The 226437-nt window shown below is 66.2% G+C and carries 221 protein-coding genes, 2 tRNA genes and 1 other annotated feature (1 of these 224 cut by a window edge); of the genes, 100 read left to right on the top strand and 123 right to left on the bottom strand.

The window, feature by feature from the left end; genetic code table 11:
- Window positions 1-636 carry the 5' portion of an SDR family oxidoreductase gene (locus SPMU_RS08785; RefSeq protein ID WP_088333494.1) on the bottom strand. Its footprint begins 144 nt before the window's first position, so the window shows 636 of its 780 coding nt (coding positions 1-636); the start codon lies at window positions 634-636; its stop codon lies beyond the left edge, outside the window.
- Between the two features lie 51 nt (window positions 637-687).
- On the opposite strand from SPMU_RS08785, the gene SPMU_RS08780 reads away from it, so the two are divergent.
- Window positions 688-1458: an ATP-binding cassette domain-containing protein gene (locus SPMU_RS08780; protein ID WP_088333493.1), complete on the top strand. Its 771-nt coding sequence runs from the start codon at window positions 688-690 to the stop codon at window positions 1456-1458.
- Window positions 1455-2963, top strand: coding sequence for an ABC transporter permease/substrate-binding protein (locus tag SPMU_RS08775; RefSeq protein ID WP_088333492.1), 1509 nt, complete (start codon window positions 1455-1457; stop codon window positions 2961-2963). Before SPMU_RS08780 ends, SPMU_RS08775 begins: the two co-directional genes overlap by 4 nt.
- An 89-nt stretch (window positions 2964-3052) precedes the next feature.
- Here the strand turns inward: SPMU_RS08775 and SPMU_RS08770 are convergent, their stop codons facing one another.
- Entirely contained in the window at window positions 3053-4054 is a 1002-nt protein-coding gene (locus tag SPMU_RS08770; RefSeq protein ID WP_211275754.1) for an NAD(P)H-quinone oxidoreductase, read from the bottom strand.
- 86 nt (window positions 4055-4140) lie between these two features.
- Here SPMU_RS08770 and SPMU_RS08765 point away from each other — a divergent pair, with 86 nt between their 5' ends.
- Both SPMU_RS08765 and clpA read left to right on the top strand, forming a co-directional pair.
- The gene (locus tag SPMU_RS08765) at window positions 4141-4338 is read left to right on the top strand and encodes a DUF1192 domain-containing protein (protein WP_088333491.1); all 198 of its coding nucleotides are present in this window, start codon (window positions 4141-4143) and stop codon (window positions 4336-4338) included.
- Between the two features lie 161 nt (window positions 4339-4499).
- Window positions 4500-6818 carry an ATP-dependent Clp protease ATP-binding subunit ClpA gene (gene clpA / locus SPMU_RS08760; RefSeq protein WP_088333490.1) on the top strand — a complete coding sequence of 773 codons (2319 nt, stop codon included), beginning with the start codon at window positions 4500-4502 and terminating at the stop codon, window positions 6816-6818.
- 384 nt (window positions 6819-7202) lie between these two features.
- Here clpA and SPMU_RS08755 read toward each other — a convergent pair whose 3' ends face one another.
- A complete protein-coding gene (locus SPMU_RS08755) occupies window positions 7203-7433 on the bottom strand; it encodes a hypothetical protein (RefSeq protein ID WP_088333489.1) in 231 nt (76 codons plus the stop codon).
- A 120-nt stretch (window positions 7434-7553) separates the two neighbouring features.
- Here SPMU_RS08755 and SPMU_RS08750 point away from each other — a divergent pair, with 120 nt between their 5' ends.
- Window positions 7554-9371: an ABCB family ABC transporter ATP-binding protein/permease gene (locus tag SPMU_RS08750; RefSeq protein WP_088333488.1), complete on the top strand. Its 1818-nt coding sequence runs from the start codon at window positions 7554-7556 to the stop codon at window positions 9369-9371.
- Window positions 9372-9459: 88 nt separating this feature from the next.
- Here SPMU_RS08750 and SPMU_RS08745 read toward each other — a convergent pair whose 3' ends face one another.
- Window positions 9460-9732 carry a GNAT family N-acetyltransferase gene (locus tag SPMU_RS08745; protein WP_088333487.1) on the bottom strand — a complete coding sequence of 91 codons (273 nt, stop codon included), beginning with the start codon at window positions 9730-9732 and terminating at the stop codon, window positions 9460-9462.
- A gap of 86 nt (window positions 9733-9818) precedes the next feature.
- Between SPMU_RS08745 and recQ the strand changes: the two genes are divergently transcribed.
- From recQ to SPMU_RS08730, 3 genes are all read left to right on the top strand, one after another.
- Window positions 9819-11585: a DNA helicase RecQ gene (gene recQ / locus SPMU_RS08740; RefSeq protein ID WP_088333486.1), complete on the top strand. Its 1767-nt coding sequence runs from the start codon at window positions 9819-9821 to the stop codon at window positions 11583-11585.
- Between the two features lie 96 nt (window positions 11586-11681).
- Window positions 11682-12116: a protein tyrosine phosphatase family protein gene (locus tag SPMU_RS08735; protein WP_088333485.1), complete on the top strand. Its 435-nt coding sequence runs from the start codon at window positions 11682-11684 to the stop codon at window positions 12114-12116.
- Window positions 12113-12508: a hypothetical protein gene (locus SPMU_RS08730; protein WP_088333484.1), complete on the top strand. Its 396-nt coding sequence runs from the start codon at window positions 12113-12115 to the stop codon at window positions 12506-12508. The genes SPMU_RS08735 and SPMU_RS08730 overlap by 4 nt, the downstream gene beginning before the upstream one ends.
- 15 nt (window positions 12509-12523) lie before the next feature.
- Here SPMU_RS08730 and SPMU_RS08725 read toward each other — a convergent pair whose 3' ends face one another.
- Window positions 12524-14116, bottom strand: a complete 1593-nt coding sequence (locus SPMU_RS08725; RefSeq protein ID WP_088333483.1) for a cisplatin damage response ATP-dependent DNA ligase — start codon at window positions 14114-14116, stop codon at window positions 12524-12526.
- Between the two features lie 49 nt (window positions 14117-14165).
- On the opposite strand from SPMU_RS08725, the gene SPMU_RS08720 reads away from it, so the two are divergent.
- Window positions 14166-15032, top strand: a complete 867-nt coding sequence (locus tag SPMU_RS08720; RefSeq protein WP_088333482.1) for a metallophosphoesterase — start codon at window positions 14166-14168, stop codon at window positions 15030-15032.
- Window positions 15033-15047: 15 nt separating this feature from the next.
- On the opposite strand, the gene SPMU_RS08715 is transcribed toward SPMU_RS08720, so the two are convergent.
- Both SPMU_RS08715 and SPMU_RS08710 read right to left on the bottom strand, forming a co-directional pair.
- Window positions 15048-15545 carry a Dps family protein gene (locus SPMU_RS08715; RefSeq protein WP_088333682.1) on the bottom strand — a complete coding sequence of 166 codons (498 nt, stop codon included), beginning with the start codon at window positions 15543-15545 and terminating at the stop codon, window positions 15048-15050.
- Between the two features lie 87 nt (window positions 15546-15632).
- Window positions 15633-16187 carry a TMEM165/GDT1 family protein gene (locus tag SPMU_RS08710; RefSeq protein WP_245832938.1) on the bottom strand — a complete coding sequence of 185 codons (555 nt, stop codon included), beginning with the start codon at window positions 16185-16187 and terminating at the stop codon, window positions 15633-15635.
- A gap of 281 nt (window positions 16188-16468) precedes the next feature.
- Here SPMU_RS08710 and rpmG point away from each other — a divergent pair, with 281 nt between their 5' ends.
- Window positions 16469-16636, top strand: coding sequence for a 50S ribosomal protein L33 (rpmG, locus tag SPMU_RS08705; protein ID WP_017977469.1), 168 nt, complete (start codon window positions 16469-16471; stop codon window positions 16634-16636).
- Window positions 16637-16822: 186 nt separating this feature from the next.
- Here the strand turns inward: rpmG and SPMU_RS08700 are convergent, their stop codons facing one another.
- The 7 genes from SPMU_RS08700 to SPMU_RS08670 form a co-directional block, all read right to left on the bottom strand.
- Entirely contained in the window at window positions 16823-17536 is a 714-nt protein-coding gene (locus SPMU_RS08700; protein ID WP_088333480.1) for a GIN domain-containing protein, read from the bottom strand.
- Window positions 17537-17576: 40 nt separating this feature from the next.
- Window positions 17577-18182 carry a head GIN domain-containing protein gene (locus SPMU_RS08695; protein WP_245832936.1) on the bottom strand — a complete coding sequence of 202 codons (606 nt, stop codon included), beginning with the start codon at window positions 18180-18182 and terminating at the stop codon, window positions 17577-17579.
- A gap of 170 nt (window positions 18183-18352) precedes the next feature.
- On the bottom strand, window positions 18353-19075 hold the full coding sequence (locus SPMU_RS08690) for a head GIN domain-containing protein (RefSeq protein WP_169715662.1): 723 nt from the start codon (window positions 19073-19075) through the stop codon (window positions 18353-18355).
- A gap of 159 nt (window positions 19076-19234) precedes the next feature.
- A complete protein-coding gene (locus SPMU_RS08685; RefSeq protein ID WP_088333477.1) occupies window positions 19235-19768 on the bottom strand; it encodes a CarD family transcriptional regulator in 534 nt (177 codons plus the stop codon).
- Window positions 19769-20039: 271 nt separating this feature from the next.
- Window positions 20040-20381 (bottom strand): ferredoxin FdxA, encoded by a 342-nt coding sequence (gene fdxA / locus SPMU_RS08680; protein ID WP_088333476.1) that lies wholly within the window; start codon window positions 20379-20381, stop codon window positions 20040-20042.
- 63 nt (window positions 20382-20444) lie between these two features.
- Window positions 20445-20738 carry an RNA-binding S4 domain-containing protein gene (locus SPMU_RS08675; RefSeq protein WP_088333475.1) on the bottom strand — a complete coding sequence of 98 codons (294 nt, stop codon included), beginning with the start codon at window positions 20736-20738 and terminating at the stop codon, window positions 20445-20447.
- Window positions 20739-20745: 7 nt separating this feature from the next.
- Window positions 20746-23220 carry a helicase-related protein gene (locus SPMU_RS08670; protein ID WP_088333681.1) on the bottom strand — a complete coding sequence of 825 codons (2475 nt, stop codon included), beginning with the start codon at window positions 23218-23220 and terminating at the stop codon, window positions 20746-20748.
- Between the two features lie 218 nt (window positions 23221-23438).
- Between SPMU_RS08670 and SPMU_RS08665 the strand changes: the two genes are divergently transcribed.
- Both SPMU_RS08665 and SPMU_RS16670 read left to right on the top strand, forming a co-directional pair.
- Complete coding sequence (locus SPMU_RS08665) at window positions 23439-24890, top strand: M23 family metallopeptidase (protein ID WP_342746440.1); 1452 nt, start codon at window positions 23439-23441, stop codon at window positions 24888-24890.
- Between the two features lie 144 nt (window positions 24891-25034).
- Complete coding sequence (locus tag SPMU_RS16670) at window positions 25035-25385, top strand: hypothetical protein (protein ID WP_140418432.1); 351 nt, start codon at window positions 25035-25037, stop codon at window positions 25383-25385.
- Between the two features lie 18 nt (window positions 25386-25403).
- Here SPMU_RS16670 and SPMU_RS08660 read toward each other — a convergent pair whose 3' ends face one another.
- From SPMU_RS08660 to SPMU_RS08610, 12 genes are all read right to left on the bottom strand, one after another.
- A complete protein-coding gene (locus SPMU_RS08660) occupies window positions 25404-26573 on the bottom strand; it encodes a BaiN/RdsA family NAD(P)/FAD-dependent oxidoreductase (RefSeq protein ID WP_088333473.1) in 1170 nt (389 codons plus the stop codon).
- Window positions 26574-26582: 9 nt separating this feature from the next.
- Window positions 26583-26762 carry a hypothetical protein gene (locus SPMU_RS08655; RefSeq protein WP_066778880.1) on the bottom strand — a complete coding sequence of 60 codons (180 nt, stop codon included), beginning with the start codon at window positions 26760-26762 and terminating at the stop codon, window positions 26583-26585.
- 31 nt (window positions 26763-26793) lie between these two features.
- On the bottom strand, window positions 26794-27738 hold the full coding sequence (locus SPMU_RS08650) for an alpha/beta fold hydrolase (RefSeq protein ID WP_245832923.1): 945 nt from the start codon (window positions 27736-27738) through the stop codon (window positions 26794-26796).
- A 132-nt stretch (window positions 27739-27870) separates the two neighbouring features.
- Complete coding sequence (locus SPMU_RS08645; protein WP_088333472.1) at window positions 27871-29397, bottom strand: peptide chain release factor 3; 1527 nt, start codon at window positions 29395-29397, stop codon at window positions 27871-27873.
- A gap of 114 nt (window positions 29398-29511) precedes the next feature.
- Window positions 29512-30909: a threonine synthase gene (thrC, locus tag SPMU_RS08640; protein ID WP_088333471.1), complete on the bottom strand. Its 1398-nt coding sequence runs from the start codon at window positions 30907-30909 to the stop codon at window positions 29512-29514.
- Window positions 30910-31396: 487 nt separating this feature from the next.
- Window positions 31397-31999, bottom strand: coding sequence for an SURF1 family protein (locus SPMU_RS08635; RefSeq protein ID WP_088333470.1), 603 nt, complete (start codon window positions 31997-31999; stop codon window positions 31397-31399).
- A complete protein-coding gene (locus SPMU_RS08630) occupies window positions 31996-32385 on the bottom strand; it encodes a DUF983 domain-containing protein (protein ID WP_088333469.1) in 390 nt (129 codons plus the stop codon). Before SPMU_RS08630 ends, SPMU_RS08635 begins: the two co-directional genes overlap by 4 nt.
- Before the next feature lie 4 nt (window positions 32386-32389).
- Window positions 32390-33313 carry a cytochrome c oxidase subunit 3 gene (locus SPMU_RS08625; RefSeq protein WP_088333468.1) on the bottom strand — a complete coding sequence of 308 codons (924 nt, stop codon included), beginning with the start codon at window positions 33311-33313 and terminating at the stop codon, window positions 32390-32392.
- A 37-nt stretch (window positions 33314-33350) separates the two neighbouring features.
- Window positions 33351-33896: a cytochrome c oxidase assembly protein gene (locus tag SPMU_RS08620; RefSeq protein ID WP_088333467.1), complete on the bottom strand. Its 546-nt coding sequence runs from the start codon at window positions 33894-33896 to the stop codon at window positions 33351-33353.
- The gene (locus SPMU_RS16885; RefSeq protein ID WP_169715661.1) at window positions 33893-34033 is read right to left on the bottom strand and encodes a hypothetical protein; all 141 of its coding nucleotides are present in this window, start codon (window positions 34031-34033) and stop codon (window positions 33893-33895) included. The genes SPMU_RS08620 and SPMU_RS16885 overlap by 4 nt, the downstream gene beginning before the upstream one ends.
- On the bottom strand, window positions 34030-34929 hold the full coding sequence (locus tag SPMU_RS08615; RefSeq protein WP_088333466.1) for a heme o synthase: 900 nt from the start codon (window positions 34927-34929) through the stop codon (window positions 34030-34032). Before SPMU_RS08615 ends, SPMU_RS16885 begins: the two co-directional genes overlap by 4 nt.
- 383 nt (window positions 34930-35312) lie before the next feature.
- Entirely contained in the window at window positions 35313-36026 is a 714-nt protein-coding gene (locus SPMU_RS08610) for a nitroreductase family protein (protein ID WP_211275753.1), read from the bottom strand.
- Between the two features lie 95 nt (window positions 36027-36121).
- Here SPMU_RS08610 and SPMU_RS08605 point away from each other — a divergent pair, with 95 nt between their 5' ends.
- The 6 genes from SPMU_RS08605 (at window position 36122) to SPMU_RS08580 (ending at window position 44031) form a co-directional block, all read left to right on the top strand.
- Window positions 36122-37855 (top strand): N-acyl-D-amino-acid deacylase family protein, encoded by a 1734-nt coding sequence (locus SPMU_RS08605; RefSeq protein ID WP_088333465.1) that lies wholly within the window; start codon window positions 36122-36124, stop codon window positions 37853-37855.
- Between the two features lie 613 nt (window positions 37856-38468).
- Window positions 38469-39353 (top strand): beta-keto acid cleavage family enzyme, encoded by an 885-nt coding sequence (locus tag SPMU_RS08600; RefSeq protein ID WP_088333464.1) that lies wholly within the window; start codon window positions 38469-38471, stop codon window positions 39351-39353.
- A 79-nt stretch (window positions 39354-39432) separates the two neighbouring features.
- Window positions 39433-41178 (top strand): N-acyl-D-amino-acid deacylase family protein, encoded by a 1746-nt coding sequence (locus tag SPMU_RS08595; protein WP_088333463.1) that lies wholly within the window; start codon window positions 39433-39435, stop codon window positions 41176-41178.
- A gap of 61 nt (window positions 41179-41239) precedes the next feature.
- A complete protein-coding gene (xth, locus tag SPMU_RS08590; RefSeq protein ID WP_088333462.1) occupies window positions 41240-42037 on the top strand; it encodes an exodeoxyribonuclease III in 798 nt (265 codons plus the stop codon).
- A 145-nt stretch (window positions 42038-42182) separates the two neighbouring features.
- A complete protein-coding gene (gene queA / locus SPMU_RS08585; protein ID WP_088333461.1) occupies window positions 42183-43208 on the top strand; it encodes a tRNA preQ1(34) S-adenosylmethionine ribosyltransferase-isomerase QueA in 1026 nt (341 codons plus the stop codon).
- Window positions 43209-43395: 187 nt separating this feature from the next.
- Window positions 43396-44031: a hypothetical protein gene (locus SPMU_RS08580; RefSeq protein ID WP_088333460.1), complete on the top strand. Its 636-nt coding sequence runs from the start codon at window positions 43396-43398 to the stop codon at window positions 44029-44031.
- 49 nt (window positions 44032-44080) lie between these two features.
- On the opposite strand, the gene SPMU_RS08575 is transcribed toward SPMU_RS08580, so the two are convergent.
- Window positions 44081-45196 (bottom strand): hypothetical protein, encoded by a 1116-nt coding sequence (locus SPMU_RS08575; protein ID WP_088333459.1) that lies wholly within the window; start codon window positions 45194-45196, stop codon window positions 44081-44083.
- A 351-nt stretch (window positions 45197-45547) separates the two neighbouring features.
- On the opposite strand from SPMU_RS08575, the gene SPMU_RS08570 reads away from it, so the two are divergent.
- The 4 genes from SPMU_RS08570 (at window position 45548) to SPMU_RS08555 (ending at window position 51921) form a co-directional block, all read left to right on the top strand.
- A complete protein-coding gene (locus SPMU_RS08570) occupies window positions 45548-47464 on the top strand; it encodes a copper resistance system multicopper oxidase (protein WP_088333458.1) in 1917 nt (638 codons plus the stop codon).
- A complete protein-coding gene (locus SPMU_RS08565; protein WP_088333457.1) occupies window positions 47461-48522 on the top strand; it encodes a copper resistance protein B in 1062 nt (353 codons plus the stop codon). Before SPMU_RS08570 ends, SPMU_RS08565 begins: the two co-directional genes overlap by 4 nt.
- A gap of 157 nt (window positions 48523-48679) precedes the next feature.
- A complete protein-coding gene (locus tag SPMU_RS08560; protein ID WP_088333456.1) occupies window positions 48680-51196 on the top strand; it encodes a TonB-dependent receptor in 2517 nt (838 codons plus the stop codon).
- A gap of 32 nt (window positions 51197-51228) precedes the next feature.
- A complete protein-coding gene (locus tag SPMU_RS08555) occupies window positions 51229-51921 on the top strand; it encodes a tetratricopeptide repeat protein (RefSeq protein WP_245832921.1) in 693 nt (230 codons plus the stop codon).
- On the opposite strand, the gene SPMU_RS08550 is transcribed toward SPMU_RS08555, so the two are convergent.
- Window positions 51918-52517 (bottom strand): TlpA family protein disulfide reductase, encoded by a 600-nt coding sequence (locus SPMU_RS08550; RefSeq protein WP_088333455.1) that lies wholly within the window; start codon window positions 52515-52517, stop codon window positions 51918-51920. The two genes, SPMU_RS08555 and SPMU_RS08550, sit on opposite strands and share 4 nt — an antisense overlap.
- Window positions 52518-52533: 16 nt before the next feature.
- On the opposite strand from SPMU_RS08550, the gene argH reads away from it, so the two are divergent.
- From argH to SPMU_RS08525, 5 genes are read left to right on the top strand one after another with little or no spacing between them, the layout of a single operon-like run.
- Window positions 52534-53901, top strand: a complete 1368-nt coding sequence (gene argH / locus SPMU_RS08545) for an argininosuccinate lyase (RefSeq protein WP_088333677.1) — start codon at window positions 52534-52536, stop codon at window positions 53899-53901.
- Window positions 53898-54131 carry a hypothetical protein gene (locus tag SPMU_RS08540; RefSeq protein WP_088333454.1) on the top strand — a complete coding sequence of 78 codons (234 nt, stop codon included), beginning with the start codon at window positions 53898-53900 and terminating at the stop codon, window positions 54129-54131. The genes argH and SPMU_RS08540 overlap by 4 nt, the downstream gene beginning before the upstream one ends.
- 3 nt (window positions 54132-54134) lie before the next feature.
- Entirely contained in the window at window positions 54135-55391 is a 1257-nt protein-coding gene (lysA, locus tag SPMU_RS08535) for a diaminopimelate decarboxylase (protein ID WP_088333453.1), read from the top strand.
- Window positions 55392-55393: 2 nt separating this feature from the next.
- The gene (locus SPMU_RS08530) at window positions 55394-56212 is read left to right on the top strand and encodes a precorrin-2 dehydrogenase/sirohydrochlorin ferrochelatase family protein (protein WP_088333676.1); all 819 of its coding nucleotides are present in this window, start codon (window positions 55394-55396) and stop codon (window positions 56210-56212) included.
- Window positions 56209-57159 (top strand): CorA family divalent cation transporter, encoded by a 951-nt coding sequence (locus SPMU_RS08525; RefSeq protein ID WP_088333452.1) that lies wholly within the window; start codon window positions 56209-56211, stop codon window positions 57157-57159. The genes SPMU_RS08530 and SPMU_RS08525 overlap by 4 nt, the downstream gene beginning before the upstream one ends.
- Window positions 57160-57206: 47 nt before the next feature.
- Here the strand turns inward: SPMU_RS08525 and fliS are convergent, their stop codons facing one another.
- The 18 genes from fliS to SPMU_RS08435 all read right to left on the bottom strand — a co-directional run bounded on the left by fliS (window position 57207) and on the right by SPMU_RS08435 (window position 72903).
- Complete coding sequence (gene fliS / locus SPMU_RS08520) at window positions 57207-57605, bottom strand: flagellar export chaperone FliS (RefSeq protein WP_088333451.1); 399 nt, start codon at window positions 57603-57605, stop codon at window positions 57207-57209.
- Window positions 57605-59107, bottom strand: coding sequence for a flagellar filament capping protein FliD (gene fliD, locus SPMU_RS08515; protein ID WP_088333450.1), 1503 nt, complete (start codon window positions 59105-59107; stop codon window positions 57605-57607). The genes fliS and fliD overlap by 1 nt, the downstream gene beginning before the upstream one ends.
- Window positions 59108-59188: 81 nt before the next feature.
- Window positions 59189-60322 (bottom strand): EscU/YscU/HrcU family type III secretion system export apparatus switch protein, encoded by a 1134-nt coding sequence (locus tag SPMU_RS08510; RefSeq protein ID WP_088333449.1) that lies wholly within the window; start codon window positions 60320-60322, stop codon window positions 59189-59191.
- Window positions 60315-61088, bottom strand: coding sequence for a flagellar biosynthetic protein FliR (gene fliR, locus SPMU_RS08505; RefSeq protein ID WP_088333448.1), 774 nt, complete (start codon window positions 61086-61088; stop codon window positions 60315-60317). The genes SPMU_RS08510 and fliR overlap by 8 nt, the downstream gene beginning before the upstream one ends.
- Window positions 61089-61151: 63 nt before the next feature.
- On the bottom strand, window positions 61152-61424 hold the full coding sequence (gene fliQ, locus SPMU_RS08500; RefSeq protein WP_088333447.1) for a flagellar biosynthesis protein FliQ: 273 nt from the start codon (window positions 61422-61424) through the stop codon (window positions 61152-61154).
- A gap of 78 nt (window positions 61425-61502) precedes the next feature.
- Entirely contained in the window at window positions 61503-62342 is an 840-nt protein-coding gene (fliP, locus tag SPMU_RS08495) for a flagellar type III secretion system pore protein FliP (protein ID WP_425442165.1), read from the bottom strand.
- Between the two features lie 29 nt (window positions 62343-62371).
- A complete protein-coding gene (locus SPMU_RS08490) occupies window positions 62372-62611 on the bottom strand; it encodes a flagellar biosynthetic protein FliO (RefSeq protein ID WP_425442151.1) in 240 nt (79 codons plus the stop codon).
- 38 nt (window positions 62612-62649) lie between these two features.
- Window positions 62650-62940, bottom strand: a complete 291-nt coding sequence (gene fliN, locus SPMU_RS08485) for a flagellar motor switch protein FliN (protein WP_088333445.1) — start codon at window positions 62938-62940, stop codon at window positions 62650-62652.
- Entirely contained in the window at window positions 62937-63875 is a 939-nt protein-coding gene (locus tag SPMU_RS08480; RefSeq protein ID WP_088333444.1) for a flagellar motor switch protein FliM, read from the bottom strand. Before SPMU_RS08480 ends, fliN begins: the two co-directional genes overlap by 4 nt.
- A gap of 6 nt (window positions 63876-63881) precedes the next feature.
- The gene (locus tag SPMU_RS08475; protein WP_088333443.1) at window positions 63882-64520 is read right to left on the bottom strand and encodes a flagellar basal body-associated FliL family protein; all 639 of its coding nucleotides are present in this window, start codon (window positions 64518-64520) and stop codon (window positions 63882-63884) included.
- Between the two features lie 20 nt (window positions 64521-64540).
- Entirely contained in the window at window positions 64541-66055 is a 1515-nt protein-coding gene (locus tag SPMU_RS08470; protein WP_140418430.1) for a flagellar hook-length control protein FliK, read from the bottom strand.
- A complete protein-coding gene (locus SPMU_RS08465) occupies window positions 66049-66465 on the bottom strand; it encodes a hypothetical protein (RefSeq protein WP_088333441.1) in 417 nt (138 codons plus the stop codon). The genes SPMU_RS08470 and SPMU_RS08465 overlap by 7 nt, the downstream gene beginning before the upstream one ends.
- Window positions 66458-67786 carry a FliI/YscN family ATPase gene (locus SPMU_RS08460; RefSeq protein ID WP_088333440.1) on the bottom strand — a complete coding sequence of 443 codons (1329 nt, stop codon included), beginning with the start codon at window positions 67784-67786 and terminating at the stop codon, window positions 66458-66460. Before SPMU_RS08460 ends, SPMU_RS08465 begins: the two co-directional genes overlap by 8 nt.
- A gap of 56 nt (window positions 67787-67842) precedes the next feature.
- A complete protein-coding gene (locus SPMU_RS08455) occupies window positions 67843-68577 on the bottom strand; it encodes a FliH/SctL family protein (RefSeq protein ID WP_088333439.1) in 735 nt (244 codons plus the stop codon).
- Window positions 68570-69580, bottom strand: a complete 1011-nt coding sequence (gene fliG, locus SPMU_RS08450) for a flagellar motor switch protein FliG (protein ID WP_088333438.1) — start codon at window positions 69578-69580, stop codon at window positions 68570-68572. The genes SPMU_RS08455 and fliG overlap by 8 nt, the downstream gene beginning before the upstream one ends.
- A complete protein-coding gene (fliF, locus tag SPMU_RS08445) occupies window positions 69577-71262 on the bottom strand; it encodes a flagellar basal-body MS-ring/collar protein FliF (RefSeq protein WP_088333437.1) in 1686 nt (561 codons plus the stop codon). The genes fliG and fliF overlap by 4 nt, the downstream gene beginning before the upstream one ends.
- 1 nt (window position 71263) lies before the next feature.
- A complete protein-coding gene (gene fliE / locus SPMU_RS08440; protein ID WP_088333436.1) occupies window positions 71264-71626 on the bottom strand; it encodes a flagellar hook-basal body complex protein FliE in 363 nt (120 codons plus the stop codon).
- Window positions 71623-72903 carry a sigma-54 interaction domain-containing protein gene (locus tag SPMU_RS08435; RefSeq protein WP_088333435.1) on the bottom strand — a complete coding sequence of 427 codons (1281 nt, stop codon included), beginning with the start codon at window positions 72901-72903 and terminating at the stop codon, window positions 71623-71625. Before SPMU_RS08435 ends, fliE begins: the two co-directional genes overlap by 4 nt.
- A 273-nt stretch (window positions 72904-73176) precedes the next feature.
- Between SPMU_RS08435 and SPMU_RS08430 the strand changes: the two genes are divergently transcribed.
- Both SPMU_RS08430 and SPMU_RS08425 read left to right on the top strand, forming a co-directional pair.
- Window positions 73177-74049 (top strand): flagellin N-terminal helical domain-containing protein, encoded by an 873-nt coding sequence (locus SPMU_RS08430; protein ID WP_088333434.1) that lies wholly within the window; start codon window positions 73177-73179, stop codon window positions 74047-74049.
- A gap of 271 nt (window positions 74050-74320) precedes the next feature.
- Window positions 74321-75166 carry a flagellin N-terminal helical domain-containing protein gene (locus tag SPMU_RS08425; protein WP_088333433.1) on the top strand — a complete coding sequence of 282 codons (846 nt, stop codon included), beginning with the start codon at window positions 74321-74323 and terminating at the stop codon, window positions 75164-75166.
- Between the two features lie 264 nt (window positions 75167-75430).
- Here SPMU_RS08425 and SPMU_RS08420 read toward each other — a convergent pair whose 3' ends face one another.
- The 11 genes from SPMU_RS08420 to SPMU_RS08370 all read right to left on the bottom strand — a co-directional run bounded on the left by SPMU_RS08420 (window position 75431) and on the right by SPMU_RS08370 (window position 83710).
- Complete coding sequence (locus SPMU_RS08420; RefSeq protein WP_245832919.1) at window positions 75431-75943, bottom strand: DUF4142 domain-containing protein; 513 nt, start codon at window positions 75941-75943, stop codon at window positions 75431-75433.
- Window positions 75944-76064: 121 nt separating this feature from the next.
- The gene (locus SPMU_RS08415) at window positions 76065-76676 is read right to left on the bottom strand and encodes a DUF1989 domain-containing protein (protein ID WP_088333431.1); all 612 of its coding nucleotides are present in this window, start codon (window positions 76674-76676) and stop codon (window positions 76065-76067) included.
- The gene (gene gntA, locus SPMU_RS08410) at window positions 76669-77376 is read right to left on the bottom strand and encodes a guanitoxin biosynthesis heme-dependent pre-guanitoxin N-hydroxylase GntA (protein WP_088333430.1); all 708 of its coding nucleotides are present in this window, start codon (window positions 77374-77376) and stop codon (window positions 76669-76671) included. Before gntA ends, SPMU_RS08415 begins: the two co-directional genes overlap by 8 nt.
- Window positions 77377-77516: 140 nt before the next feature.
- A complete protein-coding gene (locus SPMU_RS08405) occupies window positions 77517-78263 on the bottom strand; it encodes a sigma-70 family RNA polymerase sigma factor (RefSeq protein WP_211275752.1) in 747 nt (248 codons plus the stop codon).
- Window positions 78260-80371 (bottom strand): flagellar biosynthesis protein FlhA, encoded by a 2112-nt coding sequence (gene flhA / locus SPMU_RS08400; protein WP_088333429.1) that lies wholly within the window; start codon window positions 80369-80371, stop codon window positions 78260-78262. The genes SPMU_RS08405 and flhA overlap by 4 nt, the downstream gene beginning before the upstream one ends.
- 4 nt (window positions 80372-80375) lie before the next feature.
- Window positions 80376-81245, bottom strand: a complete 870-nt coding sequence (locus SPMU_RS08395) for a lytic transglycosylase domain-containing protein (RefSeq protein ID WP_088333428.1) — start codon at window positions 81243-81245, stop codon at window positions 80376-80378.
- A 123-nt stretch (window positions 81246-81368) separates the two neighbouring features.
- Window positions 81369-81680, bottom strand: coding sequence for a flagellar protein FlgN (locus tag SPMU_RS08390; RefSeq protein WP_088333427.1), 312 nt, complete (start codon window positions 81678-81680; stop codon window positions 81369-81371).
- Entirely contained in the window at window positions 81667-81918 is a 252-nt protein-coding gene (gene flgM, locus SPMU_RS08385) for a flagellar biosynthesis anti-sigma factor FlgM (RefSeq protein ID WP_245832917.1), read from the bottom strand. Before flgM ends, SPMU_RS08390 begins: the two co-directional genes overlap by 14 nt.
- A gap of 96 nt (window positions 81919-82014) precedes the next feature.
- Entirely contained in the window at window positions 82015-82527 is a 513-nt protein-coding gene (locus SPMU_RS08380; protein WP_342746439.1) for a flagella basal body P-ring formation protein FlgA, read from the bottom strand.
- The gene (locus tag SPMU_RS08375; RefSeq protein ID WP_245832915.1) at window positions 82524-83045 is read right to left on the bottom strand and encodes a flagellar motor protein MotB; all 522 of its coding nucleotides are present in this window, start codon (window positions 83043-83045) and stop codon (window positions 82524-82526) included. The genes SPMU_RS08380 and SPMU_RS08375 overlap by 4 nt, the downstream gene beginning before the upstream one ends.
- Complete coding sequence (locus tag SPMU_RS08370; protein WP_088333426.1) at window positions 83042-83710, bottom strand: motility protein A; 669 nt, start codon at window positions 83708-83710, stop codon at window positions 83042-83044. Before SPMU_RS08370 ends, SPMU_RS08375 begins: the two co-directional genes overlap by 4 nt.
- Before the next feature lie 370 nt (window positions 83711-84080).
- Here SPMU_RS08370 and SPMU_RS08365 point away from each other — a divergent pair, with 370 nt between their 5' ends.
- The 16 genes from SPMU_RS08365 to SPMU_RS08290 all read left to right on the top strand — a co-directional run bounded on the left by SPMU_RS08365 (window position 84081) and on the right by SPMU_RS08290 (window position 99469).
- Complete coding sequence (locus SPMU_RS08365; protein WP_088333425.1) at window positions 84081-84419, top strand: flagellar basal body rod protein FlgB; 339 nt, start codon at window positions 84081-84083, stop codon at window positions 84417-84419.
- A gap of 3 nt (window positions 84420-84422) precedes the next feature.
- On the top strand, window positions 84423-84833 hold the full coding sequence (gene flgC, locus SPMU_RS08360) for a flagellar basal body rod protein FlgC (RefSeq protein ID WP_088333424.1): 411 nt from the start codon (window positions 84423-84425) through the stop codon (window positions 84831-84833).
- 3 nt (window positions 84834-84836) lie between these two features.
- Window positions 84837-85511 carry a flagellar hook assembly protein FlgD gene (locus SPMU_RS08355; protein ID WP_088333423.1) on the top strand — a complete coding sequence of 225 codons (675 nt, stop codon included), beginning with the start codon at window positions 84837-84839 and terminating at the stop codon, window positions 85509-85511.
- A gap of 42 nt (window positions 85512-85553) precedes the next feature.
- Complete coding sequence (locus tag SPMU_RS08350; RefSeq protein WP_088333422.1) at window positions 85554-86798, top strand: flagellar hook protein FlgE; 1245 nt, start codon at window positions 85554-85556, stop codon at window positions 86796-86798.
- A gap of 71 nt (window positions 86799-86869) precedes the next feature.
- Complete coding sequence (locus SPMU_RS08345; RefSeq protein ID WP_088333421.1) at window positions 86870-87622, top strand: flagellar basal body rod protein FlgF; 753 nt, start codon at window positions 86870-86872, stop codon at window positions 87620-87622.
- Between the two features lie 31 nt (window positions 87623-87653).
- Window positions 87654-88442: a flagellar basal-body rod protein FlgG gene (gene flgG, locus SPMU_RS08340; RefSeq protein WP_088333420.1), complete on the top strand. Its 789-nt coding sequence runs from the start codon at window positions 87654-87656 to the stop codon at window positions 88440-88442.
- A gap of 14 nt (window positions 88443-88456) precedes the next feature.
- Window positions 88457-89128 (top strand): flagellar basal body L-ring protein FlgH, encoded by a 672-nt coding sequence (locus SPMU_RS08335; protein WP_245832913.1) that lies wholly within the window; start codon window positions 88457-88459, stop codon window positions 89126-89128.
- 57 nt (window positions 89129-89185) lie between these two features.
- Window positions 89186-90292: a flagellar basal body P-ring protein FlgI gene (locus tag SPMU_RS08330; RefSeq protein ID WP_088333670.1), complete on the top strand. Its 1107-nt coding sequence runs from the start codon at window positions 89186-89188 to the stop codon at window positions 90290-90292.
- A complete protein-coding gene (locus tag SPMU_RS08325) occupies window positions 90289-90687 on the top strand; it encodes a rod-binding protein (RefSeq protein ID WP_088333418.1) in 399 nt (132 codons plus the stop codon). The genes SPMU_RS08330 and SPMU_RS08325 overlap by 4 nt, the downstream gene beginning before the upstream one ends.
- Window positions 90684-92018 (top strand): flagellar hook-associated protein FlgK, encoded by a 1335-nt coding sequence (flgK, locus tag SPMU_RS08320; protein WP_088333417.1) that lies wholly within the window; start codon window positions 90684-90686, stop codon window positions 92016-92018. The genes SPMU_RS08325 and flgK overlap by 4 nt, the downstream gene beginning before the upstream one ends.
- Window positions 92018-92911, top strand: coding sequence for a flagellin N-terminal helical domain-containing protein (locus SPMU_RS08315; RefSeq protein ID WP_088333416.1), 894 nt, complete (start codon window positions 92018-92020; stop codon window positions 92909-92911). Before flgK ends, SPMU_RS08315 begins: the two co-directional genes overlap by 1 nt.
- 100 nt (window positions 92912-93011) lie before the next feature.
- On the top strand, window positions 93012-93875 hold the full coding sequence (gene motA, locus SPMU_RS08310) for a flagellar motor stator protein MotA (protein ID WP_088333415.1): 864 nt from the start codon (window positions 93012-93014) through the stop codon (window positions 93873-93875).
- Window positions 93876-94781 (top strand): flagellar motor protein MotB, encoded by a 906-nt coding sequence (locus SPMU_RS08305; protein ID WP_088333414.1) that lies wholly within the window; start codon window positions 93876-93878, stop codon window positions 94779-94781.
- 234 nt (window positions 94782-95015) lie between these two features.
- The gene (locus SPMU_RS08300; RefSeq protein ID WP_169715660.1) at window positions 95016-96365 is read left to right on the top strand and encodes a TolC family protein; all 1350 of its coding nucleotides are present in this window, start codon (window positions 95016-95018) and stop codon (window positions 96363-96365) included.
- Window positions 96362-98089 (top strand): type I secretion system permease/ATPase, encoded by a 1728-nt coding sequence (locus tag SPMU_RS08295; RefSeq protein ID WP_088333412.1) that lies wholly within the window; start codon window positions 96362-96364, stop codon window positions 98087-98089. The genes SPMU_RS08300 and SPMU_RS08295 overlap by 4 nt, the downstream gene beginning before the upstream one ends.
- A 3-nt stretch (window positions 98090-98092) precedes the next feature.
- Entirely contained in the window at window positions 98093-99469 is a 1377-nt protein-coding gene (locus tag SPMU_RS08290; protein ID WP_088333411.1) for an HlyD family type I secretion periplasmic adaptor subunit, read from the top strand.
- Window positions 99470-99562: 93 nt separating this feature from the next.
- Here SPMU_RS08290 and SPMU_RS08285 read toward each other — a convergent pair whose 3' ends face one another.
- The 4 genes from SPMU_RS08285 to SPMU_RS08270 form a co-directional block, all read right to left on the bottom strand.
- Window positions 99563-100069 carry a DoxX family protein gene (locus SPMU_RS08285; RefSeq protein ID WP_088333410.1) on the bottom strand — a complete coding sequence of 169 codons (507 nt, stop codon included), beginning with the start codon at window positions 100067-100069 and terminating at the stop codon, window positions 99563-99565.
- A gap of 162 nt (window positions 100070-100231) precedes the next feature.
- Window positions 100232-101215 (bottom strand): isoaspartyl peptidase/L-asparaginase family protein, encoded by a 984-nt coding sequence (locus SPMU_RS08280; RefSeq protein ID WP_088333409.1) that lies wholly within the window; start codon window positions 101213-101215, stop codon window positions 100232-100234.
- 15 nt (window positions 101216-101230) lie between these two features.
- Window positions 101231-102400: an acyltransferase family protein gene (locus SPMU_RS08275; RefSeq protein ID WP_088333408.1), complete on the bottom strand. Its 1170-nt coding sequence runs from the start codon at window positions 102398-102400 to the stop codon at window positions 101231-101233.
- A gap of 48 nt (window positions 102401-102448) precedes the next feature.
- Window positions 102449-102970 (bottom strand): DUF1993 domain-containing protein, encoded by a 522-nt coding sequence (locus SPMU_RS08270; RefSeq protein ID WP_088333407.1) that lies wholly within the window; start codon window positions 102968-102970, stop codon window positions 102449-102451.
- Window positions 102971-103041: 71 nt separating this feature from the next.
- Here SPMU_RS08270 and ispG point away from each other — a divergent pair, with 71 nt between their 5' ends.
- The gene (ispG, locus tag SPMU_RS08265) at window positions 103042-104166 is read left to right on the top strand and encodes a flavodoxin-dependent (E)-4-hydroxy-3-methylbut-2-enyl-diphosphate synthase (RefSeq protein WP_088333406.1); all 1125 of its coding nucleotides are present in this window, start codon (window positions 103042-103044) and stop codon (window positions 104164-104166) included.
- 146 nt (window positions 104167-104312) lie between these two features.
- Here ispG and SPMU_RS08260 read toward each other — a convergent pair whose 3' ends face one another.
- Complete coding sequence (locus tag SPMU_RS08260) at window positions 104313-105791, bottom strand: SulP family inorganic anion transporter (RefSeq protein ID WP_211275751.1); 1479 nt, start codon at window positions 105789-105791, stop codon at window positions 104313-104315.
- 80 nt (window positions 105792-105871) lie between these two features.
- Window positions 105872-105927: a sequence feature (sul1 is cis-regulatory element that is thought to sense ions involved in sulfur or methionine metabolism; They are found in Alphaproteobacteria), on the bottom strand.
- 373 nt (window positions 105928-106300) lie between these two features.
- On the opposite strand from SPMU_RS08260, the gene SPMU_RS08255 reads away from it, so the two are divergent.
- The 4 genes from SPMU_RS08255 (at window position 106301) to SPMU_RS08240 (ending at window position 113982) form a co-directional block, all read left to right on the top strand.
- The gene (locus tag SPMU_RS08255) at window positions 106301-107512 is read left to right on the top strand and encodes an acetyl-CoA C-acetyltransferase (protein ID WP_088333405.1); all 1212 of its coding nucleotides are present in this window, start codon (window positions 106301-106303) and stop codon (window positions 107510-107512) included.
- The gene (locus tag SPMU_RS08250; RefSeq protein ID WP_088333404.1) at window positions 107512-109092 is read left to right on the top strand and encodes an acyl-CoA dehydrogenase family protein; all 1581 of its coding nucleotides are present in this window, start codon (window positions 107512-107514) and stop codon (window positions 109090-109092) included. Before SPMU_RS08255 ends, SPMU_RS08250 begins: the two co-directional genes overlap by 1 nt.
- 163 nt (window positions 109093-109255) lie before the next feature.
- A complete protein-coding gene (smc, locus tag SPMU_RS08245; RefSeq protein ID WP_088333403.1) occupies window positions 109256-112657 on the top strand; it encodes a chromosome segregation protein SMC in 3402 nt (1133 codons plus the stop codon).
- 77 nt (window positions 112658-112734) lie between these two features.
- On the top strand, window positions 112735-113982 hold the full coding sequence (locus SPMU_RS08240) for a putative DNA modification/repair radical SAM protein (protein WP_088333402.1): 1248 nt from the start codon (window positions 112735-112737) through the stop codon (window positions 113980-113982).
- Window positions 113983-114014: 32 nt separating this feature from the next.
- Here the strand turns inward: SPMU_RS08240 and SPMU_RS08235 are convergent, their stop codons facing one another.
- The 3 genes from SPMU_RS08235 to gpmA form a co-directional block, all read right to left on the bottom strand.
- Window positions 114015-114689: an NAD(P)H-dependent oxidoreductase gene (locus SPMU_RS08235; protein WP_169715659.1), complete on the bottom strand. Its 675-nt coding sequence runs from the start codon at window positions 114687-114689 to the stop codon at window positions 114015-114017.
- Window positions 114690-114759: 70 nt separating this feature from the next.
- A complete protein-coding gene (rarD, locus tag SPMU_RS08230) occupies window positions 114760-115659 on the bottom strand; it encodes an EamA family transporter RarD (RefSeq protein ID WP_088333400.1) in 900 nt (299 codons plus the stop codon).
- A gap of 23 nt (window positions 115660-115682) precedes the next feature.
- Entirely contained in the window at window positions 115683-116369 is a 687-nt protein-coding gene (gpmA, locus tag SPMU_RS08225) for a 2,3-diphosphoglycerate-dependent phosphoglycerate mutase (RefSeq protein ID WP_088333399.1), read from the bottom strand.
- Between the two features lie 124 nt (window positions 116370-116493).
- Between gpmA and SPMU_RS08220 the strand changes: the two genes are divergently transcribed.
- Window positions 116494-117219: a dienelactone hydrolase family protein gene (locus tag SPMU_RS08220; protein ID WP_088333398.1), complete on the top strand. Its 726-nt coding sequence runs from the start codon at window positions 116494-116496 to the stop codon at window positions 117217-117219.
- A gap of 69 nt (window positions 117220-117288) precedes the next feature.
- Here the strand turns inward: SPMU_RS08220 and SPMU_RS08215 are convergent, their stop codons facing one another.
- The gene (locus SPMU_RS08215; protein ID WP_211275750.1) at window positions 117289-117762 is read right to left on the bottom strand and encodes a winged helix-turn-helix transcriptional regulator; all 474 of its coding nucleotides are present in this window, start codon (window positions 117760-117762) and stop codon (window positions 117289-117291) included.
- A gap of 153 nt (window positions 117763-117915) precedes the next feature.
- Here SPMU_RS08215 and SPMU_RS08210 point away from each other — a divergent pair, with 153 nt between their 5' ends.
- The 4 genes from SPMU_RS08210 to SPMU_RS08195 all read left to right on the top strand — a co-directional run bounded on the left by SPMU_RS08210 (window position 117916) and on the right by SPMU_RS08195 (window position 123501).
- Window positions 117916-118275 (top strand): CC_3452 family protein, encoded by a 360-nt coding sequence (locus SPMU_RS08210; RefSeq protein WP_088333396.1) that lies wholly within the window; start codon window positions 117916-117918, stop codon window positions 118273-118275.
- A 112-nt stretch (window positions 118276-118387) separates the two neighbouring features.
- Window positions 118388-120493 (top strand): RelA/SpoT family protein, encoded by a 2106-nt coding sequence (locus tag SPMU_RS08205; RefSeq protein ID WP_088333395.1) that lies wholly within the window; start codon window positions 118388-118390, stop codon window positions 120491-120493.
- Window positions 120494-120616: 123 nt separating this feature from the next.
- Window positions 120617-122431, top strand: a complete 1815-nt coding sequence (locus SPMU_RS08200) for a DUF885 domain-containing protein (protein ID WP_088333394.1) — start codon at window positions 120617-120619, stop codon at window positions 122429-122431.
- Window positions 122432-122484: 53 nt separating this feature from the next.
- Window positions 122485-123501 carry a glycosyltransferase family 2 protein gene (locus SPMU_RS08195; RefSeq protein ID WP_088333393.1) on the top strand — a complete coding sequence of 339 codons (1017 nt, stop codon included), beginning with the start codon at window positions 122485-122487 and terminating at the stop codon, window positions 123499-123501.
- A gap of 23 nt (window positions 123502-123524) precedes the next feature.
- Here SPMU_RS08195 and SPMU_RS08190 read toward each other — a convergent pair whose 3' ends face one another.
- Window positions 123525-124253, bottom strand: a complete 729-nt coding sequence (locus SPMU_RS08190; RefSeq protein ID WP_088333392.1) for a class I SAM-dependent methyltransferase — start codon at window positions 124251-124253, stop codon at window positions 123525-123527.
- A 1-nt stretch (window position 124254) separates the two neighbouring features.
- A complete protein-coding gene (locus SPMU_RS08185; RefSeq protein WP_245832911.1) occupies window positions 124255-124674 on the bottom strand; it encodes a GtrA family protein in 420 nt (139 codons plus the stop codon).
- Window positions 124675-124824: 150 nt separating this feature from the next.
- Between SPMU_RS08185 and SPMU_RS08180 the strand changes: the two genes are divergently transcribed.
- A complete protein-coding gene (locus SPMU_RS08180) occupies window positions 124825-126642 on the top strand; it encodes a hypothetical protein (protein ID WP_088333390.1) in 1818 nt (605 codons plus the stop codon).
- A gap of 99 nt (window positions 126643-126741) precedes the next feature.
- On the opposite strand, the gene SPMU_RS08175 is transcribed toward SPMU_RS08180, so the two are convergent.
- The 4 genes from SPMU_RS08175 to SPMU_RS08160 all read right to left on the bottom strand — a co-directional run bounded on the left by SPMU_RS08175 (window position 126742) and on the right by SPMU_RS08160 (window position 130792).
- A complete protein-coding gene (locus SPMU_RS08175) occupies window positions 126742-128079 on the bottom strand; it encodes a sensor histidine kinase (RefSeq protein WP_088333389.1) in 1338 nt (445 codons plus the stop codon).
- The gene (locus SPMU_RS08170) at window positions 128073-129191 is read right to left on the bottom strand and encodes a DUF2336 domain-containing protein (RefSeq protein ID WP_088333388.1); all 1119 of its coding nucleotides are present in this window, start codon (window positions 129189-129191) and stop codon (window positions 128073-128075) included. Before SPMU_RS08170 ends, SPMU_RS08175 begins: the two co-directional genes overlap by 7 nt.
- Before the next feature lie 36 nt (window positions 129192-129227).
- Window positions 129228-130406: a hypothetical protein gene (locus tag SPMU_RS08165; RefSeq protein WP_088333387.1), complete on the bottom strand. Its 1179-nt coding sequence runs from the start codon at window positions 130404-130406 to the stop codon at window positions 129228-129230.
- Window positions 130407-130498: 92 nt separating this feature from the next.
- Window positions 130499-130792 (bottom strand): Hpt domain-containing protein, encoded by a 294-nt coding sequence (locus SPMU_RS08160; protein ID WP_088333386.1) that lies wholly within the window; start codon window positions 130790-130792, stop codon window positions 130499-130501.
- Between the two features lie 84 nt (window positions 130793-130876).
- Here SPMU_RS08160 and SPMU_RS08155 point away from each other — a divergent pair, with 84 nt between their 5' ends.
- Complete coding sequence (locus SPMU_RS08155) at window positions 130877-133183, top strand: coiled-coil domain-containing protein (RefSeq protein ID WP_088333385.1); 2307 nt, start codon at window positions 130877-130879, stop codon at window positions 133181-133183.
- 141 nt (window positions 133184-133324) lie between these two features.
- Here the strand turns inward: SPMU_RS08155 and SPMU_RS08150 are convergent, their stop codons facing one another.
- From SPMU_RS08150 to ndhC, 18 genes are all read right to left on the bottom strand, one after another.
- Window positions 133325-133588 carry a DUF1467 family protein gene (locus SPMU_RS08150; RefSeq protein WP_088333384.1) on the bottom strand — a complete coding sequence of 88 codons (264 nt, stop codon included), beginning with the start codon at window positions 133586-133588 and terminating at the stop codon, window positions 133325-133327.
- Between the two features lie 6 nt (window positions 133589-133594).
- Window positions 133595-135232: a ribonuclease J gene (locus tag SPMU_RS08145; RefSeq protein WP_169715676.1), complete on the bottom strand. Its 1638-nt coding sequence runs from the start codon at window positions 135230-135232 to the stop codon at window positions 133595-133597.
- Between the two features lie 224 nt (window positions 135233-135456).
- A complete protein-coding gene (locus SPMU_RS08140; RefSeq protein WP_088333382.1) occupies window positions 135457-136242 on the bottom strand; it encodes a type III pantothenate kinase in 786 nt (261 codons plus the stop codon).
- Window positions 136243-136254: 12 nt separating this feature from the next.
- Window positions 136255-136950: a biotin--[acetyl-CoA-carboxylase] ligase gene (locus tag SPMU_RS08135; RefSeq protein WP_088333381.1), complete on the bottom strand. Its 696-nt coding sequence runs from the start codon at window positions 136948-136950 to the stop codon at window positions 136255-136257.
- Between the two features lie 20 nt (window positions 136951-136970).
- Window positions 136971-138431: an NADH-quinone oxidoreductase subunit NuoN gene (gene nuoN, locus SPMU_RS08130; RefSeq protein ID WP_088333380.1), complete on the bottom strand. Its 1461-nt coding sequence runs from the start codon at window positions 138429-138431 to the stop codon at window positions 136971-136973.
- Window positions 138431-139990: an NADH-quinone oxidoreductase subunit M gene (locus SPMU_RS08125; RefSeq protein ID WP_088333379.1), complete on the bottom strand. Its 1560-nt coding sequence runs from the start codon at window positions 139988-139990 to the stop codon at window positions 138431-138433. Before SPMU_RS08125 ends, nuoN begins: the two co-directional genes overlap by 1 nt.
- 103 nt (window positions 139991-140093) lie before the next feature.
- A complete protein-coding gene (nuoL, locus tag SPMU_RS08120) occupies window positions 140094-142193 on the bottom strand; it encodes an NADH-quinone oxidoreductase subunit L (protein WP_088333378.1) in 2100 nt (699 codons plus the stop codon).
- A 7-nt stretch (window positions 142194-142200) separates the two neighbouring features.
- Window positions 142201-142503: an NADH-quinone oxidoreductase subunit NuoK gene (nuoK, locus tag SPMU_RS08115; protein ID WP_088333668.1), complete on the bottom strand. Its 303-nt coding sequence runs from the start codon at window positions 142501-142503 to the stop codon at window positions 142201-142203.
- Window positions 142504-142511: 8 nt separating this feature from the next.
- Complete coding sequence (locus SPMU_RS08110; protein ID WP_088333377.1) at window positions 142512-143123, bottom strand: NADH-quinone oxidoreductase subunit J; 612 nt, start codon at window positions 143121-143123, stop codon at window positions 142512-142514.
- A 39-nt stretch (window positions 143124-143162) separates the two neighbouring features.
- The gene (nuoI, locus tag SPMU_RS08105) at window positions 143163-143648 is read right to left on the bottom strand and encodes an NADH-quinone oxidoreductase subunit NuoI (RefSeq protein WP_088333376.1); all 486 of its coding nucleotides are present in this window, start codon (window positions 143646-143648) and stop codon (window positions 143163-143165) included.
- A gap of 1 nt (window position 143649) precedes the next feature.
- A complete protein-coding gene (gene nuoH, locus SPMU_RS08100; RefSeq protein ID WP_088333375.1) occupies window positions 143650-144699 on the bottom strand; it encodes an NADH-quinone oxidoreductase subunit NuoH in 1050 nt (349 codons plus the stop codon).
- Window positions 144696-146696 (bottom strand): NADH-quinone oxidoreductase subunit NuoG, encoded by a 2001-nt coding sequence (gene nuoG, locus SPMU_RS08095; RefSeq protein ID WP_088333374.1) that lies wholly within the window; start codon window positions 146694-146696, stop codon window positions 144696-144698. The genes nuoH and nuoG overlap by 4 nt, the downstream gene beginning before the upstream one ends.
- The gene (gene nuoF / locus SPMU_RS08090) at window positions 146696-148015 is read right to left on the bottom strand and encodes an NADH-quinone oxidoreductase subunit NuoF (protein WP_088333667.1); all 1320 of its coding nucleotides are present in this window, start codon (window positions 148013-148015) and stop codon (window positions 146696-146698) included. The genes nuoG and nuoF overlap by 1 nt, the downstream gene beginning before the upstream one ends.
- Window positions 148012-148707 carry a complex I 24 kDa subunit family protein gene (locus SPMU_RS08085; RefSeq protein WP_088333373.1) on the bottom strand — a complete coding sequence of 232 codons (696 nt, stop codon included), beginning with the start codon at window positions 148705-148707 and terminating at the stop codon, window positions 148012-148014. Before SPMU_RS08085 ends, nuoF begins: the two co-directional genes overlap by 4 nt.
- Window positions 148707-149909 (bottom strand): NADH-quinone oxidoreductase subunit D, encoded by a 1203-nt coding sequence (locus SPMU_RS08080; protein ID WP_211275761.1) that lies wholly within the window; start codon window positions 149907-149909, stop codon window positions 148707-148709. The genes SPMU_RS08085 and SPMU_RS08080 overlap by 1 nt, the downstream gene beginning before the upstream one ends.
- Before the next feature lie 53 nt (window positions 149910-149962).
- Window positions 149963-150811 (bottom strand): NADH-quinone oxidoreductase subunit C, encoded by an 849-nt coding sequence (locus tag SPMU_RS08075; protein ID WP_088333372.1) that lies wholly within the window; start codon window positions 150809-150811, stop codon window positions 149963-149965.
- Complete coding sequence (locus tag SPMU_RS08070; RefSeq protein WP_088333665.1) at window positions 150808-151374, bottom strand: NuoB/complex I 20 kDa subunit family protein; 567 nt, start codon at window positions 151372-151374, stop codon at window positions 150808-150810. The genes SPMU_RS08075 and SPMU_RS08070 overlap by 4 nt, the downstream gene beginning before the upstream one ends.
- Before the next feature lie 2 nt (window positions 151375-151376).
- Window positions 151377-151751, bottom strand: a complete 375-nt coding sequence (ndhC, locus tag SPMU_RS08065; protein ID WP_088333371.1) for an NADH-quinone oxidoreductase subunit A — start codon at window positions 151749-151751, stop codon at window positions 151377-151379.
- 153 nt (window positions 151752-151904) lie between these two features.
- On the opposite strand from ndhC, the gene SPMU_RS08060 reads away from it, so the two are divergent.
- The 4 genes from SPMU_RS08060 to SPMU_RS08045 all read left to right on the top strand — a co-directional run bounded on the left by SPMU_RS08060 (window position 151905) and on the right by SPMU_RS08045 (window position 155689).
- Window positions 151905-153104 carry a hydrolase gene (locus SPMU_RS08060; RefSeq protein ID WP_088333370.1) on the top strand — a complete coding sequence of 400 codons (1200 nt, stop codon included), beginning with the start codon at window positions 151905-151907 and terminating at the stop codon, window positions 153102-153104.
- The gene (locus SPMU_RS08055; protein ID WP_088333369.1) at window positions 153101-154117 is read left to right on the top strand and encodes an arginine N-succinyltransferase; all 1017 of its coding nucleotides are present in this window, start codon (window positions 153101-153103) and stop codon (window positions 154115-154117) included. The genes SPMU_RS08060 and SPMU_RS08055 overlap by 4 nt, the downstream gene beginning before the upstream one ends.
- A gap of 37 nt (window positions 154118-154154) precedes the next feature.
- A complete protein-coding gene (locus tag SPMU_RS08050; protein ID WP_088333368.1) occupies window positions 154155-155408 on the top strand; it encodes an N-succinylarginine dihydrolase in 1254 nt (417 codons plus the stop codon).
- A 65-nt stretch (window positions 155409-155473) separates the two neighbouring features.
- Complete coding sequence (locus SPMU_RS08045) at window positions 155474-155689, top strand: hypothetical protein (protein ID WP_088333367.1); 216 nt, start codon at window positions 155474-155476, stop codon at window positions 155687-155689.
- 60 nt (window positions 155690-155749) lie between these two features.
- Here SPMU_RS08045 and SPMU_RS08040 read toward each other — a convergent pair whose 3' ends face one another.
- Window positions 155750-156271: a GNAT family N-acetyltransferase gene (locus SPMU_RS08040; RefSeq protein ID WP_088333664.1), complete on the bottom strand. Its 522-nt coding sequence runs from the start codon at window positions 156269-156271 to the stop codon at window positions 155750-155752.
- Between the two features lie 23 nt (window positions 156272-156294).
- The gene (gene hemB, locus SPMU_RS08035; protein WP_088333366.1) at window positions 156295-157287 is read right to left on the bottom strand and encodes a porphobilinogen synthase; all 993 of its coding nucleotides are present in this window, start codon (window positions 157285-157287) and stop codon (window positions 156295-156297) included.
- 78 nt (window positions 157288-157365) lie between these two features.
- Here hemB and SPMU_RS08030 point away from each other — a divergent pair, with 78 nt between their 5' ends.
- Window positions 157366-158271 (top strand): diacylglycerol/lipid kinase family protein, encoded by a 906-nt coding sequence (locus SPMU_RS08030; protein WP_088333365.1) that lies wholly within the window; start codon window positions 157366-157368, stop codon window positions 158269-158271.
- Between the two features lie 3 nt (window positions 158272-158274).
- Here the strand turns inward: SPMU_RS08030 and SPMU_RS08025 are convergent, their stop codons facing one another.
- The 3 genes from SPMU_RS08025 to SPMU_RS08015 all read right to left on the bottom strand — a co-directional run bounded on the left by SPMU_RS08025 (window position 158275) and on the right by SPMU_RS08015 (window position 161480).
- The gene (locus SPMU_RS08025) at window positions 158275-159738 is read right to left on the bottom strand and encodes an MATE family efflux transporter (protein WP_088333364.1); all 1464 of its coding nucleotides are present in this window, start codon (window positions 159736-159738) and stop codon (window positions 158275-158277) included.
- Window positions 159739-160028: 290 nt separating this feature from the next.
- Window positions 160029-160460, bottom strand: a complete 432-nt coding sequence (locus SPMU_RS08020; protein ID WP_088333363.1) for a CoA-binding protein — start codon at window positions 160458-160460, stop codon at window positions 160029-160031.
- Between the two features lie 69 nt (window positions 160461-160529).
- Complete coding sequence (locus SPMU_RS08015; protein WP_088333362.1) at window positions 160530-161480, bottom strand: Mrp/NBP35 family ATP-binding protein; 951 nt, start codon at window positions 161478-161480, stop codon at window positions 160530-160532.
- A gap of 73 nt (window positions 161481-161553) precedes the next feature.
- On the opposite strand from SPMU_RS08015, the gene hflK reads away from it, so the two are divergent.
- The 6 genes from hflK to SPMU_RS07985 all read left to right on the top strand — a co-directional run bounded on the left by hflK (window position 161554) and on the right by SPMU_RS07985 (window position 169415).
- On the top strand, window positions 161554-162654 hold the full coding sequence (hflK, locus tag SPMU_RS08010) for a protease modulator HflK (protein WP_088333361.1): 1101 nt from the start codon (window positions 161554-161556) through the stop codon (window positions 162652-162654).
- The gene (gene hflC, locus SPMU_RS08005) at window positions 162651-163523 is read left to right on the top strand and encodes a protease modulator HflC (protein ID WP_088333360.1); all 873 of its coding nucleotides are present in this window, start codon (window positions 162651-162653) and stop codon (window positions 163521-163523) included. The genes hflK and hflC overlap by 4 nt, the downstream gene beginning before the upstream one ends.
- Window positions 163524-163636: 113 nt before the next feature.
- Window positions 163637-165172 carry a Do family serine endopeptidase gene (locus SPMU_RS08000; RefSeq protein WP_088333663.1) on the top strand — a complete coding sequence of 512 codons (1536 nt, stop codon included), beginning with the start codon at window positions 163637-163639 and terminating at the stop codon, window positions 165170-165172.
- A 145-nt stretch (window positions 165173-165317) separates the two neighbouring features.
- Window positions 165318-166892, top strand: coding sequence for a helicase HerA-like domain-containing protein (locus SPMU_RS07995; protein WP_088333662.1), 1575 nt, complete (start codon window positions 165318-165320; stop codon window positions 166890-166892).
- Between the two features lie 183 nt (window positions 166893-167075).
- Window positions 167076-168635, top strand: coding sequence for a peptide MFS transporter (locus SPMU_RS07990; protein ID WP_245833010.1), 1560 nt, complete (start codon window positions 167076-167078; stop codon window positions 168633-168635).
- Window positions 168636-168734: 99 nt separating this feature from the next.
- Window positions 168735-169415, top strand: coding sequence for an NnrU family protein (locus SPMU_RS07985; protein WP_088333358.1), 681 nt, complete (start codon window positions 168735-168737; stop codon window positions 169413-169415).
- 107 nt (window positions 169416-169522) lie between these two features.
- On the opposite strand, the gene mobA is transcribed toward SPMU_RS07985, so the two are convergent.
- From mobA to SPMU_RS07955, 6 genes are all read right to left on the bottom strand, one after another.
- A complete protein-coding gene (mobA, locus tag SPMU_RS07980) occupies window positions 169523-170059 on the bottom strand; it encodes a molybdenum cofactor guanylyltransferase (protein WP_245832904.1) in 537 nt (178 codons plus the stop codon).
- A gap of 107 nt (window positions 170060-170166) precedes the next feature.
- Window positions 170167-170706 (bottom strand): glycine zipper 2TM domain-containing protein, encoded by a 540-nt coding sequence (locus tag SPMU_RS07975; RefSeq protein ID WP_088333356.1) that lies wholly within the window; start codon window positions 170704-170706, stop codon window positions 170167-170169.
- A 94-nt stretch (window positions 170707-170800) separates the two neighbouring features.
- Window positions 170801-171229, bottom strand: coding sequence for an OsmC family protein (locus SPMU_RS07970; protein WP_088333355.1), 429 nt, complete (start codon window positions 171227-171229; stop codon window positions 170801-170803).
- A gap of 76 nt (window positions 171230-171305) precedes the next feature.
- Window positions 171306-171614 (bottom strand): glycine zipper 2TM domain-containing protein, encoded by a 309-nt coding sequence (locus SPMU_RS07965; protein WP_088333354.1) that lies wholly within the window; start codon window positions 171612-171614, stop codon window positions 171306-171308.
- A 263-nt stretch (window positions 171615-171877) separates the two neighbouring features.
- Entirely contained in the window at window positions 171878-172696 is an 819-nt protein-coding gene (gene dapD, locus SPMU_RS07960) for a 2,3,4,5-tetrahydropyridine-2,6-dicarboxylate N-succinyltransferase (protein WP_088333353.1), read from the bottom strand.
- Complete coding sequence (locus tag SPMU_RS07955) at window positions 172693-173358, bottom strand: pyrimidine 5'-nucleotidase (RefSeq protein ID WP_088333352.1); 666 nt, start codon at window positions 173356-173358, stop codon at window positions 172693-172695. The genes dapD and SPMU_RS07955 overlap by 4 nt, the downstream gene beginning before the upstream one ends.
- Before the next feature lie 151 nt (window positions 173359-173509).
- Between SPMU_RS07955 and SPMU_RS07950 the strand changes: the two genes are divergently transcribed.
- The gene (locus SPMU_RS07950) at window positions 173510-174505 is read left to right on the top strand and encodes an LLM class flavin-dependent oxidoreductase (protein WP_088333351.1); all 996 of its coding nucleotides are present in this window, start codon (window positions 173510-173512) and stop codon (window positions 174503-174505) included.
- A 170-nt stretch (window positions 174506-174675) separates the two neighbouring features.
- Here SPMU_RS07950 and metF read toward each other — a convergent pair whose 3' ends face one another.
- Both metF and SPMU_RS07940 read right to left on the bottom strand, forming a co-directional pair.
- A complete protein-coding gene (metF, locus tag SPMU_RS07945; protein WP_088333350.1) occupies window positions 174676-175617 on the bottom strand; it encodes a methylenetetrahydrofolate reductase [NAD(P)H] in 942 nt (313 codons plus the stop codon).
- Window positions 175614-176597, bottom strand: coding sequence for an ArsR/SmtB family transcription factor (locus SPMU_RS07940; protein WP_088333349.1), 984 nt, complete (start codon window positions 176595-176597; stop codon window positions 175614-175616). Before SPMU_RS07940 ends, metF begins: the two co-directional genes overlap by 4 nt.
- A 155-nt stretch (window positions 176598-176752) precedes the next feature.
- Here SPMU_RS07940 and SPMU_RS07935 point away from each other — a divergent pair, with 155 nt between their 5' ends.
- From SPMU_RS07935 to SPMU_RS07925, 4 genes are all read left to right on the top strand, one after another.
- Entirely contained in the window at window positions 176753-177076 is a 324-nt protein-coding gene (locus SPMU_RS07935) for a hypothetical protein (RefSeq protein WP_088333348.1), read from the top strand.
- On the top strand, window positions 177073-177261 hold the full coding sequence (locus SPMU_RS16660) for a hypothetical protein (RefSeq protein WP_140418429.1): 189 nt from the start codon (window positions 177073-177075) through the stop codon (window positions 177259-177261). The genes SPMU_RS07935 and SPMU_RS16660 overlap by 4 nt, the downstream gene beginning before the upstream one ends.
- Window positions 177258-178202: an aldo/keto reductase gene (locus SPMU_RS07930; RefSeq protein WP_088333347.1), complete on the top strand. Its 945-nt coding sequence runs from the start codon at window positions 177258-177260 to the stop codon at window positions 178200-178202. The genes SPMU_RS16660 and SPMU_RS07930 overlap by 4 nt, the downstream gene beginning before the upstream one ends.
- Window positions 178203-178331: 129 nt before the next feature.
- Window positions 178332-178982: a L,D-transpeptidase family protein gene (locus SPMU_RS07925; RefSeq protein ID WP_088333346.1), complete on the top strand. Its 651-nt coding sequence runs from the start codon at window positions 178332-178334 to the stop codon at window positions 178980-178982.
- 36 nt (window positions 178983-179018) lie between these two features.
- On the opposite strand, the gene SPMU_RS07920 is transcribed toward SPMU_RS07925, so the two are convergent.
- Window positions 179019-180404, bottom strand: a complete 1386-nt coding sequence (locus SPMU_RS07920) for a helix-turn-helix domain-containing protein (protein WP_088333345.1) — start codon at window positions 180402-180404, stop codon at window positions 179019-179021.
- A gap of 173 nt (window positions 180405-180577) precedes the next feature.
- Here SPMU_RS07920 and SPMU_RS16880 point away from each other — a divergent pair, with 173 nt between their 5' ends.
- The 3 genes from SPMU_RS16880 to SPMU_RS07910 all read left to right on the top strand — a co-directional run bounded on the left by SPMU_RS16880 (window position 180578) and on the right by SPMU_RS07910 (window position 183205).
- On the top strand, window positions 180578-180733 hold the full coding sequence (locus SPMU_RS16880) for a hypothetical protein (RefSeq protein ID WP_169715658.1): 156 nt from the start codon (window positions 180578-180580) through the stop codon (window positions 180731-180733).
- Window positions 180734-180788: 55 nt separating this feature from the next.
- Window positions 180789-182384 (top strand): isocitrate lyase, encoded by a 1596-nt coding sequence (locus tag SPMU_RS07915; RefSeq protein ID WP_088333344.1) that lies wholly within the window; start codon window positions 180789-180791, stop codon window positions 182382-182384.
- Between the two features lie 194 nt (window positions 182385-182578).
- Entirely contained in the window at window positions 182579-183205 is a 627-nt protein-coding gene (locus SPMU_RS07910; protein ID WP_088333343.1) for a hypothetical protein, read from the top strand.
- 15 nt (window positions 183206-183220) lie between these two features.
- On the opposite strand, the gene SPMU_RS07905 is transcribed toward SPMU_RS07910, so the two are convergent.
- On the bottom strand, window positions 183221-183871 hold the full coding sequence (locus SPMU_RS07905; RefSeq protein WP_088333342.1) for a DUF4893 domain-containing protein: 651 nt from the start codon (window positions 183869-183871) through the stop codon (window positions 183221-183223).
- Between the two features lie 38 nt (window positions 183872-183909).
- Window positions 183910-184695: a 3-hydroxybutyrate dehydrogenase gene (locus SPMU_RS07900; protein ID WP_088333661.1), complete on the bottom strand. Its 786-nt coding sequence runs from the start codon at window positions 184693-184695 to the stop codon at window positions 183910-183912.
- Between the two features lie 183 nt (window positions 184696-184878).
- On the opposite strand from SPMU_RS07900, the gene ypfJ reads away from it, so the two are divergent.
- Window positions 184879-185793 carry a KPN_02809 family neutral zinc metallopeptidase gene (gene ypfJ / locus SPMU_RS07895; protein WP_088333341.1) on the top strand — a complete coding sequence of 305 codons (915 nt, stop codon included), beginning with the start codon at window positions 184879-184881 and terminating at the stop codon, window positions 185791-185793.
- 105 nt (window positions 185794-185898) lie between these two features.
- Here the strand turns inward: ypfJ and SPMU_RS07890 are convergent, their stop codons facing one another.
- A complete protein-coding gene (locus SPMU_RS07890) occupies window positions 185899-186885 on the bottom strand; it encodes an NADP-dependent oxidoreductase (RefSeq protein ID WP_211275749.1) in 987 nt (328 codons plus the stop codon).
- A gap of 135 nt (window positions 186886-187020) precedes the next feature.
- Window positions 187021-188232, bottom strand: a complete 1212-nt coding sequence (locus SPMU_RS07885; protein WP_088333339.1) for a DUF2171 domain-containing protein — start codon at window positions 188230-188232, stop codon at window positions 187021-187023.
- Between the two features lie 224 nt (window positions 188233-188456).
- On the opposite strand from SPMU_RS07885, the gene SPMU_RS07880 reads away from it, so the two are divergent.
- From SPMU_RS07880 to SPMU_RS07870, 3 genes are all read left to right on the top strand, one after another.
- Window positions 188457-188532 (top strand) — tRNA-Ala (locus SPMU_RS07880).
- Window positions 188533-188624: 92 nt separating this feature from the next.
- Window positions 188625-189383 carry an NUDIX hydrolase gene (locus SPMU_RS07875; RefSeq protein WP_088333338.1) on the top strand — a complete coding sequence of 253 codons (759 nt, stop codon included), beginning with the start codon at window positions 188625-188627 and terminating at the stop codon, window positions 189381-189383.
- Window positions 189383-190135 carry an extensin-like domain-containing protein gene (locus SPMU_RS07870; RefSeq protein WP_088333337.1) on the top strand — a complete coding sequence of 251 codons (753 nt, stop codon included), beginning with the start codon at window positions 189383-189385 and terminating at the stop codon, window positions 190133-190135. Before SPMU_RS07875 ends, SPMU_RS07870 begins: the two co-directional genes overlap by 1 nt.
- A 54-nt stretch (window positions 190136-190189) precedes the next feature.
- Here the strand turns inward: SPMU_RS07870 and SPMU_RS07865 are convergent, their stop codons facing one another.
- The 4 genes from SPMU_RS07865 to SPMU_RS07850 form a co-directional block, all read right to left on the bottom strand.
- Window positions 190190-190729, bottom strand: coding sequence for a hypothetical protein (locus SPMU_RS07865; protein WP_425442147.1), 540 nt, complete (start codon window positions 190727-190729; stop codon window positions 190190-190192).
- A gap of 196 nt (window positions 190730-190925) precedes the next feature.
- Window positions 190926-191150 carry a hypothetical protein gene (locus tag SPMU_RS17210; protein WP_088333335.1) on the bottom strand — a complete coding sequence of 75 codons (225 nt, stop codon included), beginning with the start codon at window positions 191148-191150 and terminating at the stop codon, window positions 190926-190928.
- An 87-nt stretch (window positions 191151-191237) separates the two neighbouring features.
- Entirely contained in the window at window positions 191238-192026 is a 789-nt protein-coding gene (locus SPMU_RS07855) for a transglutaminase-like domain-containing protein (RefSeq protein WP_088333334.1), read from the bottom strand.
- A 183-nt stretch (window positions 192027-192209) separates the two neighbouring features.
- Window positions 192210-192956: a Bax inhibitor-1/YccA family protein gene (locus tag SPMU_RS07850; protein ID WP_088333333.1), complete on the bottom strand. Its 747-nt coding sequence runs from the start codon at window positions 192954-192956 to the stop codon at window positions 192210-192212.
- Window positions 192957-193075: 119 nt separating this feature from the next.
- Between SPMU_RS07850 and thpR the strand changes: the two genes are divergently transcribed.
- The 8 genes from thpR (at window position 193076) to SPMU_RS07810 (ending at window position 202304) form a co-directional block, all read left to right on the top strand.
- Window positions 193076-193618 (top strand): RNA 2',3'-cyclic phosphodiesterase, encoded by a 543-nt coding sequence (thpR, locus tag SPMU_RS07845; RefSeq protein WP_088333332.1) that lies wholly within the window; start codon window positions 193076-193078, stop codon window positions 193616-193618.
- Between the two features lie 37 nt (window positions 193619-193655).
- On the top strand, window positions 193656-195221 hold the full coding sequence (locus SPMU_RS07840) for a spinster family MFS transporter (RefSeq protein ID WP_088333331.1): 1566 nt from the start codon (window positions 193656-193658) through the stop codon (window positions 195219-195221).
- Window positions 195221-195934 carry a lysophospholipid acyltransferase family protein gene (locus SPMU_RS07835; protein ID WP_088333660.1) on the top strand — a complete coding sequence of 238 codons (714 nt, stop codon included), beginning with the start codon at window positions 195221-195223 and terminating at the stop codon, window positions 195932-195934. Before SPMU_RS07840 ends, SPMU_RS07835 begins: the two co-directional genes overlap by 1 nt.
- A 28-nt stretch (window positions 195935-195962) precedes the next feature.
- Window positions 195963-197285: a tRNA (N6-isopentenyl adenosine(37)-C2)-methylthiotransferase MiaB gene (gene miaB, locus SPMU_RS07830; protein WP_088333330.1), complete on the top strand. Its 1323-nt coding sequence runs from the start codon at window positions 195963-195965 to the stop codon at window positions 197283-197285.
- A gap of 199 nt (window positions 197286-197484) precedes the next feature.
- Window positions 197485-199623, top strand: coding sequence for a M10 family metallopeptidase C-terminal domain-containing protein (locus SPMU_RS07825; protein ID WP_088333329.1), 2139 nt, complete (start codon window positions 197485-197487; stop codon window positions 199621-199623).
- Window positions 199624-199760: 137 nt separating this feature from the next.
- Complete coding sequence (locus SPMU_RS07820) at window positions 199761-200762, top strand: PhoH family protein (RefSeq protein WP_088333328.1); 1002 nt, start codon at window positions 199761-199763, stop codon at window positions 200760-200762.
- Window positions 200763-200888: 126 nt separating this feature from the next.
- The gene (ybeY, locus tag SPMU_RS07815; RefSeq protein ID WP_088333327.1) at window positions 200889-201398 is read left to right on the top strand and encodes an rRNA maturation RNase YbeY; all 510 of its coding nucleotides are present in this window, start codon (window positions 200889-200891) and stop codon (window positions 201396-201398) included.
- Window positions 201399-202304, top strand: coding sequence for a hemolysin family protein (locus tag SPMU_RS07810; protein WP_088333326.1), 906 nt, complete (start codon window positions 201399-201401; stop codon window positions 202302-202304). It abuts the gene before it with no gap.
- 442 nt (window positions 202305-202746) lie between these two features.
- Here SPMU_RS07810 and SPMU_RS07805 read toward each other — a convergent pair whose 3' ends face one another.
- From SPMU_RS07805 to SPMU_RS07790, 4 genes are all read right to left on the bottom strand, one after another.
- The gene (locus tag SPMU_RS07805; protein ID WP_088333659.1) at window positions 202747-203028 is read right to left on the bottom strand and encodes an ETC complex I subunit; all 282 of its coding nucleotides are present in this window, start codon (window positions 203026-203028) and stop codon (window positions 202747-202749) included.
- Window positions 203029-203038: 10 nt separating this feature from the next.
- Entirely contained in the window at window positions 203039-205504 is a 2466-nt protein-coding gene (gene hrpB, locus SPMU_RS07800; protein ID WP_088333658.1) for an ATP-dependent helicase HrpB, read from the bottom strand.
- Window positions 205505-205568: 64 nt separating this feature from the next.
- Window positions 205569-206738, bottom strand: coding sequence for an MBL fold metallo-hydrolase (locus SPMU_RS07795; protein WP_425442146.1), 1170 nt, complete (start codon window positions 206736-206738; stop codon window positions 205569-205571).
- Window positions 206739-206796: 58 nt separating this feature from the next.
- The gene (locus SPMU_RS07790) at window positions 206797-207246 is read right to left on the bottom strand and encodes a DUF2721 domain-containing protein (RefSeq protein WP_088333325.1); all 450 of its coding nucleotides are present in this window, start codon (window positions 207244-207246) and stop codon (window positions 206797-206799) included.
- Between the two features lie 78 nt (window positions 207247-207324).
- Here SPMU_RS07790 and SPMU_RS07785 point away from each other — a divergent pair, with 78 nt between their 5' ends.
- Window positions 207325-208404, top strand: coding sequence for a GNAT family N-acetyltransferase (locus tag SPMU_RS07785; protein ID WP_088333324.1), 1080 nt, complete (start codon window positions 207325-207327; stop codon window positions 208402-208404).
- Here SPMU_RS07785 and SPMU_RS07780 read toward each other — a convergent pair.
- Complete coding sequence (locus SPMU_RS07780) at window positions 208379-209041, bottom strand: TetR/AcrR family transcriptional regulator (protein WP_088333323.1); 663 nt, start codon at window positions 209039-209041, stop codon at window positions 208379-208381. The two genes, SPMU_RS07785 and SPMU_RS07780, sit on opposite strands and share 26 nt — an antisense overlap.
- 114 nt (window positions 209042-209155) lie before the next feature.
- Between SPMU_RS07780 and SPMU_RS07775 the strand changes: the two genes are divergently transcribed.
- Complete coding sequence (locus SPMU_RS07775; RefSeq protein ID WP_245832900.1) at window positions 209156-210223, top strand: phosphotransferase family protein; 1068 nt, start codon at window positions 209156-209158, stop codon at window positions 210221-210223.
- 39 nt (window positions 210224-210262) lie between these two features.
- Here SPMU_RS07775 and SPMU_RS07770 read toward each other — a convergent pair whose 3' ends face one another.
- On the bottom strand, window positions 210263-211423 hold the full coding sequence (locus SPMU_RS07770) for a serine hydrolase domain-containing protein (RefSeq protein WP_245832897.1): 1161 nt from the start codon (window positions 211421-211423) through the stop codon (window positions 210263-210265).
- A gap of 147 nt (window positions 211424-211570) precedes the next feature.
- Here SPMU_RS07770 and SPMU_RS07765 point away from each other — a divergent pair, with 147 nt between their 5' ends.
- The 6 genes from SPMU_RS07765 (at window position 211571) to nusG (ending at window position 216523) form a co-directional block, all read left to right on the top strand.
- Window positions 211571-212482, top strand: a complete 912-nt coding sequence (locus SPMU_RS07765) for a glutathione S-transferase family protein (protein WP_088333321.1) — start codon at window positions 211571-211573, stop codon at window positions 212480-212482.
- Window positions 212483-212604: 122 nt separating this feature from the next.
- A complete protein-coding gene (locus SPMU_RS07760) occupies window positions 212605-214926 on the top strand; it encodes a putative bifunctional diguanylate cyclase/phosphodiesterase (RefSeq protein ID WP_088333320.1) in 2322 nt (773 codons plus the stop codon).
- Window positions 214927-214963: 37 nt separating this feature from the next.
- A tRNA-Trp gene (locus SPMU_RS07755) sits at window positions 214964-215040 on the top strand.
- A 78-nt stretch (window positions 215041-215118) separates the two neighbouring features.
- Window positions 215119-215601, top strand: coding sequence for a hypothetical protein (locus tag SPMU_RS07750; RefSeq protein ID WP_088333319.1), 483 nt, complete (start codon window positions 215119-215121; stop codon window positions 215599-215601).
- Window positions 215602-215768: 167 nt separating this feature from the next.
- Complete coding sequence (gene secE, locus SPMU_RS07745) at window positions 215769-215966, top strand: preprotein translocase subunit SecE (protein ID WP_088333318.1); 198 nt, start codon at window positions 215769-215771, stop codon at window positions 215964-215966.
- A 20-nt stretch (window positions 215967-215986) separates the two neighbouring features.
- Window positions 215987-216523 carry a transcription termination/antitermination protein NusG gene (gene nusG, locus SPMU_RS07740; protein WP_088333317.1) on the top strand — a complete coding sequence of 179 codons (537 nt, stop codon included), beginning with the start codon at window positions 215987-215989 and terminating at the stop codon, window positions 216521-216523.
- Window positions 216524-216525: 2 nt separating this feature from the next.
- On the opposite strand, the gene SPMU_RS07735 is transcribed toward nusG, so the two are convergent.
- Entirely contained in the window at window positions 216526-217296 is a 771-nt protein-coding gene (locus SPMU_RS07735) for a CPBP family intramembrane glutamic endopeptidase (RefSeq protein ID WP_088333316.1), read from the bottom strand.
- 17 nt (window positions 217297-217313) lie between these two features.
- Window positions 217314-218285, bottom strand: coding sequence for a class II fructose-bisphosphatase (gene glpX / locus SPMU_RS07730; protein WP_088333315.1), 972 nt, complete (start codon window positions 218283-218285; stop codon window positions 217314-217316).
- Between the two features lie 105 nt (window positions 218286-218390).
- On the opposite strand from glpX, the gene SPMU_RS07725 reads away from it, so the two are divergent.
- The 3 genes from SPMU_RS07725 to SPMU_RS07715 all read left to right on the top strand — a co-directional run bounded on the left by SPMU_RS07725 (window position 218391) and on the right by SPMU_RS07715 (window position 221838).
- On the top strand, window positions 218391-218927 hold the full coding sequence (locus tag SPMU_RS07725; protein WP_088333314.1) for a hypothetical protein: 537 nt from the start codon (window positions 218391-218393) through the stop codon (window positions 218925-218927).
- Between the two features lie 168 nt (window positions 218928-219095).
- A complete protein-coding gene (locus SPMU_RS07720; RefSeq protein WP_140418428.1) occupies window positions 219096-221138 on the top strand; it encodes a TonB-dependent receptor domain-containing protein in 2043 nt (680 codons plus the stop codon).
- Window positions 221139-221211: 73 nt separating this feature from the next.
- Window positions 221212-221838 carry a trimeric intracellular cation channel family protein gene (locus SPMU_RS07715; protein ID WP_088333312.1) on the top strand — a complete coding sequence of 209 codons (627 nt, stop codon included), beginning with the start codon at window positions 221212-221214 and terminating at the stop codon, window positions 221836-221838.
- A gap of 37 nt (window positions 221839-221875) precedes the next feature.
- On the opposite strand, the gene SPMU_RS07710 is transcribed toward SPMU_RS07715, so the two are convergent.
- The 3 genes from SPMU_RS07710 to sppA all read right to left on the bottom strand — a co-directional run bounded on the left by SPMU_RS07710 (window position 221876) and on the right by sppA (window position 224794).
- Complete coding sequence (locus SPMU_RS07710) at window positions 221876-222439, bottom strand: GNAT family N-acetyltransferase (protein ID WP_088333655.1); 564 nt, start codon at window positions 222437-222439, stop codon at window positions 221876-221878.
- Between the two features lie 136 nt (window positions 222440-222575).
- Complete coding sequence (locus SPMU_RS07705) at window positions 222576-222923, bottom strand: hypothetical protein (RefSeq protein WP_088333311.1); 348 nt, start codon at window positions 222921-222923, stop codon at window positions 222576-222578.
- Window positions 222920-224794: a signal peptide peptidase SppA gene (sppA, locus tag SPMU_RS07700; protein ID WP_088333654.1), complete on the bottom strand. Its 1875-nt coding sequence runs from the start codon at window positions 224792-224794 to the stop codon at window positions 222920-222922. The genes SPMU_RS07705 and sppA overlap by 4 nt, the downstream gene beginning before the upstream one ends.
- Window positions 224795-224949: 155 nt before the next feature.
- Here sppA and SPMU_RS07695 point away from each other — a divergent pair, with 155 nt between their 5' ends.
- Window positions 224950-226356, top strand: a complete 1407-nt coding sequence (locus SPMU_RS07695; protein WP_088333310.1) for an MATE family efflux transporter — start codon at window positions 224950-224952, stop codon at window positions 226354-226356.
- The last annotated feature ends 81 nt before the right edge of the window (window positions 226357-226437 follow it).

The raw sequence follows: 226437 nt of genomic DNA, 5'->3' as shown, positions 1-226437 counted from the left end.
GACGGGCGTGAACTCCAGCCCCGCCTCCACCACCGTCTCGCGCACGCTGCGGTTCGATCCCCCCACCGCGGCCGTCAGCAGCGGGGTGTCGATGAAGCCCGGCATCAGGCTGCGCACGCGAATGCCTTCGCCTGCCCATTCGCCGTCGAGCGCCTCGGTCAGCCCGCGCACCGCGAACTTCGTCGCGGAATAGATGGCGGCACCCGCCGTGCCATAGATGCCTGCGGCCGACGCCGTGTTGAGCAGGCATGAGCCCGGCGTCGCCGCCAGATACGGATGGCCCAGCCGCGCGCCGTACACGACGCCCTTGATGTTCACGTCCAGCGCGCGATCGATGTCTTCCAGCGAGGCGGCGCCGAACGGGCCGCCCACCGCGACGCCGGCATTGTTGAACAGCACGTCGAGCCGCCCGCCGCTCGCCTGGGTGAATTCGGCCAGCACCTCTTCCCAATCCTCGGGCGAGCGCACGTCCATGAAATGGCTGGTGGTCCGGTCCGCGGGCAACATCGCGGCCGTTGCCTTCAATCCTGCCTCGTCACGATCGGCGAGACCCACCCGCCAGCCGCGATCGGAGAACAGCTGTGCCACCGCCCGGCCGATGCCCGAGGCGCCGCCGGTAATAAGGATCGCTTTCATCCCCGCTCCTCCATTTGACCTGGCGCGCCGCATCTCGCATCCTCCGGCGCGATGCCAGTGGAATCGCCTGGTCCCGCCGTCGGATTTCACGACGTGACCAAACGGTTCGGCGCCGGCGCTCCCGCTGTCGACCGCGTGTCCCTCGCCATCGAACCGGGCAGTTTCGTGGCACTGGTGGGCACGTCGGGCTCGGGCAAGTCGACACTGCTGAAGACGATCAACCGGCTGGTCGAGCCGACTTCCGGTTATGTGACTGTCGACGGCGAGGACGTGAGCCGCCTGCCGCCGCCCCAGCTCCGTCGCTCCATCGGCTATGTCTTCCAGAATGTCGGTCTTTTCCCGCACCTCAATGTCGCGGAGAATGTCGCGCTTCCGTTGCGCCTTGCGGGGCGACCCGACGCCGAACGGGTGAACGAGCTGCTCGATCTGGTCGCGTTGCCGCGCAGCCTCGCCATGCGCTTGCCGGCCGCGCTTTCGGGCGGGCAGCGCCAGCGCGTGGGCGTGGCGCGCGCGCTGGCGGCCGGGCCGCGGCTGATGCTGATGGACGAGCCGTTCGGCGCACTGGACCCGGTCACGCGCGATTCGCTGGGCGAGGCGGTGCGCATGCTTCACCAGCGGCTGGAGCTGACCACCGTGATGGTCACCCACGACATGGCGGAAGCGTTGCTGCTCGCCACCCGCGTCCTGGTGATGCAGGACGGGCGGATCGTCACGGACGAGACACCGGCTGGCCTTTTGGCGGGGCGCGGCGGGGACGCGGCGCAGGCCTTGGTGGCCGTGCCGCGCAGCCAAGCGCAGCGACTCGCGGAGCTGTCGCGATGAGCGGCGCGTGGGAGCGCGTTCCGGCGCTTGCCGCGCAGCACCTGACGCTGGCGATGGCCGCCCTTGCGCTGGGCATCGCGATTGCCGTGCCGCTCGGCTTCTGGTCCGCGCGCCGCCCGCTTGCGTCGCGGCTGGCGCTGGGCGCGGCAAGCATCGTGCAGACCATCCCGAGCCTCGCGCTGCTCGCGTTATTCTACCCCGTGCTGCTGTGGATCGGCGGGCTTCCCCCGCTCGGCTTCCTTCCCTCGCTGCTGGCCCTCACGCTCTATGCGGTGCTGCCGATCCTGCGGAACACGGTCACGGGGCTGCAGGGGCTCGATCCGGCGGTGATCGAGGCCGCCGACGGCATCGGCATGACGCGCCGGCAGAAGCTGCGGATCGTCGAGGCGCCCTTGGTGCTGCCGGTGCTGACCGCCGGCATCCGCACGGCCGCCGTGTGGACAATCGGCGCCGCGACGCTTTCCACCACCGTCGGGCAGCCGAGCCTCGGCGACCTCATCTTTGCCGGGTTGCAGACACAGGCCTGGCCGCTGGTGCTGGCTGGCTGCATCGCCGCCGCCGGACTCGCACTCGCGGTGGACGCGCTGCTTGGGGTTGCCGAACATGGCCTCGCGCGCCGCAAGCGCTGGCTGGCGTTTGCCGCACTCGCGATCCTCGCCGGCGGCACCCTTGCCGCGACCGCCCCGCTGTGGCGGAGCAGCAGCGACCGGGTGGTGGTGGGGGCGAAGAACTTTTCCGAGCAGTTCATCCTCGCGCGGCTGATCGGCGAGCAGTTGCGCGCGGCGGGCTATGAGGTCGAATATCGCGACGGGCTGGGATCGGCGGTAGCGTTCGGCGCCGTCGCGAGCGGTGCGATCGACGTGTATGTCGATTATGCCGGCACGATCTGGACCGGGCAGATGAAGCGCGCCGACGTACCGCCCCGCCAAGCGCAGGTGCGCGCGATCGGCGAATGGGCGGAGCGGACGCACGGCGTTTCGCTGCTCGGCGCGCTGGGCTTCGAGAACGCTTATGCCTTTGCCATGCACGAGGAGGAGGCCCAGCGGCTGGGCATTGCCACCCTCGCCGATCTCGCGCGCCGGGCGCCCGAGCTGCGGCTAGGCTCGGACCTGGAATTCCTGGAGCGGCCGGAATGGCGCGCGGTGGAGGCCGCTTACGGCCTGCGCTTTGCCGGTGCGACGCCCTACAGCCCGACCTTCATGTACCGCGCGCTGACGAGCGGGCGCGCAGATGTGATCAGCGCCTTTTCCTCGGACGGCCGGATCGCGGCGGACCGGCTGACGGTGCTTGCCGATCCGAAGCGGGCGATCCCCGGCTATGACGCGATCATGCTCGTCGCCCCGCGATGGGCGAGGGACAAACGCTTCACCGATGCGCTCCAGCCGCTGGTCAATGCTGTGCCGGTCGAGGCGATGCGCGAGGCCAATTACATGGTCGACCGTGACGCCGATAAGGCCACGCCCGAAGCGGCCGCCACGTGGCTCGCCGACAAGATCGGACAATAAGGCGCTACTACCTTCGTTCGCGCTGAGCTTGTCGGACACCCGTGCTCGTGAAACCCGGCTTCAGACAGACTCCGGCGAACGGTGGCGCATCACCCCAGCGTCAGCACGATCTTTCCGACATGATCGCCCGCTTCCATCCGCCGATGCGCTTCCGCGGCTTCGGCGATCGGAAACACCTTGTCGATCACCGGCTTCAGCCGGCCTGCCTCTGCATGTGGCCACACGGTGCGCGCCAGTTCATCCGCCACCATCGCCTTGAAGCCGATGTCGCGCGCGCGCAGCGTAGAGCCGGTCAGCGTCAGCCGGCGCATCATCACCTCGAAGATCGGGATGGTGGCCTTGGCCCCGCCCTGCACCGCGATCGACACGTGCCGGCCATCTTCCGCCAGGCACTTCAGGTTGCGCGGGATATAGTCGCCGCCGACCATGTCGAGCACCGCAGCGACGCCCTTGCCGCCGGTGATCTCCTTCACCCGCTCGACGAAATCCTCGGTCTTGTAGTTGATCGCGTGATCGGCGCCGAGCGCCTTGGCCGCCGCGACCTTCTCATCCGACCCCGCGGTGACGATGATGGTCACGCCAAAGATGTTGCACAGCGCGATCGCCATGGTGCCGATCCCGCTGGTGCCGCCGTGCACCAGCACCGTATCGCCCTCCGTTGCGTACGCGCGCTCGAACAGGTTCGTCCAAACGGTGAACAGCGTTTCCGGCATCGCCGCCGCTTCCACCATGGACATCAGCTCGGGCACTGGCAGGCACTGCCCCGCAGGCGCGGCGACATATTCGGCATAGCCGCCGCCCGCCACCAGCGCGCAGACCGGCTGGCCGATCATCAGCGATGCGACGTCGGGCGCCATCGCCACCACCTCGCCCGACACTTCCAGGCCATAGATGGTCGGCGCACCCGGCGGCGGCGGATAGGCGCCCTTGCGCTGCATCACGTCCGGCCGGTTCACCCCAGCTGCGGCGACTCGGATCAGCACTTCGCCGGGCTGAAGCGTCGGCACCGGCCGCTCCACTAGCGTCAAAACCTCGGGGCCGCCATGCACCTCGGGATCGATCGCCTGCATCATCGCCGGAATATCGTTCATCGCCGCTCCCCCCGTTAACCATTCATCGCTGAATGCATGGCCGCGCCTTATTGACTTCGCACCCGCAGCGGTCAACGATACGCGTCATGGATCTGGATGATATCCTTGGGTCCCGGCCCGACGATCCCCTAAGCGCCCTGTTGCGCCAGGATCTCGATCGCCTTTCGGTGGCTGAGCTGGAGGCGCGGATCACGGCGCTTGAGGGCGAGATTGCCCGCAGCCGCAAGAAAATCGACCATGTGGTGAACCATCGCGCGAGCGCGGACGCCTTGTTCAAGCGATGACCCACGCAGCATCGGCTGGCCATGATGCCATATGCCGGTGCGGGGCCACGAAGCCATTCGGCCTGCCGCTTGATGCGGGCCATCGCAATCACGACATTGTAGCAAAGGGCCGGACGCCTGCCCCCCAGACGTCGCTCCACGGCCCGGTTGGAGTATCCTGAATGCCATCCTTTGCCAGCGCTCTCGAGACCACGCTGCACAAGGCGCTCGAGGCTGCGTCCGCGCGGCGCCACGAATATGCAACGCTTGAACACCTGCTGTTCGCGCTCATCGATGATGAGCATGCGAGCCAGGTGATGACGGCGTGTGGCGTCGATCTCGGCGAACTCAAAACCACCGTTGCGCATTATCTCGACACCGAGCTTGGCGCGCTGAAGGTCGATCAGCAGACCGACCCTTCCCCCACCAGCGGGTTCCAGCGCGTTGTCCAGCGCGCGATCCTGCACGTCCAGTCGTCCGGCCGCGATGAAGTGACCGGCGCGAACGTGCTGGTCGCGCTCTTTTCCGAACGCGAAAGCTATGCCGTCTATTTCCTGCAGCAGCAGGACATGAGCCGCCTCGATGCCGTCAGCTTCATCAGCCACGGCGTCGGCAAGGGCGCGTCGGCACCCGAGGCCTCCGCCCCCAAGGGCGCCGAGGATAAGGAAGAGAAGAAGCCGGCCGAGAAGGGCGCCAAGGGCGAAAGCGCGCTTAAGCAGTTCACCGTCGATCTCAACGAGAAGGCGAAGAACGGCAAGGTCGATCCGCTGATCGGCCGTGGGCCGGAGGTGGACCGCACGGTGCAGATCCTGTGCCGCCGGTCGAAGAACAACCCGCTGTATGTGGGTGATCCTGGCGTCGGCAAGACCGCCATCGCCGAAGGTCTCGCGCGCAAGATCGTCGAGGGCGACGTGCCCGACGTGCTGAAGCCCGCCGTCATCTATTCGCTCGACATGGGCGCGCTGCTGGCCGGCACGCGCTATCGCGGCGATTTCGAGGAGCGGCTGAAGCAGGTCGTCAACGAGCTGGAGAAGCTGCCGCACGCGGTGCTCTTCATTGACGAGATCCACACCGTGATCGGCGCCGGCGCGACCAGCGGCGGTGCGATGGATGCGTCGAACCTGCTGAAGCCGGCGCTGTCGGGCGGCACGATCCGTTGCATCGGCTCGACCACCTACAAGGAGTTCCGCAACCACTTCGAGAAGGATCGCGCGCTGCTGCGCCGGTTCCAGAAGATCGACGTGAACGAGCCGACGATCGAGGATACGATCAAGATCCTCGCCGGCCTGCGCTCGGCGTTCGAGACGCACCATGACGTCAAATACACGCCCGATGCGATCAAGTCGGCCGTGGAGCTTTCGGCGCGCTACATCAACGACCGCAAGCTGCCGGACAAGGCGATCGACGTGATCGACGAGGTTGGCGCGATGCAGATGCTGGTGGCGCCTTCGAAGCGGAAGAAGACGATCACGCCCAAGGAGATCGAGCAGGTCATCGCGACCATGGCGCGCATCCCGCCGAAGAGCGTGTCGACCGACGACAAGAAGGTGCTCGAGACGCTCGAGACGGACCTGAAGCGCGTCGTCTTCGGCCAGAACAAGGCGATCGAGAATCTGGCGAGCGCGATCAAGCTCAGCCGCGCGGGCCTGCGCGATCCGGAGAAGCCGATCGGCAATTACCTCTTCACCGGCCCCACCGGCGTCGGCAAGACGGAAGTCGCCAAGCAGCTTGCGACGATCATGGGCATCCCGCTCCAGCGGTTCGACATGTCCGAGTACATGGAGCGCCACTCGGTCTCGCGGCTGATCGGTGCCCCTCCGGGCTATGTCGGCTTCGACCAGGGTGGCTTGTTGACCGACGCGGTCGACCAGAACCCGCATTGCGTGCTGCTGCTCGACGAGATCGAGAAGGCGCATCCGGACCTGTTCAACATCCTGCTCCAGGTCATGGACAACGGCCGGCTGACCGACCAGCACGGCAAGACGGTCGATTTCCGCAACGTCATCCTGATCATGACGACCAATGCGGGCGCCAGCGACATGGCGCGCGAGACGCTGGGCTTCGGCAATCTTTCCCGCGAGGGTGAAGACGAGCAGGCCGTGCAGCGGCTGTTCACGCCGGAATTCCGCAACCGTCTCGATGCGATCGTTCCGTTCGGCTATTTGCCGACGGAGGTCGTCTCGCGGGTGGTGGACAAGTTCATCCTGCAGCTGGAGCTTCAGCTGGCGGACCGCGACGTTCACATCAAGCTCGACGACGAAAGCCGCGAATGGCTCACCGCCAAGGGCTATGACAAGCTCTATGGCGCGCGCCCGATGGGCCGCCTGATCCAGGAGAAGATCAAGCAGCCGCTCGCCGAGGAATTGCTGTTCGGCAAGCTCGTGCATGGCGGCGAGGTCGTGGTGAAGCTCAAGGACAATGCGCTGACGTTCGAGATCGTCGGCGCGGCGCCCAAGAAGCCGAAGCGCAAGGGCGGCAAGACGAGGGTCGAGGCGGAGTAATCAAGAGGGCGCCGGTCGAAGGATCGGCGTCCTTTTTATTTGGCGAGTACGTGCCGACCACGACCAGCCGTCCATCGCGAAATTGGCGCCATTGCTGTTTGGCGAGTGTGCGCCCACAAACAACCGTCATCCCGGGCTTGATCCGGGATCCATCGGTCCGCCAATGCTGCGTGATGTCGTTGAGTCGGCGGTAGAGGCACCATCGCCCCGCCTCAAGTCCCGCGCGACGAAGACCGGGTAGCTCAGTCAACCCAATACGTCATGCCGGGCTTGTCCCGGCATCCAGACCTCCGCTCGCCCCACGACTGTGGAAAATGCGGAACGCTGGATGCCGGGACAGGCCCGGCATGACGAGTTTATTGACTTAACGAACCCGCTTGGAACTCACCCGCGCGGCTGCGACTTGCCCTTGTCCACCCACTGCGGGCCGTTCGACCGACACGCCGCACTGATCACCGGGAACGACAAGTCCGTATTGCGCGCCAGTGCGGAAGGCAGATCGGCTTGGCATTGTTGGACGGTGGCGTAGCGAACCGGCTCGACGCGCGCCTCGGCGCAGCCCGACTGGTCGTCGCCGCAGCCCATGATCGCCAGTACGAAGAAAATCGGTTGCATTCCCGCCTCCACTCTGACTATTCAACGCATTGCCGTCGACGAGTGTTCCGGCGTTAACGATCATTCCTTCGCTTATCGGCCCATTGCGCCAGCGCCGCTGCGCTCCGACATAAGCGAACAATGCCTCCATCCGACCCGACGACCCGCAGCGTCGACCGCCCGCTCGGGCCAACGCTCCGCCGCTTCCTTCCGTATCTCTGGCCCGCCGATGCCCCCGGCATGAAGGCGCGCGTCGTCGGCGCCATGGCGCTGGTGCTCGTGTCGAAGCTGGTCCAGGTCTATGGTGCGCCGTTCGCGCTGCAAGGCGCGGTGGACGGCATGGCGACGATCCCGCGCTCGCCCGCGTCGCTCGTGATCCTGTTGGTGGTGGGCTATGCCGCCGCGCGTTTCAGCTCGACGCTGTTCGACAATCTGCGCAACACCGTGTTCGAGAAGGTCGGGCAGGAGGCGACGCGCCGGCTCGCCAGCCAAGTGTTCCGCCACCTTCACGATCTGTCGCTGCGCTTCCACCTGGAGCGGCGCACCGGCGCCGTCACCAAGGTGGTCGAGCGCGGCACCAAAAGCATCGACACGATGCTCTACTTTCTCCTGTTCAACATCGCGCCGACGATCCTTGAGCTGAGCCTGGTGCTCGGCATCTTTTGGGTGAAGTTCGGCTGGCCGCTGGTCGCCGCCACGATCCTGATGGTGGTCGTCTACATCTGGTTCACCCGCAAGGTGACGGACTGGCGCGCGGCGCTGCGGCAGCGGATGAACGATCTCGATACCGGCGCGGTCGCCCATGCCGTGGATTCGCTGCTGAACTTCGAAACGGTGAAGTATTTCGGCGCCGAAGAGCGCGAGGCGCGGCGGTACGATGCGGCCATGAGCGCCTATGCCCGCGCGGCGACGAAGTCCGAAAACAGCCTCGCGTGGCTTAACGTCGGGCAGGCGGCGATCACCAATTTGATGCTGGGCGCGGGCATGGCGTTTGTCGTGTGGGGCTGGGCACAAGGCCGCTTCTCCGCCGGCGAGGTGGTGCTCGTCTCGACCCTGCTCTCACAGCTGTTCCGACCGCTTGATCTCCTCGGCATGGTCTATCGCACGATCCGCCAGGGCGTGATCGACATGGGCGCGATGTTCGATCTGGTCGATACGCCTTCCGAAGTGGTCGACGCCCCCGGCGCAAAGGCGCTGGCGGTCGGCGCCGGGCACCTCCGCTTCGAGAACGTGCGCTTCGGCTATGATCCCGATCGCGACATCCTGAAGGGCATTACGCTCGACATCCCCGCCGGGAGCACGGTTGCGGTGGTCGGCCCATCGGGCGCCGGCAAGTCCACCCTCGCGCGCCTGCTCTACCGCTTCTACGAGCTGACGAGCGGCCGGATCACGATCGATGGGCAGGACGTGTCGCAAGTGACGCAAGCATCGCTGCGCAGCGCGATCGGCATCGTCCCGCAGGATACGGTGCTGTTCAACGACACCATCGGCTACAATATCGCCTACGGCCGCGAAGGTGCCGATGAGGCCGAGATCAGGGCCGCGGCACGCGGCGCGGCGATCGCCGGCTTCATCGAGGCGCAATCCGACGGATATGACACGCGCGTCGGCGAGCGTGGCCTGAAGCTGTCAGGCGGCGAGAAGCAGCGGGTCGCGATCGCGCGTACCCTGCTGAAGAACCCGCCGATCCTGATCCTGGACGAAGCCACGTCAGCGCTCGACAGCCGGACGGAAGCGGACATCATGGCGACGCTCCACGCGATCGAGCGCGGCCGCACCACCATCGTCATCGCGCACCGCCTCTCGACCATCGTCCATGCCGACAAGATCGTCGTGCTGGAAGCTGGCCGCGTCGTGGAGCAAGGCACCCACGCCGAGCTGCTCCGCGCCGGCGGCACCTATGCCGAGCTTTGGGCGCGCCAAGCGAACGAACGCCGCGAGGCGGCAGAGGTCTCCTGATCAACGCTCTGGCGCTGGCAAAGACCTGCGCGTCTGGATCCCCGCGTTTGCGGTGATGACGTTTGTTTTCAGGCGCGGCCGGTCTGGCTCACCCCAGCAGGTCGCGATATTCCGGATGCTTGCGGATGAACGCTGCAACGAACTGGCATTGCGCGACTACCCTCAACCCTTGGTCGCGCGCGCTGTCGAGCGCGGCGCGGATCAGCTTGGAGCCTACCCCCCTGCCCTCGATCTCACGCGGCACCACCGTATGGGTAAAGACGATCCGCTCACCCTCGCGCTGATAAGCGGCGATTGCGCGATGGCCGTCCACGTCGAGCTCGAATTCCTGCTCGGCCCGATTTTCGCGTACCTTGTTCATGCCGAGAACGTAGTGGCTCGCATGGCCGGATGAAAGCACCCCTCGCGCGGGTGACAGGCCGGCACCGGGCGCCTAGAGCCACCGCAATGCCTGCCGATCCCGTTCCCGTTCTTCAGAAGCTGTTTGGTTTCCCCGATTTTCGCGGTGTGCAGCGCCAGGTGGTGGACCGGGTGCTGGCGGGGCAATCGACGCTGGCCGTTATGCCGACTGGCGCCGGAAAGTCGCTGACGTACCAGCTGCCCGCCACCATGCTGGACGGCACCTGTATCGTCGTGTCGCCGCTTATCGCGCTGATGCACGATCAGCTCCGCGCGGCCGAAGCGGTCGGCATCCGCGCCGCCACGCTGACCAGCGTTGACGAAAACAAGGCCGAGACGCGCGGCCGCTTTCTCGATGGCGCGCTGGACCTCCTGTACGTCGCGCCCGAACGTGCCTCGACCGCCGACTTCCGCGACCTGCTCGATCGCGGGCGCGTCGCGCTGTTCGCGATCGACGAGGCGCATTGCGTCAGCGAGTGGGGGCATGATTTCCGCCCAGATTACCGCCTGCTGCGCCCGCTGCTCGATCGTTACGAGGACGTGCCGCGCCTCGCGCTGACCGCCACCGCCGACGAACACACCCGCGCCGACATCCTTGAGCAGCTCGGCATCGGCACGGACGGGATGATCGTTGCCGGGTTCGATCGGCCCAACATCCGCTATTCCATCTCGACGCGCGACAACACCACGCGGCAGATTGCCGACCTGATCCGTGAGACGCCTGGTCCCGGCATCGTCTATGCGCAGACCCGCGCCGGGACCGAGAAGCTCGCCGAAGCGCTGCGCACCGCCACCGGGCGCCCGGTCCGCGCTTATCACGCCGGGCTTGATCCCGAGGTTCGCCGCCGCAACCAGGCGAAGTTCGTCGAAAGCGAAGACATGGTGATCGTCGCCACCGTCGCCTTCGGCATGGGCATCGACAAGCCCGACGTGCGCTTCGTCGCGCATGCCGGCCTGCCCAAATCGATCGAGGCGTATTATCAGGAAACTGGCCGCGCTGGCCGCGACGGCGACCCCTCGGTCGCGCACCTCTTCTGGGGCGCAGAGGATTTCGCGCGCGCACGCCAACGGATTGCGGAGGTCGATCCGCAGCGCCAGCCGGGCGAGCGCGCGCGGCTCAACGCGCTGGGCGCCTTGGTCGAAACGGCGGGGTGCCGCCGCCGCATCCTGCTCGCGCATTTCGGGGAAGACCCGCCGGCGCAGTGCGGGAATTGCGACAATTGCCTTTCGCCCCCCGCCGCCATCGACGCGACCGAGACGGCGCGCAAATATCTCTCCGCCGTGTTCCGCACCGGCCAAAGCTTCGGCTCGACCTATATCGAGGAGGTGCTGACCGGAAAGTCGTCCGAGCGCAGCCTGATGAACGGGCATGAGGCGCTGTCCGTGTGGAACATCGTCGACGGCGATGAGCGCGCGCTGCTGAAGCCGGTCGGCCGCGCGCTCCTGTTGCGCGATGCGCTGCGCACCAATCCGCATGGCGGGCTGGAGTTCGGCCCCGGCGCGCGCGCGCTGATCAAGGGAGAGGACACGCTGTCGCTCGTCGTCCCGCCCAAGCGCGAGCGGCGGCGCCGCGGCGGCGATGCGACACCCAACCCCTTGGGCGACGCCTTGTTCGAGGCGCTGCGCACCCGCCGCCGCGAGCTGGCCCAGGAGGGCGGCGTGCCACCTTACGTCATTTTCCACGATTCGGTGCTGCGCGAGATGGCCGCCCGCCGGCCGACCTCGCTATCGGCGATGGCGCACCTCACCGGGGTCGGGCAGCGCAAGCTGGATGCCTATGGCGAGGCGTTCCTGCGGGTAATCCGCGAGAACTAGCCGCGGGGCACCGCCGCTTACCCCGCCGGCGGAACCGCGCAGAAAAGCTTTCCACGCCCCGTTCTCGGCGGCACGAACCTGCGCTAGGGATCATCCATGCTCGACATTCGCCGTATCGATGATCGCATCGCCGTCGCCCCGCAGATCGACCCGGAGGACATCCCCGCGATCAAGGCGGCGGGCTTCACCGCCATCGTCAACAACCGCCCGGACGGCGAGGAAGACGGCCAGCCGAGTGGTGACGCGGTTCGCGCCGCCGCCGAGGATCACGGCCTCGCGTACACCGCGATCCCGATCACCCACGCTGGCTTCTCCATGCCGCAGGTCACCGCCATGATCGACGCCTTGGGTGCGGCGAGCGGCCCAGTGCTGGCTTATTGCCGCTCGGGCACGCGCTCGTGCAATCTGTGGGCGCTGTCGCAGGCGGGGCTCGGCGCCGATCCCGACGCGCTGACCAGCCTGGCGGGCGGCGCGGGCTATGACATCGCGGGTCTTCGCCCGCTGATGGACGCGGTGGCGCCTCCGCAATGATCTGGATCCTGGCGGGCGCCGCGCTCGCCACGGTGATCGCCCTTGGCGGTGCGGCCTTCTGGCTGTTCCGGCACAGCGGAGGCGTCCGCCTCCATGCGCCGGAAGACGCGATGCAGGCCGCCGATCAGGCGATCCCCGGCTTTGTCTCCCTTTCCGCCGCCGTCGGGCGCGACGGGCAGGCAGCGCTTGTCTTTGGCGAAGGATTGCGCGTCGCAGTGGTCAGGGTTCGCCGCGCGGGCCCAGCCGCTCGGGAAATCGTCTGGGGCAATGTGCGCGCGACGCGCGAGGGCATGCTGGTCGCGACGGGGGATTGGCGGCTCGGCACCGTGCTGATCGCCGACGTCGACAATCTCGACGTCCGCCGCCTCGCGCCCCAGCTTACCCGCGGCTGACGCTGCGCGGGCGTCTCACGTCACCAGCCGCTGCAACGCCGCTAGCGTATCCGCCTCTGCCGCGGGCTTGTCGGTGCGGATGCGCGCGATCCGCGGAAAGCGCATGGCGACGCACGACTTGTGCCGTTTCGATTCGTGGATCGAATCAAACGCCACTTCCAGCACCAAGGTCTTCTCCACCTCGCGGACCGGGCCGAAGCGGTTGACCGTGTTGTTGCGCACGAACTTGTCGAGCTGCTTCAGCTCCTCGTCGGTGATCCCGGAATACGCCTTGCCCACCGGCAGCAGCTCGCCGTCTTCCGTCCAGCAGCCAAAGGTATAGTCGCTGTAGAAAGATGACCGCCGGCCGTTGCCGCGCTGCGCATACATCATCACGCAATCGGCGGTCAGCGGATCGCGCTTCCATTTATACCACAGCCCGGCGCGGCGACCCGGCACATACGGCGCATCGCGCCGCTTCAGCATGACGCCCTCGATCGCGGCGTCGCGCGCGCCGGCGCGAATACCCTCCAGCTCGGTGAAGTCCGCCGCCTCGATCAGCGCGCTGACATCGAAGCGATCGGGGTCGAGCCGCGGCACGAAGCTTTCCAGCCGCGCGCGCCGCGCATGCCAGGGCAGCGCGCGCAGATCCTCCGCGCCGTCGAACAATATGTCGTAGAGCCGAACAAAGGCGGGCGCCTCCTCCAGCATCTTGGCCGACACCACCTTGCGCCCGAGCCGCTGCTGAAGCGCGTTGAAGCTCGCCGCGCCGCCGCCCTCGTCTAACGTGCCGCCCTGCGCTTCGCCGCGCACCAGCAGCTCGCCGTCGACCACGCCATGCTCGGCAAACGCCGACGCCACGTCGGGGAAAGCACGCGTCACGTCGTCGCCGGTGCGGCTGTACAGGCGCGTTTCGCCAGCGAGATGCACGATCTGCACGCGGATGCCGTCCCACTTCCACTCCGCGGCATAATCGGCAAGGTCGACGCGCAGATCCTCGAGCGGATGCGCCAGCATGAAGGGGCGGAACACCGGCACGTTATCCGCCGTCGGCTGCTCGCCACGTCCTTCGGCCCAGGCGAACAGGCTGGCGTAGGGCGCCTCGATGCCGTGCCACACCTCCTCTACCGCATCCACGTCGATCCCGAAGGCGTCAGCGAGCGCCTGCTTCGCCAGCCGCGCCGAGACGCCGACGCGCAGCGCGCCAGTCGCCATCTTGAGCAGCGCGAACCGCTCCTCGGCGTCCAGCACGTCGAGCATCTGGGCCAGCGCGGCAGGCGCTTCGCTGCGCGACAGGTGCATCAGTCGGTCGATCACCTTGCCGACCGAGAGCGGCTCGGGCTTCTCCGGCAGTACGGGCGCCGGCCAAAGCAGCGCAATGGTCTCCGCCGAATCGCCAACGAAATCGCGACTCATGCGGTACAGCACCGGATCGACCCGCTCCTCTATGAGCCCGCGGATCACCGCCGGCTTCACGCCGGGAATGTCGAGATCACCGGTCAGCGCCGCCATTGCCCAGCCCCGGTCGGGATCGGGCGTGCTGCGGAGATAGTCTCCAATGAGCTTCAGCTTCGCGTTGCGCGAACGGGTGTAGATCAGCGAATCGAGTAGCTGCGCAAAGGCGTGCATAACAGCACAACGCTTGGCGCAGCGGATGCGCTCCGGCTAGCGAGCACTGATGACACGCGCGCTCCGCTCCACCCTCCTGTTCCCTGCCCTGGCCGTCATCGCAATCGTTGGTGTGATCCTATCCGCCGACCGCCAGGCGCATGCCGATGCGGTGGTGCGCCGTGCGTCCCTCGCGCTGCCAAACTGGCCCGCCGATACGCCGCCAATCACCGTGGCGCTGGCCAGCGATATTCATGTCGGGGGCGGCGCGATGTCTCCGGCGCGGGTCGACCGGCTCATGGATCAGATCGCGGCCGAACGCCCGAGTCTTGCGCTATTCGCGGGCGACTTTATCGATGGCCACGACGCTGACACCGCGCGCGACGCAGCGCCGGTGCTCACCGCCGCCTTCCGGCGTCTGCGCCCGCCACTCGGCACGATTGCCGTGCTCGGCAACCATGACATCGACAGCGATGCCCAAAGCGTCACGGCAGCATTGCGCGCGGCCGGCGCCATCGTGCTGGAGAATGAGGCCGTGCGGGCCGGGCCTTTGGCGATCGGCGGCGTGGGCGACGCATATCGAGGACACGCCCGCCTGCGCGAAACGATGCGGCGGCTCCGCCCGCTCCCCGGCGCGCCATTGCTGCTCACGCATTCGCCGGACCTCGCCCCAACGCTGTCGGGAGAGACGCCCGTACTGCTGGCGGGGCATACGCATTGTGGGCAGATCGTCCTGCCGCTGATCGGCGCGCTGTGGATTCCGTCACGCTATGGCAGCCGCTATCGGTGCGGCATTATCCGCGAGGGCGGCCGAACGGTGGTGGTCGGCGCCGGGCTGGGCACCAGCCGCTTGCCGCTGCGGCTGGGCGCTCCGCCGGATTTCTGGCTGCTGACGCTGCACGGCGCGCAGCAAAAGGTGCCACGCGCCGTCCGCTGATCGCGCCCGTTCGGGTCAGCCCTTGCGGCTGGCCTCGAACAGGAACCAGGCACGCTCTTCCGCCTGATCGGTCCACTCATCGACGATGCCGCTGGTGGCATTATCCTTCGCCGCCTCGGCCGCATCCTTCACCGCGCGAAAGCTTTCCACCAGCTTCAGATTGTCGTCGCGCAGCTCGCTCAGCATGTCGCCGGCCGGCACGAAGTCGCGGTCATTATCGGTGATCGTCTGACGGCGCGAGATGTCGCCGATCGAGCGCAGCGTTACGTTGCCGGTCTTGCGCACGCGCTCGGCGATCGCATCGGTCACGCCCAGGATCTGCGCCGCCTGATCGTCCAGCAGCAGGTGATAATCGCGGAAATGCGGCCCCGAGACATGCCAGTGGAAATTCTTGGTCTTGAGATACAGCGCGTAGCAATCCGCCAGCGCCGAATTAAGCGCCTCGGCGACGGTACGGGTGTCGTTGCGCGGCAGATCGGACGGGGTCTTCAGGTCGGGGGCAATGTCAGCCACGGTGATTCGCTCCAGATGGAATGTTCGTTGCGTGAACGGATCGATCGGCAAATCGCTCCCGTCAATTCACCCCGCGCGAACATTGCATCAGATCAGGCGAAGCGCCGACAGGCCGAGAACAACGCCAACGAGCGCCAGCAGCAATGCCGAGCCGATGCGGATCGCGCCCTGTGGCAGCGCGAGCCATTGCCGCTCCCCCATCAACGTCGCCGGGATCGTCACCGCCAGCGCCCCAATCGTGCCGCCAACCGCCGCAAGCCACGGCAGTTCGCTACGCACGGCAAGCGCCAGCACCACGAATTGCATCCGATCGCCGAAGATCATGATCGCGAGCCCCAGCGTGCTCGTACCCGGCGCGCCGAGCCGCCACCCCTCCAGCCGATCCGGCGACCGGGACCGCAGCGTCGTGCTGAGTGCCGCAAGCACCAGCGCCAGTGCGAGCAGCAAGAGTCGCGCTTCCGCCGACAGCATGGGGGCAAGGATGATCCCGCCCACAACGCCCAGCGCATAATTGCCGGCGAGCGCGATCGCCGTGGCGATGATCACCACGATCGGCGCGCGAAATCGATCGGCAAGGATCGCCGCCAGCCAAGGCGTCTTGTCGCCCGCCTGGCAGATCGCGCCGAGCACCAATGCGGCCATCAATGCATCCATAAAGGCCGATCAGCTCCGTTTCCTGCCGTCCGCCGGCCGATCGGGATATGCCCGAGGCCGCGCATCCACTGTTGAACACCCATGCTCTTTGCGCCTACGCACCGCTGGCGCCGTCCGATCCACGGTCGTGACGGCGCGGCATGAAGGCGCCGTTAAAGCGGCGCTCGCTTGACTTTGCGGGCACGATCCTTCATGCGCCCGCCATTGAAAGCGGCGCGCCCAGCTCGCCGCTATTTTTTGTTTCGCTTCAAGAACAGGATTCGCGGGTCATGGCAAAGCCGACCACCGTCAAGATCAAGCTCGTCAGCACGGCTGACACCGGCTTCTTCTACGTCACCAAGAAGAACCCCCGTACCAAGACGGAAAAGCTGAGCTTCAGCAAGTATGATCCCGTCGTGCGCAAGCACGTCGAGTTCAAGGAAGCGAAGATCAAGTAATTCGCGCGGGATCGGCGAACGCGCTTGTTGCTTGCGTTCGCCCCCGCTGTCGGATCGCACGGGCACACACGCCTGCCAGGCACGTCGACCAGCCAACTGGTCGAACGCCGGCCGCTTGGATGCCACGCGATTTGCTGATGCTGGATACGACCATAACCGCCTGATCGCGTGATCGGGCGGTTCGTCCTATTTGCGCGAGCCGCAAATCACCGGGCCGCCGGCGATCGCCCGAACAGTGCAGGTGGCCGGCCCTGTCACCGTCACTTTCCCCAGGCCTGTGGTGGTGACCTGTGCGGTTTGGCGCGCCATGGCGATTGTTTCGCCCAGCCCATTCAGCTGCACCACCAGATCCTTCACCGCCAGTTTGGCGGCGTCGATGGTCGCCGCGCCGTCGCTGGTCAGCCGCGCGCGATTCGCCTGCCCGCCAACGATCAGCGTTCCCGCGCCCAGCAGCGCCGCGGTGAACTGATCCGCGTCCACCCGCTCCACCACCAGGCTGCCTGAGCCATGGACGGACACCGCAACCTGCTGACCCGTCATCTGGTTGACGCTGGTGCGGGCGCCCGCGGACACCGCCAGATTGGTGAGCCGCGGCGTGGAAAGCGTGATAATCGGCGGCGTCGCGTTGCGGGTGGCGAACCGCTCGCCCCAGCCGCCGGTGCCGAGCCGAACGGTCAAGGTCCCGCCATTCACCTGCACGGCGATCCGCTCGATCAGGTCGCGGTCACCCGCCAGCTTCGCGCCGGGCGATCCGCCGGCAATGATCCGAACCTCGAACGGCCCATCCACGCGCACCCGCTCGAAGCTTCCCACGGAAACGGTTCGGTCCGCCGCCATGACCGGCATGGCAACCGGCATGGCGGCCGACAGCGCCAGAAGGGGAATGAAGCGCGCGATCATGGCGTCGCCCGTCGCACCCCCCTAAGCCGCGTGCAAGGGCTCAGCGGCGGCAGCGTACCTCCCCGGCCCCCAGCTTGCTGACCTCGCAATCCGCCTCGGGGCCGAGATCCACGTCGCCTGCCCCCATGATGGCCACCTTTGCCGGTCCGCTCACCACCGCGCGGACGCTCCCGGAGCCGGCGATATTCACGTCGGCGCTGGTGGCGCGCAGCCCGCTAGCCTCGATGTCGCCGGAACCCGCGATATTCACCGACAGCGCCTGCGCCTCGCCGGCTGCCTCCGCATCCCCCGAGCCGGCAATCGACAGTTCCAGCCGACTGACCCCCACTCGGCCGAGCTTCAACGTGCCGGACCCGGCGATGCTGCCGTTGAAGGTGCCGCCCTCCACGCGATCAACCGTCACGTCGCCTGCTCCCGCCAGGCTGGCCGCTTCAATGCGAGGCATGGTGACGTAGATCTTGGCACTACCCGACTGCCAGCTGATCCCGCCGCGCTCGCGCGTGATGAGCAGCCGCTTGCCGTCCTTGGCGATTTTCACCCGCAAGACGGTGTCGGGATCGCCTTCTGCGCGAACGGAGAAGCCGGTGCCGACGCGAACGTCGACATCGTCTGGGCCGCGCTGATCGATGCTGGCGAAGTCGGCCACGGCGTATCTTCGCTCATTTCCGCTCCCGGTCGCTGCGACCCCGGGCACATTGTCGTCACTCGACCAGACACCGCACCCGGCCAGAGGGATCAAGAGAGCGAAGGCTAAACGGCGCATGATTTCCTCCTGTGTGTTGCCTTGCTAATACACAACAGTAAAGCGGGCAAGTGTCAGCTGCCGCAGATCACTCGCCCACTGCCCGCGCGCCGAACAGTGCATTTCGCGCCCCGTCCCAGGTCGACCATACCGCTGCCGGCGAGCGAGACCGTCGCGGGGCCGTCGACCACCGCGCGAACTTGTCCCGAACCGGCGGCTGAAACAGTCGCGCCCGACGCCCGAAGATCGGGCGCCGCGAACCGCCCCGATCCGCTGTTCTTCACCGTCAATTGCGCCGCCCGGCCGGCGGCTGTCACTTCGCCGGAGCCGCCGATCGACACTGCTAGATTGTCCACCGCCACCGTTCCGAGCGCCAGGCTGCCCGAGCCGCCGACGCTTGCCCGCAGGCTCTCTCCGGTGACACGGTCCACCGCCATGCGGCCCGAGCCGCCGATGCTGGCGCTCGCCAGTTGCGGCATGGTAATGATCACCCGCACCTGCCGGGCCAGCGATGCATTGGTATTTCGCCAGCCGTTCCGGGGCCGAAGCTGGAGTGAGCGCCCGTCTCGCTCGACGCGCAGTTCCGCCAGCGCGTTCGCCGGCCCGCTCGCGCGCACCGACCAGTCCGGCCCAACGCGGATATCAACCGAAGCGGGGATGCCGAGGCCGACGCTGTCGAAGCCGCCGACACGGTACACCAGCGCCTCACCGTCCCGCTCTCCCGTGATCTCGTCCGCTTGAGCCGCCGTGGCGCACAATGCGCCGGCGAACGTCAGCAAATATCCGGTCAGCCGCATGATCATCTCCCTGGTGTTTTTGTTGCATAATACACCGGGAAGATTACGGATGTAAACACAAGAAGGAGATCAAATGAAAAAGGGCGACCTCACTGGGAGGCCGCCCCTTTTTGACGACACGCACTGGTAATCGGCGGGGCCTCGCAGCCCCGCTCGAGCTCAGGCCGGCACCTTGTCCTTGTTGTAGATCGCTGCTGCTGCGCGGAGGATCTCGAGGATCTTTTCCTGCGCCGCGGGCTCGTCGATCTGCTCCATCGCAGCCAACTCGCGGGCGAGGCGGCTGCAGGCGCCCTCGAAAATCTGGCGCTCGGAATAGCTCTGCTCGGGCTGGTCCTCGGCGCGGAACAGGTCGCGGACCACTTCGGCGATCGACACCAGGTCGCCCGAGTTGATCTTCGCTTCATATTCTTGTGCGCGGCGCGACCACATGGTGCGCTTCACCTTGGGCTTGCCCTTCAGCGTTTCCATCGCTTCGCGCATCGTCTTGTCGGACGACAGCTTGCGCATGCCCACGCTCTCGGCCTTGTTGGTCGGCACGCGGAGCGTCATCTTTTCCTTTTCGAAGCGCAGCACGTAAAGTTCGAGCTGCATGCCGGCGATTTCCTGTTTCTGCAGCTCGATCACGCGGCCAACGCCGTGCTTCGGGTAAACAACATAATCACCGACGTCGAAATGCAGCGCCTTGGCAGCCATAGGAACCCGATCCTCTGGGTTGAATCACGCCACTGGCCCGACCATTCGAGCGTTGCCGCCCGCCTGTGCTCGTCCATCGTGACGTGAAAGGTTAGCGTCTCCAGCGGACGCGCTAGATCAATGCGTCCGTCACGGGCTTATATAGCAGCATTGCAACATTATTACTAGCGAAGATGAGTCAGCATCGCTGGCGCAACAGCTCCGGCCGCATGATCACCGGCGGATCATGCGGCTGGCATGTGCCAAACAGGGACTGTGTGACGCGTTAGGTTCAGTCGCCGGCACCGGGCTCGGCGGAGAAATACTTGTCGTATTTCCCTTCCTCGCCCTTGTGCTCATCGGCGTCAGGCGGCGTCTGATCCACCTTGCGAGTCACGTTGGGCCATTGGCCCGAGAAGGTGGCGTTCAGCTCCAGCCACCGCTCCAGGCCATTTTCCGTGTCCGGCAGGATCGCTTCGGCGGGGCATTCGGGCTCACACACGCCGCAGTCGATGCACTCGCTCGGATTGATGACGAGCATGTTCTCGCCCTCGTAGAAGCAGTCGACCGGGCACACCTCGACGCAATCCATGTATTTGCAACGGATGCACGCGTCGGTGACGACATAGGTCATGGCCGGCAAAACTCCTTCGATCGGCAGACTGGGCGCCGCTGCTATTCGGGCCGACTGCCAGCGTCAATCGCCGTCGCTCGCGTGTGTTCCATTTGTGCTGTCGTCGCCTGCCTCCAGATCGCGATAACACAGCCGCGCTTCGGGCGCCGGGCCGCGGCGCGGCGGCAGCGCCTCGACGCGCACGACGCGCACGGAGCCTGCCTTGAAGAAGGTGAGGACATTGCCGATTCGCACCGGCGCGTGGGCCCGGTCGATCGGCCGTCCATCGATGCGCAAACGCCCGTCGGCGGCCATCGCTTGCGCCACGTCACGCGTCTTGGCGAGCCGCGCGAACCACAAAAAGCGGTCGAGACGCATGCTCGCCTCAGTCAAAGGCCAGCTCCGCCAGCGCGGCAAAGACATTGTCGGGCCGGGGCCGCGCCGCCTTGGCCGCGGGACGCCCGCGCCAGGCCCAGCGCCCTTCGGCTGCCGGGCGGAAGCCCAGCTCCACCATCAGCCGCTCCACCGTGCCCGGCTCCAGGCCGATGGAGGTGGCGAGCGCCGGATCAGGCAGGAACGGCGCACGTCCCCCGCCGCTTTTGGCACGCGCCTCATGCGCCGCCCGCGCGATCCGCTCCACCAGATCCACGCGCACCGCCTGCGCCCCCAGCGGGCGGAAGCCGGCGGCGAGCGTCGCGCCGGGCGTGCCACGCGGCAGCACCGTCGCGCCCTCGCGCGGCGCCACGGGAACCGGGCCTCCCGCGGCGGCCAGCACCGCGTCGCGCCACGGCCGCGCCCGCTGCTTCAGCAGTCGCGGGTCGAACAGGTCGAGCGCGCCGATCGTCACGCCCGCCTTGCGCAGCCGGTGGCGATCAGGCGGAGTCAGCGCCTCCACCGCAGCCCGCACCGGCAAGCGCTGCGTCAGGCCGCCACCCGCCTCCACCGCCGCCGCCACGCTGCGCAGCGCCGGCGTGGCAGCCGGATCACGCGCCATCTCGGCCATCCTGGCGAGCACCGGCAGCTGCGCGCGCACCGCATCATCCACCCAGGCCTGGATCCGCTCGGTAACGGCGCGGCGCAGCACGGGATCGAGGCACTCGAGCGCCTCGTCCAGCTGCACCGATGGGCGCCCAGGCGACCGTCCGCGCACCAGCCGCGCCACCGCATGGTCCTGCCACACGACCACACCGCCCTCAGCCAGCGAGAATGCCTCGTTCGCCGCCGTGCTGAGCGCACCACCCCGCGCCGCGCGTTCGCGCGTCAGCTGCTTTTCCGCCGTTGCCAGCAGCAAGCGTTTGTCAGCCGCCCGCGCATCGGGCGCAACGACGAAGCGGAAGCCCTGGAGGCGCCCGATCGCATGCGTATCGATCGTCACTTCGCCTTCGGCGTCGATCTCCACCGGCAGGGCACCCGCGCCGGCGCCGATCTGCTTCAGCAACACGCTGGTCCGCTTGTCGACGAAGCGCTGCGTCAGGCTGGTGTGCAGCGCATCCGACAGCCGCTCCTCCACCGCCACCGTGCGCGCCGCCCAATGCTTCGGATCGGCCAGCCAGTCGCTCCGCTGGGCGATATAGGCCCAGGTCCGGATGGCGGCGACCCGGCCCGCGATCGTCTCCACATCGCCGTCCACGCGGTCCAGCCGCGCCACCTCATCGGCAAACCATTGGTGCGGCAGATAGCCGTCGCACAAATGCCCGAAGATGCGGCTGACGAAGCGGGCATGCGGCTCGACGCCCGATTTCTGGAAGTCGGGAATGCCGCACACCGCCCATAAACGATCCACCTGGCCCCGCGCCCGTGCACGGATCGCCGGATCCTCCGCCAACCGGCGCAGCACCGCGAGGTCGACCGATTCGGGCGCGGCGCGCAGCGCCTCGTGCTGCGGCGGCGCGCTCAGCGAGGCGAGCAGCGCGTCGACGCTCGACAGATCGGGATCGCCCTCGCGCCAGAACAGCCAGTCGAGCGTCGGGAAGCGATGCGCCTCGATCGCCAGCACTTCCTCGGGAAGAAAGGCGTCGGGCCCTTCCTCCGCCACGCCCCCAAAGGTGCCGTCGCGCTGGTGGCGGCCGGCGCGCCCAGCGATCTGCGCCATCTCGGCCACGGTCAGCCGCCGCCGCCGCTTTCCATCGAACTTGTGCAGCCCGGCGAAGGCGACATGCGCCACGTCCATGTTGAGGCCCATGCCGATCGCGTCGGTGGCGACGAGGTAATCCACCTCGCCCGCCTGGAACATCGCGACCTGCGCGTTGCGGGTGCGCGGGGACAGCGCCCCCATCACCACGGCCGCGCCGCCGCGCAGCCGCCGCAGCATCTCGGCCACCGCGTACACTTCCTCCGCACTGAACGCGACGATCGCCGAGCGCCGCGGCAAGCGGCTGATCTTCTTCGCGCCGGCGTAGCTCAGGTCCGAAAAGCGCGGCCGCTCGACGATCTCGACGCCGGGCACTAGCGCACGCACCACCGGCTTCAGCGCCGCCGATCCCAGGATCATCGTTTCTTCCCGGCCGCGCGCATACAGCAGCCGGTCGGTGAAGACGTGCCCGCGCTCCGCGTCCGCGCCAAGCTGCGCCTCGTCGATGCCGACAAAGGCGACGTCGCGGTCGGTTGGCATGCTTTCGGCAGTGCACAGGAACCAGCGGGCGTCCTTGGGAACGATCCGCTCTTCGCCGGTGATCAGCGCGACCCGCTCCGGCCCCTTCATCGCAACCACGCGGTCATACACCTCGCGCGCCAGCAGCCGGAGGGGAAAGCCGATCATCCCGGATGAATGCGCCACCATTCGCTCAACCGCGAGGTGCGTCTTGCCGGTATTGGTCGGCCCCAGAACCGCTGTGACGCGGGCGTTGTCTTGGCGAGCCATGGTGCGGACAACATCGGGGGACTGCGCCCGCGAATCAACCATTCCCTTCCGGCGCATCAGCCGAACGGTTCGGCGCAACCGCGGCCGCTAAGCCCGCGGGTTAATTTGACTTTAGGGACTCGCCCCCACAACGCTTCTGCCTGCGCCGGGGGTGGATCGGCGATATCTAGCGTTTGGGGGCGCTCTTACTCGCCGTGTTCTTGCGCGAGCAGCCTGGATTGGAATTGGCCGGCGGCGCGGGTGCGCGCGGCTTCGGCCGTGCCGTGGCGCCGGTGCCGCAGCTGTCCTGGCGCGATCACCTGCGCAGCACGCTTCATGACGTGGATTGGATTCCCGATCTCGGCGCGCGGATCGGCAGCGGCACGTGGTGGCGTGGCCTTGCCACCTGCACCGGGCTGATTGCCGCCGCCGTGCTGACCGCGCCCGGCATTCAGCCGATCCCTGGCTTTATCACCACCAGCATGACCGCGGCGGAGCGCGAGGAAGCGCACACGCTCTCGATCGCGCCACTTGGTCTTGGCGCCTCCACCGGCCGGCGCATGGCGGCCAACGATCTGGTTCGCCCGCTGGCGGAAACGCCCGAGCGCCCGGTGATCGAACTCACCGCATCGCTCGGCAGCGGCGACAGCTTCGGCGCGGCGCTGCAACGCGCCGGTGTCGGCCGCAATGATGCCGCGCGCGTGGCGGATCTCGTCGCGGGCGAAGTATCGCTCACCGATCTGAAGCCTGGCACCGTGCTGGATCTGACGCTTGGTCGCCGCAAGGATCGCCGCACCGCCCGCCCGCTGGAAAAGATTGCCTTCCGCGCGCGTTTCGATCTGAACCTCGCCGTCCACCGCGAGGGCGATGACCTCACGCTGGAGCGGCGCCCGATCGCGATCGATCGCACGCCGCTGCGCATCCAAGGCGTGGTTGGCTCCAGCCTCTATCGCTCGGCCCGCGCTGCCGGTGCGCCCGCCAAGCTGGTGGAGGCCTATATCAAGACGGTCGCCGCGCGCACGTCCATCGGGGCGATCGGGGCAGACGATCGCTTCGACATCATCGCCGATCACGCCCGCGCCGCTACTGGCGAAGTGCAGATCGGCCAACTGCAATATGCGGGGCTGGATCAAGGCCGGAAAAAGCTGCGCCTCGTCCGCTGGGAAGATGGCGACGGCAATGGCGGCCAGTTCTGGGATGCGAACGGCCAGTCCGAACGCCGCGGCTTCATGGGCATGCCCGTTGCCGGCCGCGTCTCCTCCACCTTCGGCATGCGCCGCCACCCGCTGCTCGGCTTCCTGCGCATGCACAAGGGGATCGACCTTGCCGCGCCGCATGGCTCGCCGATCTATGCGCCGATCGAGGGCCGCGTGGCGATGGCCGGGCGCAACCGCGGTTATGGTAATTTCATCAAGCTGAACCACGCCGCCGGCGTCTCGAGCGGCTACGGCCATCTCAGCCGCATCGCGGTGCGCCCCGGCCAGTCGGTCGCGCGCGGGCAGGTGATCGGCTATGTCGGCTCCACCGGACTTTCGACCGGCCCGCACCTCCACTGGGAAGTGTGGAAAAACGGCCAAAACGTAAACCCGCGCTCCATCTCGCTCGCCAGCGTCGCCACCCTCTCGGGCGAGAAGCTCCGCGTGTTCAAGGCGAAAGTGGCAAACCTACTGGCGGTACGCGCGGCGAATTGATCGGCGGGCGGCTCAGTCCGCCTGACTATCTTTTGCGCATCGAAGTGGCAGCAGATTGACGCCGCCTGCCTTCGCCGGTTCAAGGCAGAAGGTCTTAACCTCTCTGGAGTATCGTGCTCGCCGGACGGCTGAGAGGGATGAGCAATGCGGTTGCGGAACCGCCCATGGAAACTGGTGCTTGGTGCCACTTTCGGAACATTCGCCCAGGTCTTGGTGGGCGCTGATCTCTTAGATGGCGAGGTTCATTTTCGAAGATACGGCACGATTGCCGTTGGCGAAAACCCCGGCGGGTTTGGCGCTTTCGTCCTCTGCTATCTCCTATTTTGGGCGTTCATCGTATTTCTCTGGTTTGTACTCAGGGACGAATGGTCGCTCGACTATAGAAGCCCAATGAAGCCGGAGTTTTATGACCCAGAGAAATCACGGCCATTCACGCCAGTTCAGAGCACCGTCTCCTTATCACCTAGCATTGAACGTGATGAAGCTAAGCAATGACGGCTAAGAGGATCAAGTTTAGACCGCCTGCCCAGCCGCCCACCCGCTGGCCCAGGCCCATTGGAAGTTATACCCGCCCAGCCAGCCGGTAACATCAACCGCCTCGCCGATCACATGCAGCCCAGGCACCCGCCGCGCCTCCAGCGTCTGCGATGAGAGGTCCGCGGTGGAGACACCGCCCACGGTAACCTCCGCCTTGGCGAACCCCTCGCTGCCATTCGGATCGAAGCGCCAAGCCGCCAGCCGCTGCTCCGCGGCGGCAAGCTTCGCATCGGGCAGGTTGGCCAGTTCGCCCACGACACCAAGCTGCTGCGCCAGCGCATCCGCCAGTCGCTGCGGCATCGTTGCCGAAAGCAGCTTCGCCACCCCGACGCGCGGCGTGGCGCGCTTGGCCGCGCGCAGCCATCCCGCCTCGCGCTCCGGCAGCAGGTCGACGGTGATCGGCTCGCCATGCCGCCAGTAAGACGACACCTGCAGCACCGCCGGCCCCGACAGCCCACGATGCGTGAAGAGCATCGCCTCGCGGAACGCCGCCTTGCCGCTGCGCGCCACTACCTCGGTCGCAACCCCCGCCAGCGCCCGGAAGGGATCCTCGCCGCCCAGCGTCAGCGGCACCAGAGCCGGCCGCGGCTCCACCACCTTCAGCCCGAATTGCCGTGCCAGATCATAGGCAAGGCCGGTCGCCCCCATCTTGGGGATCGACGGACCGCCGGTCGCGATCACCAGCGCCGGCGCACTCGCCTCCCGGTTGCCATAGCTGACGCGATAGCGCCCATCGGCATGATCAACCGCGCCGATCCCCTGCCCCAGCGCTATCTCCACCTGCCCCTTGTCGCATTCGTCCAGCAGCATGGCGACGATCTGGCGCGCCGACCCGTCGCAAAACAGCTGCCCCAGCGTCTTCTCATGCCAGGCGATGCCATAACGCTCGACCAGCGCGAGGAAGTCCGCCGCCGTATAGCGCGCCAGCGCCGATCGCGCGAAATGCGGGTTGGCAGAGAGGAAGCGATCCGGCGCCGTCCCCAGATTGGTGAAATTGCACCGCCCACCGCCCGAAATCAGGATCTTCTTGCCGGCCTTCTCCGCATGATCGATCACCAGCACGCGCCGCCCGCGCTGCCCCGCCACGCCGGCGCACATCAGCCCCGCCGCGCCAGCCCCCAGCACGATCGCGTCATAGTTAGCCATGGTGTCGGCTCAATGCAGCTTGGCGATCGACAACCCGTCCTTCTTCGCCTGTTCCTTCACCGATTCCTCGCTGCGCGTCAGCGCCTTGGCAATCGCCTTCAGCGCCATGCCCTTCTTGGCGAGCGTATGCAGCTTCTGGATCTCATCGGGGCGCCACGGCTGGCGGTGTCGTTCAAAGCGTTCGGCCATGGCAGCGCCATAGCGCGATCGGCAGGGCGCGTCACGAAAGCGCTTCGGTTAGCGCGGTGAGGAATGCGTCGCGATCCTCGATATGCGGGATATGCCCCAGCCCCGGCAGGCGGATCAGCGGGGCGCCGAACAGTGCGGAAAGCCGCTCGCCCTGGTCGATCGGTGTGACGCTGTCGGCCTCGCCCCAGATCAGTCGCACCGGCGGGCGCATCGTGCGAAGGTCGGCAGAATAGCGGCTCCGCTCGGCCGCATCCACCGCGAACAGATGGGGCAGCCACGCAGCATAGGCGGCGGTCGTCTCCCGCCGCCGCATCGGCAGGCGCAAGGTTTCGCGCCAGCGGTCGGCCGCGTCCTCGCGCGCCACCATCGTGCGCACCAGTGGCGCGAGCGCATGCGGATTGGTCAGCGTCGCGGCGACGAGCGGCTGCGCCAGCCCCATCGTATCAAGCGCGCGGATGCGGCTCGACCCGACGGGATCAAGCGCACCCAATGCGCCATCCACCATCACGAACCGCCCGACGAGGTCGGGTCGCCGCAACGCCAGTTCGGCCGCGGCCCCGGCCCCGAAGCTGTGCGCGATGACGATCGCCGGCCCGTGCGCCGCGGCATCCAGCACCGCGGCGAGCCGCTTCGCCTGCGACACTCGCCCGTAGCGCGCCTCCCGATCATGCTCGGAGAAACCGAACGGTGGCAGATCGATCGCAATTACGCGATAGCCGCGGCCGGCAAGGTGCGCTGACACTTCGCGCCACAGCCCGCTCCAGCCAGCGGTGCCCGGCACGATCAGCACGGGCGTGCCATGGGCCGGCCCCCGGATATCCGCCGCGACCGTGCCGAGCGGCGTGGCAATGCGGCGCTCCTCCGGCGGCATCACCGCACCGCGCTCGCGCAGGATCGCCGCCAACCAGACCGCGGTGATCGCGGTTAGCAGCAGCAGCGGGACGGGCAGTAGGCGGCGGGCAAGCGGTCGGGCCATTGCGGAGGTCATACATGACAAGCGTTGACGGATGCAGAATGCACGTCGATTCCCTCGGCAAGACCGATGTAGTCAGGCCGCCGCTCCGCCCGTTCTCCTGGCCCACGGGCGAGATGACGAAGGTAGTGCTGCTCAACGCTCCCGCGTCGCCGCGAATTTCACCTTGTTATAGCGCTCGGCGATATAGCCCACCTCCCACGCGCTCTTGGCGAGGAACACCGGATTGCCGTCGCGGTCCTTGGCCAGCGCGCCGCGATTGAGGTCCATGAAGTCCTTCAGCGCCGCCGGGTCTTCCGCCGAAATCCAGCGCGCCGTGTCGTACGGCGACGCTTCCAGCCCCGCCGCGACCTTATATTCCGCATCGAGCCGCGACAGCAGCACGTCGAGCTGCAGCTGCCCGACCACGCCGATGATCCAATTCGACCCAATCTCGGGATAGAACACCTGGATCACGCCCTCCTCGCTCAGGTCGTCCAGCGCCTTGCGCAGCTGCTTGGTCTTCGTCGGGTCCTTCAGCGCCACGCGCCGCAGGATTTCCGGCGCGAAATTGGGCAGCCCGGTGATCCGCACCCCAGGCTTCTCGCTCAGCGTATCGCCGACGCGCAGCGTGCCGTGGTTGGGGATACCGATGATGTCGCCCGGAAACGCCTCGTCGGCGATCTCGCGGTCCTGCGCGAAGAACAGGATCGGCGAATGCACCGCGATCGGCTTGCCATGGCCCGTCGGCGTCAGCTTCATGCCGCGCTTGAACGTCCCCGAGCACAGCCGCATGAACGCGATCCGGTCGCGGTGCTGCGGGTCCATGTTCGCCTGCACCTTGAAGACGAAGCCGGTCACGTCCTTCTCGCCTGGATCGACCGGCGCTGGCTCGGCCGGCTGCGGCCGCGGCGGGGGCGCGAAATCGGCGAGCGCCGCAATCAGCTCCGCGGGTCCGAAATCCTTCAGTGCCGATCCGAAATACACCGGCGTCAGGTCGCCCGCGCGATAAGCCTCGGCATCGAACGCGGCATAGCCGGCTTGCGCCAGCTCGATCTCCTCCGCCACGTCAGCGGGAAGCTCGGGCGCGTCCTCGACACGCCCCTGAAAATTGCGGCTGTCGCCATCGGGCCGGCTGATCCGGTTGGTCGTGAGGTCCAGCACGCCCTCGAACGTGCCGCCCATGCCGACCGGCCAGCTCATCGGGCACACGTCTAGCGCGAGCATGTCGGCGATCTCGTCGAGCAGCTCGAACACCGGCCGCCCCTCGCGGTCCACCTTGTTGACGAAGGTGATGATCGGCACGTTCCGCAGGCGGCATACCTCGAACAGCTTGCGCGTCTGCGCCTCGATGCCGCGCGCCGCGTCGATCACCATGACAGCCGAATCGACCGCGGTTAGCGTGCGATAGGTGTCCTCGCTGAAATCCTCGTGGCCCGGGGTATCGAGCAGGTTGAAGAACACGCCGTCCTTTTCGAAGGTCATGACGGAGGACGTCACCGAAATGCCGCGCTGCTGCTCGATCTTCATCCAGTCCGATCGCGCGCGCCGGTTCTGGCCCCGAGCCTTCACTTCGCCCGCCAGATGGATCGCGCCGCCGACATACAGCAGCTTCTCCGTCAGCGTCGTCTTGCCGGCGTCAGGGTGCGAGATGATCGCGAAGGTACGGCGGGGAGATGGCATGGTCGTCCTGGTATCTGGGAATCGCAGCCCCTTAGCCCGTCAGGGCAGGAACTGTCGAAGCCGGAGTTCGGTGGTCGAACCCCGGCTCACGAAGGTGAAGCGGACTGAGGTGGCTCAGCTGCGCGGCGTCGCGCGCTCGGCAATATAGGTGCTGACCGCGTCAAAAGTAGCGTCCAGCGTGTCGAACGCTTCGTCACGCTCGAACAGGTCACCGACGCGGCCCGGCAGTGACGGGCTGATCCCCGTGGCGCGCTCCACCGCTTCGGGAAATTTGGCCGGATGCGCGGTCGCCAGCGTGACGACCGGCACGTCGAGCTTCTGCCGGCGCGCCGCGGCCAGCGCGATCGCAGTATGCGGGTCAATCGTCTCGTTGGCGTATTCATGCGCCCAGCGCATCGCCATCGCCATGCCATCGGCATCCACGCTGGCGCTGACAAGGTGAGTCGCCGCGCCACTATGCTGCGCCTCGGTCAGCCGCATCGCCTTGCTCGCCTCGAACCCGCTCATCTGCCCGGCCAGCGCCACGCCGTCGCGCCCGCCGAGATCGAACAAGAGGCGTTCGAAGTTGGAAGACACCTGAATGTCCATCGACGGTGTCGCGGTCGGCACCACCACTGCCGAGGAATAATCCCCCGCCGACAGCGCACGGTGCAGGATGTCGTTGACGTTGGTGGCGACGACAAGCCGAGCCACCGGCAGGCCCATCTTGGCCGCGACATATCCCGCGAACACGTCGCCGAAATTGCCAGTCGGCACGCTGAACGCGATCTCGCGCCCGGGCGCGCCAAGGCGGACAGCGGAATAGAAATAATACACCACCTGCGCCATCAGCCGGGCCCAGTTGATCGAATTCACCGCGCTCAGCCGGAAACGACTCGAGAAATCAGGCGAATTGAACATCGCCTTCACCAGCGCCTGCGCCGTGTCGAAATTGCCGCGAATAGCGATGTTGTGCACGTTGGGCGCCCGCACCGTCGTCATCTGCCGACGCTGCACCTCACTGACGCGCCCCGCGGGGTGAAGCATGAAGATGTCGATGTTGGCGCGCCCGGCCACTGCATCGATCGCCGCCGATCCCGTGTCGCCGCTGGTCGCGCCAACAATCGTCAGCGGCCCCTCGCTGTCGCCCGTCAGGAACCGTTCGAACAGCAGGCCCAGCAGCTGCAGCGCCACATCCTTGAACGCGAGCGTCGGGCCGTGAAACAGCTCCAGCAGCCACTGGTCATGATCAAGCTGCTTCAGCGGCGTGACAGCCGCATGGGCGAACCGGCCATATGCCTGGTCGCACAGCCCCCGCAGTTCCTCGCGCGACAGCGAATCCCCGACGAATGGCGCCATCACCGCCACGGCGGTATCCACATAGGAAAGATCGGCCAGGCCCGCGATCTCGTCACGCGACAGCGTCGGCCAGACATCCGGCACGTACAGCCCACCGTCGGACGCGAGCCCGGTCAGCGTCGCGCCGCGAAAGTCGAGGGTCGGGGCGGCTCCACGGGTACTGATGTAGCGCATGGACGTGCCGGTTAGCTCCGCCGCCGCCCGGATACAACTACGCCAAGCTATCGCTGGGGAAAGCCCGCCTTGCTCGCACAGCGCTACACCCGCGCGGGCATTAGGCTTGGAGCCGGCCATCGAGTTCACTCAAGGCAAGACGCCTTCCGGCAAAGGCCAGGATCCAGGTGGGCTATCGACACAGACGGTAGCCACCCACGTCACGAGCTTTTCACCTAAATTCACCCACGACAGAGGTCGTGACAATGCCACACACACTACGTCACCCCGGCCCTGTGCCGGGGTCCAGCCGTCCGCAAACGCGATAGCTTGAGGTCCGCGGCACTCTGGATGCCGGGACAAGCCCGGCATGACGCTGTCGTATAGCGCTTACCTGGCCCTACGCGCCGCGCGATCTCAAGCCACGCCCAACTCAGGCCCGCCTCTCCACGTTCGTGCCGCCCCTGGCGAAGCACGTACCCGAACCGTCAGAACCGCAGCCCCGCCCTCAGCGCCCGATCCGCCGCCGTAGCGCGACCACATAGATGACGCCCGCCAGCGCCGCGAAAAACAGCCACTGCCCGGCATAAGCCAGGTGATTGTTCGGCACGATCCCCACGTCCGGCCGCGTGTTCGCGGTCAGCCCGGCGGCCGGCGTGGCGGCCACCAGCAGCATCTCTTGCGGCTCTCGATTGAACAGCCGCGCGATCATCGGCGTGGCATCGGGCGCGTGGCTGATCCACCCGCTCACCGCCCCACCGGCCCAGGTCACCTCGCGCACCGGATCGCGCGTCGTGCCCAGTTGCACCTTGATCGGCGCGCCGCCGCCTTCCGTCCGGCACGCCGCAATCAGGCGATACCCGGCGCTGCCCGCCCCGGCGCGGGAGATGCCGAGCACCTGGCGGCAATCGGCGGCGCTGCGGCGGAACAACAGGCTGCCATCGGGACCGCGCGGAAACGGCACAGGCGGGCGCGTCGGATTGGCGGCAAGCTGCGCCAGCTGCGCTTCCTTCTCCGGCAAGCGCACCAGCCCTTGCCACAGCCCCAACGTGATCATGACCGCCACGGCCGCGACGACCAGCATCGTTGGCAGAATGGGGATGCGCTTCATTTGCGCAGCCGGCCTTCCGCGGCGCTGTTCTTATATTCCAGCGCCAGGAGCCAGCCCTTCGCCACGCGCAGGCTCAGCAGCACGCCGCCAAGCGTCAGCGGTGTCCAGATCAGCACATGCACCCACCACGGCGGGGTTACGCTCAGTTCCAGCGCGATCGCCCCAATCGTCACGATCGTGCCCAGGATCAGCGTCAGGAAAGCCGCCGGCCCGTCGCCGACGTTGAAGGCCGAGATGTCGAGCCCGCAGGCACGGCACCGGTCGGCGAACCGGATCCATCCGGCAAACAGGTCAGGGGCGCCGCAGCGCGGGCACAGCCCCTTCAGCCCGCAATCCAACGGGCGCGGCTCACCCGTGGGGGGAACCGCGCCCGTTTCATCCGTCATTCGATCAGCCGCCGTGGACCGGCGCGCCCCAGCCGCCCCAGATGTAGACGGAGACGAAGAGGAACAGCCAAACAACGTCCACGAAGTGCCAGTACCAGGCCGCCGCTTCGAAGCCGAAGTGCTGCTTGGGCGTGAACTCGCCCTTATAGGCGCGGATCAGGCAGACGATCAGGAAGATCGTCCCGACGATCACGTGGAAGCCGTGGAAGCCGGTCGACATGTAGAATGCCGCGCCATAGTTGATGCCCTTGAACGGGAACGGCGCGTGCATGTACTCATACGCCTGGATCCCGCTGAAGATCAGGCCGAGCACGACCGTCAGCCACAGGCCCTTCAGCACGCCGTCGCGGTCGCCCACGCCGATCGCGCCCCACAGGCCGCGCTTCTCGCCGCCACGCTCGTTGTGGATCAGCGAATGGTGCGCCCAGGTGACGGTCGTGCCCGACAGCAGCAGGATCAGCGTGTTGAGCAGCGGCAGCTCAAAGGCGTTGATCACCTCCAGCCCCTTGGGCGGCCATTGCGCGGCAATCGCCAGCGCTTCGCTCGACCGTTCCACCGTGCCGTCGATGAAGCCGATCGCGTCGGGGAAGAGGGCGAAATCGAAGTAAGCCCAGAACCAGCCCACGAAGAACATGACTTCGGAGGCGATGAACAGGATCATGCCATAGCGGAAATGCAGCTGCACGACGGGCGTGTGATCGCCGGCATGCGCTTCCTTGATCACGTTGCGCCACCAGCAGAACATCGAGAACAGCACCGCGGCCAGCCCTGCGAAGAACAGGAAGCCGCCGCCGTTGGGCTTGCCCACGTGCCCACCATGCATCCACATGAGGCCGCCAGCCGCCATGGCCAGCGCCGACAGCGAGCTGATCATCGGCCAGGGATCGGGAGGCAGAATATGGTATTGGTGGTTCTTGGCGCCGGCCATCGGGCTCTTCCCCTTAGATGCTCGAATTTTGGTCCGCTTAACTCGACGCCTTGTCGGAATCTACCGGGTAAAACGTGTAGCTGAGCGTGATGGTCTCGATATCCCGCGTATCGGGATCCTCAAGGATTTTCGGATCGACGTAATAGATCACGGGCATGCGCATGCTCTCGCCCGGCTTCAGCGTCTGCTGGGTGAAGCAGAAGCACTCGATCTTGGTGAAATATTTGCCCGCCTGATCGGGCGTCACGTTGAACGTCGCCGTTCCGGTGACGGGCACGGCTGCGCGATTCGTCGCGTTGAAGAACGCCATGTTGCGCGCGCCCACCGCCACCGTCTGGCTCGCCTGCTCGGTCGTGAAGCGCCAGGGCAGCCGGTTGTTGATGTTGGCGTCGAAATCGACCTTCATCTGCGCGTTGACGGCGCCGGGCGCCGCCGTGCCGCGCTGCGTGGTGCCGGCAAAGCCCGTCACCTGACAGAACAAGCGGTAAAGCGGCACACTGGCGAAGGCGAGGCCGCCCATGAAAAAGATGCTCAGCACGGCAAAGGCCGCCGTGCGCCCCTTGCTGGAGAACACCCGGATCATCGCGCGTTGATCCCCTGCTGGATCTTCACCAGCGAAATGGCGAAGACCAGGATCACGAAAGCGCCGAGCAGCACGGCCATCACGATCGCGCGGCTCTTCTGCCGCCGCTGCACCAGATCCTGTTCGTCCTGCTTCATGCCATCCACCGATCGACCACCAACGCCCCGAACACCACGAATAGGTACAGGATCGAATATTTGAACAATGCCTTTTCGGGCAGCATCGCATCGTCAGCGCCCGTCGTGCGCACCGCCACGCGATACGCAAGAAGGGCGAACCAGCCGGTCAGGACCAAGGACGCGACGCCATAGATTGCGCCGGTGAGGCCGAGCGGCCACGGCGCCACTGCGGCGAGCGCCATGGGAATGGTGTACAGCCCGATCTGCCGCCGCGTCACCTTTTCGCCCGCTACGACCGGCAGCATCGGCACGCCGGCATTGGCGTAATCGGTCTTCACGAACAGCGCGAGCGCCCAGAAATGCGGCGGCGTCCACAGAAACACCAGCATGAACAGGAGCAGCGGCAGCACCGCGACCTCGCCCGTCGCCGCGGCCCAGCCGATCAGCGGCGGAAACGCGCCCGCCGCCCCGCCGATCACGATGTTCTGCGGCGTGCGGCGCTTCAGCCACACGGTGTAGATCAGCACGTAGAACAGGATCGAGATCGCCAGGATCGCGGCAGCCGCGATGTTCAGCGCCAGCCCCATCAGGATGACCGAAAACGCACCCAGCCCCACGCCGAAATGCAGCGCCGATTGCCGCTCCATCCGCCCGGCCGGCAATGGCCGCCCGGCGGTGCGCTTCATCATCGCGTCGAGATCCGCCTCATACCATTGGTTCAGCGTCCCCGCGGCGCCCGCGCCCAGCGCGATGCACAGGATGGCAGTGAAGCCGAGCACCGGATGGATCGCCACCGGCGCCGCGAGCATCCCGCACAAGCCGGTAAAGACCACGAGCGTCAGCACCCGCGGCTTGGTGAGCGCAAGAAAGTCCCGCCAGTCGGCTGGCGGCAAAAGGGGCGTTGCAGGTGTCATCGGTTAACAGGGGGCCATAGTCGCTTGCGATACCGGGGGAAAGGGAAAGCGTCGGAGGCCCCACGTCGAGACGATGACGCTCGCGGAAACATGGATCCCGGATCAGGTCCGGAATGCCGGAATAAGATCGGCCACCGTCACCCCAACCGTCATGCCGGGCCTGTCCCGGCATCCACCGTGCCGCACATCCAACACCGATGGCGCTCGCGGCGGGCTGGATGCCGGGACAAGCCCGGCATGACGAGTGCGACTCGCCGCCCCTCGGCCTCTGCCGTCATCCCCGCGAAGGCGTGCATCCAGACGCGCAGGTCTCGCGAGAGACACCGGCTCGGCAGCAACGGGCGCGTGCCGCCGGCCCGAAACGGGCCGACCCCGCGAACCCCTCACCCATGCAGCACATGGTCCCGATCGCGCACTGTCCGCGCGCTGTTCGCCGGATGCGCCGGGTCCTCATAACCAAAGGCAATCCCGAACAAGAGCTTGTGCTCATCCCCCACGCCCAGCTCGCGATGCACGATCTCGGCATGGTGGCTCAGCGCTCCCTGCGCGCACGACGCCAGGCCATTGGCCGTCAGCGCCAGCATGAACGATTGCGCATACATCCCGCAATCCGCCGCCTCGCGCATGCCCGCCCAGGCCGGGATGAACAGGAACATCGCGTGCGGCGCATCAAAGAAGCGGAAATTGCGCAGAAACGATTCGGTCCGCGCCGCCACATCCTCGCGCGCCACGTTGGTCGCCGCGAACAGAGACTTCGCCGCATCGATCTGCCGCCCGCGATAATGGCCGGGATAGGCTCCGGTCAGCGGGAAATCGGGGGTCATCTTGGTGCCGGACTTCGCCGCATCGTGCAGCACGGTGCGCATCCGCTCCGCTGCCTCGCCGGAGACGACATGCGCGGTCCACGGCTGGACGTTGCAATTGGACGGCGCGAGCTGCGCCATGTCGAGCACGCGCTCCAGCAGATCGGCAGGCACCGGGTCCTTCTTGAAGCCACGCACCGAGCGCCGCTCGCGCAGCAGGCCCTCCAGCACGTCGCTCTCGTTCACCCGCTCAACTGCCCCCGCCGCTGCTGCCCCCACTGCTGCCGTTGCCATCGCTCGCTCCTAAGTCACTTGTTCGAATCTCCTTGCCTCATGCCCGCGTGGAAGTCACCATCACGGGCAAAGACGTAAAGTAATGGAGAGGTGCGATGTACGACCTGATCATTCGGGGCGGCACGATCGTGGATGGATCGGGCACTGCCCCCTACCTTGGCGATGTGGCGATCCAGCGCGATCGCATCGTCGCGGTCGGTGAGGTGACTGGCCCGGCGAAGCGCGAGATCGACGCGCGCGGCAAGCTCGTCACCCCCGGCTGGGTCGATATCCACACCCATTATGACGGCCAGATCACCTGGGCCTCGCGCATGGACCCCTCCTCCACGCTAGGTGCCACCACGGTCGTCGTCGGCAATTGCGGCGTCGGCTTCGCGCCGGTCCGCCCGCAGGATCACGACACGCTGATCCGCCTGATGGAGGGGGTCGAGGACATCCCGGGCGCCGCGCTTCACGAAGGGCTGTCATGGCAGTGGGAGAGCTTCAGCGAATATATGGACGCGGTCGACAAGCTCCCGCACGATATCGACGTCGCGGTGCAGGTGCCGCACGGCGCGCTTCGCGTGTACGTCATGGGCGGTCGCGGCGCGAACCGCGATCCCGCGACGCCCGAGGAAAACGAAGAAATGCGCCGCCTGACCGCGGAGGCGATCCGCGCCGGCGCGCTCGGCTTCTCCACCACGCGCACCATGGTCCACCGCACCGCCGACGGCGATCTCACCCCCACCGTCCGCGCCGCACGCGAGGAAATGGAGGCGATCGCCCGCGGCATCGCCGACGCCGGCTCGGGCGTCCTCCAATGGGTGTCCGATTTCCAGGAAATGGACGAGGAGTTCAGCCTCGTCCGCGACCTGACGAAGATCGCCGGCCAGCCCCTGAGCTTCTCGATGGTCCAGGCCGATGTCGTGCCCAACCAATGGCGCGAACTCACCCAGCGACTCGATGCTTCGGTCGCCGAGGGTTATCCGCTGAAGGCGCAGATCGCCGGCCGTCCGGTCGGCCTGATGCTCGGCCTCCAGGGCTCGGTCCACCCCTTCATCAGCCGCCCCAGCTATCGCGAGATCGCCGACCTGCCGCTCGACCAGAAGGTCGCCCGGATGCGCGATCCCGAATTCCGCGCGCGCCTGATCGCAGAGGCGCCGATGAAGGATCATCCCTTCGTCAATTCGGTTGCGGGCGCGCAGCACAAGATGTTCCGCATCGGCACCCGCGTCGATTACGAGCCCGACCCCACGACCAGCCTCGCCGCCGAGGCCGAGCGGCTCGGCGTCCACCCCGACGAACTGGTTTATGACGCGCTGCTCGAGGACGAAGGCCGCGCCTTCCTGTTCTTCCCGATGCACAATTACGTCGAGGGCAATCTCGACAACGTCCACGCGATGATCACCAATCCCAACACGCTGTCGGGCCTGTCGGATGGCGGCGCGCATGTCGGCGCGATCTGCGACGTCAGCCTGCCCACCTTCATGCTGACGCACTGGTGTCGGGATCGAACGCGCGGGCCCCTGCTGGACCTCGCCGACACGGTGAAGCAGCAGACCCGCGACACCGCGCTCGCCGTCGGGCTCGAGGACCGTGGCCTGCTCGCCCCCGGTTATCTCGCCGACGTCAACGTCATCGATTTCGACCAGCTCGAACTCGGCAAGCCTTACATGGTCTATGACCTCCCCACCGGCGCCCGCCGCCTGATGCAAAAGGCCACGGGCTATGTCGCGACGATCAAATCGGGCCAGGTGATCTACCAGGAAGGCGAGCCGACCGACGCCCTCCCCGGCAAGCTCATCCGCGGCCGCCAGCCCGCCCCCGCGCCAGAAGCGGCCGCAACCTGAGATGAGAGCCGCCTTTCCCACCAGCACTTCGTCACCGCAGCAAGCCGATCCGCAGTCGCCAACCCACGCCCGCGCGAAAAGCGGCCGCGGCCTGAGATGAGGCCCCTCCGCTCCGCTAACGCTTCGTCACCCCGGCCCTGTGCCGGGGTCCAGCGTGCCGCAAACCCGCACGCCGATGATGCGTGGCACGGTGGCTGCGGGTACATGCCCGGCATGAAGGCGTGGGTGACGGCACTTGTTTCGACACGTCCCTCGCAACCGCGCCACACTGCCCAGCAACACAAATGGCAGCGCACCCTCCCCAAAGTCACTCCGTCGCCTCGGCCCTGTGCCGGGGTCCACCCTCCCGCACACCCTGCGGCGCCCGGGTCACGGCACGGTGGATGCCGGGACAAGCCGGGCATAACGACGTGGATGACGCCCCGCCTCCGATCGCGTCCTCACGTCAGGGCGTTGCATGAGGCGACGCCACGCCTCGCATCGTCTGTCATCCCGGCCTTGAGCCGGGATCCATCCGTCCGCGAGCGCTGCCCTTCGCCCTTCCAGCCACGACACCGTGGATCCCAGCTCAGGGCCGACACGACAGCACCTCATCGGCTTGGCGCGGCCTGACATGACCCCCCTCATCATCGAAGCCGCGCTGAACGGCGCCACCCCCAAATCGCGCAACCCCCACGTGCCGATCAGCCCGACGGAACTCGCCGCGGAGGCGCTGGCCGCGATGGAGGCCGGCGCGGCGATCGTCCACACGCATATCGAGCGGATGGACATGACCGGCGACGCCGCTGTTGATCGCTACATGGAGGCCTATGCCCCCGTGCTGGCGGCGCGCCCCGACGCGATCCTCTGGGGCACCGTTGCCACCGGCCCCGATGTGGAGGCGCGCTTCGGCCATTATCGCGGCTTGGCGCGCGCCGGCGTGCGGATGGGCGCGTTCGATCCCGGCTCGGTGAACCTCGGCACGCACGGTGCCGATGGCCTCCCCGGCGCGTCATTGCTCTACGCCACCACCTACCGCGACATCGCCTGGCTCGCCGACCTCCACGACCAGGAGAAGCTTGGCCCGGCGATCGCGATCTACGAGCCCGGCTGGCTGCGCACCACGCTCGCCTATGAACAGGCCGGCCGGCTTCCCGCCGGCACCTTCGTGAAGCTCTATTTCGGCGGCCGTTACAATTTCCTCGACGGGAAGCGCAGCAACGTTACCTTCGGCCTCCCGCCGACGCAAAAGGCGCTCGATGCCTATCTCGAAATGCTCGAAGGCTCGTCGCTGCCCTGGGCCGTGGCCGCGATCGGCGACTGCGTGATCGAAACCGGTCTGGCGAAAATGGCGATCGAACGCGGCGGCCATGTCCGCGTCGGGCTGGAGGATTTCGGCGGGGAGCGGCAACCCGGCAATCTGGAGCTGATCGCGGAGGTCGTCGCGCTAGCGAAACAGGCCGGCCGCCCCATCGCCACGCCCGAACAGGCAGCGCAAATTCTGGGCCTGCCGCGATGAGGCCGATCGCCTCCGCAACCAGGCCGAAGTGGGCCGGCATTAGGCCGGCTTGATCCGCGAACGATAAAGGAGAGGCCGCATGTACGATCTGTTGGTAAAGAACGGCACGGTCGTCGATGGCACCGGCGCCCCCCGCTACCGCGGCGATGTCGCGGTGCAGGGCGACAAGATCGTCGCCGTCGGCGAAGTGTCTGGAACCGCGCGCGAAACCATCGATGCCGACGGCTGCATCGTCACCCCCGGCTTTGTCGATATCCACACCCATTATGACGGCCAGGTCTCGTGGGACAGCGTCCTCGCCCCCTCCTCGATCAACGGCGTCACCTCCGCCGCGATGGGAAATTGCGGCGTAGGATTCGCTCCCGCCCGCGCCGACAAGCACGACTGGCTGATCCAGCTTCTGGAGGGCGTCGAGGACATCCCCGGCACCGCACTGGCGGAGGGACTGACGTGGAATTGGGAGAGTTTCCCCGATTATCTCAACGCCTTGAGCCAGCGTGAATATACCATGGATCTCGGCGCGCACATGCCGCACGCCGCCCTGCGCGCCTACGTCATGGGCGATCGCGGCGGTGATCATATGGAGCGCCCGACCGAGTCCGAAGTCGCCCGCATGGCCACCCTGACCGTTGAAGCGCTGGAGGCCGGCGCGCTCGGCTTCTCCACCTCGCGCACGCATGCCCACCGCAGCCGCGACGGCCTCAACATCGGCACGCTGACCGCCGAAGACCCCGAGTTGCTCGGCATCGCCGCCGCCCTGCGCAAGACTGGCAAGGGCGTGATACAACTGATTTCAGACGCTTATCTCACCGCAGACGATGATTTCGCCGCCGCCGAGCTCCAACTGATCCGCCGCCTCGCCACCACCAGCGGCCGCCGCGTTTCCTTCACCGTCCAGCAGACCGACGATGCGCCCGATCGCTGGAAGAGCATCTATCGCGAGATCGACCAGATGGTCGCCGACGGCCTGCCCGTCAGTGCCCAGGTCGCCCCGCGCCCGATCGGTGCGATCCTCAGCTTCGCCTCCACAACCAACCCGTTCGTGGTCGCGCCCACCTATCGCCGCATCGCCGCGCAAAGCGCCACCGTCGACGCCCGCCTCCAGGCGCTCGCCGACCCACAAATTCGCGCCGAAATCCTCGCGGAACACGCCGCCTTCCACGCCAGCGAAGGTTTCATCGCGCTGATCACCCGCGGTTTCTCGCGCATGTTCCGCATGACCGATCCGGTTGATTACGAGCCGCACGAAAGCCAGTCGATCGCCGCCGAGGCAGCGCGCGCCAACACCGATCCCGCCGCCTACGTCTATGACGCGCTGATGGAAGAAGGCGGCCGCCGCCTCCTCTACATGCCGCTGATCAACTATGCGCGCGGCAATCTGAACGACGTCCACGGCATGATGACGGGCAATCACGTGCTCTACGGCCTGTCCGATGGCGGCGCGCATTGCGGCACCATCTGCGACGGCAGCTTTCCGACAACGACGATCGCGCTCTGGTCGCGCGGCAGCAAGTCGGGCCTCAGCGCGCCGCTGGAGCAGCTCGTGCAGGGCTATACGCAGCGCAATGCGCACCATGTCGGCTGGCATGATCGCGGCGTGCTCGCCCCCGGCCTGCTTGCCGACCTCAACGTCATCGCGCTCGACGACCTCGCCCTCGCCCCGCCCGAGATCGTGCAGGACTTGCCCGCCGGCGGCACCCGCCTGCTGCAGCAGCCGCGCGGCTATCGGTGGACGGTGAAGTCGGGCATACCGACGTTCCAGCAAGGGGAATGGACGGGCCGCACGCCTGGGCGATTGCTGCGCGGCGCACAGGCAAGCGCATGAGGAATGCCCGGGCGCTCGCAGGTCGGGCGCCTGATTGTAGCCGTGGCTAGGGAGAGAATGGCTGAAGATCGCCACTTACAATGTGAACGGCATCAACGGCCGCCTCCCGGTGCTGCTTCGCTGGCTGGAGGAAACCGCGCCCGACATCGTCTCGCTTCAGGAATTGAAGGCGCCCGATGAACGCTTCCCGGCAGCGGCCTTGGCGGACGCGGGCTATCAAGCGCTCTGGCACGGGCAGAAGAGCTGGAACGGCGTCGCGATCCTGAGCCGAGTCGGCTCCATCCAGGAAACCCGGCGCGGCCTGCCGGACGATCCCGATCCGGCGCAAAGCCGCTATCTGGAGGCGGCGGTGAATGGCGTCCTGATCGGCGCTTTGTACCTTCCCAACGGCAATCCCCGCCCCGGGCCCAAGTTCGACTATAAGCTCGCGTGGTTCGATCGGCTGATCGATCATGCCGCCGCCCTGCTCGCCAGCGGCGCGCCGGTGATCCTCGCCGGCGATTTCAACGTGATGCCGACCGAACAGGATGTCTACAAACCCGAACGGTGGCAGGACGATGCGCTATTCGCCCCGGACGTACGCGCCCGTTATGCCGCGCTGCTGGCGCAAGGCTGGACCGACTCGCTGCGCCATCTCCATCCCGACGAGACGATCTATACCTTCTGGGACTATTTCCGGAACGCGTGGGCGCGCAACGCCGGCCTGCGCATCGACCATTTGCTGCTCAGCCCATCGCTCGCGCCGCGATTGGCGGCGGCCGGCGTGGATCGCGATGTGCGCGATTGGGAAAAGACCAGCGATCATGCCCCCACCTGGATCGAGCTTGCGGAAGCGGGTCGTCGCCGCAAGACGCGTTGACGCTGCCGCGCGAAGACTTCCCTTGCTCTCCACGGCGATCGTCGCAAAGGCACGCCGCGAGGTCCCTGCCGCCGAGGCATGATCGCCCACGCCAGGCCCTCCGTCCCGCTGGGACGATTGATCATGCGCATGCCGGATTGCCCGAATGAACGTCGACCATTTCGATTTTGACCTGCCACAGGAGCGGATCGCCCTGCGCCCCGCCGCCCCGCGCGACTCCGCGCGCTTGCTGGTGCTCGATGGCGGATCGACGCACGACCGCATCGTCTCCGATCTCCCCAGCGAGCTGCGCGCCGGCGACCTCCTCGTCTTCAACGACACCCGCGTGATCCCCGCGCAACTTGAAGGCACGCGCGGCGCGGCCAGGATCGGCGCCACGCTCCACAAGCGCGAAGGGCCGCGCCGCTGGCGTGCCTTTATCCGCAATGCCAAGCGCCTCCGCGATGGCGATCCGATCGACTTCGGTAATGGCGTCACGGCGACCGCCTCCGATCGCGCGCAGGACGGCAGCTTCGCGCTCGACTTCGCCGGTGAGGAGCCGGTCGAACTGCTGCTCGAGCGCGCCGGTCGCATGCCGCTCCCGCCCTATATCGCCGCCAAGCGCCCGACCGATGAACGCGATGCGGACGATTACCAGACGATGTTCGCGCGCGAGACAGGCGCCGTCGCCGCTCCCACGGCAGCGCTGCACTTCACCCCGGGCCTCATGACCGCGCTGAAAGCCGCAGGGATCGGCCACGCCACGCTGACGCTTCATGTCGGCGCGGGAACGTTCCTGCCGGTCAAGGCGAGCGACACCGACGACCACCAGATGCACGCCGAATGGGGCCGCATCGATCAAGCCACCGCAGACCGGCTCAATGCCGTTCGCGCCGGCGGCGGCCGTGTCATCGCGGTCGGAACCACCTCGCTGCGGCTGATCGAAAGCGCGGCCGGCACCGACGGGCTGGTGCGGCCGTTCGAAGGCGACACGTCGATCTTCATCACGCCCGGCTATCGCTTCCGCGGTATCGACGGCCTCCTCACCAACTTCCACCTGCCGCGCTCGACTCTGTTCATGCTGGTCTCGGCGCTGATGGGGCTGGAGCGGATGCAGGCCGCCTACGCCCACGCCATCGAGAATGGCTACCGTTTCTACTCCTACGGGGACGCGTCGTTGCTGCTTCCCTGAGCTGCTTGGCATGCTGGGTGGCCGGTGGGCACCTGACGAGGCGTCGGCCTCCGGGGAGCAGGTCTGCGGGTGAGGAACGAGGTAAAGGATTATACGGGCGCGCGCTTCTATCGTAATCAGGGCCGGTAGCGTTGCCAGCGCCAGCGGCAGCTCAAGGCGCGAACACGAGATCAGGGACGAGGATCGCATGTTGAAGGAAAGAACGGCAGCGTCGGATTCCCCGCCCGATATCGAGATTCCCGCAACGCCCCACATGCCTCCCGAAGCAGTGGAGAAGCTGACCGAACTGCTCGAAGGATCAAGCTGCTTTCTTGAATATGGCGCCGGCGGAAGCACCCGGCTCGCCGGAAGAATAGGTGTGCGGAATGTCTATTCCGTCGAAAGCGACAAGAGGTTTCTCGAAGCCGTCGGCAACGCCCTCGATGAGGACAATAGCGCAGCGACATTCCATCCGGTCTTCGCGGACATCGGCCCCACCAAGGAGTGGGGAAATCCGGTAGATAATTCCGGCGCAAGGCGATGGCCGGACTATGCGCTGGGCGTTTGGGATCTGTTGCGCACTCACCAAACGATGCCTGATCTCATCCTGGTGGATGGCCGTTTCAGGCTCGCCTGCACCCTTGCCAGCCTTTTGCACGCCCCCGCCGGCACCACGATAATGATCGACGATTACGTCAAGAGAGAACGTCACTATCAGGCGTTTACGCGCCACGCGAAGATCAAGCAGTTCGTGACACGGTGCGCCATCATCGAGGTGCCCGAGCGGATCGACTATCGATCACTCGCGGTAGATCTTGCGCGGGCATGTACGCAGACCCGGTAGCTCTTTTACTTCCCGACCATGCGGTACGCACAGACGCCAGCACCCATCATCACGCCCGCGCCGCGTCGCGCGCAACCACGTCCAGCGCCGCCAACCAGGCGCGCGCCATCTCTATGTGGTTGTGCCGCGCCCGCGCGCGTTCCTGACTGAGCTGGGAGCGCTCCGCGAAGTTCTCCAGGTGTGCGGTCGCCGCGGCGAGCAGCGCTTCCTCGTCGTCATAACTCTCCACTTGCGACACGGCCGGGAGCATCAGCAGCTCGCTTGGGATATCGTCACGGCGTGCCAGCACCAGGGCGCCCGCCAGTTGCGCCTCGACGACCTCGTTTTCGTAGAGACCGAGAAACATGCGACGCCCGTCCGGAGTGCGCGCCAAGCCCTTGACGTGTTCGCTGTGTTCGAAGTCGATCGGCATGTAGAGCCACAGCCGGTTGAGGAACCGGTCATAATAGTCGCGCAGGGGAAGCGTCGGAACTCCCTCGCTGCCCAGCGTGTCCACCTCCTCGCGCACGCTCAGAAAGCGCAGGTCTGGCCATTGGTCGCGCAATTGCTGGCCCAGCTTGGTGATGTGGCGCCGCGCGCGCCCCGTGTCCGCGCTCTTGGCCAGGTCCAGTCCGATCGCCGGCACCTCGCCACGTCCGTTGCCGTTCAGCCACTCTGCGATAAAGCCGCGCGGGACATAGCGCAGGCGCCGCTTCTGCTCGGGAAAGTGCGCGCGCACGATCTGCTGGTCGGCGCGCAGCGATAGCGTCACCAGGTCGAATTCTTTCAAGAAAGAAGCCACCCGCACAGAATCGCGGCCGGGCTCCCCCGTGAACGCACGCGGCACGTTCTTGGTGCGGATCATGGAGGGGCGACGGAGTTCGGGCAGCAGCGGCAAGTCCCGAGCGTTATAGCTCTGCCAGATCAGCACATCTGCCGGCTCCAGGTCCGCCACGCCCGCGAGCGGCTTCACGTCGAACTGCCCGCCGAAGCGCGGCAGGTCATCAAAGGTGCGGTAACCGGCGCGGCGCAGCCAAGCGTGCGGATTGCGGCCCTCCGTGTGCGGCAAGTACAGCGTCACGTCGCAGCCATGCGCCTCGAAGCCGAGTGCTTCGTTCAACGACATGGCGGCGTTGAAGCCCGGTTTCAGCGCCGTGTGCAGTCCAACAATGGCAATTTTCCGCAACGCGCCCTCCTCGCCTCATGTCCCCACCGCCGGGCTCACGTGCAGCATGGCCGAACAACAGAAACTGCTCCGGTGCAAGCAGGCAATGACCCCTTTTTCCATTACTCCCATCGCGTTGTTTCGTTACGCTTTCCCGCCTTCTTGGCTCAATCTGTCCATGCTGGGGTCGGCGCCGATGGGCTGGAGCGGATGCACGCGGTGGGTGCCCATGCCATTGAAAACGAATATCGTTTCTCCTCATATGGCGAGGCATCGCTGCTGCTTGCCTGACATGATTGCGCCGAGATTCCATGGCAACGCCAGTTCGTGATAGGCGCAGCCGCCGGTTGCGGCCTTACCCGAGGAGTTGAAATGCCGGGCGTTCTTGATCGCCGCCAGTTGCTATGCGGCGCCGGTTTGGCCAGCGGCGGCCTGGCGCTGTCCGCGTCCCTGCCCGCCTGGGCACAAATAGTCTCCAGCGGCGTGGTTAAATCTCTGCCCACCGTCTCCGGCGAAGACATCACATTGCGCATCGGCCACCAGATGGTCGAGATCGACGGCAAGCGCAGCCATGCGATCGGCATCAACGGCACGGTGCCGGCGCCCTTGATCCGGCTACGCGAGGGGCAGAATGTCCGCCTGCATGTCGAAAACACGCTGGACGAGGACAGTTCGATCCACTGGCATGGCCTGATCCTGCCGTTCCACATGGATGGCGTGCCGGGCGTCAGCTTCCCGGGCATCAAGCCGCGGTCGACCTTCACCTACGAATTCCCGATCGTGCAATCGGGCACCTATTGGTATCACAGTCACTCCGGCCTGCAGGAGCAGATGGGGCTGTACGGGCCGATCGTGATCGATCCGAAGGGCGCCGACCCGATCCAGTCGGATCGCGAGCATGTGATCGTCCTCTCCGATCACAGCGCGATGCATCCGCACGCCATCTTCAAGAAGCTCAAGCAGCAGGGCGGGTATTTCAACTTCCAGAAGCAGACGCTCGCCAGCCTGCTCGCCGGCAAGGACCAGCCTGCGGACGAGCGCAGCCGGTGGGGTGCCATGCGCATGGACCCGACCGACGTGGCTGACGTGACGGGCAGCACCTATACCTATCTCGTCAACGGCCATGGCCCGCGGGACAATTGGACCGGGCTTTTCCAGCCCGGAGAGCGCGTCCGCCTGCGGCTCATCAACGCGTCGGCGATGACCACCTTCAACCTGCGCATTCCCGGGTTGGAGCTGATCGTCGTCCAGGCGGACGGGCTCGCCGTCCGGCCGGTGCCGGTGGACGAAATGCAAATCGCCGTGGCGGAAACCTATGACGTCATCGTCCAGCCGAAGGACGACCGGGCCTACACGATTGTCGCGGAAAGCGTGGACCGCTCCGGCATGGCGCGCGCCACCCTGGCGCCGCGATCGGGTATGACGGCGGCTGTCCCGGCGCTGCGCCGCCGCCCGCTTGCCGACATGAAGGACATGGGCATGGGCGCGATGGATCACGGCTCAGGTGGCCACGGGAGCCACCATCCCCAGGCCGCCGCCTCGACAGCGCCACCGGCCGCCCACGGCGACCGAGGCATGCATCACCCGGCCGCCCCCAGCACCTGCACGCCCGAACACGCGGCCATGGGCCATTGCTCGCTGCCAAGCGCTCCAAGCCAGGACGCCGCGACCGGCGCCGCGGCGACCGGCAGCAACCATGGTGGTGGGGCTCACGGGGCAGGCGGGATGAACCATTCGATGCGCGACTTTTCGGTCGCGCCCGAGGTGAAGAAGACGCCAACCGTGCAAACGATCTCGCCCATGCCGGTGGACCGGATGGGCGAGCCCGGCCAGGGGCTGGAGAACGTCGGTCACCGCGTGCTCGTCTATACCGATCTCCAGGCGGTGGAGCGAAACCCCGACGTGCGCGCGCCCGATCGTGCCCTGCGCGTCCATCTCACCGGCAACATGGAACGCTATATGTGGGCGTTCGACGGCGAGAAGCTGAGCGAGGTGAAAAAGCCGATCGCGTTCCTGAAGGACGAGCGCGTGCGCGTGACGTTGGTCAACGACACCATGATGGGCCATCCCATCCACCTCCATGGCCATTTCTTCGAGCTCGTCACCGGCCACGGCGCTTATGCGCCGCGCAAGCACACCATCCAGGTGCAGCCTGGCGGCACCGCCACGTTCGACGTGACCACCGACGCGGTCGGCGACTGGGCCTTCCACTGCCACATGCTGTACCACATGCACGCCGGGATGATGCAGGTCGTCTCGGTCAGACCGCGCGACGAGGCAGCCGCATGATCGCGCTCCTTCTCGCCGCTGCGGCCATGTCCGGCATTGGCACGGCCCCGCAGTCGATGGATCACGCGCATCATGCCAACGCGCCATCGACGTCCGCGAACGCGCCGGCGGCAGTGCCCAAGCCCGATCCGGCGGCGACAAAGCCCGAAGCTTCACCGGCCGCGCAAAAGGACGGGCATCATCACGCCCCGGTCGCCACGAGCAGCGCCGCCGATCCCTCATGCCCGCCTGAACATGCGGCCATGGGCCATTGCCGGCCGAAAGCGGCCGACACGGTATCCGGCAAGGCCGAAACCAGGCCAGAGGGCACGGCATTGCAGGCCGGCAATGCCCCTGCCCCGGCCGCCGCTGTGGCCAATTATGCAGATCGCGTCTGGGGCACGGACGCCATGGCCGCGGCGCGCAAGACGATGCGCCAGGAGCATGGCGGGATGACCGTCTCGCAGGTGATGCTGGATCTTGCGGAGGTTCAGGTTCGCAACGGCGCCGATGGTTATCGCTGGGAAGGCGCGTTCTGGTACGGCGGTGACATCGATCGCCTAACCATCAAGACGGAAGGAGAAGGCTCCTTCAATGGCAGCGCGGATGCCGAGGTGCAGGCACTCTACAGCCGCGCAATCGGGCCGTATTTCAACATGCAGGCGGGCCTTCGTCAGGACTTCACACCGGGTTCGGACCGGACGTACGCGACGGTCGGCTTCGAAGGCCTCGCGCCCTATTGGTTCGACATCGAGGGCGCCGTGTTCCTGTCGGATCAGGGCGACGTGTTCGGCCGGCTCGAGGGATATTACGACCAGCGGATCACCCAGCGCCTGGTCCTGCAACCCCGCGCCGAGCTGAACCTGTCCGCGCAGGACGTTGCGTCCCGTCGCATCGGCTCGGGCGTAACCGACGCCGAACTCGGCTTGCGCCTGCGCTACGAAATCGTGCGGGAGCTGGCCCCTTATGTCGGCGTCTCGTGGGAACGCCGGTTCGGCAGCACGGCCCGCTATGCCCGCGCGGACGGCGATCGCACCGGCGGGTTCAGCCTTGTCGCCGGTGTAAGGGCTTGGTTCTGAACCCATCCGCTTGGCAAGCCGATCCGGCACCTTACCCTTCATCCATATCCAGGGAGGCTGCCCAAGCGTTACCACGATAACGCAATCCACTCGCAACAACATTGACTCTGATAACGGTTCGCATTAGCCGCCTTTCAACAATATCGAAGGGGGCATCATGAAATCGTCTTTGGCGCAGAAGAGCACGTCGCTTCTCGCGCTCTCGTGCATCGGCTTTATCGCAACGGCGCAGTCCGCCGAAGCCCGGGACGCCGACGCGCCGGCCGCTTCCGCTTCGCCGCAGGACCGGACGGCTGCAAGCGCGACCGACGATGATCCCAGCGACATCCTGGTGAATGGCCAGCGCGAGCGCAGCGAACTTCAGGGCCCCAAGGCGATCGCGCCGCTGGTCAACACGCCGCGTTCTGTCGTGGTGCTGCCCAAGGACGTCATCGAACAGACCGGATCGACCACGCTTGCCGACGCGCTGCGCACCGTACCCGGTATCACCTTTGGCGCAGCCGAAGGCGGCAACCCGGTCGGCGACCGCCCCTTTATCCGCGGCTTCGACAGCCAGGGCTCGACCTTTGTTGACGGCGTCCGCGACACTGCCGCGCAAAGCAGGGACACGTTCGCGGTCGAGCAGGTGCAGGTCGTCCGCGGCTCGGACTCGACGCTCGGCGGCCGCGGCAGTGCCGGCGGATCGATCAACATCATCACCAAGTCGCCGCAGACCACGGACTTCGTGCGCGCCAGCGCCAGCGTTGGTAATGCCGACTACAAGCACGCCGCGCTTGATGTGAACCAGTATCTCGGCAACGGCATCGGCGTTCGCATCGCGGGCATGTGGCATGATCAGGATTTCGCTGGCCGGGACGCGATCTGGGCGCGGCGCTGGGGCGTGGCGCCCTCGATCACCATCGGCCTGGACAGCGACACGCGGCTGACGGCGTCCTATTATTATCTGGAAAGCCACGAGCTGCCCGATTCCGGCATTCCCTATCTTTATACGATCGGCAATGCGCCGGGCACGGGCGAGATCTATGTCGAACCGGCGATCGGCCGGGTCACCACCATTGCCGGCGTCACCGGCACCGTCGATCGCGACGCCTTCTACGGCGTGAAGAGCCGCGACTTCCGCGACACGCAAACGCATCAGGCCAGCATGCGGGTCGAGCATGATTTCGGCGGACTCACCCTGCGCAACACGTCCCGGTTCAGCCACAACAAGCAAGATTACATCTTCACCCAGCCGGACGATCAGCAAGGCAACGTGTTCGGCACCGCCGCCGGCTCTCCGGCAACGGCCGGCGGCTTGGTCTGGCGGCGCAGCAACACGCGCTATGGCTACGCGCAGGGCCTCACCAATCAGACCGACCTGTTCGGTGAGTTCAACACCGGCGCGATCAAGCACAGCATCGCAACGGGCGTGGAATTCAGCTGGGAAAAGGCGCGCCGCGGCACCTATGCCGTTGCCAACGGTTCGACCATCACGCCGCGCCGCTGTACGCCAGAGGCGCTCGCCCGCTTCTACTGCACCAGCCTGTTCGATCCGAACCCGAACGATCCGTGGGTCAATTACGCGAGCGACACGTCCTCGGTAGCAACACCGATCGTGAAGAACCCCCTTGCGACGGAAACGCAGAACAACGCCCGGACGATTTCGGCCTACGCGTTCGACTCGATCACGCTCCTGCCATCGCTGATCCTCAACCTGGGCGCGCGCTACGACGATTTCACGTCCACGCTGACCCCGGGGCAAACGGCCACCGCGATGAGCAGCTTCCGCCTGACGCGCAACGACAAGCTGTTCAACTGGCAGGCAGGCCTGGTGTTCAAGCCGAGCCGCAACACCTCGCTCTATGCCAGCTACGCAACCGCCGCGACGCCGCCGAACAGCCTGCTGGGAGAAGGCCAGGAAACGAACGCGATCCCGACCACCACGACACCCGAGAACCTCGCGCTGTTCAACAGCCTGAAGGTCGAGAAGACCAAGTCGTATGAGGTCGGCGCCAAGGCGGATCTGTTCAACGAGCAGCTGGCGGTCTCGCTCGCCGCCTTCCAGACGGACACCACCAACGCACGCGTGACGGGCCCGAACGACACCATCGAGTTCATTGGCGAGCGCCGCATCCGCGGCATCGAGTTCAGCTTCAACGGCAATGTCACCCCCTGGCTGTCGCTCTTCGGCGGGTACACGCACCTCAATCCGAAGATCGTCGACGCCGGCTTCACCGTGCTCACCGCGCCGGCGGTGACGTCCAATGGCGTCACGCTGCAAGCACCGCGCAGGGTGCCGGTCCCGTCGGTAAGCAACGGGCGGCAGGCACCGCAGACGGCGAAGGACAGCTTCACACTCTGGGCCAATCTTACGCCGCTGAAGGGCCTCTCGATCGGCGGCGGCGCCTTTTACATGAGCCGCGTGTTCGGTGGCTATTCGGACAACCGCAGCGCCACGCAGAGTGCCGCCGGTGTCGTGACGGTCACCCCCGCGACAAAGGTTCGGATCGTGACCGTGCCCGAATATTGGCGCTTCGATGCCCGCCTCGGCTACACCATCAACGAGCGCATCGACCTGAGCGTCAACGTCCAGAACCTGACCAACGAAGTGTACTTCCCGCAGGCGTTCACCGCGCATTATGCGTCGATCGCACCGGGCCGGACGGCATTCGCCACATTGGGGCTGAAGTTCTGACCGAGCGCCTCGACGAACTTTCGCCCGATCAAGTGCGCGCCCGTCTCTCCGGTTCACCGGAGGAACGGGCGTCGCTCGTTCGCGCCGGCGCGCAGCAGGGTGTCGCCGAGGCGCAAGCCGTCTGGGGGCAAATGCTCCTTGACGAGGGAAAGCCGCGCGAAGGCTTTTCTTGGTTCAACAAGGCCGCCGCTCAGGGGCACCTCATGGCGCTGAACATGGTCGGTCGCTGCTACGATCAGGGCTGGGGCGTCGCGATCGACAAGGCCCGCGCGGCGGAATGCTTCCGCATCGCGGCCGAGCGCGGGCTGGACTGGGGCATGTACAATTTCGCAACGGCGCTCACGCTCGGCGAGGGCGTGCCAGAGGACAAGGCAGCGGCGCTCGCCTGGTTTGAAAAGGCATGCGCGCTCGGCAATGCCAAGGCGATCAACTATATCGGCAGCTTCCACGAGGATGGCTGGGTCGTGGCGCGCAACATGGCGGTCGCCGCGGATTGCTACGCCCGCGCTGCCGAGGGCGGCGACTTTCGCGGCGCCTTCAATCACGCCCGGATGTTGATCGCCGACGCGCGCTACGATGAGGCGCGCGAGTGGCTCGCGCGCTGCGCCCAGTCGGCTACACCTGCCTTTCTCGATAAAGCGGCGCGATGGCTCTCCGACTCCCCGCGCCCGGCGCTCGCCGAGGTGCTTCGGTCAGCGCCGCCAATCGCCAGGGCGGACGGTTAAGCCGCCGCTTCCTCCATCAGCGCCTTGGCCTCTGCGCCGGCCCAATCCATCGCGCCGCTCACGCGCCACAATTCGCGGCCCTCGGCATCGAACATGATGGTGGTGGGCAGGTTCACCTTATATGCCAGGCTCAGCCCCAGGTCAGGATCAACATAGGGCGCCAGGTTCGCGAGCTTGCGCTCGGTGAAGAACGGCCCGACTTTCTCGCGTTCCATGTCCTGGCTCACCGCCAACACGCGGATCTTGCCGCGCATGGCCGCGGCTGCCGTGTCGAGGCTCGGCATCTCCTTGATGCACGGCGCGCACCATGTCGCCCACAGGTTCACCAGCACGGGCTGGCCGCGGAAATCAGCCAAACTGGTCTTCTTGCCGGCCGGATCATAGAAGGAGACCGCCGGCGCGGCCTCTCCCTTGTGCGAGCGATCGACCGTTCCGGCGGCAGCCGGCGGCTGCTTCGTGCCGGGCGCCACCTCGTCGGATGTCACCGTATCCGGGGCAGCGACGTTTGCTTGCTCCGGCGCAGGCGTTTGCCTATCGCAAGCTGCGGCCGCCAATGCGGCCCCGAGGAGAAAGACGGTTCCCGAGCGCGATGGCATGAGCGATTCCAACCAGATGTGGGGCGGCCGTTTCGCCGAAGGCCCGGCCGCGGTGATGCGCGAGATAAATGCCTCCATCCCCTTCGACAAGCGGATGTGGCGGCAGGACCTCCGTGGCAGCCAGGCGCACATTGCGATGCTCGCGCAGCAGGGGATCGTGGATGCGGGTGACGCAGCGTCGATCGCGCACGGGCTGGAACAGGTCGCGGCCTATTACGAGGCAAACGGCGTCGCCGAGGATCTGACGCTCGAAGACATTCACATGCAGACGGAGGCACGGCTCGCCGACGCGATCGGCCCCGCGGCCGGGCGCCTCCACACCGCGCGCAGCCGCAACGATCAGGTCGCCACCGATTTCAAGCTCTGGGTGCGTGATGCGATCGACCAGACGCTTGCCGCGCTGACCGCGTTTCAGCACGCGCTGCTCAACCGCGCGGAAGAACATGCCGCCAGCGTGATGCCCGGCTTCACGCACCTGCAATCTGCCCAGCCGGTGACGCTCGGGCATCACCTCATGGCCTATGTCGAAATGGCCCGCCGCGACGTCAGCCGTTTCGCCGACGCGCGCGCCCGCATGAATCTCTCCCCGCTCGGCTCGGCCGCGCTGGCAGGCACCGGCTTCCCGCTGGATCGGCAAGCCACAGCCGCCGCGCTGGGCTTCGACGGGCCGACCCGCAACTCGCTCGACGGGGTGTCGGATCGCGATTTCGCAATCGAATATCTCACCTGCGCCGCGCAATGCGCGCTGCACCTGTCGCGGCTGGCCGAGGAGTTCGTGCTGTGGGCCTCGCAGCCGTTCGGCTTTGTGTCCTTGAGCGATCAATGGTCCACCGGCAGCTCGATCATGCCGCAGAAGCGCAACCCGGATGCAGCCGAGTTGGTGCGCGGCCATGCCGGCCGCATCGCTGGCTGCCTCGTCAGCCTGATGATGACGATGAAGGGGCTCCCGCTGGCCTATTCGAAGGACATGCAGGACGATAAGCCGCCGGTGTTCGAATGCCACGACCTGCTCGGGCTGTGCCTGGCGGCGATGACGGGCATGGTGGAAAGCGCGACCTTCCGCACGGAACGCATGCGCGCGGTGGCCGAGAGCGGCTTCGCCACAGCGACCGACCTGGCCGATTGGCTGGTGCGCGAAGCCGGCGTTCCCTTCCGAGAGGCGCACCACATCACCGGCCGGGTCGTCGCGCGTGCTGAGGCGCAGGGCCTGCGGCTGGACGAGCTGCCGGTCGAGGATCTCATCGCCATCGATAGCCGGATCGATGCCCGCGTTTTCGACGTCCTGTCGGTCGATGCCTCGGTTGCCAGCCGCACCAGCTTTGGCGGCACGGCGCCGGACAACGTCCGCGCCGCCATCCGCGAAGCACGCGAGGCGCTGTCGTGAAGGCCGGCGTCCTCTTTCTGGCGGTTCTGCTGGCGGGGTGCGGCGCCTCCCGTGGCCTCCAGCCGGCGGAGGGTGAGCCATTGCCGGTGGCGCCTTATGGTGCCACCGCGACGCCGACTCCCGCTGACCTGCTTCGGCCGCAACCGCAGGCGCGGCCCGGCCGCAGCGACGAACTGCTGCGCAACTCCGAGGAGCGGCGCAGCGATGAATTTGACCTCCCGCCAAGGTAAGCAATGGATCACTTCGCGCTTGTTGATGGAGAGCTTCATTGCGAAGCCGTTCCGCTGTCCCGCATCGCTGCGGAGGTGGGAACGCCCGTCTATGTCTATTCGGCCAACACCCTGCGGCGCCACGCCCAGGTGTTTCGCGACGGGCTGAAACCGGCCGGGCGCGTGCACGTGGCCTATGCGATCAAGGCCAATCCGAACATCGCGGTGCTGAACGTGCTGGCGCGTGAAGGCTATGGCGCGGACGTGGTCTCCGGCGGCGAAATGGCGCGCGCGCTTGCGGCTGGCATGCCGGCGGAGGACATCGTGTTCTCCGGCGTGGGCAAGACCCGGGCTGAACTGATCAAGGGGATCGAGGCAGGCATCGGCCAGTTCAATATCGAGCTGGAGGAGGAAGGCGTCGTCCTGGCGCAGCTGGCGGCCGCCCGCGGCACAAAGGCGCGCGCCGTTCTGCGCGTAAACCCGGACGTGGATGCCGGCACCCATGCCAAGATCTCGACGGGCAAGCGCGAGAACAAGTTCGGCGTGCCGATCGATGAAGCCGCCGGCATCTTTGCCCGCTTGTCGACGCTCGACGGGCTCGACCTGCGCGGCGTCGCCATCCACATCGGCAGCCAGCTGCTCGACCTCTCGCCGCTTGAAGCCGCCTATACCCGGACCGGCGCGCTCGTCGCCGAACTCCGCGCGGCCGGCCACACCATTACCCATGTCGATCTCGGCGGCGGGCTTGGCGTCAACTACAAGGCCGGCGACGTGCCGCCCGATCCTGCCGACTTCGGTGCGATGGTTGCCCGCGTGACCAAGGACTGGGACGTCACCTTGATGTTTGAACCCGGCCGCGTGATCGCCGGCAATGCCGGGGTGCTGTTGACCGAAGTAATCTGGGTAAAGCCTGGCGTCACGCATCCTTATGTCATCGTCGATGCCGCGATGAACGATCTCGCCCGCCCTGCCCTTTACGATGCCTGGCACGATTTCGAAGCCGTGCGCCCCAGTGGCGAGCGGATGGTCGCCAGCATCGCCGGCCCGGTCTGCGAAACCGGCGACACCTTTGCCCGCGATCGCGAAATCGATGTCGTGAAGTCCGGTGATCTCGCGATCTTCCGCACCGCCGGCGCCTATGGCGCCACCATGGCCTCAACGTACAATTCGCGGCCGCTGGTGCCCGAAGTGCTGGTCGATGGCGATCGCTACGCCGTGGTCGCCGACCGTATCTCCGCGGAGACGATCCTCGCCGCGGAGCGCGTGCCGGACTGGCTGTGAGCCTGCACAGCCTGCCGATCTTCGTGCGGCTTCGGGGGCGCCGCGTGATCCTGGTCGGCGACGGTGAAGCCGCGGACGCAAAGCGCCGCCTGCTGGAACGCGCCGGTGCCGTTGTCGTGCGGGAAGACGGCTCCGCGTGGCCGGAGGCGGCAGGATCATCCGCGAACGAGGCGCAGGGCGACGGGTCCTCCGGCACCGAATCTCCGCTCCCGCCGTTGCTGGCCATCGTGGTGGACGATGAGGCCGCAGTCGCCCGGTTAAAGGCCGCTCGCGTGCTGGTGAACGCCGTAGATCGGCCGGACCTGTGCGACTTCACCTTGCCGGCGATCATCGATCGTGACCCGGTTATCGTAGCGGTCGGCACCGGCGGCGCATCCGCCGGCCTCGCCGCCGCACTCCGCCAACGCCTTGAAACCCTTCTGCCGACAAGCCTCGGCCGCCTCGCCGACGCCCTGTTTGCCGCCCGCGGGGCATGGCGAACGCGCTATCCCGATTCCGCCAATCGTCGACGCGCCATCGCCGCCGCGCTCGCCCCAGGCGCGGTCTACGACCCGCTGCAGCCTGAAAGCACGCTCGGCACACCTCCGGAACACGACGGGCCGTTGGATCGTAGCGTCGTTGAAATGACACTCCACTCCGACGATCCCGACGATCTCACCCTTCGGCAAGCGCGCTTGCTCGCGAACGCCGATCGCGTGTGTCACAGCCCTGACGTGCCGACCGCCATCCTGAACCGTGCGCGCGCTGACGCCGATCGCGCCGTCTGCGACACGGTCCCGGTCGACCTTCCCGGACTGACGATCCACGTGAGGATGGCTTGAACGGTTTCGCGTATCGTATCGGGGACGGGGTCGCGGAAAGCACGGCCGTCAACGATGCCGTGTCCACCGATGGCGCGATGGTGTGGGTTCACCTCACCACCACGGCCGAGCAGGCGCAAAGCTGGCTGGAAAGCGAAGCAGGACTGCCGGATTACATCGTTGACCAATTGACCGCTCAGGAGACGCGGCCGCGCTGCGACGCGTTCGACGAGGGCGCCTTTGTCAATCTTCGAGGCCGAACCGAAGAGAAGCTCGATCCCTCGGACGTGCTGGCTTCTGTTCGCATCTGGGCCGAGAAGGGCCGCATCATCTCCGTCACGCGCAAACACCTGCTGGCGACCGATGCCGTGGAGAAGGAGGTCAAGGCGGGCGAAATCCACGATCCGGGCGACATCATCACTGCCTTCGCCAGCGCCATCACCGAGGATCTCGATCCCGTGGTCGCAGACCTGGGTGATGAGCTCGACGATTGCGAACAACAGCTCGACGCCGCGCGCGCCTTTGCGCTTCGCCGAAGTGTGACCAAGGTCCGCGTCGAGGCGATCAATTACCGGCGGTTTCTCAACCCGCAACGCGCGGCGCTGGAGAAGCTCGCGTCGCTACCTGGCGATTGGCTCGGACCGGATGACCGGGCGCATCTAGCAGCCGCTGCTGATCGCGCCGCGCGCATGGCCGAAGAAGTCGAGGCGATCCGCGAGCGCGCGAGCCTGATCCATGAGACACTCACCGACCTGCGTGCGGAGCAACTCGATCAACGCGGACTGGTCATCTCGATCGCCGCAATGGTATTCCTGCCCCTCACGTTCATCACCGGCCTGTATGGCATGAACGTCGAGGGCTTGTGGCTCGCGCAAAAGCCTTGGGCATTTGACGCCATCGTAGGGCTCTGCGTCGTCATTGCGGTCGCGGTAACCGGCTGGTTCATGGCGCGGCACTGGCTGCGCTAGCCTGACGACAAGGGCAGTGGGGAGCTTCGCTACGCGGCCGCCATTGATCAGGCTGCGCGCGCCATTCTCCAGGCTTCTGCGATCTCGGCGAGCGTATCGGCCACCTGGCGGAATTGCGCACCGTCATGGCCCAGGCTTGCCTCGATCACTTGCTTGCGCGCGCCTGCATAAACGCGCGCCAAAGTGGTGGAGACCTCGCCGCCCTTTTCGAAGTCGAGATTGGCTTCGAGCGCAAAGAGAATGGCGGTCGCACGGGTGACCCGCTCGCTTTTGACCGCGAATTTCTTGTTCTCCGCCGCCCAGGCGGCCACCCGCAGGGCATGGCACAGCTCTTCGTACAGCAGTTGCACCAATGCGGGGCCGTCCGCGTTGGCGGTCCGGCCTGCAAGGTCAACCTGCCGATACGTCTGCGCAGGATCGCGCGACAGGACGGACGCATACCCCATCAGTTGTTACCGTTCGTCCACGCCTTGATCTGATTTTCCATGAAGGTCTGGGTCGATTTATAAGCGGCAACGCGGGCGTTCATCGACGCGAATTGCTGCGTCAGCCGGGTGGTCATCTTGTCCTTCTGCTCGGTCAGCTTGTCCTGCTGGCCCACAAGATCGCTTTTCGCCTGATTGTACCGCGTCGTGGAAGCGCCAAGCCCGTAAAGCGTGCTCGTGGCGTTGAGCTTGATCGAGTTCATCGCTGCCAAGACGCCCGATCCGTCCGAGGCGTTCGAGAACATCGCCTCAAGCGCGGCGGGATAGTCGGCCATCGCCTTCGTCAGCGTACCATTGTTGACCGAGAGCGTGCCGTCGCGGTTCGTTAGGACCCCCAGCTGCGCCAGCGTGCGCGGTGCGCCGGCCGGCGCACCCGGCAGCAGGTCCCGCATCGTCAGCCCCTTCAGGCTTCGCATCATGTTCTGCGCGCCTGTATCGGCGCGCAGGTCGCCAGTGATCGGATCGGTCTGCTTCTGCAATTCGGTCAGGAGCAGATTGTAGGTGAAGACGAAGTCTTCCACCGCATTGCTCAGCGCCGCCGTCGGCACCGATGTGGAGAGTGCCACGGCCGAGGAAGAAACGCCCACCAGGTCGAGCTTCACTCCCTCTACAAGGTCGCTGACGCTGTTGCTTGCCCGCTCCACCGTGATGCCATCAACGGAGATGACGGCATTGCCGGCCTTCCCGGTCACGTTCATGCCGGGCCCGTTCGGGCCGACGTTGAACTCGGCGAGGTTACCGGACGGATCGTTGCTCGCCTCAAGCGTGAAGGCCTTTGCCGCCCCCGTCTCGCCCCTCAGCGACAAAAACGCGCGCCCGTCCGTGTCGGTCACGACGGACGCGGTGACACCGGCCCTTTTGGCGTTGATCGCTGCGGCGATGCTCGTGAGAGAACCATTAGTGATGTCGATGGCGATCGTGTCTTCGATACCATCCCCATCGGCGTCCGGGCCAGTGACACCGGTCAGCCCGCCACTCGCGTCATAGGTGCCGGTACCAAGCTTTAAGGTGAACGTGCCGGAGCCGATCACCTCGCTTTTCGATGCCACGCTGGCGTTCGACACCGCGGTCTGTGCCGTGGCAAGCCGGTCCACCCGAATGCTGGCGGTCAGGCCGGTCAGCTTCGCGCCCGATATCGCCGTCGCGGTCAGCACGGAATTGTTGCTGCTGACAGGCTGCGACTGGAGCGTTCCGCCTTTCACCAGCGAGTCGAGCGCCGCGGCGAAATCGGTAATCGCGCTCTTCAGCGTGGAAACGCCGGAGAGCTGCGCCGTGAGCTTCTCGGACCGCGCCGTGAGGGCCGCCGTCTTCGATGAAAATTGCGCCTGCACGAGGCCGGTCACCAGTGCGTCCGTGTCGACCCCCGAGCCGGTGTTCAGCGAGGTGAGCAACACGCTCGCTGCCGACTTGGTGACGCTGGTGGTGGTCGCACTGGCCACCGGTGTGCTCGGAACGCTTGTCATGACAAGGTATCAAACGGCCGAAGACGCCACGACTTTAGCGTTACCGTCATCGGCCGGCCGCGCTTGGCAGCCGCGCATCGACTAAGGCAGTGCCGCCCCGTGCTCGTCGAAGCGCGCGCTGGCCGGCACATCGATTGCGGGCAGCGGCCCCGTGCCGCCCATGCGCTCATTGAGGCCGAAGACGAAGGCCAGCACCGTCGCGATCGCCATGTAGAGATCGTCGCGCACTTCCTGATTCTCACGGCTGGTGTAGTAGATGGCGCGCGCAAGCATCGGATATTCCAGGATTGGCACCGCCATGTCGCCGGCAATCTCGCGGATCGCCAGCGCCGTCGCCCCGCGCCCCTTGGCCACGACTACCGGTACCTGATCGCGGCCACGATCATAGCGCAGCGCCACCGCGAAATGCGTCGGATTGGTCAGCACCACATGCGCCTCCGCGACCGCGCGGCGGGTGGAGCGAGACAGCATGGCGTGCTGGCGCGATCGGATCTGCGCCTTCACCTCAGGATTGCCCTCGCTCTCCTTGTGCTCGTCCTTCTGCTCCTGCTTGGACATGAGCAACTTCTTCATGCGCTGAAACATCTGGAGCGGCACGTCGATCAAAGCGATGGCGACCAAGCCCAACGACATGACGATCATCAGCGTCGTGAGCGTCCCCCCCAACGCGTCCATTGCCGCACCGAGGTTTGAGCGGGCGAGGCCGAGCGTGGTGCGCGCCGAGCTCATCAGCAGCCAGCCGCCGATCGAGCCAAGCAGCGCGACCTTCAGAAGCGATTTGCCGAGTTCGATCCAGCCGTTCATGCCGAAGATGCGTTTCAGCCCGGATGCGGGATTGATGCGATTGCCCTTGGGCGCCATCAGCCCGGCATTGAACTGGAGCGAGCCAAGTGCCGCCTGGCTTGCCACCCCGGCCGCCATCACGATCGCGAACAGGGTGCCGAACGCTGGTAATAGCTTCCACCCTGCGGCAGCCAGCGGACGAAACGGCTGAAAATCCTCCACATCGCCGCGCGTGAACTGGAAGCTTTCGGCCATCACCGCCTTGCACGCGGCGACCAGCGACGGACCAAAGAAGACGAGCCACGCCACGCCTGCGAGCGCAACGAGCGCGGTCGCGAACTCGCGTGACTTGAGGACGTCACCCTTCTTCCGCGCGTCCTTCAGACGCTTGGGTGTCGGGGCTTCTGTCTTTTCGCCGAACTCGTCAGCCAAGTACCAGGCTCCGTGCCGCTTCCAGGCCCTCGCGCACGACGACCAGCATGTAATCCCCCATCGCCGGGAACGCCGCCGCCATCGCGATCACGCCGACGGCAAGGCTGGCCGGCAGACCGATCGAGAACAGGTTCAGCGCCGGTGCCGACCGTGAAATCATGCCGACTACCAGATTAAGGCAGAGTAAAAGAAAGCCGACCGGGAGCGCGAGGAGCAGACCGGCGAAGAAGGCGTAGCCGCCAAACAGGGCGATGTCCTGCAACTGACCCGGCGCGAGCCAAGCCGCGCCCGGCGGCAGCGCAGTGTAGCTGCGCGCTACGGTATCGACGAGGACGAGGTGGCCGTCGATCGACAGGAATAGGAGCGTCAGCAGGATCGAGAGTAATTGGCCGATCGCGGGCGATGAACGCCCCGAGTTGGGATCGATCATGTTGGCGAAGCCGATGCCCATGGAACCGCCGATGACTTCGCCGGCGATCAACGGGGCAGCAAAGGCGATCTGGAGGATGAAACCCAGCGCCAGACCCACCAAAGCCTCCGCCGCGATCGCCAGGAAGGTCGCGAGCGCGAAAACCTGTGGCGGCGGCGTTACGTCATGCATGCCAAGCACCAGCACGCCGACCGCGCCGGCAAGCACGACGCGCACCTGCAACGGCACGGAGACGTTGCCGAAAACGGGCGCCGCAACAAAGGCCGCACCGACGCGCACCATGACAAAGATCAGCGCCCATAGCTGGGGCTCGATCGAGAGGCCGAGGCCTAGCATGGCGGCCGCGCTCTGCCGGCTGCGGTCGCCCGGGCGAGAGGATCAACGGGAAGGTGCACCTGCTTAGCGCACCAGATCGGGAATGCGTTCAAAGATCGAGACGGTGAAATCGCTGATCAGCCCCAGGATCATCGCGCCGAAAATCACCAGCGACAGGCCCACGACGATCAGCTTCGGTACGAAGCTCAGCGTCTGCTCCTGTATCGAGGTCGCAGCCTGGATCATGCCGAGAATAAGGCCGGAGACGAGCGCCGGGATCAGGATGGGCGCAGCGGCAAGCGCAAGCACCCAGAGCGTCTGGTTCGCGACGGTCAGGAAGTAATCTGCGTCTACCATCTTGGATCCAGCTTCTCACGTGCACGGCAGTTCGGGGGTCGGCGCGTCATCGAAGGCGCGCCTCAGCGGTCGCCCGGGCTAGGTCGCGAAACTGTTGGCGAGGCTTCCCATGGTCAGCGCCCATCCATCGACCAGCACGAACAGCAGGAGCTTGAACGGCAGCGAGATGATCGTCGGGCTGAGCATCGCCATGCCGAGCGCCATCAGCACCGTCGCCACCACCAAATCGATCACCAAGAAGGGCAGAAAGATCAGGAAGCCGATCTGGAACGCGGTCTTGAGCTCGCTCGTGACAAAGGCGGGTAGCAGCACCGAGAACGGAATATCGTTGGGGGTAGCATACGGCCCGGACTTCGCCATCTCGGCGAACATCGTCACATCCTTCACCCGCGTCTGCTTGGCCATGAAGGCGTGCAGCGGCGCGCCAGCGGTCTTGATCAGGTCCGTGCCGCCCATCTGGCCGGCGGCATAGGGCTGGATCGCGGTTGTGTTGATCTGGCTGATGACGGGCGCCATCACAAAGAACGACAGGAACAGGCTGAGCCCGATCAGCACCTGGTTGGGCGGCGTCTGTTGCAGGCCCAGCGCCTGGCGCAGGATCGACAGCACGATGATGATCCTGGTGAAGCTGGTCATCATCAGCAGGATGCCCGGCAGGATGCTGAGCAGGCCCATGATGATGAGCACTTGCAGCGACAGCGACATCGAGCCGGAGCCATCAGGCCCGCCACCAAGCTGGCCGAGCGCCCGATCGACCGCGTCGCCGGCACCGGGCGCTGTGGGCGCGGGCGGCACAGGCGCGCTCTGCGCGAAAGCCGGCATCGCCACCAGCATCGCGACGACAAAGGCAAAGGCGATCAGCAGCACCTTGCCCCAGGGGAAGCTGGCTGAACGGGTTCGCGCGCCGTCGCGGAACAAGGCTGGGCCGGTGCCGACACGGGTAACGCTCACGAGAAGGTCCTCGGCGCCTCGGCGCGTTCAACCAGCGTCACGCCGCCCCGCCCGACCGAGACCAGCAGCCGCTTGCCCTCGAACTCGACCACCGCGAGCTTGAGACCCGGCGAGATCATCATCGTTTCCTTGACGTTGATGAGGCGCGTGTCGGCGCGGCCCGGCATGCGGGTTTCCAGCCGCCGCCAAAGATAGAGGCAGCCGATCATCAGGCCGCAGACGAGCGGCAGCAGCACGATAAGCTTCAGAATATACGACCACATCATGGCGTGGATCAGCCGCGCTTGTCGGGATTGACGAGCTCGGTCATCCGCACGCCGAAACGGTCGCCCACGGTCACCACCTCGCCGCGGCCGATCAGGGTGCCGTTGACGAACACGTCGAGCAGCTCGTTAGCCTGGCGATCGAGCTCGATCACACTCGATTCACCCAGCGCCAAAAGCTCCCGCAGCGTCAGCTGGGTCGAGCCGATTTCCACCGTCAGCTTGACGTCAACGTCCTGCAGCAGGCGGAAATTGGCGGCGAGCGCGCCATCGGCCGGGAAGCCGCCGCTCATGTCGTTCATTGGGTCAATCCTTCGAGAGAAGCGAGCGATGTCAGTTTAATGGCGGCATGCCCGTTCGAGGTGCCGACGGTGCCGGTGCCGAGGCGATCGTTGCCGACCATCACCGGCACGTCCTGGCCAAAGCTGATCGGAATCACGTCACCGGGCTGAAGCGCCATCAGCTTCGACAGGCGCATCGTCGGCTCGGCAAGCACCGAGCGGACGGGAAAGCGGATGTTCATCGCCGCGCGGGTGAGCGCCGTTTGCCACAATGCGTCCTCCGCCGCGGCCTTCGCCACCACCTTGCCCGTCAGCGCCGTGCCGTGCGGTTTCAGTGCAGACACCGGATAGACAAGGTCGATAAACGATGGCTTGGCACTGCCAGGTGCAATGCCAAATCGTGTGACGATCAGTGCGTCGTCACCGTCGAGGTTCGCCAGCATGGATGCGTTGCCTTCGCATCTTCCGACCGTGAAGCTCACGCGCGCGAGAGGCTCCCACGCGGCCGTAAGCGGTACGGCAATCATTTGCCCGAGACGCGCGACCATCGCCTCGGCCGCCGGCGAGAATTCCGCGGGCATGTCCGCAGGTGCCGCGCCGGTGCCGCCGAAGAAAAGGTCAAGCAACTCAAGCACGAACTTACCGTCGAGAACCAGCAGCGCCGTGCGATCGTCCATGCCGAGCGGCAGCCAGGCGGTCAGTTTGTCCGGGCGCTCGGCGCGATAATCGGCGAAGCGCTGCACCGCCAGCGGTTCGGCCCAAGCCCGCACCTCTTCGCGCAGCAGCGGCTCGAACACACCCCGCAGCCCCCGCGCCAAGCGCGCCGAGAGGTGCTGCAGCGTGTGCAGGTCGCCGAACGGATTGAGCTTCGCCTTCCCCAGGCCGCCTGTCGGGACGGTCTGCGGACGGGCGCGCTCTCGCCGTTCGCGAGGGGGATCTGACTTGGCGTTAACCATGCCAGGTCACTGAACAACAAAATTGGTAAAGTAGACGTTACTAACGCCGCCAAATCCCTCTTTCTGTTCCAGCGTCTTGTTGATCGCGACGGTCAGCCGCTTTGCCAGCGCGGCCTTCCCCTGGGAGGAGAAAACCTGATCTTCGGTGGTGTCGCCAAGCGCCATCAGGATCGCCGAGCGGATCGCGATATCGTTGGTCTTCATGTTCTGGATGACCGTATCGTCATACGGCGTCGAGACGGCGATCCCGACCTGGATAAAGTGAATCGAATCCTGGAGATTGGCCGTAAACTCCTTTTCCAGCGCGAAATAATTGGATGCATAGCGATCACCCCCGCTGCCCTCCGGCGTCGGTTTGCCCTCGTGGCCGGCCTCGCTGCCCGCGCTCTCTCCGCCATGGCCGCCGCCCGATCCGCTTTCTGCTTCGGCGCGCTTCTGCTCGCTCTTGGGCACAAGCTTCGGCTTGCTTTCATCCGCCGCATGCGCGCTCGCGCCGCCGATGATGCCGGAGCCGGCAGCGTAGAGGCCGGCACCAACGCCGCCGCCGATCAACACGATTCCACCAACGGCGATCACCAGGATCTTGCCCAGCTTGCCCTTCTTCTTCGGCGGCGATTCGGCCGCGTCCTTGGTCTTTTCACTCACTGCTCAGCGCCTTTCGCCATTCATGCGATTCGTTCGTCGGCAGTGGAGGCGTCGTCATGCGAAGCGACGCGGCTCTGCCGGCTCGTGGGAAACGGCGCCGAGGTTGGCGCACGCTGTTGATGTTGTTGATGCTGCGGCCCCGGGTCACTGCCGGCCTGCGCAGACAGCTTCAGGCCCTTGGCCTCGGCAAGTTCGGCCAGTTTGGGCTGGGCCTCGGCCAGTAGCTGGCGTGTTTCGGCCTGTTGTGCATGGAAGTGAACCGCGACCGCGTCGCCATCGCGCCGCAACGACACGTCAATGGTGCCGAGCTTGTCGGGAACGAGGCGAATGCTGGTATCAACCGCATCCATGGCGTCGCGGATCATCTCGATCCGCTCAATCATCCTGGTGGGCCATGCCTCCCGCGCCATGTCGAGCGCGGCATGGCGGCTGTTCTCGACAGCCGCGACGGCATGCGGCGCCAGATCCGTGGCCGGTGCGATGCCTGGGATCAGACCCGCCGGAGTTTCCGCCCGTCGCTCGTCACGTGCCGCGCGATGGATGGCGGCAGCGAACATCTGCGCGGCGGGTGCGACCGGCCCCATGTGCGCTGGCGGAGCAAGTTGAGGCGGAGCGGCCCCGCGCTGCACGCCGGCTGGTATCGGCGGCCGATCAGCGCTGCCCTCCGACGGGGCTGACGCCTCGAACCGGTTGCCTTGGGTGTGGACGCCGCGTTCCTTCTGAGCGTCCGGCTTCGATGGGGCTGATGTTCCCTCATGCCCTGGCGCCTCCGCTAATTGCTGTTGCGGAAGGTTCGGCGATGTTTGTTGCGGGGGCAGGGCCGCGGCAGGAGTTGCGGCGGCCAGGCTCGCTGGCGAGGGGCTCACTCCGACGATGTTCGGCACCGAACCAGGCTGCACAGGCGTCGCCGTCGGAGTGCTCGCCTGGCGCTTGAGCGGGAGGCTCGGGGCGGGATCAAGGGTTACGCGCTCGACGTCATCTTGCAGTGGAAGGGACGACGCGCCCCGCTCTTTCACAGTGGGCACAATCGGCGTGGCTGGCGCGGGCGGTGCGGCGGCTTCTGCTCGCGCGGGCGACGCCGCCGCGTCGGTTGCGGCCAGCGTTTCGTCGCCAGCCAGCGGCTCCGGAAGTCCAGCGGGAAGCTGCCCAGGCAGTAGCGAGCCCTGCGGAATGGATCCCGTCATGGCAGCGGCAGGCTCGAGCGGAGCATCTCCTGCGTTGACCGGCGCCGGCGGCGGGCAGGGGACCAGCCACGTTGGCGGCGCGATCCAGACGTTAGTTGCCGCGGGATCGGCACGCTCTTCATCCTTGCCGAAAGCTGCCGGCAAGTTGTTGCCGCCTTCGCCGTCCCGTTGCCGCGGCATGATCGGCGCGACACCGGCCAGCAGCAACGCGGCGAAGTCCACGCCTGGAGAAGCGGCAGCGGGCACGGCACCCACGACTTCAGGGGACGGCGCGCTGACAAGAAGATGGGGAATGGACAGCATGGCAGCGATTGGTGTCTCGACGGGTTGATCCGACGATCCAATCAGCAAGGATCGTGCCGAACCTTTCGCGTGGGCGGCGCATCTTGCAGTGCGCGGATCGCGCGGAGCGCGGCCTCGGCCTCGCCGCGGGCGATCAGCTTCTCGACCGCGGTCTGATCCCGTTTCGCCGAACGGGTAGCCTCTGCAGCGCGATCTGCCTCGCGTGCGGCAGTGCGCACGCGATTCTCGACTACCTCTGCGTTACGGTGCAGCTTCTCGCGATAATGCGCCATCGCGGCAAAGGAGACGGCGGCGCCCGCCCCCTGCCCCGGCGCAACGGCGGAGGCGAGCTGCGCGATCCGCTGCGACAAGGCGTTTTCGCTGGCAACCTGCTCCTGCGCGCGGCTTTCGGCCGCCTGCGCCATGCCAAGCTGAAGCGTGCGGACGCGATGCAGACGCTGAAGCTTCTTGTTATCCATCACCGAACACGCCCGTCAGCTCCGTGACGGCATCGTCGAGCGAGACGCTGGCGTCGGCATCCTGGCGAATGAATTCCATCACCGCCGGGTGGTAGGCGATGGCGGCATCGATCGCCGGATCGGCACCGGCGCGGTAAGCACCCATCAGCACCAGGTCGCGATTTTCCTCGTAGGTCGCAAGGTGACGACGCAGGACGCGGGCGGCCTGGATGTGCGGCTTGGCGGCAATGTCGGTCATCACGCGGCTGACTGACTTGGATACGTCAATGGCGGGATAGACGGCGTGCTCGGCAAGTGCGCGGCTCAACACGATATGGCCGTCGAGGATCGAGCGCGCCGAGTCCACCACCGGATCATTGCCGTCGTCGCCATCGGCCAGCACGGTGTAGATCGCGGTGATCGCGCCGCCGGTGTTCACATCGGTGCCGGCACGCTCGATAAGGTTTGGCAGCATGGCAATGGCTGAGGGCGGATAGCCGCGCGCGGAGGCCGGCTCGCCCAGCGCCAGCCCGATCTCGCGCCCCGCATGTGCCACGCGGGTGAGCGAATCCATGATCAGAAGGACATTCTTGCCCTCATCACGAAATGCCTCGGCAATCGCGGTTGCGCGCAGCGCGCCGCGGATACGAAGCACTGGCGAGTGATTGGCCGGAACGGCGACGACGACCGAGCGCTGGCGTGCCTCGCCTGCGACCTTGGTTTCAAGGAAGTCGGCCACTTCTCGGCTGCGTTCGCCGATCAGGCCGATGACGATCACGTCAGCCTTGGCCGCGCGCACCATCATGCCGAGCAGCACCGACTTGCCAACGCCCGAGCCCGCCATGATGCCGACGCGCTGGCCCTTCCCGATGGTGAGAAGCCCATTGATCGCGCGCACGCCGACATCGAGCGGCTCCAACACGCGGCCGCGGTCGAGCGGCGATTGCAGCTTGCCGGCGAGCGGCCAGCGACCCGCGCCGCGGATCGGGCCAAGCCCGTCGATCGGGTTGCCCGCGCCGTCGACCACGCGGCCGAGCAGCGCCTCGCCCACCTCCGCCTCGCCGGGCGCGCCGGTCGGGCGGACGGGCATCTGCGGCAGGAGCGCTGCCGGGCCGCCCAGGTTCATGAGCAGCGTGCGGCCATTACGGAAGCCAATCACTTCCGCTTCCACGCCGACGCGCGCATCGCCGATCCGGCACACGGTGCCGACCGGAAGCGTCAGGCCGACCGCCTCCATCAGCAGCCCGTCATACGAAGCCAGGCGCCCCGCCACCTTTGGCGCCGGACGGAAATCGGCGTTGCCCAACGATTCAAGATAATCGGCGGTGAAGCGGTTCAGCATCTACGATCCTGGAAAGCCGGCACTGGCGGGCGCGATCCCGACCGATGCGGCGATGGTCAAAGGGCGGGAACGGCAACCTTGTCGAGTGCACTGGTGAGCTGTTCGAGCCAGAGGTCCGGGCCGTCCTCGACAATGGTGGAGGCTGCTTCGAGCACGAAGCTGCCGCGCGCCAGATTGGCGTCGCCTACCGCGAAGATCGTGTCCGGCAGCCGGCCCTCGAGCAGGCCGACGTCCGCCGGGTTCAGGCGCAGTATCGCGCTTTCCGACTGATCGGCGAGCAACTCGGCGGCGGCCTCCACGCGGCCTGCGAGGAGATCACCGGCGATGCCGGTCTGCCCGATCAGGCCGCTGACGAGATGGAGCACCGTCTGGCGCAGCTGCCGCGCCATGCGCTCGCGATCGATCCGCTCGTCGCACTTGAGCGCCGCCGCGATCCCCTCGATCAGCGCGCGATCCCGCGCCCGGCCCGCCTCATATTCCGCACGCGCGGCGGCGTAGCCGGCATCATAGCCGGCCTGATGCGCCTCCACGAGCGGATCGACCGGCGGCGTCGCTGCCATCGCCGCGGCAACGGGATCGATGGTGGGCGGCTCGGGCGATGGTTCCGGCTGGTGCCCCGGCGCGCCATGCGGCTGAGACGAGGCGCAGAATGCTTCCTCAATGCGCGCGATCAGATCGCCCGGCGCGAAGCCGGCCGGCCGATCCGCGAACACGCGCTGAAGCCGCACCGCGGCATCGTCTTGGCGCGGCGCAAAACCGGCGACGAACATCTTTGCCGTTGCCTCAGACATAATCGTCCTCGCCCCCGCCCATCATGATCGTGCCGTCTTTGGCGAGCGTGCGGGCAATGGCGATGATCGCCTTTTGCGCATCGAGCACTTCGGACAGGCGCATGGGGCCGCGGGCCTCCATCTCGTCGCGGATGCCGTCCGCCGCGCGGGCGGACATGCAGCCGAGGAAGCGATTGCGCGCGCCCTCGTCGACGCCCTTGAGCGCGCGGGTGAGAATGTCGCTGTCGATGTTGCGGATCAGCGTGCCCAAGTTCTTGTCGTCCATGTCGAGCAGATTGTCGAAGACGAACATCGCCTCCTCGATCGCCCGCGCCGTTTCCTTGTCCAGCTTGAACAGCTTGGGCATCACGCGCTGCTCCGTCGCCTTGCGCGCGCCCTGAAGGATCTTCGCCGCTTCGCGCGTGCCGCCGAGCTTCACCTGCGTGCCTTGTGCCGCGCTCGATGCGCGGCCAGCGATCATCGTCTTCAGCGTCTCGACCGCTTCGGGGGTGATTGGGCCAAGCTTAGCGATACGATGCAGGATCTCGGGCTGCGCGGCATCGGGCAGCAGTTCGAGCACCTGTGCACCCACCGATGGGTCGAGATTGGCGATCAGCAGCGCGGCGACCTGCGGATGCTCCTTCTCGATCATCGCCGCGATGTCGGTCGCGTCGAGCCAGTCTAGCAGTTCGATCTCGCACGCCGCCTCGGGCGGGGTGATGCGGGCAAGCACGCTCTCGGCCTTTTCCTGGCCCAAGGCGCGGTGCATCACCGCCTCCACCTTGGGCTTGGGATCAAAGGTGATGCCGGTCCGCTCGCGCGCGCGGCCGACGAAATCGTCGAGCACGCCCTCCACGTCCGCCTCGCTGACATCGGCGACGGTGTACATCGCGCGGCCAAGCTCGCGCACCTCGTCAGGCTCGAGCTTCTGGAGGATGGCGGCCGCCTCTTCCTCGCCGACCAGCATCATCAGCACTGCGGCGCGTTCCGTGCCGCTGAAGGTGCGCAATGCGACCTCGCTCATTGCGCGGTCGCCTTCATCATGTCGCGCACGGCAAGGGCGGCGCGCGCGGGATTGTCGCGCGTGAAGCCGCGGACCTTGCCGATCCGCTCGTCATAATTGCGGCTCGCCTCGATCTCGTCGAGCGTGACCGGCGGGGCGACGGCGATCGTCCCGAGAGCAGCGCTGCCCTCGTCGCCTTCGCCACTGCTGTCCGCGGAAAGGCCCAGCGCGGTGCGGCCGGGCGTTTCGGCTTCTTCCTTTTTCTTCATCAGCGCCTTGGCGAGCGGACGGACGCCCAGCAGCAGCACCAGCAGCGCGATCACGATCGCGGTAACGTTGCGCGCGATCACCGGCAGCCAGCTATTGTCGTACCAGGCCGGACCATCGCTTGCCGCATCCGCCTCGCCCGCAAACTTGCGGCTGATCACCGTCACCTGATCGTTGCGCGCCTGATCATAGCCGACCGCCGAGCGAACCAGCTGCGTGATCTGGTGGATCTCCATGGCGGGGCGCTTGCCCTTGTCCGGTTCGCGCAGCAGCACGGCCACCGACAGCCGCTTCACCCCGCCAGGTGCAGCGCGGGTGACCGAAACTTCGCGGCCGAGATCGTAGGAGCGAGCGAATTGGTCGGACTGTTTGCTCGGGTTCGGCGCCGGGCCACCCGCAACCGGCTGGCCATTGGCGCCGGTCGCCGCCTGCGGCTGCTGAAGCGACGCGGCAGGCGGCGGCGTGTTGCTCAGCGCACCGGGGATGCCGCCGGGCGCTTGCCCCTCCTGCGCCTGGGTGCCGGTCCATTGGCCCGTCTCGGCGCGCAGCGCGCCTTCCTTGTCGTAGCTTTCACGCGTGGCCTGCGTCTCGTCCATGTTGACGTCGGCCTGCACCTCGGCAGTGAAGTTGCCGGCGCCCACCAGCGGCGTCAGCAGCTGGATCAACTGCGTGCGGTACTTTTCCTCCACCTGCCGCTGGAGCGCGATGCGCTGTTCGGTGCCGCTCTGGCCGGCACCGCCGGGCTTGGAAAGGAGGCCGCCCATCTGATCGACGATCGTCACCGCCTCCGGCTTCATGCCGGGCACCGATGAGGCGACGAGGTTGATGATCGACTGGACCTGCGCCTCGCTGAGCGCGCGGCCGCCCTGCAGCTTCACCACCACGGAGGCGGAAGGCTGCGCATTGTCGCGCACGAACACGCTCGATTCCGGCATCGCCAAGTGCACGCGCGCCTCGGTGACGACGTCAATCTCCTGGATCGAACGGGCAAGCTCGGTCTCGCGCGCCTGGCGCAGCCGCTCGCCTTCTACCGCGCGGCTGACGCCCATCGGCAGCTGGTCGAGGATCGCGTAGCCGCCCGGCGCCGCCTTCGGCAGGCCTTGCCCCGCGAGCAGCAGGCGCGCGCGGGAATAATCCTCCTCGTTCACGGTGACCGCATCGGTTGCTTCGTCGATGTTGCTGTCGATGCTGGCAGCGGACAGCGCCTGGGTGACGGCAGCCTTGTCGGCATCCGGAAGACCCGAGTAGAGCATCTTCTGCGGCGGCGTGGACAACGCCGACCAAGCGAGCGCCGAGGCGCCGATCAGGCTGACCATCAGCGCCATCGGGCCGGCACGGCGAACCGCGGGCTGCGCGAAGGCGCCCTGGATCTGCCGCAATGGGTTAGCGAAGCGTTCCGGGATCACCGGGTTCGAGGGAGCGAGTGCGTTTGCCATATCAGACCGGCATGCTCATGATGTCCTTGTACGCGGACAGGATCTTGTTGCGGACTTGCAGCGTCGCCTCGAAGCCGACCGAGGCTTCCTGGCGGGCGAGCATCACCTTTGCGATGTCCACCGTTTCGCCGCGTTCGTAGGCTTCGGACAGCGCGGAGGCCTTTTGCGATTGGGCGTTCACCGCCTGGATGGCGGTCTCCATCGTGGTGGCGAAGCTGCTTGCCTGCTGCGCGCCCGAGGCTGGAGCAGTCTGCGCCGCCGCAGCCGTGGCGTTCGCCCGGCTCAGCGCAGCGTTACGTTCCAGGATCTGGGCACGAAGCGCCATCACCCGGTCGATCCCGCCTACACCCCCAACACCGCTCATGCCGTCAGTCTCCGATCATGCGGCGCGGCGATCTCTTCGCCCTGCTCGCGCGCCTTCGCGAGACGGTAACGCAAGGTTCGTTCCGAAATGCCGAGACGACGCGCGGTCTCGATACGATTTCCACCGCAGGCCCTCAGCGTCTCGCGAATGGCGGAAAATTCTGAAAGCTGGACAACGGCGCCGAGCGTGCTCGATCCGGCCGCTGCCGGGTCGTTGGCATAGACCGCGGGGCGCGGCGCCGAGGCGCGATCGAACAGGATATGATCGGCCTCGATCGTGTCACCGGCGCAGAACAGGAGCGCGCGCTGAATCACGTTTTCGAGCTCGCGCACATTGCCCGGCCAATCGTGGCTGGTGAGTTTCGCGATCGCCTCATGCGATGGCCAGGGCACCACCGCGCGACTGCCGGCATGGCGCAGGATCATCGTGGCGGCGAGCGCGGGCACGTCCTGCGCGCGGTCGGCCAGCGCACGGGTGGTCAGCGGAAAGACCGACAGGCGGTAATAAAGGTCGGACCGGAAGCGGCCGGCAGCAACCTCTTCCTGAAGATCGCGATTGGCGCAGGCCACCACGCGCACGTCGATCGGGATCGGATGGGTCGCGCCGATCGGCACAACCTCCCGCTCCTGCAGAACGCGCAGCAGCTTGGCCTGCAGCGGCAGCGGCATTTCGGCCACTTCATCGAGCACGATCGTGCCCCCATTGGCTGCCCGGAAGAAGCCGTCGCCGCCGGACGAAGCCCCGGTAAAGCTGCCCTTCACATGGCCGAACAGCATGGCTTCCAACATGGTTTCCGGCAGCGCGGCGCAATTGATTGCGATGAACGGGCCATCGTGGCGCGCCGAGTTGCGGTGGATCGCGCGGGCGAGCACTTCCTTGCCGGTGCCGGTCGGCCCGTTGATCAGGACAGTGATGTCCGCCTCCGCCACGCGCTCCGCCAGTGCGAACAGCGCAAGGCTCTCGGGATCGGCTGCCGTCGGCAGATCTGGGCCGCCGGCCAGCGCGCGGACGAAAGCGTTACCGACCACTGCGTCAGCGTGATCAAAGGTGAGCCGCGCAGGCGCGCCATCACGAAACGGGATCACGCGGCGCTCCCCGCGGGCGAGCACCACGGTACGCGCGGGCACCGGCGACGCCTCGCCTTCGGTGACCAGCCAAGCCGCGTCGGCTGGGGCCCGGCCGGCCGGGGTCGTCATCGTGAACCCCTGAGCGCGCAAGGACGAAACCAGCGCCACATGGCCATCAGCAACCATATTGGATGGAATAATCGACCGCATGCGTAGACCCCCTTAGTTGACTAGGGCCATATTGGTTGAATGGTTAACGGCCTGTTTAACCGGCAAGCTGCCGGCCGAATTCTGCCGGGGCGATGCCGCAGCGCAACATCATCAGCGAAGGTCTGGGGTGCCCGCGGTAGCAAGCAGGCAACGGCTTGCCGGTCGCCGGCAAAATGCGGCTAAATGTTGCCGCTCGCCGGTCGTTTGAGGTGGCGACGGATCGACGCCCGCAAGGGGGGCTGCGGTTTCCGTCGAATCACTCGGAGACTCGAAATGACCGTTATCGCCTCGAATACCTCGGCGTTGCGCGCTGCCAACGCTTCGACCAGCGCCAGCAAGGCACTGTCGACCGCGATGGAGCGCCTTTCGACCGGCAAGCGCATCAATTCGGCCAAGGACGACGCTGCCGGCCTCGCCATCAGCAGCTCGATGACTGCCCAGATCAAGGGCATGAACCAAGGCGTGCGCAACGCCAACGACGGCATCAGCCTGGCGCAAACGGCAGAAGGCGCGCTCGATGAAGTCAGCAACATGCTGCAGCGCATGCGCGAGCTGACGGTGCAGTCGGAGAACGGCACCTATTCGGCAGACGACAAGAAGAGCATCTATTCCGAGCAGAACGCACTGGCAGACCAGATCCGCTCGGTGATCAAGAACACCCAGTTCAACGGCACGGCGCTGTTCACTGGCGGCACCACGGCAGGCACCGCCAAGACGGTGTCGATCCAGGCGGGGGCCAATTCCGGCGACACGATCTCGATCAGCATCGACGATCTCGACAACAACGCCGCGGCCAATGCCCTGTCGGTTGTCGTCGATCTCGGCGCGACGGCGAACGGCATGGCCGGTGACTCCGCGGCGGCAACCCCGGTCGTCCCGACGATCGCGAACTTCGATGATGCATTGAAGCAGGTCGCGAGCGTGCGCGCGGGCCTCGGCGCCGTGCAGAACCGGCTGGAGAGCGCGGTGAACAACCTCACCAGCAACGCCACCAACCTGTCCGATGCGCGCAGCCGGATCGAAGACGCGGACTTCTCGGCCGAATCGACCAATCTCGCCAAGGCGCAGATCCTGAGCCAGGCATCCACCGCGATGCTGAGCCAGGCCAATCAGTCGCAGCAGGGCGTGATGCGCCTTCTCGGCTAAGCCGTTCCGGAGCCGGTGCCGCCCCCCTTTTGGGTCTCGGCTCCAGAAAACCGCGCTCGCGCGAAGGCAACAAGGACCCGGCGATCTCACGATCGCCGGGTTTTTTCATGTGCCCTGCGGCTTACTCAGCACCGCATGGGACGAAGTTTTGCACCATCGAAACTCACGCAATCTTTCGGCTAAAGCTTCGACCGATCCGGTCGTTTCACATTGCGGTGTCTAGGCCTTCGCCTCGGGGGCGGTGGAAGATGCCGGACAATGGAGAAGATCAGTGACCGTTATCGGAAGCAACATTTCGTCGCTGCGCGCAAGCAACGCCTCGACCAAGGCACAGGATGCCCTGTCGACCGCCATGGAGCGGCTGTCCAGCGGCAAGCGCATCAATTCGGCCAAGGACGATGCCGCTGGCCTCGCCATCAGCAGCTCGATGACCGCGCAGATCAAGGGCATGAACCAGGGCATCCGCAACGCCAACGACGGCATCTCGATGGCGCAGACCGCGGAAGGCGCACTGGGCGAAGTGGGTAACATGCTGCAGCGCATGCGCGAATTGGGCGTGCAGGCGCTGAATGGCACCTACTCGGCCGACGACAAGAAGAGCGTCAAGGCTGAGATGGACCAGCTCTCGACGCAGATCACCAACGTTCTCGCCAACACCACCTTCAATGGGCAGAAGCTGTTCAACGGCACCGCCGGCACCACGGGAACGGTGAAGATCCAGGCGGGCGCCGCCGCGGCGGACAGCATCGACCTCAAGTTCGACACCCTGACCACCGACACCGACATCACGGGTGTGGCGGGTGCGACGGCATCGGCAGTGGACGTGACGGCCACTACCTTTGCCGCCGCCGATCTCGACAAGTTCGACAAGGCGATCGCGAAGGTGTCTTCGACCCGTGCAAATCTGGGTGCAGTACAGAACCGGCTGGAAAGCGCGGTCAACAACCTGACCAGCAATGCCACCAACCTGTCCGACGCGCGCAGCCGGATCGAGGATGCGGACTTCTCGGCCGAATCGACCAATCTCGCCAAGGCGCAGATTCTGAGCCAGGCATCCACCGCGATGCTGAGCCAGGCGAACCAGTCGCAGCAGGGCGTGCTGAAGCTGCTCGGCTAAACGCCGCTGCGGCTCCGGCCCCGCCCCCGTTCAGTGGGTCGGAGCCGACATAGAAAAACCCCGGCACCGCAGGGCTGCCGGGGTTTTTTGCATTGGCTAGGCAAACCGCGGCCGCGATCGGCCCGGATGCTGGCTGGCCAGCGACATATGCTGAGCCCCTGAGCATGGGTCACGTCAAACCTGTTGCGTTTGACTGACGTCCCGCTTCAGCAGGGCACCGCAATACTGAAGCCCCGGCCGCTACCGACGGCCGGGACCATGGCATTACATGCCGTTCAGCATTTCCAGGTGATGCTGCACCACGGGAGCCGTCTGTGCGGCGACCGCCTTCAGCGGTGCGGCGGTGCCGGCCTGGGCATAACCCTGATGAAGCGCGAGCGCCTTCTGGTGCGCAACCTTCTGCTGCGCGATATAGGCTTGATCACGTGCCACGCCGCGCGTTTTGCGCAGTTCCGCAACCATCTGCGACTGATCCGGCTCGAGCATCGGCGGCGGCGGCGTCACGCTCGACTGCTTGGCGGCAGTCTTCACGTCGTTGGTGCTCTTGGTGTGATCCTTGATCATCATCTGCGCGAACTGACGAACCTTGGCATCCCTGGTGGTTTCCAGAACGAGCTTGCTCGACGTGCGCTCATACAGATCACTGGCACCGGCCTTTGCAACATAGTCCCGGGGCGCCACCGCCTGCGCCATGGCTGGGCTGGCCATCGTCTGCGCCATAACTGGGCTGGCGATAAGGACCGTCGCAGCGACGGCAAAACTCGACAATGCTTTCACGTGTTTCCTCCATTCGGATCACGCGCCACCGACACGGGAAGACTTCCTGTGCGACTGGCGATGCTTGTCGAACATAGTGAACGCAGCCAAGTTCCGCGTGCGCGTGGAAACATGATCTAAATCAGTTGCTTTCCACGTTTTCGGAAGAGACTATCCGATAGTCTATCGGCTTGAAGCTGCCGCCGTTGGAATCAAACGCCGAGCACGCCGTCAGGCCGATGATTAGATCCATCGCCGCGCGGAACACGATCTTGTCCCCGGCCTTGCTGATCGGCGGCAGCACCCGCAGCTTTCCTGTTTCGCCGTCGACCGGCACGTTCATGAAGCAGTTGAACGCGCTCGGGATCATGTCCTCGGTGATCCCGTGCGGCGCGAGGGCAGCGGCGAGATTGCCGAAGCAGCCGCGATGCACCGGCTGGTCGGGATAGAAATGCCGAAAGGTATCCGCGCTACACGGGGTCAGCAGGAAATCGTGCCGTCCGACATCATCCGCAACGATCTCCAGCATCGGCCGGGACCTGTTGGAATACAGAAGGTGGCCGGTGGTGAGATAGATTGTCTCGGCATAGTCGAAGGTCCGCCCGGAGGAGATCGCCTCTCCCACGTCATCCGCGTTAAAGGCGAGCAGATCGGCGACCTGAACGCCCTTGGGATCGATCACTTCGAGCAGCGCGCCGGCCGGCAACAGGAATGCCGTCCCGCTGCGCTCGGGAATACGGGTCGGTTCAGTCATTCTGGCCTTGATAGTGAAAGGGGCAACTCCAGCCATCCTCCACGATACGGCCGCTATACTGCCGCGCCTCACTGGTTTCGCCGTGGCGCGACAGCATGGGATTGCGCGATCCGGCAAGCGCTTCATCGCGCACCAGGATCTTCTCGCGCATGCTTTCATACAGTCCGTCGGCGCGCAGCCGTTCGAACTGGTCGTGCAGGTTGAAGACCAGAGTAGGCTTGGCAAAGCGGCGCGCCGGGCGGCTGGCGTTGGGATGCAGGCCAACGACGAAGAACGCCTCCCCACCAAAGCTCAGGGAGAAGTGGACGTCATCCGGATCAGGGCTGACGCGTGCGTCATATTCCTGGCCGCGCCAGACGTCCTTGTCGGACAAGGATTGCACGCGCGCCCAGAGCGCTCGTTCGAACTCACCCTCGCCCAACTCGGTCGGGCCATTGAAGACAACGGCATAGCTTCGATAGAGCGCCGGTTCCTCGCGGTAAGCGGCGGCAAAACGCAGCAGTCCGTCATGGATGCGCAGATCGTCCCACCCGCTATCGATACGGTTGCAGGCAAGAACGCTCAGCGTACCCTTGGCAAGCGCGGCTTTGGCGCCGACGCATGGGAACAGCCGATCCTGGACATGCTCCTGCAACAGGCGCTCGAATCGGTCCTGGTCCTCATGGCGCCAGGGGAACAACGGTGTGACAGGCGCAGGCATGGGTCGGTGCTACGCATGGGCAGCGGGATACGTTCCCAAATTTTGCGTTCACCTGAATTAGGTGGTCGTCGCTAAGAGAAGCAAACGCGAGCATTTCTCCGCCTTGAGCCGTCGTTCCATTGCCGCCGAGCGGAGCTGGCTCAAACCCGCGCCATCGCCTTCTTCAGCTTGGCATGAGCGGCGCTCTTGATCTGACAAACACGTGCCGCGCCTACTCCCAAGACAGCCCCGATCTCGTCAAGGTTCAGCTCCTCGACGTGGTAAAGCTGGATCACCAGCTGATCGCGTTCGGGCAGCGAAGCGATGGCGGCGATCAGGCGATCACGAACTTGCCCTTCGGCCAATTGGTCGAACGCGCTAGGCTCGGCACTCGCGAACCAGGGCTGATCGTCGGCATAGACTTCGTCGATCGAGTCAAACTGCACCGCTTCCGCCGTGGCGTAATCCGATCGCAGTTTCTGGACGCTGACGTCCAGCGTGGCGGCGAGTTCGCTTTCCGTGGGCGCACGGCGCAGTTCGTTGGTGAGTGCTTTCATGGCGCCCTGATAGGCACGCCGCCGCTTGATCGCGCCGCGCGTCATTGCGGCATGGCGGCGCAGCTCGTCGATCATCGCGCCGCGCAGCCGCGTGGTGAGATACTGCCTGAAGGTCACTTGCCCGCGGTCCTCGAACGACCCTGCGGCCTCGACCAGCGCAACCAGTCCCGTCTGCACCAGATCCTCCACCTCGACCGCCGTCGAGACGCTGCCATGGACATGCCAGGCCAGTCGGCGGACGAGCGGCAGGTGCTCACGCACCAGCGCGCCTTCATCACGCGCGCGGCTGCGCGGCGTGTAGGTGAGCGGGGTGACGCGCTCGAACTGCGCCTGCTGGGGCATCGCGCTCATGCCGCCACCGCCATCTGCGGCTGGCCCGCACCAAGAAGGCTGTTGGGTGCCGGGTGGGCGTCGTTCGCGCCGATCACGGCGACGACCTCGACGGCCTTATCCTCGGGGACTTCGAAGAAGCTCATGACGGGGGTGTCCGGCAGACAGGTTTTGACAAGCTTGCGGATCGCGACGCGGATCGCGGGCTGCACGACGAGCGCAAAGGGCTTTGCCTCGGCAATCATCGGCTGGGCAGCGCGCTGCAGCGCATCGACGATGCGGCGCCCGAGTTCGGGCTCGACGACATGGCGGCGTGACGGATCGGACCGCATCGCCTGGCCGAGCAGCCCTTCGAGTCCACCCTCCAGCGTCATCACGCGCAGCGGCTCTCGCACGCCGCACAGTTTTTGGATGATCAGCGGCCCCAGTTCCGGGCGGATCAGCTCGACGATTTCCTCGGCATCCTGCGTCCGCTGCGCGACGACCGCGATGGCGGACGCGATGCGGCGGAATTCCTTCAGCGTGATGCCTTCGTTGAGCAGCGCCTTCAGCACGCTGGTGAGCGTGGTGAGCGACAGCGGCTGCGGCACGATCGACGCGACGAGCTGCGGATTGCGCTCCTTCAGCCCATCGAGCAGCGCCTGCACTTCGTCCGCGCCGAGCAGGTCGGCCGCGTTAGCGCCCAGTGCGTGGTTCAGGTGAGTCGCGATCACGGTACCGGAGTCGACCACCAGATAGCCTGCGCCGGTGGCGGCATCGGCATCACCCGGCGCGATCCACGTGGCGTCGAGACCGAAGGTAGGATCCTTCGCCTTCTTGCCCTGCAACTCGCCAAAGCCGGTGCCGGTGTCGAGCGCCAGCATCTCGTCGGGCGACACCTGATCCTCGCCGACGACAACGCCGCCCACCAGCAAGCGATAGGTGTAAGGCGCAAGGTTGATGTCGTCGCGCACCTTCACCTGCGGCACGACAAAGCCGAGTTCCTTCGACAGCTGCCGCCTGACGCCGGTGATCCGGCCCATAAGCGGCGCGCCCTTGCGCTCGTCCACGAGCGGCACGAGGCCATAGCCGATGTCGAGGTTCACCATCATGCCGTCGGTCACTTCCTCCCAGCCGATGCGCGACTGGTCGATCGGCTCTGGCGCGGCGACTTCCTCGACCGGCGCAGGACGCTGCGCAATCTGGTGCAGCTTCCACGCGGCAAAGCCCGCGATGCCCGCGGCGGGCAGCAGCACGAGGTGCGGCATGCCGGGCATAATGCCCAGCAGGCCGAGGATTCCGGCAACCGGCGTCCAGGTGCGCGGGCTACCGAACTGGCTGCCGATCTGTCCCGCGAGGTCCTTCTCAGAGGACACGCGCGTCACGATCGCGGCAGCGGCGATCGAGAGCATCAGCGATGGCAACTGCGCCACCAGCGCGTCACCGATCGCCAGCAGCGTATAACCCTTGGCCGCATCGGCGATCGTCATGCCGTGGCTGACCGGCCCCAGGATCAGCCCGCCGATGATGTTCGCGGCCAGGATCAGGATCGCGGCGATCGCGTCACCCTTCACGAACTTGGACGAACCATCCATCGAGCCGTAGAAATCGGCCTCGGTGGAAACTTCGACGCGCCGCTTCTTCGCCTCGTCCGGCGTGATGAGGCCGGCGTTCAGATCGGCGTCGATCGCCATCTGCTTGCCGGGCAGCGCATCGAGCGTGAAGCGCGCCGACACTTCGGAGACGCGGCCCGCGCCCTTGGTCACTACGATCAGGTTGATGATCATCAGGATCGCGAAGACGAAAATGCCGACGATGTAATCGCCGCCGATCAGGAAGCTGCCGAATGCCTCGATGACATGGCCGGCCGCGGCCTCGCCCTCATGCCCATGGACCAGCACGACCCGCGTCGATGCGACGTTGAGGCCGAGGCGGAACAGGGTGGTGAAGAGGAGAACCGTCGGGAAAGACGAGAAATCGAGCGGCTTCTGCGCGTTCAGGGCGACCATCAGCACCGCGAGACTGATCGCGATATTGGCGACAAAGAACACGTCGAGCAGCGCTGCCGGGATCGGCACCACCATGACGAGGACGAGCAGCAGGATCGCGGCGGGCAGCGCCGCTTGGCGCGAACTGGCGAGCAACTTCATGTGCTCAGCCCCCCATGCTCGCGAGCATCATGTACGCAAGCCGGGCGTTATCCGGCGACGGGCGGAGCAGATTGGCCGTCTGCACGCGTGCCGCGGGATTGTTTCGGCCCATGGCGGCCGTTGCCCAGGTCATCGCGTCCGACGCAGACTGGTTAGCGCCGGTGATCACCGTTGCGCCTTCCATGTCAAGCATCTGCGCGGCGAATTGCAGGCGCGGCAAATCGTTGCCGGCATTGCCGGTGCTGCCGGCAGGCCCTGCCCCGTCCCCCAGCTTCGCGCCGAAGCGTTCGTACACGTCCGACAGCGAACGGGCCGAGCCGTCGCGGTTGAAGAAGACGTTGCGATTGGCACCTGCGGCGGCGGGGAACATGCTGGCCGCCGCGCGATCCGGCGCGGCCTGCATTGCCTTCAGGAATTGCTTGGCGCCGCCCAGCCCCAGGAAATGCGCCATGTAAAGATCGGTGCCGGTCGCTTCCCGGCCCAGACTCGCTTCGAGCGCGTCCTTGTTGTCGGAGGCGTGCTCGGCCGCCATCAGCGAGGCGGCGTCGGGATTGTTGCGCAGGTCCAGGATCGCACGGCGCAGGCCGGGATCGCTGACGGTGAGCCGCCCGGCGGAATTGCGCTGGATGCCGTCGGCGGCCCAGCCCATGCCGTGCTTCGCGCCGTGATCCTTCATCACCGCCAGCCAGCTCTGCTCGATGAACTGATAGAGGCCGCTGGCGGACGAGGTGCGCGCGCGTGCAGACGCGTTGAACCCGCTTTCGACCTTGGCCTGGCCCATCAGGTAATCGAAGTCGATCCCGGTTCGGGCGGCAGCGCGCTGGATCGCGGACTGCACCCGGCCGGCGGTGGTAGTGACGGCGTTGACGGTCATCGTTGCTGTACGCACTTCCCTGTTCTTCAGGGAGCGATCAGCAAGGGGCGTGCCAGATCAGGGGGTCGAAGCCGTGGAGGTGAATTGCGGCACCGGGCCGGAGCCCGGGCAGCGGACGGCCCCTCAGGCGTAGGCGACGGCACCCGGGCGATAGGCATTGCCGCCCTCGCCGGTCAAAAGTTGCAGGCGGCGGCGAACATTTGCCGCCATCAGATTGACGTAGATGCGGCAGGTGTCGTTCAGCCGGTTCGCCTCGTCGGCCAGTTCGCGCAGCTCCGGTCCCGCCGGGCCGTCCCCCAGACCGCGCAGCGTATCGATCGCGACGAGCTTCGCCGAGGTCGCTTTCTCGAGGCCGGCAACGTCATTGGCCTTCAGCGCCGAGATTTCCTGGTGAAGCGTGTCGATCACGCGGATCAGGGCCTCACGCCTCGTCATGCGACATCCATTCGTAGCGCGCCGCGACCAGCGCGTCGGCGATTGTGGTGGGGGAAAGCGGATAGTCGCCCTTGGCGATCGCCTGCTTGATCTTCTCCACCCGTGCGATGTCCACGGGGGCGGAGGCGGAAAGCCGTGCCGCGACGGTCGGCGCCTGAACGGCCTGCGGCTGCTTCGTCACCGTCGGCGGGGCCGAAACCGTCCCGACGCGCGTCACCCCGCCAACTTTCCGATCCAAGGGCCTGGGCCCGATTGAGTCGACCATGATCACACCTGCTACGCCTCGATCCCACCGGCTTAAACGGCCGCGGTGCGCAGGGCTTTAGGACTTTTTTCACTCCACCCATCCCGGCAGCGTTGCGCGGCCCGGGGCGAGCGCCACCGCCTGCACCGGCATCTTGCCGCCATCCACGCGCACCATCAGGCGCTGGCCTTCGGCGGCATCCGCCATGGCGACCCCTTCGCGCGTGATCGAGAAGCCGTTTGAGCCGGCCTCGATCACCAGCGGATCACCGCGCTTGATGATCTTCTCGGACGGCGCCGGCGCGGAGGTGGCGGCGGTAGCGGGCGCACGGACCACCGCGGCGGATTGCGCGGCCATGCGGATGGGCACGAACAGGCGCCATTCGGGGCCGGCGCAGGACACGACAACCGCATCATGCGCGTCCGTGCGCCATGACAGGGCAACAGTGGGACATTGCTTCAGCCGCAGACGCGGATCGATCGCAGCGCGCGCACCGCCATCTTCGCCGATCGATCGGCCGGTGAAACCCGCGACCACCCTGTCGAGCGCGGCGGTATCCTGATGTGGGGCAGCGGCGGCAAGCGCCAGAGCGAACGCAATCACTTCTTCTCTCCGGTAAATGCTGTCGTGACGACCACTTGGCGGCGGGACGGCCGGTCCGCAGTCTCGAGGAGGAGGCGGTGGCCCGGCACGTCGGGCGCCAGAGCGACGGCAACGGCACGCGCACGATCCGCGGCAAGAACCGCGGCGCTGCCGGTATCCCGATCAACATCGCCGGCCGTGCCATCGACCGACGCCGTGACCCGCACGGACACGCGCGGATCGCTCACCGCTTCCCGGGCCCAGGCGCGAAGGCTTCCGGCAGAAGCGGGAAGCGCCGCGGAGCCACGCGCGAAATCGAAGACACCGGCGGAAGCGACCGGCAACGGGTCGGACGCAGCGACCGCAGCCGGGGCACCGAAGCCGGCACGAATACCGTCCGCCAATGCCGTGCGATCCAGCGACTGATTGGCCTGCATCAGCACAAAGAAGCCGACCAGCAGCAGCGCAAGGTCCGCCAGCGTCACGAGCCACAGTGGCCGCCCCGCCGGCGTATCGGGAAACTCGCTCGAGCCCGTCACGCGGCATCGCTTGCGCTGTGCACCGCACGGATGGCGGCGCCCCGCGGCTGCTCGCGCGCGGCCAGCGCAACAAGCGGCTCTTCCAGCCGCTGGCGCTCAAATGCTTCCACGCGCGCGGCCGCCCGCAAGCGGTTCGCGACCGGCGTAGCGACCAGATTGGCGAGCAGCGCACCATAAAGGGTGGCCAGCAACGCCACCGCCATCGCGCCGCCAATTGCCTGCGGGTCGGTCATCTGAACGAACATGCCGACGAGGCCGATCAGCGTGCCGATCATCCCCATTGCCGGTGCCGCCTCTGCCATGCCGCTCCATGTATCGGCCGCGGCGCAATGCCGCTCGATCCGCGCGTGGCGCAGGTGCCGCAGGCGCAGGCGCACCGCGTCCGGGCCGCGGCCGTCGACGATGTCGGCGATGGCTGCCGCGACATCAGGATCGGCGATGACCGACTTGTCGAGCGCCATGGGGCCATGCCGGCGCGCAATACGCCCCAGCGCGTCGATCTGCTCCAGCAGCGGCTCGGCGGAAAATCGCCGGCGCGCCAGGGTGCGCATTGCCACAACCGCGCGGGCAAGATCGCCGGCCGGCGTGCGCAACACCGCGGACGCGACCGTGCCGCCACCGACAAGAGCGAGCGCGACCGGATCGAGGAAATTGCCGAGGTTCATGCGCGGGCATGTGCAAGCGGTGGGCCAGTTTGGATGGTTGGCGCAGCGCGGCGCCCACCGCGTCGCAGCCAGCCGCGTTTCCGCCGATAACGCCTACTCCTGGGTGATGCCGGGCTTGTCCCGCCATCCACCGGTCCGCGAACCCGCCAGCCAAGGATCTGCGGCACCGTGGACGCCGGCGCAAGGCCAGCATGACGTACCCGACCGGTAGACAAAGGGGGCCGTCCTCACGCCCGGCAACGCTTGCCGGCCGCCCGGCAAAAGCTTGCCGCCCTGCCCTGCCGCGACCGGCAACGCCCGGCGGTGCCGCGGTTTGGCACACCCTTTGCGACGTCCTTCGCGCACAGCACGTGCAGGAGAATTCCGGCCCATGGCCAGCAACAGTCTTTTCGGGGTTCACGGCGCGGCGCTCGAGGTGCGGGCGCAGCGGATGAACCTGCTCGCCTCGAACATCGCCAATGCCTCCACGCCGAATTTCAAGGCGAAGGACATCGACTTCACGCAGGCGCTCGCGTCCGTGGAGCGGCAGGGCGGGATCGATGCGGCGATGCTGTACCGCACGCCGGACTCGCCCTCGATGGACGGCAACACGGTGGAGCTCAGCAAGGAGCAGACCGCCTTCGCCGAAAACGCCGTCCAATATCAGACGACGTTGTCGTTCCTGAACGGGCGCATCAATCAACTCACGCGCGCGCTGAAGGGAGAATAACCCATGGCGAACCAGCCCCTTTCCATCTTCCAGGTCGCCGGTCGCGCGATGTCCGCGCAGCTCGTGCGGATGAACACCACCGCGTCGAACCTCGCCAATGCCGGTGCGGTCACCAGCTCGTCCGAAACCGCCTATCGCAGCATGAAGCCGGTGTTCCGCACCCAGTTCGACCAGGCGAGCGGCATGGCGACGGTGAACGTCGAGCGCGTCGTCACCGCGGGCGAAGAGCCGATCAAGATCCGCGATCCGAACAACCCGATGGCCGATGCCGAGGGCTATGTTTACCAGTCCGCCGTCGACGAAACGCGCGAGCTGGTCGACATGATGGAAACCGCGCGGTCGTATCAGAACAACGTGGAGGTGATGAACACCGCCAAGTCGCTGATCGTCGACACGCTGAAGCTGGGGCGCTGATCAATGGCGACCTCCTTTGACGCGACGATCGGCAACCTTGGCCTCTCCACCGCCAACACCGCGGCGAAGAACGCGGCCAAATCCCCCACCATGGGGCAAGCTGATTTTCTGAAGCTGATGACGGCGCAGATGAAGAACCAGGATCCGTTCGATCCGGTCGACAACACGCAGATGGTTGCGCAAATGGCGCAGTTCTCCTCGCTGGCCGGCATCACCGAGATGGGCTCCACGCTGAAGGCGATCGCCGACAAGCTGGGCGCGACGAGCACGCAGGATGCGATCAGCTATGTCGGGCGCACCGTGCTGACGCCGGGCAATGTCGCTTATGGCCGCGCCTCGGGCGGGATTGCCGGCGCGATCGAGCTGGGCGCCGACGCGAGCAACGTAACCGTCGCGATCTCCGATGCGAACGGCCAGTTGCTCCATTCCGCGGACCTCGGGGCGCAGAAGGCCGGCACGGTCAGCTACGATTGGGACGGCAAGACCGCTGGCGGCATGGAAGCAGGCGCTGGCCCCTTCACCGTCAACGTCAGCGCCAATGACGGCAGCCGCTCGGTTGGCACGAATGGCCTCGTCTGGGCGCCCGTCACCTCCGTTTCGACCACCACCGGCGCTGCCGTCCTGACCTTGCCGGGGATCGGCGAGGTTCCCGTCTCCGCCGTTCGCCAGATCGGCTGACCTCCCCTTCCCCCGTCTTCCCGCTTTTCAGGAGTTTTCCCCATGTCCTTCTACACTTCGCTTTCCGGTCTCCAGGCAGCGCAGACCGACATGTCGACCATCTCGCACAACATCGCCAACGTCTCGACCAACGGCTTCAAGAAGAGCCGCAGCGAATTCACCGATATCATGGCGTCGAACTTCACCAGCGATCCGCGCCGGCTGACCGGATCGGGCGCGGCGCTGACGCAGAACAAGCAGATGTTCGGCGCGGGCAGCCTGGTCACCACCGGCTCGTCGCTTGATCTGGCGGTGGCTGGCGACGGCTTCTTCCCGGTGAAGACCACCGCCGCCGGCGGTTCGACGATCGCTTACACCCGCAACGGCAGCTTCGGCGTCGATCCGAACCGATTCATCACCGACGCGCAGGGCAGCCGGCTGCAGGCCTATGCCGTGGAAACTGACGGCACGGTGCCGAACAACGGCACGCTCATCGATGTGCGCGTGCCGATGACCACCGGCACGGCAACGGCGACGGGCAAGGTCGCGCTGAAGGCAAATCTCAACATCAACGCCGGCGCGTCCGAAGCCGAGTTCAGCCGAGCCAACCCGGCAAGCTATGCCAGTGCGACCAGCACCACGATCTATGATGCCGCCGGCAACCCGCAGACGCTGACGAACTACTTCGTTCGCAAGGCGCCAACCGACGCAACCGGCACTGCCAGCGAGTGGACCGTCCACAGCTTCGTCGGCGACACGCCAATGAACGAGGGCGGCACGGACATCGCGTTTGATTCGGACGGCAACCTGCTCGGTAGCGGCACGATCTCGCTCGCCTACCCCGAGGCGGGCGACGCGACGCGGGCGCCGATCAGCTTCGACCTGACCGGCTCGACCGCCGCCAAGCAGCCATTCGCCATTTCCTCCCGCTCGCAGGATGGCACCGCACTGGGCGAATTCTCCGGCATCACCGTCGACAGCTCGGGCGTCATCACCGCCAGCTATTCGAACGGCGACGCGGTGAAGCTGGGCAAGGTGGCGCTGGCGAACTTCGTCAACCCGACCGGCCTGCGCCAGAACGGCGGGCAATATTGGAGCGCGACGGGCCTGTCGGGCGTCGCCACGATGGGCGCGGCGAACGAGAACGGCTTCGGCAAGCTGATGTCCGGCACGATCGAGGGATCGAACGTCGACATCACCGAAGAGCTGGTCGAGCTGATCGCGGCGCAGCGTAATTTCCAGGCGAACGCCAAGGCGCTCGATACCTCCAGCCAGATCTCGCAGACGATCTTCAACATCCGCGCATAAATCTGGCCTGACTCTTGCTGTGTTCCGGTTGCGCCTTGGCGTGAACGGAACACCTTTGGATCGATCGAACCATGGACAAGCTGGTCTACACGGCGGCGACGGGCCTCAAGGCGCACATGGCGGCGCAGGCGGCGATCGCCAACAACATGGCGAACGCCTCCACGACCGGCTTTCGCGCCGATCGCGTGGTGTTCGATCGCATCGAGCTGAAGGGCGGCGGCGCGCGTTTCGAGGCGCGCGCCCCGGCCGCACAGGAAGTGACGGACGCCGATCGCAGCCTCGGCGCGCTGGTGCAGACGGGCCGCAACCTCGATGTGGCGCTGACCGACGCCGACACCTGGCTGACGGTGCAGGCGCCGGACGGGACCGAGGCCTATACCCGCCGCGGCGACTTGACCGTGACTGCATCGGGCACGTTGCAGACGGGGGACGGCTATCTCGTGATGGGATCAGGGGGCCCGATCACGATCCCGCCATATACTTCGCTCTCGATCGGGTCGGACGGTTCGATCTCGATCGTGCCGCAGGGCGGCGCGCCGACCGATGCCACCGTTGTCGACCGGCTGAAGCTCGTCTCGGACAAGGGCTCGGCGACGGTGAAGGGCCTCGACAATCTGATGCACGTGCGCGGCGGCGGCGTGCTGCCGGAGAATATGGACGCAAAGGTCGCGTCGGGCACGCTTGAACAAAGCAACGTCAACATGACGCAGGTCTTGGTCGACATGATCGAGAACCAGCGCAGCTACGAGGTCCAGGCGAACCTGCTGAAGGAAGCCAAGACCATGGACGAGGGCGCCGCATCCGTGATGCGGATGCCCGCCTGATCCGCGCGCGACTGAATAGGGAAACAGAGACATGACCACCGCCGCCATGCACATCGCGCGCACCGGGCTCGACGCCCAGGATACGCGCATGCGGGTTATCTCGAACAACCTCGCGAACGTGAACACCACCGGGTACAAGCGCGATCGCGCGTCGTTCGAGACGCTGAGCTATCAGGTGATCACCGCGCCGGGCGCGCAGTCCACGCAGGAAACCAAATACGCGACCGGCCTGAACCTCGGCACCGGCGTGCGCGTGCAGGCCAATGCGCGGATCGATACGCAGGGGTCGCTCAACACCACGGGCAACAGCCTCGACATGGCGCTGGACGGTGACGGCTATTTCCAGGTGCAGCTGCCGGGCGGGCAGCTCGGCTATACCCGTGCGGGCAATTTCTCGCGCTCGCCTGAAGGCCTGCTGATCACATCCGAAGGGTATCAGGTGATGCCGGGCATCAACGTGCCCGAAAATGCCACCGCCATCACGATCGGCATGGACGGCACCGTCTCCGCCTCGATCCCCGGCCAGGCGGAAGCATCGAACCTCGGGCAGATCCAGGTCGCGAGCTTTCCCAACACCGCCGGGCTCCAGGCGATCGGTGACAATTACCTCGTCGAAACCGCCGCATCGGGCACTGCCAACATGGGCGTCCCGGGCGAGGACGGACGCGGCAAGATCCGTCAGGGGATGCTGGAGGCGTCGAACGTCAACGTCGTCGAGGAGCTGGTCGACATGATCGAGACGCAGCGCGCCTATGAGGTCAATTCCAAGATGATCTCGGCCACCGACGAGATGCTCAAATACGTCAATCAGAACATCTGATGCGGGATCGGACGATGCGTGCTCTCGCTCTTGGCGCCGTGGCGCTTCTGGTTGCCGCCCCGGCGCAGGCCGGGCTGTTCGGCAAAAAGGCACCGGCAGAGGATTTCACCGCGGTGCATCCCCTGCCCGTCGCGCCCGCGCCTGCGCCAGCGACCGGCGCGATCTTCCAGGCGGCGGACGGCTATGCCGCGCTGCACGAAGGCTGGCGCGCGCGCCGCGTCGGCGATCCGCTGACGATCGTGCTGGTGGAGCGGACGGCAGCGTCCAAGTCATCGACCTCCAAGCTCGATTCGGGCGGCGGCTTCGGCATCACCCCGCCGAGCACCGGTCCGCTCAACCTGTTCAACCCGGCCGACGCCAGCGTCAGCGGCAACCGCAATTTCGCGGGCACCGGCACCGCAGGCCAAGCCAACTCGCTGTCGGGCGAGATCTCGGTCACCGTGGCGCAGGTCTATCCCAACGGGACGATGCTGGTGCAGGGGCAGAAGCGCGTCACGCTCAACCGCGGCGACGAGTTCATCCAGATTAAAGGCCTGGTGCGCACCGCCGATGTCGACCGCGACAACCGCGTTGCTTCCACCCGCGTCGCCGATGCGCAGATCGCCTATACCGGCAAGGGCGACGTCGCGCGCGCCGGGCGGCAAGGCTGGCTGAGCCGCTTCTTCCAGGTGGTGAGCCCGTTCTGACCGCCGCCATTTAGCGCCGCATTAACCATGTCGCCCTCACACCCGAGCATCATGACCATGTTCCGCACCTTCCTCGCCCTTCCTGCGCTGCTGATCGCGGCGCTGTGCGTCGCGGCGCCCGCCACGGCTGACCGGATCAAGGATCTCGGCGGCTTTCAGGGCATCCGGTCGAACCAGCTCACCGGCTATGGCGTGGTGGTCGGCCTGCCCGGCACCGGCGACGACAATCTCGAATATACCGTGCAGTCGATGAAGGCGGTCGCCTCGCGCTTCGGCCTCCAGCTGCCGCCCAACGCCAACCAGGGGCTGAAGAACGCCGCGGTGGTGATGATCACTGCCGAGCTGCCCGCCTTTGCCAAGCCCGGCCAGCGGATCGACATCACCGTCTCCTCGATGGGCAAGGCGAAGTCCTTGCGTGGCGGCAGCCTGATCATGGCGCCGCTACTAGGCGCGGATGGCCAGATCTATGCCATGGCGCAGGGCAATCTCGCGGTCGGCGGGCTTGGCGCAGAGGGCAAGGACGGGTCGCAGATCGTGGTCAACACGCCCTCCACCGGCCGCATTCCCGAAGGCGCCACGGTGGAGCGCGCGGTTGCGACCGGCTTCGCCGACGCACCCAACCTCACCTTCAATCTCCAGCGCGCGGACTTCACCACCGCGCAGAATGTCGCGGCGGCGATCAACCAGAAGCTGGGCTTTGGCGTGGCGCAAGCAGTGGATGCGGTGTCGGTCGCCGTGCGCGCGCCGATGGGCGCCGATGTGCGCGCCACCTTGATGTCGACGATCGAGAACCTCGACGTCGTCTCGGCCGAGCCGCCGGCAAAGGTCATCGTCAACGCACGCTCAGGAACCGTGGTCATCAACTCCGCCGTCCGCGTCGGCCCGGCCGCCGTGACGCATGGCAAGCTGACGGTACGCATCGACGAGAACCAGCGCATCAGCCAGCCCGCGCCGTTCAGCCAGGGCCAGACCGCGATGGAGCGCAAATCCGGCGTCGCCGTGGACGAGGAGCAGCGCCCGATGTTCCTCCTCGCCCCCGGTCCGAAGCTCGCCGACATCGTAAAGGCGGTGAACGCCATCGGCGCTTCCCCGGCGGACCTGGTCGCGATCCTGGAGGCGCTGAAGGAAGCCGGCGCGCTCAAGGCCGAGTTGATCGTCCTGTGACCGGCCCGAGCCAGATCGGCCAGATCTCGGGCACCACCGGGATCGATTCGGGCCTGAAGCGCCAAGCCACGAGCGAAAATCTCGCGAAGGCGGGGCAGCAGTTCGAGGCGGTCTTCACCTCCATGATGCTGAAGTCGATGCGGGCAGCGAAGCTCGCCGAGCCGCTGTTCGACAGCCAGGCGATCGACACCTTCCGCGACATGCAGGATCAGAAGCTGGTCCAGCAAATGGCGCAGCACACGCCGCTCGGCATCGGCAAGGCGATGACCGAATTCCTGTCGCGTGGCCTTTCCGCCACGCCGGCGGAAAATCAGCCGGCGACCGCCAGTGCGGGCGGAGACGACCAAATATCGCAATCGGGCCTTAACCCCGGCACAGGCATCGGACCGGCGTGAGCGACCTTCTTTCCATCGGCGCGTCGGGCATCCGCGCGAATCAGACCGCGCTTGGCGTGGTGTCGGAGAACATCGCGAACGCCGGGGTGGCGGGCTTTTCGCGGCGCTCGATCACGACGAGCGAAATTGTCAGCATCAGTGGCAAGACGGGGGTGACCGGCCACGGCGTGTTCGTCACCGGCGTCACGCGTGCCGCCGATCAATTCAAGGCCGCGGCGGTGCGCACCGCCGGCGCCGATCTCGCGCGCACCGAGGCGGGCGGCGTCTGGCTCGGCCGCGTCCAATCGGCGCTGACCGGCGCCGGGCTCGGCAACCGGCTCACCGCCTTCTTCAACGCTGCCAAGGGCGTTGCCGCCGATCCGACCGCCACGGCACCCCGCGCCGCGATGATCGAGCAGGCCAACGCGCTCGCCGCGTCGTTCAGCGCAACGGGCGCCGCGCTGGCGCAGGCGACAGCGGAACTGGACGCGACCGCCGACCAGGCCGTCGCCGATCTCAACAGCCTGTCGGCCGCGCTCGCTAAGGTGAACGATGGCCTCGGCCGTGTCGGCCCGAACACCGCCGGCGCGGCGAACCTCGCCGACCAGCGCGACGCCATTCTCGAACGGATGAGCGCGCTGGTGGACGTCAGCGCCAGTTATGATGCCGCCGGCCGCGCCACCGTGCGCGCCGGTGCCGGCACAGGCACCATGCTCGTCAGCGGCAATCAAGTCGCGACGGTCAGCTATGCGCGCAACGCCGAGGGCGCGGTCGCCATCGCCGTGAAGAACGGGTCCGACGTGTCGATGCTGGTGCCGGGCGGCGGCGCGATCGGCGGGATCGTCGATGGCGCGCAGCGGATCGCGGCGGCCCGATCGGAACTGAACGAACTGGCAAAGGACTTCGTCACCGGCGTCAACGCCGTACAGACCGGCGGACAGACGCTCGATGGCACAGCCGGCGCGCCGCTCTTCGCGGCTGGCAGCACGCCGACCGACATCAAGGTGGCGATGACCGATCCCCGCGGCATCGCGGCGGCTTCGGCAGGCGAGGGAACACGCGGAAACGGCAACCTCCTCGCGCTGGAAGGCCTGCGCGGGCGCGCCGGGTTCGAGACCACGGTGAGCGCCATGGTCTCGGGCAATGCCGCCGCCATCCAGGCGCGCGGTGTCGTGGGTGAGGCGCAGGCAGCCATCCATGACGCGGCAATCGCAGCACGCGACACCCTCTCCGGCGTCGATCTGGACCGGGAGGCGGTGGATCTCTTGCGCTTCCAGCAGGCGTATCAGGCGTCGAGCCGGGTCATCTCGATCGCGCGTGACACCTTCCAGACCCTGCTGGACATCCGCTGATGAGCAACAACATCTCCACAGGCCTGTTCTACAGCCGCTCCACCGCGTCGATGCAGAAGCTGCAGGCGCAGTTCGACCGGCTGAACGAGCAGGTATCCACCGGCAAGAAGCTGCTGGCGCCGTCCGACGACAGCGTCGGGTATCAGCGGCTGCAAGTGATCGGCCGCGCCAATGCCGATGGGGTGCAGGACGCGGCCAACGTCAAGCTGGCGCAGGCGACGCTGCAACAGGCTGGCAGCAGCCTTTCGCAAATGAACGAGCGGCTGCAACGCGCGTCCGAACTGGTGCTCCAGGGCAAGAACGGCACGAATTCCGATACGGCTAAGGCGGCGATCGCCACCGAGCTGCAGGGCATTCTTGAGTCGGTCGTCGCGCTGGCGAACGGCAAGGACGCGCGCGGGATGCCGCTGTTCGGCGGCAAGGATGCCGATGCTGCTGTCACCAAGGGCTCAGGCAGCGCGCTCCGCTTCGCCGAGGGCAAGGCGGCAGCGATGCCGATCGGCGACGGGCAAAGCGTGGAAGCGACCGTCAACGCCCGGGATTTCCTGGCGACCAAGGACGGGGCTGACCTTGGCAGCGCCATCGCCGCCATCGTGGCGGCGCTGCGGGCCGGCGAAACGCTGCCAAGCGACGCCGCCGATACCCTCGCGACCGTCGCCGATCAGGTCACGGCGACCCAGGCCTCGCTTGGCGCGCGCGAGGCGCGGGTCGATCTCCACGCCGCGCAGCTCAAGACGGCGGCGAACGACCGCGAGGTGATGCGCGCCGCCATCGAGGACGCCGATCCCACCGAAACCATCGTCCAGCTGCAGAAGACCATGACGATCCTGCAAGCAACGCAAGCCAGCTTCTCCAAGCTCTCCAGCCTGTCCCTGTTCAGCTATCTCAGGTGATCTTCGCCCGCGGCCGGCAATCCAGCCGCGATTGGCCCTAAAAATCTAGTCCGTCCGGTCGTTTGTTAGATCGCACACGACGCATTTCCCGGGGATAAGCATGCTCGCCGCCATTGGCCTTGTTGTTCTCATTGCCATGGTCTTCGGCGGCTTTGCCATCACCGGCGGCGCGCTTGGCCCGGTGCTGCATGCGCTGCCGCACGAGATGCTGATCATCGGCGGCGCCGCCGCGGGCGCGCTGATCATCGGCAATTCGGGCAAGGAGCTGAAGGCGATGGGCGGCGGCCTCGCCAAGGTGTTTAAAGGCCCCAAATACAAGAAGCAGGATTATCTCGACGTCATCTTCCTGGTGTCGAAGCTGATGAAGATGCTGCGGATGGAAGGGCCGATCGCGCTCGAACCGCACGTCGAGGATCCCAAATCCTCCCCCGTCTTCGCCGAATATCCAAAGCTGGTCGCTGACCACACGCTCGTGAACCTCATCGCCGACACGCTGCGGCTTGTTGTCGTTTCCTCGGGCACGCTGGACGTGCACGCGGTCGAGGACGTCATGGATAATGCCATCAAGACCCACCATCACGAGGTGGAGGGGCCGCACACCACCCTTTCCTCGCTGGCGGACGCGCTCCCTGCGCTCGGCATCGTCGCGGCCGTGCTGGGCGTCGTGAAGACCATGGGCTCGATCGATCAGCCGCCGGCAGTGCTCGGCGGGATGATCGGCTCCGCGCTGGTCGGCACGTTCCTCGGCGTGCTGCTCGCTTACGGCATCGTCAGCCCGCTCGCCTCGCGCCTGAAGCAAGTGATCGATGGGGATGCGGCGATCTACCATGTCGTCAAGCAGATCATCATTGCCTCGCTGCATGGCCATCCGCAGCCGCTGGTGATCGAGGCCGCGCGCTCGGGGATCGCGCATTCCAATCAGCCCGGCTTTGCCGAGGTATTCGACGGGCTCAGGGGCAAATAAGTGGCCACGCGCGCGCCCCACGGCAGCAACCAGCCTCCGAAGATCATCGTCAAGAAGGTCTATATCGAAGGGCACGGCGGCCACCACGGCGGCGCGTGGAAGGTCGCCTATGCCGATTTCGTGACGGCAATGATGGCGTTCTTCCTGCTGATGTGGCTGCTCGGCGCCACCACGGAAAAACAGCGCAAGGGCGTGGCCGACTATTTCGCGCCGACCATCCTCAATACCAAGTCGCTCGGCATCGGCGGCAGTGGCCTCTTGGGCGGCCAGTCCGTCACGTCCAGCGAGAAGAGCGGGCCGCACGATGGCAATTCGCGCATGCCGACGATCGTCTCCAAGGCGGAAGGATCCGGCGGCCCACAGATGGGCTCCGGCAAGAAGGGCTCGCTGCGGAGCCCGGAGGCGATCGCGGCGGAGGACCGCAAGAACTTCGCCAAGCTGAAGCAAAAGGTCGAACAACAGCTGAAGGAGCGCAAGTCGCTGGCAGCGCTCGCCAAGCACATCCGCTTCACCATGACGCCGAACGGCATGCGGATCGATTTGGTGGATGACGCGAATTACTCGATGTTCGCGCTCGGCACGACGTCGCTCGAAAAGGACGCCTCCGCCCTGATCGGCATGGTCGCCGAAGGCATTCGCCCGACGCAGAACCCGATCATGATTCGCGGCCACACCGACAGCCTGCCCTTTGGCGATCCCCGGGCGATGAACAACTGGATGCTGGGCACCGCGCGCGCCGAGGCGACGCGCCGCCGCCTGGCGCAAGGCGGCATTCCCGAACAGCGCTTTCACCGTATCGAAGGCGTGGCGGATCGCGAGCCGATGATCGTCGAGAACCCGATGGACCCGCGCAATCGCCGCGTCGCGATCACGCTTCTGTACCGCGAAGGCGCATTCGGACAGTAATGCATCCAAATTGAATGCTTTATTCCGACAGCGTCATACTTGGCGGCACGGTTGGTAACGGATAGAGGTGAAGTCTTGTCCCGGGGGGGATCTGTGATTTCACCAATGGTTTTCAGGGCAGGACAGGCGAAGACCGCCATCGCGGTTCTCGCTGCGGCTGCGCTGGCATGTCCGGCGACCGGACAGCAAACTACCGGCCAGCAAACTACCGGACCGCAAACGAGCGACCAGCAAATGTCAGGCGGGCAAGCCGGCCCGCTGCTGCCGACGCATAGCGGCGATCCGATGGCGATCCGCGCAGAAGACGATCCCCTGCTGGCACTCACCCGCCGAACGGCACCGGTCGAAACGCTGCAGCAGATCGTGGACGCAACGCTCGCCCGCGCGCCGGAAGCTGCGGAGGCGAGCGCCAATCGTGATCAGGCCGATGCGGCGCTGGGCGAGGCCAGATCGGTCCGCCGCCCCACCGTTGATGTCACGATCACCAGCTACAAGGTGCTCTCGCGCAACTTCGGCAACAACATCGAAAACGTCATTGAGGAAGCGCGGCCCGGCCGCCGCACGGATCAATTGCTGACGATCGACCAGCTCCTGCTGGACGGGGGCAGCGCCAATGCCCGCATCGGGGCCGCGCGGGAGCGGCTGCGCGCGGCTGAGACCGACATTCTCGGCGCGCAGGATCGGATTGCGCTGACGACGCTCGCCTCATGGTACGATGTGTTCACCTATCGCGCGCTGGTGACGCTCTCCACCGCGTTCGCCGCCAGCCAGCGCGAATTGCGCGCGATGGTGCAGGAACGCATCCGCCGCGGCGCATCCGCTGAGGCCGACATCGCGCGGGTGGACAGCTATATCGCCTCTGCGGACGCACGGCTGGCCCGGTTCCGCCGGCTGGAGGCGCAAGCCTCGGCCCGTTTCCAATCATTGACGGGTGCGCCGCCGCCGGTCGGTCTCGCCCGCGCGCCCTTCATCGGCCAGGCCAATGTCAGCAAGGATCTGGCCGTGGCGCGCGCGGTGGACGTGCCGACGGTACGCTCCGCCCGGTCGGTCGCCGAAGCCGCGCGCAACGATGCCCGCGCCGCCCATGCCGATCGGCTGCCTACCCTCGCCGCCGGTATCGATGCCGGGCGCTATGGCATTTACGAGACACCGCGTGACTATGACGTGCGCGCCCGCCTCACGTTGCGCCAGCGCCTGTGGGGCGGCATCGAGGAGCGCGATCAGCAGGCGCAGGCCCGCGCCCGCTCCGCAGAGGCACGGGCGAACCGCGTCTCCACCGAAGCCGCCCGCGATGCCGAGATCGCCTGGTCCGACGTGCAGGTGCTGGAGGAGCAGCGCCGCGCGCTTGAATCCACCTACCTCGCCAGCCGCCGCTCGCGTGACACGATTGCCGAGCGCTTCCGGGTCGCGTCCGGCACCTTGTTCGACGTGATCGGCGCGGAGGATAGCTATTTCGAAACGGCCGTCGGCTATCTCCAGGCCGTCACCGAACTCGACGCCGCGCGCTACGTCCTGTTGTCCCGCACGGGCCAGTTACTGCCGACGCTCGGCATCACCGATCCATCCCAAGGACGCCAGCCATGAGCGACCATACGCTCGTCCCCGATCCCAAGCCCCGGTTCGCGCCCTGGTTGCTCGAACCGATGATCGAGAACAAGCAGACCTATCTCAAGGTCGCGGCGGCCGCGGTGCTGATCAACGTCTTCGCGCTGGTGACGTCGCTGTTCTCCATGGTGATCTACGACCGGGTCATCCCCAACAACGCGATGTCGAGCCTGGTCGCGCTGTCGATCGGCTTTGCCGTCGTCATCATCTTCGATTTCGTGCTGAAGATGCTGCGGTCCTATTTCGTCGACATTGCCGGCGCGGACATCGATTATCAGGTCGGCGAGCGGGTGTTCCGCAAGCTGCTGGCGATCCGGCTCGACCACAAGAAGGGCTCCACCGGTGCGCTGGCGGGGCTGATGCGCGAGCTGGAAGCGCTGCGTGATTTCTTCGCCTCCGCCACCATGACCGCGCTGGTCGATTTCCCGTTCCTGATCCTGACGGTGGCGGTGATCTGGGCGATCGGCGGCAAGGTAGTGATCGTTCTGCTGGTCATCATCCCGGTCGTGCTGCTGACCGCCTGGGCCAGCAATCCCGCGCTGGAGCGGCTCACCGCGCGCACGATGCGCGAGGGGCTGTCCAAGCAATCCGTGCTGGTGGAAACGATTGGCGGCATGGAAACCGTAAAGGCGTCCGGCGCCGGCCCGATGCTGACCAAGCGTTGGCTCGGCGCGGTCCAGCAGCAATCGGAATCCTCGCTGCGGCAGCGGCTCATCTCCAGCATCGCGATCACCGTCGCCGGCTCGGCAAGCACCGTCAGCTATGCGGCGGTCGTGATCGTCGGCGTGAACCTGATCGCCGCGCGTGAGCTGACGTCCGGCGGCCTCATCGCCTGCTCGCTGCTTGCCGGCCGCGCCATCGCGCCGCTGGCGCAGATCACGCAATTGCTCGCCCGCCTCTCCGCGACGCGCACCGCGTATCGCCAGATCAACGCCATGATGGAGCAGCCCAGCGAAGGCCCGGCGGGCGAGCCGCTGCGCATCGCCGCGCTCGCCGGCAAAATCGAATTCCGCAACGTCACCTTCCGCTATCCCGGCGCGGCCGAGCCGGCGCTGCAGGGCGTGTCGTTCACGGTCGAGCCCGGCGAGCGCGTGGCGCTGCTCGGCCGCGTGGGCTCGGGCAAATCCACCATCACGCGCCTGATCCTGGGGCTGTATCCGCCCGAGGACGGGCTGGTGATGGTCGATGGCACCGATCTGCGCCAGATCGATCCCGCCACGGTCCGCGCGCAGATGGGCGTTGCGATGCAGGATAGCGTGCTGATGACCGGCAGCGTGCGTGAGAACATCATGCTTGGCCGCCCCGGTATCGACGACGCGGAAATGCTGCGCGCGTCGGCCTTGTCAGGCACGCACCAGTTCATGGGCCAGATCGCCAACGGCTATGACCTGAAGCTCGCGGATCGCGGCGAGGGCCTGTCCGGTGGCCAGCGCCAGTCGATCGCGATCGCCCGCGCGCTGGCCGGCAAGCCGCAGATGCTTGTTTTCGACGAGCCATCCGCCAGCATGGACACGCAGACCGAGCAGGGGCTGATTGAGCGGCTCCAGAACGAGGTTCAGGGCCGCACCATGATCCTTGTCACGCATCGCCCGCCTTTGCTGCAACTCGTGCAGCGCATCATCGTGATGGAGCGCGGCCGGATCGCCATGGACGGCCCGCGCGACAAGGTCTTGCAGCAACTCACCCGGCCAAAGGTGGCCTGATCCATGTCCCAGACCCCTTCGACCACGCCCCCTGCCCAGCTCGGCGGGCCGCTCGCCCCGGCAGAGCAGACGTCCGGCGAACCCACCCGGCTTGAGGATCTCGCGCGGCGGATCAAGCCGCGGCAGGCGTCCAACCTGCTGCTGTGGGTGATCCTCGGCTTTTTCGTCATCTTCGTGATCTGGGCATCCTGGGCGACGCTGGACCGCACCGTGCGCGGCTCCGGCCGCGTGATCGCCAGTTCGCAGCTGCAGACCGTCTCCAACCTCGAAGGCGGCATCGTGCAGGAGATCCTGGTGCGGATCGGCCAGGTGGTGCGCGCAGGCCAGCCACTGGTCCGGCTCGATCCCACCGCCACGGGCGGCGAACTCGGCTCGGGCGAGGCGCAGGCCGCCGCGCTCCAGGTCAAGATCGCGCGCCTCAAGGCCGAAGTGCTCGGCCGCGAGCCGGTCTATCCCGCTGCCACCAACCCGGCGGTGGCAGAGCAGATCGAGATCGAGCGGGCGCTCCACGCCGCGCGGATGCAGGAACTGGCCGCGATCACCGGCGCATATGGCGCGCGCGGTGTGCAGGCGACCCGCGCCGTGGCGGAAGCGCAATCGGGGCTGAGCGCACGCCAGAGCGCGCGCGAGGCGCGGGCGGTGGAGCTCGCCACGATCAAGCCACTGGTCGAAAAAGGCATCGAACCGCGCCTGGCGCTGACCCAGGCCGATAGTGCCGCCAGCGTGGCCGCCAGTGAGGCGGCGCAGGCCGCGGCATCGCTGGCCAGGGCTCAGGCGGGCGTGGCAGAGGCCAATGCCAGCCTGGCGCAGGCGCGGCAGGATTGGCGCGCGCGCGCCGCCGATGAGCTCGCGCGGGCGCAGGCCGATCTCGCCGCTCGCTCCTCGACGATCCCGGCATTGGCAGCCCGCGTGGAACGTACCACCGTGCGCGCGCCGCTCGCCGGCCGGATCAACCGGGTGCTGGTCACCACCGTGGGCGCGGCAGTCGGCCCCGGCGCGCCGATCGCGGAAATCTCCCCCTCGCGCGACACGCTGCTGGTTGAAGCGCGCATCCGGCCGGAGGACATCGCCCGCGTCCGCACCGGCCAGCATGCGCGGATCAACATCACCGCCTATGACAGCTCGATCTACGGCTGGATCGACGGCAAGGTGGAATCGATCTCGCCCGATGCGATCGTCGATGAACGGGCGCAGGTGAGCTATTACAACGTCTTCGTGCGCACCGACACCAAGGGCCTGCTCGATCGACGCACCAACCGCATGCTCCCGATCGGCACCGGCATGACGGCGGAGGTGAACCTGCTCGGCGATCCGCGCACGGTAATGCAATACATCCTGACGCCGATCACCCGCCTGTCGGAACGCGCCTTCCGCGAATAAAAACCGCGCTGCCCGGCTAGGCCCGGGCAGCGCGGCTGCGGGCCTGAAGGCGGGACCAGCCGGGAAATACGGCACTGGCTAGCCGACGCCGCATCAGCTCGGAAAATCGCCGCGCTCATCAGTTCCCGGAAGAACCGCTCCCGCCCGCCTCCTCCTGCGCGATCCGCCGCCCGAGCACCCCGCCGACCACAAGGCCGCCCAGATCAGCACCGGCTGCAGCAGCATGCGCGGCCCATGGTAGGCCCAGCCCAAGCCCCCATCCGGCCGCGCCATGTCCATGATCAGATGATTGACGTTGGCGGGCCAGACGCACAGCGCATAGGCGGCGAACCCCCATCCCGCCGCGCGCCGCAACCTCGGCGACCAAGGCTGCACCAGCCCGACCGCTCCTGCCAGTTCGGCGACGCCGGTTAGCCGGATAATCAGCTCTGCCGCAGGTACCCAAGACGGAGTGATGCGGAGGAAAGGCTCCGGGATTGCGAGGTGGAGGGCGCCTGCGCCGAAATACAGCACGGCGAGAAACCCTCTCGTGACGAGAGCGCCTCGACCGCCCTCAGGCTGCGGCTGGTGGTCGCTCGACGGGGGAACACGCTCGCGCATCAGGTCAACTTTCCAGCGGTTACCAAGCACGTCCGACTGCGGCTCGGAACCGGGGCCCGGGTATCAGCACATCGCCAAGCGCAGGCGCCTGCCGCCATTCCACCGCTGACCTGATGGCCCCGTTCGCGACGCGCCATAGCTGCCGCGCCGGCCACCCCCGTCCTACGGCTCGTCGCGGTAGATCGCGACCGCCGGCGCGCTGCCAGCGCTTACCCGCCCGCGGTACATGCCCGGCGTGTTGTAGCTCCACGCCATCGCGCCCGATGGCGTGTTGACGATCACGCCGCCGTCACCACCCATCGCGCCAACCTCCGCTATCACCGCATCGGCCGCGGCCTGCGGGGTCTCACCCTTGAAGCGGATGCGCGCGCAGATCTCGTGCGCCACACCCTCGCGGATGAAATACTCGCCCGATCCGGTCGCGGAGACGGCGCAGGCGCGGTCGTCGGCATAGGTACCCGCCCCGATCACCGGCGCATCGCCGATCCGGCCCCAGCGCTTGCCCGTCATCCCTCCGGTCGAGGTCCCCGCCGCGACATGGCCGTTGGCATCGCGCGCCACCGCGCCAACGGTGCCATATTTGTGATCAACGTCGATCGCCGACAGCTTCTTGGCCTTCAGCGTTTCCAGCTGCTGCCGCCGTTCGGGTGTGGCGAACCAGCTGGCGTCCGCCTGCTCCAGCTTCTGTTCGCGCGAAAAGGCATCGGCGCCGCTGCCGGCGAGGAAGACGTGGTCGCTCTTCTCCATCACCGCACGCGCCAGGCTGATCGGGTGGCGCGTGGCGGTAACACCGGCAACGGCGCCGGCCTTGCGGGTGCGGCCGTCCATGACCGCCGCGTCCATTTCGTTGCGCCCTTCCCAGGTGAAAACGGCGCCGCGCCCCGCGTTGAAATGCGGATCATCCTCCAGCACGTGGATCGTCGCCTCAACGGCATCCATGGCGCTGCCGCCCTTCTCCAGCACCGCCGACCCCGCCTTCAGCGCCCGGTTCAGCGCGGCGCGGATTGCCTTGTCCTGCGCCGGCGAGAGCTTGTCTCGTTCGATCACCCCGGCGCCGCCATGGATCGCGAGCGACCAGCGCGGCGCCTCCTGTGCCACGGCTGGCGTGGATGCGAGAGCGGCGAGCACGGGCAGGATGAGGCGCATGAAAGTCCTTTTGTGTCAGACAATGGCGGGACGAGAATCAGGAATATCGGCCCGCCGGCGATGGAGCCGCAAGCCGATCAGCGGTCGCAGCCACGGCACCCGCCGGCCGCCAAGGTAAAAGGCCCAACAGCCCGCCACCGTCGCCGCCACCAGGATCACGAAATCGAGCAGGAGCGGCAGCCGCGCGAGCAGCAGCCAGTACGCCACCACCACGATGATCGTCTGGTGGATGATGTAAAACGGAAACACCGCCTCCGTCAGCATCGGTCGCCAGCGGTGGTCGCGGTTCCAGAAGGTTTCGGCGATGCCGATCAGCGCGGCGATCGTCATCCACCCCTGCACCCCGCGCGCTAGGCTGAAGATCGTGCCGAACGGCCGCGGCGTCACGCGATAGCCGGCGAACACGATCTGGATCGTCGCCACGGTGAGGAACGCCAGCAGCGCGGCGAGCGCCGTCACCTTCCACCAGCGCGCGAAGGTCGCGATCATCCGCTCGCTGCCCGCCATCGCGTAGCCCAGCACCACCATCGGAAAATAGGAGGCGTGCGCGACCCAGTCGCCCACCATCTCATGCGTCTCGCGCGCGCCGGGGAACAGCACGCCGCTCACCAGCATCAGCCACGCCATCGGCAGGATCAGCGCGCCGACCCCGCCGAACAGCCGGTCGAACAGCCGCTGCGCCGCTGCCCCAACGGTGCGCGGCGTGATCACCAGCACGGCGGTGAAGGCCAAGGTGTACACCCAGAGGTAGACGACGAACCACAGGTGGTTCCATGTCGGAAGGAAAATGCCCTCCACCCGGCGGAACGCGAAATAATCGCCCGACCAGAACGCCAGAAAGCCACCGGCATAGCCATGCTGCGTCACCAGCTCTACCCAGGCCTGCGGCGGCACGATCACCGCCATCCCGAACACGAGCGGGATCAGCAGCCGCGCGGTACGGTTGCGCACGAACGGCCACGGCCCGGTATGCCGGACGAACAATGCGCGGCTGGCATAGCCCGAAACAAGGAACAGCAGCGACAATCGCCACGGGTTCGACAGCATCATCGGCACCGTCACCCATTGTTCGGCCGCGAGCTTCGCATGGAAGCCCCACGGCACGAACACCATGCCGATGTGATAAAGGATCAGGATCGCGAACGCCCCGATCCGAAGCCAGTCGAGGCCGTAGTGCCGCTGCATCGTGCCCAGCCTAGCCGCTCGGGCCAGCGACGAACAGGCCGCGCCGGATCAGGCTTTCATCCGCAGCGCGCCGAGGAAATCGCGCTTGCCGATCTTCATCCCCTGCGCCCGCAGGATCGCGTAGGCGGTGGTGGCGTGGAAATAGAAGTTGGGCTGCGAGAAGGAGAGCAGGAACTGCGCGCCCGTGAAGGGCATGCGCAGCTCACCCATCGAGAATTGCGTGTCCTTGTCGACCAGCGCGTCGAACTCCGCCCGATCAACCGCCTCCAGCGCCGCGATGGCGCCGCGGATTCGCTCGTGCAGCCCGGCAAAGTTGGTCGGCCACGGCACCATGCTGGGCGAGAAATTGCCGCCGCGCACGCCTTCGATCCCGCCCACCGAATGCTCGGCAACCGATTTCACCTGATAACCGAACGGCAGCATGTCGGGCGCCAGCCGCGCGTCGATCAGCTCGGCCGCGCTCATGCCCTTTTCGGCCGCATACGCCTCCGCCTTGTCCAGCAGGCGATCAATCGCGCCCAGGATCTGGATGTTCGACGGGATCACCGCATCGTACAGAGAAAGCGTCATCGTCCTGCCCCACGTTTCGTTTATATGTGGGAAGCGCTATATCGCCGCCAAAGCCGATAGGAAGCCCTTCGATGTCCCTACGCCCCTGGCGCGATATTCACCGCCGCGCGAGCCGCCAGATCATGGTGGGCGACGTGCCCGTCGGTGGCGACGCCCCCGTCACCGTGCAGACGATGACGAACACGCCGACCGACGATGCGCGCGCCACGATCGACCAGATCCGCCGCTGCGAGGAGGCCGGCGTCGACATCATCCGCGTCAGCTGCCCGGACGTCGAATCGACCGCCGCGCTGAAGCAGATCGTGCGTGCCGCGCGCGTGCCGATCGTCGCGGACATCCATTTCCACTACAAGCGCGCGCTGGAGGCAGCGGACGCCGGCGCGGCGTGCCTGCGCATCAACCCGGGCAACATCGGCTCCGCCGATCGCGTCAACGAAGTGGTCAACGCCGCCAAGGCAAACGGCTGCGCGATCCGCATCGGTGTGAATGCCGGCAGCCTCGAAAAGGACCTGCTGGAGAAATACGGCGAGCCCTGCCCCGAGGCGCTGGTCGAATCGGCGCTCGATCACATCAAGTTGCTTCAGGACCGCGACTTTCATGAGTTCAAGGTCGCGGTGAAGGCGTCGGACGTGTTCCTCGCCGTCGCCGCCTACCAGCAACTCGCCGAAGCGGTCGATTGCCCGCTGCACCTCGGCATCACCGAGGCGGGCGGCTTTGTCGGCGGCACGGTGAAGAGCGCGATCGGTATCGGCTCGCTCCTTTGGTACGGCATCGGCGACACGATCCGCGTCTCGCTCTCGGCCGAGCCCGAAGAAGAAGTGCGCGTCGGCTTCGAGATCCTGAAATCGCTCGGCATCCGCAACCGCGGCGTGCGCGTGGTCAGCTGCCCGAGCTGCGCGCGTCAGGGCTTTGACGTGATCCGCACGGTGCAGACGTTGGAGGAACGCCTCCAGCACATCCGCACGCCCATGTCGCTCTCGGTGCTCGGCTGCGTCGTCAACGGCCCGGGCGAAGCGCGCGAGACCGACATCGGCCTCACCGGCGGCGGCAACGGCAAGCACATGGTGTACCTCTCGGGCGTCACCGACCACGTCGTGCAGGACGAAGGCATGATCGACCACATCGTCCGCCTGGTCGAGGCCAAGGCCGCCGAGCTGGAGGCCGCCAGCGAGGCGACCAAGGTAGCGGCAGAATAAAAGGGCTGCGCACCAAAGTGGTACTTTGGTGCGGGTTGTTGTGACCTAAACCCTCCCGTCATGCCGGGATTGTCCCGGCATCCAGCCCTCCACACGTCCAACCCCCGGTGGCGTGCGCAGACGGCTGGATGCCGGAAAGCGCACGCTCAATGCGGCACGACGCCCAGTTCCACCCCCGTCTTGTCGTGCAACGCAAAGCGATCGATCAGATCAGCGCTCGCGCGATTATAGCCGATCACCTCCACGACGGAGCCATCACGCCGCAGCCGCGCGATGATCTTGTCCAGCGCGCCCACCCCCGAAATGTCCCAGAAGTGCGCCGCCGAGACGTCGATCGTCACCGCACGGCCGTCCTCGGGCGCGAACGCCCGTGTGAATCGATCGACCGACGCAAAGAAGATCTCCCCGCTCACCCGATACAACACCCGCTCGCCCTCCTCCTCGCGCTCGACGGCGAACATCCGCTGCACCTTGCCCGCGAAGAAGATGCCCGACAGCAGCACGCCGGCCAGCACGCCCTGTGCCAGATCGCGCGTCGCGACCACGACCGCTACGGTCACCAGCATCACCGCCGAAGACGTAGGCGGATGGCGCCTGAGGTTCGGGATCGAATTCCAGCTGAACGTCCCGATCGACACCATGATCATCACCGCGACCAGCGCCGGCATCGGGATCCGCCCAACGACGGGCCCAAGCACTGCCAGCAGGAACAGCAGGAACGCCCCGGCGATAAAGGTCGACAGCCGCTTGCGCCCGCCCGACGTCACGTTGATCACCGACTGGCCGATCATCGCGCAGCCGCCCATGCCGCCGACCAGCGCCGCCACCATATTGGCCCCGCCCTGCCCCATGCACTCGCGCCGCTTGTCGCTGTCAGTATTGGTCATGTCGTCGACGATCTGCGCCGTCAGCAGCGATTCAAGCAGGCCCACCGCCGCCATCGTCAGCGAATAGGGCAGGATGATCCGCAGCGTGTCGAGCGTCAGCGGCACATCGGGCCAGGCCAGGCTCGGCAGCCCCTCGGGCAGCCGCCCCATCTCACCCACCGTGCGCACCGGCAGGCCGATCGCGATGCTCACGATCGCCAGCACGATGATCGCCACCAATGGCGATGGCACCGCCTTCGTCACCCGCGGCAACAGGTAGATGATCGCCAGCCCCGCCGCGGCCATCGCATAGGTATGCCACGTCACGCCGGTCAGCTGCGGCAGCTGCGCCATGAAGATCAGGATCGCCAGCGCGTTGACGAAGCCGGTGATGACCGACCGCGAGACGAACTGCATCAACAGGTCGAGCCGCAGCAGCCCTGCCGCGATCTGGATCACGCCCATCAGGATGGTCGCGGCAAAAAGGTAATCGACGCCATGATCGCGCACCAGCGGCGTCACCACCACGGCGACGGCGGCTGTGGCGGCGGAGATCATCGCCGGGCGGCCACCGAGGAACGAGATGATGATGGCGATCGCCACCGAGGCATAAAGGCCGACGCTGGGATCGACCCCGGCGATGATCGAGAAACCGATCGCCTCGGGGATCAGCGCGAGCGCGACGACGATGCCGGCGAGTGTCTCGCGCCGCACATCACCGGCGCCAGCGAACCACTCAGTTCGAAAACGGGAAAGCATGAAAAGGGAGAACCTGTTTAACGCAACACAGACAGCCGCGCGCAGCAAGAGGCAGGCGGCAGGATAATCAGATCTGTGCAGGTTGCCCGGCGGATCAGCGGCCGGGATAGCCACCCGGGCTTGCACCGGGTCCATGCGAATGCGCGCGCCATAGCCGCATGGAAGGCAATGAGGCAAGCCATCGTCATCCCGGGCGCGTCCTGGCATGACGAGGCCGCCGAGGAATGCTCCCGCTGCCCCATAAACCGCGTCATCCCGGCCTTGTGCCGGGATCCACGGTTCCACACACTCAACACCTTAAAGTCTGCGGCGCGGTTGATGCCGGAACCAGCCCGGCATGGCCCGATGCGCTTCGCAGATGTTCCGTACGACGGGCAACGCCGTTTCAACCCGCTGAATAACAATCCGCATAGTTGAAACCGCCCTGGCCATCCGGTAGGCGAAAACGCAACAAGGAGAGCGCCGGTCACCTCCAGTCGCGTCTCCGCTTTTTTGCAGGAGCTGACCCCATGACCCTCCGCCGCGCCGCCATCGTCGCCCCCATCCGCACTCCCGTCGGCAAGTTCGGCGGCAGCCTCTCCTCGCTCACCGCCGGCCAGCTCGGCGCCACGATCCTGAAGGCGCTGATGGAGCGCACGAAGATCGATCCGAGCCGCGTCGACGATGTCGTGTTCGCGCAAGGCTATGGCAGTGGCGAAGCGCCCGCGATCGGCCACTGGGCATGGCTCGCCGCCGGCCTCCCGATCGAAGTGCCGGGCTATCAGCTCGATCGCCGCTGCGGCTCGGGGCTTCAGGCCGTGATCGACGCCGCGATGATGGTGCAGACCGGCGTCAGTGACGTCGTGGTCGCCGGCGGCTGCGAGAGCATGTCCAACGTCGAGCATTACACGACGGACATCCGCAAAGGCGTGCGCGCCGGCAACCTCACCATCCACGATCGCCTCACCCGCGGCCGCCTCATGTCGCAGCCGGTCGAGCGGTTCGGCGTCATCAGCGGCATGATCGAGACCGCCGAGAATCTCGCCAAGGATTACGACATCAGCCGCGAAGAGGCCGATGCCTATGCCGTCCGCTCGCACCAGCGCGCCACCGCCGCCTGGGAACAGGGCCTGTTCGCCGACGAGCTCGTCCCCGTCTCGGTGCCGCAAAAGAAGGGCGATCCCATCGTCTTCGACCGCGACGAAGGCTTCCGCCCCGACGCGACGGCGGAATCGCTTGGCAAGCTGCGCCCGCTCGAAGGCGGCGTCGTCACCGCCGGCAACGCCAGCCAGCAGAATGATGCGGCGGCCGCCTGCCTCGTCGTCGCCGAAGACAAGTTGGAAGAGCTCGGCCTTGAGCCGATTGCCTGGTTCCACAGCTGGGCCGCCGCCGGCTGCGATCCCTCGCGCATGGGCATCGGCCCGGTGCCGGCAGTCGAGCGCCTGTTCGGCCGCAACGGCCTCTCCTGGTCCGACATCGACCTCGTCGAACTGAACGAGGCGTTCGCGCCGCAGGTGCTCGCCGTGCTCAAGGGCTGGGGCTGGAGCAAGGGCGACAGCCGTAACGAAATCCTCAACGTCAACGGCTCGGGCATCTCTCTCGGCCACCCGATCGGCGCGACCGGCGGCCGCATCCTCGCCAACCTGACCCGCGAGCTCGTCCGCCGCGACGGCCGCTATGGTCTGGAGACGATGTGCATCGGCGGCGGCCAGGGTATCGCCGCGATCTTCGAGCGCGCCTGATGCTGAGGGCGGCACTGGCAGCGGCGCAACGCTATCGCGACGACGCCCGTGCCGCCCTCGCGGCCCGGCTCGATGTCGCGCCGATCGACACCGAGCAGCGCGCCGCCCACGGCTTCGCCTGGGTCGCCACCACCGTCGCGGCGCTGGAGGCGGTGGCCGAGTGGGCCGATCGCAACGCGGGCGAGACAAACGCCCTGGTCGCCCGCCTCGCCTTCCAAGAAAGCATCGCCCAGCTCGTCGGTGGCCTGCCGATGGGCCAGAATGAGCTGTTCCGCCCTGCCGACCTTGGCCTCGCCGCCCCGGCCCGCGCGCTGGCGACCGCCTGCGCCGACCTCCTCGATCATGACGCCGCCGCCGACCGCCGGGCGCTGGTGGAGCGGCTCGCCGCCGGCGAATGGCCCAGCGAAACGCTCCACGATGCCGAGCTCGACGCGATCCGCGACCAGTTCCGCCGCTTCACCGATGCCGAAATCCTGCCCCACGCACACGGCTGGCACCTCGCCAACGATCTGATCCCCGATACGACCGTCGCGCGCATGGCCGACCTCGGCACCTTCGGCGTCTGCATCCCCGAAAACTACGGCGGCCTCGGCCTGTCGAAGCTCGTCATGTGCATCGTCACCGAGGAATTGTCGCGCGGCTGGATCGGCGCCGGCTCGCTCGGCACACGCTCCGAAATTGCGGGCGAGCTGATCGCCGGCTCGGGCACCGAGGCGCAAAAGGCCGAATGGCTGCCGCGCATCGCCAGTGGCGAGGTGCTCCCTACCGCCGTCTTCACCGAACCCGATGTCGGCAGCGACCTCGGCTCGCTCCAGACCCGCGCACGCCGCGACGGCCATACGTGGCGGATCGACGGCGCCAAGACGTGGATCACCCACGCCAGCCGCTCCGACCTCATGACGCTGCTCGCCCGCACCCTGCCGGATGCAAAAGGCTATGCCGGCCTCTCGATGCTGCTCGTCCCCAAGCAGCGCGGCACGGAGGACGATCCCTTTCCCGCCCCCGGCATGTCGGGCAGCGAGATCGAGGTGCTCGGCTATCGCGGCATGCGCGAATATGCGCTGTCGTTCGACGGCATGGCCGCCCCCGCCGATGCTTTGCTCGGCGGCGAGGAGGGCCAGGGCTTCAAGCAGCTGATGCGCACCTTTGAGGGCGCGCGGATCCAGACCGCCGCGCGCGCCGTCGGCGTCGCCCGCCGCGCGCTCGAACTCGGCCTGTCCTATGCGCTGGACCGCCAGCAGTTCGGCCGCGCAATCATCCACTTCCCGCGCGTCGCCGACAAACTGGCGATGAGCCTCGTCGATCTCATCGCCGCGCGCGAACTCACCTATGCCGCCGCGCGCGCCAAGGATTCGGGCAAGCGCTGCGATATCGAGGCCGGCATGGCGAAGCTGCTCGCCGCCCGCGCCGCGTGGAGCAATGCCGATGCCGCGCTCCAGATCCACGGCGGCAACGGCTATGCGCTCGAATTCGAGATCAGCCGCATCCTGTGCGACGCGCGCATCCTCAACATCTTCGAAGGTGCCGCCGAGATCCAGGCGCAGGTGATCGCCCGCGGCCTGGTCTTGCAGCGCAACTGATCTACCCGTCATGCCGGGCTCGTCCCGGCATCCACCGGGCCGCAACCTCCCCCGGCGTGAGGTGCGCGGGGAACTGGATGCCAGCATGACAGCCAGTGCAGTTGCTTCAGCTGCCGCCCTCCTCTTGCACAGCGCCCACTGATCGCGCCAAGACGCCGCGACCGTGCAGATCAAGCGCCTTCGCCTTTCCGGCTTCAAGAGCTTCGTCGATCCCGCTGACCTGCGCATCGAGCCGGGGCTGACGGGCGTCGTCGGCCCCAACGGCTGCGGCAAGTCCAACCTGCTCGAAGCGCTGCGCTGGACCATGGGCGAGAACAGCGCGAAATCGCTCCGCGGCGCCGGCATGGAAGACGTGATCTTCGCCGGCACCGCGACACGCCCCGCGCGCGACTTCGCCGAGGTGTCGCTCCTGGCCGAAATCAACGGCGAGGAAACCGAAGTCGTCCGCCGCATCGAGCGCGGCGCCGGCAGCGCCTATCGCATCGACGGCAAGGACGTGCGCGCCAAGGACGTCTCCTTGCTGTTCGCCGACGCCGCGACCGGCGCCCACTCCCCCGCGCTCGTCAGCCAGGGCCGGATCAGCGCGGTGATCGCCGCCAAGCCTGCCGACCGGCGCGCGATGCTGGAGGAAGCGGCGGGGATCGCGGGCTTGCACGTCCGCCGCCGCGATGCCGAGCAGAAGCTGCGCGCCACCGAGGCGAACCTCGCCAAGCTGGACGAGGTGATCGCCGATCAGCAAGCCCGCGCCGCCGCGCTGCGCCGCCAGGCCCGCCAGGCGGAAAAGTACCGCCTACTTTCCACACAAATCCGCGCCGCCGAGGCGCGCATGATCTTCGCCCGCTGGCGCGAGGCAGCCGCCGCGGCCGATCTGGCCAAGGCAGAAGCGAGCGCGGCCGACGCGCGCGCTGCCGAGGCCAATCATCTCCAGCAACAGGCCGCTGCAACCCAAGCAAAGGCCACCGAAACGCTCGCCACCGCGCGCGCCGCCGCGCTCGAAGCACGCGAGCAGAGCAGCGACATCGCCCACCAACTCGCCGCCCTCCGCGCCGAGGAACAGGCCGCCCGCCGCCGCCTCGCCGAGCTCACCCAAGCCGCCGCCCGCATCGCCGACGACCGCACCCGCGAAGGCGCCCTCGCCAATGATGCGGCAGAAGCACTTGCCCGCCTCGACGCCGAGCGCAAGGCGCTGGAAACCGCCATTGCCACCGCCGCGAGCGATCTTCCGCAGCGCGAAACCGCGCTCGCGGACGCCGAACGCCTCGCCCGCGACGCCGAAGTCGCGCTCGCCCAGGCGCTCGCTCGCCAGGCCGCCGAAGCCGCCGACGCCCGCGTCGCCCATGCCGCCGCGACTGCCGCCCGCACCCGCCTCGATCGCGCCGAGCGCGAAGTGGCGCAGGTCGCGCAGCAACTCGCCGCGCTCGGCGAAGCCGCCCCGCTGGAACGCGAGCGAGACACCGCCGCCGCCACGCTCACCACCGCCCTCGAGCAAGCCGAAGCTGCCCGCGCCGCCCAGGCGAGCGCAGAGACCGCCGAACGCACCGCGCTCACCGCGCGGGACGCCGCGCAAGCCACCCGCGCCACCGCCCGCGCCGATCTCGCTGCCCTCGACAGCGAAGCCGCCGCGCTCCGCCGCGCCACCGAGCGGAAGGGCCGCGACCGCCTGCTCGATCACGTCCGCGCCGCCCCTGGCTACGAACGCGCCCTCGCCGCCGCACTCGGCGACGACCTGGAAATCGGCCTCGATCAGCAGGCCAATGCCTATTGGTCGGACGCCGCCGCGACCGCGGGTGGAGGCGCCGCCGCCCCGCGCGACCGGCTCATCCATCACGTCACCGCCCCCGCCCTCCTCGCACACCGCCTCGCGCACATCATCGTGCTCGACACCGACGACCAGCGACCGCTCGCGCCCGGCGAACGGCTAGTCACGCGCACCGGCCAACTCCGCCGCTGGGATGGCTTTATCGCCAAGCAAAGCGGCGCCGCGGCCGCCGAGCGACTCGAACGCCTGAACCGCCTCGTCGCGATCGACGAAGCGCTTCCCGCCGCCCGCCAGAGGTTGCAGCAGGCCGAGGCCGACCTTGCCTGCGAGGAAGGGTCAATCGCCACCGCCCGAACCGCTGCCCGAACCGCGCGCGAACAGCTCGCCCGAGCCGACTCCACGGCGCGCGACGCCCGCGCTCGGCAGGATCGCGCCGCCGCGCAGATCGAGCGGCTCGCCGGCCTGCGCGCCGATCTCGACGCCCGCGCTGCCCGCACCACCGCCGAGCGCGACGAAGCCGCGCGCGACCATGCGGCCGCCGCCGCCGCACTCACTGCGCTTCCCGACACCAGCGCCACCGCCGCCACCGTCACGACGCTCCAGCTCGAGGCGGAGCATCGCCGCGCCGCCGTCGCCGAAGCCCGTGCCGCCCGCGCGGCAACCGAGCGCGCCGCCGAAGAGGCCCGCACGCGGCTCGCCGCCGCCCAGGCCGATGTGAAAAGCTGGCGCGCCCGCGCCGGAGACGCCGCACGCCGGATCGCCGACATGGGCAAGCGTGAATCGGAGATCGCCGCCGAAACTGCCGCCATCACTACGCGACCGGACGAACTCGCCGCCGCCATCACCGACACTGCCGCCGCGCATGATGCCGCTCGCAAGACCGCCGACGATCTCGCCGCTGCCGAACGCACCGCTGAGGCCGCGCTCCGCCAAAGCGAAGAGACCGCCCGCCGCGCCGGCGAAGCGCTCGCCGAGGCACGCGAGGCACGCGCTGGCGCCGCCGCCCGCGCCGAAAGCCAGGAACTACGCCGTGTCGAGCTTGGCCGCGTCTCTGGTGAACGCTTCGAATGTCCCGCGCCCGTCCTGCCCGAGAAGGTCGGCTTCGACAGCGCCGACATCCGCACGCCGCAGGAGGAAGCCGCCGCGCACGACAGGCTCACCCGCGATCGCGAGCGGATCGGCCAGGTCAATCTCGTTGCCGAACAGGAGCTCGCCGAGCTTGAGGCCGGCGCCAGCGGCAATGCCGCGGAGCGAGCGGAGCTTGGCCAAGCCGTCAACCGCCTCCGCGGCTCGATCGGCACGCTCAATCGCGAAGGCCGACAGCGCCTGCTCGCCGCCTTCGAGGCGGTGAACGGACACTTTCGCCGGCTGTTCACCACCTTGTTCAACGGGGGCCAGGCGCATCTCGAATTGATCGATTCGGACGATCCGCTCGAGGCGGGGCTGGAGATCATGGCGCAGCCACCCGGCAAGCGGCTTCAATCCCTCACGTTGCTCTCCGGCGGCGAACAGGCGCTGACCGCGGTGGCACTCATCTTCGGCCTGTTTCTCACCAATCCCGCGCCGATCTGCGTCCTCGACGAAGTCGACGCCCCGCTCGATGACGCCAATATTGAGCGGTTCTGCGACCTGCTCGACCGGATGAGCCGCGAGACGCAGACGCGCTACCTCATCGTCACCCACAATGCCGTGACGATGAGCCGCATGCACCGCCTGTTCGGCGTCACCATGATCGAGCGCGGCGTCAGCCGCCTCGTCTCAGTCGACCTGCGCAGCGCCGAAAACCTGCTGATCACCGAACACTAACCGCCGGCCGATTGCCGCGTCACCCCGGCCAAAGCCGCGAGGTCGACATCGGCACATGCGGAACTTATATAGAACGCATGGCCCAGCTCGACGTCCGACAGAAGCTCGAAATCCTGGCTGATGCGGCGAAATACGATGCGTCTTGCGCATCCTCCGGCACCGCAAAGCGCAACTCACGAGACGGCAAGGGCCTCGGCTCCACCGAAGGGATGGGCATTTGCCATGCTTATGCCCCGGATGGCCGCTGCATCAGCCTGTTGAAAATTCTGCTGACGAACAGCTGCATTTTCGATTGCCATTATTGCATCAATCGCAAGAGCTCGAACGTCAGGCGCGCGCGCTTCACCGCGCAGGAGGTGGTGCACCTCACCCTCTCTTTTTATCGCCGCAATTATATCGAAGGGCTTTTTCTCTCCTCCGGCATCATCGCCTCGCCCAATTACACGATGGAGCAGTTGGTCGAGGTGGCGCGCTCGCTGCGCGAAGATCACAATTTCCGCGGCTATATTCACCTCAAGACGATCCCCGATGCCGATCCTGAGCTGATCCACCAGGCGGGGCTCTACGCCGATCGCATGTCGATCAACGTCGAGCTGCCCACCGTTAGCGGATTGAAGCGACTGGCGCCCGAAAAGGACAACCGCCGCATCGAAGGGGCGATGGGCGGGCTCAAGACCTCGATCCTCGACACCCGCGATGCCAAGAAGCGCTACAAGTCTGCGCCGACGTTCGCACCCGCCGGCCAATCGACGCAGATGATCGTTGGCGCCGATGCGGCGACCGATGGTGACATCGTCACCAAGGCTGCGACGCTGTACGATCGTTTCGAGCTTCGCCGCGTCTATTATTCGGCGTTCAGCCCGATTCCCGATGCCTCCGCGGTGCTGCCGCTTCAACGCCCGCCATTGATGCGCGAGCACCGGCTCTATCAATCCGACTGGCTGATGCGCTTCTATGGCTTTGAGCCAAAGGAAGTGGTTGCTGCGGCGGACGAAGCGACAGGCATGCTGCCGCTCGACATCGATCCGAAGCTTGCCTGGGCGCTCAAGTTCCGAAGCAGCTTCCCGGTAGATGTGAACCGCGCCCCGCGCGAACTGCTGTTGCGCGTGCCAGGTCTGGGGACGAAAGCCGTGGCCAACATCCTCACCAGCCGCCGCTGGCGTCGGCTGCGCCTGGACGACGTGGCGCGTCTGACGGTTTCAATCGCCAAGATCCGGCCGTTCATCGTGGCGGAGGATTGGCGTCCGGTGGCGCTGGCCGACAAGGCGGAGCTCAAGCCGCTTGTTGCGCCTCGCAAGCAGCAGCTCGAGCTGTTCGCCGCCTAGCGACGACAGTCCCGGCGACCGACTTGTGCGGGTTAGCCGGCCTTCCCGGACATGACCGATGTGGTTCGCTGCGCGTGCCGATCGCTCAGCAGCTTCGCACAGGTGCGCTCCGCGGTGGCGCGCACCCGCTCCAGCTGCTCCGCCGCATAAGCGGCGTCCATGTCGGGCACCACCGAATCGATCCGAAGATGCTCGGCCTGCTGCATCCCGAACCCTTGCCACAAATACGCGTCGAAGAGCTCACGGAGACCGCCAACCTGGCCCTTTTTGTGCAGCCACGGCAAGGACGTGCCGGATGTGCTGAAGGAAAGGAGCGGCTTGCCTTTCAGTGCAGGATGGCCGGACTGCTGCTGAATGTCTCGAAAACTATAGCCGGAACCCAGCACCCGATCGACATAGCCTTTCAGAATGGCGGGCGGCAGCGCGAACCAGATCGGGTAAACAAGAACAAGAATATGCGCTGACTGGAGCAGATCCAGTTCGGCGGCGACGTCGGGCGAAATCTGGCCATCGCCATGAAGCGGGCGCTCCTCGTCGCGCAGCACGGGATCGAACTGCATGGCGTAGAGATCACGCACGATCACTTCCTGCCCGTGGCGCTCGGCCGCCTCGACATAAGCGTCGACGATCTGGCCATCGAAGCTAGTCCGGCTCGGATTGGCGAACACCAGATGGTGGCGGATCGCCTCGGATTCTGACCGGGTCATGTCCTGATCTCCCTTGCTCGTCACGCCGGTGACATAGCACATCCGGCGACGCGATCGAACGTGCCCGCGGTTATCGCTCGGCCGCAGCAATACGCGCCGCGCGCGCATTGCGGACGCTGTCCCAGGCAAAGACCGCGCAACCCGCCCAGATCAGGCCGAAAACAAGGAAATGCAGGGGACGCAGCGGTTCCCCGAAGATCGCCACTGCCACGACAAATTGGAGCGACGGCGCCACATATTGCAGGAGGGCCAACGTCGAATAGGGAAGCCGCCGGGCAGCGGCAGCGAACATCAGCAAGGGAAGCGCGGTGAGCGCGCCAAGCGCAACCAGCAGCACGTCCGTGGACAGGGCGCGCCCCGCGGCTCCGCTGCCCACACTTCCGAGGTAGAGCACATAGCCAAACGATGCTGGTGCCAAGAGCAAGGTCTCGATCAGAAGCCCGCCGAGCGAGTCGATCGCCACCACCTTTCGGACCAGCCCGTACAAGCCAAAGCTCACCGCCAGGGACAGCGAGATCCACAAGGTATCGAGCGCAACGAGGGCCATCGCGGCCACGCCGGTCGTCGCAAGCGCCAGCGCCGCGCCCTGCCACTTGCGCAGCCGTTCGCCGAGCACGATCACGCCGAGCGCGACGTTCAGCAGCGGATTGATGAAATAGCCGAGGCTGCCGGCCAGCGTGTGCCCGTTGTTCACCGCCCAGATATAGATCAGCCAATTGATAGCGATCAGCGTGGCGCTGGCGGCCAGCATCGCGATCGTCCGTCCGCTGGCGGCCGCTCTGATCGTCCGCCAGCGCCGCATGGCCGTGACCACGGCGATCAGCAGCACCAGCGACCAGATCACCCGGTGAGCCAGCACCTCGATCGCGGGCACCGTCGCCAGCAGGCGGAAGTAGAGCGGCAGAACGCCCCACATCGTATAAGCGCCAAGGCCCAGCAGCAGGCCGCCGCGCGCGGCATTTTCGGTCAAAGCGGCGGCCCTTTTTTGTCTGATCAGCGTTCGCTGAGGTAATAACGGTCTGTCGCGACCAGCTGTTCGTCGAGCTCATAGACGATCGGCTGCCCGGTCGGAATCTCCAGGCTCGTGATTTCGTCGTCCGGAATGTTCGACAGGTGCTTCACGAGGGCGCGCAGCGAATTGCCGTGCGCGGAGATCAGCACGCGCTGCCCGTCCTTCAGCGCCGGTGCGATCCGCTCGTCCCAATAGGGGAGGACGCGGGCGATCGTGTCCTTCAGGCTCTCGGTCGCGGGAACCTCGATGCCGGCATAACGACGATCGTTGGTCATATCATAGGTCCCGCCCGGCTCGGCCGCGGGCGGCGGGATATCGAAGCTGCGGCGCCAGATATGGACCTGCTCCTCCCCGTGCTTGGCCGCGGTCTCCGCCTTGTCGAGCCCGGTGAGGGCGCCGTAATGCCGCTCGTTCAGGCGCCAATGCTTCTCCGTCGGCAGCCACAGCCGCCCCATTGCCTCCAGCGCAAGGTTCAGCGTCTTGATCGCGCGCGTCTGAAGCGAGGTGAAGGTCAGGTCGAAGTCGAGGCCCTTTGCCGCCATCAACTCGCCCGCTGCCTTTGCTTCGGCAGCGCCTTTCTCGGTCACATCAACGTCCCACCAGCCGGTGAAGCGGTTCTCGAGGTTCCAGGCGGACTGGCCGTGGCGGATCAGAACGAGCTTTGGCATGGTTCAACTGTCTCCCGTTCGCGTCCCACTGCGCGACGCGCTGCCTTTTCCATTGTCGCCGCGCTGATAGAGAGAAGCAGAGCCCTTCGACAAGCTAGGGGCGCAGCTTTGAAAGGAGAGTGCCATGGCGATCGTCCGGCAAACCCTGATCTATGACGGCCCCGGCGGGCCGTTCGAAGGCGTGATCGCCTGGGAGGACGAGGTGGAAACGCCGCGCCCTGGCGTGCTCGTGTGCCCCAACATCCTTGGCCAGAAGGAATCGGACAACAAGAAGGCCGAGGACCTTGCGAAGCTCGGATATGTCGCGCTCGCCTGCGACGTCTATGGCCAGGGCAAGCGCAAGACCCGCGGCAGCGAAAACGTGGCCGAATATATGAACATGCTGGACGCCGATCGCACCTTGCTGCGTGATCGGCTGGCGGCATCCCTTGAAGCGCTGCGTGGCTTCGCCGCGGTGGAGCCAGCAAAGGTCGGCGCGATCGGCTTCTGTTTCGGCGGCAAGTGCGTGCTCGACATGGCGCGCAGCGGGCTGCCGATCCTCGGCGGGGTGAGTTTCCACGGGGTCTATGATCGACCGGATTATGCCAATGTGTCGCCGATCACGGCCAAGCTGCTGGTATGCCACGGCTGGGAAGATCCGCTGGCGACGCCCGACCAGATGGTGGCGCTCGGCCGCGAGCTTACGGAAGCGCAAGCGGACTGGCAGATCCATGCTTATGGCAACGCGGGCCACGCCTTCACCGACACAGCGTTGATCCAGCCCGCCGCGCCCGGCGTCGCCTATGAGCCGCGCGCCGACCGACGCAGCTGGAAGGCGATGAGCGATTTCCTTGCGGAACTGTTCCTCTGAGCGATCCCCACAGCGCCTGCTATTCACCTCGCGCCGCGTAGGCCATTGTTCAATGATCCCGCGATGGCGTTACTCGGCGGCGTCGCGGTCCTCGTTCGCGACATCGCCGGGCAGCGCCCAGTGAAGATCGTCCTTGCCGAGCACCCGGCCATCATGGCTCAGGACAGCGACTTGCTGGATCGGCCGGTTATCCCGCGCGTCCACCAGGATCGGGAAAGCCGGGCAGCCCGTCTCCCAGCGCTCGCCCCATTGTCGCAGGGCCACCATGGTCGGCAGCAAGGCATAGCCCTTGTCGGTCAGGCAATAAGCGATCTTGCGCCGATCCTCGAGGAGCGACTGCCGCTCCATGATGCCGTAATCGACGAAGCGCCCCAGCCGGCTTGCCAGGATGTTGCGGGCAATCCCCAGCTCGGACTGAAATTCCTCGAAATGACGTAACCCGTTGAAAGCCGCGCGCAGGATCAGGAACGCCCAGCGTTCGCCCATCGTCTCCAACGCGGCAGGAAGGCTGCATTCCCCCAAGGGTTCCCGCAGTTTATCCATCAGTTCTCCTCACGACCCCAACGGTACTCCATCAACCCGCCGGTACCGAATAGAAAAAAAGTTTCGTCTTGCAACTCGCACATGCGAGTTGCCTATTGAAACTCGCTTTTGCAACATTTAGGTGGAACGCATTAGGTTTCGGGAGTGACTTCCATGATTCGCATCCTTGCCAAGTCCGTTCTTGCCTCTGCTGCGCTCCTTGCGGCCGTGGGCGTGTCCGCCGCCTCGCGTGACACCTATGTCGCCACGCCTGCAGCGGCACCGACCAAGAGCTTTCTGATCACGCGCGACACCTCGTGGCAGGTTCGTGACGGCGCCTACGTTGCGACGAACGCGCCGATCCGTGAGATGATCGCGTGCCAGCTTGTTGCCCGCAGCGCCGGCGCCCTGACCGGCTTCACGGTGAACGGCACGGCATTCGACGGTGCGGAGCTCGACGCCTGCAACGCCAAGGCGAAGGGCGGCAAGGCAACTGCGGCAAAGGCTGTGACCGCGCAGGCGCCGGCTAACTGATCGGCACTCCCGCCGATAAACGGAAGAGGGCTCGCATCGCTCGATGCGGGCCCTTTTTTCTGGCTAGCCCTTTTTTGTTGCAAAGATTCTTCCGCCTGCTCAGACCTCAGGCGTGCTGCGGCAATATGAACTTGTAGATCGGGTCCTCGAATACGATCCTGACGCTGACGAGGCGCTCCTCAATCGCGCCTATGTCTTCTCGGTCAACGCCCATGGCACGCAGAAGCGCGCCAGCGGCGATCCATATTTCAGCCATCCGATCGAGGTGGCCGGCATCCTGACCGAGCTTCACCTGGACGACGAAACGATCGCGACCGCGATCCTCCACGATACCGTCGAGGATACCGTCGCGACGAGCGAACAGATCCAGCAGCTCTTCGGGGAGAATGTCGCCCGGCTGGTCGAGGGTGTTACCAAGCTCAGCAAGATCGAGGCGCAAACGGAGAGCGAGCGCGCGGCGGAGAATCTCCGCAAATTCCTGCTCGCCATGTCCGGCGATATTCGTGTGCTGCTGGTGAAGCTGGCCGATCGGCTGCACAACATGCGCACGCTTCACTTCATCAAATCCGAAGAGAAGCGCCGCCGCATCGCGCGCGAGACGATGGAGATCTACGCGCCGCTCGCCGAGCGGATCGGCATGTACGAGTTCATGAAGGAGATGCAGACGCTCGCCTTCGCCCAGCTCGAACCCGAAGCCTATGAATCAATCACCCGCCGGCTGGAACAGCTCAAGGCTGGCGGCGGCGACCGTATCACCAAGATCGCCTCGGGCCTGAAGCTGCTGCTGTCACGCCACGGCGTCGACGTGGAAGTGACGGGCCGCGAAAAGCATCCCTACAGCATCTGGCGAAAGATGCAGGAACGGCACATCAGCTTCGAGCAGCTGTCTGATATCATGGCCTTCCGCGCCATCGTGAAGACGGAGAATGATTGCTACGCCGCGCTTGGGCATATCCATCGCCGCTGGCCGATGGTGCCTGGCCGGTTCAAGGATTACATCTCCACGCCCAAGCGCAACGGCTATCGCTCGCTCCACACATCGGTGATCCATGCCGAGAACCAGCGCGTCGAGATCCAGATCCGCACCGAGGAAATGCACGCGGAGGCCGAATTCGGCCTGGCTGCGCATTGGGCCTATAAGCAGGGCGCACGGGTCAGCCCGCAGACCCAGCATAGCTGGATCGCCGATCTGGTGGAGATCCTGGACACCGCCGGCAGCCCCGAAGAGCTGCTCGAACACACGCGCATGGCGATGTACCAGGATCGCATCTTTGCGTTCACGCCCAAGGGTGAACTGATCCAGTTGCCCAAGGGCGCGACGCCGATCGACTTCGCTTATGCCGTCCACACCGATCTTGGCGATCAAGCGGTTGGTGCAAAGATCAATGGCCGCGTCGTTCCGCTGCGCACCGTGATCGAGAATGGCGATCAGGTGCAGGTGCTGCGATCAAAGGCGCAAACACCGCAACCCAATTGGATGAACTTTGCCATCACCGGCAAGGCGCTGGCCGCGATCCGTCGCCACTTGCGGCAGGTGGAACGCGATCAAACCATTGCGCTTGGCCGCAAGCTCTACGACGACATCGTGGCACGTCTGCCCGCCCCGCTTGGCACCGACGCCCTCACCCAGGCACTCCGGCGAGTGAAGCTGGCGGACGAAGCGGCGCTCATGCAGGCCATCGCGCGTCGTAAGCTGACAGACGCGCAGGTGATGGAAGCGCTGATGCCAGGATCGGCCGGAGCGGACGTCGCCCATGCGCCGCCACAATCGTCGGCCATCTCGATCGATGGCTTGGCACCTGGCGTCGCTTATGAACTGGGCGAATGCTGCCACGCCGTCCCTGGCGATCGCATCGTCGGCCTGCGCCGGCCCGATGCGTCCATCGAGGTGCACCGTATCGATTGCGCCACCCTTGCCGAACTCGCGGACAGATCGGACGAGGAAACCGACTGGCTCGATGTCAAATGGGGCAACGACACGGAGGGCGCGACGGCGCGCATCGCCGTTGAGGTGAAAAACGAGCCGGGCGCCCTGGGCGTGCTGGCGACGATTATCGGTCAGCATAAGGCCAACATCATCAATCTTCGCCTCGACACGCGTGACACGCAGTTTCACACCAACGTAATCGACGTCGAGGTCCATGACGCGCATCAGTTGATGCGCTTGCTGTCGGCGTTGCGCGCGGCCGATGCCGTCAACTCGGTGGAACGGGTCTGATCCAGAGCAAGGCCCGAACGGCAGAACGGCTGACGCGGGCATCGGAACTGCTGCGCTCCACTTGCGGCACCGTCACTGCCATGTTTAGGATCGCATCATTACCTCAGTGAAAGGCACAAGCCCTTGGATCGCCGTACATTCCTCGCGTCCGCCAGCGCCGCATCCGCTTTCGCGCTGGTTCCCGAAGCACTTCGCGCGCAGCGCTCCACTGCTTTGCCGGCGAGTCCCGCAGATGCGAAACTGAATGCGCTGTTCGACAAGATCTTTGCGCAAACGCTCCAGCGTTCGCCCGAACTCGCCACATCGCTGGGCATGGACAAGGGCGCCAACGCTGCGCTGAAGCGCCAGCTGTCGGATGGTTCGACAGCTGGGAAGGCGGCCGCACGTGCCGAACTCAAGCAAGCGATCGCGGCGGTACGCGCTGTCGACCCTGCTCCCTTGTCATCCCGCGCCAAGCTGGACCGTGAGGTTGTTCTGTACTCGCTCGAAACGCGCGCGGTGCCATACGACCGGTTCAAGCTCGATGGCGTGCAGCGGCCTTTCACCATCTTCCAGCAGGGCGGCAGCTATTTCTCGACGCCGGATTTTCTGAACTCGTCGCACACGATCAACACGGCGGAAGATTGCGAGGCTTATCTCAGCCGCCTCGGCGCCTTTGCGAAGCGACTCGATCAAGATACCGCGGATCAGAAGGAAGAGGCCGCGCGCGGCTATCTCGCACCGGACTTTTCGCTGGACCTGACGCTTGCGCAGATGGCGAAGCTACGGTCGTTCGCGCCGGCGCAAAGCGGTCTTGCCCAATCGGTCGCCAAACGTGCCGCTGCGAAGAACATTCCGGGCGATTGGCAGGCCCGTGCGGCCCGGATCGTCGAAGCGGAGATCTATCCTGCGCTTGACCGGCAAATTGCACTGATCAAGGCATTGCGGCCGGGCGCGCGCAGCTCGGCGGGCATCTGGGACGTGCCGCAGGGCGAAGCCATCTACGCCGCCGCGCTGGAGCAGGCCACCACCACCAAATATACGCCCGATGAGGTCCACAAGATGGGCCTCGAGCAGGTCGCCGACATCAGCGCGCAGCTCGATGCCATTCTCCGGAAGCAGGGTTTGACGAAGGGCAATGTGGGAGAGCGCCTCAACGCGCTCAACGTTCGGCCGGATCAGCTTTACCCAGATACGGCCGAAGGGCGCGCGGCGCTGATCAAAAGCCTCAACGAAGGAAATGCAGCGCTCACGGCCAAGCTGGGCCAGGCGTTCATCAACCCGCCAAGCGAGCCGCTGGACATCCGCGCGGTGCCGGTGGAGATCCAGGACGGCGCGTCCAACGGCTATTACAGCCGCGCCGCGCTCGATGGCTCGCGGCCGGCGATCTACTGGATCAACCTGAAGAGCGTTGGCGACTGGCCGAAGTATTCGCTGCCTAGCCTCACCTATCACGAAGGCGTGCCGGGGCATCACCTGCAGATCTCGATCGCGCAGAAGTCCCCGCAGCCGCTGCTGCGCAACCTCAGCTTCTTCAGCGCTTATTCGGAAGGCTGGGCGCTCTACGCCGAAAGCGTGGCGGACGAGCTTGGCGGCTATGTCGACGATCTGGAACGCGCCGGCTTCCTGCAAAGCTATCTGTTCCGCGCCGCGCGGCTGGTGATCGACACCGGCCTTCATACCAAGCGCTGGACCCGCGAACAGGCGACCGATTACATGGTCCGAACGGTCGGCTTCGCGCAGCCCCGCTCGCAGCGTGAAATCGAACGTTACAGCACCCAGCCGGGGCAGGCATGCAGCTACAAGGTGGGCCACGCCACCTGGCTGCGGGCACGCGAGCGCGCCCAGCAGATCCGCGGCGATCGCTTCGACCTGAAGCAATTCCATGAGGTGCTTCAATATGGCGCGGTGCCGCTGACTATCCTGGAGCGGCTGGTGGAGGAGCAGGCTCGCGCCTGAGCGCGCAACTTCCACGTGATTTCGTGCGGGGCGGCCTGTAGATCGCCGCGATCATGCACCGTCCCGCACTCTCGATCGTCATTCCCTGCTTCAATGAAGCAGCCACCCTGCCCCTGCTCCATCAGCGCGTCTCCGCCGCCGCGATGGCCGCTGTGGGTGAGGATCATGAAATTATCCTGATCAACGACGGCTCCCGCGACGCCAGCTGGCCGATCATGCAGCAACTCGCTGCCGCCGATCCCAAGCTGGCGGCGATCAACCTGTCCCGCAATCACGGCCACCAGCTCGCGCTGACCGCCGGGCTGGATCTTTGCTCCGGCGAGCAGATCCTGATCATCGACGCCGATCTTCAGGATCCGCCCGAACTGGTTGCGGAAATGCGCGAGACCATGGCACGCGAAGGCGCCGACGTCGTCTATGCGGTCCGGCGGAAGCGCGCTGGCGAAACCTTGTTCAAGAAGGCGACCGCGGCGGCCTTCTACCGCGTGCTTGATCGGCTCACTGACACGCCGATCCCTTTGGATACCGGCGATTTCCGACTGATGTCGCGCCGCGCGCTCGATGCCCTGCTCGCCTTGCCGGAACAGGCGCGTTTCATCCGCGGCATGGTGGCCTGGATCGGCTTTCGCCAAGTTCCTTTCCCCTATGATCGCGCGGAGCGACACGCGGGCGAGACCAATTATCCTTTATCCCGGATGCTCCGGCTGGCTTTTGATGCCGTGACCGGCTTCTCGACCGCGCCGCTGCGCTTCGCCAGCCATGCCTCCGTCGCTCTGGCAGGCGCGTCGCTTCTGCTGCTGGTTTACATTCTCTGGGGTTACTTCGACGGTAGCCCGGTGCAGGGCTGGACATCCACCATGCTGGTCGTGACAGTGCTGAGCGCGGTGCAGATGTTCGTGCTCGGCATGATCGGCGAATATATCGGACGGTTGTATATCGAATCCAAGCGGCGACCGCTTTACCTTGTCGCGGACATTGCCGGCACGGTGCATCGCCGGTCCACGCTCGGCTTTCAGGCCGCGGGCACCCGCATTCCGCAAAGCGAAATGGTAGACGAAGACCGCGAATAGGCGCGTCTTCGCCACCACATTCCTTAGGCAGGCTCCGCCAGGGTCAGGATGGAGACGCCCGGCGGCATGGGAAACCGCCCAACCAGATGACGTTCGATGCGGAAGATCGTTTCGAACAGGGCGTTGACCGGCCTGGGCGGTGGGCTGTCGTCGCTGTCATCACGGCCGGTGAAGCGGCCAGCGATGCGCGCCCCCGCAGCCAGCGGAAACAGCAGAGAGTTGAAGTATCCCAGCTTACGGGAGCGAAGCCCGGCAGCTCCGATCGCCTTCTCAAGGCTCCCTTTGGAGTAGCGGCGGTGATGATGGTTCACCACGTCATGCGCGCTCCACATCCACTGGTGCGCAGGCACGGTGATGAGGATTTTGCCGCCGGGCGCCAATCGCTCCCGCATCGCGCGCAGCGCGGCGACGTCGTCCTCGATGTGCTCTACCACGTCCAGTACGGCGATCAGATCATATTGCCCGTGCGGCACGCCCGGGAGCGCCGGCAGCGGCGCATCCCCCACCGGCTTGCCGAGCCGCTTGCCCGCGACATCCCGCGCGGCGGGATCGATCTCGATCGCGTCCACGGTACCGAACTGCGCAAGCATCGGCAGATTGTGGCCGGTTCCGCACCCGATCTCCAGGATGCGCGCGTGCTGCGGCAGGTTGGCCTCACGCGCCAGAAAATCGGCAAGGATGTCACGGCGGGCGCGATACCACCAATGGGTGGAATCATGCTCAGCCATGCGGTCATAGACGCGGCGATCCATATCAGGCGAATACCCACAAACGATTGAGAGCGAAGGTGACGAACGGCGTCACCAGAACGATCGGAACGAGCGGCCACCACCAGGCACCCGCAAACACGGCATCGTCGGTCAGCAGCCATACCCAGAACGTGTTCATGGCGAAGCTGACCAGTGACACAGCAAAGAATTTCGGCATCGAGCTTGCTGCGGCGGTGCCGTGACCTCGGAAGCTCCACTTGCTGTGGAGCATGTAACCCGAGCCCATCGCGACCAGGTAGCCGCAAATGTTCGCCACCTGTTCTGACGTGATCTTGAATGCGGCCAGCGGGGAATAAACAGCGGCATAGCAAAGCGTTGCCAGCCCACCCGCTATTCCGAAGCGGACGAGTTGCCAAAACGTCTCGCGCATCCCCGATGCGTGCTTGTTGCGGATTGCGTCCACGCCTTGCCCTTTGTGCCGCCTCGGCTAGAGGCGGACGCCTCGAACAGCCCGTTCGGGCTGAGCTTTTCAAAGCCCTGCCCTTTTCCGTGACCGAAGAGAAGTGGCGCCTGCGAGAAGCCAGAGCGAGCAATTGAATGTGGCGGGCCTCTAATGCCCCGGCGCCCACGAGGAAAGCCCGTGAACAATCGACTGCAACCATTGGCGAACGAGCTGGACCGGCACTGGATCAAATTGACCACCATCGCGTGGGTGGTGATCGCGATCTTCTACGTCTGGAAGCGCTGGGCAGCGATCCATTGGCTGTCGCTTGGCGATACCGACGACAACATGCGCCTGATGCAGGTGCGCGCCCTGCTTGACGGCCAAGGCTGGTATGATCTGCGCAACTATCGGCTCAATCCACCGCAGGGATTTGATATCCACTGGTCGCGGATCGTCGACCTCCCGATCGCCGGGCTGATCCTGCTCCTCCGTCCTCTGGTGGGCGTTGCGGAAGCGGAGAAACTGGCGTGCGGCATCGCCCCGCTCCTGCCGCTCGGCATCGTGCTGGTGGCGCTGGGCGCCACCGTACGGCGGTTGGTGGCGCCGCTTGCATGGCCCCTCGCCATTATCTTCATGATGAGCTCCACGGTCGCGCTGATGATGTTCATGCCTGATCGCATCGATCATCATGGTTGGCAGCTGGCGATGCTGAGCCTGACCGTTGCCGGGTTATGTGACCCCAAGGGCCCGCGCGGCGGCGCGATCGTCGGGCTGGCGAGTGCCGTATCGCTCGCGATCGGGCTGGAAATGCTGCCATATTGCGCGATGGCCGGGGCCATCATCGCGCTTCGCTGGGTGTGGGACGCGGCAGAGCGCGGGCGCCTGATGAGCTATGCCCTGACGTTGGGCGGCGGATGCGCCGCGGGTTACGTGATCTTCGCCTCCGAAGCGAACCGGGTGATGCGCTGCGATGCGCTGACGCCGATCTGGCTCAGCGTATTCGTGGCCGCGGGGGCTGGGCTGGCGCTGCTCGCGATGATGTCGCCCGGCGACCGGCGAGTGCGCGTCTTGCTTGCCGCGATCGTCGGCGGGGCGATCGCGGGGGCGTTCGCGCTGATGTTTCCGCAATGCCTGGCGCGGCCGGAACAGGTCTCGGACGAGCTTTACACCAGCTGGCTGAGCAACGTGCGTGAGGCGAAGCCGATCTACCGCCATCCCTTCCGAACGGCGTTCCCGCTCGCGGCGCTGCCTGTCATGGGGATCATCGGCGCCGTGATCGCGACGTGGCGGGCGCGGCGTAGCGCCAGCGTGGTCGGCTGGGCATCAGTCAGCCTGTTCGCGCTGTTCTCGGTTTCCATGCTGCTGTGGCAGGTGCGGGCCGGTGCGGCGGCGCAGATGATGGCGATCCCGGGCGTGACGGCGCTAGCCTTTTTCCTGCTGCCGTGGCTGCTGACGCAGCGTTCGATCTTCGTGCGGGTATTTGCCGGTGCCGCCGTATTCACGCTGATTTCCGGGTCATTTGCGACGGTTATGCTTGGCACGCTGCCGATCGATAAGCCCAAGCCCTATGTTCAGCGGGTCAATCGCGCCACGGGGCGATGCATGACCGTGCCGGCCATGGCGCCGCTCAACCGGATCCCTCGTGCGACGATATTCACCTTTGTCGATCTGGGCCCGCGCCTCATCACGCTGACCCATCATGATGCGATCGCCGGGCCTTATCACCGCAATGGCGATGCGATCCTCGATGTGCACCATGCCTTCAAGGGATCGCCGGAGGAGGCCCGTGCGATCATGACGGGACATGGCGCGACGCTGATGCTGGTATGCCCGAACATGGCGGAATCGACGGTCTATCGCGACCGCAAGCCGGGCGGTTTCTATGACCGGCTAGCGCATGGCGAGACGTTCGACTGGCTGACCCCGATACCGCTGCCCAAGGGCTCTCCGCTTCGATTGTTCCGGATCGAACACGGCGGCACATAGCCTCCGCCCAACGACGCGTGGCCTGTTGGTGGAGAAATTCGGCCGCTTCCAGCCTGTCCTCGGCCAGCAGCGATTTTCGCGCCGTGGATCGCCGGCTGGTTAAGCCGCGGGCAGGCTGAGGACGAAGCGGGCGCCCTCGCCCGGCGCGCTGTCGACCGTCAGGTCGCCGCCCATTGCGCGCGCCAGCCGCCGGGCAATGTAGAGCCCGAGGCCGCTGCCGCCGGGCTCGCTGGTATCGACGCGTTCGAACTTGGCGAAGATCCGCTCCTGATCGTCGAGCGCGATCCCCTTCCCCTGATCGGCGACGATCGCATAAACGCGATCATTGTCGCGCTGCAGCCGAAGCCAGACGATGGCATTGCGCGGCGAGTAGCGCACCGCGTTGCCGATCAGATTGACCAGGATCTGCAAGGTGCGGCGAAACTCGCCATGCGCCGGCATTGCACTGTCCAGATCGCCGCGATCGATCGTCACGCCCGCATTGGCCGCGCGAACCGAGAGCAGCCCGGCGGCGCGGCGGGTCACGTCGGCAAGATCGATCCCCTCGTCGTCGACGGTGAAATCCTCGCGCTCGATCGCCTCGATGTCCGACAGATCATCGATCAGGCCCATCAGGTGCCGGCCGGCGCTGGCAATGTCCGCGGCGTAATCGGCATATTGCGGGTCGATGTCGCCATCCACGCCGGCGTTGATGCTGTCGGCATTGGCGACGATCTGCCCCAACGGGCGGCGCAGGATCGTGTCGAGCCGATGATGGAACAGCCCGCCGATCTCCGCGTCGGGCGCCGACGCCGGGCTCGGGTGATGATAGGTCGCGCCAACGAAGCCGCCGAAGCCCCCACCGCGGTCGAGCCGGACATGGCCCGCCAGCAGCACCCGCGTGCCCGTGACGTTCAGCACCGCAGGTTGATCCGAGAAATCGTCCAAGGAAGCGACCGCTTCCAGCAACGACAGCGCGCCTTCTTCGCTACTTTCGAGCGAAAACAGCTTCGTCAGCGGCTGTCCCATCACGGAGGCGCGATCCAGCCCGTGATCCATGCCGGCCCGCATCAGCAGCTGCTCGAACTTGAGCTTGGCATCCACCGACCACGTCCAATCGCCGCCGGGCGGCGGGGGCAGCACGGCGCCGAGCACGGACGGGCGCCAAGCCGGTCGCTCGCGGATCAGCGACAGGGCGAGCGCGACACCGTTGCCAGCGGGCGCCGCGCGCACCCAGCAATCGAGATCCTGGTCGGCATCGGCAATCGTGACCGCACGCGCGATCGGGACTCCCAGCCGCCGGGCGAGACGCACCAGCGACGCGAGCGGCGGCGCGGCGAGTCGCTCGCCCAGCGCACCACCGGCGCGTGCGTTCAGCGCCGCAAAGGACGGATCGGCATCGACCAGCCGATCGTCGCCATCCAGCGTTGCGGTAAACGTGGGCGTGTCGATCACCACGCCAACGCTCGATCTGGCGCTCGATCCGGCGTTCGCTCGAGCGCACGTTGGGCCTCGCGAAACTGGCGCGGAAGCGCCATCGGCGCCAGCCCCTCCGCCGCCTCCGGCGCAGCGATGGCGGCGATCGCGTCCAGCCGGTCGGCAAACGCATCGAGATCACGCCGCGGGTCGGCATCGGCCAGCAGGAACCCGATGCGGGCGATTGCTGCCCGCTCTAGATCAACCCCGCGCAAGGCCACCCAGAACCGATCGTCGTGCGGATCGAGCACCAACGCGCGCACCTCGACGAAATCGAGGGCAAGCGCCTGAGACAATAGGGCGATGAACAGCGCGAGGTGCCCCTCCTCCAGCGCAGCGATCAATCGCTCGGCAAGGTCAGCGCCATTGGCGCCGAGCGCGGCGACCAGCCGATCGGCCGCTGCCTCCAGCCGATCCTGATCGTCATCGCCCGCCATGCTGCGCTGCGCCGCCTGGGCAATGGCGCGATCGACCAGGATTTGCTGCCCGCCCTCCACAGCCCATTGCTCACGGAGCGCCGCCGCCACCCACCAAAGCAGCTTTTCATGAAGAGCAAGAGGCAGATCGGCACGCCATTCGGCCTGGCGGCGTGCCTCTGCCTGCCCATAGGCCATGGCCGCGCGGGACAGCCCGTCATCGCCGCTGGCGACCCATTCGGCCAGCAGCGTGGGCTCGGCAGCGGGCACGCGATTGGCGCGCAACGCCTCGCTCACCATATCCTGCCGAACGCGGGCAAACAGCTCCTCCATCAACGCGCGGTCGCGCAACAATCCTGATCCGTGCAGGCGGCGCGAGACGGCCGCGGCGGCTTGATCGGGTGACGTTCCCCCGGCGTGGTCAACAGCATGGCCGGGCAATTGATCCGCGACGTCGCGCGCAAGATCATGCGCCATCGCCAGCACCGTCATGCGCAAGGTCGCCGCCGCAGCAGCGCGGGTGCGATCGTCCAGCCGATCGGCATCGCTCAGGAAGAGATCCTGGATCTGCGCCGCAAGCCGCGAGTCGGCACGCGAAGCGGCAGCCGCGGCGTGCGCCCAAAAGGCGGCCGAGCCCGGCTCCGGGGCCCGCATAGCATCGCTGTGATCGACCGACATAAGAGCCCCCGTAAAGCCGGTCACGTTAAGGGGCTGCTAAACTCGGGCGCGAAGTGCTTCAATAGCGAGCGCCAATGTCACGGTGGCGTAAAGTGCTGCGCCGGCGAGCCCGAGGAACGGCAGGCCGACGACCGTGCCGACCGCCAGCGTCACCAGATAACCGGGCGCATCCCCCCACCCGATCGGCCGTGCGACCGGCGCGGCGCGGTGCCCGAGCGCCCCGGCGACCACCAGGGCCAGCGCCAGGACTCGCGCGGTCAATTCCCCACTTTGGGCATCGAGCGCGTGGCCGAGCAGCAAGGCTGCCACGGCCGGCACCCCAAGCACCACTCCCGACATCGCACGGGCAAGCACGTCCTCGTCGCGCAGCCAGGCAAAGGTGGCGACCAGCGTGGCCAGGGTGACGGTGAATACGGCAAGGAGGAGCCCGACGGTGAGCTGATCGAACCATAAAGCGGCAAGGGCGCCGATCGCGGCTGCGGCTGTGCCGCCGGCCAGCGCCGCCGTCGGCACATGGCGCCGCATGAGCCAGGGCATGGCGACGCGGGCCAATGGGCGAACCAGCCAGCGATTGAACCAACCGGGCCGCGCGGCGAGCGTCGCGCCGACAACCGCGCGGCTGCGCGATTCCAGCGTGTCGCGGCGCGTTTCAATCCCGTGCCCGCCCCCCGGCTCGCCATCGGCCAGCACCAGCCGAAGCGCGCCCGCCTGCGCCGCGACATGAAGCAGCGAGGATTGCACGTCATAATCGCGCGGCATGGCAGCGACCTCCGCCAGCCGCTCGCGATCAAGACGTGCGATCCCGGCCCAGGAATCGCCGCCGCCGATCAACTCATAGCCGGCGTCCGCCTCCGCCTCCGGGATCACCAAGAGGACGTCGCCTTGTTCGCGCGCGAGCGGCACGAGCACCGATTCGGTGGTGATCAATCCATCGGCGAGCACCAGGAGGCGCGACAGTGGATGGAGGCGCGCGGCCGCCTCGCCCGCACTGCGCACGGTATCCACCGCAACGCCGCGCCGGCCGATGCGGGCAACGGCGCCGAGCAGCTCGGGCGTCAGGCGGGCGACCACCACCACGATCTGCGACACGCCGGCCGCCACGAGCAGCCGCGCCTGATATTCGATCACCGTCATGCCGGCGAACGGCAGCGTCCCCGCAAGCGCGCCCGTCGGCTCGTCAGCATCCTGTACGGCAAAGATCAGCCCTGCGAGCATCGCGCGCTGTTAGGGGCTGCCGGTATTCTGGGCAATCGGTACTCTGGGCAATCGGCAAGCCGATGCAAAAGCGGCGCAAATGCGCGTGGAGGCTAAAGCCGCGCAACCGCCTGGCGCAAGCGCTTCACCATGGCGGGATCGCCGACCGGGCGGCGCGTCGCTTCCGTCGCGAGCGCGACCAGGCGAACGGCGCCAAAGCTGGCGGCGAGGCCCTTCAGACGCCAGGTGGCGGCGCGCCATGCGTCCTCGTCCTGCGCGCTTTCGATCGCGGCGAGGCCGCGGTGCGCGCTTTCCACGAACGCCGCGCGCAGTTCGGCGATCAACGCAGGGTCATCCCCCACCGCCGCCGCCAACGCGGCGTCGATTGCACCTGGATCGATCGCCATGGGCACGACGCTACGATGAAACGCTTAACCGCAAGTTGCCGCTATTCGCTTTGAAGAGGGGGATTTCATGGTACATCTCGCGCCATGACCGGGGGGCAGACGATCACCGACATTCGTGCGCACGACGCCAGCGAAACGACCGACACCAGCGCAGCGGACGTGCCGGCGGAAGCTGTCGCGCCCGCCGAATGGGCCGCGCCGGAAGAGCACGGCGTGCCCGAAGGCGTGGCGCCGGCATCGCCGTGGGAGCATGCGGCGCCGATTGCGCTGGTCGCGGTGTCGCTGGTCTGGGTCAGCGTGCTGCTCTGGCTGGCGCGCGATCAGCTTGGCGGCATGAGCGCGCTCGATGTTTCGCAATTCGCTGCGGCGCTCGTTGCCGTTCCGGCGCTGGCTGGCATTGTCTGGCTGATCCTGCTGCGCACCAGCCGAACGGAGGCGCAGCGCTTCACCGCAACGGCGCACGCCATGCGCGAGGAAGCGGCGGCGCTGGAATGGCTGGTCGCGTCGCTGACGGGCACGCTGGAGGAAAACCGCGGGCGGCTGGCCGAACAGACGCGGCAGATCGGCGCGATCGGCAATGAGGCCAATGCCCGGCTGGCAGCGATCGGCCGCGGCCTTTCCGAAGAGATCGACCAGGCGGACGTGCATGCCCGCTCGCTGGCCGAAGCCGCGGGCAAGGCACAGGAGAGCCTGTCGTCCCTGCTCGACGCGATGCCTAAGGCGCAGGCGGAGGCCGAGGCGCTGATCGGCCGGATCGAGAATGCCGGAACCACCGCAGGGCAGCAGGCGGCGGCGCTGGAGGCGCAGATCGCCGCCTTGACCGAGCGCGGGCGCGAGGCGGAGACAGCGGCCGAAGCCGCGGCGCACAAGCTGGCGGATCACCTCGCCCGGATGGAGGACACCAGCGCCACGGCCGGTGCGCGGCTGGAAGCGGTGACGGGCGAAATGTCGTCGGCGATCGACGCGCTGCTCGGTCGCACCGCCGATGCGGTAGAGGAATCGCGCAAGGGGCTGTCGGCGCAGGCCGATGCCATGCTGGCGATGGTCAACACCAACCAGGCCGCGCTCGACACGGCGGCGCGCGAAAGCGCCGAGGCGCTGGCCGAGCGGGTGGCGCGGATCGAGGCAGTGATCGAGCGCATCGCCGAGCGGCTGGATAGCCAGCGCGCGGCGGGCGACGGGCTGGTCGGCGACCTGGAGGGCGGCATTGCGCGGGTCGAGGACCGGCTGGAGCGGCTGCACCATCAGGGCGTCGAGCGATCGCAGACGCTGGCGGCGTCGATCAGCGCGCTAGGCGGTTCGGCGGATGCGATGACGCAGGCGCTCGCGGCGGGTGATGCGATGGCGACCAAGGCGATCAGCACGACCGAAGCGCTGCTGCTGGCGCTGGACGCCGCCGCGCGCGAGATCGACGAAACGCTGCCGGCGGCGGTCGATCGGCTCGATTCGCGCGTGATCGCCGCCAAGCAGGTGGTGGCAGCGGCAAAGCCCGAGCTGCTCGCGCTGGTGACGGCGGCGGAGAGCACGCATTCGGCGATCGAAGCGATCGCGCAGGTGATCGCCGACCAGCGCGGCAACGTCGACATGCTCACCGGCAATTTGCTGGAAACGCTGGCGACGGGGCGGGCGAAGGCCGATGCGATGGGGCAGATGGTGGACGAGGCCGCCGATCGGGCCAATCGCTTCGCCGAGGAAGCGGCGCCGCGGCTCATCGAGATGCTGCTGCGGGTGCGTGACACTGCGAGCCAGGCGGCGGAGCATGCGCGCGAAGTGCTGGGCCGCGTGATCCCGGAAGCGGCGGACGCGCTGGGGAAGTCGGGCGCCGACGCACTGCGCCGCGCGGTCAATGCCGGGCTCGACACGCAGATCCACCAGATTGCCACCACCGCCGAGATCGCGGTGAAGGCGGCGTCGCAAGCGGCCGACCGGCTCGACGAGCGGCTGCGGGAGATCGAATCGCTATCCGCGTCGGTGGATTCGCAGATCGAGCGGGCGCGCACCGAGCGCGAGGAGCAGGAGCTGGAAAGCTTCGCGCGCCGCGCCTCGCAGCTGATCGAGGTGCTGAACTCGGCCTCCATCGACATTACGCGCCGCTTCTCGGCCGATGTGTCGGACAGCGCCTGGGCCGCTTATCTGAAGGGCGATCGCGGGGTCTTCACGCGCCGCGCGGTGCGCCTGCTGGAAGAGGTGGATCAGCGCCAGATCGCGACATACTATCATGAGGATGAGGCGTTCCGCGATCAGGTGAACCGCTACATCCATGATTTCGAGGCAATGCTGCGCGTGATCCTGACGCAGCGCGATGGATCGCCGCTGGGCGTGACATTGCTATCGTCGGATATGGGCAAGCTCTACGTGGCGCTGGCGCAGGCGATCGAACGGCTCAACTGATCGCGCGCCGCGCGCGACGACGGACGGGCCAGCTTCAGGCAATTGGCGGAGCCGGATGCGGTAAGCCGCTGTTTCGTGAGGCCTGGCTCGAGTTCCAAAGGAGGAGCCGGCTGCGGGCGGGCGGCGCTCCCGCCCGATCCGTCAGTATTTGGTCATGTCCACCATGTCGGGCGTGATCCAGCCGTAGATGTAATTGGCGTAGAACAGCACAAACAGGATGGAGGCGGCGATCGTTACCCGCAGCGCGACCTTGCCTGGGGCGAATTCATGCGGGGCGCTATCGGCCTGCCCCGCCACCCGCTCCATACCCGCCTCCTCGCTGGTGCGTACCCCGAAGGGCAGCACCAAGAAGACCGAGAACGTCCAGAACAGGATGTAGATGGCCAGCGCCGACGTCCACCGCATGGCGCGTCAGATCTCCAGCAGCATGACGTCGACAATCGGCTTCTTGCCGGTCCAGCGGGTCACACAGCGGCGCACCGCGAGGCGCACGTCCTCACGCAGGCGGTCGCGATCGCGTCCGCCGGTGCGAACAGCCTCTGCCGCGGCATCCTCCGCCTCGGCGATGAAAGCAGCGCGTTCCTCCTCGACCGGAATGCCTTGCAGGCGAACCTGCGGCGTGCCGGCGAGACGCCCACGATCGGTCACCGCCACGGCTACCGAGACCTGGCCGTGCAGGCCGAGCCGCCGCCGCTCGTTGATGGTCGCACCGTCGGCGGGCAGGATCACGTCGCCGTCGAGCACGAGCCGGCCGACCGGCGCATTCCCGATCTTTTCCGGCGCGCCGGGGGCAAGCCTGACCAGATCGCCGTCGGTCTGCACGATCGCCTGCGGGATGCCCTGGGCCAGGCCGAACCGCGCCTGTTCCATCAGGTGGCGCATTTCACCGTGGACGGGCACCAGCACGCGCGGGCGCAGCCACTTGTAGATCTGCGCCAGTTCCGGCCGGCCGGGATGGCCGGACACGTGAACGTGCGCCTGCCGGTCGGTCACCATCTCCACGCCGCGACCGGCGAGCAGGTTCTGGATGCGGCCGATCGCCACTTCGTTGCCCGGGATCTGCTTGGACGAGAAGATCACCGTATCGCCGGCATCAAGCTTGATCGGGTGCGACCCCTCGGCGACGCGCGCCAGGGCCGCGCGCGGCTCGCCTTGCCCACCGGTTGCGACCACCAGCACCTGATTGCGCGGCAGGCGCATCGCGTCGTCCGGCGTGATCGTATCGGGCAGGTTTTTCAGATAGCCGCAGGCGCGCGCCACCTTAATGATCCGATCGAGCGAGCGACCTGCGACGCACAAGGCGCGCCCGGTCTCCTTCGCCACCTCGCCCAGCGTCTGCAGGCGCGCGGCGTTCGACGCGAAGGTGGTGACGAGCACGCGCCCACGCGCCTTGGCGATCGTCTCCAGAAGGCCGGTGCGAACCTCGCTTTCCGACCCGGACGCCTCTGCATTAAAGACGTTGGTCGAATCGCAGACCAGAACGTCGATGCCCTTGTCGCCGATCGCGGTCAGCTCTTCGGCCGAGGCAGGCGTGCCGATGACGGGCGCCGCGTCGAGCTTCCAGTCGCCGGTGTGGAACACGCGGCCAGCCGGCGTGTCGATGATCAGCGCGTTGGCTTCGGGGATCGAGTGCGACATGGGCACGAATTCGAAATCGAACGGCCCTACCTTGAAGCGCTCACCCGGCTGGATGACGCGCAGATCGATGCGATCGGCGATGCGCTCCTCCTCCAGCTTGTGGCGGATGAGGCCGGCGGTGAATGGCGTCGCGTACAATGGCACGCCCAGATCATCGGCGAGATAGGGAAGCGCGCCGATATGATCCTCGTGCCCGTGGGTGATGACGATGCCATCCAGCGCCTCCAGCCGATCCTCGATGAAGGTCAAGTCGGGGAGCACGAGATCAATGCCGGGATATTGGTGATCGGCAAAGGTGACGCCGCAATCCACCATCATCCAGCGGCCACGCGCGCCATACAGGTTCACGTTCATTCCGATCTCGCCGGAGCCGCCAAGGGCACAGAAGAGAAGTTCGTTGTTCTTGGAAATTGTATTCATCCTTGATTCCCGCCCCTGACCTCCGCCGGGGACGTGAGCGCATCCGCGCCGCATTCTGCTGGCCTCGTTATCTGGGGGAGGCCCCTGCCCCAATCTCTTGCGTCATCCCGGAGATGATCCGGGGTCCATGTCTCCACGCGAGCTGCGCGCTCAAACGTAGCGAAGCGCTCACGGCGCCTTGGACCCGGGCTCAAGCCCGGGATGACGAGTGAATCTCAACCGGCAATATGGGCGCGCTCCCACATGATCGCCAGCCCCTGGATCGTGAGATCGGGCTCGATCGCGTCGAAGACGTCGGTATGCTGCTCGAACAAGGTGGCGAGCCCGCCGGTGGCGACGACCTTGGCCGGGCGCCCGATCTCCGCCTTCATGCGCATGACCAGCCCCTCGATCATCGCGATATAGCCCCAATAAATGCCGATGTTCATCTGATCGACGGTGTTGCGGCCGATCACGCCGACATTGCCCTTGGGCGCCTCGATCGCGATGCGCGGCAGCTTGGCGGCGGCATTCACGAGCGCGTCGAGCGACAGGTTGATGCCCGGCGCGATGATGCCGCCCTTATAGGCGCCATTGAAGTCCGACACGTCCAGCGTGGTGGCCGTGCCGAAGTCGATCACGATCAGGTCGCCAGCATGAAGCGCGTGGGCGGCGATGGTATTCACCGCGCGGTCCGCGCCGAGGCTCTGCGGCTCGTCCACGTCGAGCGCGACGCCCCATTCCACGGGCGGCTTCCCGGCAATCAGCGGTTCGTGGCCGAAATATTTGGTCGACAGCACCTCGAGATTATGGAGCGCCCGCGGCACGACCGTGGAGATGATCACGCCTTCGACGTCGGCGCGCTGATACCCTTCCAGCGTGAGCAACTGGCTGAGCCAGACAGCATATTCGTCCGCCGTGCGGCGCGGATCGGTCGCGATCCGCCAGCGCGTCTTGATCTCGCGTCCCTGAACGAGCGCAAAGACGATGTTGGTGTTCCCTGCATCAATCGCGAGCAGCATCTAACCCCTCCGTTATACCAGGAACACGTCGCCGGCATGGACGACATGCACGCGGCCGTCCGCCAAGCGCAGCCGTAGCGCGCCATCGGGAGCAAGGCCATCATATGCGCCCACGATGGTGCTGCCATCCGCCAGATTGGCGTGGAGCAGCGTGCCGGGGGCGTGCGCCTGCGCTTCCCACCGGGCGATAACGGGCGCGAGGCCTTGCGTGCGCCAGATCCCGAGCCAGCGGGCGAATTCAGCGGTGAGATGATCGTAGAGCTCGGCCGCCGAGTGGATCCACAATCGCCCCGCGAGGCTGGCGGTCTGGCGGCCTTCGATCGAGGGATGGCTGGCGAGATTGACGCCGAAACCCGCGACGATAGCATCGCCGTTACGCTCCAGCAGGATGCCGGCGAGCTTCGCACCGTCCAGCAGGAGATCATTGGGCCATTTGATCGTCACGGCTGGGCAGCCCAGCACGCTGATCGTCTCCGCCAGCGCCACGGCGCAGACCAGCGCCAGCGACGCGGGCGAGGGATCGTCGGGACGGGCACGCACCAACGCGCTGGCGTAGAGATTGCCCGTGGGTGAGCTCCACGGGCGACCCTGTCGGCCGCGGCCGGCGGTCTGGCGCTCTGCGCGAAGCCAGGTCCCCTCCTCCTCGCCTTGGGCAGCCAGCGCGAGGAGATCGGCATTGGTGGAGCCGGTTTCGGCGACCGTGAGGATTCGAGTCAGAGCGGCGGCACTCAGAACAAGGCTTGCGCCGCCGCCATGGTCCAGGCGCTCAGCAGCGGAATGGCGAGGTAGCCGAGCGGCGACACCGCAACGGCCGCGATCGCGATCAGCCCGCCCTCGAGCTTGTCGCCCTCCCCGAACGCCGCGGCGGGCTCATCGAAGTACATCGTCTTGACGACGCGCAGGTAATAATACGCGCCGATCGTGCTGGCCGCGATGCCGACCACCGCGAGCGGAAAGAGCCCGGCGCGGACCGCCGCGTCGAACACTGCGAACTTCGCCCAGAAGCCGAACAGCGGCGGGATGCCCGCAAGGCTGAACATGAAGATCGCCAGCGCCGCTGCGAGGCCCCGCCGCGTGCGCGACAGGCCGGCGAGCGAGGCGATCGTCTCGACCGGTTGGCCGTCTGCACCGCGCATCTGGAGCACGACAAGGAACGAGCCGAGCGTCATGACGACATAGATCGCCATATAGGTCAGCACCGCGGCGACACCCTCGGGCGTGCCGGCCGCGAGGCCGATCAGCGCGAAGCCGACATTGTTGATCGACGAATAGGCAAGCAGCCGCTTGATGTTGCTCTGCCCGATCGCAGCGACCGCACCGAAGATGATCGAGGCGAGCGCCGCGAAGATCACGATCTGGCGCCATTGCGCATCGGCGGGGCCCATCGCCTCGATCGCCACGCGAACGGCGAGGCCCATCGCCGCGACTTTAGGCGCGGAAGCGAAGAAGGCGGTGACCGGCGTCGGCGCGCCTTCATAGACGTCCGGCGTCCACATGTGGAACGGCACGGCGCTGATCTTGAAGGCGAGGCCGGCGAACACGAAGACGAGGCCGAACAGGAGGCCGATCGACTTCCCGTCACCCGCAAGCGAGGCGCCGGCATAGGCGCCAGCGATCTCGTCGAACAAGGTCGAGCCGCTGAACCCATAGACCAGGCTGATGCCGTACAGCAGGATGCCGCTGGCGAGCGCGCCGAGCACGAAATACTTGAGGCCCGCCTCGGCCGAGCGTTGGTCCTGCCGCATGAAGCTGGCCAGAACGTAAGCCGCGAGGCTCTGCAGCTCCAGGCCGATGTACAGCGTGAGCAAGTCTCCGGCGGACACCATGATGCCCATGCCGATTGCGGAAAGCAGGATCAGCACGGGATATTCCGGGCGAAGATCATCGCCCGCGGTGCGCTCAAAGAAGGACGGGGCGAGGAGGATCGCCACCGCGGCAGCGAGATAGATCAGCACCTTGCTGAAGCCGGCGAAGGCATCGGCGCGGTACATGCCGCCAAAGGCGTTGCCGCCCGTCGTCGCCGGACCGATCAGCGCGAGGCAGGCGCCCAGCAGCACGGCAACAGCCGCCCAGGAGATGGCGCGCGTTGCCGAGGGCTGCGCCCAGGCGGACACCATCATCAATGCCAGCGCACCGAGCGCCAGCACGATTTCGGGAAGGGTCATCGCGACCTGCGATGCGTAATCCATCAGTGCGCCTCCCCATGGGCGTCAGAAGTGGGCGCGGCATGCCCCTCGGCGTGGGCGGCCGGGATCACCCCCGTACCCGGCGTCGGGCGCGAATCTCCTGCGGGCTGCGCACGCTCGATCCGGGCGAGCAGCCGCGCGGTATCGGCGCGCATCGGCGCCAGGAAGCTTTCGGGATACACGCCCATCCACAGCACGACGGCGGCGATCGGCGCGAGCAACCACAATTCGCGGCTCGACAGGTCCGGCATGACGCGAACCTCTTCGGACTTGATCTCACCCCACACGACGCGGCGGTAGAGGTACAGCATGTATGCGGCGCCCAGAATGATGCTGGTCGTGCAGAGCAACGCGATCGTGGTCGACACCTGATAGGTACCCATCAGCGCCAGCAGTTCGCCGGGGAAGTTGCTGGTGCCCGGCAGGCCGATCGAGGCCATGGTGAACAACAGGAACAGGATCGCGTAGCGCGGCATGTTGTTGGCGAGGCCGCCGTAGCGCGCGATCTCACGGGTGTGCAGGCGATCGTAGATCACGCCGACGCACAGGAAGAGCGCTCCCGAGACGAGGCCGTGGCCGAGCATCACGAGCATGGCACCCTCGATGCCCTGCGCGTTGAACGCGAACAGGCCGATGGTGACGATCGCCATGTGTGCAACCGACGAATAAGCGATAAGCTTCTTCATGTCGGACTGCACCAGCGCGACGAGGCTGGTGTAGACCACCGCGACTGCGCTGAGGCCGAAGACGAGCCAGACGAGCTGCGCCGAGGCTTCGGGGAACATCGGGATGCTGAAGCGCAGGAAGCCATAGCCGCCGAGCTTCAGCAGCACGCCGGCCAGGATCACCGAACCGGCGGTCGGCGCCTGCACGTGCGCGTCGGGCAGCCAGGTGTGGACCGGCCACATCGGCATCTTCACCGCAAAGGAGGCGAAGAAGGCGAGCCACAACCACGTCTGCACTTCCGGCGGGAAATCATAGTTCATCAGCGCCGGGATCGACGTCGTGTCCGCCGTGATGCTCATGTAGAGCATGGCGATGAACATCAGCAGCGAGCCGAGCAGCGTGTACAGGAAGAACTTGTACGACGCGTAGATGCGGTTCGCGCCGCCCCAGATGCCGATGATCAGGAACATCGGGATGAGGCCGGCTTCGAAGAAGATGTAGAACAGGAAGATATCCTGCGCCGCGAAAGTGCCGATCATCAGCACCTCGGTCAGCAGGAACGCCGCCATATATTCGGGCACGCGCTTCTCGATCGCCTGCCACGAGGCGCCGATGCAGATCGGCATCAGGAAGACGCTCAGCGCGATCAGCAGCAGCGCGAAACCGTCAATGCCGAGCGCCCAGGAGAAGCGGCCAAAGACCGGAGCATATTCAACGAACTGCCACTGTGCGCCGCCGATGTCGAAGCTCAGCCACAGGATCACGCCCAGCGCGAGATCGGCCAGCGTCGCGGCGAGCGCGAGCCACCGTGCGCTCTGCGCGGACAGGAAGAGGCAGGCGACCGCGGCAATGGCCGGGATCGCGAGCATCACGGAGAGGATCGGGAAGGATGTCACGACTTAACGTCCGTTCGCCCTGAGCTTGTCGACAGGCAGGCCGCCTGCGGAAGAAACACGGGCTTCGACATGCGCAGCCCGAACGGTGTGGAGGTGGGGCGCGTCATCCTGCGATCACCCAGGTTGCGGCGGCGGTGAGGCCGATCAGCATCACGAACGCATAGGTATAGACATAGCCGGTCTGGATCCGCCCGGCGAGGCGGCTGGACAGCGCCACCACCCAGGCCGAGCCATTCGGCCCGAAGCGATCAATCGCACCCTCATCGCCCTTATGCCAGAGCAGGCGGCCGATCGCGAACGCAGGGCGGACGAAGAGCAAGTGATAGAGCTCGTCGAAATACCATTTATGCGCGATGAAATTGTAGAGCACGTCAAAGGTCGCCGTGAAGCGTCCCGGAATGTCGGTGCGCCAGATGTAGGCCATCCAGGCAACCGCCAGGCCGATGATCATGACGATCGTCGCGGCGAGCTTCACCAGCAGCGGCACTTCATGCATTTCATGCATGAGATGCTCGTTGAAGAACAAGCTGCCGCGCCAGAACGTCTCACCCGCCTCCGGCTCGATGAACCAATGGTGGAAGACGAAGCCGGCAAACACCGCGCCGAGCGAGAGAACGATCAGCGGGATCAACATGACAAGCGGGCTCTCGTGCGGATGGTAGCCCGCCGTGCCGGTGGGCACCTCGTCTGCGCCGGCGCCATGCGCGTGCGGAGAATGGCCCGCATCCTCATGCGCGACCCCGCCGCCATGCGCCTCGGCGCCATGATCGTCGGCGTCGTGGACCGGATGGTCATGATTGTGATCGTGCACGGCGTGCTGGATATGCTCCGACCCTGCCCAGCGCGGCGTGCCCCAGAAGGTGAGGAACATCAGGCGCCACGAGTAGAAGCTCGTCAGCAGCGCAGCAAAGGTGCCGACCCAGAAGGCGCCCTGCCCGCGACCCGACGCCCAGGCCACTTCGAGGATTGCGTCCTTCGAGTGGTAGCCAGCGAAACCACCCACGCCATAGATACCGACGCCGGTGATCGCGAGCGTGCCGAGTAGCATCGCCCAGAAGGTGATGGGGATGTGCTTCCGCAGGCCGCCGTAAAAGCGCATGTCCTGTTCGTGGTGCATGGCATGGATGACCGAGCCGGCGCCGAGGAACAACAGCGCCTTGAAGAAGGCGTGCGTGAACAGGTGGAACATCGCCGCGCCGTACGCGCCGACGCCCGCCGCGAAGAACATGTAGCCGAGCTGCGAACAGGTCGAATACGCGATCACGCGCTTGATGTCTGTCTGTGTCGTGCCGATCGTCGCGGCGAAGATGCAGGTGGCAGCGCCGATGCCGGTGACGACCATCAGCGCGGTCGGCGAGGCTTCGAACATCGGCGACAGGCGGCAGACCATGAAGACGCCGGCGGTAACCATCGTTGCGGCGTGGATCAGCGCCGACACCGGGGTCGGGCCTTCCATCGCGTCCGGGAGCCAGGTGTGCAGGCCGAGCTGCGCCGACTTGCCCATCGCACCGACGAACAAGAGCAGGCAGAGCACCGTCATCGTGTCGAAACGATAGCCGAGGAAGCCGATCGTGGAGCCGGCCATGCCGGGCGCCATCTCGAGGATCGCAGGGATCGAGACGGTGTCGAACACCAGATAGGTGCCGAAGATGCCGAGCATGAAGCCAAGATCGCCGACGCGGTTGACGACGAACGCCTTGATCGCGGCGGCCTGCGCGCTCGGCTTCTTGAACCAGAAGCCGATCAGCAGATAGCTGGCGAGGCCAACGCCTTCCCAGCCGAAGAACATCTGGATCAGGTTGTCGGCCGTCACCAGCATCAGCATGGCGAAGGTGAACAGCGACAGGTACGCGAAGAAGCGCGGCTGATCCGGGTCCTCGCTCATATAGCCCCAGCTATAGAGGTGGACGAGCGCCGAGACGCTGGTGATCACCACCAGCATCACCGAGGTCAGCGCATCGACGCGCAGCGACCAGGATGCGTCAAACGTACCCGAGGTGATGAAGTGCAGCACCGGCGTGACGGTGGCCGAAAGGCTGCCCGACATGAAGCCGAGGAAGATCGGCCACGACAGCGCGCACGACACGAACAGCGCGCCGGTGGTGATGCCCTTGGCGACGGTGCCCGGGATCGACTTGTTGCCGAAGCCAGCGACGATCGCCGCGAGCAGCGGCAGGAAGACGATGAAGAGGATCGATGTCACGGGTCGTTCAGCCCTTCATCCGGCTGGGATCATCAACCGAGATCGAGCCCCGGCCGCGGAAGAAGATAACAAGGATCGCAAGCCCGATCGCGGCCTCGCCGGCAGCGACCGTCAGCACGAACATCGCGAAGACCTGGCCGACGAGATCACCGAGCGCCGATGAGAAAGCGACAAGGTTGATGTTCACCGACAGGAGGATCAGCTCGATCGCCATCAGGATAACGATGATGTTCTTCCGGTTGAGGAAGATGCCGAGCACGCCCATCGTGAACAGCAGCGCGGCCACGACGAGATAGTGGATGAGGCCGATCGATCCGGTCACAGCTGCACCCCCTGTCCGATTTCCGGCCGCATGTTGCGGGTCGCATCCTGCGGACGGCGCGCGATCTGCTGCGAGATGTTCTGCGGGCGCACGCCCTGACGCTGACGATGGGTCAGCACGATCGCCCCGATCATCGCCACCAGCAGCACGAGGCCGGCGCCTTCGAAGACGAAGAGGTAGCGCGAGTAGAGGAGGTTGCCGATCGCCTGGATGTTCGGGATCGTCGGGTCGACGGGTGCGCCGCGGCGGGCAAGATCGACGCCGCCAGCGCTCCAGGCGCCGACTGCGATCACGATCTCCGCGACCAATGCCACGGCCAGCACCAGCCCGATACCGAAGTAGCGGACGAACCCGGCCCGCATCTGCGCGAAGTCGATGTCGAGCATCATGACGACGAACAGGAACAGCACCGCGACCGCACCGACATAAACGATGACGAGCAGCATCGCGATGAACTCGGCGCCGGCGAGCACCATGAGACCGGCGGCGTTGAAAAACGCCAGGATCAGCCACAGCACGCTGTGCACCGGATTGCGCGAGGCGATCGTCATCGCGCCCGATATGAGCACCACGACCGCGAAAAGATAAAAGGCGAAGGCCTGAATCATGCCGCCACCCCTGCGAACCGTTCCATCATCGCGCGCCGCCTACCGATATGCCGCGTCGGCGGCAATGTTTGCCGCGATCGCGCTTTCCCAGCGATCACCGTTATCGAGCAGCTTGGCCTTGTCGTAGATCAGCTCCTCGCGCGTCTCGGTCGAGAATTCGAGGTTCGGCCCCTCGACGATCGCGTCGACAGGGCAAGCTTCCTGGCACAAGCCGCAATAGATGCACTTGGTCATGTCGATGTCGTAGCGCGTGGTACGGCGGCTGCCGTCTTCACGCGGCTCGGCCTCGATCGTGATCGCCAGCGCCGGGCACACGGCCTCGCACAGCTTGCACGCGATGCAGCGTTCCTCGCCATTGGGATAGCGGCGCAGCGCATGTTCGCCGCGGAAGCGCGGGCTGATCGGGTTGCGCTCGAACGGATAGTTGATCGTCGCCTTTGGCTTGAAGAAATACTTCAAGGTCAAAGCGTGCGCCTTCACGAACTCCCAGAGAGTGAAGGCCTTGATCGTCGATGCGATACCCATATCAGATCCCAACCCGGTTCAGCATCAGAACGCCGGACACGAGGAATACCCAGAACAGTGACACCGGGAGGAAGACCTTCCAGCCCAGCCGCATCAGCTGGTCGTAACGATACCGCGGCACCGTCGCCTTCACCCAGCTGAAGCAAAAGAAGAAGAACAGCGTCTTGGCGAACAGCCAGATGATGCCTGGCACGTAGTAAAGCGGCGCCCAGTCGATCGGAGGCAGATAGCCGCCCCAAAACAAGGTCGCGTTCAGCACGCACATCAGGATGACGTTGGCGTATTCACCCAGCCAGTAGAGCGCGAAGCTCATCGACGAATATTCGGTCTGATAGCCCGCGACGAGCTCCGATTCCGCCTCGGTCAGATCGAACGGGGCGCGCTGTGTCTCCGCCAGCGAGGAGATGAAGAACATCACCGCCATCGGGAACAAGAGCGGGTTCAGGAAAAAGCCGTTGATTGGCGTGTTCAGCACGCCGCGCTGCGCCTCAACGATCCCGGTCAGGTTGAAGGTGCCCGCCCACATCACGATCGAGATCAGAATGAAGCCAATCGCGACTTCATAGCTGACCATCTGCGCCGCGGCGCGGATCGCGGAGAAGAACGGATATTTGGAGTTCGACGACCAGCCGGCGAGGATGATGCCGTATACGCCGAGCGACGAGGCTGCGAGGATATAGAGCAGGCCGACGTTGATGTCGGCGAGCACCACACCAATGTCGAACGGCACCACCGCCCAGACGATCAGCGCCACCGTGAAGGTGATGATCGGCGCCATCAGGAAAAGCCCGCGGTTGGCCGCCGCCGGGATGATGGTTTCCTGCAGGAACACCTTCAAGCCGTCCGCAAAGGATTGCATCAGGCCAAAGGGGCCAACCACGTTCGGCCCGCGCCGCAGCGCCATTGCCGCCCAGATCTTGCGATCGGCATAGATGATCATCGCCACTGCCAGCATCAGCGGCAGCGCGATGACAAGGATGCCCACGATCGTGGCCAGGAACCACGCCCAGCCATAAGGCAGGCCAAGCGTTTGATTGAAAAAGGCGGTCATTCCGCGGCCTCCGCGAAGGTTTCGCCGTGCACCAGTTCAGTCGAGCAGCGCTGCATCGTCGGCGACGCGCGGCAGATCGCGTTGGTGAGATAGAAGTCCTTGATCGGATATCCCTCCAGCACGCCTTCGGCCCGGGTCTCCAGTGCCGGCGGGTTCCAGGCAAAGGTCAGCAGACCCTCGTTGGCGAGTTCCGGGCAATCGAGCGCCATTGCCGCGCGCAGCTCGTCAAACGTGTCGAACGGCAGCGGGCGGCCCAGCGTTTCCGACAGAGCGCGGAAGATCGTCCAATCCTCCCGCGCGTCGCCCGGCGCGAACACGGCGCGATTGCCGCGCTGTACCCGGCCTTCCAGGTTCACATAAGTTCCGAACTTCTCGGCATAGCTTGCGCCCGGCAGCACAACATCGGCCGCCGCTGCACCCTTGTCGCCATGGTGGCCGACATAGACCTTGAAGCCGGTGAAGCGCGTGAAATCACACTCATCAGCGCCAAGGAAGAAGGCGAGCTTTGCATCGTAAAGCGCGGAAATCCCAGCCTTTTGCGCGTAGCCCAGCAACAACCCGCCCATGCGGCTTGCCGCCATGTGGACGACGTTGAAGCCGTTCCAGCCGTCCTTGATGAGGCCAAGCTTCTCGACCAACCCGAGCGCCGCACCGTGTGCGCCCTTGAGCGCGCCGCCACCGACGATCACGGCGGGTCGCTCGGCCTTGCCGAACGCCTCCGTCACCGCTTCTGGCAACTCGCCGAGCACCGCCAGGTCGTTGCCGAGCCATTCGACCTTGTAGGTCAGCTCGGTCTCCGGGCCGATCGCCCACACCTTGGCGCCGCGCTTGATCGCCTTGCGTATGCGCGTGTTGACCAGGCTGGCTTCCCAGCGAAGGTTGGTGCCGACCAGCAGGATCGCGTCCGCCCGCTCGATGCCGGCGATGGTGGTGTTGAAGTTCACGGCCGCAAGGCTGGACGTGTCATAGTCCATGCCCGTCTGCCGCCCTTCGAGCAGCGACGAGCCCAAGTCCTTCAAGAGCGCCTTGGCCGCGAACATCGTCTCGCAATCCACGAGATCGCCGGCCACCGCGGCAACGCTGTCGCCGGCCGACTTCGCGACGTTTGCTATGAGCCCGAACGCCTCGTCCCAGCTCGCCCCGACCAGCTTGCCATCGCGGCGGACGAAGGGACGATCAAGACGACGACGGACGAGGCCATCAACCGCGTGGCGCGTCTTGTCGGTCGCCCACTCCTCGTTCACGTCCTCGTTCACGCGCGGGAGAGAGCGCAGAACCTGGCGACCACGGCTGTCGAGCCGGATGTTGGTGCCGACCGCGTCCATCACGTCGATGGTCAGCGTCTTGCGCAGCTCCCACGGGCGCGCTTCGAACGAATAGGGCTTGGACGTGAGCGCTCCGACCGGGCACAGATCGACGACATTGCCCGACAGTTCGCTCGTCACCGCCTTTTCGAGGTAGGACGTGATCTGCATGTTCTCGCCGCGATAGATCGCGCCGATTTCCTCCACACCGGACACTTCTTCCGCAAAGCGGACGCAGCGCGTGCATTGGATGCAGCGGGTCATGATCGTCTTGACGATCGGCCCCATGTACTTCTCGGTGACGGCGCGCTTGTTCTCCTGGAAGCGGCTGTGGCCACGTCCATAGGCAACCGCCTGGTCCTGCAAATCGCACTCGCCGCCCTGATCGCAGATCGGGCAATCGAGCGGGTGGTTGATCAGCAGGAATTCCATGATGCCCTCGCGGGCATGCTTCACCATCGGCGAGGTGGTGAAGACTTCCTGGTTATCCGCCGCCGGCAGCGCGCACGACGCCTGCGGCTTGGGCGGGCCGGGCTTCACCTCGACAAGGCACATGCGGCAGTTGCCGGCGATGCTCAGCCGCTCGTGATAACAGAAACGCGGGATTTCCTTGCCAGCCGCTTCGCACGCCTGGAGCACAGTAGCTCCCTGCGGCACTTCGACCTCGATCCCGTCTACCTTCAGCTTGGGCATTATTCTGCAGCTTCCTGCATGGGGGCGAGACCGCCGCCCTTACGATCGGTGATGCGGCGTTCCAGCTCGGGGCGGAAATGCTTGATCAGGCCCTGGATCGGCCATGCCGCGGCGTCGCCAAGCGCGCAGATCGAGTGACCCTCGACCTGCTTGGTGACTTGCTGGAGCATGTCGATCTCGCCGATCTCGGCGTCGCCGGTGCGCAGCCGCTCCATGACGCGCCACATCCAGCCGGTGCCTTCGCGGCACGGCGTGCACTGGCCGCAGCTCTCATGCTTGTAGAAGTACGAGATACGGCTGATCGCGCGGACCACGTCCGTGGACTTGTCCATGACGATGATCGCCGCGGTGCCGAGACCGGAGCCGACCGCCTTCAGGCCGTCGAAGTCCATCGGCGCGTCCATGATCTCCTTGGCGGGGACCAAGGGGACCGAGGAGCCGCCAGGGATCACAGCCAGAAGGTTATCCCAGCCGCCGCGAATGCCGCCGCAGTGCTTTTCGATCAGCTCGCGGAACGGGATGCTCATCGCTTCCTCAACCACGCAGGGCTTTTCGACATGCCCGCTGATCTGGAACAGCTTGGTGCCGCGATTATTCTCCGCGCCGAAGCTGGCGAACCATTCCGCGCCGCGCCGCAGGATCGTCGGGGCGACGGCGATGCTCTCGACATTGTTGACCGTCGTGGGGCAGCCGTAGAGGCCGGCGCCGGCCGGGAACGGCGGCTTCAGGCGCGGTTGGCCCTTCTTGCCTTCCAGGCTCTCGATCATCGCGGTTTCTTCGCCGCAGATGTAGGCGCCGGCGCCGCGATGGACGAAGACGTCGAAATCGTAGCCCGAGCCGCAGGCGTTCTTGCCAACGAGGCCGGCGTCATATGCCTCCTGCACGGCGGCAAAGAGCGTCTCCGCCTCACGGATATATTCGCCGCGAATGTAGATGTACGCGGCGCGCGCGCGCATCGCGAAGCCGGCGACCAGCGCGCCTTCGATCAGCTTGTGCGGATCGTGACGGATGATCTCGCGGTCCTTGCACGAACCAGGCTCGGATTCGTCGGCGTTGATGACCAGGAAGCTCGGCCGCTCGGGGCTCGGCGTCTTGGGCATGAACGACCATTTGGTGCCGGTCGGAAAGCCCGCACCACCGCGACCGCGCAGGCCCGAGGCCTTCATCACGTCGATGATCTTGTCCTGCCCTAGCTCGAGCAGCGCCTTGGTATTGTCCCAGTCACCGCGGCCGCGTGCGGCCTGCAGCGTCCATGGCTGATAGCCATAGAGATTGGTGAAGATGCGGTCCTTGTCCGTCAGGGACGTGATGACGCTCATGCGCTCGCTCCCACGGCAGGGCTGTTCCACTCGTTACGGTAATCGTGATTCTCGTTCACCATGGCGGTGAGCGTGGTCGGGCCGCCGAGCGGCTCCACCGTATGCCGGCCGGGCTCCTGCGTGCCGGCCTTGAGCTGCTCGCCGCGCGCCAGCGCGTCGAGGATCGCGACCGTGCGATCGTAGTCGAGATCTTCGAAATTGTCGTCGTTGATCTGGACCATCGGTGCCGAGGCGCAATTGCCCATGCACTCGACCTCGGTGAGCGTGAACAGGCCGTCGGGCGTCGTCTTGCCCTTGATCAGCCCCTTGTTCTTGCAGGCGGCGAACACATCGTCGGACCCGCGCAGCATGCACGGCGTCGTGCCGCAGACCTGCACATGATAGCGGCCGACGGGCGCAAGATTGAACATCGTGTAGAAGGTCGCGACTTCGAACACCCGGATGTACGGGACGCCGATCTCGCGGGCGACGAACTCGATAACCGGCACCGGCAGCCAGCCCTGCGTGTTCGTCTCCGCCCCGACCTGGCGCTGGGCCAGATCGAGCAACGGGATCGACGCGGACTGTTCACGGCCGGCGGGGTAGCGCGCGAGGATCGCATTGCGCTTTCCGCGATTCTCTTCCGTCCACTGGAAGTTGCTCCAGCGGGCGCGGACCTCGGCCTCGTCAGGGATCTGGGGAGCGTCAGCCATCAGCGGTCACATTCACCAAAAACGATATCCATCGCGCCGAGAATGGCGGTGGTGTCCGCGAGCATGTGGCCGCGGCTCATGAAATCCATTGCCTGAAGGTGCGAAAAGGCGGTCGGCCGGATCTTGCACCGGTACGGCTTGTTGCTGCCGTCCGACACCAGATAGACGCCGAACTCACCCTTCGGGCTTTCCGTTGCGACATACACTTCGCCGGCAGGCACGTGGAAGCCTTCGGTGAAAAGCTTGAAGTGGTGGATCAACGCTTCCATCGACTGCTTCATCTCGCCGCGGTGGGGCGGCACGACCTTGCGATCGAGGCTAGCGATCGGTCCTTCCGGCATTTCGGCGAGGCACTGCTTCATGATCCGCGCGGACTGGCGGACCTCTTCGACGCGCACCATGAAGCGATCGTAGCAATCACCGCGGGTGCCCACCGGGACCTCAAAGTCCATCTTCGCATAGACGTCATAGGGCTGCTGCTTGCGCAGATCCCAGGGGATGCCAGCGGCGCGGATCATCGGCCCCGAAAAGCCCCAGCGGATCGCATCGTCACGGCTGACGACCCCGATGTCGACATTGCGCTGCTTGAAGATGCGATTGTCGGCCACGAGGCTGATCGCGTCCTCGAACAGCACCGGCAGGCGATTATCGAGCCAATCGGCTATATCCGTCAGCAGCTTGAGCGGCACATCCTGGTGCACGCCGCCGACGCGGAAATAGTTCGCGTGCATACGAGCGCCCGACGCGCGCTCGTAGAAGTTCATGCAGTCTTCGCGAAGCTCGAACAGCCAGAGGTTCGGCGTCATCGCGCCGACGTCCATCACATGACTGCCCAGATTGAGCATGTGGTTCTTGATGCGCGTCAGCTCGGCGAAGAACACCCGCAGATATTGCGCGCGGAGCGGCACCTCGAGATCGAGCAGCTTCTCGATCGCGAGCACAAAGGTGTGCTCCATGCACATCGGCGAGCAATAATCGAGGCGATCGAAATAGGGGATCGCCTGCTGATAGGTCTTGTACTCGATCAGCTTCTCGGTGCCGCGGTGAAGCAGGCCGACGTGCGGATCGATCCGCTCGACGATCTCGCCGTCCAGCTCCATGACGAGGCGGAGAACGCCGTGCGCCGCGGGGTGCTGCGGGCCGAAGTTGATCGTGTAATTCTGGATCGCGACCTCATCTTCGGTGCGATTGCCCTGGCCCATCTCGGCCAGCCGCTCCGTGGCGGGATCCATGCGATCATTAAGGACGGTATCGGTCACTGGTTCTGACCTCCCTTGCCGGGAATGACGTCGCGATCAGCGGGCTTCTCGCCGATATGCGGGTGCGGCTTGCCAGCACCGGTGTCAGCCGTGCCGCTCGCCTGATCCTTTGCATAAGGCTCACTGGACGCGCCGGCGGCCTGGGTCGGCGACTGTGCGACGCCGGCCTTTTGCACCTGATCCGCGCTGAGCGGGGTCGGTGCACCCTTTGCCTCGGGCAAAGCGCCCTTTTCATCGCCCGGGAGGACGTACTCCGCCCCTTCCCAAGGGCTGGTGAAATCAAAGGTGCGGAAATCCTGCGCGAGCTTCACCGGCTCATAGACAACGCGCTTCACCTCTTCCGAATAGCGCATCTCGACATAGCCGCTGAGCGGGAAGTCCTTGCGCTGCGGGTGCCCGCGGAAGCCATAATCGGTAAGGATACGCCGGAGATCGCGGTTACCCGCAAACAGCACGCCGTACATGTCGTACACTTCGCGCTCATACCAGCCCGCAACCGGCCACATCTCCGTAACGGACGGGACAGGCGTGTCTTCGGACGCCGTGACATGGACGTGCAGGCGATGATTGCGCGTGAGCGACAGGAGGCAATAAACGACCTCGAACCGCTCGGCACCGCGATCGGGATAGTCGACGCCAGCGATGTCCATCAGCTGCTGATATTCGAGGCCCGGCGTGTCGCGCAGCGCAGTCAGCGCAGCGATCAGGTGATCGCGATGCACGTGCAGCTGAATCTCGCCGACATGCGCGAACGCATCGATCAGCCCCTGCGGGATGGCTGCACGGGCTGCGTCCAGCGTGGCGTCGTTGAGATGTGCCGCCCAGGCAGGTGCCGGCGCCCTCACCGTTCGATGCTCCCGCTGCGGCGGATCTTCCGCTGCAATTGCATGATGCCGTACAGCAGCGCCTCGGCGGTCGGCGGGCAGCCCGGCACGTAGATGTCGACCGGCACCACGCGGTCGCAGCCGCGCACGACGCTGTAGCTATAATGGTAATAGCCGCCGCCATTGGCGCACGAGCCCATCGAGATGACGTACTTCGGCTCCGACATCTGATCGTAAACGCGGCGCAGCGCCGGCGCCATCTTGTTGCAGAGCGTGCCGGCGACGATCATCACGTCCGATTGGCGCGGGCTAGCGCGCGGGGCGGCGCCGAAGCGCTCCAGATCGTAGCGCGGCATGTTGACGTGGATCATTTCCACCGCGCAGCAGGCGAGACCGAACGTCATCCACCACAGCGAGCCCGTGCGCGCCCACTGGAACAGCTCCTCCGTGGAGGTGACAAGAAAACCCTTGTCGGTGAGTTCGCCGTTCAGATCATGGAAGAAGCCGGGATCGGGCTGAACAAGGCCCGTCCCGCTGGAGATGGCGCGCGCGTCGCGCGGGAGTTCGACGGGGCCGGAGTGCATGGTCATTCCCAATCCAGTGCGCCCTTTTTCCAGGCGTAAACGAGGCCAAGCGCAAGCTCGCCAATGAAGATCATCATGCTGATCCAGGCCGTCCAGCCGAGATCGAACACGCTGACTGCCCATGGAAATAGGAACGCAGCCTCAAGATCAAAGATGATGAAGAGGATCGCAACTAGATAAAAACGCACGTCAAATTGCGCGCGGCTGTCCTCGAACGCGGGAAAACCGCATTCGTATTCGCTCAGCTTCTCGACCGACGGCTTGTATGATCCGGTGAGGCGGGAAACCGCAATGGGCAGAAATACGAACGCCGACGAAAGCACGAGTGCCACGCCGAGGAACATCAGGATCGGCAGGTATTGCGACAGGTCAACCATCGGCGCTCTCTCGGGGCTTTTCTCGCACGGGCGAACGGAACGGGGGCGCTTTAGGCCCCCCGGGCGAACGGGGCAAGGCATGGGGCCCGTGAGAATCACTCGCAACTCCGCGGGGGTGGCTGCAATTCCTGGCATCGGCTAGCAACCGCCGGCATGACAGCATTGCACCGGATCGAACAACAAGCGGTGGCCCGGGCGAGTGAGTCGCCGATGCTCGCCCGCACACGGGCCTGGGCGGCGGTGAATAGCGGCACCGGCAATATTGCCGGGCTGGCCGCCGTTGCCGGGATGCTTGCCGACGCCTTCAGCACCCTGCCCGGCACGCTCCGGCTGGTGGATCCGGCCTCGGCCGAGCGCGTGGCGGCCGACGGAAGCGTGGCGCCGGTGGCACATGGGCAGCACCTCCATCTGTCCGTCCGCCCCGGGGCCGAGCGACGGCTGCTGCTGACGGGGCACATGGATACCGTGTATCCCGCCGATCATCCCTTTCAGGCCCTCACCGACGGGCCGGACGGGACGATAAACGGACCGGGCGTCGCCGACATGAAGGGCGGCCTCGCCGTAATGCTGGCCGCGCTGGAGGCGGTGGAAGCGGCGGGGTGCGCGATCGGCTATGATGTGATCATCAACTCCGACGAGGAAACCGGTTCGTTCTCGTCCGCAGCGCTGATCGCGGAAGCAGCGCGCGGGAAGCTCGCCGCGCTCACCTATGAGCCGGCCTTGCCGGACGGCACCCTGGCGGGCGCACGTGGCGGCACCGGCAATTTCTCGATCATCGTGCATGGCCGCTCGGCCCACGCCGGCCGCAACCCGCTGGACGGGCGCAACGCCATCGTCGCGGCCGCTGCCCTCGCCCTGGCGCTGGACCGGGCCAAAGGGCCGCGCCTGTCGGTCAATCCGGCGCGGATCGACGGCGGTGGTCCGAACAACGTCGTGCCGGATCTGGCGGTGCTGCGCGTGAATTTCCGTCCAGCCGATGCAGGCGAGATCACCCGCGCCCGGCTGGCGATCGACAGCGCGGTGGCCGAGATCGCCGCGGCGCATGACGTCCGGATCGAGGTGCATGGCAGCTTCAATCGGCCGCCCAAGCCGATAGATGCGGGAGCGGCGCGGCTGTTCGATCTTGTCGCTGCCGTTGGCGGCGACCTCGGCGTGCCAATCGGTTGGCGCGATACGGGCGGCGTGTGCGACGGCAACAATATTGCCGCCGTTGGCACGCCGGTGATCGACACCATGGGGGTGCGCGGCGGCGCGATCCATTCAGCGGACGAATATCTGATCGTCGACAGTCTCGCCGAGCGGGCGGCACTATCGGCAGTGACCATCCTGCGACTTGCGGAGAACGGCTTGTGACTTTCGTGGTTCGCGCGGCGCGCGACGAGGATCTGGCGCATTTGTATGAGATGGCGAAGCTGACCGGAGGCGGCTTCACCAACCTGCCACCGGATCGCCGCGCGCTGAAGACCAAGCTGGATCGCAGCCACGCGGCCTTTGCCCGCGACGAGGACAGCATTGGCGACGAACTGTTCGTGCTGATCCTGGAGAATACGGCCACTGGCGAGGTGCGCGGCACATGCCAGATCTTCACCCAGGTGGGCCAGCGGCACCCGTTCTACAGCTATCGCATCAGCATGCTGACGCAGCACAGCCGCGAGCTGGACCGCACGTTCCGGGCGGAAATGCTGTCGCTGACCACCGACCTGGAAGGCTCCAGCGAGGTGGGCGGCCTGTTCCTGCATCCCGGCGAACGTGCGGGCGGGCTCGGGCTGCTGCTGGCGCGCAGCCGCTACCTGTTCATCAAGGCGCACCGCCAGCGGTTCGGCGGCCGCATCCTGGCGGAATTGCGCGGGGTGATCGACGAGGCCGGAGGCTCGCCTTTCTGGGACGGGCTGGCGGGGCGCTTCTTCGGCATGAACTTCCAGGATGCCGACGCCTTCAACGCCATCAACGGGCACCAGTTCATCGCCGATCTGATGCCCAAGCATCCCATCTATACCGCCATGCTGTCAGAAACGGCGCGCGCGGCGATCGGCTTGCCCCACCCCTCCGGACGCGCGGCGATGCGGATGCTAGAGAATGAAGGCTTTGCGTTCGAGAAGTATATCGACATCTTTGATGGTGGACCCACGATGACGGCGCGGATCGACACGGTACGGTCGATCCGCGAGGCACGCGAAGCGCGGATCGTGGCGGTCGATCGGGATGGCGGCACCGAAGCACTGGTGGCGCACGGGCGCTTGTCTGACTTCCGCTGCGCCTATGGTGACGTTCGCGCTGTCGGTGACGACGTGGTGATCAATGAGGAATGCGCCGCCGCGATCCAGGCCGGCGAGGAATCGCGCGTGCTGCACGTCGCGCGGATCTGATTGCGATGCCCCGGTGCGCCGAGACACGAGAGAGGTCATGATCCAGGAAATCAACTTCGACGGCATTGTCGGGCCCAGCCACAATTACGCTGGCCTCAGCCCGGGCAATCTGGCGGCCACGCGCAATGCCGGCGCTACCGCGCATCCTCGTGCCGCGGCCTTGCAGGGCATCGCCAAGATGCGCGCCAATTTGGCGCTCGGGCTGGCGCAGGGTATCCTGCTGCCGCATCCGCGGCCCGATGATGCTTGGCTTGCCGCGCTTCACACCGATTATGTCGCGGCGCCCGCGCACCTGAAGGCACGGGCGTTTTCCGCCTCGCCGATGTGGGCGGCCAATGCGGCCACGGTGTCCCCTGCCCCCGATACCGCGGACGGGCACTGCCACCTGACCGTCGCCAATCTTGTCACCATGCCGCACCGCAGCCACGAATGGCCGGTCACGCTGGCACAGTTGCGGCTGGCGTTCGCGCATGAGCGCTTCGCCGTTCACCCGCCCATCCCCGCACCGTTCGGCGACGAGGGCGCGGCGAACCACATGCGGCTGTGCGCGGGTCATGACACGCCGGGGATCGAAGTGTTCGTTTATGGTGAGGCGGGCGGGCCTTTCCCGGCCCGGCAACATCGCGAAGCCTCCGAAGCGGTCGCCCGCGCCCACCGCCTCTCTCCCGCGCGCACCTTGTTCGTGCAGCAATCAGCGGAGGCGATCGCGGCAGGCGCCTTTCACAACGATGTGGTCGCCGTCGCGAACGAGCGCATCCTGTTCGCGCACGAGCTGGCCTTTGCGGACCGCGACGCCTTTTATGCCGACCTCCGTCGCCTGCTGCCGGAGGTGGAGATCGTCGAGGTGCCGGCCGGCCGCGTCAGCCTGGCCGATGCGATCCAATCGTACCTGTTCAATGCCCAGCTTGTCACCGCGGCTTCGGGCGCGCAGACCCTTATCGTGCCGGCGGAGGCACGGGAGAGTGAACCGGTTTGGTCGTGGCTGCAGGATCACCTGGCCGGGAGAGGCCCGATCCGCGCGGTCGAGGTGGTGGACGTGCGCGAATCCATGGCTAACGGCGGCGGGCCGGCTTGCTTGCGGCTACGTGTCGCCTGTGATCCGGCGCTGGTGGATCCGCGTTTCCTCGTCGATCACGCAAAGCTGGACCGGATAGCGGATGTGATCGCAACCTATTGGCCGGAGGCGATTGCCTTTGACGCGATCGGCGATCCTGCTCTGGTGGCGCAGGTGGGCCGCGCGCATGACGCCCTCCTCGCAGCGCTCGATCTTGTCGGATTGATTAACAGTTGAGCGCGATCGCAAACGGCTAAGTGGCGGAAAACCGCTACTGGCGCGCGACTTGCTTAGTTAACGATATGTTTACCAAGATCGCACGCCTGTTCACCATCAAGACCAAGTTCGAAGCGTTCATGGTGATCTATGGCCTGGGGCTCGGCGCGACAGAACGCGGCGTGCACTACGTGCGCGACTATCCCGGGATGGGCGGCTGGCTGCTCTTTTCGCTATGTCCGATCGCCGTCTTCATGGCCGGCGGGCGGATCCTGGAGTCGGTCGAGCGGAACAGCGAGTAACGCCGCCGGCGCAAAGCGGCCTCGTGACAGGAGCGATGCGTACAAATCGGCCTTGAAGCGTCAGGGGCGCGTGATCCGGTATGTCACCGACTGGCGCCGCGGATCATCGGCGGCGAAGAGCGGGTGCTCGAAATCCATTTCGGGCATGTAAAGCATGCCGAGCCGCTCCATCAGCAAGCGGCTCTTGGTGTTGCTGTGTGCGGTGATGGCGACGATGGCGTTGTCGGGGCGGTTCTGCCACCCCCAAGCGATCGCTGCCGCTGCCGCCTCTCGCGCATAGCCCGCACCCCAGAACGGAACGGCCAGCATCCAGCCGATCTCCAGCATCCCGGCAATCGGGGTGTCCGGTGCACCGGGCTTGAGCCCACAGAAGCCGATGGTGGTCGCGCTCGACCGTAGCACCACCGCGCGAAAGCCGAGCGGCGCGTAGGACGCGTGGCGGGCAAGCGCCATGTCGCTTTCCTCTGCGCTCTTCACTGGCCCAAGATCGGCCATGACGGCGGGATCGGCCCACATGGCATGAAGCGGTAGGCGATCCTCCGGCTGCGGCGCCCGCAGCACCAGACGATCGGTTTCGATCATTGGCGCCGCGCTGGCGGCGTCGATCATTGGCCGAGCAGGCGCGCGGCATGCACCGCATGGTAGGTGAGCACGCCCGAACAGCCGGCGCGCTTGAACGCGGTAAGCGTCTCCAGCACCATGGCATCACGATCGGCCGCGCCGGCCGCCACCGCGGTCTCGATCATCGCATATTCGCCGGACACCTGGTATGCGAACACCGGCACCTCGAACCGCTCCTTCACGCGCCGCGCTATGTCGAGATAAGGCAGGCCCGGCTTCACCATCACGCTGTCCGCGCCCTCGGCGAGATCGAGCGCGACCTCGCGGAGTGCCTCCTCCGCATTGCCATAGTCCATCTGGTAGGTCTTCTTGTCGCCCTTCAGCAGGCCGCGGCTGCCCACCGCGTCGCGGAACGGACCGTAGAAGGCGCTCGCGTATTTTGCGGCATAGGCCATGATCTGGACGTTGTGGTGGCCGGCGGACTCCAGCGCGGCCCGGATGGTGCCGATGCGGCCGTCCATCATGTCGGACGGGGCAACGATATCGGCGCCGGCGGCGGCCTGGTTCAGCGATTGGCCGACCAGCACCTCGGCCGTTGCATCGTTGAGCACATAGCCGTTTTCATCGACCAGCCCGTCGTGGCCGTGCGCAGTATAGGGATCGAGTGCAACATCGGTGAGGATGCCGATGCCGGGGACGGCGTGCTTGATGGCGCGAATGGCGCGGCACATCAGATTGTCCGGGTTCAGCGCCTCTTCGCCGCGATCGCTGCGCAGGTGCGCCGGCGTATTGGGGAAGAGTGCGAGGCACGGAATGCCGAGCGCATGGGCCTCCTTGGCACACGCGACGATGAGATCGACCGACCAGCGCGACACGCCCGGCAGGCTCGCGATCGGCTCCTCGACGCCCTGGCCATCGGCGATGAACAGCGGCCAGATCAGATCGGCCGGGGTCAGCGTGGTTTCGCGATGCAAGCGCCGGCTCCACTCAGCGGCACGGGTTCGACGCAGGCGCAAGGCGGGGAAGGAGGCAGTCATGGCCGTGCTGTGCGCCGGTCGTCTTACGCGCGCAAGCGTTACGGGGGCGAATTCATCGCTTCGCGCGTTGGGGGCCGCATGAGCGAGATCCGATCGGCTGCGTTGATCGTCAATGCGAAGTCACGCAAGGGGCAGAAGCTGTTCCAGCACGCTTGCGAGCGACTGGAGAAGCTGCCGTTTTCGCTGGACGCTCACGCGGTGCAGAAGCCCAAGCACCTGGAGCGCACGGTAAAGCGCGCCTTGGCGAAAAAGCCCGACCTCGTGATCCTGGGCGGCGGCGACGGCACCGTCAGCGGGCTGGTCGACCTTCTCGTCGGGCATGACGCGATCCTCGGCGTCCTGCCGCTCGGCACCGCCAACAGCTTCGCGCGGACGCTTGGCCTGCCGCTGGACATCGACGGGGCGATCAACGTGCTGGCGAACGGCGTGCCCAAGCGGATCGACCTTGGCATGATCGATGGCGATTACTTCGCCAATTGCGCCGCGATGGGCTTGTCGCCGCAGATCGCCGAAACGGTGCCGCACAACCTCAAGAAGGTGTTGGGGCGGGTCGGCTATCTCGGCTGGGCGGGGCTCCAGTATCTGCGCTTCCGACCTTTCATCCTTACCGTCGACGACGGGACGCAGGAGAAGAGGATGCGCGTGGTGGAGGTGCGCATCTCCAATGGGCCATATCACGGCGGCACCTGGCTGGTGGACGAGGCCAAGGTGGATTCAGGCCAGATCGTGGTGCAGGCGGTGACCGCCCGCTACCGCCGCACGCTGCTGAAGAACTGGTTCGCCAACATCTTCGGCTTGTCGGCGCGGCACCATGACACGATCACCTTTTCGGGCAGCGACCTGAAGATCGATACCCGCCCCAAACTGCCAATCTCGATCGACGGCGAGGTGCTGGCGCACACGCCGGTTCGGGCGCGGATCGCGCCCGGCGTCATCCGCGTGATGGTGCCGCGCGAGGTGGACGATCAAACCGGTCTAAGCTGACGATCACGCCGCCGGCTTCAGCGTGCCGGCAGGCTCGATATCGGCGTGGCTGCGCTCCTCGCAATGCTCCTCCGGGACGAGCAATCCGCCTTCCCGCCAGCGGCCGAAGCGATAGTATAGCGCCGCCAGCAGCGCATTGGCGGCCGACCCCACCGGAAAGCTCCACCAAAGCGCGTCCGATCCGATGATCGGGAGCAGGGCATAAGCGACGCCCAGGCGAACGGGGAACATGGCAACCGTCATGATCAGCAGCGGACCCCAAACGGCGCCGTTCGCGCGAATCACGCCGAACAGCACCATGGTCGCGCCGAACATGATAAAGCCCCAGGTCGCGAGCAGATTGATATGCTGGGCGATCGGCACGACGGGGCTGCCACCGGGAATGAACAGGCCGATGATCACCCGGTCGAGCAGCAGCACCAGTGCCACCGTCGCGCCGGTGATAAGGACGTTGTAGACGATACCGGCACGCGTGATGCGCGCGACGCGATCCCAGCGCCCTGCACCGATATTCTGCGCGGCCATCGCCGAAACGGCTGCGCCGATCGCCATCGCCGGCATCTGCACATAGCCCCAGAGCTGCTGGACGATGCCATAAGCGGCCACCGTGTCGATGCCGTTGCGATTGACCAATCCGACCATCGCCAGCGCCGACACCGACAGGACCAGCATCTGCGCGCCGATCGGCACGCCCTTGCTGACGATGGTGCGCACCAGCGTGCGTTCCGGAAGAATGTAGCGGATCTCCGCGCCCTTCAGGCGAAGCGGCAGGTCGCGCCACCGGATCCAGGCGACCAGGGCGCCAAGCGCGACGATGTTCGCGATCAGCGTGGCGGTGGCGGAGCCGGCGATGCCCATGCGGGGGAACGGCCCCATGCCGGCGATCAGCAGCGGGTTCATTACCGCGTCCACCAGCACCGCCAGCCCCATGAACCACAAGGGCGTGACCGAATCGCCAGTCCCCCGCAGCCCCATGAACATGAGCACGAGCAGCATGGACGGTGGCAGCGCCAGGAAGATGACGCGCAGGTAATCGAGCGCGGGCTCGAACGCGTCGGGCGGGGTGGCGAGGATCGTGAGGATCTGCGGCGCTAAGATCCAGCCGAGCGTGCCGACGATGATCGATCCGGCCAGTACAAGGCCGATCGCCGAGCCGAATGCGCGCCGGGCGGCATCCACGTCGCGCCGGCCCCAACTCTGGCCGACGATGATGGTCGCCGCCATGCCGAAGCCGAACACTGCGCCGAACATCAGGAACATGATGATGTTGGCATTCGAGGTGGCGGCGAGCGCGCCTTCGCCCAGGAAGCGACCTACCCAGATCGTGTTGATCGAGCCATTCAGCGATTGCAGGACATTGGACGCGAGCGTCGGGAGCGCGAACATGAGCAGCGCCGAACCGATCGGCCCGGTGGTGAGATCCCGCTGCCCAGCACGGCCGTGCGCATGGGAAACCGGTTCGTCCATGTCGCCCCCTTCCTAAGCTGTTGCGCCGGTTTGTTGCCGGTCCTGGAGCGTCCATGCGGCACCGACCATCAGGTCACAAGCAGCTTTCACCGCGCGCGGCCCTGCCGCTTGTTGGCGCGAATGTTGAGAAAGTTGAGACAGTCGCGGGGTATCTCTCAACATTGGCGGGTGATCCTTGCAGCACCGGTTCGCCGTGCCACGAAAGCGATGCCGTAGGACAGCGCGCCGGCTGATACTCCCGCCAAAGCAGGGGGGGGCGCGGCTGAACGAGGCGGCGCGAGCGCCGGCCTTCAGCTTACGATGGGAGCCACGCCCAGCCGGGGGATATCGATCGCCGGGCAGCGATCCATCACCACCTTCAGGCCCGCCGCCTCCGCACGCGCCGCCGCCTGCTGATCGATGACGCCCTGCTGCATCCAGACCGATTTGGCGCCGGCTGCGATCGCTTCGTCCACCGCCTCGCCCGCAGCCTCCGAACGGCGGAAGATATCCACCATGTCGATCGGCTCGCCGATCTGCGACAGCTCACGGAAGACATATTCACCATGGACATGTTCGCCGGTGATCTGCGGATTGACCGGGATCACGCGATAGCCGTGCGCCTGCAGCGTGCGCATCACATTGTAGCTGGGCCGACCCGGCCGATCGGAAGCGCCGACCAGCGCGATGGTGCGGGTTTCCTCAAGCAGCGCCTTGATATCGGCATCGGCGGTCAGCGGCATGGAGATTGGCCTTTCGACATTGGTCCGCCCGTGCCGCAGCCTGATGCATACGGCACGACCGGTCCCATGCTAACGCGCACCGCCTCCGCCGGTTTCCAGCCACGAAGCGACCGCGCCCGCCAGCGGGCGGAACACCGTGTCGCCCGGCTCCGCCGCCGGAGGACGGCCCGCATCGGACGCGGTGCGGATCGCGATGGTGAGCGGCACGCGGCCCAGGAACGGCACGCCAAGTTCGCGCGCGGCAGCCTCGGCACCACCGCGGCCGAACGGATCGGACACCTCGCCGCAATGCGGGCAGGCATAGCCCGCCATATTCTCGACCAGCCCGATGATCGGGATGCCGGCCTTGTTGAACAGATCAATCGCGCGGGTGGCGTCGATCAGCGCCAGATCCTGCGGGGTCGAGACAATAACCGCGCCGGCCGGGCGATATTTCTGGATCATCGTCAGCTGCACGTCGCCGGTGCCGGGCGGCAGATCGAGCACCAACGTGTCGGCCGCGCCCCAATCGGCCTCGACCAGCTGGCCAAGCGCGCCGGCCGCCATGGGGCCGCGCCACGCGATCGCCTTGCCCGGCTCGATCAGCTGCCCCATCGACAGCATCGGCACGCCATAGGGCGTCGGCACGGGCATGAGCACCTTGTCCTTCGCCTCCGGCCGCTGGCCCTCGGCCGCCATCAGCCGCGGCTGCGACGGGCCATAGATGTCGGCATCGACCAGGCCGACCCGCCGCCCAAGCTGGGAAAGCGCGATGGCGAGATTGGCGGCGAGCGTTGATTTGCCCACCCCGCCCTTGCCGCTCGCCACCGCGATCAATTTGCGGTTGCTCCGCTCGGCCGTGACGACCACGCGCGCGTTCGGCCCGGCGGCCATGCGGACCGCCGCTTCCATCGCATCGCGCGCCTTTGCATCAAGCCCCGTGGCGTCCACCACCACGCCGACCCGCTCGCCATCGATCCGCACCGTTGCCCGGTCGCCAGCCACTGCGGCGACCGCTTGCTTCACATCATTCTCGTCCATGGCAACAAGTCGTTACGCCGTTCAGCCCGGAGGGGCACTGTTTTTCGGAACGAGGAACCCTATAAAGACTGTCATGACCATCCTGCCGCAGTGGCTGCGCCGACCTTCGATCCTGATGAACGACTCCTCCAACGGGCCATGGGGCAATGGCGGCAGTGGTGAGGACAATAGCGGCGCGCCGCGCAATCCGTGGGCGGTGCCCCCGGGCGGCCGCAAGGGCACGCCCAAGCCGACCGCGCTGGACGAATTCCTGAAAAAAGCGCGGGGCGGTGGCTCGGGCGGCGGTGGCGGCAGCGGCCCGCAGCTGCCGCTGGGCGCCAATGCGCGCAATCTGTGGCTGATCGGCGTGGCGGTGGTGGTCGCCATATGGCTGATCTTCACCGCGGTGCATCAGATCGGCCCGCAGCAGCGCGGCGTGGTGACCTTCCTCGGCCGCTATTCCGGCATGCTCGAGCCCGGCATCCGAGTGACGCTGCCGGCGCCGCTGGTGGCGGTGCAGAAGGTGGACGTGGAGGCCGTGCGGGTCGATGAATTTCCGCGCGACGGCAGCGAAAGCGTGCTGACCGGCGACCAGAACATCATCGATCTCGCCTATACGGTGCGCTGGCGCGTCGAAAGCCCGCGCCAGTTCGTGTTCGAGATCAGGGATCCGACCGAGACGGTTCGCGCCACGGCCGAAAGCGCGATGCGCGCGGTGCTGGCAACGACGACGCTGAACCAGGCGATCGGCGCAGGCCGGACCGACATCGAAACGCGCGTTGCCCAGACGATGCAGCAGATCCTGAACGATTATAAGGCGGGCGTTCGCGTGCAGGGCGTCTCCATCCGCCAGGCGGCGGCTCCGGCGAGCCTGATCGACGATTTCAACGCCGTCACTGCGGCCCAGCAGGAAGCGGTGGCCAACCTCAACAATGCGCGCAGCTATTCGCAGCAAGTGATCGCGCGGGCGCAGGGCGAGGCCGCGGCCTTTGACAAGGCATATGAGCAGTATCGCCTGGCTCCCGAAGTGACCCGCCGCCGCATGTATTACGAGACCATGGAGGCCGTGCTGGCCAAGACCGACAAGACCATTGTTGAAACACCGGGCGTCGCCCCCTTCCTGCCGCTGGACCGCGCGCGCAAGCTCCAGGAGCCGCAGGTCGAAGCCGCCCCGGCACCGGGAGGCGCACGATGAGCGCGCTCACCCGCAATCCCGTGGCGATCGGCTTTGCCGCCCTGGGCGCCGTGATCGTCGCCGCGGCCACCTTCGCGATCGTGCCGGAAACCAAGCAGGCCGTCGTGCTGCGGCTGAACAAGCCTGTCGGCGAGCCGGTGAACCAATATGAACCCGGGCAGGTCATCGGCCAGACGGGCGCGGGCCTCGTGGCGCGCATCCCGTTCATCGACAAGATCGTGTGGGTCGACAAGCGCGTGCTGGATGCCGATCTCGACAACACGCTGGTGCTGTCGACCGATCAGCTGCGCCTGAACGTCGACGCCTTTGCGCGTTTCCGCATCGTCGATCCGCTGCGCGCGATTACCTCCACCGGCAGCACCTCCAACACCGAGGAGCGCGTGGCGGACCAGCTGCGCCCGCTGCTCGGCACCGCGCTGCGCAACGAATTGGGCAAGGTGCCGTTCGCAGTGCTGCTGAGCCCGGAACGCGGCCGGGTGATGGATGCGATCCAGGCCTCGTTGCAGCGCGACGCGCAGCAATATGGCGCGACCATCGTCGACGTGCGCATCAAGCATGCCGACCTTCCGGAAGGCAGCCCGTTGGACAGCGCGTTGCAGCGCATGCGCACCGCGCGTCAGCAGGAAGCGAACACGATCCGTGCACAAGGGCAGAAGCAGGCGCAGATCGTGCGCGCGGAAGCCGATGCGACCGCCTCGCGCGTGTACGCCGAAGCGTTCAGCAAGGACGCGAGCTTTTATGATTTCTACCGCGCCATGCAATCCTACCGGCATACGTTCGGGGCCGATGGCGGCCCGCGGCCGGAAGGTTCGACCAGCATTATCATGAGCCGTGACAATGCCTATCTGAAGGAATTCAGCGGCCGATAAGCCGGCAACGGGAAAGCGGCCGGTTCGTTGAGCATTCAAATGCCGTTCATCGACCTGGCGGCACAATCCAGCGGTTAGGCCCGATTAGGCCAAACGAGAGGAACATGACGATCGTGCGTTACGCCTACGCCCTCACTGGTGCCTTACTCCTCGGCGGCACCGCCGCTTCGCTTGCGTTGCAGAATCCGGCAACCGCGCAGAGCGCGCAGAACGAGCCGGGATCGATCCAGGCCACCGCGCCGCGCGTCGGTGCGCCGATGAGCTTTGCCGACATGGTGGCGAAGCTTCAGCCGGCCGTGGTCAACATCTCCACCGACCAGCGCGTCACCGTGGCGCAGCCGGCCAACCCGTTTGCCGGCACGCCGTTTGCCGAGCTGTTCGGCCAGTTCGGCGGCCGGGGCGGGCAGAACGGCGCGCCCGTGACGCGCGAGGCGCAGTCGCTGGGGTCCGGCTTCATCATTTCGCCCGACGGCTATGTGGTGACGAACAATCACGTGGTGGCGCCGGGCAATAGCCGCGCCACCGTGGAGGCGATCCGCGTCACCCTGCCGGATCGCAAGGAATATGTCGCGAAGCTCGTCGGCCGCGATGCGGCCTCCGACCTCGCCCTGCTCAAGATCGACGCCCCCACCCAGCTGCCGTACGTGCGCTTCGGCGATTCGGCGCGCGCGCGGGTCGGTGATTGGGTGGTCGCGATCGGCAATCCGTTCGGCCTTGGCGGCACGGTGACGGCGGGCATCGTCTCGGCGGTGCACCGCGTAACGGGCCAGGGCGGCGCGAACGACCGCTTCATCCAGACCGACGCCTCGATCAACCAGGGCAATTCGGGCGGCCCGATGTTCAACCTGAACGGCGAAGTGATCGGCATCAACAGCCAGATCTTCTCGCAATCGGGCGGCAACATCGGCATCGGCTTCGCCATTCCGGCCGAGGACGCCAAGCCGATCATCGACACGCTGATGAAGGGCAAGCCCGTCCAGCGCGGCTATATCGGCGTCAGCATCCAGCGCCTGACCGACGACATTGCCGCGGCGCTCAACCTGCCAAAGAATTCGGGCGAGATCATCGCCCGTGCCGAGCCGGGTGGCCCGGCCGCGAAGGCCGGCTTGCGCGCTGGTGACGTCGTGACGCGGGTCAACGGCACGCAGGTGACGCCGGACACGACGCTGTCGTATCTGGTCGCCAACGTGCCGCCGGGGCAGCAGGCGCGGCTTGACGTTATCCGCGACGGGCGCCCGACGACCGTGACGGTGACGACCACCGTGCGGCCGGCGGAAGAGCAGCTCGCTCAGCAGCTTGGCGAGGACGACAGCTTCGGCGAAGATAGCGAGACGACCACCCCGACGCCGGGCGGCGCCAATGGCATCGGCGTCACCGTTCAGCCGCTCACCCCGGCGATCGCGCGCCAGGTGGGTGTCGATTCGACGGTGCAGGGCGTCGTGGTCAGCGCCGTGGACGCGTCCAGCGATGCCGGCCAGAAGCTGCGTCGCGGCGACGTGATCGTCTCGGTCAACTCCGCACCGACCCGTACGGCGGCGGACGTCGCCCGGGCCGTGCAGGCAGCCAAGGCCGCGGGGCGCCCGCAGGTTCTGCTGTCGGTGGTGCGCGGGCGCAACCCACCGGCCTTTATCGCGGTGCGCGTCAAGTAAGCAGCGGACCTTCCGCGATCTCGAGGGGCCTCGCACCGATGTGCGGGGCCCTTTGTTTTTCAGGGCAGGTTTTGCGCAGGCGGGCGCTGCTCGACTTGATTGCCGCGGACGGACTAGGAACGGGCGGTAACGCGTGCGAGGCGACGTGAGCGAGAGCATCTTCATCGGCGCGGGCGAAGGCGGCGCCGATCCGCAGCGCCTGAACCTTCGCCTGGCGAACCGGCACGGCCTGATCGCCGGGGCAACGGGCACCGGCAAGACGGTGACGGTGCAGGGCATCATCGAAGGACTTTCCGCAGCCGGCGTTCCGTGTTTCGTCGCCGACGTGAAGGGCGATCTTGCCGGGCTCGCCATGCCAGGCTCCCCGCTCGCCAAGATGCATACGGCCTTTGCCGCGCGGGCCGAGACGATCGGGCTAGACTGGAGATATCGCGACACGCCCGTTCAGCTGTGGGACCTTTACGGCGAGCAGGGTCATCCGATCCGCACCACCGTGTCAGAGGTCGGCCCGCTGCTGCTGGCGCGGCTCCTGGGGCTGAACGCCGTGCAGGAAGGCGTGCTGACGATCGTCTTTCATGTGGCCGACCAAGACGGTCTGCTGCTGCTGGATCTCGATGATCTGCAGGCGATGCTGGTGCATTGCGCGGAACGGGCGAGCGAGCTCACCAACAGCTACGGCCATGTGTCCAAGGCGTCGGTGGGCGCCATCCAGCGGGCGCTGCTTCAGCTGCGCAGCCAGGGCGGCGCGCGCTTCTTCGGCGAGCCTGCACTGAATCTCTCCGACTTCCTCCAGGCTGACGATAGCGGGCGCGGGATCGTCAACATTCTCGCCGCGGACCGCCTGATGGCCGCGCCCAAGCTCTACGCCACGTTCCTGCTGTGGCTGTTGTCCGAATTGTTCGAGACGCTGCCCGAGATCGGCGATCCGGACCGGCCGATCCTGTGCTTCTTCTTCGACGAAGCGCATCTGCTGTTCGATGACGCCCCCGCGGCACTGGTCGACAAGATCGAACAGGTTGTGCGGCTGATCCGATCCAAGGGCGTGGGCGTGTATTTCATCACGCAAAACCCCATCGACATCCCCGATGCAATTGCCGGCCAGCTCAACAACCGCATCCAGCACAAGCTCAACGCCTTTACCCCGCGGGATCAGGCGGCGGTGCGAAGCGCCGCGACCACGTTCCGGGCGAGCCCCGGCGTCGATGTCGCCGCCGCGATCACCGAATTGAAGATCGGCGAGGCGCTGGTGTCGTTGCTCCAGCCCGACGGCGCGCCCTCCCCTGTCACGCGCTGCCTCGTTCGCCCGCCGGCCAGCCGGGTCGGCCCGCTCACCGCAGAGGAGCGCGCCGTCCTGCTGGCGACCGACGCCATTGGCGCCAAGTACGACCAAGCGGTGGACCGCGAATCAGCGGCGGAACTGCTGGCCGCGCGCGCCGCGGCGGGGGCGGAGGAACGCGCACAGGCAGCCGGGGGCCAAGCCGCTGACGCGCGCGAAAAGGCGGACGCGAAGGCGACGCGTGCCGCCGAGCGGGAACAGGCCGCCTCGCCGTGGAACCAGGCCATTGCGTCGGCGACCCGCGCCGGCGGCTCCTCGATCGGGCGGCAGGTGGCGAACGAATTGGGCAAGCAAGTGTTCGGATCGCGTCGGGGCAAGGCCGGCGGCGGGCTGATGGGAACGATCGTACGCGGTGTGCTGGGCGGGCTGCTGCGCGGCCGATGAGGCGACCGGCGGGCGACGCCGCAACTGGAACACCTCGTTGCAATCGCAACAACTGCTTTGGTCTGGCGGATTTGCGCGCTAGGCTCGCCCGTTAGGGGGCTTGGTTCCCCGAAAAACGTATCACTGGGGAGCGTATTCTTGCCCATCATTCCCACGATCGCATTCGGCTTTCTTGCGATCCTGTTGGCCGGCGGTGTCGCCGGCGTCGTCAAGAAAGGCCCGGAGTTCCTCGGCCATCCCAAGGGGCTCTACGTCCTGTTCTTTGCCGAAATGTGGGAGCGCTTCTCCTACTATGGCATGCGCGCGCTGCTGATCTTCTACCTGACGAAGCATTGGCTGTTCGATGACGGCAAGTCGAACCTGATCTACGGCGCTTATACCAGCCTGGTGTACATCACCCCTGTGCTCGGCGGCTATCTCGCCGATCGCTTCCTGGGGCAGCGCAAGGCGGTGACGTTCGGCGCGGTGATGCTGACGCTCGGCCACCTTCTCATGGCGGTGGGAGGCGAAGGCGGCCAGGGATCGGCCGCGATCAACATCTTCTGGCTGGCGCTGGCCTTCATCATCGTCGGCACCGGCTTCCTGAAGGCGAATATCTCAGTGATCGTGGGACAGCTTTACCCGCTCACTGATCCGCGCCGCGATGGTGCGTACACGATCTTCTACATCGGGATTAACACCGGCGCCGCGATCGGCACGATCATGGCCGGCTGGCTGGGCGAAACTTATGGCTGGAGCTATGGCTTTGGCGCGGCCGGCGTCGGCATGCTGCTGGGCCTCGTGGTGTTCATCCTGGGCAAGCCGCTGTTGCTGGGGAAGGGCGAGGCGCCGCGGCCGCTCGCCGCGCGCACGGAATGGTCGCTGTACGGCGTAGGCCTTGCCTCTGTCGGGGTGATCTGGGCGCTGGTGCAATATCAGGATGTTATTCAGACGCTGCTGATCGTCTCGGGCATCGCGATGCTCGGCTATGTGCTCTTCGAAAGCTTCAAGCTGGAGCCGCATGCCCGCGATCGGATGTTCGCCGTGCTGTTCCTCATCGCGCTGAACCCGGTGTTCTGGGGCCTGTTCGAACAGGCCGGCGGCAGCCTGAACCTCTACACCGATCGCTTTGTCGATCGCGGCGATGTGCCGGCCTCACTGTTCCAGTCAATCAACCCGATCTACATCGTGTTGCTCGGCCCGATCTTTGCGGCGCTTTGGGTCTTCCTTGGCAAGCGCGGGCTGGAGCCGTCGGCGCCGGCAAAGTTCGGCCTTGCGCTCGCGCAGGTCGGCCTTTCGTTCCTCGTCTTCGTGTGGGGCGCGCAGAGCGTCGGCCTGGAAGTCGCGACGCCGGTGTTCTTCGTTTTCGCGATCTACTTCCTGCAGACCACCGGCGAGCTTTGCCTCTCCCCCGTGGGCCTCAGCGCGATGAACCGGCTGGCGCCCAAACACCTCGCCAGCCTGATCATGGGCGCATGGTTCTACATGACGGCGGTGGGCAATTTCGTCGCGGGCAAGATTGGCGAGGCGACCGGCGGTGAAAGCGGCGAGATGACCAAGGAAGGCACGCTCGCCATTTACTCCACCATCGGCTGGTGGACGATCGGGATCGCCGTGGCGGTGCTGGCGCTCAGCCCGCTGGTGCGTCGCTGGATGCATCTCGATACGCTGCGCGACGATGTCGACCATGCCATGGCCGGCGAAGCGGAACTGGCGGAGCCAAAGGCGGCGGGGCTGAACACTAGCGGGGAGACGCGGCGCTAAGCCCGCTGCCCGCCTGGCATCAATCGGTCGCGCCGGTTCCGGCCGGCGCGACCGATCGGGAAATAGTGACTTAGGGTCATCAGGAGGGGGAGACGGGAAATGGGCAATGTCGTCGCGGCAGCACTGACGTTTGTGGGCACCCATTTCCTTCTGTCTCACCTCTTGCGAAAACCGCTGGTCGGGGCGGTAGGCGAGAAAGGCTTTCTCGGGCTCTACAGCCTTGTTGCCGCCCTGACGCTCGGCTGGCTTGCCCTCGCCTATCGCGCCGCGCCGCCGGCGCCGTCGCTCTGGCCGGTCGGCGATTTCATCTGGGCGATCGGCACCGTATTGATGCTGGCGGGCGCGATCCTGTTCATGGGATCTTTGGTCCGCAATCCTGCCCTGCCGCAAGCGGACAGCCGCGCCGTGCCCGAAGCGCGCGGCGTGTTCGCGATCACCCGCCACCCGATGATGTGGGGCTTCGCGATCTGGGGCATGGTGCACATCCTCGTATTCCCCGACCCGTCCAACGTGGTGCTGGCACTGTCGATCATCGTGCTGGCGCTGCTCGGCGCGCATTTTCAGGACCGGAAGAAGGAAGCGCTTCAGCCCGATTTCTGGCGCGAGTGGGAACGGCGCACCAGCTACTGGCCTTTCGCCGCGGTGGCGGCGGGACGCGCGCGGGTGGGCAAGATCGGGATGCATGCGCTGGCGGGCGGGGCTGTCGTCTGGCTCGCTGCGACATGGGCGCACATGCCGCTTGCGGGGTGGCCGGCGGGCATCTGGCGGTGGATCGCCTGATGAAGACCGTGCTGTAAGTGTGGTCGCTGCAGGCGCGCCCCACGCTTAAGGCGAGCGGATCAAGGTGATCGAGAACCGCTCCAAATCACCAGGCCGGCAACCCCAGTCTATCGCGTGAGCGCCGCCAGATCCTCCCGCGTGTTCACATTCGGGGGCAGCGTCTCGAGCCGCACCTCGCGCGCGCCGACGGCGGCGGCCCAACGGCGCACCGCGCGCGGCTGATCGGCGGCGAGCCAGGACGCGAGATGGTCGGCAAGCGCAGCCGGCCACCAGCCGAGGACCGGCAGTCCCGCCACATAGGCCGGGCCCGGCCCGGCGAGACGCGTCGTGAGATCAGGGGGCAGCAACGGCGCGTCGCATGGGGCGCTCAGCACCGCGGCATAGCCATGCGCCTGCGCCCAGCGCAGCGCGCCGCTGATCGCACCAAGCGGGCCGAGGCCGGGCTGGGGATGATCCTCCACACGCTCGAGCGATCCGTGCTCCCGTCCCACCACCACCAGGGCAACGGTCTGCACCCGAAGCGCAGCCGCGACATGATCGATGAGCGGGATACCTTCGAAAGAGGCAAGCGCCTTGTCCGATCCGAACCGGCTCGCAGCGCCGCCCGCCAGGATGGCGCCGATTGTGCCCTGCCCCACTGTCACATGCGCCTCCTCATCCGATTACCACAAGCCGAAAGGCCCGGCAATTGCTCGCCGGCCCATGGTACGCGCCGTTACATCCGGCAAAAAGCGTGAAGGGGGTGAAAAGCTTAGCGGCAGACCACCCGACCACGATCGACCGAGTTACCGAGCAGCGCGCCGGCACCGGCGCCGATCAGCGCGCCCAGGGTGTTGGAACCGCCATTCGCCAGCAGGCTGCCGAGCAGACCGCCACCGATGCCGCCGATGATCAGGCCGGTGGTGCCGTCCGAACGGCGGCAATAATAGCGGCCGTTGTTGCCGCGATAGATCCGGTCGTTCCGGCTCAATCGGCGCTGCTGATAATAGCGACCGTCGCGGTAGAAATTGTCGGCATAATAGGCACGCTGGCCCGGGGGCGTGCGGTTGTAATCGAACCCGCGCCATTGCTGACGATCGTTTCGCCAATCGCGGCGGGCGTCGCGAACGTCACGGCGATATTCGCGCTGCGCCTGGCGCACGTCACGCCGCGAATCCGCGCGCCGCAGATCGTCACGATAGTCGCGGCGCGCCTCGCGCACCTCGCTGCGATATTCGCGGCCGGCCTGCGCCTGCACCGGTAGTGCGGTAACGGTGGAGGCGGCCATCACAGCGGCCAGAATGATACGCATGAAACAACTCCTGGCTGGTTATGGCAATACAACTTGCCAATGGGCGCCGAAGTTGCGTGAACGGAAAACTACACTCTGTTCATCGCAGTGAAAGTCATCCTTCCAACGTATGGGAGAGCGTCATTTCCGCATTCAATACTTTGGAAACAGGGCAGTTCTTCTTGGCTTCTCTAGCGATCTTCTCGAACTCCTCGGGCGATATACCGGGCACTTTCGCGCGCAGGTCCAGTGCCGATTTGGTAATGGTGAAGCCCTCACCATCCTTTTCGACCGTGACCTTGGCACTCGTTTCCAGCGCGCCATCGCTGTACCCGGCGCCCGCAAGGGCAAAGCTGAGCGCCATGGTGAAGCAGCTGGCGTGAGCGGCGGCGATCAGTTCTTCGGGATTGGTGCCGGGCTCGTTCTCGAACCGCGTGCCAAAGCCATAAGGCTGCTGGGACAGCGCATGCGATTGGGTCGAGACCCAACCCTTGCCGTCTTTGCCAAGCCCTTCATATCGGGCGGAGCCACTGCGTGTCGGCATTTCGTTCTTCTCCTAACGCACGCGGGGCGCGATCATCACGATCGCGCCCCTTGTGTTGAAGTTGGTGAGATCGCTGTCAGCGGCAGCGACGCTTGCTCGTGCCGCGCTCGACCTCGCGTCCCGCCAGCGCGCCGACGGCGGCACCGCCCAGCGTGCCGAGCGTACGATCGCCGCGGGTATCGATGGTGCGGCCCAGCAGCGCGCCGGCGACACCGCCGACCACCAGGCCCGTGGTGCCATCGGGCTTGCGGCAGCGCCAGCGGCCGTCATTGCCCTTCCATTCGCGATAGCTACTGCGACGCTGCGCATCCGCGTCGGTGGTGGTGATGACCAGGCTGGGCAGAACCATGGCGGAGGCGCCGAGCGCCAACATCATCTTACGCATTTTACACTCCCTCGAAAAAATCACGCACTTGGTGAAACAGGTACGGGATCGAAACGTACGCCTGTTACGCAGGTTGCATGAACCGAAAACAACGGCCCGTTCATCTAATGAAGATGGCCGTGCGTTGCGCGCAGATGGCACCGGAGCGGCGGTGCCAAACGTGGTTCACTGACGGAACGTCGCGTCGCAGTGCGCGGGGCAGGAAGTGCAAGCAGGCGTGGGCGGGAAGCCGCGCCCACCGCGGCTTCCCCGTTCCCACCGCGTCAATCGCGCAGCAACTCGTTGATGCTGGTCTTGGAGCGCGTGCGCTCGTCAACGCGCTTCACGATCACCGCGCAATACAGGCCAAGATTCCCGCCGCCGGTCGAGCCCGGCACCACCACGGCATAGGGCGGCACTTCGCCCATGAACGTCTCGCCGGTCGCGCGGTCGATGATCTTGGTTGACGCGCCGAGGTACACGCCCATCGACAGCACCGCGCCCTCGCCGACGCGCACGCCCTCGGCCACTTCGGAGCGCGCACCGATAAAGGCGCCATCACCGATGATGACGGGATCGGCCTGCAGCGGCTCCAGCACGCCGCCGATGCCGACACCGCCGGACAGGTGCACGTTCTTGCCGATCTGAGCGCAGCTGCCGACGGTGGCCCAGGTATCTACCATCGTGCCTTCACCGACATAGGCGCCGATATTGACGAAGCTCGGCATCAGGATCGCGCCCTTGCCGATAAAGGCGCCGCGGCGCGCGACGCTGCCGGGCACCGCGCGGAAGCCGGCGGCGCGGAATTCCGCCTCGCCCCAGCCGGAGAATTTGGACGGCACCTTGTCGAACCAATGGCCCGCGCCTGGGCCGTTATCGATCAAGGCATTGTCGTTCAGGCGAAAGGACAGCAGCACCGCTTTCTTCAGCCACTGATTGACGCGCCAGCCGCCGTTGCCATCAGGTTCGGCCACCCGCGCAGCGCCTGAATCGAGCAAGGCGAGCGCCCGATCCACGGCAACGCGCACCTCGCCAGCGGTAGTGAGGCCGATCTCGGCGCGGTTTTCCCAGGCGGCGTCGATGGTCGTCTCAAGATCGGTCATGCGTCTTCCAATATCCCCTGGAGCCACGCGGTGAGATCCGGCGTGGTATAATCGATGAAGCTGCGGTCGCTATCGTGCGCCTGTTCGGACCCGTTATCGACCCAGACGGTGGTCATGCCAATCGCCTTGGCCGGCGCGAGGTTGCGCGCCATATCGTCCGCGAACAAGGCCGTCGTGGGATCGATCGACAGCGCCGCGCACAGGCCGGCATAAGCGGAGGGCGCGGGCTTGGGGGCGAGATCCATGGCGTGGATGTCGTGCACCGCCTCGAAGCTTTCGCCCAACCCCAGCCGCTCCAGCACGCGCGTGGCATAAGGGCCGTCACCGTTGGTGAACACCACCTTGCGCCCCGGCAGCTTCGCCACTGCGGCAGCGAGCGGCACATTCTCCTCCAGCACGTCCATCTCGACATCGTGGACGAAGGCAAGGAAATCGTGCGGATCGACGTGATGCTCGGCCATCAGCCCGGCGAGCGTCGTGCCGTGGCCGAGAAAATAGGCCTTCTGGATGCGGCGTGCCTCCACCCGGTCCAGCCCTAGCAACCGGGCGATATAGTCGGTCATCTTGGTGTCGATCTGCGCGAACAGATCGGCGCTCGACGGATACAGCGTATTGTCGAGATCGAAGACCCAGGCGCGGATATGGTCAAGTCCTGGCGGCATGGGGGCGCTCGTACTCAAGCGCAGGGCGGTTCGGCAAGGCAATCCGCCCACGGTCCTCCCCAGCAAAGCTTTGGCGCGATCAAGAAGCGCTTGGGCGCAGGCGCGACGGCGCAAGGTTGCGATCCGCAACTCTTCGGCCCACATCTTGTGCATGACCAAATTCTCGCTGCTCGATCTCGTCCCCGTCGTCGAAGGCGGCACTGTCGCCGGCGCGCTTGCCAATGCCGCTGACCTGGCGCGCCACGCTGAGGCACATGGCTTCAGCCGCTATTGGGTGGCCGAGCACCATGGCATGGAGGGCATTGCCTCTGCCGCAACGGCGGTGGTGATCGCGCATGTCGCGGCGGCGACCAGCACGATCCGGGTTGGCGCGGGCGGCATCATGCTGCCCAACCATGCGCCGCTGCAGATCGCCGAGCAGTTCGGGACGCTGGACGCGCTGTTCCCCGGGCGCATCGACCTGGGGCTCGGCCGTGCGCCCGGGAGCGACCAGCGGGTGGCGCGCGCGATCCGCCGCACGCTCGACAGCGATCCCAACGCCTTTCCCAACGACGTGGTCGAGCTGCAAAGCTATCTGGCGGACGATGGCCGCACCGGCATTCGCGCCACCCCTGGCGCGGGCGCCAAACCCGACCTGTGGATCCTGGGATCCTCGCTGTTCGGGGCACAGCTCGCGGCGATGCTGGGCATGCCTTACGCCTTTGCCTCGCACTTTGCGCCGGAAGCGCTGGACCAGGCGATGGACATTTACCGCCGTGATTTCCGGCCCTCCGCGCAGCTGGAGCGGCCCTATGCGATGGCGGGCTTCAACGTCTTTGCGGCGGACACGCGCGAGGAAGCGGAGCTACTCGCCAGCTCGCAGCAGCAGCAGTTCGTGGCGCTGCGGACCGGCAATCCGGGCAAGATGAAGCCGCCGGTGCCAGGCTATCGCGACAGCCTGCCGCCGATGCACGCGCGCATTCTCGATTCGGTGCTGTCGTGCAGCGCAATCGGCGACCGCGACGATGTGGCCGCGGGAATCGCCGCCTTTGTCAAGCGCACCGGCGTGGACGAAGTGATGCTCACCAGCAGCATCTATGATCACCAAGCCCGGAAGCGCTCGATCGCCATCGCCGCCGAAGCGATACGCGTGCCCGAACTGGCCTGAGCCAAATGTCCTGCCGGGCCTGTCCCGGCATCCAGACCGCCGCAAACTCATCGGCGTATAGGTGTGCGGAACCCTGGATGCCGGGACGAGCCCGGCATGACGATCGTGGTGAGTGAAACGCTACGTCACTCTTCCTCGCCCGAAGAACGGCGTAACAGGCGGACGCGGCCTTACGCCGCCGCGCGGCCATCATCCGCCTGGGCGCGCACGCCGAGCAGATGGCAGATCGCAAAGCTCAGCTCGGCGCGGTTCAGCGTGTAGAAGTGGAATTGCTTCACGCCGCCGGCGTAGAGCTTGCGACACAGCTCCGCCGCGAGCGTGGCGGAGACGAGTTGGCGCGCGCCCGGCAGATCGTCGAGCCCGGCGAACAGACGCTCCATCCACGCTGGAACCTCGGTGCCGCACATCGCAGACATGCGCTGGACCGCCGCGAAATTGCTGACCGGCATGATGCCCGGCACGATCTCCGCGTCGAGCCCCGCCGCGGCAACGGCATCGCGGTAGCGAAAGAACACGTCCGGCGAGAAAAAGAACTGGCTGATCGCGCGGGTCGCGCCAGCGTCGATCTTGCGCTTCAGATTGTCGAGATCGGCGGTCGCGTCGTTCGAATCCGGGTGGCATTCGGGGTAACAAGCCACCGAAACCTCGAACGGGTGAAGCCGGCGCAGTCCCTCCACGAGCGCGGCGGCATTCTCATACCCCCCTGGATGCGCGGCATAGCGCTCGCCCGCGCGCGGCGGATCGCCGCGCAGCGCGACGATGTGGCGCACGCCGGCCGCCCAATATTCGTTCGCCACCGCGTCGATCTCCTCGCGGGTCGCCTCCACGCAGGTGAGGTGCGCCGCGGCCGGGATCGCGGTTTCGCGCGCGATCCGCGCCACCGTCGCATGCGTACGCTCACGCGTGGTTCCGCCCGCGCCATAGGTGACCGACACGAAGCGCGGGCCAAGCGGCGCCAGCGTGCCGATCGAATCCCACAAGGTCGCTTCCATCGTCGCCGATTTGGGCGGGAAAAATTCAAAGCTCACGTCGATGTCGCCCGCCACGTCGGCGAACAGCGGCGCTTCGAGCGCGTGTCGCGCTTCTTCGAGTTGGTTGATCGAAAGGGTCATGCCGCCTTTACCTCGTGAATGGTGCCGCGCTGCGGCGTCTGGCCGCCGGCCGCGGGCTTGCGCCCGAGCCAGATCTTCACCGTGAGTTCGCCGCCTTCCAGCGTTTCGGTCTGTTCCACCACGAGCCCCGCGGTGTCGAACCAGCCTTCGATCTGCGCGTCCGAGAAGCCGAGCCGCGTATGCGCATCCTTGGCGCGTAGCTCCTCGCGATCATGCGGCGCGAAATCCGCGATCAGCAGCCGCCCGCGCGAGGCGAGCGCCCGCGCGGCCTCCACGATCGCGGCGCCCGGCTGCTGCGCGTAATGAAGCACGTGATGGACGATCGCCACATCGGCGCCGGCATCGGGCACCGGCAGCGAATACAGATCGGCCTGGCGCAGTTCGGCATTGGCGAGCCCGCGTTCGCCAATCTTGGCGCGCGCGATTCGAAGCATTTCCGAGCTGCGATCGATGCCAAGCGCGGTGCTGGCTCGCGGCGCGAACAGCTCGATCATGCGCCCGGTGCCGGTGCCGATGTCGACCAGGCGGCCCAGCGGCGCGTCGCCCAGCAGCCGCTGCATGGCGCCTTCCACTTCGCTTTCCGGGATATGGAGCGAGCGGATCCCGTCCCACTCACTCGCATGCGCCTCGAACCATTGCGAGGCGGAGGCCGCGCGATCGGCCCGCACGGCCGCAAGACGAGCGGCGTCCGTCGCCCCTTCCGCATCCGCCGCTGCGCCATCAAGCGCGTCGATCGCAGCCAGCACCGGATCGACCAAGCGCTTCGCCCCGAGCGCGACGAACACCCAGCTGCCTTCCTTGCGACGCTCGGTCAGCCCGGCATCGCAGAGGATCTTGACGTGGCGGCTGACGCGCGGCTGGCTCTGGCCGAGCACCAGCGCCAATTCGCCGACCGATAGTTCCATGGTCCGCAACAGGCGGAGGATGCGGAGGCGCGACGTATCCGCCAATGCACGAAAGGTTTCCAACGCCTGGGTCACGCGAACAGATATAAAGATATCTTTATATCTCGTCAAACGAAGAGAGATCGTCGCGCGGGCACGTGCAACAATCGTTGCGGACCCAAAACGCCCGCGCGACGTTTGACGCGCTGACGCCGCGTGCGGCCTCGGGTAAACACACAGGGAGAGAGTTGATGAAGTTTTTCGCCATCGCCGCCGGTCTGGCCACTGCCGCAGCGCTGGGCGCTTGCAGCCCGCAGGCCCAGAACGAAACGGCCGAAGCCGCAAACGCCGTCGGCTCGGATGTCAGCGCCACGACCGCGAATGCGGTTGAGGACGTGGATGCGGCAACGGACGAGGCACTGGGTTCGGCCGAGGCATCGCTCGACAATGCCGGTGCGCGCGCGGAGCGTGGCGCCGAGCGTACGGGTGCCGCCATCTCGAACTCGGCTGACCGTGCTGCCGACGCGACCGGCAATGCAATGGTCAACGCCGGCAACGAACTTCGCGATCGGTGATCCGGCATCCGGGGGGAGCGTGGCTGACGCTCCCCTTTCTATTGCTGATCGGCGCCTGCTCCAGCGATCCGGCACCGCCCGGCACGCCGACATCCGATGAGGAGCGGCAACTGAACGAGGCGGCGGAAATGCTGGAGGCGAACAGCGTCGCGCTCGACAATCTTGAGAATGGAAATTTGAATTGAAGCAGCGTCTCGGCTCGTCCGACCTCGAAATCGCGCCGCTGGTATTGGGCGGCAATGTCTTCGGTTGGACTGCTGATCGAGATGCGAGCTTCGCCGTGCTCGACGCCTTTGTCGCCGGCGGCGGCACCATGATCGACACGGCCGACGTTTACTCTGCCTGGGTGCCGGGGCACCAGGGCGGCGAGTCCGAAAGCATGATCGGCGAATGGCTGAAAGCATCGGGCAAGCGCGACCAGGTGCTGATCGCGACGAAGGTGGGCATGCTGCCGGGCGAAGGCGGCGAGAAGCTGGCGCCGGCGCGGATCGCGGCGGCCTGCGACGCGTCGCTCAAGCGGCTCGGCACCGATCGCATCGACCTTTATTTCGCGCATCAGGATGATGAGGCGACGCCGCAGGAGGCCGCACTCGAGGCATTCGCGAAGCTGGTGGATGCCGGGAAGGTGCGTGTGCTCGGCGCGTCCAATTTTCATGCCGCACGGCTGAAGTCCACCAATGAAAAGGCGCGGGCTGCTGGCCTGCCGCGCTACGACGCGCTGCAACCGGAGTATAATCTGGTCAGCCGTCACAAGTTCGAGGGCGAACTGCAGAATTATTGCGTGGAGTGGAATATCGGCGTGGTGCCATATTACGGCCTCGCCTCCGGGTTCCTCTCCGGCAAATATCGATCGCGCGAGGACTTGTCCAAGAGCGTGCGTGGCGGCCGGATGGGCGACCTGCTGGAGGGCCATGGCCGCGCAGTGCTGGAGGCGCTCGACACGGTGGCCGAGGAGACGGGCGCCACACTTGCGCAAATCTCGCTCGCCTGGTTGATCGCGCAGGAAGGCGTCACGGCGCCGATCGCCAGCGCCACCAGCGTGGCGCAGATCGAGGATCTCCTGCCGGCGATGACCCTGACGCTGTCGGCGGAACAGCTGGATCGCCTGACGGTTGCCGGCGCCTGACTGACGCCCACGCCGAGGCCCGGCGCATCCGTTCGCGGGGCGACGGTGGTGGGCCCGGCGCAACCCTGTTACGCTCGTTAACCGTGTCGTATCAGTCCACCGCAACCATCCCGGGCTAAGGCTGACCTCATGTTTTCACGCGGACGCCTGCTGCTCGCCCTGCTTGCCGTTGCCCTTGGCGCGGTGATCTTTGTTGCGACCCGCACGCCTGCTCCAGCGCCGCAGTCGCAGGTCGCGGCAGCGCGCTCGCCCACTCCGACACCTGATCGCGCACCGGCGCCAGCCCCCGTTTCAACGCCGGCGCCCGATCCGGACGCTTATACCGTCAAGTCGATCCTGCCGATCGATGGCCCCATGAAGCTGGGCGATCATCATTGGGATGAAAGCGCAGCGCCTGCGACGGGCACGATCGTGATCACGGTCGACCTCGCCGCGCAGGTGCTCAGCGTCTTCCGCGACGGGCATGAGATCGGCGCGGCAGCGATCCTCTTCGGCGCGGATGCGAAGCCGACCCCGCTGGGCGTCTATCCCATCACGCAGAAGAGCAAGGATCACGTCTCCAATATCTACAACGCCCCTATGCCGTACATGCTGCGCCTGACAAATGACGGCGTCGCGGTGCACGCCAGCGAGGTGGCCGAAGGATATATGACGCACGGCTGCATCGGCGTGCCGCTTCCTTTCGCCAAGAAGCTGTTCGAAACGGTGAAGCTCGGCGACAAGGTGATCATCACCCGCGGCGAGACGCTGGAGCTGGGCCAGGCGGTGAAGGCGGCCTAGCGCCGGCACCAATCTCCAGCCAACAATCTCAGGTCATCAATCACCGGCAAAGGTTAGCGCGGTGATCCGCCGCTCCCGCTCGTTGATCGTCAGCGCGCGCCCGGCCGGCGCGGCGGCGCGTTGCGGGCAATCCTGACGAAAGCATTGGCGACATCCCAGGCCGATCGGCATCGCCGGGCCGGCCAGATCAAAGCCACCCGCGGCCGCCAGCGTGCCGGCATGGTCCGCCGCCACCCCGATGCCGATCGCGAACTCCGCGGAGATCATGCCGTAGCGCTGACCCTGCGGCGTCACGGTGCGCGCCATTGTCAGCCACCGCTCGCCATCCTCCAATTCGACCAGCTGGACCATCAGCTGGCCGGGGCGGTCGAACGCGTGGTGAAGGCGCCAAAGCGGGCATCGACCCTCTGCCTCGACGAGCGCGGCACCGCTCGCACCGGCATAGCGTTTGGATGACTGACCAGCGCGATCGACGCGGACCATGAAGAACGGCAGGCCGCGCGCACCGACCCGCTGCAAGGTCGTCAACCGGTGCGCGACATGCTCGAACCCCGTGCCGAAGCGGCGTTGGAGCAGCTCGATGTCATAGCCGGTCGCCTCGCACGCGCGCAGGAAACGGGCATAGGGCATCATGACGGCGGCGGCGAAATAGCTGGCAAGGTGTCGCCGGAACAAACGGTCTGCGGCGATCTGACCAAAGCCTGCCCCGACTACCAGCGCGTCGATTTCCGCCCGGGCCTCGATCAGCGCTAATTGGAACGCGGCGGCAAAGGTGCGGCTGGCGGGATCGAGCAGTTCGGAGAGCTGGAGCTGGCGCGCATGCAGGTCCAGCCGTCGCAGCACGTCCGGCAGCACGTCGACGGGAAGGACACGGATGGCAATACTATGCCTGACGCGCAGCCGCTCTGACATGGCGCCGTACAGATCGCCTGCGCCCAATCGCAGCTCGTCGGCCAGCGCCTCGGCCGCGACATCCAGATCGGGGAAATGGTTGCGCCAGCGCCCGATCTCGCGGCGGACGAGCGCCACCGGATCATCGGTGGGCGCTGCGGTGGCGGCCCCCTGCCCCATCCGGTCGAACGCGCGCGCGAACGCCTCCGCACCGCCGGGTGCCGCGGCGAGCCATTCCTCCAGCTCGTTGCGGTCAATCTCGAGGTCGGCGAACATCGGATCGGCCAGTCGCCGGCGCATCGCATCGCGCCCGCCGCCAGGCTCCGCCGCGGTCAGCGCGCGCGGATCGAAATCAAAGGTTTCGGCCAGCTTCACCAGCAATGTCGCCGACACCGGCCGCTGGTTGCGCTCAACCAGATTGAGGTAGCTCGGGCTGATCCCTAGCATCTCGGCCATGGCGGCTTGGCTCAACGCCTGCTGCCGCCGCAGGCGCCGCACCACATGCCCTGCCATCAGTTTGCGCTCTGCCATGGCGGAGACCGTGGCGCCGCGCAGAGATGCTGTCAATTCTTTACAGAAAGACAACGTCGGACAACGTTGAAGCGACCCGGTGACACGGAATAGCTGGTCCACCGCATTGTGAAACCGCCCGCCATGCTGTTCTTATGATCGCAGTTGTAAGCATTCACACAGGAGGAACGACCATGGACGCTACCCCGCAGCGCAGCCGCGCCGTTTTCTCGACCGAGGACTTCGGCCTCATGAAGGAAGCCATCGGCGAGTATATCAAGAAGATCGCCGACGATCCCCGCTCGGCCAAATTCTCGAACCTGTACCACCGCCTCGGCCGCCTCGGCTGATCGACCCTTCTTGCGGGTTCGGTCCCGCGTGCCATCATCGGCGACAGGAACAATCATGACCTACCAGGAACAGACCAGCCAGATCGGCCAGCTCGTTGCCAGCTACAAGGGCACGTGGGATGGGATCGACGCTGAATCCGTCGCGCGGATGCGGCTGCAGAACCGGTTCCGCACCGGACTCGACATCGCGCGCTACACCGCGGCCATCATGCGTCGTGACATGGCCGCTTATGATGCAAATCCGGCCGAATACACCCAGTCGCTGGGCTGCTGGCACGGCTTTATCGGCCAGCAGAAGCTCATCTCGATCAAGAAGCATTTCGGCACTACCAAGGGGCGGTATCTGTACCTCTCCGGCTGGATGGTCGCCGCGCTGCGGAGCGAGTTCGGCCCGCTGCCCGACCAGTCGATGCACGAGAAGACCAGCGTTCCGGCGCTGATTGAGGAACTCTACACCTTCCTGAAGCAGGCCGACGCCCGCGAACTCGGCATGATGTTCCGCGATCTCGACAAGGCACGGGAGAGCGGCAACGAGATCGAGGCGCAGCGGCTGACGCAGGTGATCGACAATTACGAGACGCACGTGGTGCCGATCATCGCCGACATCGACGCCGGCTTCGGCAATGCGGAGGCGACGTACCTCCTCGCCAAGAAGATGATCGAGGCAGGCGCCTGCGCGCTGCAGATCGAGAACCAGGTGTCGGACGAGAAGCAGTGCGGCCACCAGGACGGCAAGGTCACCGTGCCGCATGAGGATTTCCTCGCGAAGGTCCGCGCCTGCCGCTACGCTTTCCTCGAGCTCGGCGTCGACGACGGCATCATCGTGACCCGCACCGACTCGCTCGGCGCTGGCCTCACCAAGCAGATCGCCTTCTCCAAGGAGAAGGGCGACATCGGGGACCAGTACAACAGCTTCCTCGATTGCGAGGAAGTGACCGACCTGTCGACGCTGCGTGGCGATGTCGTGATCGAGCGTGACGGGAAGCTGATGCGTCCGAAGCGCCTGCCGTCGAACCTGTTCCAGTTCCGCGAAGGAACCGGCGCCGACCGCTGCGTGCTGGATTGCATCACCAGCCTGCAGAATGGCGCCGACCTGTTGTGGATCGAGACGGAGAAGCCGCACATCGAACAGATCGCGTCGATGGTTGACCGCATTCGCGAGGTGATCCCGAACGCGAAGCTGGTGTATAACAACTCGCCCAGCTTCAACTGGACGCTGAACTTCCGCCAGCAGGTGTTCGATGCCTGGGTGGAAGCCGGCAAGGACGTCTCGGCTTATGATCGGGCGAAGCTGATGAGCGTCGACTATGACGACACCGATCTGGCGGCAGAGGCCGACGAGCGGATCCGCACCTTCCAGAAGGATGCGGCTGCGCGGGCCGGCATCTTCCACCACCTCATTACCCTGCCGACCTATCACACCGCGGCGCTGTCGACCGATAATCTTGCCAAGGAGTATTTCGGCGAGGCGGGCATGCTCGGCTACGTCAAGGGCGTGCAGCGCAAGGAGATCCGGGAAGGGATCGCCTGCGTGAAGCACCAGAACATGTCGGGCAGCGACATCGGCGACGATCACAAGGAATACTTCGCCGGTGAGGCCGCGCTGAAGGCCGGCGGCGCCCACAACACGATGAACCAATTCGCAGCCTGATGCGCATGGCGGCGGCGATGCCGCCGCCGCGACGCACAGGCTCGGCCGTGGCGCCGCCCGGCCGCCAAGTTCCTGGGGAGGAAGGATACCCGTCGATGGCTCGCCATCGGCGGGTATTTCCATGGGGGAGGCAGTGCGACGCGCGGCGATTCAAAGGCTTGAGTGGCAGGCCGCACAATGACAGAACCGACCGCATGACGCGTTTCATCGCCATGCTCGCCGCGATGCTGCTTTCCCTGGCGGCGCTGCCCGCCCATGCGGCGGTACTCATCACCTTCTGGAGCCATGAATTCGGCAACCATTTTCCGCATGCGTTCTTCACGCTGCGCGGAACGCCCGATGCGGGGGGCGAGCCCGTGGATCTCAATTATGGGTTCACGCCCAAGGCGATCACCCCCGCGATCCTGTTCGGCCCGGTCGCCGGGCGGATCGACATCGCCAAGCGCGGCTACATGGATGGGAGCGACGCGCAATTCTCGCTTGTGCTCACCGACGCGCAATATGCGAGCATCCTGCGGCTGGTGGACGAATGGGACGAGAAAAAGGGTGACGGCACCTATCGGATGAACACCCGCAATTGCGTGCATTTCACGCAGGAGGCGGCGCGGCGCGCTGGGCTCACGCAGGTGGAATTTCCCGGCCTGATGAAGAAGCCGCGCTCGTATCTGAAGGCGGTAGCAACCGCCAATGCCACTCAGGTGACGGTGATCGATCGTCACGGGAAGGAATATCTGGCGTCCCTAGAAGCCGAGCGGAAGCCTGTGGTGCCAAGCGCGATCAACGCCCCTGCTGCTCCTGCTGCTCCGCTTGCGGTGAATTGACTGGTTGGCGAAGGATCAGGACACCGCAGGCACCAACTCAATCACGTCGACCAACGACTCAAACGCCGGCAACGGGAGAACGAGCCGCCACCGCCGCTCGGCGACGCGGTCCACGAAGCCGGCCATGTCACGATCAATGTCCCGACCATAAGCGATCGGGCGCGTTTCACCCGCCAGCATCAGTGTGCCGAGGAACACGGGACGACCAGCAGGGTCGGGGAAAATGCGCCCAATCGGCCGCTGCGATCCGCTCGTTTTTTCGAAGCGGAGCAGCGCGCCCTCGCGCTCGATGCGGCAGGCGAAGTTTGGATAGGCGGTGAAGTCCCGCATGCCGCGGCCCTTTGCCCCAAGCTTGAACACTCGGCACCGATAGTTTCCTGGCGACGGCAAGGGATCGGCGAGCGACACGTCGGGAACAAGCAAGTCCCCCTGCGCGGCGATCGCCGGCCCGGCGCCGCTGGCGCGTGCACGGGCCAGCGCGTCGAGCCACGCCGATCGCCATTTGCGCAAGCGGTCGCGGTCGGCGAGCGTCGCGGTGGTACGCCAATCGACCGGCAGTGCCGCCACTGCACCCGTCGCAGCAGGCAAGCTTTCTGGCGCGCCGTGCCGGCCTCCGCACCCAACGAGCGTCACTGTGGCCAGCACCAAAACGAGCGCCTGCTTCATGCTGCCGACCCTTTCTTTTGCAAGGGGCTAGCTTGCGATCAGGCAGCGGTCCAGCCGCCATCCACCGAAAGGTTTGCGCCGGTGATCGACGCCGCCTCATCGCGGCACAGGAACAGGGCAAAGGCCGCAACCTGCTCCGGCGTCACGAACTTCTTCGTCGGCTGGGCCGATAGCAGCACGTCATTGATCACCTCGTCCCGGGTCAGGCCGCGCGCCTTCATCGTGTCCGGGATCTGGTTTTCGACGAGCGGCGTCCAGACATAACCGGGCGAGATGCAGTTCGCCGTGATGCCATCAGCCGCCACCTCCAGCGCCACCGTCTTCGTCAGTCCCACCAGGCCGTGCTTGGCCGCCACATAGGCAGACTTGTTGGGGCTGGCGACGAGGCTATGCGCAGACGCCGTCGAGATGATCCGGCCCCAGCCGGCGCTGCGCATATGCGGCACGGCGGCGCGCATGACGTGAAACGCGCTCGTGAGATTGATCGCAATGATCGCGTCCCATTTGTCCGCGGGAAACTCCACCAGCGGCGCAACATGCTGAATGCCGGCATTGTTGACGACGATGTCAGGGCCGCCGAGCTCCGCGTGGCAGCGCGCGACCATCGCGGCGATCGCGCCCGGGTCCGTCATGTCAGCATTGTCATGCAGCGCCCGCGCGCCGCTCGCTTCCCCCAGTGCCGCGCACTGCCGGGCGATGGCATCCGGGTCGCCGAAGCCGTTGATCATGACGGATGCGCCAGCGCTTGCGAATGCACTGGCGTAAGCAAATCCGATCCCTGACGTAGAGCCGGTCACGAGCGCGGTCTTGCCCTTCAGAAACATGAAGCATCCTCTCTTCGCGGTGTGTCCCTGCCCAGGCTCATCGTCCTGCGGCACCATTTCGAGCGGATGGACGGGCGCTGGGCGATCCTGCGCGCAGGGGGCGGGCATGATCAAGCCGGAAGCGTTGCAACCCCATTTCCCGTTCGCGCATTCATGCCGCATCGGTAACGAAGGAACACCGCGATGCGGCTCGACGATTTCGACAACAACATCAACGTCGAGGATCAACGGGGGCAAAGCTTTGGCGGCGGGGGTGGGGGCGGCCTGCTGCTAGGCCTGCTGCCGTTGATCGGTAGCCGCTTCGGCTGTGGCGGCATCGTGGTGGTTCTGCTGATCTTTGCGGTGTTTGGCGGGCTGGGCAATATCGGTGGCCTGCTGACGGGCGGCGGCAGCGCGCCGCCAACCCAGGTTGGCCGGAGCGGCGTCGGCAGCGCGGGTGGCGGCGGCGCCGCAGCGGCCTGCTCGGTAGATGCAGCGACCCGATCGACGTGCAACGCGTTCTCGTCGGCAGAAAATACGTGGGAGCGTCTGTTCGCCCAGTCCGGTCAGCGGTTCGAAGCGCCCAAGCTCGTCTTCTACGGCGGCCAGGGCATGTCCGGCTGCGGCGCGGCTTCGTCGGCGATGGGGCCGTTCTACTGCCCTTCGGACCGCGGCGTGTATATCGACACGAGCTTCTTCCAGGAACTGGAGCAGCGTTTCCGCGCAGCGGGCGACTTCGCCCAATATTATGTCGTTGCGCATGAATTCGGCCACCACATCCAGACGCTGACCGGCGCATCCGAACAGGTGCGCAACGCCCAGCGGGGTGCCAGCAAGGCGGAAGGCAATGCGCTTTCGGTCCGGCTCGAGCTGCAGGCCGATTGCTACGCCGGTGTGTGGGCGGCGCAGAATCGCGACCGACTCGAAGCCGGCGACATCGAGGAAGGCATGCGTGCCGCCGAGGCGATCGGCGATGATACGCTGCAGCGGCAGGCGCAGGGCCGTGTGGCGCCGGAAAGCTTCACCCATGGCACGTCCGCGCAGCGCCAGACGTGGCTGCGCCGCGGGCTGGAAAGCGGCGATCCGGCGGTCTGCGATACGTTCAGCGGCGCGATCTGATCGCGCCGTTCGATCGTCGATTGCTCGCGCAGGAAAGAGGCCGGGGCGTCCACCCCAGCCTCTCCCTGCACTTGGCGCGGCCAGCATCGCCGGCGCGCGCGGCGATCAGATACGAACCAGCATCTTGCCTTTGTTAGCGCCGGTGAAGAGGCCGAGGAAGGCGTCGGGCGCGGACGCCAGACCATCGAACACGGTCTGTTCGCGGGTGAGGCGGCCTTCGCCAAGCCAGCGCATCATGTCAGCGTAGAAATCGGCGGCACGGGCCATATGGTCGCCGACCAGAAAGCCCTTGATCGTCAGCCGGGCCCCGATCACCTTGGCTAGGTATTTCAGCGATTGCGGCTGGCCTTCATTGTAAATGTCGATCATTCCGCAGATCGCAAAGCGCGCGTGCATGCGCGCAGCGAGCAGCGCGGCATCGAGGTGATCGCCGCCGACATTGTCAAAATAGACGTCGATCCCGCCAGGCGCTGCCTCGGCTAGCGCTTGCACCACATTGCCCGGCTTGTAATCGATCACCGCATCAGCGCCGAGCGACTTCACCCAATCGCACTTCTCAGCTCCGCCGGCAGACCCGATCACCGTCATGCCCTTGGCCTTGGCGATCTGCACCACCGTTGAGCCGACCGCACCGGCAGCGGCGGAGACGAACACGGTTTCACCCTCTTTTGCCTGCGCGACATCGAGCAGGCCGAAATAGGCGGTCATCCCCGGCATGCCGAACTGGCCGAGGAATGCTTCCTCCGGCACGTCAACCGGCGGCAGCGGCTGCACCTGACCAGCGGGCAGAACGGCTTCCTCGCGCCAGCCGAGCATGTGCTGCACCTTGGTGCCGACCGGGACGCTCGCGGCACGGCTTTCGACCACTTCGCCGATCGCTCCGCCCTGCATCGGCTCGCCGAGCGCGAACGGCGGAACGTAGCTTTTCACGTCGTTCATTCGCCCGCGCATATACGGATCGACCGACAGCCACCGATTGGCGATTCGGACTTCATTTTCCCCGAGCGGCACTGAGGGCTGATCGACCAGCGCGAAGTCGCCGAGCTGCGGCATGCCCTTCGGGCGCGAGTGCAAGGTCCAGGCACGCGGCATCATTCTCTCCCATTTTTGCGGTTGATCGGGATTATGCCTGAGCGCCTGCCGCAAAGCAAAGAGCCCGGGCGTCAACCCGGGCTCCCCGCTCACCTGGCCGCAGAGGGAAACGGCCGGTGGTTGGCTGAGGTCAGCTCAATAGGTGCCGGAGAAGCTGCGATTGAGGTTCGTGCGGCGCTGATTGTCGCCCTTCTCGCCGCCGCGGTTCTCGGTCCGATCACCATAGCCGAACAAGGCGGGATTGCCTTCCTCGTCGCGCCAGTGCTTCTTTGCTTCGTCCGCCGTCTTCGACAGCGTTACGTTCGTGTCGACGGATGCGATCCAGCTTGACGGAATGGAATGGTGGTGGCCCTCGGCCTCCGGGTCGTTCTTCGTCAGCAGGATGCGGTCGCCGCGCACCTTGTCAACCGTGCCCACGTGGGTGCCGTCGGCGCCAACGACATCCATGTGCTCCTTGACCTGGTTCAGCGACTCGCGCTGCGTCTGCCGATTGGTGCGCCAGCTGGAGAATTCGTTCTCGAACTTGCTGCGGTTCTCGCGGCGATATTCGTCATAGTCGCGGTCAAGCGCCGCGATCTGGCTGCGCCGCCACGAACCGTAATCAGAGTCGCGGTCATGGGAATTCCGATCGCCGTAGCCGCCCTCGTCGTAGCGCATATCGGCCTCGCGGCGGCGCTCCGCCTCGTCATCGCCGAACCACGAGCGAACCTCGTCCCCTGCGCGCGCAAAGAAGCCGCGATCGTCATAATCATAGCCCTGCGGGACACCGCTGTATCCGCCGCGCTGGCCGTTGCCGCCGCCGCCCATTCGGTCGTTACCCATGCGGTTGCCGCCCATTCGCGGGCGCTGACCGCTGAACTCCTGACTGCGGGAGCGATCGCCATTGTCGAACCGTTGTCCGCCGCCATTGCCATAGCTCTCACCGCCATACGCCCGGCTGCCGTATCCACCGCCACGGTGGTCATCCGAGCCATAGCTGGACCGTCCATAGCGATCACCCGACGACTGGCCGAAGCCAGAGCCGCCGCTGCCGCGCTCGCCCCAGTCCCGCGTGTCATTGTCCCGGCCGCTCCACGCGCGCTCGCCGCCGCGGGGGCGCCGGGAATTGTCCGAGCCGTAGCTCCGGTCGCTGTCGCCGCGCTCACCATAAGGCACAAAATTGCCGGTGTAGTCGCGGTCGTTTTCGCGGTCGCTGTTCCCATCATGGCTACGATCGAATGCGCCGGCGGCACGGTAATCGCGCGCGCTGGAATAGGTGTAATCCCGCCCCGATCCGTAGTCCCGGCCGAAGTCCTGCGGATCGCCGCGGCCGCTATAATCGCCGCGCGGATAACGCTCGTAGCCCATGTCCCAACTCCTTCGTCTGCGGACAGCGCCGGGCCGTGATGCCCGGTCACGATGTTGATTCAAGTTACAAGGGAGGGGAATGTTCCGCTCGCTTCGGCCGTTTTCGGCCGGCAGCCACATGGCAGCGACCAGTCGTCGACACCGATCTGCGGCAGCGTGAGAAGCCGTTGCATCACGGCGCGGCGCAAGCTAGAGGCGACGCTCCGGCATAGCCGGGTCCGGGCGGGGCCGTAGCTCAGATGGGAGAGCGCTGCAATCGCACTGCAGAGGTCAGGGGTTCGATTCCCCTCGGCTCCACCAGCCCGTCACCACCGCTCACCTCCCCCGATTACTTGATGCATTTGCCGCGGCGCAGCGTGACTTTCCTGCGTCCTCGCCGTTAAGCCGGTCGTATGAATGACGATCTGCCCGAAGCGATTCCCGCCGCTACCCTTATCATCTTCCGCGAAGCCACGGACGGCCCGCCCGAACTGCTGATGGTGGAACGTGCCAAGGCAATGGTGTTTGCCGGCGGCGCCATGGTGTTTCCCGGCGGACGGATCGATCCTGGCGACCATGCGCTTGCGGCGCTGAACGGCGGCGGTGACGAGATGGCGGCGAGGATTGCCGCTGTCCGCGAGACGATCGAGGAGGCCGGCCTGCCGATCGGGCTTTCGTCTTTACCCACCGGAGAGCGACTGGTGCAAATACGGGCCGCATTGCATGGCGGTGCCACGCTGGCGGAAGCGCTCGCGGAAGCGGAGGCGACGCTTGATCTGGCGCAACTCGTGCCATGGGCGCGGTGGCGGCCAGCACACCGCAACATGCGCATCTTCGACACCCGCTTCTACCTCGCGGAACTGCCTGCGGATGCGCCTCATGCAACCGTTGACCAGACGGAGAACGTCCGGCTGGTGTGGGCTACGGCACACCAGGTACTGGCCGACGCGGATGCCGGTCGGCTCGAGGTGATCTTTCCCACCCGGCGCAATCTGGAGCGGCTGGCGCAGTTCAACAGCTTCGCCGAGGCCGCGGCGCATGCCCACGCGACCCCGATCCGCACGGTCACGCCATGGTCGGAGACCCGAGCCGGCGAGGAGCATCTCTGCATCCCGGATGATTGCGGCTATCCGATCACATCGGAAGTGATCGCGCGCGCCATGCGCGGCTGATGCCGCGCCAGAAGCGCAAGCCCGGGCGTCTGCGCCGTGCCCTTACCTGGCTGGTGTTGCTGGCGCTGTTCGCGCTGCTGGCGCTGCTCGCTTATGGTTGGCTCCGGCAGCATCCGGAGGACACACCGTGGGCACCTCTCGACCTCGCGCGGCCGATCGGGATGTTCACAGGGCGCAAGCTGGTCGCGCTTCGCGGAGACTTTCCGCAATGCCGCGCCCTGCTCGACAGGGCAGGCGTGGAACATACGGTGCTGGCCGAGCATCGCGAAGGCGCGCAATGCGGCTATGCCGATGGGGTGCGCTTCGCTGCGGACGATCCGCATATCTCCCCGTTCGTTCCAGCGCGCTTAGGGTTCGCATGCCCCGTCGCGGCGGCCCTGGCGCTGTGGCAATGGGAAGTGGTGCAACCGGCAGCAGAGCGCCATTTCCGTATGCGGGTAATCGCCATAGAACACCTTGGCAGCTATAATTGCCGTCGCCTTTACGGCCGCAGCAGCGGCGACTTCAGCCAGCATGCGACGGCCAATGCGGTGGACATATCGGGTTTCCGTCTGGCCGACGGCCGACGAGTTACGCTGGTGGCGGACTGGAAGAAGAACGGCGCCGAGGCCGCTTTCCTGCGTGACGTGCGCGATGGTGCGTGCCGCGTTTTTTCTACTGTTCTGTCACCAGACTACAACGCCGCTCACCGCGACCACCTGCACTTCGATCAGGCTGATCGCGGCGCTGCGAGCTGGCGTGCCTGCCGCTAAATCGCGCGGGGCGGAACGACGACCCGCCCCGCCCAGCAGTACCGCGCCGCCGGCTCAATGCGGCAGTGCGCCCGCTTCCACCTTCTCCACCCAGTAGGGGTAAAAGGCGGGCTGTCGTGACGACCAGCCCGATGCGGTAGCGGCCGCTTCGCTGATCGATTGCAGCAGCTTTCGGCGCAGTTCGGGATGAAGATGCGGCAGCGCTGCTGCGGCGCAGAAGGCCCCCGGCAGCCACGGGCGCACCGACGCTCCGATCAGCCGCTCGTATAGGAAGCGATAGGCCGAAAAACTCGAAATTCGCTCCTGCCCGAGATCGAACGCACTCACCGTCGTGAGTGGTCCTAAAAAGCGCTCCACTGCGTCCAAGCCACTGTCATCAGGCACCAACGCGCGGATTTCCGGCAGACGAACATAGTGGCGCGCCTGAGCGCGGATGCTGGCTGCCTCGACAACATCACGCGACCAGCGCGTCAAGGCGTCGTCACGGTCCAACCCGATATCGAGGCTGCGCCTGATATAGCGCTGCGTCGACGCGCTGAAGCTTGCGAATTCCTTCATTTCGGTCAGCGTCATGACGCCTTCCGCCGGCTTCATCCTGGCACCCATTGCGACTACCCCACCCGCATTATCGAAGCCGGGTAATGATGCGCCAGGATGAATGTCATTCCCCTTAACGCCTCGTCTTCCGGCGTTAAGATACGAACATGGCAGTTGCCGCACCGCAACATCGATGCGACGAGCCGATGCTAACTGTTACGAAATTATGTCCGGTGGGATATTCCGGCAACAATCACGCGTCGCGCTGACGCTCTGCTTCTTCGTCATAGCCGGAGGACGGCGCGGGATCGGCGCGCCCCGGCTGCGTGCTGGCGGGCGGATCGGACGCGTCCATGGATTCATCAAGGCCGGCGTCCAATTGCGCGTCCTTATTCCCTGGTTGCTTATCCAGACGCCTAGCGATTGATTCATCGCGGCCGGCATCTTGTGATGGCGGCTGTTTGGTCGGCATGCCCATCTCCTTCGAAACGGAACCTCAACGATCAACGAAGGGTCGGTGTTCCTTGATCATCATTCGGGATCCGTCTGGCTTCGTGCCCGGCTTTCATGATTGCGCGTCCAACCGGCGAACCACCACCGTTTGCGCAAACAAGAACGCAGTGCCGAAAATCGTCATGAAAGCGATGTCGGTGGCATCGCGGCCAACGGCTACTCGCACCATATCCGCGCTATTGGCCATTCCAGTCGCATCAACGAGATGCCAAGCGCCAGCCAGCCATAGTTCCGCTGCGGCGTGGAAGTCGGGCGGGTCGACGCCGGGTGCGTAGACGGCGACGCAGCGCGCGGGGATCTCCGCCGCCCGCGCCAGCGCCACGAGCAGATGGGCGTAGTCCCGACAGACGCCGCGGCGCTCGGCAAAGGTGGTCAGCGCACCGCCACGTAACTGCGTCGCCGCCGAACTATATTCCAGCGCGCCTCGCACCCAATCGATCAGAGCCACCGCCAGCGCGCCGCCCGACAAACCGGCAAACTGCCGCCGGACGAAATGCTCGAACCGGTCGGACTCACAATATCGGCTCGGCAGAAGGTAGCCGACGGTTTCGGGCGGCAGCAACCGAACGGGGGTGGGCGCAAGCTGAGCCAGATTAACCACCGGCCGCTCGACAGTGATTACGGCGCGGTAATCGGCCATCAGCCGCTGGTCCGCGCGCGCCCAGCACCGCTGCCCGATGCCTTCCTCACCCGCCACGGCGCGGATCGGGTTATCGGAATAAATTACCAGCGATTCGGATTCGATCCGCTGGTCGGGCAGCGCGGCAGCCTCGATCTGCAACAGGACGTCTGCCGGCTCGGGGAAGGCGTAATCGAGATGGACATCGATCGAGAGCCGCATTGCTCGCTCCTGGCGGGTTGGCAGTCGGTTATCGCCGCCGTTGTTGTCGATAGCCGCTTCGTGGGCGGCATTCGAGCCGCTGATGGAGCCGGCGCACTGCCGCTCCGAACAAGCGCATGGATGACAAAAGAAAAGGCCCGGCGGGTTTCCCCGCCGAGCCTCATGTCTCAGCCTCGTCGCCGCTTATTCGCGGCTACCGAGGAACGAGAGCAGGAACTGGAACATGTTGATGAAATCAAGGTACAGCGACAGCGCGCCCATGATGATCGCCTTGCCCATCATGTCCGTGCCGGCAACATGCTCGTACATCAGCTTGATACGCTGTGTGTCATAAGCGGTCAGGCCGGCGAACAGCAGCACGCCGATCGCACTGATGCCCATCTGCAGCGCCGAGCTCTGCATCCACAGGTTGAGCAGCGAAGCGACGATCAGGCCGACAACGCCCATGATCAGGAACGTGCCGAACGCCTGCAGATTACGCTTCGTCGTGTAGCCGTAAACGCTCAGCGACAGGAACGCGACTGCGGTGGCAAAGAAGGTCGTGGCGATCGAGCTGCCGGTGTAGACGAGGAAAATCGTCGACATCGACATGCCCATGACGGCCGCAAACGTCCAGAAGATCGCCTGCGCTGCACCGGTCGACAGTCGATTGATGCCAAAGCTCAGCACCATGACGAACGCCAGCGGCGAGAACATGATGACGTATTTCAGGATGCCCGGCGCCATGAAGATCTGCGCCGCCAGGCTTTCACGCCCGCCACTGGCGAACAGCAGCGCGACGATGCCAGTGAGGAGCACGCCGGATGCCATGTAGTTATAGACAGACAGCATGTACTTGCGCAGGCCCGCATCATAAGCGGTGCCGCGCGTGCCCGGTACGCTCGCGCCGAACGCGCTCGCGGTCGGACGGGGGTCGGACCAGTTGGCCATTGTCGATTCACTCCTTCGTCCGGCAATTGGCCGGATACACCTGTGAATATTGCGTGCGGGACGCTAAAGTTCAAGTTCGCGCAGGGCGTGCAACAGTTCGTCACAATGGAAAATCGCCGATGCATCGCCTGTTCGTCGCGCTTCGCCCGCCTCCCGCTATCCGGGACGCGCTTGCCGATGTGATGGACGGGATCGCTGGCGCACGGTGGCAGGATGATGACCAACTGCATGTGACCCTGCGCTTCATTGGCGCGGTGGATCGACCCATGGCCGAAGACGTGGCTGCCGCACTAGGCGCCATCCAAGCGTCGGCGCCCACCGTCGCGATCTCGGGCGTCGGGCGGTTTGGCCAGCGCGGGCGCACCGAAGCGCTCTGGGCCGGGATAGTGCCGCCAGAACCGCTGGCGGCGCTGCATCGCAAGGTCGATCAGGCGTTGGTGCGCGTGGGCCTCGAACCCGAGCGACGCGCCTATCTGCCGCATGTCACGCTGGCGCGCATTGCCCGCGGACTTCAGTTGGAACCGGAAGTGGAAGCGTCGCTCGCGCGGCACGCGAGCCTGACAAGCGAACCTTTCGCGGTCCATCACCTTGTTTTGTACGAAAGCCATCTCGGGCGAAGCGGCGCCAGTTACGAGCCAATCGCCCGCTGGCCCCTGGATTGATCGTCTGTTACGCCCGTCCCGAACAGCCGCATGGGGGATGAGGATGAACACGACCGCGGACGGCGAATATCGCGCCACCGGCTATGCCTGGTACGTACTTTCCATCCTGTTCGTGGTGTATATCCTCAACTTCATCGACCGGCAGGTGATTTCCATCCTGGCCGAAGACATCAAGCGCGACTTGAACCTTCGCGATGAAGACCTGGGCTTCCTCTACGGCACCGCCTTTGGCGTGTTCTACGCGCTGTTCGGCATTCCGCTGGGGCGGCTCGCCGATAGCTGGCACCGCGTCCGCCTGATTAGCGTGGGACTTGCGCTTTGGTCGACGATGACGGCGCTGTCCGGGCTCTCGCGCACGGGCGGTCAGCTTGCCGCGGCCCGCATCGGGGTCGGCATCGGTGAAGCAACGGCCAGTCCGTCCGCGTATTCGCTGATCTCGGACTATTTTCCGAAGAAGCTGCGCGGCACCGCCCTGTCGATCTATTCGGCCGGTATCTATGTCGGCGCGGGTATATCGCTCTTCATCGGCGGTCTGATCGTCCAAAGCTGGAACGCTGCCTATCCGGACGGCGGCCCGTTCGGGCTGGCGGGATGGCAGGCAGCCTTTCTCGCGGTCGGCTTGCCCGGCATCATCTTCGCGATCTGGATCGCCACGCTCCGTGAACCGGTACGTGGGCTTTCCGAAGGTTTGGCGCAGCCGCCGCACCCGGCACCCTTCAAGGTGTTTTTCGAAGAACTGTTGACGATCGTTCCGCCGTTCACGCTGATCGGCGCTGCTCGCCAGGGCACGCGCACCCTGCTGTGGAACCTTGTCGCAGCCGCCGTTACGATCGGAGCGGTGGCGCTTCTTGTCGCCTTTGGCGAGCCCTTGCCGCAGTGGGCGGCGGTTGGCATCGGCTGTTATGCCGTTTTCTCCTGGGCAAGTGCGCTGCGCCTGCGCGATGCGCCCACCTTTGCGCTGATCGTCGGCACGCCGGCTTTCCTGTGCACCGTCGTGGCGTACGGGCTGAACGCTTTCCTGAGCTATGCCGCCGGCTTCTGGGCGGCGCCTTATGCGATGCGCGAATTGGGTGTCACACCGGCGGAGGCTGGGCTGATCCTCGGCGGCATGGGCGCGGTTTCCGGTTTTCTGGGCGTCACCTTTGGGGGCGTCATGGGAGACAGGCTGCGGCAAAGGCATGCTGGCGGGCGCTTGATCATGGTGGCGCTGGGCGCTGTGGTCCCCGTTCCCTTTCTGGCGATCGGCTTCACCGCCGACACGCCAATCGTTCTTTACGCCTGCCTCTTCGTGGCGCAGTTTACCGCCAGCTGGGGCCTCGGCAATTCGGCAGCAACCACGCAGGATCTGGTGCTTCCACGCATGCGCGGCGCCGCGACCGCGACCTATTTCATCGGCACGACGCTGCTCGGCCTTGCCATGGGGCCGTATCTCGCGGGCCGGGTGTCCTCGCTGACCGGCAGCCTGTCCACCGGCATGCTGTCGCTCCTCGTCACCACGCCGATCACGCTTGCCGCCGCGATCGCCGCCTTCCGGCTCGTTCCGGCGGCCGAGGCCAGCCGCGAGGATCGCGCGCGCGCCGCAGGTGAGACCGATTTCAGTTGATCCGGGTGACATTGCGGGTGGCGGCGCTGGTACTGGCGCTGCTACTCGCCCTTCCCTTGCACCTGCTCTGGCGGCTGCTGCGCTTGCCGTCGCCGTGGCCAAAGTGGTTCTTGGGCAGTGTCGCGCGGATCATCGGCGCGCGGCGCCGAACCATCGGCGCACCGCTGCGCCGTGACGTGGTGTTCGTGTCCAATCACCTGAGCTGGATGGACATTCCGATCCTTGCGGGACGCAGCGGCAGCGCGTTCGTAGCCAAGGCGGAGCTGAGCACCGTGCCGCTGGTGGGATGGCTCTGCACGCTGAACGGCACGATCTTCGTCCGCCGCGAGGAGCGCATGGCAGTGGCCGACCAGATCAACGCCTTGCGCGAGGCCTTGGCGGAGGCCTGGGCAATCACGATCTTTCCCGAAGGCACCACGGGAGACGGGAAAGCACTGCTCCCCTTCAAAGCCGCGCTGCTGGCGGTGCTCGATCCGCCCCCGCCCGGCGTGATGGTTCAGCCCGTGCGCGTGGATTACGGCGCAGCGACGACGGAGCTTGCCTGGGTGGGTGACGAGCCGGGCACGGCGCATGCGCGGCGCGTGCTAGGCAGACGCGGCAGCTTTGCCGCTACCGTCCATTTCTGCGAACCATTCGATCCGCGCGACTTCTCGGGGCGCAAGGCGATCGCCGCGGAGGCGCGGGCGCGGATCACGGCCGCCGGTGGCGGATAGGGCTCGCCTCCGCTATAGGCGCAGCCCCATGAAGCCAGCACCAAAAACCTTTGCCGTCAAATCCTTCGGCTGCCAGATGAACGTCTACGACGGCGAACGCATGGCGGAGTTGATGACCGCCGAGGGCATGATCCCCACCGCGGACGCCAATGACGCGGATCTGGTGGTGCTGAACACCTGCCATATCCGCGAAAGGGCCACCGAAAAGGTGTTCTCCGACATCGGCCGGCTGCGCAAGCACGGCCGCGCACCGATGATCGCGGTGGCCGGCTGCGTGGCCCAGGCGGAGGGTGAGGAGATCGTGCGCCGCGCCAAGGTGGACGTGGTTGTCGGCCCGCAAGCTTATCACAACCTGCCGCGGCTGGTGGCGGAGGCCGTCGCGGGCACGGCCGCGCTTGATACTGATATGCCGGCCGCATCGAAGTTCGGCGCCCTGCCCGCCCGGCGCAAGGTTGGCCCAAGCGCTTTCCTCACCGTGCAGGAGGGATGCGACAAATTCTGCACCTATTGCGTCGTGCCGTACACGCGTGGCGCCGAGGTGAGCCGGCCCTTCGCGGCGATTGTGGACGAGGCCAAGGCGCTGGTCGATGCCGGCGCACGCGAGATCACGCTGCTCGGCCAGAACGTCAATGCATGGACCGATGGCGACGGCCGCGGCCTGCATGATCTGATCCGTACGCTGGACCGCATCCCTGGGCTGGCGCGTATCCGTTACACGACCAGTCACCCCAATGACATGGCGCAGGGGCTGATCGACGCACACCGCGACGTCGAAAGCCTGATGCCGTTCCTCCACCTGCCGGTGCAAGCGGGCAGCGACCGGGTGCTCAAGGCAATGAATCGCAGCCATAGCCGCGACTCGTACCTTCGCTTGCTCGATCGGGTGCGCGCTGCTCGGCCCGACATCGCCCTTTCCGGCGATTTCATCGTCGGCTTCCCTGGCGAGACCGATGCCGAGTTTGAAGAAACCATCCGGCTGGTGAACGAAGTCGGCTATGCGCAGGCGTTCAGCTTCAAGTACAGCCCGCGGCCCGGCACGCCGGCGGCCGACATCGCCGATCACATCCCCGAGGAGGTGATGAGCGCGCGCCTTCAACAATTGCAAGGGGCGCTTAACCGCGATCAGCTGGCGTTTAACGAAGCATCGGTAGGCCGGACGTGCGAGGTTCTGATCGAGCGCGAAGGCAAGCTACCGGGCCAGATGCTGGGCAAATCGCCCTGGTTGCAATCGGTCCTTCTTTCGGGAGCGCACAAGATTGGCGACCTGATTTCGGTTTGTCTGACCCATGCTGGACCCAACTCACTGACAGCAATATTCAATCCGGCTTCGCCGACGAAGACAAGTTGTTGACAGCTATCGAAAGAAGCGAGAGGCTGCGGCCAGGAGAGCAGACAGGAGCCGCGATCGACGCCAGCATTTCCGTATTCTGAAGGTCCTCGTCGCGCTTGGTCGATGACCTCCTGGATGTTCGGTGACCGGTCTTCCGACCGGCAGGATGATGGCGTTGGTTGAGCGCGACCCTGTCTGAAGAAACAGGGAGGACCATCAAATGGCAACTGTGGACGCACCCGTTAACGTGATTTGCCAGTGCCCGGCATGTACCAGTGGCGGTACGCACCCGGACGGTAAGATTTGGGACGACGGACGATACGTGGACTTCGGATCGATCGATCCGAACGCTGGCGGCACCTATGCCGGTAAGCCGATCTGGGAAGTCGGGACCATTTCTGCCAACCTGAACCGGACCGGCTATGACTGGTACACCAACAATTACGGCGAGCTGAGCGACGGAGTCCTGAACTTCGGTTTCTGGAAGAACTTCGCGGAAATTTCCAACAGCTACTATGTCAACGCAACCGGCGACGATCTCTTTTCCGAGGCTATGCGCGATACATTTTCCGCTTTCAATGCTCAGCAGCGGCACATTGCCCGAACGTCAATGGGCTTGTGGGATGACCTAATCGGCATCTCGTTTCGGGAAACGAAATCCTTCGATGCCGATATCAACTTCGGCAACACCGACACGGGCGGCGCACAGGCCTATGCCTATCTGCCGTTCGGCAACATCTATGATCAATCTTATCAGACCACTTACGACTTCTCCGAAATCGGGCGGATCAGCGGCGACGTCTGGATCGATGGCTTCGTTTCTTCTAATTTTTCTCCGGTCGGGAATAGCTACTATGCCGTGACCACAATGATCCATGAGATCGGCCACGCACTCGGTCTGAGTCATCCGGGCGATTATGACGCGCTCGACGACAATGATGGCGACGGCGAGCCTGATCCGATCACCTACGCGAACGACGCTGCCTTTGCGCAGGACTCCCGGCAATATTCGATCATGAGCTATTTCGACGCTTATGAAACGGGCGCCCAGCACGTTGATTTCACGCTGGCGAACTTCGCGTATGCGGCAACGCCGCTGGTCCATGACATTGCCGCGATTCAGGCCATCTATGGCGTCGACACGACCACGCGCACCGGAAACACCACCTACGGCTTCAATTCCAACGCCGACCGGGCCGCATACGACTTCACGCTGAACACGCGGCCGATCGTTACGATTTGGGATGCGGGTGGGCGCGACACGCTCAACTTCTCGGGCTGGGACACGCCGTCGATCATCGATCTGAACGAGGGTGCCTTCTCGTCTGGCGGCGGCGTGATCGAATTTCCGACGCTTGAGGAAGTAAACGCCAATCGCGCCGCCCTTGGCTTTGCGCCGCGCACCCAGGCGCAATTCGACTTCTATCTCCAGCTACGCGAGGAACTCGGTCTCGAGAACGGCCTGTTCACCGACAATATCTCGATCGCCTACGGAACGGTGATTGAGAACGCCGTAGGCGGTGGCGGCGATGATCTTATCGTGGTGAACAGCGTGGCAAACCGCGTGGACGGCGGCGCCGGCACCGACACCGTAAGCTACGAAACCGCAACCACGGACGTCACCGTGTCGCTGAATAGCGGCATGGGTTCCGCCGGCGCGGGCGGTGACCGCTACACCAATATCGAGGGTGTGATCGGATCGACCTTTGCCGATCGACTGAGCGGCAATTCGGCCGCGAACATCCTGGAAGGCGGGAAGGGCGATGATCGCCTGACCGGCGGCGGTGGTGGAGACACATTCGTCTTCAAGTTCGCCAATGGCAGCACCGGGATCGATCGTATCACCGACTTCGGGCGCGACGACGTGATCGTCACTGATCGGGCGCTTGCCGATCCGAACAATGACGGCATCATTCGTGTCGGCAGCACGGGCACGCTGGTGCTCGATCGGGATACAGGATCGCGCGTTCTCCTGCAGAACTTCGATGCCGGTGGCGGCATTGAGTTCCTGGGTGAAAAAAACGGCTTGTTCTATTACGGCTATGCTGGCGACACGCCTGGGATCAGCGCTCCTGTGACCAGCGCCTTTGCCGCCGGACGCGTCTATGAGGCGCCAGTTCCATTCGCGCCGGCGTCCGGCGCGGAGCTGTTCGCGCCAAGCACCAGCGAGGGCCTGTCCAGCTTGAATGCCAATGCCTTTGATCTAAGCGACATGCGTCTGGCCGGTGGGTCGGTAGCGGCCAATGGTGGGGGAGCCGGCAGCGGTGCTGCGGCGGGTGGAAGCTTCGACCTTGCGCTCTTCTACGCGCCCTCGGCTTCGATGCATTCGCTGGAGTCGCTTCACTGCGTTTTAGTATGATTTAACGGCCGGCGGCGGATCGTTGCGGTAAATCCGCAACGATCCGCCGCCGTTTCCGTTTGTGCGTCAGATGGGACTTACACTTGCGCGGTGCCGCTGCCACATTGGTGGGGCATGACGCATTTCCAGGGAGCCAGATGAGCCGAAAGCCCGTACCCGCCCAAGCGGGCGATCGCAGCAGGGTCGAACTTACCTTCGACCGTCCTCAACTGCTCAGTGCCCTGTTCGGCCAATACGATCGCCACCTCGTGGCGCTTGAGAACCGGCTCGGGGTGTACATCACCGCGCGAGGCAATCGCGTAGGCCTGGAGGGAACGGCGGAGCAAGTCGCCCTGGCCCGCGATGTGCTCAACGATCTTTATGCCCGTATTCAGCGCGGCGAGGAGGTCGACGGTGGGCTGGTCGATGCGTCCATCGCCATGGCGGCCGAGCCGACACTCGACGGCATCATTTCAGCGGAGAAAACCGGCGGCGCACCGCCGATCATGATTCGTACGCGCAAAAAGACGATCGTGCCGCGCACCCCTGCGCAGGCGCATTACATGCGCGAACTGGTGCACAACGACATGATCTTCGCGCTGGGGCCAGCGGGTACCGGCAAGACCTATCTTGCTGTTGCGCAAGCGGTTGCGCAATTGATCACCGGCAGCGTGCAGCGGCTTATCCTGTCGCGCCCGGCGGTCGAGGCGGGCGAGCGACTCGGCTTCCTTCCGGGCGACATGAAGGAGAAAGTCGATCCGTACCTTCGCCCGCTGTATGACGCGCTTTACGATTGCCTTCCTGCAGAACAGGTCGAGCGCCGAATCGCGAGCGGGGAAATCGAGATTGCACCGATTGCGTTCATGCGCGGTCGCACCCTTGCCGACGCCTTCGTGATCCTGGACGAGGCGCAGAACACGACGCCAGCGCAGATGAAGATGTTCCTTACCCGCTTCGGCGCGAACAGCCGGATGGTGATCTGCGGCGACCCGAACCAAACCGATCTTCCGGGCGGCGTGGCGGCGAGTGGACTTGCCGATGCCACCATGCGGCTGGAGGGCGTCGAGGGGATCGCGATGGTGCGCTTCACTGCCGCGGACGTCGTTCGCCACCCGATCGTCGGTCGCATCGTCGAAGCCTATGAAGGGCGTGACGCGTGAAATCAGCGTGGCTTCGCGGCATCGCGGCTGCATCGCCCGGCCGAGGTTACGGCAGGGCGCGGCTGCCCTGCCCGGGTGCGGCGCATTCGCGTGGCAAGCGCCCAGATAGGTGCACATGGATGTCACATGATTGAAGTCGCGCTTCTGCAGGAAGAGCCCTGGCTTGATGGCCGCTGGGAAGCACTTGCCAACGCGGCTGTCCGCGCCGCGATCGGTTCGACCCCCTTCGGAACGCTGCTCGACACGCGGTCTGCCGTGGAAGTGAGCGTCCGCCTTACCTCCGACATGGAAGTGCAGACGCTTAATTCACAATATCGTGGCAAGGACCAGCCCACCAACGTGCTGTCCTTCCCCATGGTACAGCCGGACCTCATCGATACCGTCAGCCACAATTCCGATGATGGGGAGGTCCTGCTGGGTGACATCGTGCTGGCGCACGGCGTGTGCGTGGCCGAAGCAGCCGAGCGCGGGATCAGCGTGGAGGATCACCTCACCCATCTGATCGTGCATGGCAGCTTGCATCTGCTTGGCTATGATCACATGAGCGACGACGAAGGGGATGCGATGGAAGCGATCGAGCGCGATGCGCTCGCCACGCTCGGCATCGCGGATCCCTATGCCATACGAGAGGACTAAGTGTCCGAGGACCGAAGTAGCGCCGGAAACGGCGAGCCGCATGAAGGCAGTATCTGGCGTGGCCTGCGCACCCTGATCTTCGGGGATTCCGAAGAAGCGACGCTGCGCGATGTCCTGGAGGCGGCCATCGACCGCCACGAGGAAGACCCCGGACCCGAAGCCAAGGGCGATCTGACGCCGCTCGAGCGGCAGATGGTGCGCAACCTGCTCCATTTCAGCGAGCGGGACGCTGGCGATGTGGGGGTGCCGCGTGCCGATATCATCGCGGTGGAAGAACAGACCACCTTTGACGAGATCGTGCACGTCTTCGCGGACGCCGGCGTCAGCCGCCTGCCGGTCTATCGGGAGAAGCTCGATACGATCGTCGGCATGGTCCATATCAAGGACGTGTTCGCGATCCTGGCGGGCGACGAGCCCCGGCCGTCCGACATCCTCGGCCTGATCCGCCAGCCGCTGTTCGTGCCGATGAGCCGCGGCGCGCTCGACCTGCTGGCTGACATGCGGCAGACCCGTGTTCACCTGGCCGTGGTGCTGGACGAATATTCCGGCACCGAGGGCCTCGTCACGATCGAGGACCTGATCGAGGAAATCGTCGGCGAGATCGAGGACGAGCATGATGAAGCCCCCGAGGCCATGCTCGTGCCGCTGGATGGCGGCGCGTGGGAGGCGACGGCCCGGGTGGAACTGGACGAGGTCGGGAAGATCGTCGACCCCCGGCTTGCTGAGGCGGACAGCGATGTCGACACCATTGGCGGGCTGACGGCGGTACTCGCCGGCCGCGTGCCGGAGCCGGGCGATTGTATTGACCATCCCAGCGGATGGCGGATCGAAGTGGTGGATGCAGACGAGCGGCGTATCAACCGCGTTCGCCTTCACCCGCCCGTGCCGGAGCCAGAAGAAGCGTAGCGTCTTCGGCCTCCACATGGTCGCGGGCGGCCTTGCTTAGCGCAGCGGCGGCCTCGGCCATGACTTGTTCGGATACTTTCGGCCAGACCCGACACGGTGAGGCGTTTTTTCCGATCAGCTTGGATCACCGGCACGGCGACGACGTCTGTTCACATGCCGCGCGAGGACGGAGCAAAGCGCGACGTCGTGACAGCCGCGCAACGTGGCAGCAGGCCCCACGCGCCGGCCGCCGCGGCGAAACGAGCATCTGCCGAGCGATGGCGGTGGTGCAATTCGCTCGAATGCCGCTCCAGAGCCTGATCTAGGTTCTTGAGACCGTGCAACAGGAAAGCTGCGCCCAAGGCGGAAAAGCGGTGGTGACAACCGGTATGGAGCCAGCTTTTGCCCTGCAACCGGACGCGGCCTGTGCCGCGGGGCCGGATCAAGCCGGCTGGATCAACCTTTAGCGGAAATTGTCGGCGTAACTTTGCAGCTTCAGCGTCTTTTCGGGCGCGGGCACCACGAGATAGGCGATGCCTTCGCGTTCGGCATATGCCTTCGCAGCTTCCAGCGTTGGAAAGCCTAGGCGCACCTGACCCTGCGTGTCCCCGCTTCCCGCCCAACCGGTAAGCGGATCGGCGCGCTGGGCCTCGTGCGGCTCAAATTCGAGCTGCCAGAGATCGGTGCGGTGCTTGCCCGATTGCATGGCGTTCTTCGGGCGCTGATAAATACGAGCGGTGGGCATAGGCTTGTCCTTATCGTGATCCGCGCGCTCTTGCATCGGCATTTTTCGTTCGCAGCGTGGCGGATGCCGCCGCGGGATCATCCGGCCATGGGTGGCGGGGATAACGACCGCGCATTTCCTTGGCGACCGCGCTCCAGCTTCCCGCCCAGAAGCCCGGAAGATCGCGCGTGGTCTGGATCGGGCGCCCCGGCGGCGAGGTGAGCGACAGCACCAGGGGCACGCGATCCGCGCCGACGGTGGGATGCTCCGACAGGCCGAACAGCGCCTGCACGCGCAATTCCACCCGCGGGCCACCTTCTGCCGCATAATCGATGGCGTGCGTGCTGCCGGCCGGGCTGGTGAAGCTGGCCGGCGCCATACGCTCGATCCGCTGCACCTCGTCCCACGACAACAGGTTGCGCAGCGCGTCCGCCAACGCCCCCGGCGCAATCGCGTCCAGCCGGCGCTTGCCCGACACCAATGCCGGGAGCCAATCGTCGAGCCGGGCCAGCAAGACCTCGTCATCGAAGCTCATCCCGGCATAGATCGCCCGCTGTTGAAACGCGCGCGCGCCATCGCTCCAAGGCAGCAGCGACAGCCCGTGCCGCCGCACCCCGTCCACCAATCCCGCCTCGATCACCGATGGCGCGGCGTCGGCATCCGGCGCGGTGGCCAGACGGATCGCGCCAAGTCGGCGCTCCCGCATGGGACGAACGCTGCCGGTCTCGGGATCGAATTGCGCCAGACGACGCGTTTCGATCCGGTCCCCGAACAATGCGATCACCGTTTCCTCATCGATCGCAACAGCGGACAGGACGCGCGCGCCCGCCGCCATCCCCTGCGTTTCCGCCACTGCCAGCCATTCTTCGCGCGCGAGCGAGGACGCGGGATCGAGTTTGACGCCACGGCCGCCAACCGACGCCCAGCGCTCGCCGGCGCCGTCGCGCCGCCGTGCGATCCGATCCGGAAAGGCGAGCGCGACCGCTACCTCAACGCCTCGCGCCGATGGCGGCAGGGCAATGGCTGCTTCTGACGTCGGCGAAGGCGCCGCACGGCGCCATCGCTCCGCAAGCTGGCGCGCCGCTTTCGCTTTGGGTGAGCCGTCGCCTCTCCACCGGCGGAGGCGCAGCTCCAGATCGGGATCAATACCGCCGAGCCCCCGCTCCCCCAGCAGCACCGCCACCTCGGCCGCTACCCCGGCGAGACCCAGCTCCCCCGCACGCAGCAGCATGTGGGCAAGGCGCGGCGGCATCGGCAAGGCGGCGATGGCTCGGCCGTGCTGTGTCGGGCGACCGTCGGCATCGACAGCCTCCAGCACCATCAATCGGGCGCGGGCTTCGGCGACCGCTGCGTCGGGCGGGGGATCGATCCACGCCAGATCGCGCGGATCGGCCACGCCCCAGATGGCGCTCGCCAGCACCAGGGAGGAAAGATCTGCTTCCACGATTTCCGGCGGATCGAAACGCGGCAGGCCCGCCGTCGCCGCCTCTTCCCACAGGCGGTAGGCCACGCCGGGGCCCTGCCGAGCAGCGCGCCCGGCGCGCTGGGTGACGGAGGCTTGACTCGCGCGCTCAGTCACCAGCCGGGTCATGCCGGCGGCGCGATCGTAGCGCGGACGGCGCGCGAGGCCGGAATCGACCACGACCCGGATGCCGTCGAGCGTCAGGCTCGTCTCCGCGATCGACGTGGCGAGCACCACTTTGCGCTGGCCGCTGGGTTCGCCACGGATGGCGGCGCGCTGGGCGGCGGGATCAAGGCTGCCGTGCAGCCGATGCAGCGCCACGCCTGGGATGCCTTCGAGCCGCTCGGCCGTGCGCTCGATCTCAGCCACACCCGGCAGGAAGGCGAGCACGCCGCCATCCGAATCGCGCAAGGCGGTGCGGATCGCCGACGCCACCGCATCCTCGATCCGGTCATGCGTGCGGCCGATGTGAACCAGGGACAGCGGCCAGCTACGCCCCGCGCTTTCGATGACCGGCGCATCGCCAAGCAGCGCAGCGAAGCGCGCGCCGTCCAGCGTTGCCGACATGGCGACGAGGCGCAGATCCTCACGCAAACCCGCTTGGGCATCAACCGCCAGCGCCAGACCGAAATCTCCATCCAGGCTACGCTCGTGAACCTCGTCGAAGAGCACGGCGGAGACGCCGGCAAGTTCGGGATCGCGCTGGATGCGCGCGGTGAAGATCCCCTCAGTGATGACGGTGACGCGGGTATCGGCCGATCTCTTGGTGTCGAGCCGCGTGGCATAGCCGAACGTCTTTCCCACCGGCTCACCGGCGAGCGCAGCCATCCGCTCGGCCGCGGCACGCGCGGCGAGGCGGCGGGGCGAGAGGAGCAACACCTCGCCGGTGCACCACGGCTGTTCGAGCAGCGCGGGTGCGACGGCCGTCGTCTTGCCCGCGCCCGGTGGCGCCACCAGAACCGCAGACGATCGATCGCGCAGCGCGGCCAGCAAGTCCGGCAGAACGGCATGGATCGGCAAATCGCGGTCGACCATCATCCCCGCCCCGTGGCAGACACGTGCCGCAATTTGAAGTCGCTACACGCGGCGCCCCTGCCCGTCAGCGAAGCGCGGCCACTTCCGGGCGGCGCAGGCAGTCCGCGATGCGTCCTTCATCGCCTCCGCCCGCCTGCTGCGTCACCGGCGGGATCGCGACTGGTGCCCCGACCCTCACCGGGGCGAAGCGGGCGGGATCATAGCCAGCGCAGCGCAGGAGCGCTGACAGCATCCGCGGCGGCGTGTCGCGCGCCTCGTAGCTGAGGCGGAAAGTGCCCCAGTGGATCGGAATTGCGATCGACGGCGCCATGCGATTGAACACGCGCACAGCATCCGGCGGACCGATATGGCTGCCCGAGCCCATCTGGCCCGGCGCGAAGCGAAACGCACCGATCGGCAGCAAGGCGAGCCGGACCGGACCATGCGACGCCGCCTCGCGCGGCCATTCGCCGTTCCCAAGCCCGGTATCGCCAGCGAAGAACAGATTGCCGCCGGGCAAGCGAATGGTGAAGGCGGACCAAAGCGCGCGATTGCGATCAGTGAACCAGCGGCTTCCCCAATGGTGATTGCGCGAGACGATCACCTCCACGCCGGGACGCACGACCGCACGCTGGCCCCAGTCGAGCGCCGTTGCGGGCACGCCCACCTGGCCGATCACGCTGTCGTTGCCGAGGCTGGTGACGACCAACGGGCGATCACGCTGCCAGAGCCGCTTCAAGGTCTGCTGGTCGAGATGATCGTAGTGGTTGTGGCTGACGAGGATGAGGTCGATCTTCGGCAGATCCTCGAAGCGGACGCCGGGCGCCGTCACCCGCGTGGGGCCGAAGCCGAGCGGGCCGGCACGGTCCGACCAGATCGGATCGGTGAGGATGTTCAGCCCTTGCGTCTGCACCAATACGGTGGCGTGGCCGATCCACGTGGCGACCATGCGGTCACCCGCCACCCGCCGCGCCGGTATGCCCGGCGTCACCGCGACCTTCTCGGGCCAGGGTGGGCGACCGTCGCTGCCCGTCAGATTGCGCCAGAGAAAGCCCGAACGGCTGCCGCCCGTTGGCACCCGCAGCGTGTCGGCATCGCCATCCGGATTGAAGAAGCGCTCCCCGTCGAAATGATCGGTCTCGGGGCCACGATAATAGATCCGGTCAAGAAAGCGCGGAACGATCGCGATCGCCAGGCCCGCCGCGATCAGCAGGAACAGCAATGCCGACGCAGCGATCTTCAGAATACGGGCCAACAGCGCTCTCTCGCTACCTTGTTTTGTTTTGAGCAGGGCCAACGCACGGAAACGGGATTCAGCGCAGCCATTCGCTGCGCACGCGATTGGCCTCCATTGATCTGCTCACCTCCACCATGAAGGCGACAAGGCTGGCGATCAGCAGCAACATGGCGAGAATGAACAAGATCGCGACCAATTGGCCGATGTGCAGGCTCGCGAGCACGGCCACGAACAGAGTGGCGACAACCGCGCAGGTCATCACGGCCGAACTCACCGCAAGGAAAAGCGCGCGATTGATGATCACCATGCGCCGATCAAGCAGCCCCAGCTCCCACCGGTGACGCGCATTTTCCTGATCGGTTACGCGCGACGTCTGCGCTTCAAGCGTGCGGGCACGATCGATCACGCGCGACAAGCGACCAGCGAGCACGTTTAGCAGCGCACCGATTCCGGCGAGCATGAAAACCGGACTGAGCGATAGCTGGATCGTTTGCGCGATCGTCAGCACCTCTGGGGAATACGGCATTGCGCCAGATGTGGCGTCGCTGCTGCCGGGCAGCAAGTTGCAAGATGCTGGTAACCGGATTGCGGCTATGGCCGTGCCATGTCGAAGCACTTGTCACCATGCGCGCTAACCAGCCTTGGCGGCGGCGTGCGTGCTCAGGTGGTTGCGGGGCTGCCCGCCGAGATCGACGCGGTTGCGCAGGAAGCCCCGGCAAGCCACGGCTTTCTGCGCCGCGCCTGGTTCGACGCTGCGCTCCAGACATATGGCGGGCGCGCACGCACGCTGATCGTCAGCGAGGGCGACCGGCCGATCCTGGCATTGCCGATGCGCCATGTCGGCCCGCGCTTCGCAGGGCTGGCGAGCGTTCCCGGGTGCTTTTGGCCATTTCGTAGCTTCCCCATGGTCGCGGGGGCCGGCGCGGGGGCGATCGACGCGGCGCTGGACCAACTCGCGGCGAGCGTAACGGCGCTGCGCATCGGCCCTGTGTACGACGGGGATGCCTCCGCCGCGCCGCTGATCGACGCAGCGCGCGCGCGCGGCTGGGCCGTGCTGAACCGAACGGTCGCGACCAGCTTTCTGCTAGACATGGCGGCAGCGCGGGCCGCGGGCACCTGGCCACGCAATTCGACGCTGCGCAAAAATCGCTTTCATGAGAAGCATCTGGCCGAGCATGGCACATTGCAATGGTCGTTCCTGTCCGGGGCGGACTGGCCGGCCGCCTTTGACGATCTGGCGAACATCGAGTGGGCGAGCTGGATCGCGACCCGCACGGACGGGGGCGACGCGAAGTTCACGCGCGCGGGCCATGGCGCGTTCTGGCGGGCAGCAGCGGCGGATCCTGTGCTCGCCGGCATGTTCCGGGCTGCGCTGCTCACGGTGAGCGGGCGGCCGGCGGCTTTCTCGTTCGACATCGACGCGGGCGAACTGAAATATGCGATCGCCAACAGCTACGATCCGGCTTTCGCCAAACACTCACCGGGCAAGCTGCTTTATTATCGCAACCTCGTGGGCGCGATCGAGCGGGGCATCACCCGCGTCGACTGGGGCGCGGGGGACAGCGGCTACAAGCGCACGATCGGTGCCGAAGCGGGTCCTGTGATCCGCGACTGGCTGCTGCTGCGCCCCGGCGTGTGCGCCGCGACGGCGCCTGCGGTCAGGCTGGCCTGGCGGGTCCGGTAAGGATCGCCTCCACCGCATCGATCATCCCGTCCAGCGCCACCTGCTCACCCCAATAAGGGTGATCGGGCCCCGCCCCGGCATCGCGCGCCGCCTCGCGCCCGGCAAGCAGCGTGCGCAGCGACAGGCCAGCGAACAGCAAGCGCTGATTGACCAGCCCCAGCGGCAGATGATCGAGCAACCGGTGGAAGTGCGTGAGGCAGCGCACGTAGCCTTCCGAATGCTCCCCGCCGGCCCATTCATCGAACATCTGGCGGCGCTCGGTCTGCATGCTCGTCATGAAGCGGAAATAGGTTTCCCCTTCTCCCGTCTCACCCCTCAGCTCCGCATTGGGCACCACCAGCGCGCGCACCACGTCGCGCAGGCTTAGCGCACCGCCCGCCTCCGCCTCGTCCAGCATGCGCATGCGCGCATCATCGATCAGGTCCGCCCCCTCGACGACCAATTCGCGCAGCAGATCGTCCTTGCTGCCGAAATAATAATGAACGGCGGCGGCGTTGCGCTGCCCGGCTGCTTCGACGATCTCGCGCATGCCCACCGCAGCAATGCCGCGCTCTGCGAAGAGCCGGCGGGCGGCGCGCTTCAGTTCGTTTCGGGTGGTGCCGCCACGGCCGGCGGATTGGGGACGCACAAGGTTCATGCGGCAGGAGCATCGGCCAAGCCGCCGCGCGGTTCAAGTCATCCGGCTTAGATTGACGCTTGCCGCGGCCGGCTTATGGTAAAGCGAACGACTTATGATAGCGGGAGAGGGATCGTGGCGACGCTGGCGCACGACCGCGAGGCTTGGGCGGAACTGATCGACCTCGAGGCGCTCGCGCGCTGGATGGATGGCAAGGCCCTGGGCGACGGGCCGATCGAACATGCTGATACGCTGGGCGGTGGGACACAGAACATCCTGCTGCGCTTCGACCGTGCCGGCCGCACCTACGTCCTGCGCCGCCCGCCGCGCCGCCCCCGCCCCGAAAGCGACGAGGTGATGCGGCGCGAGATGAAGGTGCTGTCCGCCATCGCCGGATCGGACGTGCCGCACCCCGGCTTTATCGCCGGCGAGGGCGATCCCGCCGTGCTCGGCACTGCTTTCTACCTGATGGAGCCGATCGATGGCTTCAACGCCACCGTGGGCCTGCCGCCGCTCCACGCCGGCAGCGCGGAGGTGCGCCGCCAGATGGGTGAGGCGATCGTGGATGGCGCGGTGGCGCTGTCCCGCATCGACCCGCATGAGGCGGGGCTCGATGATCTCGGCAAGCTCGACGGGTGGCTGGAGCGGCAGGTGCCGCGCTGGCGCGCGCAGCTCGACGGCTATGCCAAGTTCGAAGGCTGGACCGGGCCCGACGCGCTGCCCGACGTGGAGGCGATCTGCGCTTGGCTGGAGGCGAACCGCCCGACGACGATGCAGCCCGGCCTGATCCACGGCGATTATCACCTCTCCAACGTCATGTACCGGCCCGATTCGCCCGCCCTTGCGGCGATCGTCGACTGGGAGCTGGCGACTCGCGGCGATCCGATGCTCGACCTCGGCTGGCTCACCGCCACCTGGCGCGATCCGGACGAGCCGCATCAGCGGCTGTCAGTGACGCCGTGGGAGGGTTTTCCTACCCTTGCCGAGATCGTCGATCGTTATCTTGCCGCGACGGGCCGCACCGCGGCGGAGGCGCGGTGGTACACGGTGCTGGCGCCGTTCAAGCTCGGTGCGATCCTGGAGGGAAGCCACGCGCGCGCTTGTGCCGGCCTGACGCCCAAGCCGATCGGCGACCAGCTGCACGCCCACACCATCTCCTTGTTCGAACGGGCGCTACGCCGGATCGACAAGCCGTTGATGTAGAGCCTCCCCAAGCACGGCTTGAGGAGGATTTCGCAGGATCTACTTCCCCGCGGCCAAGCGCTCCTCCGTCAGCGACAGCGCGGATCGCTCGCCCGGCTCGCTGGGCACGTCAGTGGCGAAATAGGCAATACCTGTCCCGGCGGCGCGATCCACCCACAAGCCCGATCGCAAGCCATAAGCCTCGCCCGCATGGCCGATCCGCCCCCGCTTGTCGCCAACCGGATCGTCGCGGCACGCCGGCAGCGGCGTCGCGGTGAAGCTGACGGCCAAGCCATAGCGGCAGTTGAACCCACCAGCCTGTATGCCGCTCTCCGCTTCCTCGTTCTGGACGCCATTGCGGCCGTTGAACGTCCACGCCGGCGTGGTCAGGGCGGCCATGGAGGCAGGAGACAGCAGCCGCACGCCATCAACCGCGCCGTCGCCGAGCAGCAAACGCCCGATCTTTGCCAGGCCGCGCATTGAGATGCGCAAGCCACCCTGCGGCGAGAAGTGGCTGCCATTGGTGCCCGGTCGCCACAGCGACAGATCGCAGGAGCCATCGCGCGCCGGCGTGACGGGGCAGCCGGCGACAAAGGCTGGCTCATCGCGAACGGCCTTGCCGTTTTCATACAGAACGACGGCGCGTGATTTCACCGCGAGGCTGCAGGTTGCCCAGTTGAAGCAAGCGTCAAGCGCAAGCGGCTGAAGGACCAGCCGCTGCATCAGTTGATCAAACCGCTCGCCGGTCGCTCGCTCCATCACGGCGGCGACCACGGGGAAATTCAGGTTGGTATAACGGAAGAAGCTGCCGGGCGGATGCTGCGCGTCCCACGCCTTCGGATCGGCCAATTTGTCCTGCAGCCGATCATCAAGTGCCAGCAGATAGCCGCCCGCGTCGGTCAGGCTCGACTGGTGCGACAACAGCAGCCGCAGGGTGATCGGCCTCTCGGGATAGGCCGGGTTGCGCAGCCGCCAGCCGAGCTGCCTCGAGACGTCCGCGTCCAGATCGAGCACCCCCTGCTCGACCAGGCGCATGACGCCGATCGCTGTCACCAGCTTCGAAATGGAGGCGATGCGGACCGGGTCGTCCGCGGTCACCGCGCGGCCAGCCTCGACGTCCGCCATGCCTGTCGTTTCGACCTGTACCTCGCCCTTGCGATCAAAGGCGACCCGAACGGTGGCGACCGGCATGGTCGCAGCGGCAATGGCGAGCAGGATCACGCGGCATTCTCCCTCGCCTGAACCCTCGCAACCCCCACACGCCTTGGCAATCGCCCCCGCGACAAAGAAAACGGTCGACTTAGTTCACCGGCGCGCTAGGCCATGCCGATGCTGCCGCACGAGCAGCGATCGGGAGGGGACTGCCACATGACCATCCTTCTGCACCAATATGACAGCTCACCCTTTTCGGAGAAGGTGCGCATTTGTCTCGGCATCAAGCAGCTATCCTGGGCAGCGGTGGATCAGCCGGTGATCATGCCCAAGCCGGATCTGCTGGCGCTCACCGGGGCATATCGCCGGATCCCGGTGATGCAGATCGGCGCGGACATTTACTGCGACAGCGTTCTGATCGTCCGCGAGCTTGAACGCCGCTTCCCGGAACGCACGCTCTTTCCTGCGCGCACGCCCGGGATCGACCAAGCGCTGGCGCAATGGACCGACCGGTCCTTCTTCCAGGCCGCGGTGGCGGTGATCTTCGGCGGGCTGGGCGATGCCGTCGATCCCGCGTTCAAGAAGGATCGCGAACAGCTCAGCGGCCAGCCCTTCGATCCCGCCGCCATGCGGGCAGCCGTGCCGCACATGGCCGGGCAGCTGCGCGCCCATGCCGCGCTGATCAGCGAGCAACTGGGCGATGGCCGTGCCTTTCTGTCGGGCGAGGAGCCGGGGCTGATCGACGCCACGTGCTATTACAATCTGTGGTTCGTGCGCTCCTTCCACGCGCCGGGCGCAGCGGCGTTCGAGGATTTGCCGGGGCTCAGTGCCTGGTATGACCGGGTTCGCGGCATCGGCCATGGTGATCGCAGTTCGGCGACGCGGGAAGACGCTATTGCCGCCGCGCGCGACGCCACACCGGCCGAGGCCTCGGTCCTTCCCGCGGACGCGGCGCTGGCCGGGCAGGACGTCACCGTTGCCGCGACCGATTACGGGCGCGATCCGATCCGCGGCAAGCTGGTGGGGTCGTCGCACCATCATTGGTCCATCGCGCGCGAGGATGCGCGCGCCGGATCTGTCGTGGTCCACGTTCCCAGGCTGACCTTCTCGCTGACACGGGCACACTGAGCGCAGAAGTTTTCGTCACCGGGTGGCCCAAGTCACAGCGATTTGCGCGGAGGAACGCAACGATCAGTAAACACTAAAGCGTCATAAGTGCGGTCGTGAGCTCACCGTCAACCCAGCGCCCCATGCCTGTGTCGCTTCGGCAGTTGCTTGGCATTCGTGAAGGCGACGACCCGGTTTTCTGGAGTCGCCTGCGCGCGACGCAGTTGTTTGCCGGCCGTCGCTTGGCGCCTCTGGTGCTGGCAGCGAACCTGATGAGCGGCGTGGCGATCGTTATGCTGTTCCAGCACGCGCTGCCCGCCTGGTGGCTCGCCAGCTGGTTTGCCGCATTGATCGCGATCGCCGCAACGGTGACGGTCCGGCGGCTGCGCACCCGCCACCTGGAAGAAGGCTATGCCTCTATCCAGGACTTGCGCGACACGGCGCTCGAAGGGCTCGCCCTGGCGGCGATGTGGAGCTTTCCGCCGCTGGTCTTTGCGTCATTGGCGCCGCAATTCACCTTTGGCCTGTGGATGGTCCTGTCGGTGCTGATGGCCGCGGTCGCCTATGCCATGGCCCCGCTGGTGCTTGCGGCTTTGGCGTTCATCGGCGGGGTGGCGTTCACGGCATCGCTGCTGCTGCTGCTGCAACAGCAATTCCTGACGGCCGGAGCCACCATGATGCTGGGCGCGTTCCTGGCGGCCACTTGCCTGGCCCGGGCGCGCTTCCTGCTGATGCTGCGCGCGTTCGAGATGAACCTGTCGGAAAGCCACGAGACCGTCAGCCTGCTCCTCGGCGAGTTCGAGGACAGCGGTGCCGACTGGCTGTGGGAAACCGATTCGCAGCGCCGCTTGTGCAAGGTGAGCCCGCGCCTCGCCCATGCGCTGGGCAGCACGCCCGAGCAATTGGACGGCATGCCCGTGCTTCAGGCGCTGGCTGGTGCGAGTTGGGAGACCGGCGACTTCGCGCCCGCGCTTCGCCTGCTTGCCGACAAGCTGAAGCGGCGCGAGGCGTTTCGCGATCTCTCGCTGCCGTTGACGGTGAATGGCGAGCAGCGCTGGTGGGAGATCACCGCCAACCCGCGTCTCGACGATCGCGGCCAGTATGTCGGCTTCCGCGGCGTCGGGTCGGATGTGACCGAACAGCGCGCCTCGGCGGACAAGATCAACCGGATGGCGCGCTTTGACGCGCTGACCGGACTGCCGAATCGCCTGCTGGTCAACGAAGCGCTTGGCCGCGCGCTGGCCGAGGCGGAGCGCTGGGGCAGCCGCGCCGCGTTCATGATGATCGATCTCGACCGCTTCAAGGCCGTGAACGACACGCTCGGCCATCCGATCGGGGATCGCCTGCTCGGCCGCGTTTCGGAACGGCTGGCGGAACTGATCACCGAGAACGAACTGATCGGGCGCCTGGGCGGCGACGAATTTGCCGTGGTCATGAACGATGCCACCGACGCCAGCCGCGTCGAGAAGCTGGCGCAGCGCATCATCGAGACGCTTTCACGCCCGTATGAGGTGGACCAGCACACGCTGTACATCGGCGCCTCCGTGGGTGTTGCGACCTCGCCGCGCGACGGGCGCACAGCCGAAACGCTGATCCGCTCGGCGGATTTGGCGCTGTATCGCTCCAAGGATGCAGGCGGCGGCGTCTTCCACGCCTATGAGCCGCAGCTCCACGCCGATGCCGAGGAGCGCCGCGTGCTTGAAATGGCGCTGCGCAGGGCGCTGGAGAAAGGCGAGCTTCACCTCGATTACCAGCCGGTGGTTGATGCCGCGAGTGAGCGGCTGGTCGGCTTCGAAGCGCTGCTGCGCTGGTGCAGCCCGGAACATGGGACCATCTCGCCGGCGAAGTTCATCCCGATCGCCGAGGAAACGCGGCTGATCGGCCCGATCGGCGAGTGGGTCGTGCGCACAGCGTGTGAGGAGGCCGCGCATTGGCCCGACGACGTGCGGGTCGCCGTCAACGTGTCCCCCGAACAGTTGCACAACCCGAATTTCGGCGCGGTGGTCGCCCAATCGCTGGCCACAAGCCGCCTTTCGCCGCATCGGCTGGAGCTTGAGGTCACCGAAAGCGTTTTCATGCGCGAGGCCACGAGCGCGGTTCAGGCGCTGGAGCGCATCCTGGAACTCGGCGTGCGGCTCAGCCTGGATGACTTTGGCACCGGCTATTCTTCGCTCGGCTATCTCTCCCGCACGCGTTTTTCCACCATCAAGATCGATCGCAGCTTCGTGACCGGTGCGTCGCGCGGGGTGCCCGAAGCGCTGGCGATCATTCGCGCCGTGGTGGCCCTCGCCAACAGCCTTGGCATGGCCACGACAGCGGAAGGCGTGGAGACCGCCGACGAGCTGGCGCTGATTCGCGTGCTCGGCTGCTCCAAGATCCAGGGCTATCACTTCGGCCGTCCGCTCCCGGTCGCCGAAGCACGCGCGATCGCGCTTCGCAACAGATCCGCAACGCGCGCGGCTTGAACAGCGCGGCGCGCGCCGCTAAGGGCGATGCTACTGCAGGGGTGTAGCTCAGCTGGTTAGAGCGTCGGTCTCCAAAACCGAAGGCCCTCGGTTCGAATCCGAGCTCCCCTGCCAGCCTTTTCACGGTTCGGCCGATCGGCCGGGAATTACTGCGTGCGGGTGTTCACCTGCGCCCGTCTGGCCGGAAAACCAATGAAACCCCTGCCCCTGATCCTTGCCTGCGCCCTTGTGCTGACGGGGTGCGACTCGGCGCCCGCTCCGGTGCCGGTCGCCGCGTCGGACGATCAGAACAACGCCGACGCCGAACTGTGCGGGGGCCTCACCACGGCGAGCGAAAGCGGCAACAGCTCGCTGCGCGCCGCCTTTGTCTCAACGCCCGAAGGACGCGAATACGGCGGCGGCGTAATCCGCGAGCTCGTTGATACCGGGGGTTACCGCTTTGCTGGGGCCGACATGGTGGGAGCCACGTGCTACGCTTATGCCGAGGCTCGGGGCGAGCAATGGGGCAAGCCGTTCAACCTTGCCTGGCGCTGTCCGGTGAAGATGGTGAGCGACAATCCGGCCGAAGCGGGGAAGTCCGTGCTGGAGGTGGTCGAGGATCGCGAATGCGACCTGGACACGCAGCGCGGCGCGCCCAAGGTTCGCGATGTATCGGTGGAATTGATCCGCCAGTAAAAGGGGCTCGGGAGCGAAAACCGCTCTCCCCTTGCTCTTGCACCTGTGCGGCGCTATCTCGCCGGTCGCATCCGACAGCGCGGACGGCCCCTTCACCGTTTCCTCACAAGGGAAGCGGTAGAGAGGTTATGCCCCGCATCGGACGGAACGAATAAAAGGCAAGGCACGTGGCGAAGACGTCCCCGATCGAATTCATCAACCAGGTTCGCGCCGAGACCAAGAAGGTCGTCTGGCCGAGCCGGCGCGAGACGATCATGACCGGCGTCATGGTGATGATCATGACAACGATCCTGGCGCTCTTCTTCCTCGGCGTGGACACGGCGTTCAATGCGATCGTCAACGCGCTGCTGAGCCTGGCCAAGTAACAGGAAGGACGCGTCCCCACATGGCACGCTGGTACATCATCCACGCTTATTCCGGCTTTGAAGGCAAGGTTCGCGACGCGATCATGGCCGAAGCCAGTCGCATGGGCCTGGAGCAGCTCGTGGAGCGCATCGAAGTGCCGACCGAAACGGTGCAGGAAGCGCGCCGCGGCAAGAAGATCCAAGTCGAGCGCAAGTTTATGCCCGGCTATGTGCTCGCCAAGCTCGACATGACCGACCAGGTCTATCACCTCGTCAAGAACACGCCCAAGGTGACGGGCTTCCTTGGCTCCTCGGGCAAGCCGCAGGCGATCAGCGAGGCGGAAGCCACGCGCATGCTGAACAGCAAGGAAGAGGCTGCAGCGGCGCCCAAGGCGAAGATGAAGGTCGACTTCGAGATCGGCGATGCCGTCAAGGTTCTTGAAGGTCCGTTCGCGAGCTTCAACGGCACTGTCGAGGAACTGGATTTCGACAAGTCCAAGGTGAAGGTGTCGGTGTCGATCTTCGGCCGTGCCACGCCGGTGGAGCTCGATTTCGAACAGGTCGAGCGCAGCAAGTAATTTTATCGGGGAGCGCCAGTCGCTCCCCTTCTTCTATCTGCGCCGTGCCTGCCCAGCTTTTCGAGCCAGGGGCGCAGCACCAGCGCATTGGCATCCACCACCGTGTGGAGCAGCATCGCCAGCCACAACAGGCCGGTGGCGAGATACAGCCACCCCAGCACCGCGCCGACGATTGCGACCGCGCCCATGCTGAGCGCCCCCTGATAGCGATGCGCCAACGTGAACGCCGCCCAGCCGAGCAGGCAGCCGGCCACGCCGCTGCCCGTGATCATCGCGGTGAGCAGCGGGATCAGCAGGCGGAAGAACAATTCCTCGCCGATCCCAGCCGCCGCGGCGAGCAGCAGGGCAGGCCCCGCCTCCGCACGGGTCGTCGCGACCGCTGGTGAGCGATACATGGTGGCAAAGCGTAGCCACCCGCGCCGCGCCATTACGATCACCGCCAGCGCGCCCAGGACAAATCCAGCGCCGAGCGACCAGCCCACCGAAACAAGAGCGTCGACCGGCAGCGGGGCGATGCCCACCAGGCGCGCCGCCTCGCCAAGCTCGACAGGTAGATCGGTCAGCGCCTCAGGCCGGCCGAGCAGCGCCAGCGCGACCAGCGCCGTGGCGCCATAGGTGACGAAGATGCCGAGCGCCCAACCCAAGGTCGAGCGCGGGCGAGAGGCGGATCGCCCGCGAGCCGCGCGGGCGATCCGCGCCGCGAGGCTCCGCTTGGTCCACCAGCCGTGCGCCAGCAGGCCGAGCGCGGCAAAAAGCAGCGCTGCGGCCAGCATCCGCTAGCTACCCGGAATCAACGGTCGAGCCGATGCTCACCCTTCACCCAGCGGACAGTGCCCGAGGACGCGCGCATCACGACGCTTTCGGTCGTCATGGTCTTGCCGCGCCGCTTCACGCCTTCAAGCAGCGAACCATCGGTCACGCCGGTGGCGGCGAAGATGCAATCGCCTTTCGCCAGCTCCTTCAGGTCATATTGCTTGTCGAGATCGGTGATGCCCCACTTGCGGGCACGGGCGCGCTCGTCCTCGTTGCGGAACAGCAGCCGTCCCTTGAACTGGCCACCGACGCAGCGCAGCGCGGCGCAGGCCAGCACGCCCTCCGGTGCGCCGCCCGAACCCATATACACATCGATGGTGGTGTCCGGATCGGTTGTGGCGATCACGCCCGCCACGTCGCCGTCACCGATCAGCACCACGCCGCAGCCGATCGAGCGCAGCTCGGCGATCAGCTTTTCATGGCGCGGGCGATCGAGGACGCACGCAATGATCTCGTTCGGGCGAACGCCCTTGGCGGCGGCGATCGCCTCGATATTCTGCGTCGGGGTGCGATCGAGATCGATCACGCCGTCCGGAAGGCCGGGGCCGACGGCCAGCTTTTCCATGTAGACGTCGGGCGCGTTCAGGAGGCAGCCTTCCTCGCCAATCGCCAGCACGGCCAAGCTGTTCGGCCCGGCCTTGGCGCAAATGGTGGTGCCCTCCAGCGGATCGAGCGCGATGTCGATCTTGGGGCCAGTGCCCTGTGCCGCGCCGACCTTCTCGCCAATGAACAGCATCGGCGCCTCGTCCCGCTCGCCCTCGCCGATCACCACCGTGCCATCGATGTCGAGGGTGTTGAGCGCCTCGCGCATGGCCTCAACGGCGGCGGCGTCCGCCGCCTTTTCGTCGCCGCGCCCGATCAGGCTGGAGGCACCGATCGCCGCCGCTTCCGTGACGCGCACCATCTCGAGCACCAGGACGCGATCGAGCACCTTGCTGGCTGTCGGCATTGAATTCCCCCAAAATCCTTTGTTTCAGAGGAGCGATAGGCGGCTCGCGTTGCGGTGTCGAGACAGCGCTTGCCGCTATACGGCGGGCGGGCGACAAGTGGATGCATGGCAAAGCTGAAGGTCTATCGAACGCCGGCCGGGTTCCACGATGCCTATGTCGCGGCGCCAAGCCAAAAGGCGGCGCTCGCTGCATGGGGCAGCGATGCCAACCTGTTCGCACGCGGGATGGCCGAAGTGGTGAGCGATCCGGCGCTCACCCGTGAGCCCCTCGCCCACCCCGGCGAGGTGATCCGCGTCGCTCGCACCATGGCCGACGCGCCAGATGATCCCCTGGTGCCGGCGCGGGCAACCGGACGGAGCAAAGCGAGCTCGCGTGCCGACAGGCCCGCACCGCCAGCAAAACCAAAGCCAAAGCCGAAACCGAGTCGCGCGGCGCCGGACAAGGCGGAGGCCGCGCTTGAAGCGGCCGAGACGCGCCAGGCGGAGGAGCGGGCGCAGTTGAAGCGCGAAGAACAAGAGCTGGCGGCGCGGCGGCGCGCGTTGGACAAGGCGCAGGCCAAGGAACGTACGGAGCTGGATCGCGCCCGGATAAAGGCGCGCGAGGCTTATGAGGCTGCGCTGGAAGAATGGCGGATCGACTAAACTGTCCGGAAACGGACGCCGCTCGTGCGAAAACGGACAATGCGGCAGCGGCACGAGCAGCGCCGATGCCGCCGCTATCAACGCTCACCGCCGGTGTGATCCGCCTCTTTGACTTGGCCTGAAGATTGCGTACCGCCGTTCATGGGAGAGTATCGGGGGATGGTTACCATGCGTGTCGCACTGGCTGCCGTCGTGGCAGTCGCAGGGATTGCGGCACCGGCGTTGGCGCAAACTGCCGATACCACGGGGCGGACTGTTTACGAGGCCGCGTTCTTTCAGCAGTTCCAGCCGGCCAATGCGCTAGAGGTCGTTCGCCGCGTTCCCGGCTTCACACTCGAACAGGTGGAGGAGGACGTGCGCGGCTTTGGTAGCGCCGCGGGCAATGTCGTCATCAACGGTCAGCGGCCTTCATCGAAAAGCGACACGATCGAAGTCGTTCTCGCACGCATTCCCGGCACCCGCGTTGCTCGCGTCGAGGTCGGCCCTGGTACCGCCTTTGGTGCGGAATATAGCGGCAAGGCGCAGGTGGTGAACCTGATCCTCACCGGCGATGGCGGGCTTGCGGGAACGGTGACGGGCGCGTTGCGGCGCCAGTACGATGGCGCGCACCTTCCCGAGGGCAGCGTCTCCACGCTCCTGCGCCGCGGCAGCTCGACGTTCAACGCCTCCGTTGCGGTCATCAACAACGAGACCACTGAGGAGGGTTACGACACGCTGCGGGCATTGCCGTCCGGCGACCTCCTGGAATATCGCCGCAAGATCAACACGGTTCGGTCTCCCAACGTGTCGGTGTCGGGTTCATGGGACTATAACGCATCACAGTTCGAAACCGGCCGGTTCAATGCGCGCTATGCGATTGATCGCTTTCGCCTGAGCCAGACCAACGATGTTCTTCCGGTCGGCGGCACGGCACGGGACGATCGGCTGAACCAGCGGTTCCATTTCGACGAATGGGAAGTCGGCGGCGACGTTCAGCGGCCGCTGCTGGGCGGCGGAGTTAAGCTGATCGGCCTTGCAACCCGACGCGACCGCATCAACCGCGAACGCTTCCTTCTGCGAGTCCGCAGTGATGTGATCGGCGGCAATGAGCAGCAAGTGCGAAGCCGGCGCGACGAGGCGGTATTGCGCGGATTGTGGACACGGCCCGATCTGAATGGCTGGTCGGTGGAAACCGGCGTGGAGGGAGCAATCAACCGCCTGCGCAGCAAGGTTGACCTGTTTGGCTTCGCCCAAAACGGCGCACCGACCCGCATCGACCTACCGGTGGATGATGCAACCGTTACCGAGCACCGGGCCGAAGCCTTCGCCAACGCCACCCGGTCGCTGACCGCCAAGCTGCGCATGGACTTGGCGCTCAACTATGAAGTCTCTCGCCTGACGGTTGCCGGAGATGCCGATGCGGAGCGTTCGCTGCGCTTCTTCAAGCCCAAGCTGAACCTCGATTGGCGCCCCGGCGATGGATGGCGCGCACAGGCATCGATCGCGCGCACGGTGGCGCAATTGCGGTTCGAAGATTTCATCAGCGCGGCCGAGCTGGCGAATGAGCGGGTAAATGGCGGCAACGCCGAACTGGTACCACAGCGCTCCTGGGAAGCGCTTGCCACCATCGAGAAACAGGTGCTTGGCGACGGGCTCGTGAAAATCGAACTTGGCTATACCCGAACGTCGCTGGTGCAGGATCGCGTGCCAACGCCCGAAGGCTTCGATGCACCCGGCAATTTGGGGGATGGCACCAGCAAGATTGCGCGCGCCACCTTTGACGTGCCCCTGTCGCGGCTCGCCATCAAGGGCGGGCGCATATCGGGGCGCCTGAGCTACCTCGGCACGTCCGTGCGCGATCCTTACACAGGCCGGCAGCGGCCGTTCTCCGGCACCTCTCCCTTTATCTATGAAGTCAACTGGCGGCAGGACCTGGGTGATTTCGCCTGGGGCGTCGGTTTCTCCGGGGACGACCCATTTACCTTCTATCGCCGCGATGAGCTCGACACGCTGTATCCCGGTAACCCCTACATCACCGCGTTTGCCGAATACCGGCCGGCACGCAGCACCACCGTGACGCTCAGCGTCGACAATCTCAGCGATATCAGTACGCGGCGCGGGCGCCTGTTCTTCGCGCCGGACCGCCGGACGCCGTCACCGTTCCGGGTGGAAGATCGCGTCCGCAATCAGCACATCCTGCCGTATCTGACGATCAAGCATAATTTCGGCTGAGCGCGGGCTGCGCGGCTCGGCGCGGCGGGACAGCCACTCCCGCCCGGACCTCGTATCTGATAGCCGGTTGCCGATGCCGCCCGTTGATCTTCTCCCGGTACTCGCACCCTGGTTTGACCTTGCCGGACTTGCTCTGTTCGCCGCCTCGGGCGCGCTCGCGGCCGCACGGCGCGGGCAGACGATGGTGACGCTGGCCTTTTTTGCACTTATCACGGGCGTGGGGGGCGGCACGCTTCGCGATCTGTTGATCGGCGCTCCCGTATTCTGGATTGTCGACAGCCGGGCCGCTGCCGTATGCTTGTCGGCCGCGGTCGTGATCTGGGTGACGCCCGAGCGCTGGTGGCGCGGCGCGGCGCTGGACTGGTTCGACGCGGTCGGCCTTGCCGCCTACGCCGTCTATGGCGCCGCCAAGGCGCTGGGCTATGGCGTGCCGCCAGTGCCCGCCTTCCTGATGGGCGTGGTCACCGCCTGCGTCGGCGGCATCATTCGCGACGTGCTGGCGGGCGAGCCGTCGATCCTGATGCGCCCGGAGCTCTATGTAACGGCGGCGGCGCTTGCCTCGGCCTTGTTCATCGGCCTGACTTTGTTGGGGGTCGGCGGTGCCGTGGCCGCGCTGGTCGCCGCGAGCGCCGGCTTTGCGCTTCGGGCAGCGGCGATGCGCTGGCAAATCCACCTCCCCGCCTATCGCCAGCGGCGTTAACAGGCGGCCGACGAGCGCGCGGAGCGCCCCGGCGTGATCAGGCCCGGACCATGCCGACGTCCGCAAAGCGGCGTGGCTCGGCCGGCGGCACCATGCTTTCGTTCAGCTCGCACTGCCAGAAGCCGACATCCACCCACTGCCCCTGCTTGTACCCGACCTCGCGATACGTGCCCGCGCGGCGAAAACCGGCCGCCTCGTGCAGCGCAACCGACCTGTCGTTCGGCAGTGCAATTGCCCCGATCGCTTGGGTGAAGGACTGCGCGCGCAGTGTAGCAATGAGCGTCCCGTAAAGCAGCCGCCCAACTCCTTGCCGTTGAACCGAGCTGGCCAGATAGATCGACGTCTCGACCACGAAACGATACGCCGCCCGCTCACGAAAACGCGCGGCATACGCATAACCCACCACGGCCGCGTCCTCGCCCGCGCCGGATGCCGCCACCAGCCAGGGATACAGCCCATCGGAAGCCGCCATCCGCTGGCGCATCTGCGGCATGTCCGGTGCCTCGGTCTCGAACGACACGGTGCCGGACAGGACATGCGGGGCGTAGATCGCCGCAATAGGAGCAGCGTCGGCCGGCGCGGCAGCCCGAATGGCAATCATGATCCGGCCTCCTTCTGTCAGCGTCAGCGTCAGCCGTGCAGCCCGGCGAACGGCGTCAGCGCTGCTCCACGGCGATCGCGAGGTCCGTGATACCGGCCGCGTGAACGACACCCGGTCCAGCACCGAACCCAGGCCCCTACAGAGTCCCGCGCAGACGGGCGCGGCGGGGCGCTACTCCCACCATCGCCTGCGTACCGTAAATGCTCAATTCGCCCGCGCCGCCTGCGCGGCAACGCACATCGATCGACTGCACATCCGCGAGGCGCGCAACCATCCGTCGTGCTTCTGCCATGGAGCCGGCATCCACCGGCTTGCCGCCGATCGTCACGCGATCAAGCACGGCGCTCGTGGCGGACAGCGGCGCCGTGGTCACCTGCACTTCATAAACGATGGCGTCACAGGTGAACCGCCCGCTCAGCATGCGCGGCGAGGCCGGCTGGACCGGCGCGGCCGCCTGCAGCGCCAGCATGAGCGCCGGGATCACAGCCCGATCCGGGCTATCAGCATATCAAGGAGTCGCTGATCGCCGGCGACCGTTTGCGCAGGGCCGACCGGGCCGCATTCGAGACAGCGGGCCTGGATGCCGCCGCCCGTCGCCAGCCGGCGCACGTCGCCTGCGGCGCGGGCCAGCATCTGCCGCTGTTCCCACGCGATCCGCGCCATGACGTCGCTCGGCGCACTGCCGCTTTCATCGTCGCTCTTGCCGATCTGTTGCGCTAGCTGCGCCGCCCAGCCGGGCTTCTTTTCCAGATACACCGGCTTCGCCTTTGCCGGATCAAGCTTGGCGCGCTTCGCCGCTTCCTTCACCGCATCGTCCAGCGTGCCGAAGCGATCGACCAAGCCGATCTGCCGCGCCGTGCCGCCCTCCCAGACGCGGCCCTGCGCGATCTCGTCGACCCGCGCGACCGGCAGCTTGCGGGATTGCGACACCTCCGAAAGGAACCGGCGATAGACCTGCTCGATCGTTGCCTGGAGCATGGTGCTGGTTTCATCGTTGATCCCACCCAGGATGTCCGGCTGGCCGCCCAGCGGCGTCAGCTTCACGCCATCACTGGTGATGCCGATCTTCGCGAGGCTCTTCTCAAAGGACGGAAGGATGCCGAACACACCGATCGAGCCGGTAATCGTGCCCGGATCGGCGAAGATCACCTCGCCTGGCAGCGATACCCAATAGCCGCCTGACGCAGCGACGCCGCCCATCGAGACGACGATCGGCAACCCGCGCCGCTTCGCCTCCAACACCGCCTGGCGGATGCGTTCGGACGCCATCACCGACCCACCCGGCGAATCGACCCGCACCACCAGAGCCTTCAGCTTCTTTTCGGCCAGGCCATCGAGAATGTACTTCGCAACGGTATCGCCCCCGGCGGTGCCGGCCCGCGCCTTGCCATCCACGATCTCGCCAGCGACGGTCACGACACCGATCTCGCCATCGTCGGGCGCAGGCTTTGCCTGCACATATGCGGCATAAGCGATCTGCTTGAACGAGCCCGCCGGTTTGTCCTTCTCGGCGCCGGCGATCTCGGCCACCCGGCGACCAAAGGAGAGCCGGTCTCCCAGTTTATCGACCAGACCGGTCGACAGGCTGGCTTGCGCAATGTCGCCATTCGCCGCTTGGGCAATACGGCCGGGCTGCGTCAGCCACCCGTCGATCCGGGCTTTTGGCCGCGCCTGCGCCACGGCATTTTTCCACTGTTCGAACAGCGAGCCATAGAGCGCCTGCGACGCGGCGCGCGCTTCCGGGCTTTCGTCAGCGCGCGTATACGGCTCGATCGCGGACTTGAACTTGCCGACCCGATAAACGTGCGTGGTGACGCCGAGCTTGTCGATCAGCCCCTTGTAGTAAAGCCGGTTGCGACCCGGGCCGCCGAACACCGTGCCGCCCATCCGATCCAGCCAGATCTCGCTGGCAGCGGCGGCGAGCCGGTAGCCGCCATCGGTGTAGGCGGTGGCATAGGCCAGCACCGGCTTTCCGCTCTGCCGCACCCGCACCAGCGCCTCGGCTACTTCGCCGAGCGCAGCGGGATACGCGCCGCCGAAGCGGTCGAGATCGAGCACGATCGCCTTCACCCGCGAATCCGTCCGCGCCGCGTTGATCGCGTGCACCACGTCGCGCAGCCGATACTGACGGCCAATCTGCTGGCCAGAGACGAGCGCCAGCGGCGCGACCTCCTCCGGCTGCTCCACGATCGGCCCGTCCAGGTCGAGCACCAGTGCGCCGTCCTTGATCGAAGGCGTGCTGGGGCGGCTGTTCAGCGCGGCAAACAGCAGCGCGAAGAACAACAGCATGGCCACGAGCACCAGCGCGTCCTTGATGCCGACCAGCAGTTTCCACGCGCCGCGCACAAGCTTCATCATGTTTTCCCGGAAAATCTGCCGTTGGTTTAGCCGATGGTGTATGGGTGAAGCAATACGGTGGCGCCCGCGGCAGCGGCGAAATCACAACCTGCCGGATGCCGATGCCGGCCAGCCTTTCCACCATCGGAGATTCGGCCTAGGCCCTGCGCGCCATGGAGTTCACCGCCGCCCCGCCGCTGACCGAGACGCGCCCGGCCACGGATCGGGCCGAGCTTTCCGCGCTGGTACGGCTCGCCGCGCCGCTGGTCGGGGCGAATCTGCTTCAAATGGCGGTCAGCGCGGTGGACGTGATCTTCGTCGCCCGGCTCGGCACGGTGGATCTCGCCGCCGCGACACTCGGCGTGTTCCTGTTCAATCTGTGCATGTACGCGCTGATCGGGCTCACCAGCGCCGCTTCGCCATTGATCGCGGCGGAACTTGGCCGCCGCCGCCATGCGGTTCGCGAAGTGCGGCGCAGCGTGCGCATGGCCTTCTGGGTCGGCGGCGTGGCGGCTTTCCCGGTGCTGATTCTGCTGGCGCATGGCGAGACGGTGCTGCTGCTCGCCGGGCAGGATCCGGAGGTGGCGCGTCGTGCCGGTTCCTTCCTGGACATCATCCTCATTGGGCTCCTGCCCGGCGTTGCGGTGGGGGTCATGCGATCCGCGGCCGCCGCCCTCGGCCGGCCCGGCTGGGCCTTTGCCGTCACGGGGCTCGCATTACTGGTGAGCATCGTCGCCAATTGGGCGCTGGTGTTCGGCAATCTGGGCGCGCCGGCGCTGGGCCTCGAAGGATCCGCCCTGGCCAGCGTCATCAGCCTCACCGCCATGGCGATCGCTTATGGTGCCATCTTCCGCCTCGATCGACGCCTCCGCCGCTATCGGCTGTTTGGCCGCTGGTGGGCGACCGAATGGTCCCGTTTCCGCGAGATCGTCCGCCTCGGCGTGCCGATCATGCTGACCTGGACTTTCGAAGGCGCGCTCTTTGGCGGTGCCGCGATCCTGATGGGCCTGATCGGTGTCAACGAGGTCGCGGCGCACGCGGTGGCGCTCAACATCGCCGCCATCGCGTTTCAGGTGCCGTTCGGGATCGCGCAGGCCGCCACCATCCGCGTCGGCATGGCCTATGGCGCTCTCGATCGGGCGTGGATCTCGCGCGCCGGCCGCGTGGCCCTGGCCGTTGGCATCGGCTTCATGGGGATCACGGCGGCCGCGATCTGGGCGACGCCGCGCCTCTTCGTCAGCGCCTATGTCGATGTGGACGCGCCAGCCAATGCCATCGTGGTGAAGCTTGCCGTCCAGTACTTAGCCTTGGCGGCGATGTTCCAGCTCGTGGACGGTGCCCAGGCGGTGGCCGCGGGCGTGCTGCGCGGCTTGCAGGATACGAGTGTGCCCATGTGGATCGCGCTGTTCGGCTATTGGGTGGTCGGATTTGGCACGTCGATCTTTCTCGGCTTCGAGGCGGGATGGGCCGGGGTCGGGATTTGGACCGGTCTCGCGGTCGGGCTTCTCGCCGTTTCGATCCTGCTGCTGTGGCGCTGGCATGCCCGCGAGCGACTTGGTCTGGTTCCACGCACGATCTGACGACCGGTTCCAAATTTTTGTGCGTCACACCGTTGACGCTGTGATCAGGCAGACACATATGGCCGGGGCTGGCACTCGATC

This window comes from Sphingomonas mucosissima (genome assembly GCF_002197665.1).
GTDB lineage: Bacteria > Pseudomonadota > Alphaproteobacteria > Sphingomonadales > Sphingomonadaceae > Sphingomonas > Sphingomonas mucosissima.
This window is presented reverse-complemented; position numbering and strand designations above follow the sequence as displayed.

What these genes read in the sequence shown, in the direction of transcription:
- SPMU_RS08780 (WP_088333493.1), top strand. Translation starts at nt 688, where the DNA reads ATGCCAGTGGAATCGCCTGGTCCCGCCGTCGGATTTCACGACGTGACC.
- SPMU_RS08775 (WP_088333492.1), top strand. Translation starts at nt 1,455, where the DNA reads ATGAGCGGCGCGTGGGAGCGCGTTCCGGCGCTTGCCGCGCAGCACCTG.
- SPMU_RS08770 (WP_211275754.1), bottom strand. Translation starts at nt 4,054, where the DNA reads ATGAACGATATTCCGGCGATGATGCAGGCGATCGATCCCGAGGTGCAT.
- SPMU_RS08765 (WP_088333491.1), top strand. Translation starts at nt 4,141, where the DNA reads ATGGATCTGGATGATATCCTTGGGTCCCGGCCCGACGATCCCCTAAGC.
- clpA (WP_088333490.1), top strand. Translation starts at nt 4,500, where the DNA reads ATGCCATCCTTTGCCAGCGCTCTCGAGACCACGCTGCACAAGGCGCTC.
- SPMU_RS08755 (WP_088333489.1), bottom strand. Translation starts at nt 7,433, where the DNA reads ATGCAACCGATTTTCTTCGTACTGGCGATCATGGGCTGCGGCGACGAC.
- SPMU_RS08750 (WP_088333488.1), top strand. Translation starts at nt 7,554, where the DNA reads ATGCCTCCATCCGACCCGACGACCCGCAGCGTCGACCGCCCGCTCGGG.
- SPMU_RS08745 (WP_088333487.1), bottom strand. Translation starts at nt 9,732, where the DNA reads ATGAACAAGGTACGCGAAAATCGGGCCGAGCAGGAATTCGAGCTCGAC.
- recQ (WP_088333486.1), top strand. Translation starts at nt 9,819, where the DNA reads ATGCCTGCCGATCCCGTTCCCGTTCTTCAGAAGCTGTTTGGTTTCCCC.
- SPMU_RS08735 (WP_088333485.1), top strand. Translation starts at nt 11,682, where the DNA reads ATGCTCGACATTCGCCGTATCGATGATCGCATCGCCGTCGCCCCGCAG.
- SPMU_RS08730 (WP_088333484.1), top strand. Translation starts at nt 12,113, where the DNA reads ATGATCTGGATCCTGGCGGGCGCCGCGCTCGCCACGGTGATCGCCCTT.
- SPMU_RS08725 (WP_088333483.1), bottom strand. Translation starts at nt 14,116, where the DNA reads ATGCACGCCTTTGCGCAGCTACTCGATTCGCTGATCTACACCCGTTCG.
- SPMU_RS08720 (WP_088333482.1), top strand. Translation starts at nt 14,166, where the DNA reads ATGACACGCGCGCTCCGCTCCACCCTCCTGTTCCCTGCCCTGGCCGTC.
- SPMU_RS08710 (WP_245832938.1), bottom strand. Translation starts at nt 16,187, where the DNA reads ATGGCCGCATTGGTGCTCGGCGCGATCTGCCAGGCGGGCGACAAGACG.
- rpmG (WP_017977469.1), top strand. Translation starts at nt 16,469, where the DNA reads ATGGCAAAGCCGACCACCGTCAAGATCAAGCTCGTCAGCACGGCTGAC.
- SPMU_RS08700 (WP_088333480.1), bottom strand. Translation starts at nt 17,536, where the DNA reads ATGATCGCGCGCTTCATTCCCCTTCTGGCGCTGTCGGCCGCCATGCCG.
- SPMU_RS08690 (WP_169715662.1), bottom strand. Translation starts at nt 19,075, where the DNA reads ATGCGGCTGACCGGATATTTGCTGACGTTCGCCGGCGCATTGTGCGCC.
- SPMU_RS08685 (WP_088333477.1), bottom strand. Translation starts at nt 19,768, where the DNA reads ATGGCTGCCAAGGCGCTGCATTTCGACGTCGGTGATTATGTTGTTTAC.
- fdxA (WP_088333476.1), bottom strand. Translation starts at nt 20,381, where the DNA reads ATGACCTATGTCGTCACCGACGCGTGCATCCGTTGCAAATACATGGAT.
- SPMU_RS08675 (WP_088333475.1), bottom strand. Translation starts at nt 20,738, where the DNA reads ATGCGTCTCGACCGCTTTTTGTGGTTCGCGCGGCTCGCCAAGACGCGT.
- SPMU_RS08670 (WP_088333681.1), bottom strand. Translation starts at nt 23,220, where the DNA reads ATGGCTCGCCAAGACAACGCCCGCGTCACAGCGGTTCTGGGGCCGACC.
- SPMU_RS16670 (WP_140418432.1), top strand. Translation starts at nt 25,035, where the DNA reads ATGCGGTTGCGGAACCGCCCATGGAAACTGGTGCTTGGTGCCACTTTC.
- SPMU_RS08660 (WP_088333473.1), bottom strand. Translation starts at nt 26,573, where the DNA reads ATGGCTAACTATGACGCGATCGTGCTGGGGGCTGGCGCGGCGGGGCTG.
- SPMU_RS08655 (WP_066778880.1), bottom strand. Translation starts at nt 26,762, where the DNA reads ATGGCCGAACGCTTTGAACGACACCGCCAGCCGTGGCGCCCCGATGAG.
- SPMU_RS08650 (WP_245832923.1), bottom strand. Translation starts at nt 27,738, where the DNA reads ATGGCCCGACCGCTTGCCCGCCGCCTACTGCCCGTCCCGCTGCTGCTG.
- SPMU_RS08645 (WP_088333472.1), bottom strand. Translation starts at nt 29,397, where the DNA reads ATGCCATCTCCCCGCCGTACCTTCGCGATCATCTCGCACCCTGACGCC.
- thrC (WP_088333471.1), bottom strand. Translation starts at nt 30,909, where the DNA reads ATGCGCTACATCAGTACCCGTGGAGCCGCCCCGACCCTCGACTTTCGC.
- SPMU_RS08635 (WP_088333470.1), bottom strand. Translation starts at nt 31,999, where the DNA reads ATGAAGCGCATCCCCATTCTGCCAACGATGCTGGTCGTCGCGGCCGTG.
- SPMU_RS08630 (WP_088333469.1), bottom strand. Translation starts at nt 32,385, where the DNA reads ATGACGGATGAAACGGGCGCGGTTCCCCCCACGGGTGAGCCGCGCCCG.
- SPMU_RS08625 (WP_088333468.1), bottom strand. Translation starts at nt 33,313, where the DNA reads ATGGCCGGCGCCAAGAACCACCAATACCATATTCTGCCTCCCGATCCC.
- SPMU_RS08620 (WP_088333467.1), bottom strand. Translation starts at nt 33,896, where the DNA reads ATGATCCGGGTGTTCTCCAGCAAGGGGCGCACGGCGGCCTTTGCCGTG.
- SPMU_RS16885 (WP_169715661.1), bottom strand. Translation starts at nt 34,033, where the DNA reads ATGAAGCAGGACGAACAGGATCTGGTGCAGCGGCGGCAGAAGAGCCGC.
- SPMU_RS08615 (WP_088333466.1), bottom strand. Translation starts at nt 34,929, where the DNA reads ATGACACCTGCAACGCCCCTTTTGCCGCCAGCCGACTGGCGGGACTTT.
- SPMU_RS08610 (WP_211275753.1), bottom strand. Translation starts at nt 36,026, where the DNA reads ATGGCAACGGCAGCAGTGGGGGCAGCAGCGGCGGGGGCAGTTGAGCGG.
- SPMU_RS08605 (WP_088333465.1), top strand. Translation starts at nt 36,122, where the DNA reads ATGTACGACCTGATCATTCGGGGCGGCACGATCGTGGATGGATCGGGC.
- SPMU_RS08600 (WP_088333464.1), top strand. Translation starts at nt 38,469, where the DNA reads ATGACCCCCCTCATCATCGAAGCCGCGCTGAACGGCGCCACCCCCAAA.
- SPMU_RS08595 (WP_088333463.1), top strand. Translation starts at nt 39,433, where the DNA reads ATGTACGATCTGTTGGTAAAGAACGGCACGGTCGTCGATGGCACCGGC.
- queA (WP_088333461.1), top strand. Translation starts at nt 42,183, where the DNA reads ATGAACGTCGACCATTTCGATTTTGACCTGCCACAGGAGCGGATCGCC.
- SPMU_RS08580 (WP_088333460.1), top strand. Translation starts at nt 43,396, where the DNA reads ATGTTGAAGGAAAGAACGGCAGCGTCGGATTCCCCGCCCGATATCGAG.
- SPMU_RS08570 (WP_088333458.1), top strand. Translation starts at nt 45,548, where the DNA reads ATGCCGGGCGTTCTTGATCGCCGCCAGTTGCTATGCGGCGCCGGTTTG.
- SPMU_RS08565 (WP_088333457.1), top strand. Translation starts at nt 47,461, where the DNA reads ATGATCGCGCTCCTTCTCGCCGCTGCGGCCATGTCCGGCATTGGCACG.
- SPMU_RS08560 (WP_088333456.1), top strand. Translation starts at nt 48,680, where the DNA reads ATGAAATCGTCTTTGGCGCAGAAGAGCACGTCGCTTCTCGCGCTCTCG.
- SPMU_RS08550 (WP_088333455.1), bottom strand. Translation starts at nt 52,517, where the DNA reads ATGCCATCGCGCTCGGGAACCGTCTTTCTCCTCGGGGCCGCATTGGCG.
- argH (WP_088333677.1), top strand. Translation starts at nt 52,534, where the DNA reads ATGTGGGGCGGCCGTTTCGCCGAAGGCCCGGCCGCGGTGATGCGCGAG.
- lysA (WP_088333453.1), top strand. Translation starts at nt 54,135, where the DNA reads ATGGATCACTTCGCGCTTGTTGATGGAGAGCTTCATTGCGAAGCCGTT.
- fliS (WP_088333451.1), bottom strand. Translation starts at nt 57,605, where the DNA reads ATGGGGTATGCGTCCGTCCTGTCGCGCGATCCTGCGCAGACGTATCGG.
- fliD (WP_088333450.1), bottom strand. Translation starts at nt 59,107, where the DNA reads ATGACAAGCGTTCCGAGCACACCGGTGGCCAGTGCGACCACCACCAGC.
- fliR (WP_088333448.1), bottom strand. Translation starts at nt 61,088, where the DNA reads ATGCTAGGCCTCGGCCTCTCGATCGAGCCCCAGCTATGGGCGCTGATC.
- fliQ (WP_088333447.1), bottom strand. Translation starts at nt 61,424, where the DNA reads ATGGTAGACGCAGATTACTTCCTGACCGTCGCGAACCAGACGCTCTGG.
- fliN (WP_088333445.1), bottom strand. Translation starts at nt 62,940, where the DNA reads ATGAACGACATGAGCGGCGGCTTCCCGGCCGATGGCGCGCTCGCCGCC.
- SPMU_RS08480 (WP_088333444.1), bottom strand. Translation starts at nt 63,875, where the DNA reads ATGGTTAACGCCAAGTCAGATCCCCCTCGCGAACGGCGAGAGCGCGCC.
- SPMU_RS08465 (WP_088333441.1), bottom strand. Translation starts at nt 66,465, where the DNA reads ATGGATAACAAGAAGCTTCAGCGTCTGCATCGCGTCCGCACGCTTCAG.
- SPMU_RS08460 (WP_088333440.1), bottom strand. Translation starts at nt 67,786, where the DNA reads ATGCTGAACCGCTTCACCGCCGATTATCTTGAATCGTTGGGCAACGCC.
- SPMU_RS08455 (WP_088333439.1), bottom strand. Translation starts at nt 68,577, where the DNA reads ATGTCTGAGGCAACGGCAAAGATGTTCGTCGCCGGTTTTGCGCCGCGC.
- fliG (WP_088333438.1), bottom strand. Translation starts at nt 69,580, where the DNA reads ATGAGCGAGGTCGCATTGCGCACCTTCAGCGGCACGGAACGCGCCGCA.
- fliF (WP_088333437.1), bottom strand. Translation starts at nt 71,262, where the DNA reads ATGGCAAACGCACTCGCTCCCTCGAACCCGGTGATCCCGGAACGCTTC.
- fliE (WP_088333436.1), bottom strand. Translation starts at nt 71,626, where the DNA reads ATGAGCGGTGTTGGGGGTGTAGGCGGGATCGACCGGGTGATGGCGCTT.
- SPMU_RS08435 (WP_088333435.1), bottom strand. Translation starts at nt 72,903, where the DNA reads ATGCGGTCGATTATTCCATCCAATATGGTTGCTGATGGCCATGTGGCG.
- SPMU_RS08430 (WP_088333434.1), top strand. Translation starts at nt 73,177, where the DNA reads ATGACCGTTATCGCCTCGAATACCTCGGCGTTGCGCGCTGCCAACGCT.
- SPMU_RS08415 (WP_088333431.1), bottom strand. Translation starts at nt 76,676, where the DNA reads ATGACTGAACCGACCCGTATTCCCGAGCGCAGCGGGACGGCATTCCTG.
- gntA (WP_088333430.1), bottom strand. Translation starts at nt 77,376, where the DNA reads ATGCCTGCGCCTGTCACACCGTTGTTCCCCTGGCGCCATGAGGACCAG.
- SPMU_RS08405 (WP_211275752.1), bottom strand. Translation starts at nt 78,263, where the DNA reads ATGAGCGCGATGCCCCAGCAGGCGCAGTTCGAGCGCGTCACCCCGCTC.
- flhA (WP_088333429.1), bottom strand. Translation starts at nt 80,371, where the DNA reads ATGAAGTTGCTCGCCAGTTCGCGCCAAGCGGCGCTGCCCGCCGCGATC.
- SPMU_RS08395 (WP_088333428.1), bottom strand. Translation starts at nt 81,245, where the DNA reads ATGACCGTCAACGCCGTCACTACCACCGCCGGCCGGGTGCAGTCCGCG.
- SPMU_RS08390 (WP_088333427.1), bottom strand. Translation starts at nt 81,680, where the DNA reads ATGACGAGGCGTGAGGCCCTGATCCGCGTGATCGACACGCTTCACCAG.
- SPMU_RS08370 (WP_088333426.1), bottom strand. Translation starts at nt 83,710, where the DNA reads ATGAACCTCGGCAATTTCCTCGATCCGGTCGCGCTCGCTCTTGTCGGT.
- SPMU_RS08365 (WP_088333425.1), top strand. Translation starts at nt 84,081, where the DNA reads ATGGCCAGCAACAGTCTTTTCGGGGTTCACGGCGCGGCGCTCGAGGTG.
- flgC (WP_088333424.1), top strand. Translation starts at nt 84,423, where the DNA reads ATGGCGAACCAGCCCCTTTCCATCTTCCAGGTCGCCGGTCGCGCGATG.
- SPMU_RS08355 (WP_088333423.1), top strand. Translation starts at nt 84,837, where the DNA reads ATGGCGACCTCCTTTGACGCGACGATCGGCAACCTTGGCCTCTCCACC.
- SPMU_RS08350 (WP_088333422.1), top strand. Translation starts at nt 85,554, where the DNA reads ATGTCCTTCTACACTTCGCTTTCCGGTCTCCAGGCAGCGCAGACCGAC.
- SPMU_RS08345 (WP_088333421.1), top strand. Translation starts at nt 86,870, where the DNA reads ATGGACAAGCTGGTCTACACGGCGGCGACGGGCCTCAAGGCGCACATG.
- flgG (WP_088333420.1), top strand. Translation starts at nt 87,654, where the DNA reads ATGACCACCGCCGCCATGCACATCGCGCGCACCGGGCTCGACGCCCAG.
- SPMU_RS08335 (WP_245832913.1), top strand. Translation starts at nt 88,457, where the DNA reads ATGCGTGCTCTCGCTCTTGGCGCCGTGGCGCTTCTGGTTGCCGCCCCG.
- SPMU_RS08330 (WP_088333670.1), top strand. Translation starts at nt 89,186, where the DNA reads ATGTTCCGCACCTTCCTCGCCCTTCCTGCGCTGCTGATCGCGGCGCTG.
- SPMU_RS08315 (WP_088333416.1), top strand. Translation starts at nt 92,018, where the DNA reads ATGAGCAACAACATCTCCACAGGCCTGTTCTACAGCCGCTCCACCGCG.
- motA (WP_088333415.1), top strand. Translation starts at nt 93,012, where the DNA reads ATGCTCGCCGCCATTGGCCTTGTTGTTCTCATTGCCATGGTCTTCGGC.
- SPMU_RS08300 (WP_169715660.1), top strand. Translation starts at nt 95,016, where the DNA reads ATGTCAGGCGGGCAAGCCGGCCCGCTGCTGCCGACGCATAGCGGCGAT.
- SPMU_RS08295 (WP_088333412.1), top strand. Translation starts at nt 96,362, where the DNA reads ATGAGCGACCATACGCTCGTCCCCGATCCCAAGCCCCGGTTCGCGCCC.
- SPMU_RS08290 (WP_088333411.1), top strand. Translation starts at nt 98,093, where the DNA reads ATGTCCCAGACCCCTTCGACCACGCCCCCTGCCCAGCTCGGCGGGCCG.
- SPMU_RS08285 (WP_088333410.1), bottom strand. Translation starts at nt 100,069, where the DNA reads ATGCGCGAGCGTGTTCCCCCGTCGAGCGACCACCAGCCGCAGCCTGAG.
- SPMU_RS08280 (WP_088333409.1), bottom strand. Translation starts at nt 101,215, where the DNA reads ATGCGCCTCATCCTGCCCGTGCTCGCCGCTCTCGCATCCACGCCAGCC.
- SPMU_RS08275 (WP_088333408.1), bottom strand. Translation starts at nt 102,400, where the DNA reads ATGCAGCGGCACTACGGCCTCGACTGGCTTCGGATCGGGGCGTTCGCG.
- SPMU_RS08270 (WP_088333407.1), bottom strand. Translation starts at nt 102,970, where the DNA reads ATGACGCTTTCTCTGTACGATGCGGTGATCCCGTCGAACATCCAGATC.
- ispG (WP_088333406.1), top strand. Translation starts at nt 103,042, where the DNA reads ATGTCCCTACGCCCCTGGCGCGATATTCACCGCCGCGCGAGCCGCCAG.
- SPMU_RS08260 (WP_211275751.1), bottom strand. Translation starts at nt 105,791, where the DNA reads ATGCTTTCCCGTTTTCGAACTGAGTGGTTCGCTGGCGCCGGTGATGTG.
- SPMU_RS08255 (WP_088333405.1), top strand. Translation starts at nt 106,301, where the DNA reads ATGACCCTCCGCCGCGCCGCCATCGTCGCCCCCATCCGCACTCCCGTC.
- SPMU_RS08250 (WP_088333404.1), top strand. Translation starts at nt 107,512, where the DNA reads ATGCTGAGGGCGGCACTGGCAGCGGCGCAACGCTATCGCGACGACGCC.
- SPMU_RS08240 (WP_088333402.1), top strand. Translation starts at nt 112,735, where the DNA reads ATGGCCCAGCTCGACGTCCGACAGAAGCTCGAAATCCTGGCTGATGCG.
- SPMU_RS08235 (WP_169715659.1), bottom strand. Translation starts at nt 114,689, where the DNA reads ATGACCCGGTCAGAATCCGAGGCGATCCGCCACCATCTGGTGTTCGCC.
- gpmA (WP_088333399.1), bottom strand. Translation starts at nt 116,369, where the DNA reads ATGCCAAAGCTCGTTCTGATCCGCCACGGCCAGTCCGCCTGGAACCTC.
- SPMU_RS08220 (WP_088333398.1), top strand. Translation starts at nt 116,494, where the DNA reads ATGGCGATCGTCCGGCAAACCCTGATCTATGACGGCCCCGGCGGGCCG.
- SPMU_RS08215 (WP_211275750.1), bottom strand. Translation starts at nt 117,762, where the DNA reads ATGGATAAACTGCGGGAACCCTTGGGGGAATGCAGCCTTCCTGCCGCG.
- SPMU_RS08210 (WP_088333396.1), top strand. Translation starts at nt 117,916, where the DNA reads ATGATTCGCATCCTTGCCAAGTCCGTTCTTGCCTCTGCTGCGCTCCTT.
- SPMU_RS08195 (WP_088333393.1), top strand. Translation starts at nt 122,485, where the DNA reads ATGCACCGTCCCGCACTCTCGATCGTCATTCCCTGCTTCAATGAAGCA.
- SPMU_RS08190 (WP_088333392.1), bottom strand. Translation starts at nt 124,253, where the DNA reads ATGGATCGCCGCGTCTATGACCGCATGGCTGAGCATGATTCCACCCAT.
- SPMU_RS08180 (WP_088333390.1), top strand. Translation starts at nt 124,825, where the DNA reads ATGCCCCGGCGCCCACGAGGAAAGCCCGTGAACAATCGACTGCAACCA.
- SPMU_RS08170 (WP_088333388.1), bottom strand. Translation starts at nt 129,191, where the DNA reads ATGTCGGTCGATCACAGCGATGCTATGCGGGCCCCGGAGCCGGGCTCG.
- SPMU_RS08165 (WP_088333387.1), bottom strand. Translation starts at nt 130,406, where the DNA reads ATGCTCGCAGGGCTGATCTTTGCCGTACAGGATGCTGACGAGCCGACG.
- SPMU_RS08160 (WP_088333386.1), bottom strand. Translation starts at nt 130,792, where the DNA reads ATGGCGATCGATCCAGGTGCAATCGACGCCGCGTTGGCGGCGGCGGTG.
- SPMU_RS08155 (WP_088333385.1), top strand. Translation starts at nt 130,877, where the DNA reads ATGACCGGGGGGCAGACGATCACCGACATTCGTGCGCACGACGCCAGC.
- SPMU_RS08150 (WP_088333384.1), bottom strand. Translation starts at nt 133,588, where the DNA reads ATGCGGTGGACGTCGGCGCTGGCCATCTACATCCTGTTCTGGACGTTC.
- SPMU_RS08140 (WP_088333382.1), bottom strand. Translation starts at nt 136,242, where the DNA reads ATGCTGCTCGCGATTGATGCAGGGAACACCAACATCGTCTTTGCGCTC.
- nuoN (WP_088333380.1), bottom strand. Translation starts at nt 138,431, where the DNA reads ATGGATTACGCATCGCAGGTCGCGATGACCCTTCCCGAAATCGTGCTG.
- SPMU_RS08110 (WP_088333377.1), bottom strand. Translation starts at nt 143,123, where the DNA reads ATGATTCAGGCCTTCGCCTTTTATCTTTTCGCGGTCGTGGTGCTCATA.
- nuoI (WP_088333376.1), bottom strand. Translation starts at nt 143,648, where the DNA reads ATGGGTATCGCATCGACGATCAAGGCCTTCACTCTCTGGGAGTTCGTG.
- nuoH (WP_088333375.1), bottom strand. Translation starts at nt 144,699, where the DNA reads ATGACCGCCTTTTTCAATCAAACGCTTGGCCTGCCTTATGGCTGGGCG.
- nuoG (WP_088333374.1), bottom strand. Translation starts at nt 146,696, where the DNA reads ATGCCCAAGCTGAAGGTAGACGGGATCGAGGTCGAAGTGCCGCAGGGA.
- nuoF (WP_088333667.1), bottom strand. Translation starts at nt 148,015, where the DNA reads ATGAGCGTCATCACGTCCCTGACGGACAAGGACCGCATCTTCACCAAT.
- SPMU_RS08085 (WP_088333373.1), bottom strand. Translation starts at nt 148,707, where the DNA reads ATGGCTGACGCTCCCCAGATCCCTGACGAGGCCGAGGTCCGCGCCCGC.
- SPMU_RS08080 (WP_211275761.1), bottom strand. Translation starts at nt 149,909, where the DNA reads ATGGGCCAGGGCAATCGCACCGAAGATGAGGTCGCGATCCAGAATTAC.
- SPMU_RS08070 (WP_088333665.1), bottom strand. Translation starts at nt 151,374, where the DNA reads ATGCACTCCGGCCCCGTCGAACTCCCGCGCGACGCGCGCGCCATCTCC.
- ndhC (WP_088333371.1), bottom strand. Translation starts at nt 151,751, where the DNA reads ATGGTTGACCTGTCGCAATACCTGCCGATCCTGATGTTCCTCGGCGTG.
- SPMU_RS08060 (WP_088333370.1), top strand. Translation starts at nt 151,905, where the DNA reads ATGACAGCATTGCACCGGATCGAACAACAAGCGGTGGCCCGGGCGAGT.
- SPMU_RS08050 (WP_088333368.1), top strand. Translation starts at nt 154,155, where the DNA reads ATGATCCAGGAAATCAACTTCGACGGCATTGTCGGGCCCAGCCACAAT.
- SPMU_RS08045 (WP_088333367.1), top strand. Translation starts at nt 155,474, where the DNA reads ATGTTTACCAAGATCGCACGCCTGTTCACCATCAAGACCAAGTTCGAA.
- SPMU_RS08040 (WP_088333664.1), bottom strand. Translation starts at nt 156,271, where the DNA reads ATGATCGAAACCGATCGTCTGGTGCTGCGGGCGCCGCAGCCGGAGGAT.
- hemB (WP_088333366.1), bottom strand. Translation starts at nt 157,287, where the DNA reads ATGACTGCCTCCTTCCCCGCCTTGCGCCTGCGTCGAACCCGTGCCGCT.
- SPMU_RS08030 (WP_088333365.1), top strand. Translation starts at nt 157,366, where the DNA reads ATGAGCGAGATCCGATCGGCTGCGTTGATCGTCAATGCGAAGTCACGC.
- SPMU_RS08025 (WP_088333364.1), bottom strand. Translation starts at nt 159,738, where the DNA reads ATGGACGAACCGGTTTCCCATGCGCACGGCCGTGCTGGGCAGCGGGAT.
- SPMU_RS08020 (WP_088333363.1), bottom strand. Translation starts at nt 160,460, where the DNA reads ATGCCGCTGACCGCCGATGCCGATATCAAGGCGCTGCTTGAGGAAACC.
- SPMU_RS08015 (WP_088333362.1), bottom strand. Translation starts at nt 161,480, where the DNA reads ATGGACGAGAATGATGTGAAGCAAGCGGTCGCCGCAGTGGCTGGCGAC.
- hflK (WP_088333361.1), top strand. Translation starts at nt 161,554, where the DNA reads ATGACCATCCTGCCGCAGTGGCTGCGCCGACCTTCGATCCTGATGAAC.
- hflC (WP_088333360.1), top strand. Translation starts at nt 162,651, where the DNA reads ATGAGCGCGCTCACCCGCAATCCCGTGGCGATCGGCTTTGCCGCCCTG.
- SPMU_RS07985 (WP_088333358.1), top strand. Translation starts at nt 168,735, where the DNA reads ATGGGCAATGTCGTCGCGGCAGCACTGACGTTTGTGGGCACCCATTTC.
- SPMU_RS07975 (WP_088333356.1), bottom strand. Translation starts at nt 170,706, where the DNA reads ATGCGTATCATTCTGGCCGCTGTGATGGCCGCCTCCACCGTTACCGCA.
- SPMU_RS07970 (WP_088333355.1), bottom strand. Translation starts at nt 171,229, where the DNA reads ATGCCGACACGCAGTGGCTCCGCCCGATATGAAGGGCTTGGCAAAGAC.
- SPMU_RS07965 (WP_088333354.1), bottom strand. Translation starts at nt 171,614, where the DNA reads ATGCGTAAGATGATGTTGGCGCTCGGCGCCTCCGCCATGGTTCTGCCC.
- dapD (WP_088333353.1), bottom strand. Translation starts at nt 172,696, where the DNA reads ATGACCGATCTTGAGACGACCATCGACGCCGCCTGGGAAAACCGCGCC.
- SPMU_RS07955 (WP_088333352.1), bottom strand. Translation starts at nt 173,358, where the DNA reads ATGCCGCCAGGACTTGACCATATCCGCGCCTGGGTCTTCGATCTCGAC.
- SPMU_RS07950 (WP_088333351.1), top strand. Translation starts at nt 173,510, where the DNA reads ATGACCAAATTCTCGCTGCTCGATCTCGTCCCCGTCGTCGAAGGCGGC.
- metF (WP_088333350.1), bottom strand. Translation starts at nt 175,617, where the DNA reads ATGACCCTTTCGATCAACCAACTCGAAGAAGCGCGACACGCGCTCGAA.
- SPMU_RS07935 (WP_088333348.1), top strand. Translation starts at nt 176,753, where the DNA reads ATGAAGTTTTTCGCCATCGCCGCCGGTCTGGCCACTGCCGCAGCGCTG.
- SPMU_RS07925 (WP_088333346.1), top strand. Translation starts at nt 178,332, where the DNA reads ATGTTTTCACGCGGACGCCTGCTGCTCGCCCTGCTTGCCGTTGCCCTT.
- SPMU_RS07920 (WP_088333345.1), bottom strand. Translation starts at nt 180,404, where the DNA reads ATGGCAGAGCGCAAACTGATGGCAGGGCATGTGGTGCGGCGCCTGCGG.
- SPMU_RS16880 (WP_169715658.1), top strand. Translation starts at nt 180,578, where the DNA reads ATGGACGCTACCCCGCAGCGCAGCCGCGCCGTTTTCTCGACCGAGGAC.
- SPMU_RS07915 (WP_088333344.1), top strand. Translation starts at nt 180,789, where the DNA reads ATGACCTACCAGGAACAGACCAGCCAGATCGGCCAGCTCGTTGCCAGC.
- SPMU_RS07910 (WP_088333343.1), top strand. Translation starts at nt 182,579, where the DNA reads ATGACGCGTTTCATCGCCATGCTCGCCGCGATGCTGCTTTCCCTGGCG.
- SPMU_RS07905 (WP_088333342.1), bottom strand. Translation starts at nt 183,871, where the DNA reads ATGAAGCAGGCGCTCGTTTTGGTGCTGGCCACAGTGACGCTCGTTGGG.
- SPMU_RS07900 (WP_088333661.1), bottom strand. Translation starts at nt 184,695, where the DNA reads ATGTTTCTGAAGGGCAAGACCGCGCTCGTGACCGGCTCTACGTCAGGG.
- ypfJ (WP_088333341.1), top strand. Translation starts at nt 184,879, where the DNA reads ATGCGGCTCGACGATTTCGACAACAACATCAACGTCGAGGATCAACGG.
- SPMU_RS07890 (WP_211275749.1), bottom strand. Translation starts at nt 186,885, where the DNA reads ATGCCGCGTGCCTGGACCTTGCACTCGCGCCCGAAGGGCATGCCGCAG.
- SPMU_RS07885 (WP_088333339.1), bottom strand. Translation starts at nt 188,232, where the DNA reads ATGGGCTACGAGCGTTATCCGCGCGGCGATTATAGCGGCCGCGGCGAT.
- SPMU_RS07875 (WP_088333338.1), top strand. Translation starts at nt 188,625, where the DNA reads ATGAATGACGATCTGCCCGAAGCGATTCCCGCCGCTACCCTTATCATC.
- SPMU_RS07870 (WP_088333337.1), top strand. Translation starts at nt 189,383, where the DNA reads ATGCCGCGCCAGAAGCGCAAGCCCGGGCGTCTGCGCCGTGCCCTTACC.
- SPMU_RS07865 (WP_425442147.1), bottom strand. Translation starts at nt 190,729, where the DNA reads ATGAAGCCGGCGGAAGGCGTCATGACGCTGACCGAAATGAAGGAATTC.
- SPMU_RS17210 (WP_088333335.1), bottom strand. Translation starts at nt 191,150, where the DNA reads ATGGGCATGCCGACCAAACAGCCGCCATCACAAGATGCCGGCCGCGAT.
- SPMU_RS07855 (WP_088333334.1), bottom strand. Translation starts at nt 192,026, where the DNA reads ATGCGGCTCTCGATCGATGTCCATCTCGATTACGCCTTCCCCGAGCCG.
- SPMU_RS07850 (WP_088333333.1), bottom strand. Translation starts at nt 192,956, where the DNA reads ATGGCCAACTGGTCCGACCCCCGTCCGACCGCGAGCGCGTTCGGCGCG.
- thpR (WP_088333332.1), top strand. Translation starts at nt 193,076, where the DNA reads ATGCATCGCCTGTTCGTCGCGCTTCGCCCGCCTCCCGCTATCCGGGAC.
- SPMU_RS07840 (WP_088333331.1), top strand. Translation starts at nt 193,656, where the DNA reads ATGAGGATGAACACGACCGCGGACGGCGAATATCGCGCCACCGGCTAT.
- miaB (WP_088333330.1), top strand. Translation starts at nt 195,963, where the DNA reads ATGAAGCCAGCACCAAAAACCTTTGCCGTCAAATCCTTCGGCTGCCAG.
- SPMU_RS07825 (WP_088333329.1), top strand. Translation starts at nt 197,485, where the DNA reads ATGGCAACTGTGGACGCACCCGTTAACGTGATTTGCCAGTGCCCGGCA.
- SPMU_RS07820 (WP_088333328.1), top strand. Translation starts at nt 199,761, where the DNA reads ATGAGCCGAAAGCCCGTACCCGCCCAAGCGGGCGATCGCAGCAGGGTC.
- ybeY (WP_088333327.1), top strand. Translation starts at nt 200,889, where the DNA reads ATGATTGAAGTCGCGCTTCTGCAGGAAGAGCCCTGGCTTGATGGCCGC.
- SPMU_RS07805 (WP_088333659.1), bottom strand. Translation starts at nt 203,028, where the DNA reads ATGCCCACCGCTCGTATTTATCAGCGCCCGAAGAACGCCATGCAATCG.
- hrpB (WP_088333658.1), bottom strand. Translation starts at nt 205,504, where the DNA reads ATGGTCGACCGCGATTTGCCGATCCATGCCGTTCTGCCGGACTTGCTG.
- SPMU_RS07790 (WP_088333325.1), bottom strand. Translation starts at nt 207,246, where the DNA reads ATGCCGTATTCCCCAGAGGTGCTGACGATCGCGCAAACGATCCAGCTA.
- SPMU_RS07785 (WP_088333324.1), top strand. Translation starts at nt 207,325, where the DNA reads ATGTCGAAGCACTTGTCACCATGCGCGCTAACCAGCCTTGGCGGCGGC.
- SPMU_RS07780 (WP_088333323.1), bottom strand. Translation starts at nt 209,041, where the DNA reads ATGAACCTTGTGCGTCCCCAATCCGCCGGCCGTGGCGGCACCACCCGA.
- SPMU_RS07765 (WP_088333321.1), top strand. Translation starts at nt 211,571, where the DNA reads ATGACCATCCTTCTGCACCAATATGACAGCTCACCCTTTTCGGAGAAG.
- SPMU_RS07760 (WP_088333320.1), top strand. Translation starts at nt 212,605, where the DNA reads ATGCCTGTGTCGCTTCGGCAGTTGCTTGGCATTCGTGAAGGCGACGAC.
- SPMU_RS07750 (WP_088333319.1), top strand. Translation starts at nt 215,119, where the DNA reads ATGAAACCCCTGCCCCTGATCCTTGCCTGCGCCCTTGTGCTGACGGGG.
- nusG (WP_088333317.1), top strand. Translation starts at nt 215,987, where the DNA reads ATGGCACGCTGGTACATCATCCACGCTTATTCCGGCTTTGAAGGCAAG.
- SPMU_RS07735 (WP_088333316.1), bottom strand. Translation starts at nt 217,296, where the DNA reads ATGCTGGCCGCAGCGCTGCTTTTTGCCGCGCTCGGCCTGCTGGCGCAC.
- glpX (WP_088333315.1), bottom strand. Translation starts at nt 218,285, where the DNA reads ATGCCGACAGCCAGCAAGGTGCTCGATCGCGTCCTGGTGCTCGAGATG.
- SPMU_RS07725 (WP_088333314.1), top strand. Translation starts at nt 218,391, where the DNA reads ATGGCAAAGCTGAAGGTCTATCGAACGCCGGCCGGGTTCCACGATGCC.
- SPMU_RS07720 (WP_140418428.1), top strand. Translation starts at nt 219,096, where the DNA reads ATGCGTGTCGCACTGGCTGCCGTCGTGGCAGTCGCAGGGATTGCGGCA.
- SPMU_RS07715 (WP_088333312.1), top strand. Translation starts at nt 221,212, where the DNA reads ATGCCGCCCGTTGATCTTCTCCCGGTACTCGCACCCTGGTTTGACCTT.
- SPMU_RS07710 (WP_088333655.1), bottom strand. Translation starts at nt 222,439, where the DNA reads ATGATTGCCATTCGGGCTGCCGCGCCGGCCGACGCTGCTCCTATTGCG.
- sppA (WP_088333654.1), bottom strand. Translation starts at nt 224,794, where the DNA reads ATGAAGCTTGTGCGCGGCGCGTGGAAACTGCTGGTCGGCATCAAGGAC.
- SPMU_RS07695 (WP_088333310.1), top strand. Translation starts at nt 224,950, where the DNA reads ATGGAGTTCACCGCCGCCCCGCCGCTGACCGAGACGCGCCCGGCCACG.